The organism is Dendrosporobacter quercicolus (assembly GCF_900104455.1).
Lineage (GTDB): Bacteria > Bacillota > Negativicutes > DSM-1736 > Dendrosporobacteraceae > Dendrosporobacter > Dendrosporobacter quercicolus.
Map to the genome: position 1 here is coordinate 57,672 of NZ_FNHB01000007.1, position 164,619 is coordinate 222,290.

Here is a 164,619-nt window from a genome sequence, read left to right on the forward strand (position 1 = left end):
AGCTAATAGCTTATACTATTTTGCTTTGCCAAATTTATTATAACATAATTTTGCGAAAAGTTAAATTTATATTTTAAATAATGTAAATTACAAGCGAGACTAACCTATGGAATTTTTATCCCAAAGTAAATACTTTATTAATGTTTAATTTGACGGAACTCCATTTACTCCAATTTTTGTAAATACCTTGTAGAAAGCTTATGTAGTTTGAAAAAATCATAAAGATTGAGAGGGAATTAAATATGGACTTTTCAATTGGGATAGGTATTACGAATAAGTGCAATTATAATTGCAGTCATTGCTATTCTCGGGAGGATCAAACTTTTGAACTTAAATATGAAGATGTAGAAAAACTTTGCAAGAACTTAGATATTACTGCTATTAATTTTGGAACAGGAGAAAGTGGATTACATTCTGAGTTTGATAAAATTACAGATTATGTATATAAGAAAGGAATAAAAATGGCCCTAACAACTAATGGTTATACAGTCGCATTGTTAGATGATAAACAGCTTAAACGATTTAATGATATTGATTTCTCATTAGATTTTGCTCAAAAAGACAATCACGATCAGTTTCGAGGATTAGGTGCCGCTAACTTAGTTGAAACTGGGATTGAAAGGTGTAAGCGACTGGGGGTAGAAGCTTCCTTTGCTTGTGCAATGATGAAAGAAAATTACAATGTAATGGATAAAATGGCTGAAAAGGCTAGGGGTATAGGCGTAAATCTTAGAGTAAATGTATATAAACCAGTTCATACACTTAAACACTTATTGACCTATGATGAATTTTGGGAAGGGGTAAAACGATTATTTAGCAATTCTAAGATAGTTTCTTGTAGTGAGCCAATCGTCAATGCATTAATCAGAAATAAAACATTGGATGGCGGGTCAAGGTGTGGCAAGAAAAGCTTGCGAATTCGGCCAGATGGCGGTATTGTCCCTTGTGTGTATTGGAATAAAAGCATGTCTAGTATTGATGAGTTAGTAGCAAATAAGAAAAAGTTTTCATATGAAGCATTTCTTCAATATATTGAAGAAGTAACTGAAGAAACCAAAGCTGTACCTGAGGAGTGTGCCGACTGCGATGTATTAGATATATGTCAAGGTGGTTGCGCGGCTCGAAGGCTTTACAATGATATGAATAAACCTGATTTATATTGCTTTAGATTATATGGTAAGCAGCCTCCAAACATTGATTTTGAATGGGGAGAATCAAAAGATCTTGTACATTCAGATTATCTGTGCACTATAATCGTACAATAACATTAGAAAGTAAAGGAGGTGTAATGTATGCGTAAAATTGCAATTTATGGTAAAGGTGGTATTGGAAAATCCACTACATCAGCAAATGTTTGTGCAGCACTTGCTGATAATGATTATAAAGTTTTACAGATTGGATGTGACCCTAAGCATGATTCGACGAGAACAATTGTCGGTGATTTTATCCCAACTGTATTGGATATTTGGACCGATAGTGAAAGAGAGGGCTTTGATATTACACGTAGTATGGTTCTGTTTAATGGTTACAAAAACATATCAGCTATTGAAGCTGGCGGACCGGAGCCCGGTGTAGGCTGCGCGGGACGTGGCATTATTCGTACGATGGATATTCTTGAGAATCTAAATATATTTGAAGAAGAGTACGACTTTGTATTGTATGACGTACTTGGTGATGTTGTCTGCGGTGGTTTCGCTAAACCTATACAATCCGGTTATGCAACGGAAATATATATTGTAACTTCGGGGGAGTTTATGGCATTATATGCGGCCAATAATATTGCGATAGCAGTTGAAAAAGTTGGTAAAAGCCGTGGTGTAAAATTAGGGGGGATAATCTGTAATTCAAGAAATGTTGATCAGGAATTTGAGCTGGTTTCTGAGTTTGCATCCAGAATTAATTCACAGATGATCCACTTTGTGAAAAGAGATCAACTTATACAAAAGTGTGAACGATTGGCTAAGACTGTTGTAGAAAAAGAAGGCAATTCAGAGGCGGCAAACGGTTATCGAGTATTGGCTCAAAAGATTGTTGGCAATAATCATTTTGCGATTCCAGCTCCTCTGTTTTTTCAGGAATTAGTAGATTTGTGTGAAAAGTATACTACCTAGCAGTACTCTGGCAATATGGAGAAGAAAGTAAATTATAGAACATCAATAGCTTTGCTTAGATAACGAATTGGGAGAAAAGATTTTAAGCTTCAGCTCGCAACGGGTTACCCCGATCTAGTAAGCGCAAATTTATAGGAGAATGTGAAAATAAATCAGTGATAATAAGATAATTTACTGTGTATTTCTCCGGGAACTATTACCGCAATTGAGCTTTGCTACAGGCTATTTATATTAGGGAGGAATGTACGTATGACGAGAGATGTAAAATGTGGAGCAATATCTCAGTATTATGGGACTTTAAAAGAGTTTAATAACAAGGTAAACCCAAATGAATGTAAGAGAGATGCAAAAAAGAACAATAAACACAAGGCTGTTTGTGATCTTTCTAGCTGTCCTATTGATGGTGCATATTTAACTTTATCAAAAATAGGTTCTTTGGTAATCTTATTTCACAGCCCTCCAGGCTGCTGTATGAGCCTGTGGATATTGTGGGGCGGAGCTTATTCATTAAAATCTATTGCGGGTTCCTCCAAAACAGCTGATTGTATAACACTATGTACAAATATGGATGAGCATGACGTGATTTACGGAGGAACAAATAAATTACGTCGTGCAGTTAGGGATATTAAAGCTAGGTTTAATCCTGAACATGTAGCAATATTGTCAAGTTGCTGTCCTGGAATTATTGGCGATGATATAGGTGAGGTAGTACAAGAGGCTAGAGAGCAGTTGAATTTAAACGTAGGATGGTTAGATACCTCTGGGTTCAAATCCTGGTATTGGCCAATCGGATATGATTTAGCTCACGATTATATTATTGAACACATAATGGAACAACCAGATGAAATTGAAGAATATACAATAAATATCATCCCTTACGGGAATGCTGCCAGTGTGGATGAAAAAGAATGTGCAAGACTTTTAACAGAGCTTGGACTAAAAGTGCAATTACCAATGTCTGTACCCCATACTTCAATAGCTAATGTAAAACGTGCACCTTATGCTAAAGCGAATACGATGTTGTGCTTAACATACGGATGGAATTTTTGTAAGAAGATGAACGAAAAATTTGGCACTGAATATTCAGAAGAGTCGCATCCAATAAGTATATACTTTACAAAAAGGTGGTTGAAAAGCATAGGGGGAATTTTTAAAAAAGACAAAGAAGTTGAGGTGCTTATTGAGAAAGAATTAGATGAAATTAAAATTGAATTGGCTTTTTTAAAAGAAAAATTGAGAGATAAAACAATTGCAATTACAGCAGGGCACGACAAGGCGCCTTCTTTGCTTGCTATGGCACTAGAGTTGGGTCTTAGAGTTTGCTATATTGGACTAATAACATATGATGATTTGGTAAGAGAAAAGATAAGAGATGTAACAGAAATGTTTGATTATGATGTGGAATTGTATGTTTTTCCGCAAACATATGAAGAAATTCCGTTGGTAAAGAAACATGACCCGGATGTCTATATTGGCCCAGCTGGCTTAACTCCGAAAAATGCATTGATGCAGTTATCTGCAGTTAGCACCCACTTCAATGATTTTATCGGTCCTTATTTTGGATTTAAAGGGCTGATTAATTTTGGAAAAGAAATACTACGTGCTACTAGTGATCCAGTACCGCGTTATGCTCCATTGGATTTCCTTATAACTGGCCGAGAACGTGTTTGCGGCGAAGAATGGTTTAAGAACTATATGAAAAGAGAGGTTTAAATGAAATCATATGAAATAGTCTCGGAAAAGTATTATGCTATCGAACCTTCACATTCGTGTGGTCTATCTGGAGGATTTTTAGGTACTTTAGGTTTTAGCAACAGCTCACTATTAGTTCACGGTTCATCAGGCTGTGGCTTTGCCATGCGCTATGGATTGTCCCAACACTGGAAAAGTTTTATTCCCTGTCCAGTAACGAGCTTTCATGAACGGGATGTAATCTTTGGAGGCGTTAAGCTTCTTAAACAAGGGATTGAGAAAATTGAACGAGTCAATACATCGGACATTTTATTTATATTAACCACATGCTCTTCAGAAATTATTGGAGATGATTTAGAAGAAGTAGCGATTCAAGAATCGGAGGACAGAAACAAAAAAGTAATAGTTGTAGAGGTTGGTGGAGCATCCGGGAATACCTTTGATGGTTATAATGACTTTTTATATAAAGTTGTGAAAGATTTTAATGAAAGATTTTGGTATCCTGGAAAAAATGAATATAAGAAAAATGATAAAAAGCAAATTGACATACTGGGACTTATCCCCCTCTATGATATGTTTTTTCGAGGTGATATGAAAGAAATTAAACGAGTACTTCAGAGGTTTGATATTAATGTAAATAGTTTTTTTACTGGAGATTGCTCGGTTGATAAGGTACAACAAATGTTTCATAGTGACCTTATTATTTCAATGTCTAATTTGATTGGGAAAAAAACAATAAACAAACTTAAAAAAGTTACTCAAGCATTAACCCATCAGTTCAGTATTGCCCCAATAGGGTTTGACTACACTAAAGAATTTTTTCTAAAAATAGGCTCACTGTTGAATGTTGACCGAGAACTAATTAAATCAGTATTGGAAGAGGAAGAATTAAAAGCAAGAAAACAGATGTTACGAGGGTTTGACTTTTCGAAGGTAATGTTTACATCAGGAAGAGTTGCAATAATCGGCGAACCTTCCAGGACAATAGCACTTACAAATTTTTTGTTAAATGAGTTGGGTATGAAGTCGGTAATTATTGCTTTTACCTCAAAAGTTCAAGAGTATGAGCTTGAAATACTAGATCAAATTCTCAAAGTACGTGACAATAGAGCAACTGTCTTGATTAAAGAGGACAATTATTTGATACGCCAATTGTTGTCTGAAACAAAGCCTAATCTTGTTTTTGGGAGAAGTATTGATCGTTTGAAAGATTTGAAAAAAACAGCACACATCACGTGGCAGTTTCCGGCTACTAATCGATTGGTCATCTATGATAAACCTTACTTAGGATTCACTGGTACTGTGTCAATTGTAGATGACATTGTAAATGCATTTTCTAGCTTATGGTATTAAAATGGTGGCTTAAGTTTGTTATAACAAATTTAGGGAGTGAGCGTATGGTAAATGAAATTAAGTCTAGTAAATTAAGTAATCAATACTTTTGGAAAGAAAATTTTGAAACTTTTGAGAATGAGGAAGCACTTAAGTATCATTATGGTGTAACACAATATCCATTTAACTTTTCTTTATATGACAAACTCGTAGAAAAAATAATAGATCCAATTCTATCGGAAAAAAAACAATTGCAAATTCTTGATGCAGGAGGAGGAACTGGTAAATGGTCAGTCTATTTTGCTAAAAAGGGACATCAAGTTACTTTAATAGATGTAGCAGAACCTATGTTGAAAGTGGCACGAGAAGTTGTTGAAAAAGAGAAATTGCTAAACAAAATTGTTATAGAAAAGGGTGATATAGTCCATTTATCGTATAAAGATCAAAGTTACGAATTCGTTTTTAGTGATAGAAATCCTATCTCGCACTGTGGACAAAAAGAAAATTCTTATCAATCTATAAGAGAACTTTATCGAGTCTTACGGAAGGATGGTATTATTTTTGGATGTGTATTGAATAGAATGAGAAAAGTTGCACAATTAGCGATGGAGTTAGATTTGGATAGAGCGCTCCAACTTACAAAGGAGGGAGACTTGCAGCGCGGTCAAAATGATTTTTCCCATTACTATTTAGCGGATGAACTCAAAGCCATTTTGCTTGATACAGGTTTTACCGATATAAAAATTTATCCAACCACTGTATTTACTGAGTTTATTCCTAATGCATGGCTTCTAGATGAAATTCCATTGGAAAAGCTTCTTAAGCTTGAACTATTGGCTAGAGAACGGCCAGATTTAATCAGTTATGGAGTAAGGTTTCATTTTATAGCGCGGAAAGATTAAACTGCAAATTTTCTAAGCGAGGTTAATATGGCAACTACATTTGAAGATGCATTAGTGGTGGGTATCCTGGATGCTAATATTTCAATGGCAACCGGTTATCCTGGCTTTCCAATAACCTCAATATTTGAAAAGGTGATTGAAAGATCCTTTCAAGCTTCAACTAAGATTGTAGCAACTTGGTGTATAAATGAATCCGTAGCATTAGGAAATGCTATCGGTGCATGTTTATCTGGTGCACGAAGTGTTGTATTTGTAAAGAATCACGGACTAAATACTATGCAAGACATGCTTATCAATTTATCATATTTGGGTACGCGGGCCGGTATGTTGATTATCAGTGCAGATGACATCGGTGTGAAGGCTTCACATAATGAATCGGATAGTAGATTATATGGCCCGCTTAACATGATTCCCGTTATTGAACCAGCAACTGTAAAAGATGCTTACCAGTATGTTTCTTACGGCCTAGAAGTAAGTGAAGATTATAAAACACCTGTGATCTTACGTATTTGTGGCAGTCAATTACAGCAGATAGGAGAGCTTAATGTAAGATTACAAAAGTCATATACGCCAATGTATAACTTTAAACCAAAAGATGGAAAATGCTACTACATTGGGCCCGATTATTATCGTCAAATGAAATTTTCAATGATAGAAAGAATTGAGAAAATAAAATCATTAAAAAATAACAATTTTAATAATTTTATTTTAGGCAATTGTGATATTGGAATAATATGTAGCGGAAATTCTTATAACAAGGTACTAAAAGTATTTCCTAATGCCAAAATATTCAAATTGGGTTTAGTGTATCCAATTATCTTAGAGGATCTAGAACAATTTTTTTCTCATGTTAATGATTTAAAGAAAGTGTGGATTATTGAAGAAACGGAAAATTTAATTGAATACCAAATTACAGAGTTTTTGTATAAAAAGACTTTTAAAAATTCTAATTCTCATAGTTTAAAAGAGGTGATAGGAAAAGATTCATTGTCAAAAGTAGGTGAAATAAGTGAGAAAGAATTAATGAAAATAATTGGTAATATGAATGATGGTGAAAGCTCAGAGAGTACAATTGGACACGAAAACAAGCAGTTCGTCAAATTATGTCCCGCTTGTCCGGCTAGAGCAATTTTATTAAGTTTAAAACTGTTAAATATAACTGCTATCGGAGATGCTGGTTGTACAGCTTTAGGCACACTTAATCCCTTTAAATCAGTGCATTGCTGTGTCTGTATGGGAGCAAGTATTCCTATTGCAGCAGGAATTAATCGCATAACTGAAAACAAGGTAGTCGCATTAATTGGAGACAGTGCTTTTTTTCATAGTGGCATCTTAGGGCTGCTAAATGAAATAGGTCATTCGACTAACCTATTAACTATTATTTTTAACAATAAAAATGCAGGAATGACAGGCGGGCAAATTGTTAATATTGGGACTCAAGACTGTGTAAATTCCAGTGATAAAATTAAAACAATTCTTCAAGCTGCCGGAGTGCTGAAGGAAAATGTTAAAGTAATTAAGGAGAGTCTTAATTTAACAAAAATTAAAAGTCAAATTTCGAAAATGTATCAAGAAAACAAGGGGAGTAAAGTTTTAATTATTGAAGGTCAGTGTCGCTACAACATTCGTGATATCTCGGATATTGCTATAAAAGTCGGTAATGCAGTAAAAATGATTAAAGGAAGTATGTTGGACCCAGGATGCTTTGCTTATCAAAAGGTAGACATGAATACGCATAAATTATATACAAAGTATTGTGGAAACTGTCGAATATGCGAAATTTTAGTCAACAAATAAACGATCATGTTTTCGATTTGTGTCATTCATATTGTAAATATGGTTTGGTTAGCCGAAATCTTTGATTTCACACATGAGAGGAGGCATATCTGTATTTGCTATATTCCTATAGTAATAAACCATTTTACAACTTAAAGAGCGTCTTATTCAGGTAATGAAAAATATTTTTAACCAATTACAAAAAATATCAGGGGCGTTAATCATAGGGATTTTATTTAAATGCTGACACGGCAACGAAAAATGGATTTTCATGTAAAAAACAATAAGTTTTACAAAATCCAAAATCAATGGAGGGTAAATAATGAGTAATAATCCACAAATACCTAGCTACTGGTACAATTTGAAATTTGATCAGGGTATCAATTTGGATCCAGTAAAACCTCAATTTGATGATTCGTATATGCGTTCTCAAAGCTTACTACTTGAAAGTGACCAATCATATGTAAAGATTCCTGATCCAGTAATGAGATTATATGAGCAGTATCGAGCAACTCCACTAAAACGTGCGATATATTTTGAGAAAGCCATTAATGCTAAAAGCAAAATTTACTATAAGTTTGAAGGACAAAATGCATCTGGAAGCCATAAACTGAATGGTGCAATACCCCAAGCACATTATAGCAAAATTGACGGTTTTGAAGAAATATGTACAGCTACGGGCGCCGGACAATGGGGAACTGCCGTAGCATATGCAGCACAAAAGTTTGAGCTAGCATGTACTGTTTTTATGACAGGATCAACCTATGATAGAATGCCGCAGAGAATTGCTTTAATGGAAATGTTAGGGGCCAAAGTAATCAGGAGTCCAATAAAGGAACCCAGTAATGAATATACAAGGAATGATCCCGGGAGTATGGCCTTAGCAACGAGTGATGCAATCCAATATGCAATTAACAACAAACAAACTAGCAAAATATCTCATGTGTATGGGATGGTGATGCATCAAACCTTAATTGGTTTAGAAGCTATAAGACAGATGGAGGAAATTGGGGAGTTTCCGGACGTAGTTATTGGTTGTAAAGGTGGAGGTACAAATTTCGGGGGAATAACTCTTCCGTTTTTAAAATACAAAATGGAAGGTAAAAAAGATATAACATTTATCGCCGTTGAGCCTGTGGAAAACCCTACGCTTACAAAAGGGGAGTACATGTATGACTATGTCGATTTCAATAAATTAGCTCCGGAAACAAAGATGTACACATTAGGGCACTTCCATATACCAGATCCAATTTATGCAGGGGGATTAAGATATCATGGTTTTGATCCTTTGCTTAGTAAACTTTTTAATGTTGGGTTAATTACTGCTAAAGCTTATAATCAGCAAGAAGTTATTAGGGCTGGCAAGGAGTTTTATCAAAGCGAGGGAATACTTCCTGCTCCGGAATCGTCTTATGCTATTTGCGCCGCAATTGAAGAGGCATTGAAGAATACGGATGAGAATAAGACGATATTAATTTGTATAAGCGGCCATGGTCATTATGATATTCAAAGTTTTGCTGAAGGTTTAAAGGGATAAATTAAGTGTTTTTATGCCACTTTATGTTTTAGGAAATGGTGGTGGGCAAGCGATGCGGGGAAAAGAACAAGCTATATGGTGTTTCTTATATTCAATATTTTAAGCAAAGATTGGTGAGTGAAACCTGAACCAGAGTGTATATTAAGCAAAGAAAACAGAGCTTTTTATTTATTGGTAAATATCTATTCGAAATAAATTCGTAGCTCCGCGTCGGCAGGTCTATTTTACTGTAGGGTTTTTAATATATAGGATGAGGGAGGGTAATAAGAGTGCCGACTATTGGTGGTGATTTATACGCTATATTAGCCGCTTTTATATGGGGGCTTAATTATCCGCTTGTAAAACTAGTACTTTTATCTATTCGAGAAACTGATTTTTTGTTAATTAGATTTACTTCAACTGTTATTTTGCTTGTTATTTATTTGGTAATTGTTAAAGAAAACTTCAAAGTTGAGAAACAATACTATTTTCGCATATTGTTGTTAGGTACATTAGGAGTGGGCGTTTACAATATTGTTTGGACACACGGTATACACAATACTACTGCTGCCAATGCAGCCTTGCTAATTTCGACATCACCAATATTCACTGGAATTTATGCGGTCATTACCAGAGAAGAGAAAGTCAGCCTTAGCAGGTGGATAGGAACTTTACTCGCCTTTTTTGGTATATATTTAATAATAAAATGGACACCAGGAACTCAATTTAGCTTTAGTTCAAATTCCTTTATTGGAAATATTTTAATCCTATTAGGATCAATTTTATTTTCATTATATTCAATTGTCGCGAAGCCACTTCTGGTTTGTTATTCTCCTACAAAAGTAACAGCACTCGCGATGGTAAGCGGATTACCTATTTTGATTATATACAGTATTTTACAAGGTGAAATTTTAAGTTACTCGGTATTTGAAACTCGAATTTGGTTGGAAATGGCATATATTATTGTTTTTGGAACAATAATTGCTTTTGTGCTTTGGTATAAGGGTATAAAACAGACAAGTCCTGTTAAAACTGTTTTTTTTCACTACATAGTTCCCGTAATGAGTATGGTATTTGGTGCAATCATTCTTGGTGAAAAAGTGCTGGAGGGACAGATTATAGGTGCAGCATTTGTATTTTTGGGACTTCTGGCTGTAAAATGTGATTTTCAAAGGGTTACACGCTGGGTAATAACGCAGAAAAGTAGATTTTGATTTTAAAAAAAGAGGGTGTCTCATTTGTTTAATCATTCTTATTTGGAAGAAATTTTTATAAAATATGGGTTTGAAGGCTTCAAATGGATAAACCCAAAAGAAATAATAGTTGCTCAATGGGTTCGAATGAAGTGTATTTTCGGGTGTCCAACCAAAACTGCCTGTTGTCCTCCCAATACTCCTACAGTTGAAATATGTAAAAGCTTTTTGCAAGAATATGACATAGGAGTGATATTTCATATACCAAAAATCGTTACTCCTGAGTTTCGACATGAGTGGTCTAGAGAGGTGAATTTAAAACTTTTTGAGTTAGAGCGCGAGACATTTATTGCCGGATATGAGAAAGCTTTTGCGATTTTTATGGATTCATGTCATATCTGCGCCAATTGTCGTAAGGAAAGGTTTTCATGTGCCAATCCAAGTAAAGCCCGTCCCAGTCCTGAAGCTATGGCGATAGATGTTGTTAGAACTGCAAGGCAATACGGTTTTCCTATTGACGTTTTACCAGATTATTCTTCGGTAATGAATCGTTATGCATTCTTATTGTTAGAGTGATGAATATAGAAAAGCATATGATAGGATGTAGATGGTTGTGGATACTGAGATAAGAAAGATAGGGGAGCAAGAATTAAGTAATGTTGTAAATATCCTTCGGGTTTCATTTAATACAGTAGCTGCTGAATTTAATCTCACGAAGGAAAATGCAGCTACGAATGCTGCATTTATTGAGATTCATGACTTGCTGGAAATGAAAAAAAAAGATATTGATATGCTCGGGTTATACCTTTGTGAAACGCAAATTGGTTTTGTTGCAGTCGAAGAAACAAAACAAAAAACCTATTATATGGAAAAGCTTTCGATTTTACCTAAATATAGACACAAAGGTTATGGAAAAAAATTAATGGACTATGTTTTTAAATATGTAAAAAGAATGGGGGGAGAAAAAGTAAGTATTGGAATAATTAACCAAAATTATATTTTGAAAAATTGGTATTTGGAATATGGCTTTATTGAGAAGACCATTAAAAAATATCCACACCTCTGTTTTGAAGTATGTTTAATGGAAAAGAAAGTTTAGGCCAAGCAATTCTAAAATATTGAAACGTTAATAAAATAACATTATTTTAGGGTGAAGGGGATAGTTTAATTTGGAAAAGCATCGATATTTAATAGATATTAATCCTAATAAATTGCAAAAAGAATACCATGATGTGATCATTATAGGAAGTGGTATTGCTGGTATTTATGCTGCGATTAAGATTCCGAAGGAATATGATATCGTCATTCTTACTAAAAAGACTTTGGACGTAAGTAATTCTGCACTTGCCCAGGGCGGTATAGCTGTTTCTTTGAATAAAGACGACTCACCTAACTTTCATTTAAGAGATACTTTATATGCAGGAGCAGGACTTTGCAATGAACGAACTGTAAAGGTGCTCGTAAACGAAGCAAGTGAAAATATTACAAGTCTTTGTAAGTTGGGTGTGGAGTTTGATAGAAGCCAAAACGGTGGACTCTCACTGACACGTGAAGGCGCCCATAGTAAAAATAGGATTATTCATGCGGGCGATATTACCGGAAAAGTAGTTTGTGATAAATTGAACTCTATAGTTAAAACTTACCACAATATAAAAATAAAAGAAACAACTTTTGTTTTAGACATCTTAACTGAAAATAACATCTGTAAAGGTGTTATTGCCTATGATGAAAATAATTCAACTTTTAAGCTATACTTAGCAAATGTTGTAGTTTGTGCAACTGGCGGTTATGGTCAGTTGTATGCTGCTACAACTAATCCTGAAGTTTCAACTGGAGATGGTGTTTGTTTTGCGTACAGAGCTGGCGCGGAATTAATGAATTTAGAATTAGTTCAATTTCATCCTACAGCTTTCTATCATCCCGAGAACAAAAATTTTCTCATTTCAGAGGCTGTTCGGGGTGAGGGTGCGCTACTTAAAAATATTAAGGGAATAAGATTTATGCCAGAGTATCATGAATTTAATGAACTTGCTCCTAGGGACGTGGTTTCCAGAGCTATATTTGAAGAAATGCGAAAAACAGATGTTGAATATGTGTATTTGGATATAACCTTTAAAAGTAAAGAGTATCTTGAGAGGCGCTTTCCCAATATATATAAGACGTGCCTTGGCTATGGCGTAGATATGGCAAAAGACTACATACCAGTTGCGCCTGTCCAGCATTATTGCATGGGTGGAATAAAAACTGACGAATATGGTAGAACCAATATAACCGGTTTTTACTCCTGTGGTGAAGCTGCTTGCAACGGAATTCACGGGGCTAATAGACTAGCTAGTAATTCGCTTTTGGAAGGGTTGGTTTTTGGCAGTAGGATTGGAAAGGAAATTCCAAATATCTTAAATAATTCATTAAAGAAAAAGGACTTTACATTTCGCTATGAGACAAGCAGAGCGCCATTAAATATCGACAAACAAGCAATAAAGAAAGAAATACAAGAAATCATGACAAAAAACGCTGGTATTGTAAGGGATAGGGATGGACTTTTATTTGCAAAGAAAAAAGTAGATGTATACAGTAACCTGGTTGAGCAAATGACAAATCAGTGTATAGATGATTTTGAACTGCAAAATTACGTCCTATTATCTAAACTTGTTTTAGAGTCGGCTTTGGAGCGGGAAGAAAGCCGTGGTGCGCATTTTAGGTCCGATTTTCGTGAAACAGATGATAAAAAATGGCGTAAGAATATTATTAAGAAATGGGGTTAATACATGAAAACAATATATATTAATGGTAATTCTTTAACTATTGAAGAGTACCATTTAATAGTTAAAGAACAAGCTATTGTTGCATTAGACGAAGATGTTAAAAAAAGAGTTAAAAAAAGTGCAGACTATTTAGAAGACATTTTTAACAATAATAAAATTATGTATGGTATAACGACAGGAGTAGGAGCATTTAAAGATAAGATTATTTCGGGTAAAGCTAATCAGAAATTACAGGAAAACATAATTATGGCCCATCTTGTTGGTGTTGGTGAGCACTTTTCCAGACAAGTAGTTAGAGGGGCAATGCTCATTAAGGCAAATTCCGTAGCAAAAGGTTATCACGGAGTAAGAGTTTCAATATTAGAGACTTTGCTAGCCTTGCTAAATAATCAAGTTCATCCTGTCGTTCCTCAAAAAGGATCGGTTGGAGCAACCGGGGATTTAATCCCGGGTGCTTATATAATTGAGGTAATGATAGGCAGGGGAAAGGCGGAATACAAAGGTCAAATACTTGATGCCGCCCAAACCTTACAGGAAATAGGCATCAGTCCAGTTCAGCTAAATACTAGGGAAGGAAAAGCCCTAACTGTTGGAACTTCAGTTATGACAGCAGTAGCAGCACTTAATGTTTATGAAGCACATAAAATTTTGAAGGTTGCTGATATTGCCGCTGCCTTATCAACTGAGGGAATGAAGTGCATTACTGAAGCGTTGGATCCAAGAATCCAAGAAACTCGCCCCTTTCACGGCCAGATAAACACTGCGGAAAACTGCAAAAAGCTCTTAGTTGGCAGTGAACTTATTTGGTATACGAACAAGGATTTATTTGAAATACTTGAAAAGATTGCAAAAGAGATAAGTGTTCCTGAATTTGATACTGCTCTAAAAGGGCTGAAGTCACAGAAAAGCTATACTGAAATTTACAATTTTTTAATTATGGTTAATGAGGATTTGATTACTAATCAGCAAATAAAAGTTAGCTTTTCTAAGCTTAAAACTGTTGCAGGCAGCATACAAAATATATTTCAAGCAAGGTCTATTATTCAGGAAACAAAAGACATAACTGAAAAAATAGCAGATACTGCATTAATTGAATTAGGACAATGCCTTAAACAATATCTTGATCATATGATAGGATTTTGTGAACTTATCCAAAGATTACTAGATGTTAACGAGCTTAAAAAAGATCAGCTTGAGCAAAAGATCGGAAGAACCCGTATTGCAATTTTAATTAATTCATTGTTTCAGCTTCCCAAAGGGCCGGAAAGTTATACTATTAGATGTATTCCCCAAGTTAGCGGACCCGCAAAGGATGCCTGGAATTTCATAAAAGAATATGTTGAAATTGAAATGAACTGCGCTAATGATTTCACACAAGTGTTTCCCGAAGCGGATGTTTGTCTGACAGGAGGAAATTTCCATGGGCAAACAATCGCAATGGCTATGGATTTTTTAAAAATTGCTGTTGCTGCATTAGGTAGTATTTCGGAACGAAGAGTCTTTAAAATGCTTGATAGGAGGCTTAATGAAATACTTCCGGCGAATCTATTATCAAGAAAATCATCAGAATCTGGTTTGAATTTAGGGCTTACATATATTCAATTTACTGCTGCGGCGTTAGTCTCAGAAAATAAAATTTTATGCCATCCTGCTGCCGCTGATTCGATTCCAACTGCTTCAAATTCGGGTGACCACGTAAGCATGGGAACAATAGCAGCAAGAAAGGCACAGGAATTAATTGAAAATTTATGGTATATATTAGCTATAGAGTTTATCTGTGCTTGCCAGGGAATAGATCTTCGTTTTGAGGAATTTGATTGTAAATTGAAATTAGGAAATGGAACAGGCATTGCGTATACAGAATTTAGAAAGGGTATCAACAAATTAGAGGAAGATGGAATTGAAATTGGTCTGGAAATTGAGAAAGCAAAAAAAATGATAAGATCAGAGCAATTTATTCAAAGAATTGAAGATTCTGTTGGAGTTATAGCCATCTAATAGTTCTGGAATTTATAATAAGTAAAATTAACAATAATGTTTTAAAAATGATGAAATGAAAGTGAGAGAACAGCAATGCAATTGTCGGAAAAACGAAATGCCGTAAACTTCTTAGGCGCTTATATCCTCTCTGCTTTTGGTTATGAGTTTATCTTTTTTGTAATGACTATCTATGTTTATGAAGTAAGTCAAAGTGCCTTAAAGGTGGGGATTTTCGGCGCTCTGACTTACTTCCCCCGGCTTTTTGCAGCTTTTTATGGGGTTATTGTCGATCAACACAGTCGAAGTAAAGGATTTGCCGGGGTAGCTGTGATTATCGGCCTGTTTATGATTGGCATGTCTCTTATCTCAGATATTATTTTGATTTACTTCGTTTGGCTGCTCATTTCGATATTTCTGATTCTGATTGCCAATGTCAGAACCGCGCTTATGACTGAAATTATGACGAAAGATCAGTATTTGCAAGGCAATTCATTTGTCCTAATGTCACTCAATGCCGCTAAAGTGCTTGCTCCGGTATTGGCAGGAGCAGCTATGGTTACCATGGGGGGAAAGACGCTGTTTTATCTGACGGGTTTTATTTATTTCCTGGCGGCGTTATTTTGTAGTAACATCCGTACAGCTCATTCGGGCCCTGAAAAAACAGCGGGAAAGACAATGGCGGATATTAAAGAAAGCTTACATTATATGAAAGGAAATTTCGACCTCAAGTTTCTTACTGTTGTTGGGGTTTTATGGCGATTATTTGTTGGCCTGCAGGTTGCATTATATGTAGTTTATATTAAAGCTTATCTTGCCGGAACGGATGCCGATTATGGAATATTTATGACAGTCATTGGGGTTGGCAGTATTTTGGGCAGTATGATTGGCCCTTGGCTGGTCAAGCGGGCATCCTATTCTGCTGTTATTTTCTGGGGAATGCCCCTGCATTATGTGTCTTTTATCTTTCTAGGCTTACTGCATAATTTTTACACGGCCTTGTTTGTTGCTTTTTTGAGTTATACGGTTTTTTATGCGACCCTTGTAGGGCTTCACTCCTTAAGGGATAAGGCCACCCCGGTTGCTATGCGGGGCAGGGTTTACGGCTCCGTCACTGCCGTTCTGGCGCCTCCGGCTATTTTTTCTATGCTGGCCGGAGGTTATCTGGCGAATCTGTTTGGTGTGGAAAAAGTTTTTATTGGAGCAGGGATGTCAGCTTTAGTCAGTTTTTATCTTCTCTATCTGGTAAAGGGCCGTTTTGCTTCCGTCCCCAGTCATTTTACCGGCTGAAATTTCTTCTGCCGACGGAAGGGGGGCGGGCCTGTATCCCCTTTTCGTCCTTTGCGGTTAACGTTACCCTTAAACCCTACGACTCAGCGATTTTTTTGAAATTATTTCAAACGCCTCTTGACAACAATGAACTGACGGAATAAAATAATATCAAGTTGATAGTGTAAAAAGCTGTGAGCGGGACGAGTACATATGTATACTTTAGAACAGCGAGTCGGTGACCGGGCAACCGGAGGTGTGATGACCGGCCTGAAGCACATATTGAATGGACCTGTGAGCGCTCCCCGAAAATCATGGACGATGAGTAGGCTGAGCCGGTTGCCGCCGTTAGCGGGCTAGGGTATCGGAGCAATCCCGTACCTGAATAAAGGGAAAGCAGCGCTTTCTAAATTAGGGTGGTAACGCGAACCAATTCGCCCCTTGCGGGTGGAATGGTTTTTTGTTTTGTCCGTAAGCCTTTAGAACAGCTGTTTTCCAAATTAGGGTGGTACCACGAACCAATTCGTCCCTTAGACCGGCGAATTGGTTTTTTATATTTTCCGATGAAAAAGGTCATTACGGAACAGGAGGGCGGTTTCATGTTAAAGGAGTATCTTCATCAGGTTATCGGGGGGCGGGATCTTACCCGCCAGCAGGCCGGGGAGGCAATGAACAGGATGATGTCAGGCCAGGCCAGTGAGGTGCAAATTGGCTCGTTTCTTACCGCATTAAAGCTGAAGGGGGAAACCAGCAGCGAGATTGCCGGTTTTGCCGAGTCGATGCGGCGGCATGCCGAGCCTGTCAGCTGCCGGCAGGACGCATTGATTGATGTGGTTGGCACCGGCGGGGATTGCAAGGGCACCTTCAATGTGTCGACAACCGTGGCCTTTGTTCTGGCCGGAGCAGGCCTGGCGGTGGCGAAGCATGGCAACCGCAGTGTTTCCAGTTTGTGCGGCAGTGCCGATGTCTTGACCGCGCTGGGCATTGACGTTGAATTGCCGGCCAGCGCGGCGGCGGCCGCGATTGACGAATTGAAGGTGGGATTTTTGTTTGCGCCAACGTATCATAAAGCGATGAAATATGCGGCAAAACCCCGGAAGGAGCTTGGCTTCCGGACAGTATTTAATATTCTGGGGCCATTGGCCAATCCGGCCGGGGCAACCTGCCAGCTGATCGGGGTTTACGAGCAGGCATTGATTGATAAAGTGGCCGGTGCTTTAGTTGATTTAGGAGCGGCGCGGGCGATGGTGGTGCATAGCTTTGACGGTCTTGATGAGCTGTCGACGGCGGCTCCGAACTATGTCGCCGAAGTAAAGGACGGTGCCGTGCATTCTTATGTGCTTCATCCCGGGGATTACGGGTTTGCAGCTGTTCCGGCCGAGGCGTATACCGGCGGGACGGCGGCGGAAAATGCCCGGATTGTATTGGCGATATTACAGGGGGAATCCGGACCCAAACGGGATATTGTGTTAATGAACGCCGCCGCCGCTCTGTATATTGCCGGCAGCGCCGGTACGATCCGGGATGGCGTGGCGCTGGCCGCCGACAGTATTGACAGCGGCCGGGCGCTGGCTAAGTTAATGGCGCTGAAAGCCTTTGGCGGTCAGGCCGGGGAAGCGGCGTTATGATCATAAAGATTTGCGGTATTCGATCGCTGGCGGCTGCCAGGGCGGCGCAGCAGGCCGGCGCCGATATGCTGGGCTTTGTCTTTGCCGACAGCAGGCGTTATATTGACCCGGAGCAGGCGGCAGCAATCAGCAGGCAAGTTGCGGGCATTGCCAAGGTCGGCGTATTTGTTAATGCCAGCCTGGCGGAGGTTAAGCGCATTGCCGTCTTATGCGCCCTGGATTATGTGCAGCTTCACGGCGAGGAAACGCCGGAATACTGCAGCCGGCTGGAATTGCCGGTAATCAAGGCCTTCCGGTTCAACGCCGAATGCAGCGCCGGGCAGATCAATCAATATAAGGCTGCGTTTGCGCTGCTGGACAGCTATTGTCCGGGGCAAAGCGGCGGAACCGGGCTGGTGTTCGACTGGCGGCAGGCGCAGGCCGTCTGCAGGCAGATCAGAATGCCGGTACTGGCGGCAGGGGGACTGACCGCGGCGAATGCGGCTGAGGCCATCGCCCTTTTACAGCCGGCCGGCGTTGATGTATCGGGCGGGGTGGAAACCAACGGCGTAAAGGATATTGACAAGATTGATCAATTTATACAGGCTGTCAGGGCAGTCCGGAGGAGAAACTAAGATGCTAAACTCGATTGTAGCCAAAAAGCGCCTGGAAGTTGCCAGGGCCAAACAGCAAGTGCCTGTCTCGTCCTTAAGAAGCTCAGTCCAGCCGGGCAGTTTTGCCTTAAGCCGGGCGCTGAAAGCCAGGGAATGGGGCCTGATTGCCGAATGCAAGCTGGCTTCACCGGCCAAAGGGACGTTGTGTGACGGTTACTCGGCGCCGGAACTGGCAGAAATTTATACCAGCCATGGCGCAGCGGCTCTATCGGTGCATACGGACCCGCACTTTAAAGGGTTGCTAACCGACATTGCGGCAGTACGGCAAGTAACGGATCTGCCGATATTGCGGAAAGATTTTATCATTGATGAGTATCAAATCTATGAAGCCAGAGCCGCCGGGGCGGATGCCATTTTACTGATTGCCGCCATTTTGACGGATGACCGGCTGCTGCATTATTTATATCAAGCCTGGAGCCTTGGACTGGACTGCCTGGTCGAGGTGCACACCAGGGAGGAGCTGCAGCGGGTATTAAAAACACCGGCCGAACTGATCGGCATCAATAACCGCAATCTTAAAACGTTTACCACCGATATCTCCAATACGTTTGACCTGTTGCCTGATTGTCAGGGCGCCCGGATGGTCATCAGCGAAAGCGGCATTCAGTCGGCCGGAGACGCCAGACGGCTCAAAGCGTCCGGGGTCCGGGGGATTCTGGTGGGCGAAGGCCTGGTCAGGGCGCACGATATTGGCCGGAAAACCAGGGAATTAACTTTACATGAGGAATAGGGAGGATCAGAAAATGCCTGATATTCGCGGCCGTTTTGGCAAATTCGGCGGACAGTATGTACCTGAGACTGTCATGCCGGCCTTAATCGAACTGGAAAAGAGTTATCACAACCTGAAAAAGGACGCCGGGTTTCAGCGGGAGCTGAGCTTTTACCTGCGGGAATACGCCGGCCGGCCCACCAGATTATATCTGGCCGAGAAACTGACCGCCCACTACGGCAGGGCTAAAATTTATCTGAAGCGGGAAGACCTGCTGCATACCGGCGCTCATAAAATCAATAATGCCATCGGCCAGGCCTTGCTGGCCCGCCGGATGGGCAAACAGCGGCTGGTGGCCGAAACCGGCGCGGGACAGCATGGCGTGGCTTGCGCCACGGTGGCGGCCCTGTTCGGATTGGAGTGCAAGGTGTTTATGGGAGCTGAGGATATCGAACGGCAGGCGCTGAATGTTTTCCGCATGCGGCTTTTGGGTACGGAGGTTGTGCCGGTAACCAGCGGAACCGGTACGTTGAAGGATGCAACCAGCGAGGCCATTCGTTACTGGGTGACCAATGTGCAGGATACGCATTATATTATCGGGTCGGTGGTGGGACCTCATCCGTATCCGATGATTGTGCGGGACTTTCAGGCCATTATCGGCCAGGAAGTAAAGCTGCAGCTGCGTGAGCTGGATAATGCCGCCGTTAGTCATATTGTTGCCTGTGTGGGCGGCGGCAGCAATGCCATGGGGATTTTCTACCCTTTCCGGGATGACCGGGAAGTGGTCAAAATCGGGGTTGAGGCCGCAGGCAAAGGGGTGACGACCAATGAGCACGCCGCATCCCTGACCAGCGGCCGGCCGGGGGTACTGCATGGTGCGTTCAGTTATCTGCTGCAGGATGATGACGGTCAGGTCATACCCGCCTATTCTATTTCAGCCGGTCTGGATTATCCCGGCGTCGGCCCTGAACATTCTTATTTTAAAGACAGCGGCCGGGTTGTTTATACTTCGGTTACCGATAAGGCGGCCTTGCAGGCATTTCAGCGTTTAGCCCGCATTGAAGGGATTATTCCGGCGCTGGAAAGCTCTCACGCTTTGGCCTATCTGGAAGAATTAATGCCCCAAACCACTCCTGAGCAGGCGGTTGTCGTGTGCTTGTCCGGCCGTGGCGATAAAGATGTGCAGATGGCGGCACAAGTAATGGAGGGATTGACTTGTCACGTATAGCAGAAAGGCTGGCAGCCTTAAAGGCTGAGGGCCGCAAAGGTCTGATTGTCTACATTACGGCCGGAGCGCCTGATTTGACGGCAACTTTGCAGGCGGTTAAAGCGGCGGAAGAGGCCGGCGCCGATATGATCGAGCTGGGCATACCATTTTCCGACCCGATGGCGGATGGGCCGGTCATTCAAAAAGCAGCGATGCTGGCTCTGAAATCGGGAACCAGCACTGCCAAAGTAGTGGAGCTTGTCGGCCAAATCCGGCAGTTCTCCCGGATTCCGCTGGCCGCGATGACCTATATCAATAGTGTGCTTAATTTTGGCCAGGCGAAATTTGTTGACGCTTTTGGGCAGGCCGGCCTGGACGGCCTGATTGTTCCCGACCTGCCGTCCGAAGAAGCGGCCGAACTGGAGGGGATTTGCCGCCAGGCCGGTCTGGCGTTGATCCAGTTTGTGGCGCCTACCACCGATTCGCAGCGGATTGCCAGTATTTGCGACAAGGCCAGCGGTTTTATCTACTGCGTATCGACAACCGGCGTTACCGGGGTACGTCAGGTGGATTACAGCAGTATTGGCGCGGTGATGGATACTGTGCGCCGGCATACCGGCGTACCGCTGGCCATTGGCTTTGGCATTGGTACGCCGGCCGCCGCTAAAGCTGCCGCCGAATATGCTGATGCCGTTATTGTCGGCAGCGCAGTCATGCAGGCGCTGATGGATGAGGGAGCGGAGGCCGTGCGGACGCTGGTTCAGTCCATCCGGCAGGCTTTGGATGAAGGGGTGAGATAACGATGCAGGCCTTTCCCGGAAAAAGCGAGTTTTGTGAATATGCTAAGGTGCATAACCTTATTCCTGTCTATACAGAAGTGTCGACCGATATGGATACTCCGGTGTCGATTTACTATAAGCTGGTGGGCGACAGTCATGGCTATATTTTAGAAAGCGCCGATTCCAGCAGGCATTTTGGCCGCTACTCCTTTATCGGCACCGATCCGCTGGCCATTGCCACCGCTTATGCGGGCGGTATTGAAATCCAAAGCGGCGGCGCGGCCAAATTTATTGCCGGTAAGCCGGTTGAGGCATTCAAGCAATACCTTGGTTCATTTTCAGCGCCGGTGCTGGCTGATTTGCCTCAGCTGTCGGGCGGGGCGGTCGGCTATTTCGCTTACGAAGCGGTGGGGACCTGGGAGCGGGTCCGCGGCTTAAAGCTGCCCGCAACGGCGGTGCTGGCCGAATTTATGCTGTGCCGGGTTTTACTGATTATTGATCATCTTACCCATACCACTAAGCTGGCCTGCCTGGTTAAAATCACTGACCAAGACCGGGCGGCTGAGCTTTATCAGACGGCGCTTGATCAGCTGGCGCAGCTGCTTGAACGTCTCAAGCAGCCGGTTCAGCCGGAGCCTAACGTCCGGTTCGATGAGGCGGCCGTCGGCCGCGCCCCGAATGTCGGTCAGTTTGAGGACGGTTTTGTGGCCAAGGTCAGGAAAGCCAAGGAATACATCGCGGCCGGGGACATTTTCCAGGTTGTGCTGTCCCAGCAGTTTCGCCGCAGGCTGACTAAGCAGCCGTTTGCCCTGTACCGCCGGCTGCGCCAGATTAATCCTTCCCCTTATATGTTCTACATTAATTTCGGCCGGCGTAAGCTGGCCGGAGCCTCGCCGGAAATGCTGGTAAAGCTCAATCAGGATAAGGTGGTTACTTATCCTATTGCCGGTACGCGGCCCCGGGGGCGGAGCGCCGAGGAGGACCGGGCGCTGGCGGTGGATTTGCTGAATGATGAAAAAGAAAAAGCCGAGCATGCCATGCTGGTCGATCTGGGCCGGAATGACATTGGCCGTATCAGCCGGCCGGGGACCGTCGAAGTAAGCCGCTTAATGGAAATTGAAAAATTTTCGCATGTCATGCATATTGTATCAGAGGTTACGGGCTGCGTTGATCCTAAATATACTGCGCTGGATGCGCTGCAGGCCTGCTTTCCGGCCGGCACCTTAAGCGGTGCGCCCAAGGTGCGGGCAATGGAAATCATTGATGAGCTGGAAGAAGAACCGCGCGGCCCTTATGCCGGGGCGGTCGGCTATATTGATTTCTGCGGCAACATGGACACCTGCATTACCATCCGGACCATCTTTATTGACGGGGCGGAAGCAATTACGCAGACCGGAGCCGGTATTGTCGCTGATTCCGTGCCGGAAAAGGAATATCAGGAAGTGCTGCAGAAAGCCCAAGTGCTGTTTCAGGTGCTGGATGAGGAGGGTAATCATGATTCTGCTGATCGATAACTATGATTCTTTTACGTATAATGTCTATCAATTGGTTGCAAATCTTGGTTATCCGGTGGAGGTAATCCGCAATGACCAGATTACTTTAACCGAAATTGCCGGGAGAAATTATGCGGCGATCATTATTTCGCCCGGGCCCGGAACGCCGGATGACGCGGGAATAAGCCTTGCGGTGATCAAACAGTTTGGCGGCGTCATTCCCATTCTGGGTATTTGCCTGGGCCATCAGGCGATTGGCCAGGCGTTCGGCGGCACTGTGATCCGGGCGCCTGAACCTGTTCATGGGAAAGCGGATCTGGTGGAGCATCCGGGCACGGGCAGCTATGCCGGTCTGCCCAGCCCGCTGCCCGCCGGGCGGTATCATTCGCTGATTGTCGCTAAGACCGGTCTGCCGGATTGTCTGGAAATTACCGCCGCCACTGCGGACGGGTTAATCATGGGCCTGCGGCACCGGAAATATGCCATCGAAGGCTGGCAGTTTCATCCCGAATCCATTCTGACGCCTGCAGGCCGTAAGCTGATGGCCAATTTTTTGCAAAATGCCCTGTAAAACAACCGGAAATGACGGAACCGCGAAGTACGCAGGGGACACAAAGGAGAGCTGTTTGGCGCGATAATGATCGCGCTGTTTTTTTTGCTGGTTTGGTCTTCCGCTGACTTCTCGCGGTTAAAACTGCCCTTGCGGCGGAGATACTAGTACCGTGCGTCGCTTAAATTTTGAGAAATGTTAGGTGACCCACGGTACTGGTATCGGCTTGCTTTGGCCCCGGATAATTTATTAGGATTATTGGGCTGGATATGGTAAAATATACGGAGTTTGGTTCTCATTTTTTTGCTTAATTTGGAGGATATACATGTCAGACAACGAGTTGAATTCGGAAATTAACCGCCGCCGGACTTTTGCCATTATCTCTCATCCGGATGCCGGTAAAACTACATTAACGGAAAAACTGCTGCTGTATGGAGGCGCAATTCATTTAGCCGGCTCCGTTAAGTCCAGAAAGGCCCAGCGTCATGCGGTGTCGGACTGGATGGAAATTGAAAAGCAGCGGGGCATTTCGGTTACTTCCAGTGTCATGCAGTTTGATTATGACGGCTACCGTATCAATATTCTGGATACGCCGGGCCATCAGGATTTCAGTGAAGATACATACCGCACATTAATGGCAGTGGACAGCGCGGTCATGATTATTGATGTTGCCAAAGGGGTCGAAACCCAGACCCAAAAGCTGTTCAAGGTCTGTAAGCAGCGGGGTATCCCTATTTTTACGTTTGTCAATAAACTGGACCGTTTTGGCAAAAATCCGTTTGAACTGATGGAAGAACTGGAAAAGGTTCTGGAAATTCGGGCCTATCCGATGAACTGGCCGATTGGCGTTGACGGGGCTTATCAAGGCGTCTACAATCGTCAGCTGGCCCAGATCGAACTGTTTGACGGGGCGGGTTCGCAGGGACAAAAGGTACTGCCTTCGGTTGTCGGCAGTGTGGGTGACCCGGTGTTTTCCGAAATGCTGGGCAGCGGCGTTCACCAGGCGCTGTGCGATGACATTGAGCTTTTAGATATGGCCGGCGACAGCTTTGATCTGGAAAAAGTGCGCCAGGGCGAGCTGACGCCGATGTTTTTTGGCAGCGCTATGACCAATTTCGGTGTGCGGAATTTTCTGGAGCAATTTCTGCGCCTAGCGCCTGCGCCTGCGCCGCGCCTGTCTTCAGCCGGCCTGGTTCAGCCGGCGGACAGTAAGTTTTCCGCGTTTGTGTTTAAAATCCAGGCCAATATGAATCCGGCTCATCGCGACCGGCTGGCGTTTATCAGGATTTGTTCAGGTAAATTTACGCGCGGGATGGCAGTGCTGCATAATCAGTCAGGCAAGCTCTTAAAGCTGGCCCAGCCTCAGCAGTTTTTGGCGCAGGAGCGGACAATCATTGATGAAGCCTATCCCGGCGATATTGTCGGTTTGTTTGATCCGGGGGTTTTTGGCATTGGCGATACCCTGCACGAACAGGGGCAAGCCTTTACCTTTGCGGATTTTCCGGTATTTCCGCCGGAGAAATTCGCCAGGGTTCAGGCCAAGGATACCATGAAACGCAAACAATTTGTTAAGGGGATTACGCAGCTTACCCAGGAAGGGGCTGTCCAGCTTTTCCGGCAGGCTGACGCCGGAATGGAATCCTATATTGTCGGGACAGTGGGCAGCCTGCAGTTCGATGTGCTGGAATACCGGCTGAAAAATGAGTATGGCGTCGATATACTGATGAATCATCTGCCGTATGAGCTGGCCCGCTGGCTGGTTGGCGCAGAGGTTAAGCCCAAGTCGCTGCGCGGCGCCGACCGCGGCATGTTTGTTTATGATGTTAAGGAGCGGCCGGTATTATTGGTGTCTAACGAATGGGCTTTACGCTGGGTTGCCGATAATAATCCTGCGGTTGAGTTTTTTCCGACGCCGGCGGTTCGGGAATAATCCTTGCGGTTAATGAATAGGCAAAGTCAGAAAGCCCTTCCGTAACATCCGGAAGGGCAGTTTGGCGCAGCCGTCACCGCAAATATTGATTTTGAAAATCCAGTACCATGTCGTCCAGCTGGTTCGAAATCTGAGGGATGTCAAAGCCGACAAACAAAGGCGAGATGATAAACCGCGGCATGATCTTAACGGCAATGGAATGATCGATGCGATAGAAGAATAAATTATAACTGCCGCGGGTGCGATGAAAATTTTTCAGGATATATTTGATGACCAATTGAACATAATCAGCCAGTTGATCAATATGCCGGCCGGCATCCATGATTACGTTGAATTCGAAAAAGCCGATGCGCGGTTTGGTGGACAGGTTTAATTCAACGCCGTTGACGGAATCAATAACCAGGCCGGTAAATTGTTCGGGACAAACACTGTCGGTATAGTCAATGGTTTTCAAACCGATAATCTGCATATGCGGATGACGGATGGTTCCACCGGAAAAAGGACCGTGGTTTTTAAAAAAAATTACCGACTGATAATCCGGACAGCGTTCCATTTCCTGCCACCTGGCAATACCGAAGCGGAATAATTGATGTAAATGTTCCCGGGCGTATAAGGATAACTCGGAATGACATTCTTCTGTCTCAATCAGGACTGTCTGGTCGGTGCCCTCAAGCACCGGATATTTGTTTTTAACCAGCAGAATAGGACCGTCTTCGGCAATAATGCCCTGTAAATTGGCGCGGTCGCAAAAAGGACAGGTGGCCGTAGTGTTAATAATGCTTTCAGGCTTTTGTTTACCGATATTAAGGTTAAATTTAAGATGGTTGGTTGACAATGACGTTCACCCTCTTCTTAAGCGGCTGCCGCTTATGGTAAAATTATATTGGTAACGTTCATTTATTTCTAATTATAGTATAGCTGCTCCGAAAAATAAAACTCGCAAGTTTTCTGCAAGGCAGGTGGCAATTATTAGCGATCATACCCGGAAAAATATCACCGGTGATTCTTTTCTTAAAGGCACTTTTATTTTGGCATTGGCCGGTATTGTGGTAAAAGTGATTGGTTCTTTGAACTGGATTTTTGTTTCAAGAGTGCTGGGCGGCGAGGGGATCGGCCTGTATCAAATGGCTTTTCCCATCTACTTATTGGCCTTGAGTATTTCCTCCGCCGGAATACCGGTGGCTATTTCTATTATCACTGCAGAAAAGCTGGCTGTAAAGGATATTTTTGGTGCTAAGCGGGTTTTTCGTATTTCACTGACGCTGCTGGCAATTACCGGGCTGCTGTTCAGCCTGCTGACTTACTTTGGGGCCGGGCTGCTGGTCGAATATAAGTTTATTCGTGATCCCCGGGCTTACTATTCAGTGGCCGCTCTGGCCCCGGCTATCTTTTTTGTTACGATTTTATCCAGTTACCGCGGCTATTTGCAAGGCTGGCAGAGAATGACGCCAACTGCTGTCTCCCAAATCGCAGAACAAATTTTCCGGGTGGTTACGATGATTGTCTTCGCCACCCTGCTGATGCCCAAGGGTTTGGAATTTGCGGCGGGGGGAGCCAGTCTGGGCGCTTTTGCCGGTTCTGTCGCCGGTCTGGCGGTGCTTATTTATTATTACTGGCGGCTGGAGGCTGAAATTAAGCAGCAAACCGGCCCGCTGGCCTGCCCGGTAAGCGTGGAACCTGTCGGCGGCATTATGAAGCGGATTTTTAAGCTTGCCCTGCCGGTATCGGCCTCCAGCATAATGCTGCCGCTGGTGGCGAATTTGGATTTACTGATTGTACCGGCCAGACTGGAAGCAGCCGGCTATAGTGTGGAGCAGGCCACCGAATTATTCGGTTATTTGACCGGAATGGCTGTGCCGTTAATCAATCTGGCTACTATTTTGACTGCTTCGCTGGCCACCAGCCTGGTGCCGGCAATCGCCGAGGCCCAGGCGCGGGGCGACCGTCTGACTGTTTTTCAGCGGACAGCCGCGGCGATGCGCATCGCCAATTTGATTACCTTACCCGCGTTCATGCTCATCTTTCTCCTGGATGCGCCGATTTCACAAATGATTTATAATGCCCCCAATGCCGGTCCGGCTATTGGCGTAATGTCAACCGCCATTGTGCTGCTCGGCATTCACCAGGTGACCACCGGGGTTTTACAGGGGCTGGGGCATACCGCAATTCCGGTAATCAATATGGGGCTGGCCGCAGTGGTCAAGGTTTTATTAAACTGGACGCTGACCGCTATGCCGGAACTGGGCATTAAGGGGGCTGCCTGGGCCACTGTTGCTGATATCGGGGTTGCGGCGGTGATGAATATGTATTTTGTCAACAAGTTTGTCGGGTATCATTTTGTGTTAGCCGATATTACCAAGACGCTGGCTGCTACCTTGGTCATGGGGGCGGCGGTTTATGCCGCTTATGATGAAATGCTGCTGCTGCTGGGCAGCAATACGTTTGCCGCCCTGATTGCAATTGTGACGGGAATTGTTGTGTATGGCCTGGTGCTGCTGTTTACCGGCGGTGTTAATGAACGCGATATCAGCCGGATACCGGTGGCCGGGCCGGTATTGCTGAAAATACTGCATTCCGCCGGAAGGTTGAAATAACCGGAGGAAATTTGGCTGGGAGGGCTGGAAATGAAAAAGCTCATTTTGGTATACAATCCTGTTTCAGGCGATGCTTTTTTTAAATACCGGCTGGATGATATGATCGAAAAGTTTCTTCATCATCACTGTGTCATCATCCCTTTTCGGACCAGCAAGGATAATCTGGTCATGCTTGCCAGTCTGGTTGGCAGTATTGCCGCAGATGGCGTGGTAGTCGCCGGCGGCGATGGAACGGTGAGCCAGGTGATCAATATTTTGCTTCAGCAAAATATTGATCTGCCGGTGGGCATCATTCCCAGCGGCACCAGCAATGACTTTGCTTCCCACACCGGCTTAGGAGAGGACCTTGACCGCTATATCGCCGCCATTGCCCAAGGCGCTGTCATGCCGGTGGATGTCGGCAAGATTAATGGGCAGTACTTTTTGAATGTCGCCAGCGCCGGTCTGCTGACTTCGGTCGCCCATAGCGTTGATTCGGCGCTCAAGAATATCTTAGGCAAAATTGCCTATTATTTAAAAGGCCTTGGTGAATTACCGCATTTCCGCTCCCTGAAAATGACCATCCGGGCGGATGGCCGGGTAATTGAGGAGGAGCTTTTTCTGTTCTTGATTTTAAACAGCGGTACGGTTGGCAGCATCGCCAACTTAATACCGGCCCGGATTGATGACGGCAAATTGGACTTGCTCATTGTAAAACAATGTGGCATTCCCGAGCTGATGACGCTGCTCATCAGTTTGCTGACAAGCAAAAACCCTGCCCAGCACCGCAGTGTCATCTACCTGCAGGCCAGACATATCGCTATTGAGTGTTCTGAGACGGTGGAAAGTGATGTTGACGGCGAACTGGGCCCCAACCTGCCGTTGGAAATAACGGCGGTATCGGGCAGATTAAACATTTTTTGTGAACAAAAGCCTGCCGGCTAGCCGGCAGGCTCGTTTTTTATTGAGTGCAGAATACACACCAGGCATGGAAAACAGTGGCGGTCCGGATTCGATCACTGCCCCATGAGATAATGGATAAACTGCCGCGCAACCCGGCCGGAGCGGCCCGAATGGGCCAGCTCCCAGCGGAGGGCTTCCTGTTTCAGCTGTTCCGGCGATATGTCCAGCGCATTTTGGCGGGCCAGTTCCCCGACAATCCTCAGGTATTCCTCCTGACTGGGAGCCAGATAAGTAACGGTAATGCCGAACCGGTCGGATAACGAGATTTTTTCATGCACGCTGTCAAAACGATGTATTTCGTCGCTGTCGCCGCTGCGGTCGCTCCAGGTTTCCTTGATCAAATGACGGCGGTTGGAGGTGGCATAAATTAAGACGTTATCGGGTTTGGCCTCAACCCCGCCTTCAATGACCGATTTGAGAAATTTATATTCCACTTCGAATTCTTCAAAGGACAAATCATCCAGGAACAGAATGAAGCGCTTACCGGCCCGGTTGCGTAATATTTCCATTATTTTGGGCAGACAGCACATTTGCTGTTTGGTCATTTCGATCAGCCGCAGTCCCCGGGCGAAGTAGCTGTTGGCCAGGGCTTTTACGGATGAGGATTTACCTGTACCACGGGCGCCAATCAGCAGGACATTGTTGGCCGGTTTACCCTTGACAAACGCTTCGGTATTGGCCAACAGCGTTTCTTTCTGACGGTCATAGCCGATAATATCGGTAAGGGCAATGGCGTCAAAATGCTGGATTCCGGTCAGGCCGGCGTCGGTCCAGCGGAAGGCTTTGTAGCGGGCGATATCGCCATAGCCGTAAGCGGCGTAATAGTTGACCAAAACCAGGAGCGGATTTTCCGGCGGTGAATGATACTCCAGTGCGGCGTCAAGCTGCCGGTGCAATTCAGCCAGCCCGGGAACAGCGCTGTCGATAGCGGGGCTGTAATCTGTCAGCAAGCCGCCGGCGGCAAGGGCCGTCCAGTTGACGTTAAACAGATTTTTCAGAATGCTCATATCGTGAAGTACGGCCTTGCGCAGACCCGCGCCGATTTGACCGCCGGTTTTTTCCGCAATTACACTAAACACATTTTCATCCTGAGCAATGAGATAGGTCAGGTAACTTTTGAATAAATTACCGCGCAGGCCAAGCGTTTCCGCCTTAAGGATTAATTCAGCCGCGCAGGCGGAAAGCAGCGGCTTGTCGTTGGAGTCACTTAGCAGCCGGACAATCTTTTGCATAATGCCGTCTGTCAGGATATTCCGGTAAATGATGAGTTCGTTTACTTCTTCTTTAATCGGATGATGGTCAGCCATTTTTTCCTCCTGCCTGACAAGTTTTATCTATAGTATACAACTTTTCCCGTAGCCCCGCCAGGCATGAAAAAAGCAGGCGAATTTGAGATTCGCCTGCTTTTTGGGTCATTATAAACTTAACCGGGTTTTGATTCTATGCACTGCTTCTTCCGTGTTCTCGCGGTTGCCAAAAGCAGTTAACCGGAAGTAGCCTTCACCGGACGGTCCGAAGCCGGTACCGGGAGTTCCTACGATATGTACATCATTGAGCAATTTATCGAAGAAACTCCAGGAGCTCAGGCCCTTGGGCGTTTTGAGCCAGATATAAGGGGCATTTACGCCGCCGAAGGCTTCGATGCCGGCGCTGGCCAGGCCTTCGCGGATGATTTGGGCGTTGGCCATATAATAATCGACAATCGCCTTAATCTGCTGTTGCCCTGCCGGGGTGTAAACAGCGGCTGCGCCTTGTTGGACAATGTAAGGAGTACCGTTGAATTTGGTTGTATGGCGGCGGTTCCAAAGGGTATTTAACGGGAATTGCTCACCATTTGCTTTTTTGCCCAGAACTGTTTTAGGCACTATGGTAAATGCGCAGCGGGTACCGGTAAATCCGGCGTTTTTTGAAAATGACCGGAATTCGATGGCTACTTCTTTGGCGCCCTCGATTTCATAGATGCTGTGCGGGACGTCGTCTTCCCGGATATAGGCTTCATAAGCGGCGTCATACAGGATGACGGCACTGTTGTCCCTGGCATAGTCCACCCATTTTTTCAGTTCGGCTTTCGACAGGGTAGTGCCGGTGGGATTATTGGGCGAGCATAAGTAAATTAAGTCAACTTTATGGTCAGGCAAAGCCGGCGTAAACTTGTTTTCAGCATTGCAGGGCAGATAGGTGACGTTTTCAAACATGCCGTCTTTCAGCTCGCCTGTCCGTCCGGCCATGACATTGGTATCCAGATAGACCGGGTAAACCGGATCGGTGATGGCGACAATATTATTTATGCCAAAAATCTCCTGAATGTTGCCGACGTCGCTTTTGGAACCGTCACTGACAAAAATTTCATCGTTTTCCAGGGTAATGCCGCGGGCGGCGTAATCGTTTTCCAGAATTTTGCTGGTGAGAAATTCATAGCCCTGCTCCGGCCCGTAGCCATGGAACGTTGCGGCATCGGCCATTTCATCAACAGCGGTGTGCAGTGCGCTGATAATTGCCGGCGGCAGAGGCTTGGTGACATCGCCAATGCCTAATCGGATAACGCTGGCGGCGGGATGGTCCTGTTTAAATTTGGTTACTCTGCGGGCTATCTCGGCAAAAAGATAACTTCCTGGTAATTTTAAATAGTTTTCATTGATAATTGCCATCGTGTTGCTCCTTTCCAGTTTGAAACATTGGATAATATATTATACAATGTTTCGCCGGTTAGCGGTAGAGGTCAATCCATTTTTTGCTCATTCGCTCATAATATAAAACAGCCGCCAGAGCCGGCGGGCTGTTTGTTTGGCGGCGGCGCTGTTAGAAGTACTTGAAAATGGTTTGCTTGGCGCCGCAGATCGGACAGAGTTCAGGAACGTCGTGTGAGCCGGTATAGCCGCATACCGGACAGACATGAAGCTCGGCAATGCGGATATCCTGACTGTTCCGGGCCGAATTTTGGGCATTCTGAAATAATTCAACATGAATTTTTTCCGCTTCCAAAGCAAAATGAAAAGCCCGTTCGGCTCCTTTTTCCCGCTGGTAGCGGGCTGTTTCCAGGTAGACCGGATACATCTGCTCTACTTCGTGCAGTTCGCCGTCAATTGCGCCCTGCAGGTTATCGGCCGTTTTACCGACGCCGAAGACGGCTCCGGCCGGCACGGTAAAGTCGCCCTGCTGTTCGCCCAGCACCTTGAAGTGATTATCGGCATGGGCGTATTCAGCATAGGCGATGGCCTGAAACAGACGGCCGATATTGGGCAGGCCCTCCCTTTCGGCCAGTCCGCCCCAAATAAGATAACGCATATGAGCCATACTTTCGCCGCCGTAAGCTGAACGCAGAAAATCGGCAGTCATGGCATTGGATACTGACATTGATTAACCTCCTTGTTTTTCGCAATTTTCTTTCCTATTATTGCCTTATCCAGGTCTAAAGATACTTGCTGGCGCGGTGTTTTTTCCAGCACTTAATTTCGCTTTTTCCCTTTGCCTGTGGTGTCACTTGCCGGTTCAGCGCATATATATATTATAAAGCGAAAGGAGGGTGTGCGTATGGAAGAGGATCAACAACGCTCCTGGAAAACTAAATGTCTGCCGCCGCTTGGACCGCAAAAGGTGGTTATGCGTCAGGTGATTGGCGAGTGCACGAAACAAAAATCAATTGATGTACATATGTGCGTGCCGAGACGAAAACCCGGGATTGAACAAATCATTGACGTCTTTGTAAAAAAGGTGAGAATCAGTTCGGTGGAAATTATTACCGACCGGGTGATTGTCCGGGGCCACTTTGAAGTCAAGGCAATCTATGTTGCCTGTTTGCCAGCTCAGCCGGTACACGCCATTGAAATACGGCGGGTTCGTTTCTCGGTTGCCGTGCCCATTTACGGGGCGCGCCGCGGCATGGATGCCGAGGCCAACGTATTTGTAGAATATGTGGATTACGATTGCGTGGATAAGTGGCGTTTATACAAACATAAATACAATAAGCATGACGACTGCGATGACGACTGGGACGGTCACTGGAAACACAAGCATCACCATGACGACTGCGATGACGACTGGGACGGTCACTGGAAGCACAAGCATCACCATGACGACTGCGATGACGACTGGGATGGTCACTGGAAGCACAAGCATCACCACGACGATTGCGATGACGACTGGGATGGTCACTGGAAACACAAGCATCACCATGGCGGGCGGGAATTTGATGTATCGGTCATCCTGGGAATAACGGCAAAAGTAATGGCTGACCGTGAGGTAGTCCTGAATCATCAGTCTCCGATGCCTGGCCTGCCGGTAAAACCCAAGGGATAAATAAAAAGTCGTCAGTCTTGTTGCGGCGGGGCTGTCTGTTGGTGAAACAAAAAAATGCAAACAAAGCAAATCAGTAACCGGGAAAAATATTGACAAAATTTGCATAAGCAATAATAATAAGGACATGCAATAATGGGAATCAATGCCATTATTGCATGTCCATTTTATGTTAAGCCGCCTCCTGCTGTTGGCCAGAGCACAGTTCAGGCGGTTCATCAAGCAAGGAGCTGAAGCCATTGACCGGCAGCAAACAACGCATTTCCAGCCAATTTCTGCAAATCAGCCTGATTCTGCTCATTCTGCTGCACCTCAGCATAAGTTTAGCCGGGGCGGCGCCGGTTGTCGCCGAGCGGCAGGAGCAAAGCCAGCGGGCCCGTCAGGAAGCCCTGGAGAAAAAAGAACGTCAGGAACGCAGCGATGTCTTTCTCCAGCCCGGAAGCGCGGGCCAACCGGAATTTGAATTGCCTGAGGAAAGTCTGAGCTTTCCCATTCACACCATCGAACTGCAGGGCGAGCGGTTAGATCGCTTTGCGTGGCTGCAAGAGACCCTGGAAAAATATCAGCACCGCAATATTGGCCTGCAGGGTATCAACCTGATTGTCAAGCAGGCCGGCAATCTCTTAATTGACCGGGGCTATGTAACCACCCGTCTGCTCATCCCCGAGCAGGACCTCTCCAGCGGCGTCTTAAAACTCACCCTGATACCCGGCATCATTCATGATATCCGTTTTCAGGACCCGGATCAAAGCGGCAGCTGGAAGACAGCCTTTCCCGTCAGGCCAGGCGAAATTCTCAACCTGCGCGATCTGGAACAAGGCCTTGAGCAGCTCAAACGCGTACCTTCCCAGGACGCCGAACTGCAACTGGTACCGGCGGAACAGCCGGGGCAAAGTGATGTTGTGATTACCCTCAAACAAACCAAGCCCTGGAAAATTATTCTCTCGCTTGACGATTCAGGCAATAAAGCCACCGGGAGACTGCAGCTTTCCCAAACCGTTGTCTATGACAATCTGTTAAAGGCCAATGACCTGTTTCATTTCTCTTTTAACCAGGACGGGGAACAAAGCGGTTCCCGGTACGGCACAAAGGGCCACAGCGTCTACTATTCCCGGCCGGACGGAAATTTCACCTATACGATCAGTCAAAACAACTATGATTACCACCAGACCGTTCTGGCCGGGACGCAGCCCCTCAGCTACTCCGGGACCACCCGGGATACCAGATTTACCGTCGAAAAACTCATTCACCGCGATCAGTCCAGTAAAACCCATCTGGAATTCGGCCTGATCAAAAGGCGCAGCCGCAACTTCGTTGAAGATACCGAAATTACTGTGCAAAGAAAAAACACTACTGCTTTTACCGCGGCCCTAAACGAACGGCGGTATCTGGGCCAAACAACCGTTGATGCGCGGCTTGCCCATAAGCAGGGAATGCCCTGGCTTGGCGCGCAGGACGATCTTTCCGGCAGTGATCAGCCAACCACTCGCTATCATATCTGGACAATTGACCTCAATGTCGTCAAACCGGTAGTTTTTGCTAAAACAAAAGGCCAGTACCGATTTAGCTTTTCCGGCCAATACAGCAATCACCGCCTGTATGCCATTGACAGCTTCAGCATCGGCAACCGTTATACGGTGCGGGGCTTTGACGGGGAGCAAACCCTGTCCGCTGAAAGCGGCTGGTATGTGCAAAATGAACTGTTGCTGCCGTTAGGAGATACCAATGTCTACTACGGACTGGACTATGGGCAGGTCAGCGGTCCGGCAACCACCGGCTTGAGCAGTAAAGCCCTCGCGGGAGCCGTTGCCGGCATCCGGGGAGATATGGGCGGCGGCAGCCAGTATGACCTGTTTGTCGGCTGGTCGCTCAAAAAGCCGGCCGGCTTTGCCAGCGCCAACCCTGCTTATGGCTTCCAGTGGGTACACCAAATATAGAGCAGTCCGGTAAGCAGAAACCATCAACCAGGCGCTCAGCGTCCGGGAACTACCAGGCAGTCAGCAATGCTTCGAGGCATTGTTGACTGCCTGATTTTTTATTTAATTCAAGGCGGCGGCAGCCGGTAAGAGCAATAGGAACCCGAATTTGGGAAAAGAGCGGCCAAAATGAGGAAAGAGGCTTAAGAAAATGGGACGAACGTCCCGGTAAAAAGCCGCAGAAAACACGCTATAATAAAACCAGTCAGAACCTGTAAAACCAAGAACCTTTACCTGTAGGTTAATAACAATGCCCATTTTAAAATAAACAGCAAAAATACCACCAGCCGTAAGGAGGCCGCCAATGAACAGCCCAGCAACCAGCAAAAAAACCGCCCGATGGAAAAAAGCCGTCGCCTGGACCACCCTGGCCGTGTACCTGACCCAGCCGGTCCTGGCCGCCGCTCAGGTAAGCGCCGACGGCCAGGCGGCGCAGCAAAACCGTCCGGTTATCGAACAAAGCGCCAACGGCGTGCCGGTAGTCCAAATCGCGGCCCCCTCAGCGGCCGGGGTATCGCGCAACCAATACCTGGAATTTAACGTGGGCCCCCAGGGGCTCATTCTCAACAACGCCCGGGTTATCACCCGGACCGAGCTGGCCGGCTACATCACCGGCAACCCGCACTTAAGCGGCGAAGCCGCGCGGATCATCCTCAACGAAATCACCGGAGCGGGAATCAGCCGCTTGAATGGCTACACCGAAATCGCCGGACAGAAAGCCGACCTCATCATTGCCAACCCCAACGGCATTGCCGGGGCCGGCTTTGGCTTTATCAACGCCGGCCGGACCACCCTGACCACCGGCCGGCCCATCTTTGGCGGCAGCGGCAGCCTGGCCGGCTTCCGGGTGACGGGGGGCAATATTGCCCTGAGCGGAGCGGGACTGGACGGGCGGGGCGCCGACCGGGTCGACTTCATCAGCCGGGCGGTAGCCGTCAACGCCGGCCTGTGGGCCCAAGAACTCAACGTCGTTACCGGGACCAATCAGGTCGACTATGCCAGCTTAACCCCCCAGGCAATCGCCGGTGAAGACGGCCGTCCCACCGTGGCGCTGGACGTTAGCGCCTTAGGGGGCATGTATGCCGGCAAAATCAAACTCGTCGGCACCGAAAAAGGGGTGGGCGTCAACAGCCAGGGGACTCTGGCCGCCGCCAGCGGCAGCCTGAGCTTAACCCAGGCCGGTCAAATCCGGCTGGCCGGCACGGCCTCGGCCGCCCAAGACCTAACCATCACCACCGGTGAAGGCATGAGCAGCAGCGGGACGGTCTACGCCGGCGGGAGCGCGGCCTTGAGCGCCGGGGGACGCATCGAAAACAGCGGAACCATCGCCGCGGCCAAGGACAGCGGGCTGAGTGCGGCGGCCATCACCTCCACCGGGACGCTGGCGGCCGGCGTGGACAGCAGCGGTCAAGCGGCCGGCAGCGGCGACCTTAACCTAAGCGCCGCCGGGCAAATCAGCGCCACCGGCCGCAACCAGGCCGGCGGCAGCCTGCGCCTGAGCGGAACCAGCCTGGACCTGAGCGGGGCCGTCAGCTCGGCCGGGCAAAGCGCCGAGCTGACCGCCACCAGCGGGGCGATCAACACCAGCGGCGGACAGCTGGACAGTAAAGGCAAGCTCAGCCTGGTGGCAGCCGGCGACTTTAAAAATGTAAGCGGAAAAATCAGCAGCGGCGGTGAACTGCAGCTGACCGGCGGCAATATCGACAACAGCGGCGGGCAAATCGAGGCCGGGCAGGGCCTAAGCCTGACGGCCCAGTCCCTCGTCAATCAGAGCGGCCGGCTGGTCAGCCTGGACCACAGCGGCCTGAGCGCCGTTGTGGCGGGAGAAGTTAACAACAGCGCTGGCCTGCTGAGCGGCAACGGAACCGTGCAGCTGCAGGCCGGCCGGCTGGACAATGCCGGCGGTCAGCTGAGCGCCCAGACAGAACTGGCCGTGCACATTGCCGGGGCCCTCAATAACGACCAGGGCCAGCTGGCCGCGGGGCGCAATCTCAGTCTGACGGCCGGCCGCGTGGCCAACAACGCCGGGCAAATTGCCGCCGGGCGGGACCTGGACCTGTCGGCGGACAGCCTAACCAGCAGCGGCCGGCTGACCGCCGGCCGCGACCTGACGGCCGCAGTTGCCGAGTCTGTCGTCCATAGCGGCAATATCCAGGCGGGCGGCGACATCGACCTGCAAGTAGGCGGACAGCTCACCAGCCGCGGCGCAATTGCCGGCAGCGGCCATGTGACCCTGACGGCCAACCGTATTGACGCCAGCGGCAGCCTGGCCGCCGGGCTGGGCCTGGACGGCAGTCTGAACAACGAGGGCGATCTGACCATCCGCGCGGCGGAAGAACTCCAAGCCGGCGGCCAAATCCTAGCCGGGGGCGACCTGGACCTCAGCGGCGCCAGCATCGACCTCCGCGGCGCCGCTAGCCGGGCCGGGGCGGATCTCACCGTCCAGGCAACCCGGGGCGATATCAACCACAGCGCCGCCACCATGACCGCCGGCCGGAACCTGCGCCTGCAGGCGGCCGGCAGCCTGGTCAATGACCAGGGGCGCCTCAGCGCCGGCCGGTTGACCATTCAGGCGGCGGATATTGCCAACCGGAGCGGGCGGATCGAGCAAAGCGGCCGGGAAGCAGCCCTCATCAGCGCTGACGGTCAGCTCGATAACCGCGGCGGCCAAATCGCCGTCAATGCAGCTGAACTGACCATTGCGGCCAACGGCCTGGACAACCGCCAGGGCCAAATCAACCAGGCCGGCGACGGACGGCTGCATGTGCAGGCGGGCGAACAGCTCGACAACCGCGGCGGTCAGCTTGCCGCCAATGGTGCGCTGAGCGTAAATGCCGCAAGGCTGGACAACAGCCAGGGGAGCATGTTTGCCCAAACAGAACTCGACATCAGGGCCGGCAGCCTGCAAAACAGCCAGGGGCAGGTAGCCGGTGGGCGGAATGTGCAAATCCGGGCGGAAGAGATAAAAAATAAGGCCGGCCAGATAGAAGCGGCTCAAGGTCTAACCATTACCGCTGCATCACTGGCCAACGAACAGGGAAAGATCACCAGCCTGGCGGCCGGTGAGTTAACGGTGAACGTCAGCGGCGCCCTGACCAACGCCGCCGGCCTGATTGGCGGCAACGGCGCGGTCAGTCTGTCGGCGGAGCAGATCGATAACCGGGCCGGACAGGTGAGCGCCCAGACGGATTTAGCGGTAGCGAGCGGGCAGGGGCTGGATAATACGGACGGCGCCCTGGCGGCGGGCGGCAGTTTGACCGTTACGCAGGCCGGCGGCGTTTTAAAAAATACAGACGGCAGCCTGCAGGCCGGGGAAAATTTAACCGTTGCGGCCCGGGGCGCGGCGCTGGCCGGCGGCAGCATGCAGGCCGGTCAAACGGCGGACATTGTTGCGAAAAACCTGACGGTGGATGGGCTGCAGGCCGGCGCTGCTGCAACGGTCCAAACTGAACAGGACTTTGTCAATCGGGGCCAGGTGCAGGCCAATGGCGCGCTGACGGTTAAAGCCGGCGGTAAGGTAACCAATGCCGGGGCGATGAGCGGTCTGGATCGCGTAAGTCTGTCCGGTGCTGCCGTAGAAAATGCAGCCGAAGCTGCCATCAAAAGCGGCGGCAATTTAAACTTAAGCGGGACAAGCGTAGACAACCGGGGTACGGTCTATGCCCAGGCAGAAGTGAACGTTGCGGCCGGGGATAAGCTCACCAGCAGCGGAACGATCGCCGGCGGCGCTGATGCGCTGCTTACGGGCAGAAGCATCCAATCAACCGGGACGCTGGCTGCGGGCTTGAGCGCCGACGGAACTGTCGGCAGTACCGGCAATCTGACGGTTACGGCCACAGACCAAGTCACGGCGACCGGCGACAATCTGGCCGGCGCTACCCTGGCCATTCAGGGCGGCCGTGTTGACCTGCGCGGCGCGGACACGCAGGCCGGTCAGGCGGTCAAGATAGAGGCGACCGCCGGGGCTATCGTCGCCAGCGGGGCCAGGCTGACCAGTCCGGGGCAGGTCAGCCTGGCGGCCCAGGGCAGTCTGGTCCATGATCAGGCGGAGCTTCAGGCCGGCCGGCTAAACCTGGCGGCGGAAAATATCAGCAACCGGGGCGGTATTCTGGCCCAGTCCGGCCAGGAGGATTTACAGATCAGCACCGGCGTACTGGACAACACTGGCGGCCGGATTGCGGCCAACAGCGCCAATCTGACCATTGCGGCTGAGCGCATCGACAATAGCCGGGGGGAACTGCAGCATGCCGGCGGCGGCAAGCTGACGGTTGCGGCGGAAACTGAGCTGGACAATGTAGCCGGGCAAGTGGCCGGCAACGGCCAGGTGCAAGTCACTGCCGCGCACATCGACAACATCCAGGGAACCATCTTTGCCCAGCGGCAGCTGGCAATCCAGGCCCGGCAGCTGAGCAACCGCCAAGGGCAGCTGGTGGGCGAACAGGCGGTGGCAATTGCCGCAGCGGTGGACAATACCGAGGGCTTGATTGAAGCCGGAACCGGTCTGGGCATCAGCGGACAGACGCTGGTCAATGACGGGGGCAAGGTCACCAGTCTGGAAAATGGTCTGACGGTGGCTGTCGACAGTAACCTGGCGAATCGGTCGGGCCTGATTGGCGGCAACGGCGCGGTCAGCGTATCGGCAGGCAGTATTGATAACGCGGCCGGGCAGGTGAGCGCCCAGACGGATTTGGCAGTAAAAAGCGCGAAGGATATCGACAATAGGGACGGCGTGCTGGCGGCGGGGGGCAGTCTGACTGTCACGCAGGCCGGCGGCGTCTTGGCAAATACAGAGGGGGTCGTACAGGCCGGAAAAAGTCTCAGTATTATGGCCCAGGGCGCGGATATTGCCGGCGGCCGGCTGCTGGCCGGGCAAACGGCGGACATTAGCGCGAAGAATCTGACCATTGAGACGCTGCAGGCCGGCGCTGACGTCAAAGTCCAAACAGAAGAAGACTTTGTCAATGCCGGCCAGGTGCAGGCCAATGGCGAACTGAGCGTTGCGGCTGGCGGGAAACTGAGCAATGCCGGCCTGCTGAGCGGAGTGGAACAGGTTACCGTAACCGGCGCAGAAATAGCCAATGAAAATGGAGCGGCAATGAAAAGCGGCGGTCGTTTAGCCGTGAACGGGCAAGAAATAAGCAATCAGGGAACGATCTATGCCCAGACAGCGGTAACCGTTGCGGCCGGGGCTAAGCTCACCAGCAGAGGGACGGTCGCCGCCGGCGGCGATGTGGCGCTTACCGGCAACAGCATTGCCTCAGCCGGAACGCTGGCGGCCGGTTTACGCGCTGACGGAACCGTCGGCAGTTCAGGCGACCTGACGCTCACGGCTGTGGAGCAGGTCACGGCAACCGGCGACAATCTGGCCGGCGGAAATCTGGCCATCCAGGGCGGCCGTGTTGACCTAAGCGGGGCGGACACCCAGGCCGGTCAGGTGAAGATCACGGCGACTGGCGGGGATATCGTCACCAGCGGGGGCTTGCTGACGGCGCAAGGGCAGGCCAGTCTTACGGCAACAGGCAGTTTGATCAACGATGAGGCTGTCGTTAAAGGGGCTAAGTTGGCGATTGAGGCCAAAAATATCGGCAATCGGGCCGGAACGCTGGCCCAGTTCGGCCCGGCGGATTTAGCGATCAGCACCGGCGAACTGGACAATACCGGCGGCCAGATTGCCGCCAACAGTGACAATCTGACCATTGCGGCAGAGCAAATAGACAACAGCGAAGGCGTTATCCAGCATGCCGGCAGCGGCAAGCTGACGGTTCAGGTTAAGGCTGAATTGGACAACGCCGGCGGACAAGTGCTCAGCAACGGCGAGACCAAAGTAACCGCCGCTCAACTGGATAACACGCAAGGCGTTATTTTCGCCCAGCGGCAGCTGAATATTGAGGCCAAACAGCTAGACAACAACCAAGGGCAGCTTGTCGGCAAGCAGGCGGTTGAAATCAGCGCTGCGGTGGATAATACCGCGGGCTTAATCGAAGCCGGCGGCGGTCTTAGCGTGAGCGGGCAGATGCTGGTCAATGACGGCGGCCAGCTGACCAGTCTGGCGGCAGGCGGTCTGACGGTGGACGTCAGTGACCGGCTGTCGAATGTAGCAGGCTTGATTGGCGGCAACGGCGCGGTCAGCATCGCTGCCGGAAATATTGATAACAATGACGGGCAAGTGAGCGCCAAGACAGATTTGACGGTCGAGAGTGCGACTGATATCGACAATGTGGACGGCGTACTGGCGGCGGGCGGCAATGTAAGCGTTATGCAGACCAGCGGCGGTTTAGACAATACAGACGGAATTTTGCAGGCCGGGAACAATTTAAGCATTGCAGCCAAGGATACGGATATTGCCGGCGGCCGGCTGCTGGCCGGGAAGACGGCGGACATTGGCGCGAAAAACCTGACGGTTGAGGTGCTGCAGGCCGGCGCTGACGTCAAAGTCCAAACAGAGCAGGACTTTGACAATCACGGCCAGGTGCAGGCCAATGGTGAATTGAGTGTTGCCGCCGGCGGGAAACTGAGCAATGACGGCGCTATGATCGGCTTGGATAAGGTCCGTGTGAGCGCAAGTACGGTAGCCAATGAAACCGGAGCAGCGATGAAAAGCGGCGGCGCGCTGACAGTAACGGGGCAAGCGGTAGACAATCAAGGAACAATCTATGCTCAAGCGACAGTGACGGTTGCGGCTGAGGATGAATTAATAACCAGTGGAACCATCGCCTCAGGCGAGGATGCTCTGCTGAGCGGCAAAAGCATTGCCTCCACCGGAACGCTGGCCGCCGGTTTGAACAGTGACGGAACTGTCGGCAGTTCAGGCGATCTGACGGTTACGGCAACGGAAAAGGTTACCGCCCAAGGACAGAATCTGGCCGGCGGAAATCTTGCTATTCAGGGCAGCAGCGTTGATTTAAGCGGCGCGGCTACCCAGGCTGGTCAGGCGGTAAAGGTCGCGGCGACTGGTGGCGATATCGATCACCGCGGGGCCAGTTTGACCGCGAAAGGAAAGGCCAGCTTTGCGGCAACAGGCAGCCTGATCAACGATGAGGCTGCCGTTAAAGGGGCTAAGTTGGCGATTGAGGCCAAAAATATCGGCAATCGGGCCGGAACGCTGGCCCAGTTCGGCCAGGCGGATTTAGCGATCCGCACCGGTGCGCTGGATAATACCGGCGGGCAGATTGCGGCGAACAGTGACAATCTGACCATCGCGGCAGAGTGGATAGACAACAGTGAAGGCGTTATCCAGCATGCCGGCAGCGGCAAGCTGACCGTTCAGGCTGAGGCTGAATTGGACAACGCCGGCGGACAAGTGCTTAGCAACGGCGAGACCAAAGCAACCGCCGCTCAGCTGGACAATACGGAGGGCGTCATTTTTGCCCAACGGCAGCTGAATATTCAGGTCAATCAGCTAAACAACAACCAAGGACAGCTTGTCGGCAAACAGGCGGTTGCGATTGCCGCTGTGGTGGATAACACCGCGGGCTTGATCGAAGCCGGCGGCGGTCTTAGCGTTAGCGGGCAGACGCTGGTCAATGACGGCGGCAAGCTGGCCAGCCTGGCGGCAGACGGGTTGACGGTGGACGTCAGCGGCAAGCTGTCGAATACAGCGGGACTGATTGGCGGCAACGGTGCAGTGCGCGTGTCGGCCGGCAGTGTTGACAATACGGACGGGCAGGTGAGCGCCAAGACTGACCTAGCAGTTGAGAGTGCGAATGATATCGACAATATGGACGGCGTACTTATGGCGGGCGGGAATGTAAGCGTTACGCAGACCAGCGGCGTTTTAGATAATACAGACGGAATTTTGCAGGCCGGGAACAATCTTACCATTGCGGCAGGCGCTGCGGATATTGCCGGCGGCCGGCTGCTGGCCGGGAAGACGGCGGACATTGGCGCAAAAAACCTGACGGTTGAGATGCTGCAGGCCGGCGCTGACGTCAAAGTCCAAACAGAGCAGGACTTTGTCAATGCCGGGCAGGTGCAGGCCAATGGTGAATTGAGTGTTGCGGTCGGTGGCAAGGTAACAAATGCCGGCAGCATCGTGGGCCTGAAACAGGTCCGTGTGAGCGCAAGTACGGTAGTCAATGAAACCGGCGCAGCGATGAAAAGCGGCGGCGAGTTAACAGTAACGGGGCAAGCGGTAGACAACCAGGGAACCATCTATGCTCAAGAGACAGTAGCGGTTGCGGCTGAGGATGTATTGACAACCGGCGGGACCATTGCCTCCGGCGAGAATGTCGTGCTGAGCGGCAAAAGCATTGCCTCCAGCGGTACGCTGGCCGCCGGTTTGAATGCTGATGGAACTGTCGGCAGTTCGGGCGATCTAACGGTTAGTGCCGCGGGCCAGGTCATGGCGACCGGCGAGAATTTGGCCGGCGGTAATCTGGCCATCCAGGGGACAAGTGTTGACCTGAGCGGCGCGGCTACCCAGGCTGGTCAAGCAGTGAAGGTAGAAGCAACTGATGGCGATATTGATCACCGCGGGGCCAGTTTGACCGCAAAAAGGCAGGCCAGTCTTACGGCAACCGGCAGCCTGATCAACGATGAGGCTGTGGTTAAGGCCGCTGAATTGGCCCTTGAGTCCCAAGCAATCAGCAATCGCAGCGGCGTACTGGCCCAGTTCGGCCCGGCGGATTTAGCGATTACCACCGGCGAACTGGACAATACCGGCGGGCAGATTGCGGCGAACAGTGACAATCTGACCATTGTGGCAGAGCAAATAGACAACAGCGCCGGCGTTATTCAGCATGCCGGCAGCGGCAAGCTGACCGTTCAGGCTGAGGCTGACCTGAATAATGTTGAAGGCCAGATCATCAGCAACGGCGAGACCAAAGTAACCGCCGCTCAGCTGGACAACACGCAGGGCGTCATTTTCGCTCAGCGGCAGCTGGCTATCCAGGCCGGTCAGCTGACCAACAGGCAGGGACAGATTGTCGGCAAACAGGCCGTCGAGATTGCCTCTGCGGTGGATAACACCGCGGGCTTGATTGAGGCCGGCGGCGGGCTTAGCGTCAGCGGACAGACGCTGGTCAATGACGGCGGCAAGCTGACCAGTCTGGCGGCAGACGGTCTGACGGTGAATGTCAGCGGCCAGCTGTCGAATCGGTCGGGCCTGATTGGCGGCAACGGCGCGGTCAGCATCGCTGGCGGAAATATTGCTAACACGGACGGTCAGGTGAGCGCCAAGACGGATTTGACGGTCGAGAGCGCCACCGGTCTTGCGAATACGGACGGCGTGCTTGTAGCGGGCAATGACCTGACCGTTACGCAGGCGAGCGGCAGTTTGGCTAATGAAGACGGTATCCTGCAAGCGGACGGTAATCTCACCGTTGCGGCCAAGGGCGCAGATATCTCCGGCGGCCGTATGCTGGCAGGCAAAACGGCGGACATTGGCGCGAAGAACCTGGTGGTTGAGGTTTTGCAGGCGGGCGCTGACGCCAAAGCCCAAACAGAAGCAGACTTTGACAATCACGGCCAGGTGCAGGCCAATGGCGAACTGAATGTTGCAGCCGGGGGTCAGGTAAACAATGCCGGCAGTATGATTGGTTTGGCCAAGGTTACTGTAACCGGGGTAACTGTGACCAATGAGAACGGAGCGGCGATCAAAAGCGGCGGCGCGCTGGCAGTAAAAGGGCAAGGCATAACCAATCAGGGAGAACTCTATGCCCAAGAAACTGTAACCGTTGCGGCCGAAGGTGAGCTAAACAGCAGCGGGACCATCGCCGCTGGCGCTGATGCCGCCCTTAGCGGCAACCGCATTCACGCTGCCGGGATGCTGGTCGCAGGCTTGGCCGCGGACGGCTCGGTAAAGAGCAGCGGCGAGCTCACCGTGAAGGCAGTGGAAAATCTAACCGCCAGCGGTCAAAACCTGGCAGGGGGCAATCTGTTTCTCCAGGGATCAAGCGTTGACCTCACTGGTGCGGCGACCCAGGCCAATCAGTCCGCCAGAGTGGCGGCAACGGCCGGGGATGTTGTAACCAGCGGAGGTACGCTGACGGCTCAAGACAAGCTGACCCTTGCGGCAACTGGCAGCCTGATCAACGATGAGGCTGTCGTTAAAGCGGCCCAAATGGCCCTTGAGACTCAAGCAATCAGCAACCGCGGCGGCGTACTGGCCCAGTTCGGACAGGCGGATTTAGTGATCAGCACCGGCGAAATGGACAATACCGGCGGCCAGATTGCGGCGAACAGTGAGAATATGACCATTTTGGCAGAGAAAATAGACAACAGCGCCGGCGTTATACAGCATGCCGGCAGCGGCAAGCTAACCGTTCAGGCTGAGGCTGAGCTTACCAATGCCGGTGGACAAGTGATCGGCAACGGTGAAACAAAAGTAACCGCCGCTCAGCTGGACAATACGCAGGGCGTCATTTTCGCCCAGCGGCAGCTGAATATTCAGGCCAATCAGCTAAACAGCAACCAAGGGCAGCTTGTCGGCAAACAGGCTATTGAAATCAGCGCTGCAGTGGATAATACCGACGGCCTGATCGAAGCCGGCGGCGGTCTTCGTGTCAGCGGGCAGACGCTGGTCAATGACGGCGGCAAGCTGACCAGTCTGGCGGCAGACGGTCTGACGGTGGATGTCAGCGGCCAGCTGTCGAATGTATCGGGCCTGATTGGCGGCAATGGCGCGGTCAGCATCGCTGGCGGAAATATTGATAACACGGACGGTCAGGTGAGCGCCAAGACGGATTTGGCGGTAACAAGCGCCACCGGTCTGACGAATACGGACGGCGTGCTTGTGGCGGGCAATGACCTGACCGTTACGCAGGCGAGCGGCAGTTTGGCTAATGAAGACGGTATCCTGCAAGCGGGCGGTAATCTCACCGTTGCGGCCAAGGGCGCAGATATCTCCGGCGGCCGGATGCTGGCAGGCAAAACGGCGGACATTGGCGTGAAAAACCTAACGGTTGAGGTGCTGCAGGCGGGCGCTGACGTCAAAGTGAAAACTGAGCAGGCTTTTAGCAATACCGGCCAGGTGCAGGCCAATGGCGAACTAAGCGTTGCGGCTGGTGGCCAGGTAAGCAATACCGGCAGTATGATTGGTTTGACCAAAGCCAACATCAATGGAGCCAATGTAACCAATGCCGCGGGTGCGGCGATCAAAAGCGGCGGCGCGCTGGCAGTGAAAGGGCAGACGATAGACAACCAGGGGACGATCTATGCCCAGGGAGCAGTGACGGTTGCGGCTCAGAATCAACTGACAACCAGCGGCACGATCGCTGCCGGTGCAGATGCAGCGCTTAGCGGCAGAACCATTACCTCAACCGGAACGCTGGTCGCCGGCTTGAGCGCTGATGGAACCGTAGGCGGTTCAGGTAATCTGACGGTTACGGCCACAGAAAAGGTCATCGCCCAAGGGCAGAATCTGGCCGGCGGAGATATTGCGATCCAGGGGACAAGCGTTGCTTTAAGCGGTGCAGCCACCCAGGCCAATCAGGCGGTGAAGATTGCGGCAACTGGTGGAGATATTGATCACCGCGGGGCAAGCCTGACCGCGAAAGGGGAGGCCAAGCTCACGGCAACAGGCAGTTTGGTTAATGATGAGGCTGTCGTTAAAGCAGCGCAACTTGCCATTGATGCCCAAGCAATTAACAACCGCAGTGGCGTACTGGCGCAGTTCGGTCAGGCGGATGTAACGATCGCCACCGGAGCGCTGGATAATACCGGCGGTCAGATTGCCGCCAATAGCGGGAATATGACCATTGCGGCAGAGAGAATAGACAACAGCGCCGGCGTTATCCAGCACGCCGGTTCGGGCCGGTTGGACATTGCTGCGGCCGGGACGCTGGCCAACGGCGGCGGACAAGTGATCGGCAACGGCGAGACCAAAGTAACCGCCGCTCAGATGGACAACACGCAGGGCGTCATTTTCGCCCAGCGGCAATTGAATGTGCAGGCCAATCAGCTGACCAACAGGCAGGGGCAAATGGTCGGCAAACAGGCGGTTGCCATTGCCTCCGCAGTGGATAATACCGCGGGCTTGATTGAGGCTGGCGGCGGGCTTAGTGTCAGTGGACAGACGCTGGTCAATGACGGCGGCAAGCTGACTAGTCTGGCGGCAGACGGTCTGACGGTGGATGTCAGCGGGAAACTGTCGAATGTATCGGGCCTCATTGGCGGCAACGGCGCGGTCAGCATAACTGGCGGAAATATTGATAACGCTGACGCCCAGGTGAGCGCCAAGACGGATTTGGCGGTAAAAAGCGCCACCGGCCTGACGAATACGGACGGCGTGCTTGTGGCAGGTAAAAATCTGACGGTAACGCAGACCGGCGGCAGTATTAATAATCAGGCCGGCATTATGCAGGCCGGGAACAATCTCACCATTGCCGCCAGTGGGGCCGAGGTCTTAACCGGCAGCCTGGTTGCAGGCCAGGCGGCGGACATTAGCGCGAAGAACCTGACAGTTGGTGTGCTGCAGGCCGGCGCTGACGCCCAAATCAGTACCCAGCAGAATCTTGTCAATGCCGGCCAGGTGCAGGCCAACGGCAAACTTAATGTTGCAGCCGGCGGCCAGGTGACCAATGCCGGCGCTATGACCGGCCTGGAGCAGGTCAGTGTGAGCGGAAGCGCTGTAACCAATCAGAACGGTGCAGCAATCAAAAGCGGCGGTACGTTGGCAGTGAAAGGGCAGACGGTAGACAACCAGGGAACCATCTATGGTCAGGAAGCAGTGACCGTTACCGCTCAGGACCAATTGACGACAAACGGGACCATTGCCTCCGGCGCCGATGTCAAGCTCAGCGGCAAAACCGTTGCCGCCAGCGGAACGCTGGCCGCCGGCCTGACCAGCGGCGGAGCCGTGGGCGATAGCGGCAATCTGACCGTTATGGCCAGCCAGAAAGTGACGGCCGGCGGACAGAATCTGGCCGGTGGCAACCTGGCCTTCCAGGGAGCAACCGTCGACCTCAGCGGCGGCACGACCTATGCCGGCCACACGGCCAGCATTACGGCCACCGCCGGGGAGATTACCAATACCGGCGGTTCACTTTCCGCCCAGGACAGTCTAGCGATCAAAGCTAAGACCAAGTTCAGCAATGAGGCCGGCCAGGTAAGAGCCAATCAGCTCAATTTAACGGCCGATCAGATCACCAACCGCGGCGGACTTTTGGCTCAATACGGCCAGGGCGATTTGGCGATAACCACCAAAACTTTCGACAACAGCGGCGGCCAGCTGGCCGCCAACAGTCAAAATTTAATTATCAGAGCAGAAAAACTTAATAACAATTATGGAAAAATTCAGCAAGCCGGCAATGGTCAATTGGATATTGATGGAAATAATACTCTGATTAACGAAAACGGCCAGATTGCTAGTAACGGCAATATTACATTAAACGTTCCAACTGTCATTAATAGTGGCGGCGTTATAACATCTCTGGGAGACTTAACTATTACCGAAGTCCAGACCGTTAACAATAACAATGGTAAAATTACTGCAATGCGAGATGCATCTGTTGGATCAGAAAGAGCCTTTATAACTAATAGTAATCAAGGACAAATGATTGCTGGCAACAATTTTAATGTACAAGCTGATCAATTTAGAAACAGTGCGGGCACGTTGGAGGCAGGACAAGATGTTTATTTGGAAACTCTGGCATTGCAGGACGATGGAAAAATAAAAGCCGGGAGAGATTTGACACTTAATATAAAGGGAAATGTAGTTAATGTTTCAGAAGAGCCACAATATATTGCTAATCGAAATTTGTTTTTGATTGCCGATAAGTTTATTAATGCAGGAAATTTATATGCTATGGGGACCTTAGATATTAAGGCAAATGCCATTTATAATGAAAATGAAGCTAATTTGGGTGGAGGGGCGGTACTGCAACTTAATGCAAAAGAAGGTATTTCTAATTATGGAAACATGGAAGGAAATATTATACAAATTAGCGGAGAAACTGTGACAAATACAGGAACTATTCTTGGTGAAACACTAGAATTCAAATCAAACTATTTCAATAATAGCAGTCATACTGCAGTAGTTGCTGCTAGGGAGAATATGCAGATTTATGCTGAAAAGATACTTTCAAACACAGAAGAAGCGACTATCTATAGTATGGGGAATTTAGATTTAGAGACAGGATTACTACTTAATCAATCATCTAGTATTGAGGCTGGTCAAGATATTACGATTCAAGCTGATGAAGTAATTAACAAAATGGGAGACTATACTATAAGTCAGAAAACAGTATCGGAGACAAGATATGATCAAATAGGAGTCTATCTTATTCCTGGAACAGAAAACTGGTATGCAATTAAAGATAGATTAAGTAAGACTTCGGCTAAATATGTTTCAGGAGATTTCTGGAGTAGTAAAAAAGAACCAACGACAATATGGGAAATAGGTGAGAAAGTCTCCGAAATTACAGTGGTAAGTGATTCATCGAGTGGGAAGATTACTTCTGGTCGAAATCTATTTCTTCAAGCTGATACTGTAACTAATGATATGAGCCAAATTTTGGCGGCGGGTTCTCTCGAGATAGTAGCCAATACAATAAATAATTGGTCGCAGGGTAACGTTCGGGTTAAAACAAAAGAACTAGTATATACTCCGTCAGTTGTAAAAATTGATATTGAATATTATGGAGCTGAAGCAGCTCAACCGAGAGTTGTTGTAGAAGCGAAAGCTGGAGAGGAATATATTCCTGCTTATCTCATGAATGGTAAGACATATTTAAAAGCAATAAGGGAATGGGATCAATTCTATGTAGGTCAGAAATATGATGTAACCACTTATGAACAAATTTCGGGTACAGCTCAATCAATCATTGGTGGGGGCCAACATGTGAGTATTAAGGGGGCGGAACTCAGAAATCTTATTAGGATTCCCGGTAGTTCGTCGGAATTTCCAAAACAAATTGGCAGTACGACTGTCTTTGAGAGGGATTTTAGGAGTTATAGCCCTAAAATTGATACTGAGTTTGGAAAACTTATTGAACAACCGTCACTAAATAATAACGTGGAGGCAGTAGGGAAAGCCAATCGCGTAATACCGGTTGAAGAAAGTTTCGAAGAAAAAGTTAGAAGAGACGTCAACACCGGCATCAGCGAAGCTGCAGTGCAAGGTCCGGCGGTAGCTGCCATTAGCGGCGTTGGACAAACCAGTGGTGCGGTCGCAGTCGAAGCATCGGCAGGCAATACAGCAAGCACCGGCATTCATACCGGCATCAGCGAAGCTGCAGTGCAGGGTCCGGCGGTAGCTGTCATTAGCGGCGTTGGGCAAACCAGTGGTGCGGTCGCAGTCGAAGCTTCAGCAGGCAACACAGCAAGCACCGGCATTCATACCGGCATCAGCGAAGCTGCAGTGCAGGGTCCGGCGGTAGCTGTCATTAGCGGCGTTGGACAAACCAGTGGTGCGGTCGCAGTCGAAGCATCAGCAGGCAACACAGCAAGCACCGGCATTCATACCGGCATCAGCGAAGCTACAGTGCAGGGTCCGACCGCAGCAGCCATTACCGGCTCTGGGAAAACCAGCGGGGTAGCAATAGTTGAAACTACATCCGGCAGTCCAGCAAGCACCGGCATCAATACCACCGTCAGCCAAGCCGCAGTGCCAGGCCTAGCTGTGGGCGGCATCGCCAGCGCCGGCCAGGCAGCCAACGCCGCCGCCGTCGAAACCGGCAACAGCGGCGCGGCCAGCGCCACCCTTGACACCAGTGTAGCTGCAGCCAAACCGGCCGCTAACGCCTCCGGCGTTGCCGCCAGCGTCACTGCAACCGGCGTCAGCCAGGTAGCTCAGGCCGAAGCCAGCGGCCCAACGGGCTTAAGCGGCATCGATCCCGCTACCGTAGCCGCCCTGCTGCCGGCCGCCCAGACCGAAACCGTCCAAGCCCCGCAGAGCAATGGCGGCGGAACCATCACCCTGCCGCAAAACGGTCTGTACACCGTAAAACCCGACCCGACCGCCAGCTATCTGGTCGAAACCAACCCCAAATTCGCCAACTACAAAACCTTCATCTCCAGCGATTTTCTGCTGGACAAACTCAATTACGATCCAGCCGCAGTCATGAAGCGCCTGGGCGACGGCTTCTACGAACAAAAATTGGTGCGCGAGCAGATCACCGATCTGACCGGCCGGGTATATTTAAACGGCTATGACAGCGCCGAAGCCCAGTATCAGGCCCTGCTGCAAAACGCCTCTGCCGCCGCCGGTGCGTTAAACCTGACCGTCGGCCAAGCTCTGACCGCCGGGCAGCAGGCGGCCTTAACGCAGGACATCGTCTGGCTGGTGGAACAGGAAATTGACGGGCACAAGGTCCTCGTCCCGGTCGTTTACCTCTCCGCCTTGCGGGAAGGAGATCTAAAGCCCAGCGGCGCCATCATCAGTGCTGACAACGTCCAAATCAGTACCACCGGCGATGTCATCAGCAGCGGGACCATCCAGGCGCTGGAGAGCGTTAAAATCGGCGCAGCCAACGTTGCTAATATCGGCGGAACCATTGACGGCGGCCAGCTCACCCACCTCAGCGCCGGCCAGGACATCCTGAACTTAAGCGGCAGCATCAGCGGCGCCGACATCAGCCTCATTGCCGGCGGGGACATCACCAGCCAGACCTACAGCACCATCAATGAAAACGCTTACCGCTCCCAAACCATTTTCGGCAGCACCGCGGCCATTACCGCCGCTAACAGCCTGACCGCCATCGCCGGCCAGGATCTGAACCTGCTCGGCACAGACCTCAGCGCCGGAACCGATCTCAGCCTGAGCGCCCAAAACATTCATCTGGGCGTAGTGGCCGACACCAATAAAATTAAGCTGGGCCAAGCCACCGAAACAGTGACCAACTTAGGCACCACCATCACCGCGGGCGGCAATCTCAGCCTGCAGGCCACCCAGGACTTGAGCCTGGAGGCGGCAACCCTGAGTGCCGGCCAGGATTTCAATCTGCTGGCAGGCAATAACGTAACCGTTACCGCCGCCGCCGATACCTCCAGCTTAGCCTATAAAGCAGGGCTAGCAAGCAGTGAGAGCTTAACCAACCTCGGCACCACCATCACCGCCGGCGGCGGTCTCAACCTGCAGGCCGGTCAGGACTTAAGTATTCAGGCCGCTGAATTAACCGCCGGCAGTGATCTTACCCTGCTGGCCAGCAACAACCTCAGCCTCAGCGCAGTCGCTGACACCACAGCTTCCGACTACAACCTGAACGCCTACAACTTCAACAACCACAGCACCGTCAGCCATCAACTGACCAGCTTGGAGGCCGGCAATAACCTCACCCTGATTTCCGGGGCCGACCTGACTTTAACCGGCGTTCAGGCCGCAGCAAATACCATCACCGCCTTAAGCGGCGGCGACCTCACCCTCAGCAGCGTCACCGACAGCGGCTTCAGCGACGTCAAAACCGGCTCCAGCCGCAACTACCAACAAGCCATGACCTACGACGAAACCGTCATCGGCACCAACCTGGCGGCCGTGGGCGACCTGACCCTGACCGCAGCGAATGATCTCACCATCTCCGGCAGCTCCGTCATTAGCGAACAGGGCGGCATCCTCATCGACGCCGGCAACAACCTCAGCATCGAAGCCGTCACTGAACAGCACGAAGCGCTCAGTGAATCCAAGAAGACCAAATCCGGCTTCCTGTCCAAAAAGACGACCACCAAAAGTGACTATGCTCTGTTGAACCAGGTCGTCGGCAGCACCATCTCCGGTGAAAGCGTGGCCATCACCAGCGGCCACGACCTCACCGTCCAGGCCAGCAACATCGTAGCCGAGAACGACCTCAGCCTCACCGCCGGCCATGACCTCAGCCTCACCAGTCTGGCCGAAACCGGGGCCGAAGACCATTACCAAAAAACCAAGAAATCCGGCCTCTTCTCCGGCGGCGGCTTAGGCTTCACCCTTGGCAGCAAAAGCGAAAAACTCACCGTCCAAGAACAAACCCTGGCCCAAATCGGCAGTACAATCGGCTCCATCAGCGGCGACGTCAGCTTAACCGCCGGCAACCGGTTCAGCAGCGAGGGCGCTTTCCTCAGCGCCGGACTGGACCTGGATATTCTGGCCAAATCCGTTGCCATTGACAACACCCTTGACACCTATGACAGCACCAGCAAATATGAAGTCAAACAAAGCGGCCTGAGCGTCACCTTCGGCGGCGAGCTCATCACCAAAGGAATCGAAGCCGTCAGCAGCCTGGAACGGTCCACCCAGGTTGCCGACGACCGGCTGCAGGCCCTCTATGTTTACCAGGCCTATGACACCATCAAAGACATCGAAAGCATCAGCAAGCTCAACGGCATCGACGATTTAAAAGACATCAAGCAAAACATCTCCGTCAGCGTCAGCGTCGGCAGCAGCAAAAGCAGCAGCGAACAGACCGTGCATATCGAAACCGTCAATCCGTCCAATGTGAGAGCCGGCCAGAGCGTAACCATCACCGCCACGGCCGGCGACATCAGCCTGACCGGCACCCAAATAGAAGCCCGGGACATTGCCCTGCAGGCGTCCGGCGATATAAGTCTGGCAGCGGCGCAAAATCAGCAGCAAATGACCAGCGACAGCCACAGCTCCGCCTGGGGCGCGGGCCTGGAACTGGGCGCCGGCTTCTTCGCCAGCTACCAGCAGGGCAAGGGCAAAGAAAATAGCAGCGAAACCACCAACAGTTCCAGCAGTCTGACCGCTGAGAACACGGTAACCCTCATTTCCGGCCATGACACCAGCATCATTGGCTCGCAGGTAGCGGGCGACAAAATCGTTGCCCAAATCGGCGGCGACCTGAACATTGAAAGCCTGCAGGACATTGAAAGCTACAGAGCGAAGAACAGCAGCAGCGGGCTAAAAGTGGCAGTGGGCGATGGCGTAACCGGCGCCTTTAGCAAAGGGAAAATGAGTTCCGACTATCAGAGCGTGACCGAGCAGGCCGGGATTTACGCCGGCGCAGGCGGCTTTGACCTGGAAGTGGGGGGCAATACCGACCTGAAGGGTGCGGTCATTGCCAGTGAGGCGGATGCGGAGAAGAATAGACTGAGCACGGATACCTTGACTTACTCAGATATTGAGAATAAAGCCGAGTATGAAGCGAGTAGTGTGGGCGTAAATCTGGATACCACAAAAGGGGCAGAGCGCAATGTGCAAGGACTGACTCCTGCCATTGGCACAAAAGTATCAGGAGATGCGGACAGCACAACAAAATCAGCTATAGCCGAAGGTACAATTGAAGTACGAAGCGGCGATGCTGATTTAAGCAGCCTCAGTCGTGATACTGCCAATTCACTGAATGCATTAGGTAAGATTTTCGATAAAAAGACAGTAGAAGAACAGCAGGAATTAGCGCAGTTGTTTGGGGAGCTAGCATTTGAGCAAGTCCATAAAATCAGTAAGGATAATGGATGGGAAGAGGGAAGTCCTCAGAAGATAGCCTTACATGCTTTTGTCGGTGCAGTAATGGCGGATTTAGGAGGAGGAAGTGCCTTATCTGGAGCCGTTGGAGCAGGACTAAATGAAGCTGTACAAAAAGAATTAGCTGAAATGTTCAAAGACAATCCTGACATGCATCAATGGGCCAGTGCTGTTATTGGTTCTGCTGCTGCGATAGTAGCTGGTGGAGACGCACAAACAGGTGCTTCTACTGCTGCTAGTGGAACGAAGAATAATTTCCTCTCTGACTGGCAGAAAGAACAACGACAGAAAGCGATTGATGAAGAAGATTGGGAAAAGGTAGCCTATTGGGATGCTATCGATAAGGCGCAAGATCAAGCAATTACTTATTTGGGAGTATATCCAGGAATAAATTTAAATGATCCCGTGAATTCTGGTCTATTACAATCAGTATCTGAATTGGGGCAACAAATACAAGCAAGCCCTGATTTCCAGGGATCATTTCTATCGAACGCACCGACTGTCGATTCTTCAACTTTAATAGCAGCAGGAGCTGCCGCTATAGTTGTGGCTGGTGTTACATTATATTACTACAATGGCGGATGGGTGAAAGTTGCGGGGTCAGGTACTGTTGCGTCAGTGGGGAACGCTATTACATATGGGCCAATGAATAAAGGACCATTACCTGATGCTGTCGCTAATACCTTTAGAAGCGGAACGTATACTCAAATCGTAACCAAAAGTGAAGTTGTTCTCTACAGGGTGTATGGTGGAAAAGCTGGAGAACTAGGTCAATATTACACTAGAGTTAAACCATCTGGTCCAGTGCAATCTATAATTGATAGCGCTTTAAATCCAACTTGGGGTAACACGGCAACAAATGTAGTTAAAATAAAAATTCCACCAGGTACAACACTTTATGAAGGTTTTGCCGCACGACAAGGGGGATTAGTTGGTGGTGGCAATCAAGTTTGGATTGAAAGGGTGAATCCATCATGGATAATACCATAAGTTGTATTTGTGAATCATTGGAAGAAATTAATGAATTTCGTTCAATTTTGGAATTTGAAAGATTTTTGAGGTATATTTCAGACTTAATTAAGCAAGGAGATTTATTTGAAATACCTGTTGAAAAAAGTTATGCAGGCTTTCCGGAAAAATGGTACAAATGCTCTAATTGCGGAGAGATATGGAGATTGGTTTATCCAGATTTTCCTTTTAAGGGGCTTTGGATAAAAGTTGCAAATTAATTCATCTTTTACTTGAGAATCTTCAAATTAAGAGGCCAGTGGACGTAAAAAATCCGCTGACCTCTCTTTCTTCTTAGGTGTCGTCTGGTGAACAAACAATAACTGGATAATATTACCTATTGATAACCCTTAAAAATCAAATCTCGTTAATCAGAAGGACTTAGAATCATTACCGCCACAAAACGGACAACTACCTCCATAGCCATTGCCGGAACAGTTGCCACAATACACACTACCACAATTTTGGCATCTCATCAAAGCCCCCATACAAGGTGCATCAGCATGGCAATTAGGACATTTTCTTACGTTATCGTACATCAATAAAACCTCCTTAGTAATAATAATTTTAATATATCACCTGTCGGTGATGACGAAAACAGAGTTTTCGTCGCAGAGGTTTATTCATGTAAAATATCATAAAGCCAGTAAAATTAACGTTTCATTGAATCAGAGCAACTAAATAATAATCATTTATATATCAGTCTAGCATCAGGGTCACCACAGTTATTCCTGATGATTTTTAATTAACTGTTAAAATAGATACCATTAACAGGTGCCCCGGAATAAATCTGGTTCAATCAGTGATAGCTACTGACAAATCTCTGTCACAGGTCAAGGATAAAATATTTTTTAAAATGTACCGAAAATGATGTTACACTTTCCCAGTTTTGTAATATTTATATATTAAATATAAAAAAAGGAAAAACATATATTTTTAGATACACACCAGCCGCCAATATATAAAACTTTTTAACAATACCAACCGCATTTACATTATTAAAGCAATCCTACAAAACACAATATAACTCTAAAATAATAATTATTTACGCACTCCAATGTAACCAGAGCAATATTTCATAAAGTTAAGTTAATTTTATTATCAAGCGTCAACATAAGCCACTACAAAAAAAGTGCGCTTTTTATGTTACACATCCCAGATTTTGTAATATTTATATATTAAATATAAAAAAGGAAAAACAATTATTTATAGATACAGAAACAGCAAAAACATATAACTAAAAGAATATATGACAGTGCGAAGCAAAGCGGAGCACTACGCGACAGCGTAAAATAAGTCGAGTCACCACTCGGCTTTATTTTTTTACCCCACCACCCCAATATTTTGTTAATAAAATCCTCCTGTTTGAGTGTAATAATGATAATTTTTCACCTCACCCCAAAAATCATAAAAAATAACGCAAACGGAGGATGACACCATGAAATTTAAAACAAAACCCCTGACACCTGAACAACAAAAAGAACTTGACGACAACTGGGCATATATGTGTAGCCTCATCCTATCCAACATCTCCGGTAAAATCGTCACCCCGGAAGAATATGAACAGGAAAAACGCGAACGCCAAGAACGGGAAGAAGAGCATGAGCGCTGGCGGGAGCAATGGGATAATGTAAACAGTTGGCAACAATTAGACTTTGCGACCCTCAATACCTTACTCATCCAGTACAAACAAACCAATGACGAAACCTGTTTTAATCAGGCGTGGGATAGATACCTCAAAGACTTAACGCAGAGTTATCTCAATAAATATGTCATTCGCGGACTCACCGTTACCGCCAAAAAAATATTTTTAGTCGACCATCAATACTATCATTTACAAGACGTCCTTTATCCAGTACTTATGGAAGCCATCCACAAATGGACACCCAACGCGCAAGACAGAAATACATTAGACTTCGCGGCCTATTATAAACAGGCAGTACGCAATTTCACCGGCAATATCAATAACCGCTATAACCATAACATGTATCAAAATCTATCCATCAAGCAACTCGACTTCAATAATGAGGAGGAATTAACCATGTTACTACAGGCAGAACCAACCTTAAAAGAGCATTTTGAACATCGTACCAATTTAGATATCATCCTGATGGACAAGTACGTTGAAGCCTTTATCAAAACCAGACTCACCAAAGAACAAAGCATGTTATTAGGGTTACTCGTCACCGAACGACTCCCCATAACCGAAATCGCCAAATACATGAAAACCAGTCGCATGACGGTGTACCGTAAAATCGAAGAAATTAAAGCACTATGGTTAGAGTACGATACCGGAACCAACCAGGCAGCTAAATAATAACCATTTTACAGTTTTCATCAATTCCAGAAAAAAATCACCTTAACATCTGACGCCACAAAGGATGTCCCATAAATCACGGAACATTTTTTGTGGCACCTGCAAGTATCACACTTATCTTGTGTTACTTTGGGGAAAAGTTCACGAAGATAAACAGCAGTTACCTTCGTATAACATAACCGCCAAAACAGCTAGAATCCGTTTACGCTGAATGTATTACAATATATAATTATTATATAACATAATACAATAATCTGGAGATGGTAAACATGGAACTGGTGGAACCCATTAAGAGTAAAAAACAAATCACTGCCTTAAAAAACTATTTACGAGGCCAGAATATCAGAGATTATCTATTATTCGTCCTTGGTATCAACTCTGGCCTTAGAATATCCGACTTACTCAAATTAACGGTGGAAGATGTACAAAATCAAAACCGTATCAGCATCAGAGAACAAAAAACCGGCAAGATGAAAGACTTTCCCTTATCGGACACCTGCAAAAAGGCAATCAATGAATATTTAAAGATTACCCAATTAACTGCTGGTTATTTATTCACCAGCCGTAAAGGAAATCAACCCATCACCCGAGTACAGGCATATCGAATACTGAGTGAAGCAGCCAAAACAATCGGAATCACAGAACCCATCGGCACTCATACATTGAGAAAAACCTTTGGCTACCATGCCTATATCAACGGAACCGATGTAACCAGGATTCAAAAACTACTCAACCACTCGGCACCCAACGTGACCTTATCCTATATCGGCATCACCAAAGAAGAACTGGATAACGTATATATCAGTCTCAACCTCTAAGACGCGAGAAGAATTTATTCTACCGTGTCTATTTTTTATATACTGGCGATGCCATAACAACAAAACTGGCAAAATAGGTGTAACAGGTGTCAAAATTTCTTTTAAAATAGCTGTTTAACACTTCTTGATAGCATGAACCCATGTAATTAAAGGATGAATCCAATGTATTAATTTACATGAGAGCAATGACACGGGGGGTGTTCCCAATGGATAAAAAATTATTATTTAGCTTCGCAGACGCAATACATCGGAAAAAAATTATCCAATTAACCTATATAACCAAAGAGTTACAGCAACAGGAACGAAAATGTGCGCCACTGGATATGGCACCCAGTCGCAGAGCCAAGATACCGTTTTATAAATATCATGTCTGGGACTTCGACAGTCAACCCAAACCGCATATTGTCAGCCTGAACCCGGAACAAATCATTCAAATCGAACTATTGGACGAAGAATTTAAACCTGAGGATATTGTAACTTGGGATACAACCAAATCTCCTTGGTCAATCGTTAGAGACTGGGGGCGTCTGTCGTAAAATTTCATAAGATAGGTAATTTATATAAACCAGAATAAAAACGGTGTCAGAAGTGACCCTGAAATGACTAAAAGATAATCCTATAAACAACCGGGATTGTTTTGATGTCCGAAATCTTATCAGCCATTTATAATAAAACAAAATATGGAATTTGGTATGAGGAGTGGCGATGGATGAAGGACAAATACAAAAGCTATTATCAGGAAATTGGGGAAAGAATCATTTTTTATCGCACAAGAAGAGGCATGAGCCAGGAAGAACTGGCGCTACAAATCAACTGTAGCCCAGAATACCTCAACCAGATTGAGAACTACGATGTAAACAGTGACTTCTCCTGGTCAATCGACCTGTTATTTGCTATATCCGACGCTTTGAAAATCAACATACTGATATTCTTAGGCTGTTTTTGAACCATAACCTCTGTCAACACATTGACGCAGGTTATTTTTTATAAAACCGTTTACGTAAGACACACGACTGGATACGATAAAACTAAAGATTACATAAAATGGGAGCGGTGATTCATGGAAACCCCTCGTTGTAGTATTTGCAAGAAGTTCTATAAAACAGATGATGACAACGGTTCTGGATTATGTCTAACCTGTAGACCAGTAAACAGTCAGCCATTATTAAAACAAGAACTCATTCAACCGGGAAGATTTGGTATAACCAACGCCCAACTCATTCCCGCCATGAAACAGGCAATTTATAATAATTTACCGGAAGACCTCAGACAATTAAAATCGGCCTATTTCTACATTTTTGAACGGTCGATTAAATACCTTAAAAAAGACGAACGGAATTACATTCAGATGCATCTCAGTAAGTAAATAATAATCATTTAACGCCCCCAAAGAGTGTTTATTTCTTTCGATTACAATAAAATCAATGAATTAGTCGGAAGAACTAAGGACTTTTCGTCCTGAAAGTCGGTCACATAAAGACATAGATAGGCTGCCGCACCCTTGCGGGCCAGCAATGGCTGACGCTCCACTATGAAGGTTGCCGGTATGATTTATGATGATCAGGAAAAGGAGAGTGAGAATCATCCAACACCAGGCGTATTGTGGGATTGATACCCACAAGCATACGCATACCGCCAAAGTCGTCGACTGTTGGCTTAACCCCTTAGGAGAAATCACCTTTGAAAATCGACCGGGCAAGTTTGATTCATTCCTGAAAAAGATTAAAATTATAAGTGGTTCATTAATTCCTATTTTTGGCTTAGAAGACACCAAAGGCTATGGACGCAATTTAGCTGTTTATCTCACCGGACATAAATTTATTGTCAAACAGGTAAATCCAGCCTATACCAGTACCGCCAGACGCAGCGCACCCACAGTCTATAAAGATGACAGCTATGATGCCTTTTGTATTGCCAAAACCTTACGCGATATGAATAAACAACTGCCCGATGCCAACCAGGAAGATATATTTTGGACCGTCAGGCAATTAGTTAAACGCAGAGACACACTGGCTAACAGCGCCAAAATGCTGCAAAACCAATTGCATGTCCAATTGGTCAGCCATTATCCCAGCTACAAACAATTCTTCACCTTGTTAACCTGTACCACAGCACTTTACTTTTGGGAGAAGTATCCATCGCCAAAGCATTTAACAGGAATAGCACCAGAGCAATTAGGCAAAGAACTGCGTCAGATTGGCAGAAATGCCTGTTCAACCAGAAAAGCGCAACAAATCCTATCCCTTATTGAAGCCGATGGAGAGCAACAGAAGGCATATCAATCAGAACGGGATTTTGTTGTCCAAAGCATGGTGAAGGAAATCCGGTATAAATGTGAAGCCATCAAGGAAGTAGAGCAACAATTACAGCACATTTTGCCACACACGGGTTATCAGTTAGAAACTATGCCAGGCATTAATCTGATTACCGCCAGTCGCATCATATCTGAGATTGGCGATATTCACCGTTTTTCCAATGCCGATAAACTGGCCAGATTTGCCGGTATAGCACCTGTACACTTTTCCTCTGCTGGTAAAGGCAAAGAACAACGTAGTAAACAGGGTAATCGCGTATTAAACTCCACCTTATATTTTTTGGCGGTACAACTGTTATCCGTCAGAGGTGGAAAAGCAAGGAATCCCGCATTTCATGAATACTTCGAGCGTAAGGTCAAAGAAGGCAAGAAGAAGTCTCAGGCGATTATTTGTATTCAAAGACGATTGATTAACATCATTTATGGGATGATGAAGAACAAGACGGCGTACAAGCTTTGAAGGATTAATTTGGTAATTTGTTGAAATTTAATAATAGAAGTCACGCTATATTTCTGTTCTCTGACAAGTGAAAGACTTTTATTTTGCTATTTTTTCTATCTTATGAAAGGTGCGGTCATCGCCAGCGACGCGACTCCAGATAAAAACATACTCTCTACCGATTCTCTTACGTACTCGGATATTCAAAACCATGCAGAGTACAGCGCAAGCAGCGTTGGAGTAAACGTCAATACAAATCCTAGTGCAGAACGTAACGAGCAAGGAGTCACTCCTAATATTGGTGTAACAGCTAAAGGTGATGCAGACAGTACAACTAAATCAGCTATTTCACCCGGTATGATTGAAGTTCGTAGCGGAAACACTGATCTAAGTAAATTGAGTCGTGATACTGAAAATGCTGTTAACACCTTAGGAAAAATATTTGATAAGAAAACCGTTCAAGAACAGCAGGAATTGGCTCAAATATTTGGTGAAGAAGCATTTAAGTTAGTCCATAAGATCAGTAAGGAAAATGGATGGGAAGAAGGAAGTCCACAAAAAATTGCTCTTCATGCTTTTGTTGGCGCAGTGATGGCTGATTTAGGCGGTGGAAACGTTCTTTCAGGAGCAGTTGGAGCAGGAGTAAACGAAGCAATTCAAAAAGAATTGGCTGATAAATTCAAGGATGATCCTGATCTTCACCAATGGGCTAGTTTTATAATTGGATCTGCTGCAGCTAGTGTAATAGGTGGAGATGCTACTACTGGAGGTTCAACGGCAGTTAGTGGTACGAAGAATAATTTCCTTTCTGACTGGCAGAAGGAACAATTAGAGAAAGCAAAAGCTGATGGTAATGAAGAGGCTATAGCTTATTGGACTGCAGTAGATAAGGCTCAAGATCAAATTATTAGTACAATGAACATACCTCCAGGAACAGACTTAAATGATCAAGAGAACTATAATTTATTACAAAATATATCAATTTTAGCGCAAGAAGTATTAGAGAATCCTGACCTAGCTCCTGGTGACTATGATGGATTTAAGATTACTGACACTGGTGGTATTTTAGTATTAGCTGGAGCAGTTTGGGTAGCAATAAATGTTGATTTGAAGACATTGACGTTGGGAGCGCCTACTTTAGCTGCAAGAGCTGGCGATGTTACGCCAAATGGGTTAAGATTAACTCAGCACGCTGTAGAGAGAACAGAGTTAAGAGGGTTTACACTAGCACGCCTTGACAATGTTGTAAGTAACTATTCGCAAAAAGTATATCAACCCGGAGGATTAGAGGTCTATGCAAAAAAAATCGGTAATTTTTATGATGTTGTTATTGTGAATAGTGCAAAGGAAGTGGTTACTGTTGTTGGTGGAAACACTGGTTCCTTGCGAACATGGTCAGACGTTACAAGGATGTTAAACAATAATGGTGGATATAGTTCTTTACCGTGGTAAGAATAGGAGTGAGCTAATGCCTCAAATTAATGGTTTAGAAAATAATGTTTTGCTAGAAATTTGTCTCGTAAGAAATTCGCTATTAGATGTAGATAGTTCGCGTAGCGATTTTGAAAACTGGATTCCATTCACCTTTCTCTTAGAAGTCCCAAACGAAAAATATATTTACGATGAGGAGGCAAGAACTACCTTTACTTTGTTTGAGATTAAAAGACTCATTTCTGAAGTACAGAATATAATCCATCTCAAAAAGAATAACCAAGAGTTTGAGAAATTGGAGTTTTTTAATCTTGAAGCTAATTTTGGCATAATCATTTTTGATCCTTTCGAAGAAAATGAATTAGGTGTTGAGGTATGGATTAAAATGGGTTCATATTCAAAAGGACAGATAAGAGGTTTTGATAAAGGATATAGTTTTGGAGTATCGTTAATTTCTTTAGATAAATTTGCCAATGAATTAAATCAAGAACTTTTCGAATTAATGGCTTTTGAGTGAGTAAATAGATAACTTCTCAAAAAAGCACAAAGGTCAGTGGACGTAAAAATCCGCTGACCTCTCTTTTCATCTCAGGGGGTGTATCCCGGAAACTGTGTAACAGGGCAAAGTATTGTGTGGGAGCAAAGCCGGAAATCGACTTTGGCCTTAACCGCATCATAGCGGGAAAATGTGTGTCAAGGGGACGGGGTTATTGACACAAAAACAATTTACAGTAAGACTTATAATTTAATGCCGCGAAAGATAGTGAAAAAAGAGAAGTAGAATGTAAAGCGGAAAAACACTGTAAAAAAACAAATTCTGGCTAAAACCGTTACTATCGACAACACTCTCGGCACTAAGACAGCACTAGAAAATACGAAGTCAAACAAAGCGTCCTGAGCATTGTGTCAGGGGACGGGGTTATTGACACAAAACAATTTACAATAAGACTTACAATTTAATGCCGCGAAAGATAGTGAAAAAAGAGAAGTAGAATGTAAAAGCGGAAAAACACTGTAAAAAAACAAATTCTGGCTAAAACCGTTACCATCGACAACACTCTCGGCACTTATGACAGCACTAGAAAATACGAAGTCAAACAAAGCGTCCTGAGCATAACCTAGGAAGAGGCTTGTCAGTAAAGGGTTTAATGTGATAGTAGGTCACCGACGAGCGCTTGCAGGGTTTTTTATGCCAAGCCTATTTCGCTGGGTGAAAGACAAGAACAATTGTGAAAACGAACGTAAGAAAAAGAAGTAAATATATGTACTTCAGGCTATAAGACAGTAATACATATTTGTGACAACAACCCCGTCCCCTTGACACTCATGGAATAAGACGCTGGTCGTCATCGCCTGTCCACCATCCGGAACGCTGATCAGATTTTAGTCATCGACAACGGCAGGCTGGTGCAAAAAGGCGTCCATGACGAAGTTGATCGGGCAAGACGGGCTATATGCCAAGCTGTGGGCCAAACGCCTGGCCGCCGGCTCAATCGCCTACACCTCCGGATTCACCGGCGTCCCCGATTTTGCCATGAATTTTTTTCTGCTTTACCCCAGAGTGGACGTGTCGCTTTGCGTTTTTTTTAAAACGTTTTGCGACACGTCCTTTTTTCAGTTGACAGCGGGAATCCATCATGATATTATAAATGCAATTAATAATAATAACTGTAATTATGAATGAAATAATTTAAATTATTATTAAATGCAAAAATGATGAATATTGAAGGGAGAATGGCAATGGATTCCAAACAATTGCAACAAACGTTTTTAGCAGACAGGGCCAAAATACTTCTTCACCACCCTCAGGGTATGGGCAATTATTTCACTTTCAAAAGCGCAGTAGATATTCTAGGGCTTGACTGGGATGAACTTCTTCCCAACGGCGTATATAACATTACCGGTGAAGGTTATTATGACATGGGCTACATGGCTAACCTGATCGGGCCTCCTGAGTCGGCTGTTGCTGCAATGAAGGAGCATTCAAGCTGGGAAAAACTCCGGATATACCCGCCGGACCTAATAAACGAACTGAAAGTACTCGCGGCAAAGAAGAAATTTGGCCGAGAGCTTGGTGATAATTTTACAGTGATGGGTGTTGAAGGTGCGCAAGGCGGTATCGGCTATACATATGCGACTTTCCTGAATCCTGGTGATGAGGTCATTACAACAGATCCGGCCTACTTTCACTTCGTGCCAGGCGCAGAACTCAACGGCGCAATTGTGAAACCGATCAAGCTTGGCAAGCATAACGGATACAAGCTAAATCCCAAGGAAGTGGAAGCCGCCATTACGCCTAAGACCAAGATGATTGTTGTTTGCGATCCGATCAACCCGTTCGGTGTTGTTGCAACCAAGGAAGAACTGCTGGAAATTGCGGCAATTGCCCGTAAGAACAACATCATCATTTTCAATAATATTACCCATAACACTCATCAAACCGATGCTTCGGCGCAGCATTATCCGATGGCATCCCTGCATTCCCCGGAAACCCCGATGGATCACGTTATTTCCGTCAGCGGTGTATCGAAGGGGTATGGTATGCCGGCTATTCGCGTTGGTTTCATGGGCGGACATCCGGCATTGCTCCGCGGAGCATTCCTGCTCAAGATGGAGACAACAAAAATTCATATTAACTATCCTGGTCAGTATGCCTCCCTTGCAGCCATGCAAGACTATAATTATTTAAAGAAGAGCACGGAAATTCTCCGGCGCAATTACAAACATATCGAAGAAACGGTTGACATGACAGAGGGCGTTTCCATTCCGGTAAAACCACAGTATGGTTTTTGCATGATCATTGACATATCTGCTACAGGTGTGTCCGCGCAAGAAATTGCCACCGCCCTCTTAAAGTACAAAATCGGTGTAATTACCGGTGACGGTCTTGGCGATGTAGGCGATATTGAGTATATCCGTCTTAACTATTCACATCCTGATATCAAGTGCTTTGAATTGTTCCGTGAAGCACTTCCCAAAGCAATTGCTGATGCGAAAAAAGGAATTTACAAGCAGGATGTAATCAAATTTTTTGAAAAAATAGGCTCCGAGCGCGGCAAACGAATTATTGAGCGTATAAAAGAATAACTATTTTGGCAGAGCTGCCGCAAAAGTTTTGAAAAAACTTTTTGTGGCAGCTTTTTTTTTAGGTGGACGGGTATAATAGGCGGTAAAATTTTCGTTTATTATGATAATTAATATTATGAATATAATGGGGAATATAATGATAAATAAGTTTAAGAAAATGGTAGCCTTCGAGCCAACTAAACTTCCTCCGGAATGGGATCAACGGCTGGCCGGTTATGCGCGATCTGCTGATTTTTATCGGAGTATTCCCGAATGTAACAGTGAAATTATTCAGCGGATCGGCAACGCTGACTGTGTTATCCTCAGCTATACAAGCAGCATTGACCGGGAGGTGCTTAATGCCTGCCCCCGAATCCGGTACATTGGCATGTGCTGCAGTCTCTACGGCCCGGAAAGTGCCAATGTCGATATCCGCAGCGCAACCGATAAAGGGGTCGTTGTCACCGGCGTCCGGGATTATGGAGATGAAGGAGTTAAGGAATATGCAATCAGTGAATTGGTACGGCTGCTTCATGGGAACGGCGGCGTTATGTGGAAGGATGAGCCTGCGGAATTGACTGATCTTAATATCGGTATCGTGGGATTAGGCGCCGTTGGAAGTATCCTCGCACGTACCTTCCGGTTCTTTGGAGCAAATATCTACTACTTCAGCCGTACCCGAAAGCCAGAGTTTGAAGAGGCCAATGACTGCACCTACCTCCCCTTGGATGAACTGCTCGCCCAAAGCGAGATTCTGATTACCTGCCTCAATAAAAATGTAGTTTTGCTAGGGGCGCGGGAATTTGGCCTGTTTGGTTCTGGAAAAATCTTGATGAACACATCGATCAGCCCTTCCCATGAAATACCTGCCTTGCGGGATTGGCTGAAAACCTCCGGTAACTATGTCCTCAGCGATACCACAGCCGGTCTGGGTGAAGAAATCGCTCTTCTGCCCAACGCTTTTTGCACAAGCCGCTCCGCAGGTCTTACTTCGCTGGCAAAACAGCGATTGGCACAAAAGGTCATCGCAAATATCGAAGCTTTTCTATCTGTCTCAATTGAATAAACGGGTTTTTGGCGAAAAAACAAAAAGTCCAAGGCGTAAAGCCTTGAACTGTAAATGCTTTCGGGTTGATGAAGTCGATCAATTTAGCATCACAAAAAATAGCAAGTGAATTTCAAAAAAGAGGAGCTGCAAATATGGAAAACCAAACAGTCAGTATGAAAAAAGTACTCATAATTGCGGGGGCATTCTGCGCATTTTGGATTGGTTCCGGGTTTGCGACCGGGCAGGAGGTCTTACAATTTTTATCGACAAGCGGAGCGGCAAAGGGCATTACGGGAGCGGCCATTTATAGCCTTTTATTAGGATTCTTTGTTTATACTCTATATGGCCTCGGTCAGAAAATGCAATTCAGTAATCCTTACGATTTTTTTGAATATTATTGTGGCAAACATATAGGGCAGGCTTATACCTGGTTCAGTGTTGTATTGATGTATGGCATCTATGTCGTAATGCTTGCAGGCGCCGGTGCCATAATTCAACAGTATTATGGGATTTCCGTTAGCACAGGCACGTATTGTGTCGCTATACTCGCATTAGGGACAGCGTTGTTAGGGGTCGAAAAGCTTATCGATATCATTGGTGTTATTGGACCGGTTAAGATAGTATTTGTGCTGGCGATATGTATTGCCGCTTTAACAGTCCTTGTACAACAGCCGGATTTGCTGGCAGTGAATAGTGCGCTTATCCAAACAGCAGGCTTCCCAACCGCTTCTGACAACTGGCTTTGGTCGGCCATATTATGGGCGTTTTTAGGTCTTATGTTTGGCAGCACATTTTTTGTAATCAGCGGGTCAGCTTGCAAGAGTCCAAAGGAAGCACGGATTTCAGGTCTGCTTGGGGTTGGTGCAATTTTTGTTGCGGTTGTGTTGCTGATTATAGCTGAGATTGTTTATTTGGATGTTATTAAAGGCCAGCAAGTACCTACTTTGGCAATTGCTAAGCATGTTGCTCCCCTGTTAGCAATGGTTTTTGCTCCGGTCCTGATGGTGTGCATCTACTCTTCAGTGGCTTCCATTCTTTTAGTTGTTACCAGAAAATTTGCTGTAGATAAAACGAAAAAATTTAACTTGATTGCAGCAGCCCTGACTGTAGTTGGCATGTTCACCGGTACGCTTTTGCCCTTTGATCAATTGGTGAATATTCTATACCCGATCTCAGGCTATTCCGGAATTGCATTGGTAGCATTTATAATCTATAAAGAATTTATAAACAAGAATGCTTTCCCTTTTGAAAAACCCGGGAATGAGCAAAAAAAGTAAAAATTTAGGGCCTAATTCAGTTCTGAAAGGACTAATATGAAAACGGCAATACTCATCGATTTTGGCAGTACCTTTACAAAAGCCGTTGTTGCAGATATCAGAGCGGGGCAGGTTATTTATACGGCAAGAACCCCTTCCACTGTACATACCAATGCAAGGGAAGGTTTGGAAGTCTGCTATGATAAAATCCGGAAAGAGATTGGAGCCAATCAGTTCCTGCACGCAAAAAAGCTTGCGACAAGCAGCGCCGCAGGCGGGCTCAGAATGGTTGTAGTAGGTCTGACCGAAACTCTGAGTAATAGTGCCGGCAGAAACGCGGCTTTTGGTGCGGGGGCAAAGATTCTCAAATCTTATTCGGGAATTTTGACGGATTCTGATATTCATGAAATAGAAGCGATGAACGTGGAAATCATCTTATTCTGCGGCGGATATGAAGGCGGCAATATCGCAATAATCCGTCATAATGCGCACATGCTGAGTTGTATGAGCGCCAATACAAGTGTTCCGATTATCTATGCCGGGAACAGTAATTTCATACGTGAATTGAAAATATTGTTGTACCTGAAGCATAGAGAACTTTTTGTAGTGAGCAATATCATTCCAACTGTAGGTGTGTTGAATTCGCTGCCGACGGAGACTCTGATCAGAAATATTTTCCTTGAGAGAATCACCAATATGAAAGGACTTGGAGAGGTTAAGAAAGCGCTTGATGCTATCGTGATGCCTACTCCTGCGTCAGTGTTGCAAGCAGGCGAACTGTTATCTTTAGGCTGCGAAGAGGAAGACGGACTGGGACCGCTTATGATCGTGGACATCGGCGGCGCGACAACAGATATTCATTCCTACTGTATTTCAACTGCAGCAGATGGCGCGAAAATGATAGGGGCTGAGGAGCCTTATTTAAAACGAACGGTGGAAGGCGATCTCGGCCTGAGGGAATCCTGCGGCTTGACCATCGGTGAAGCGGGTGTAGCGAATGCTGCAGCAGATTTCAATATTACCGAAGAGGAAATTCAATGTTCTATTGACAGGAGATTAAAAAATATTGAGTTTTTGCCTAAGAATGACTCACCAGATTGTAAGGCCGAATTGTTATTTGATCAGCAAATCGCCCGATATGCGTGCCGGTTCGCGGTGCGGCGGCATGCGGGAAAAGTGGAAGATGTTCATTCTAAAATATGTTCGCAGATTCAGCGGGGCAAGAATTTAAGGCCTGTTAAAACGATCATCGGCACCGGCGGCCCGGTCATAAACAGCGGGAGTTCACGCGGGATATTGGAAGAGGCGCTTAAAACAAGTAAGGACGACAAATTGAAAATTTTATTACCGGAATCGGCGCGGCTGATGATTGATCAGGATTATGTATTTTATGCAGCTGGCATGCTGAAGAAAATCAATCCCCTGGCAGCAATTAGAATTATGAAGAACAGCTTAAGAGAAGTATAATGCCTGAGGGTGCACTGTAAGGAGGATACAGAATGGATATCAAGATGAATAAAAGGTTTGAGATTAAAAATCTGCCTGATATGAATACCATAAGGAACGAGGTAGAGAAACTTGTTGCTGATCTTGAAATCGGACAGACTTTATTTTTAAAGGAGCATGGTTGCCGAACCGAGGGTGAATACAAAAAGAAATGCATGCAAAGCGGTCATATTATGAAGCATTCTCATATTGGTTACAACACGTGGGATACCACAAAGGAATGCGCGGAGAAAGTGTACTCGGAGCTTCATAAGAGAGGCAGCTATATTGATCGATTTGGCTTTTGTCTGGATACACTCATGGGTCTTCCTGAGGATATGAGGGCCGGGCAGTTGATTGGAACCGGACTGATGATGAAAAATGCCGACGAATGGAAAGAAATCGGTCGCATTGTGCCGGTTCAGCCACATTGCGGCGACAATATGATCGGTACTTTAAATGGAGTGAAAAACACTCTCAGTGCATTGAGAGCCGGCGTGACGACAATTGGAAACGCATCTCATTATTATACTTACGAATGGCCGGGAGTTGACAAGGAAGAGCTTCGTACGATAGATACGATAAAAGCAATCGCAATCATGGGCAATTTTAAAGAATTTGGTGTCATTATCCATTCCAATTTGGACGATGGGTATGGCGGGCAGTTAAACGATTTGGCGAACCTGGTGGGATGGGCCAAAATTGAAAGATACTATTGTGAAGAGCTGTTAAACGGGGGACTTGGTCATTGTTATGGAAATCTTTTTAGTAACCCGATCAATAGAATTATTTTCAATATGGCCATCTGGGAAATGAATCCGAACCACATACCCGGCTCAATGGTATATGGGAATACAACGGAATTTGGTTATGACTTTGAAGTGAATGCCGGAGCTTTGGGAAATTACATCGTCGGCGATATTATCACCCAAAAAAATATCCCAACAGGACATGCCATTGTTCCTATTCCGGTAAGCGAGGCAGTCAGGATTCCTACAGCAGAAGAGATGGTGGCTGCACATCTCCATGTTGATAAGCTTATGGTCAAATCAGCGCCATGTTTTTCGGAATTTCTTAACTGGGATAAGATTATAGCGGAAAAGAATTTGTTGGTGGCCTGTGGGAACCTGTTCTTTGAAAGAGTCATGAATGGACTGGACGGACTGGGCATTGATCTGGAACATCCGGGGGAAATTATGGGCGCAATCAAGGCGATCGGACCGGTTCAGCTTGAAGAATATTTCGGCGTCGGAAAAGCGGACAAAGCGGCTTTGCGGGGCAGAATTCCTGTCAAATCAACGGATGCTTTCAAAGATTTGGCGACTAAGACAAACTCCATTAAGGTGCAGATCCGTGGCCTCAAGGATTCTTTAACCGGTACCAAGGTTATCGTTGGCACGACAGATGTACATGAATTTGCCAAGCAAATGGTTAAAGAAATCCTGCTGGAAGCAGGTGCCACGGTTTTTGACCTTGGCTCGACGGTTTCGACCGCGGAGGTATTGGATGCCATCATAGAGACAGAATGTAAAGTAGTTCTGATCAGCACATATAATGGAATCGCGTATAGCTACGGCAAAGAGCTGCTGGAAGGGATGCAGAAGCGTAACTTGAAAAATATCGGCGTAATTATGGGCGGACTTCTTAATGAAGACCTGGATGGCGACGAACTGGCTGAGGATGTTTCAGGCGAACTCAGAAGCCTGGGGATAAACGCTGATAACAGTGCGAAAGATATTGTGGAAGCAGTGAAGACATTTCTGAATTAGCGTTAAGAATTGTGTAATGCTTTAAAAAATACTCTCCGCTTTTTGCACATTGGTCGTGTAAAAGGCGGGGAGTATTTAAATGTTTTGGAATACGTTGAAGTGTGGCTAGCTCATATCATCGGCATAAATGCGCAGCATTCCGGTGCGGATGTTTTCTCTAAGTTCCTGCGAGTTGATCCCTAGGTGATCTTCCAGCAACTTGGTCGCCAGATCCGCGTCATGCTTTAAAATGGCTTGGGCAAGATTAAGATGGGCGCGTACCATTCCCTCGCGTACCGAATTCGCCTCCACATTTATTTTACGGACAAACCGGATTCTTTCGTAGATATTCTGTAAAAAAACGACTCGTTCGGAATTGCCGCTTAAAGTGACAATCCGCATATGGAATAGTTCATCAAGCCGAATTAATTCTTCTTGAGAAACGCTTGTATAAGTGTTCATAATTTTTTCCCAGTCAGACAAGAGGGAAGCGACGGCAGCATCGCTTCCCTCTTGACAAGCCTGCCGTACAGCCCCCAGTTCCAGATCAAACCGTACACTGTACAGTTCTCTCATTTCTGTTTCGCTAAATTTGCGGCAAAAAAAACCCTTGCCGGGGTCAAAATAAACAAAACGTCCCTCCGCTAAGCGGTTAAGTGCTTCCCGTACAGGCACCCGGCTGATTTTCAGAGTATTGGCGACATCAACTTCGTTGATCTGCTCTCCCGGACGTATGGCGAAATCAATGGACATATCCCTGATATGGTCGCAGGCACGCTTGACAGCCAATGTAGATGTTTCTTTTACCGCTTTATCAGTTTTTTTTTGCTTGCTCATAGATTACTCCTCATGATTGAATGCTAAATCCCCAATTAGATTCTATTTTCAATACTAACTTTGGATTATTATATTAATTATTAACGGCAATATTATATCAGGTATATTTTTACTGTGCAAGCCCAATGTGTTTAACTTGTGATAATGTCACTATGAACAAAAGAAAAAGAACCGGCAAGGCTGCACTCGGCAACCTTGCCGGTTATGGTAAGAAATGAAGAGATTTTCATCCGCTATTCGGCTATTCGCTAAAAAACTGGCGCCGTTGCATCCGGCGCCAGCCCAGTTTTATTTAATAAACTTAACCTGCTTGCAAATATCTTCCACAATCGCAACCTTTTTCTCATTAAAGATGGCTTTATTCTTTTCAAACAGGTTGTTGCCTTTGGTATCGATCGAAATAATCAGCGGACCAAAGTTCTTTACCCGTGAAACCCACAGCGATTCAGGCATGCCTAAATCCTGCCATTCGACCCGTTCGATTTCCTCTACTTCGGTTGCCGCCAATACGGCGCAGCCGCCGGGGAATACGGCATGGAGAGCCTTATCGTTTTTACAGCCTTCCACGGTTTCCGGCCCCATGCCGCCTTTGCCGATGATTAGCTTAACGCCGGTCTGCTTAATAAATTCCTTTTCGAACTTTTCCATGCGCATGCTGGTCGTAGGTCCGATCGAAACCATTTTCCATTTGCCGTTATCGTCCTTCGCGACAATCGGCCCGGCATGAAAAATGGCCAGTCCGTTCAGGTCAACCGGCAGCTCCCGGCCCAGCTCAATCAAGCGGCGGTGGGCAACATCGCGGCAGGTGATCAGGTAGCCGTCAAGATAAACAACGTCGCCAACGTTAATATTTTCAATATCTTCATTTTTAATTGGAGTTGTTAAAACCTTTTTCACAGTGATACCCCCTTGTGAGAGAGAATTTCATAGGACATGTCTTCATCAATCCGGATCGTGCCTCTTCGATGGGCCCAGCAGCCTGTGGATATGGCCACACTAATCGTAGACGGATGCCTGGCCGCAGATTCAATATGCACGCCTGTCACGGAGTTTTTACCTGACAAGCCTTGTGGGCCAAGACCTATATCATTTAGACCTTTTTCCAGCAGCAGCTCCATTTGCGCTCCTTGCGGATCATGATGGCGGGAGCCGATCGGGCGGAACAAGGCTTTTTTAGAAAGAATAGCAGCCACTTCGATTGAACCGGCGATGCCGATACCCACCAGAATGGGCGGGCAGGCATTTACGCCGTAAGAGGTCATTACATCAAAGACGTATTTGACAACCCCTTCGTAGCCCTCGCCCGGCATCAGTGTTTTGCCCTGACCGGGCAGGCTGCAGCCGCCGCCGGCCATATAAACTTCAATTTCAATCGATTTGGAATTGGGAACAATTTCCCAGTTGATAATCGGAACACGCTCACCGGTATTGGTACCGGTATTTTTTTCTTTAAAAATCTCGACTGCGTTATGGCGCAAAGGCGCAATTTTGGTGGCCTCCAGCACAGCAGTGCGCAAAATGCCCTGAACTTCGGACAGCAGCGGAAATTCGGCGCCGGCTTTGACAAAATACTGAATAACGCCGGTATCCTGACAACAGGGGCGATCTAATTGATCCGCTAAGGCCTGGTTTTCAAACATGGAATCATAGACTACCTTTGCCAGATAGGTGTCTTCCTGTTCTCTGAGTTCACGCAGCTTGGCCGTTACATCGTCCGGCAGCCGCTTGCCCATATAACCGGTAAATTTGGTCATCGTAGCTGTCATCGACTGAATCATTTGTTCCTTATTCATATCATAACCTCCTTATAATATATCCCGTCATGCAGTGCGTGACGAGGCTGACAGTAGGATTAAAACGGCATTGCGCCTGTAACCGAATGCATGAACAGATAGATCAGCAATACCGGCCAGGTCCAGGTAAAAAACAACTTCTGGTATTCAACAAAGTTCATGTTGGTGCGTTCGGTTAAAATATATAGCGCCGGAATGACCGGACTTGCCAGGCGGAAAGCCTGCCCGACCATTGATGCGACAGCGGTTTGCTCGTTTGTAATGCCAAACTGCGCCGCCACCGGGGCAATCACTGCCGCAATGCCGTAGTAAAAGGCATCCTGGGGCAGAAAACAGATGGCCGGCGCCGCAATGATCGCATAGATCGGGGCCATATGCACCCCTAATGATTCCGGGATGATACTGATGATACTATTGGCAATTGCGTTGGACATGCCGCTGTTGCCTAAAATACCGGTAAACGCTCCGGCCGCAAAGGTGGCCAAGGCCGGAATTAATACATCTGACGCACAATTCCTCAGCAATTCCATTTGCTCGTCAACGCCATAGTTGACAGCAAGGGCAAGCGCGGAGCCGACCATAAAGAGCATGCCGCCATGCGCCAGATCAGCAATCAGCATTCCTAACACGATGACTGTTAAAACTAAATTGAAGATAAAAAAACGGGGACGCTTGAAGTCGGGTTCAAATTCCTTTACCGCAGCTACCATTTCATTAATCTGCTCAGGGGTGATGTTTGCGGCCTGAGCCGGGTTATAATTCAGTCTGGCCCGTTCTTTTTTACCAATGAGATAAGCGGCAAAGATCGTATAGGCTTCAGCTACCAGCATTCCCGGCAGAATTTGTCTGAATAACTGAGCCATATCCACATTCAGGGCAATGGCGGAAGCGACTAAAGGGCCTCCCCAGGGCAACTGGTTGAAAATGCCGATTGGCATAGTTATCAGTATCGCGAGGTAAGATAACTTCATATTCATGCGCTTATATAGGGTTAAAAAGGCAGCCGTACAGACAATAATCGTAGTTGTGGTATCGCCGTCCAGCGTAACCATGCTGGCGACCATGACGGTGGCCATGGTAATTTTAAGCGGATCGCCCTTGGCCTTTTTGATGAAATAGATGCAAAGCGGGTCAAACAAACCGGCTTTTAACATAACGCCGAAATACAATACGGCAAACAGAATCAAGCTTGCTCCGGAGATAACGCCCATTTTTACCGCTTTGGTTGTCGGGTTTACACTGTAGAAAACCCCGTTTTTAATCCAGACAAAGAGTTCCAGCAGGTCTTTGTCCAGAATAATACAGGAAATAACCCCAAAAACGGCCGGTACTAGAATAAGAGCGGAAAATACTGTTAATTTCCTTTTGGTCAAAAGGACTAGGAAAGTGATAATCATTGCATAGGCTAAGATTGTTAACATCATAGGCCTCCCTGCTATTTCTAAATATTCAGTAATCAGATAGCAAATCATAGAATGGGCATTCGGCAGGAGTTTCTTAGTTTAGTTAGTTTTTCACCTCTTTCTTATGGTTAACCATCGGTCAACAGGGGTCTTTCATGCGCCGTTCGGTTTCTAACGGATGCTTGACCCTGTATGTCCTCACCTGCTATACTTCTGTTGACAGAGAGAGAACTAGTGTCAAGACACTAGAACCTTGTCAGTTCTAAAACGGTAGGATAATGGCGAGGCTATTTTTCGCGACACAAGGCGGAGGAAGAAAATAGACCGTCAGTATTCACTGGTTTAGGGCTGAAAAGGTACTCGCAGCCGGCAAGACTTGGAGAGCGCTGCCGGGTGGTTCATCTCTCTGTTATAGTGTACTGGTTAGTGTCCGTAAAGAAAAATATATATTCACAATGATATAATTAATTAAATCAATTCTGTCAATTAAGCTGGAGGTAACACGATGGATTTACGGCAACTGGAATATTTCCAAATGGTTGGCAAACTCCGCAGCATTACGAGAGCGGCCGAGCAGCTGCATGTTTCCCAGTCAACCGTCACTTTGGCTATCCAAAAATTGGAGGATAGTTTAGCGATACAGCTCTTTGACCGCAGCCAAAAACAGTTTTCCCTGACAACCGAGGGGCAGGTTTTCTTGCAGAGCGTAGCCGATATTCTCAATAGGCTGCAGGATGCAACTGCAGAAATTCAAAAATACCGCCAATTGCAAAAAGGAACAATCAAGGTTGGCGTGCCGCCAATGATCGGCTCCTTTCTCTTTCCCGAAATACTGGCGCAGTTCACCCTGCTGTATCCGCAATTACAGCTTTCGATTATCGAAGAAAGTTCTTTTGCGCTTCGCCAGTTACTGGAAAGAGGCGAACTTGATCTTGGTATTGTCAATCTTTATCAGCCGACCCTGTTGCTTGAGACAATACGAATAACCACAGAAGAAATTGTTGCCTGCCTGCCGCTGAAGCATCCTATGGCCAACCGTACCACCATCGATATGAAGGACTTGCAAAATGAACAATTTATTCTGTTCAAGGAAGGCGCATACAACCGCCACGTTATTCTGGAAGAATGTAAACGGCACGGATTTGCGCCGAATATATTGCTGTCTTCCGACCAGATCGAGACCATTAAGGGACTGGTGATAAAAGGCGTGGGCATATCCTTTCTCATCCGGGCGGTGACCCGGCAAAACAGCGATTTTGCAGCCATCCATCTCAGCAACCCCCTGCACCTGCAATTTGGCCTGGCCTGGAAAAAAGATAGGTACCTTTCCAAAGCAGCGCAGGCGTTTATTAAGTTTATCACGGAAATTATTTGTCCGCCCAATACCATCCGTTAACATAAAAAAACTCCGGACGAATGTTTGCATTCGCCCGGAGTTTTTATGATGTTTAGTACTTACTGCAGTTTCAAGATTGGCGCAGTACTATTATTACCTTGCAGAACCAATGGCGGCGCCCACTAAAAAAGCTGCAATTTCCCGCAAGGCTTGATTGTGTCGTTCTTTTTCGCGCTTCTGACGTTCCCGCCAGGCCTTTTCGCCTTCATTAGGCCGTCGTTGCATTTCTCTTTTGTGCCGCTCCTCTTCTTCGCGTTTCCGCCGGTCGTGCTCCCGCTGCCGGTCAGGGTCACGTCCATGAGCATCTAATTGGATGGTGCGGGTTGAAGCAGTATTCACCGGAGCCGCTGCTGCACCCGCAGGTGTAAACAGCCCGATTTGCATTAGGGCCAGCATTGCGTATATGATTATTCTTGGAGCTGTTTTTACCATAGAAGACACCTCTCTTTAACCTGAAAATAATGTTTGAGTTTAATTATAAAGCCGAAATATTGGAAATTTCTTTGAAAAGTGATCTGTCGCCGAAAGCCATATGGTTTTTTGGAAACTGCCTGTTTTTGTTGCAGGAAGGACAATTTTGACATTTTTCTGCATAAATTTACAAAAAATACTGGCGCTATAACAGGATTTTTACTGCAACTGCAAGAATTTAGTGCTTTATAATTCTTAAAATTACAGACAGCTAAAGCAATTCAATGCAAGGAGCAGGACGGATGAAAAAAAACTTATTAATGGTGGCGGTGTTGTTGCTGTGCAGCTTAATTTCAAGCATTGCGCTGGCCAATCCGGCGGAAAGCAACATTGTCATTATAACCAACGATGGTCAACAACCGTTGCACTTAGCGGAACAGGCCCTGGTGGATCAATACCGGGTGATGCTTCCTGTCGCAGTGATTAAAGAATATTTATATAATGCTGTTGAGTTGGATGCCGCGAACAACCGGGCTGTGGTTAATTTTGGCTTGCCGAAGTTTCGCCTGGAAACGGAAAAACTTGACGAGCTGATTTATTCCGGGGTTAAGTTGAACTTTCCGGTAAAAAAAATCGACGGAAAGCCGTACATTAATTTTTACGGTCTGGACAAATTGTTTGGCGTTACTGTGGATTATCAGGAGAGCAGCCGGACGGTGCGGATTAGGCCTGGACAGAATAGTTTTTTTGCGCCGCTAAAACTTAATAAGCCCCGCAGCAGGCAAGCTTTTACCGGTAAAATCAATTTGGTTTGGGATCACATTACCGGTGAACCGCGCGATTTGGCGCTGGCCGCCAAAGTGCCGGGACTGGATGTTTTATCGCCTACCTGGTTTGCTATTGTCAGTCCGGACGGCCTGGTCGCCAGTAAAGCGGATCTTAAGTATGTGCAGGATGCCCATGATAAAGGCTATCAGGTCTGGGCGTTGGTGAGCAACAGCTTTGACCGCGATTTGACAAGAGCGGTTTTACATAATGAATGGGCCAGACGCAATGTGATTAAACAGCTGCTCGTTTATTCGAGCCTGTATGGGCTTGATGGGATTAATATCGATTTTGAGAACATTTATGATGAAGACCGTGACAGGCTGACCGAGTTTGTGCGTGAATTAACAGCAGCGCTGAAAGAGCAGAATAGTATTGTTTCGATTGACATCACCGTTCCCTCGCCGGCTTCAAGCTGGTCGCAGTGCTATGACCGGGCGGCTTTGGGCCAAATTGTCGATTATGTCATGGTAATGACGTATGATGAACATTGGCGTACCAGTCCGGTGAGCGGCCCGGTGGCTTCACTGGGCTGGGTAGAGCAAGGGCTTGTGGCGACTTTGCGCAGCATTCCCAGCGAAAAGCTGCTGATGGGCGTGCCGTTTTATACCCGTGAATGGGAGGAAACCAGCGAAAACGGCAAAGTTACCGTCAAGCCGCGTACTTTGTCCATGACGCAGGCGCAGCAGATCGTACAGGCCAATGCGCTCGAGCCGGTATGGCTGGCGGATAAAGGCCAGTATTATACCGAATATACCAAGGAAGGCAAGACCTACCGGATCTGGCTGGAAGATGAGAAATCAATCGCGCTGAAAGCAAACCTCGCCGGCAAATATCAGCTGGCCGGGGCTGCGTCCTGGCGCAAGGGTTTTGAGCAGCCGGCAATATGGGACATTTTAAAGTCAGCCCTCAAACACCGGTAACATCAGACGTGACAGACTTTTCTGTGGGAAATAAGTTTAAGTTACCGCCGTTTTAGGCAACAATAAGAATATTGAACTGAGTTTAAGCTTATTTGAGCGTTTTTTGCCCCTAAAAGTATTTTTATGAAGAAATAACTGTTGTACATAAGCTTAGATTTGGATATAATTAAAATTATATAATTGCGCGGCGTGAGTTTATTTACTAAGAATGAGCGACAGGGAATTATATTTTAACAACAACTAGGAGGACTAAACAATTGACTAACAACAAAATATCGATTATACCGCTCGGCGGTTTGGGCGAGATCGGCAAGAACATGACGGTGGTGCGCTATGAGGATGACATCATTGTCATTGATTCAGGGCTGGCCTTCCCGGATGATGACATGCCGGGAATAGATCTGGTTATCCCCGATATGAGCTATCTGGTGGAAAACAGGGATCACGTCCGGGCCGTAGTGCTGACCCATGGGCATGAGGATCACATTGGATCACTGGCCTATTTATTGAAACAGCTTAATGTGCCGGTATATGGGACCAATCTGACCCTGGGTCTTGCTGAAGGCAAACTCAAGGAGCACAATGTGGCCAATTATCAGCTGATTCCGGTCCAGGCCGGCGACGCTGTTACCATTGGCGCGTTTCAGGTCGGCTTTATCCGGGTCAGCCATTCCATCCCCGATTCGGTTGGCTTATATTTTAAGACTCCTGTGGGGACGATTGTTCATACCGGTGATTTTAAAATTGACCAGACGCCGGTTGACGGCAAATTAATCGACATCCATAAATTTGCCGAACTCGGGGATCAGGGCGTACTGGTATTAATGTCAGACAGTACCAATGCCGAACGGCCTGGCTATACCATGTCGGAAAAGACGGTCGGTGAGACGCTGAAAGAGGAGTTTGCTCACGCCAAGGGCCGGATTATTCTGGCAACCTTTGCGTCCAATGTGCTGCGTTTGCATCAGGCGATTCAAACTGCCTGCCAGTTCAAACGTAAAGTGGCCGTCAATGGCCGCAGCATGAAAAATGTTGTGGAAATTTCGCAGCGGCTGGGTTATCTGACCGTTCCGGAAGGGGTGTTGATCGACATTGAAGAGATTGACCGTTATCCGGCCAATCAAATACTGATATTGACCACCGGCAGTCAGGGTGAGCCGTTGTCCGGCTTGTCCAGGATGGCTTCCAGCACCCACCGGCAGGTTTACATTGCCCCTGAGGATACGGTCATTGTATCGGCCACGCCCATTCCCGGCAACGAGAAGCTGGTAGGCCGGACGATCAACAGCCTGTTGAAGCTGGGCGCTTACGTGGTATATGAACGGACTTCCGGCGTTCATGTATCCGGTCACGCCAGCCAGGAAGAATTGAAATTAATGCTGAACCTTGTTCGGCCCAAATATTTTGTACCCGTTCACGGTGAATACCGGATGCTGGTTCAGCACAGCAAGCTGGCCCAGGATCTGGGCATCCCCAAGGAAAACATCTTTATCGGCAATATTGGCAATGTCTTTGAATTCTCTGAAGAAAAAGCGCTGATTGCCGGCAAGGTGACGTCCGGCAAGGTACTGGTTGACGGTCTGGGCGTCGGCGATGTCGGCAATATTGTATTGCGCGACCGGCGGCAGTTGTCCCAGGACGGGATTATCATTGTGGTGATGACACTGGACAAAGAACGCGGCTGTGTGTTGGCAGGTCCGGATATTGTATCGCGCGGTTTTGTGTATGTGCGGGATTCGGAACGCCTGATGGACGAGTTGAAAGACAAGGTTCAGCTGGTGATGGACCGCTATGAGCCGGGCAAGGTGATGGAATGGTCGGTGATTAAATCCGGCGTTCGCGATGCCCTGGGTAAATTCATTTATGAGAAGACCCGCCGCCGGCCAATGATCATTCCGATCATTATGGAAGTGTGATTTTTAAGTAAAAAAAGCAGGCAGTCAGCTTGGTTCCGAAAAAAACTAAGCTGACTGCTTTTTTTATTTGCAAATTCGACATATTATGTTTTTATCTGATAAAATTTTACTATGAACGGACAAGATATTCGGATTTAGTATCGCCATATACACCCCCAGCGCGCCATATGTCAGGCTTATGTAAAATTAGCCTGCGTTGGTATTTTTTTATGCCAACCGATCAGCGTGGGTCAAATAATTTACATAATAGAATTTCATAATAACTGCATACAAAATACATTGTCAGGTCAGGCGTCGTGGCTGATTGTCCGGCAATCTGGTTTTTATTTACCAAAAGAGGAGGAAATAGCATGTTGCAAGAGTTTGGAAGTGTTGGCTTATTGCTGGCTGTTGCCGTTGTGTTTCCCGTATTGGCGTTAGGGACGGCCTATGTGATCCGGCCCCGCAGGCCCAATCCGGAGAAGTGTCTGCCTTATGAGTGCGGCGTCGATCCGGTCGGGGAAACCTGGGTGCAGTTCAGGGCCAGTTATTTTATGTATGCACTGGTATTTGTCGCTTTTGATATTGAGACTGTATTTCTCTATCTGTGGGCCATTAAGTTTCAGCAGTTAGGGACCTTTGCTTTTATTGAAATGTTTATTTTTCTGAGTATTTTAGTGGTGGGGCTGGGCTATGCCTGGAAGAAAGGAGCCTTGGAATGGAAGTAACTACATTGCAGACACAGGCTGAACACGATAATGATTTGCTGCAAAAAAATATTATTTTAACCAGTTTTGATGCTGTCTTAAAATGGGCCAGAAGCAATTCTTTGTGGCCCCTATCCTCCGGGCTGGCTTGTTGTGCGATCGAAATGATGTCGGCCGCGGCCGCCCGCTTCGATTTGTCCCGGTTTGGCTATGAGGTTTTCCGCGCTTCGCCGCGGCAGGCCGATTTGCTGATTGTCGCCGGTACCCTTACCTGGGCGATGGCCGGTCCGCTGAAACGTTTGTACGAGCAGATGCCTGAGCCTAAGTATGTGATCGCGATGGGCAGCTGCGCCAATTCGGGCGGACCTTTTGCCGAATCTTATTCGGTTGTTCCCGGCGTTGATCATATCCTGCCGGTGGATGTATATATTCCGGGGTGTCCGCCGCGGCCGGAGGCGCTGATTCACGGAATGCTGGAGCTGAAACGCAAGATTAACCATCCTGAGGTTGCGAGGGAAAAATCATGAGTGATCAATTGCAAAGCAATCCGCTGCTGGAGCGGATTCAGGCGGCTTATTCCCAGGATGCGGAAATCATCGGTGAGCAGCAGCGGCCGGCTTTGCTGGTGGAACGACACCGCCTGCTGGATATGATGCAGCAGCTCAAAAACGACACCGCTTACCAGTTTAATATGCTGCGGAATTTGACCGCCGTGGACTATGGGGAATACCTGGAAATTATCTATCACTTATATTCCCTGCCGCTTCGCCACGCCGTTACGGTGAAAACCCGCTGCAATGCCGAAACTTCGCAAGTGCCTTCGGTGACGTCACTTTGGCCGTCAGCCAATTTTCAGGAACGGGAGATCTATGATTTACTGGGCGTAGCGTTTAGCGGACATCCGGATTTGCGTCGTATTCTGATGCCGGAAGAGTTCACCGGACATCCTTTGCGAAAGTCGTTTACTACCGGGGGGAAGAGGTAATCAATTCATGCTAAAGACAGAAACCTATACGTTGAATATGGGACCGCAGCATCCGAGTACCCATGGCGTGCTGCAGGTAGTGCTGGAACTGGATGGTGAGCGGGTAGTCCAGGCTACACCGCGGATGGGGTACTTGCACCGCGGCATTGAAAAGCTGGCGGAAAGCCGCACCTATGCGCAGTTTATTCCGTATACCGACCGTCTGGATTATGTTTCGGCGATGGGCAATAATTTAGGCTATTGTCAGACGGTGGAGAAATTGATGGGCATTGCCATACCGGAGCGGGCCGAATACCTGCGGATTATTATGACTGAACTGAACCGGATTGCCAGTCACCTGATCTTTATGGGCTCGCTGGCCATTGATCTGGGCGCTTCCACCGGGATGATGTTTGGTTTTCGTGACCGTGAGCGTATTCTTGATTTGTTTGATCTGGCCTGTGGCGCCAGGCAGACCTATACCTATATCCGTTTTGGCGGCGTTTCAGAAGATATACCGCCGGAGTTTATACCGGCGCTGCAGCGCTTTCTGGCTGATTTTCCCGCCATGCTGGCGGAAAACCATGGTTTGCTGACAGGCAATGAGATTCTGTATCACCGGTTGAAGGGCAATGCGGTGATCAGCGGCAGCCAGGCGCTGGAGCTTGGTCTGACCGGTCCTGCCCTGCGGGCTTCGGGCGTTGCTTATGATCTGCGGAAAGTAGAACCCTATGGCGTTTATGACCGGCTTGATTTCGAGATCCCGTTAGGCCAAACGGGCGATAGCTGGGACCGGTATCTTGTCCGGATGGAAGAGATGAAACAAAGCGCCCGGCTGATTGCCCAGGCGCTGGAGCAGCTGCCCGAAGGACCGGTCATGGCCAAGCTGCCCAAGGTATTGAAGCCGCCAGCTGGCGAGATCTATCACGCCGTTGAAAATCCGCGCGGCGAGCTGGGCTATTTTATTGTCAGTGACGGCTCAACTAAACCTTACCGTCTGCATGTGCGCCGTCCCTCGTTTATTAATCTGCAGGCGCTGAGCGAAACCTGTCAGGGCTTGCTGATTGCCGATGTGGTAGCCGTACTGGCCACACTGGATTCACTGATGGGGGAAGTGGATTGTTAACTTGAAAGAGGGGGAGTCGTAAAGTATGCAAGAGGTAACAGGGCTAGCGGCAATTGCCAGGATGCTAAGGGGCATCCTGGAAGGGGTTCTGCCCGGAACGCAGTGGGTGGATATTGCGATGAGCCTGATCAATATTGGGGCGATTTTTACGGTTATTTCCTTGTCGGCAGTGATATTGGTTTACGCCGAGCGCAAAATCAGCGCTTACATGCAGCTTCGTTCCGGTCCGAATCGCGTTGGACCGGGGGGAACGATGCAGACCATTGCCGATATGATTAAGCTAATGGCCAAGGAAGATATCAGGCCCAGCGGTTCCGATAAATGGATGTGGATTTTAGCGCCAATGCTGCTGTTTATTCCGTCAGCAGCCGTGTATGCGGTATTTCCTTTTGATCAGCAGGCGATTTTTGCTGATTTGAATATCGGTATTTTTTATTTTATTGCGGTGTCATCTCAGGCTGTTTTGCCTTTTTTAATGGCCGGCTGGGCTTCGAATAACAAGTACGCCCTGGTTGGCGGCATGAGAACAGTGGCGCAAATGCTTAGTTACGAGGTCCCGATGGTGCTGTCCATTTTAGGGATTGTGATGCTGGTGGGTTCGCTGAAGATGAGTGCTATCGTAGCGGCGCAGCAGCAGGTTTGGTTTATCGTTTTACAGCCGGTCGCTTTTGTGGTTTATGTGATCACGGCAACGGCGGAAATCAACCGGGCGCCGTTCGATTTGGTCGAAGGCGAATCAGAGCTGGTGGCCGGACCGTTTACCGAATACACCGGGATGCGCTGGGCGCTGTTCTTTTTGGCCGAGTATGCCAATCTGCTTGCCGCTTCAGCCATTGCCGCCACGCTGTTTCTGGGCGGCTGGAGCGGTCCCTGGCTGCCTGGCTGGGCCTGGTTCCTGCTTAAGGTTGGCGGAATGATTTTTTTATTTATGTGGTTTCGGTGGACCTTCCCGCGCCTGCGCATCGACCAGCTGATGGCTTTCGGGTGGAAGGTATTGCTGCCGCTGGCGTTGGTTAATGTCGTTATAACCGGGATCGGCATCTATGTTTATCAGTTTTTTATTTAGGAGGTGCAAGCTATGCTGGGTAAAGGACTGCTGAAGGGAATGCGCATTACCCTGAGGTCTTTTTTTTGCAAAAAGGTTACCTTACAGTATCCCGACGAAAAGCTAGCCATGCCGGCGCGCTTTCGGGGCGGCGAGCTGGAACTGGATCATCAGAAGTGTATTGCGTGCGGTTTGTGCGCCATGGCCTGTCCGAATCGCGTGATCAAGCTGACCACCGGCGCAAATGAACAGAAAAAGCGCTGCTTAACGTCTTATGTATATCAGTCGGGCTTATGTTTGTACTGCAATTATTGTATTGAAGCCTGTCCGACAAAGGCGATTTGCTGGGATAAAAATTATGAGAATGCGCGGTATTTCCGCAAGGAACTGGATGTTGACTGCCTGGCTCTTTCCCTGGAACGGACGGCAGCCGGCGCAGCGGAAGAAGCGGCGTTCACCGGTAAAACAGCAACTGCTGAGGTGGAAGGCGCGCCGGGCGGGAGGAGTGCCGAATGAATGAGTGGGCTTATAACATTGCCTTTTTTCTGTTCGCCGCAATTACCGTGGCAGCCGCTTTGGGCGTGGTGGTCAAAAAGAACCTGGTGCACAGCGCCTTGCTGATGGCTTTATGCTTTATTGGCCTGGGCGGCTTGTATGTACTTTTGCAGGCCGATTTTTTGGCGGCAGTCCAGATTTTAATCTATAACGGGGCGATTGCCATTGTTTTTGTGCTTGGAACGATGCTTACCCGGCGCAGCAGCCGGCATGGCACCAATGAAACGGATGAAAATAATCCGTCAGGCTGGATTGCCGCGTTAAGCGGCTTGTTTGTGGTGGTTACGGTTAGTGTAATTGCCAATACCCCCTGGCGTTATTCCGGCGCCGGGCCTGTGCAGGATACCCCGCCGGTGCTGGCGCAGCTGATCCTTACCGATTATATGGTTGTCATGGAAGCGGCGGCGGTACTGTTGCTGGCGGCGATGATTGGCGCGATTGTATTGGCTAAGGGAGTGAATGAAGAATGATTGGACTGGCTCACTTTTTGACGGTGGCGGCGGTAGTGTTCGCCATTGGCTTGTACGGCGTATTGACCAAGCGGACAATTGTGGGGATTTTGATGGGCATTGAGCTGATGCTGAATGCGGTTAATCTTAACCTGGTGGCCTTTTCGCGCTTTATTACCCCGGAGGCTTTAACGGGACAGGTCTTCGCCATCTTTACCATTACGGTGGCGGCGGCGGAGGTTGCGGTGGGACTGGCAATGTTTTTTCGCGTATATCGTGATCGCAACACAGTGCATGCGGCTAGACTCAATGAGATGCGCTGGTAGTATGAAGAAAGTAGGTGAAGCGGCTTGTTTAGCCAATATGCGTTGTATCATGCCTGGCTGATTCCACTGCTGCCGGTAGTGGCCTTTATCCTGATCGGATTTTTTCTGCGCCGTGTTCCCGGCCTGGCGGCGGCGGCGGCTCTTGCTATGAGCCTCTGTAGTTTTATTCTGGCGCTGGGAGCGGCCTATGGCGTAATCAATCAAAACATTAGTGTTGAGCATCCCCTGATTCAGAAAGTGCCGTGGCTGGTTCTGCCGGGCCTGTCAATTGACATGGGGGTCTATCTTGATCCGCTGTCGGCGTTGATGCTGGTAGTCGTCACGCTTGTCGCTCTGCTGGTACAAATTTATTCTTGGGGCTACATGAAGGGGGACGAAGGGTTTGGCCGGTTTTTTGCGTATTTGTCGCTGTTTGCGGCCGCAATGCTGGGACTGGTCCTTTCGGTTAATTTTGTGCAGCTGTTTGTCTTTTGGGAACTGGTCGGGTTATGCTCCTATTTACTGATCGGCTATTATTTCCATAAAATTTCCGCCCGGGAAGCGGCGAAGAAAGCATTCATGACTACACGTATCGCGGATTTTGGCTTGCTGGTTGGCATTGTGCTGATACAAATACTTTTTGGCACGCTGGATTTTCAGCACTTGGCTTCGCTCGTGCCAGGTTATGTTATGCAACACGGCGCCGGTATGCTCACGATCGTAGCCTTGCTGCTGTTTCTTGGGCCTATCGGCAAATCCGGCCAGTTTCCGCTGCATGTGTGGCTGCCTGATGCGATGGAGGGACCGACGCCGGTGTCGGCGCTGATCCACGCCGCCACCATGGTGGTGGCCGGCGTGTATTTGGTGGCAAGAGCATTTTTCCTGTTCAGTGTTTTGCCCAATGCGCTGGAAGCGGTTGCCTGGATTGGCGCGTTTACCGCTTGCTTCGCGGCCAGTATCGCGTTTACCCAGCGTGATATGAAACGGATTCTGGCTTATTCGACCATTAGCCAGCTGGGGTTTATGATGCTGGCGCTTGGCGTGGGCAGTGTTACGGCCGCCATGTTTCATCTGATGACCCATGCCTTTTTTAAGGCTTTGTTGTTTTTAGCGGCTGGTGCGGTTTTGCATGGCCTGCCTGATAAGAATGATATTTTCGCCATGGGAGGATTGCGCCGCAAAATGCCGGTGACGTTTGCCGCCATGACTGTCGGCGTGCTGGCGATTTCAGGGATTCCTCCCTTTGCCGGCTTCTTTTCCAAAGATGAAATTTTACTGGCGGTGTTTCAGGCCAGTATGCCGCTCTATGTCATTGCTGTGATCACTTCCTGCATGACGGCATTTTATATGGCGCGGCTGTTGTTTGTGGTTTTCTGTGGACCGGAAAAACCGGACAATCATCCGCACGAGGCGCCGCTGACGATGCGGCTGCCGCTGGCCGTGCTTGGTATTCTGGCTGTCGTTGGCGGTTATCTGCCCTATGCCGGCCATTTTGGCGACTGGGTGCGGTTTGGTCCGGCCGAACATGCAGGGCTGGACTGGAACATTGCCGGTACCTCGGCAATGCTGTCGGGAGCGGCTATCGGCCTGGCCTGGTTGATCTATGGCCGCGGAACAATTTCGCCTGCAGCGCTGTCACGGCGTTTTAACGGTTTATACGCGCTGAGTTTTCGTAAATATTACCTGGATGAATTGTATTTATGGCTGAATCATACCTTTGTCGACGGTATTGCCAAGGTTTTGGACTGGCTGGAGCTCAATGTGATTGAAGGACTGCTGAAAGGGGCAGCCGGGTTGGTTTGCCAACTGGGCAACGGGTTGCGCCAGGGGCAAAGCGGCAATCTGCAGCGGTATGGATTGGTCATGTTCGGGGCGGTATTGCTCGTTATGGCCTGGCTGCTGCTTGATCCGTTATTTAAGGGCTTCTTGTCCGGGGGAGGTTACTAGGATGGCTGGTTTTCCGCTGTTAACAGCGATTTTACTGACGCCTGTCTTTGGGATGCTGGTGCTGGCTTGCCTGCCGCGCACGGCGGATAAAGCGGTGAAACTGACGGCAGCCGTTACCATGGCGGTCGTTCTTGGTCTGACACTTTATGCTTACCGGGCTTATGATCTTGTCTTGGGCGGCATGCAATTTACGGAGGATATTCCCTGGATTAAGGAACTGGGCGTAAGCTATGCTTTAGGCGTGGACGGCATTTCCCTGCCGCTGCTCCTGCTGACGGCGCTGGTTGGGTTTTCGGCCGTCTTTGTCTCCTGGAATATCAACCGGCGGCCGAAAGAATTTTTTATTCAACTGCTGCTGCTGGCGCTTGGCGCAATTGGAACCTTCGTCAGCCGGGATTTGTTTATCTTTTTGCTGTTTTACGAGCTGGGGATTGTGCCGAGCTATCTTATGGTGCTGGTCTGGGGTTCCGACAAGCGTGTGTCCAGGGAATACGCCGGAATGAAGCTGACTATTTATTTGCTGCTGGGTTCGGCTTTTATGCTGGCCGGTGTAATCGCCTTATATCTTAACGCTTATCCCGCAGGATTGCGGACGTTCAGCATCGAGGCGCTGACCCAGGCCCATGTGGCGGGCAGCCTGTCGGAGCCGGTGCAGGCAGTGGCTTTTTTCCTGTTATTGCTGGGGTTTGGCTCTACCTTATCCATGTGGCCGTTTTACAGCTGGGCTCCTGATGGCTATGCCGCAGCGCCAACAGGGGTATCGATGCTGCACGCCGGAGTGTTAAAGAAGGTTGGCGCTTATGGTTTAATCCGGTTTGGGCTGCTGGTTTTGCCGGCCGGGGTAAAATTCTGGGCGCCGCTGATCGCGCTGCTGGCTGTAGCCAATATTTTATATGCGGCGTTTGTAGCCTTGGCGCAAAAAGATTTGAAATATATGGTCGCCTATTCGTCAATATCCCACATCGGCTATATTTTGATTGGCTTTGCGGCTTTAAATGTCATCAGCATTGATGGCGCGATTGCCAATATGTTTGCCCATGGGGTGATGAGCGCGTTGTTTTTTGCGCTGGCTGGCCTGGTTTACGATAAAACCAACACCCGGCATATTCCCGATCTGGGCGGACTTGCGCATCAAATGCCGCGGGTGGCCGCCGGATTTATGCTGGCCGGTATGAGTTCACTGGGACTGCCGGGGCTGATTGGCTTCATCCCTGAGTTCACGATCTTTGTGGGCGCTTTCAGTGTATACCCGGTGTATACGTTAATGGCGATTGCCGGGATTGTTTTCACTGCCCTGTATATCTTGCGGGTGTTGGCCAATGTCCTGTTCGGGCCGCGCCGGGGGCAGTTCGATGGATGCCGTGACGCTTCCGGCGTAGAGCTGGTGCCGTTGGTTGTGCTGGGGGCGGTCTTGGTGTCGTTCGGCGTTTTTCCCCAACTGCTCATGGGTATGGTGAACAGCGGCGTGGAGCCGGCCATGGCGCTGCTTGATCATTTGCGGGCGGCGCCGGCCTTGCTGGGAGGTGTTTTCTAATGAATATTTCACTGCTCAATAGTGAAATCGCCGTCGTCGTACTGGCGTTGCTGTTGATTATTTTTGATTTGCTGCTGCCGCGGCAGGAAACACGCCGCAGTTTGGGCTATGTGGCAGCTTCCGGTCTGTTGGGAATTTTAGTTTTTACGTTTACTCAATATGGAACCTCGGCTACCGTTTATCTCGATTTTTTTGTGCTTGATCCGCTGGCTTTGTTTGCCAAGCAGTTATTCCTGACAGCGACTTTATTAACCATCTTATTTTCCTTTGACTATGTGGAAAATCTAACGCAAAATACCGGCGAGTTTTATGCGCTGCTGCTGTTTGCCATGCTGGGGATGATGCTGATGGCTTCCGCCAATGATCTATTGACCATGTTTATTGGGCTGGAGCTGATGGCTGTCGTTTTTTATGCGTTGGTCGGCTTTGACCTGGAGAGTAAACGGTCAAGTGAAGCGGGAATAAAATATTTGATTCTGGGTTCGGCGTCGAGTGCCGTTTTATTGTATGGAATAAGCTGGATTTACGGTTTTACCGGCAGTCTGGTATTCAGCCGGATTGCCGCTCAGCTTGCGGTCAGCCCTGCTGTATTGCTGGGGCTGGGGCTGATGATCGCCGGGTTTTGTTTTAAATTATCGATTGTTCCCTTCCATATGTGGGCGCCGGATGTTTATCAAGGCGCACCCGCGCCGGTTACCGCCCTGCTGGCGATGGGCTCTAAAGCCGCCGCTTTTGCCGTATTATTGCGGGTCTTCTTAGTGGCCTTTGCCGGTTTAACCTTTTACTGGGCTCCGGTCATCAGCGTTTTGGCCGCTCTTAGCATGGTTGCCGGCATTGTGGTTGCCATCTGGCAGACGGACATTAAGCGGATGCTGGCCTATTCCTCGATTGCCCAGGCCGGCTATATCTTATCAGGCCTGCTGGCGGCCAATTCGGCCGGGGTCAAGGGGATGCTGTTTTACCTTGTCCTGTATATGTTTGCCACCGCCGGAGCTTTTGCCGTAGCGGTCGCAGTCAATCGCCACAGCGGCTCCGGCGATATTCAGGCGTTTTCCGGATTGTCGCAGCAATCTCCCCTGCTGGCGCTGGTGATGACCGTTTCCCTGTTATCAATGGCCGGCATTCCGCCTCTGGCCGGCTTTGCGGGTAAAATGTATCTCTTTATGGCCATTGCCGAGCAAGGTTATCTGTGGCTGGTCATTTTAGGGTTTGTTATGTCGATGATTTCCGTTTATTATTACATTCTTGTGGTCAAAGCAATGTACAGTCATGAACCAGAGGATGAGCGGGAGTTTATGGTCAGCAGCCCGCTGCGTCTGGTTGCCGTGGTCAGCCTGCTGGCCAGCTTATTTGTCGGCATCTATCCCGAGCCTTTGGCCGAGCTGGCGAATGCCGCCGCCTTGGCGCTATGGTAAAATCGCCCGCAATCGTTGATTGAATTGCCTTAATGGTGAAAGAAGAGAGGGCTGCCCTGAAAATCGGGGCAGCCTTTTTTTGCGCCTTTGCGCCAGTCGGCCCAATCCATTACTGCGGTGCTGCTGGCCAAAGCAGGAAGGGGTGAAAAGTTGCCGGAAAATATATTGACAATTACAAACAATCAAAATATAATCATATTCAATAGGAAATGATCATATTTAATCATAAAATGGCTTTATATGATCATGATAATCGGTAAAATGAGGATGGATAAGCATGTTATACGAGGAAGAACGTAAACTAAAAATTGTTAAATATCTGAGCAAATATTCCCGGGCTTCCGTTCAGGAGTTAAGCAAGCTGTTTCAAGTGTCGGAATCTACCGTGCGCCGGGATTTGCAGGAGCTGGAAAGCGCCAGATTGCTGAAAAGAACGCACGGCGGTGCTGTTTGCCGGGAAAATTACAATTTTGAACCGGCTTTTGTCGATAAAGCGGATCAATTCAGAAAGGAAAAGGAAAGTATTGCGAAAAAGGCGGCCGAACTGATTCAGGATGGCGACACACTGGTGATTGACTCAGGAACGACCACGTTATATCTGGCCAGGGAGTTAAAGCAGTTTTCCGGTTTAAAGGTGGTTACGAATTCTATTATTCTGGCCCAGGAATTACAAAATGACGAAGCGGCCGAGGTGATTGTCATAGGCGGCGTATTGCGGCAGAACACCCGGTCGCTGGTTGGGCCGATTGCTGAGCAAACCCTTGGCCTGCTGCGAGTGGATAAAGCATTTATCGGCACCAATGGAATGGATTTGGCCAGTGGTCTGACAACACCTAATCTTAGCGAGGCAGCAGTAAAAAGAAAAATGATTGCGATTGCCGCCCAGGTTATTGTTCTGGCTGATTCCACTAAAATTGGCCGGCAGGCTTTTGCCGGGTTTGCCGATTTAGCGCAGGTCGATACCTGTATTATTGATGATAAAGCGCCACCGGATTTTATTGCCGGTATGCGGGAGCTGGGAACTTTGGTTCATGTAGTAAGCCCATAAGGAGGATGGTTATGAAGCCATATGTCGTTACGGTTACGCTGAATCCGGCGATCGATAAAACGATAGCAGTTGAAAGCCTGACCGTTGGGGGAGTAAACCGCGTAAAAAGTATCCGCCTGGATTCCGGCGGGAAGGGAATCAATGTCGCCAAAGTTCTGCAGCAATTTGCCGTTGAGGTTACAGCGACCGGATTCATAGGCGGGGCGCAGGGGCAGCTTTTGCGTCAGTACCTGGCTGCTGAGCAAATTGGCGTTGATTTTTTGGAAATACCGGGTGAAACCAGAACAAATCTTAAAATTGTTGATGATAGCACCAGCGTTACGACTGAAGTCAATGAGGCCGGTTTTACAGTGGCGGAGTCCGAGCTTGAACGGTTAAAAGAAAAGCTGGCCGGTTTGCTGGAGGGGGTTTCATTTCTGGTATTAAGCGGCAGCCTGCCGCCCTGCGCCAGTCACAGCATTTACCGGGAATTGATCGAAATGGCCCGCAGTAAAGGCGTGAAAGCCATTCTCGACGCTGATGGTGAAGCTTTGCAGGAGGGGGTTAAGGCTGCGCCGTTTGCCATTAAGCCCAATATTCACGAACTGGAAAAACTGCTTGGCCGGCCGCTGTCCGATACTGCTGCTATTTTGCAGGCAGCCAGCTCAATTCTGGCAAAAGGCGTAAGCTTGATGATTGTTTCAATGGGCGCTAAAGGGGCTGTCATTGTTGATCAAACGCAGGCTTTTTGGGCCAAAACGGGCACTATCCTGCCGGGAAGCACGGTTGGCGCCGGCGATTCGATGGTGGCGGCGCTGGTGTATGCCTGGAGGCAGCGGTTTTCAATGGCGCAAATCGCGCAGTGGGTAACTGCTGCGGGGACGGTTACCGCGTCCAAGGCCGGAACGCAGGTTTGTTCACTGGCCGAAGTAAAAGCCTTCATGGATCAGGTTCGTATTGAACCGCTTCACAGGCTGCCATAGTCGGTTTGGTTATGCTCTTAGGGGCGCTGATCCAAGCAAGCGAATGATTTTGGGCGGGGAGAGTGATTGCCATTGAGTATTACGGGGTGAAATGTTTTGTAAAGGATGTTAACGGTGCTTAACATTAACAGGGAGAGGGTGAATTTAAATGAAAAGGATTTTAGCCGTCACAGCATGCCCTACCGGTATTGCCCATACCTATATGGCTGCGGAAGCTTTGCAACAAGCGGCGGCGGAAAAACAAATTGCGTTTAAAGTAGAAACCCGCGGCGCAATCGGCCTGGAGAACGAATTAACTGCCGGTGAAATTGCTGAGGCCCATGCCATTATTATTGCCGCCGATACCGACGTGGCTGAGCAGCGATTCGACGGAAAACCGGTGGTGAAAGTTGGCGCAGCCGAGGCAATCAAAAATCCCGAGGTCCTGCTTGCGCGGGCGCTGGCAATGACGCCGGCCGCGCCGGCTGCACCAGCCGCCGTACCCCGGCCGGCCGGCCGGGAGAAAAAGACGGGTCCGTATCAGCACCTGATGACCGGGGTTTCGTATATGCTGCCGCTGGTTGTTGCCGGCGGGCTGCTGATTGCCCTGTCGTTTGTGTTCGGGATTGAGGCGTTTAAGGAACAGGGAACAATGGCGGCGGCTTTGATGGACATTGGCGGCGGGGCGGCATTTGCCCTGATGGTGCCGGTCCTGGCGGGCTTTATTTCTTTTTCAATAGCGGAAAAACCGGGCCTGGCGCCGGGCCTTATCGGCGGAATGCTGGCGGCTAATCTTGGGGCGGGCTTTATCGGCGGGATTTTCGCCGGATTTTTGGCCGGTTATGTCGTACGCTGGATGAAAAAGGTCATTAAGCTTCCCAAGCATCTGGCCGGTCTGACTTCAATTTTAATTATTCCGCTGTTTGCCAGCGCCTTTGTCGGCGTGGCGATGATTTATGTTATTGGCGGACCGGTCAGCGCCCTGATGAAAGGGCTTAGCGGCTGGCTGACTTCGCTCGGCACCGGCAATGCCCTGCTGCTGGGCTTTCTCCTGGGGGCCATGATGGCCTTTGATATGGGCGGCCCGGTCAATAAAGCGGCCTATACTTTTGGCGTGGGACTGCTGGGCAGCAATATATATGGACCAATGGCAGCCGTAATGGCGGGTGGAATGACGCCTGTTCTGGGCTTATGGCTGGCAACCGTTTTGCGGCCCAAGCAGTTTACGGCGGAGGAACTGGAAGCCGGCAAGGCCGCAGGCGTACTGGGACTGTCCTTTATCACCGAGGGCGCTATTCCTTTTGCCGCAGCCGATCCTTTCCGGATCATCCCGGCGCTGGTCATTGGCTCGGGTATAGCCGGGGCTTTATCCATGGCGTTTGAGGTTAGTCTGCGTACCCCGCACGGCGGCTTGTTTGTGTTGTTAATTCCCAACGCGGTCAGCCAATGGCCGATGTACCTGCTGGCCATCATCGCCGGTACGGCAGTCACTGCTGTTCTGGTCAGCCTGCTCAAACGGAAAAAAGCCGTTGCCTGAAATTGCGCATGATACGGGCAGCGGGGAAATTTAGTTGATAAGGAGTTTACTATGGATATTTCTGACATCATTCATCCTCGCACTTCATTTTTCGGTTTGGCTGTACCCGACCGTGAAGCTTGTTTGCAGACTTTAACTGACAGCATGGAAGAAGCGGGTTTTGTTGGCAATAAAACCGCCTATTTAGCGGCGGTCAATGCCCGCGAGGAAAAAGGCTCAACCGGTATTGGCTTTGGGGTGGCCATTCCTCATGGCAAATCAAGTGCCGTATCTACCGCCGGGCTGGCTTTTGCCCGTCTGGCCGCGCCGATTGAATGGAATTCGCTGGATGGCCAGCCGGTACAGGCGGTATTTCTCATTGGCGTTCCGGAGAAGGATACCGGCCATGCGCACATGAAAATACTGATTGCTTTGTCCAGAAAGCTGATCCACAAGGAATTTCGGGATGAACTGCTGGCAGTCAACTCATTTACCGGGCTGCAGCAGCTGTTACAAACGCTTTAGGAGGTAAAATTATGATCGTAGAAGGAATTTTGCAGAATTCGAGCGGTTTTCATATCAGGCCGGCCCAGTTATTTGTGGAAAAAGCCAACCAATTCAAAGCAAGTGTTACGGTCAGGGCCGGAACAGGCGCGGCGGCCGACGGCAAAAGTATTTTGGGTTTAATGACCCTGGGGCTGGAGTTTGGCGCCAGAGTGGTGATTGAAACAAGCGGTGAGGATGAGACGGCGGCGGCGCAGTCCTTGCTCGCTTTGATGAACAGTAAATTTGGTGAAGAATGATGGCAGGCGGGAAAAACTCACCGGAAATCCGCTTGTCCGGCATTGGCGTTTCAGAAGGCATCCGGATTGGCAAAGCATTGCTGTATGGCCGTCAGGCAGCGCTGCCGCTTAACGATATTGCGGCAAGCGAGGTTGAGCAAGAGGTTGCTAAACTGACGGCAGCCAGGGAGCGTTGTCTGCAGGAGGTTTCGCAGCTGTATCAGCAGGCCCGGCAGTTGGTTGGCGATCAACAGGCCGGTGTCATTCAGGCGCAGGAGAGTTTCTTAAATGATCCTGGCTTTTGTCCCGCAATGGAGAAGCTGATCAGAACCAAATTATTCTCGGCTGCCAAAGCCGCCGACCAGGTAATCAATGGTACGGCGGCAATTTTTGAAAATATGCCCAATGAATACATGCGGGAACGGGCAGCCGATATTAAAGATATCGGCTGCAGGCTGCTGGCTGTCCTGGCGGGGGGAAAAGCCACCTGTCTTAGTGAACTGCGCGAGAAAGTGATTTTGATTGCCGCGGATTTGGCGCCAAGCGATACGCTTCAGCTGAATAAGCAGTATATTCAGGCTTTTGTTACGCAGAAAGGCGGCAAGACCTCACATACTGCGATTTTTTCCAAAACGATAGGCATTCCCGCCGTCATTGGCGTTGGTGATGCTATTGCCGCAATTGCGGACGGCGATACCGTCATTGTAGACGGTACTGCCGGACTTTGCATTGTTCAGCCTTCACCAGACACATTACGCAGTTATCAGGCCGCAATAAGCCGGGAAAATGAGGGAAACAGCGTATTACAGAACTTTGCCGGACAGCCGGCGGTTACTGTGGATGGATATCGGGTGGAGATCGGAGCGAATATCGGCACCAAAGCCGACGCGCAATACGCGCTGGAACAAGGTGCTGAGGGCGTTGGCCTGCTGCGGACGGAACTGATTTACATGGCCGCGGACCGTTGGCCTGATGAGGAGGAACAATTGGCAATTTACCGGGATATCATCCAGGCAATGGACAATAAACCGGTCATTATCAGAACGCTGGATATTGGCGGGGACAAAGCGCTGCCTTATCTGCAGATACCGCCCGAAGCCAATCCCTTTCTCGGTTACCGGGCCATCCGGCTGTGTCTTGACCGGCAAGCGCTGTTTGGCGTCCAGCTGCGGGCGATATTACGGGCCAGCGCTTTTGGCGCGGTGCAAATCATGTTTCCGATGATTTCCTGTCTGGATGAATGGCGTCAGGCCAGAAGCTTGGTGGAAGAAATGAAAGACCAGCTCAGGGCGGAAGGGCAGAGTTTTGCTGAAGACATCCAGGTTGGGATGATGATAGAGGTTCCTTCGGCGGCCATATTGGCCAGGCAATTTGCGCAAGAGGTTGATTTCTTTAGTATTGGTACGAATGATCTTGTGCAATATACACTGGCGGTTGACAGAATGAATGAGAAGGTCGATTATTTGTATGATCATTTCCATCCGGCGATTCTTGCGCTGATTGGGCAAGTGGTGCAGGCGGCCCATGCTGAAGGAAAATCTGTGGGCATGTGCGGCGGGATGGCGGGCGATCCTCAAGCGGCGCCGCTGCTGTTGGCGTTAGGCCTGGATGAGCTAAGCATGTCGGCCACGGCGATCCGGAAAGTAAAATTCGCCATTTCCCGGCTGGAATTAGAAAGCTGCAGGAATTTGCTGGCTGATGTACTGCAGCTGAGTACCGCCGGGGAAATCAGGATGAAAGTGGAGCAGTATCTGACCCGGAAGGACATACGGTAGAAAAATCAGTGGGCGAATATCTTCGCTCACTGATTTTTTATACGATCAGCAAGTCCCGGCCATTGCATAAGCGGATTAAGCGGCTTGCTCTTACGTCCATCAATCAGTCTTATAACGGAGCTTCCAAGCTATTTCAAATAGTTGACTGTTATCATAATACAGGATTGATAATCAATCCTAATGAGAGATAGCGCAATATTATGAAGGCTAAAAAGGAGGACTTGAGCTTGCATTTAACATTAAGCGGTCTGAAAAGAGGCAGCGCCGGTATTTGCCTATTCAGCCTGCTGTCCTGGGGAAATATGGTTGGCGCTGCTCCGGTTACCCTGGAACAGGCAGTACATATAGCTTTGGAAAATCATCTGGACATTAAGATAGCGGCCAATGAAGAACAACAGGCCGAGTATGCGCTGCAAAGCGCCAAAGGCAGCCAGGGAATTACGCTTGATGCCGCCAATACTTTTTATCTTAAAAAAGTCAGTCATTCCGCAACTGCGTCCGGCAGTGATATTGTTCTATCACTGCCGTTATACAGCGGCGGGAAGAATGAGGGGACGGTTAAAAATGCCGAAACAGCGGTCGATATTGCGATATTAAATACCAAACAGACTGAGCAAACGGTTAAATTGCAAACCATTTCCGCTTATTTGACTGTGATTGAAGCTCATCAGACGCAGGCTGTAGCCCAGGAGACAGTAGATAATTACCAGTTGCATTTGAAAAACGTCAAGGAGCAGTATAGCGCCGGCAATATTGCAAAATCGGATGTATTACGTTCCGAGGTTGAACTGGCGGATGCCGGACAGACTTTGCTAAAAGCTACGAATGCATCAGAAGTGGCAGTGAATAATTTGCGCAACCTGTTGCGCTGGAAAAGCGCCGAACCACTGGAACTGATTGAAGAATTCCAGTGTGTGCCGGTGGCGTATGGGATGGCGGAATGTGTAGCTTTGGCCAAAGCTCATCGTCCGGATTTGGCCCAATACCGTCTGGCCGTTAAGTCAGCCGAACAAAGTGCGGCGATTGCCGGCGCAGATCAAAAACCAGTTGTTTCGCTGGTGGCCGCAACTGGCTGGGACAGCAGTATTTTACCGGAGGGGGGCGACCTGGATACCTATATTGGCGTAACAACTTCCTGGAATTTGTTTGACAGCGGGATCACCAGGTCGAATGTTAAAAAAGCCCGGCTTGCCGTTGTCAATGCCCGGCTGGAGCTGGAATCGCAGGAAGATACGGTTGAACTTGCGGTTAAAGAATACTATTTAGGCCTGAAAGAGGCCGAAAAGCGGCGGGAAACAACTCAGGCCGCCATCCATAAGGCCCAGGAAGATTATTTTATCGCCGCGGCCCAATACCGGGTGGGCGAAGGGATTATTCTCGATGTCATTGATGCGCAGCTGGCTTTAACGACGGCCCAAAATAATGATATTGAAGCGCAGTATGATTATGCAATTTACCGGGCCAAGCTGGAAAATGCGATGGGAATGAATTAGGAGGTTGTGCGATGGGTATAGCAAGGAAGCAGCTGAAATGTGCTTTGGGACTGGCGGTTCTATTGGCGGCAGCCGCTGGCTGCTGGTATTACTATGTCGGCATAACGGCGCAATCGCCAGTCAGTGGGGAGATTGTAACGGCAGTCAGGGGCAAAATCATATCCTATGTAGCGGCTACCGGAACAGTCAAGCCGGTGAATGCTGTTGATATTTCATCAAAGGTTACGGCACTGATTAAGGAAATGAACGTGCAGGAAAACGATGTGGTAAAAGCCGGCCAGGTTTTGGCCGTCTTAGAGGATAAAACACTTGAGACGACACTGGAAAAAGCGCAGTATGAAGTGCATCATACGAGTGCTAAATATAAACGCCTGCAATACCTGCACTCCATTGGCGCCAAATCGGATGCTGACCTGGAAGACGCTCTGCTGGCGTATCAGACAGCGATGGCGAGCTATGAGGCGGCCAAGTCGGACTTAAATGAGACGGTATTGGTTTCGCCAATGGACGGGGTGGTCCTTGGTGAACCCGTATCGGTAGGGACGCTGGTGACAGCAGGCGTTAACGATCCTACCGTTGTCATGATGATTGGCGATATTTCCGGTAAAATAGTTAAAGTTAAAGTAGACGAAACGGATATTGGAAAAATTGCCGCCGGACAGCAGGCTGTATTCACGGTCGATGCTTATCAGAATCATCCTTTTACCGGCCGGGTGCTTAAAATTGGCCAGATTTCCACTACTACCACCAGCACTTCCTCCACAACGACTTCAAGCTCGTCGTCTTCGTCCTCCACTTCTTCCAGCAGCAGTGTTGTCTATTATTATGTAACTTTAGCGGTAGATGATCCGGAAAACCTTCTCAAGGCGGAAATGACGGCCAGAGTGAAAATAAAAATCAGCGAAAAGGATGATGCATTGTTAATTCCCCTGGCTGCTCTAAAAACGAGCACCAGCGGTCAGTATGTAACGGTCTTGCGTAACAATGGCCTGAGTGACAACCTTCCGGTGACAATTGGTCTGACCAGCAGTGATAAAGTAGAAGTCACCGGAGGCTTGCAGGAGGGGGACAAGCTGGTTATCTCTTATACCAAAACCAAGAGTCAAAATTCTTCGAGTCAAAAAAATAACGGTCCGCCACCGCCAATCTAGTACCTTGTCAGCGTGTCGTCACTACTGGAGTTGAATCCGTCAAGGTACTAATACTGCAGTTCCAGGGCCGAAAAAAGGGGGAAGGTTAATGGGAATTGTCTTAAATGAAGTCAAAAAGCACTATCAAATGGGCGGCGAAATGGTGGCGGCGCTGGACGGCATTTCCCTGGAAATCAAAAAGGGCGAATTTGTCGCCATCATGGGACCGTCCGGTTCAGGTAAATCAACAATGATGAATATTTTGGGCTGCCTGGACCGGCCAAGCAGCGGCTCCTATTTGCTTGACGGCCGGGAAGTCGCCACTTTAAATGATGACCAATTGGCAAAAACCCGCAATCAGCGGATTGGGTTTGTTTTTCAAAATTTCAACTTACTATCCAGGGTATCCGCCTGGGACAATGTGGCGCTGCCGCTGGTGTATGCCAAAGTAGACGGGAGAGAACGCCTGGACCGGGCTGCTGCCATGCTGGATTCGGTGGGGTTAAATTCGCGGAAAAATCACCTGCCCAATGAATTGTCAGGTGGTCAGCGCCAGCGGGTGGCAATTGCCAGAGCGTTGATTAACGATCCGAGTATCATCATGGCTGATGAGCCGACCGGAAATCTGGACAGCCGTTCGAGCATTGAAATTATGAAGCTATTTTCCACTTTATATCAACAGGGCCGGACGGTCATTCTGGTCACCCATGAGCCGGATATTGCCGCCTATGCCAGGCGGGCAATAACTGTGCGGGACGGGCTGATCATCAGCGATAAGGTAAAGGAGCTGGATGATGTTTAAAGAAAGCCTTGCCATTGCTTTGCGCGCTTTACTGACCAATAAAATGCGGTCTGTGCTAACTATGCTGGGGATGATGATTGGTGTGGGCGCTGTTATTGCCATGGTATCCATCGGCATGGGCGTTCGGGAAAAGGTGCAGAATTCCATCGCCAGTCTGGGCAGCAATATGTTGATTGTTGCTCCAGGCGCTGCGTCTGCGCAAGGAGTCCGCTCAGCCTCCGGCAGCAGCATTACGCTATTGCCGGAGGATGCCGAATATATCAAAGAAACAGTAGCAGGCATTGACTATGTAGTACCGGCAGTGAGCAAGCAATATCAGCTGATTGCCGGCAACCAAAACTGGACAACGACCGTTCAGGGCATTACTCCTGAATATATGGCGATTAGAAGTTTGACGGTGGGCAGCGGCAGTTTTGTGTCGGCGCAGGATTTAACTTCCCGGAACAGGGTAGCCGTTCTGGGGGCCACCGTTGCGGAAAGCTTATTTGGCGAACTGAATCCCACCGGTCAAAATGTGCGCATTCATAATACGCCGTATCAGGTCATTGGCGTTCTCGACAGCAAAGGTCAGTCGTCGATGGGGCAGGATCAGGATGATATTGTGATGATACCGTTAACCACAGCCCAGGAACGGCTGATCGGCATTACTTATCTCCACTCTATCAGTATTCAGGTATCCAGAATGGAGAATATGGATCAGGTACAGGAGCAGGTGACTTCTTTGCTGCGCCAGCGCCATAAGATTTTCGGCGGGAAAGAAGATGATTTTACTGTGCGCAATCTCACCAGCATTATGGCAATGGCAGCGGAAACGACAGGAACGATTACCATGCTGCTGGGCAGTATTGCCGCCATATCCCTGCTGGTGGGCGGCATTGGTATTATGAATATTATGATGGTTTCAGTTACCGAACGGACCCGTGAAATTGGCATACGGAAAGCGCTTGGGGCGACGTATCGCGATATTATGCTGCAATTCCTCATTGAATCTATCGTCATTGGCGTGCTCGGCGGCCTGGGCGGTATTGTTCTGGGCATTGCAGCAGCCTATGCCATTGCCATTTTTGGCGGCTTGAATACCGTCATTTCGGCGCTGTCCATTGTGGTTTCCTTTGGATTTTCTATCGCGGTAGGGTTGTTCTTCGGTATTTATCCGGCCCGGAAGGCGGCTTTGCTTAACCCGATTGACGCTTTGCGGTTTGAGTAAAACGGATATCGCCGGCTGGCGGAAAAAGTCAGCTGACAGTTATGGCCGACAGCAAAGTGAATTAGTTTATATTAAAGCCTGTTATAACATCATTGCCTCGCAATGACATAAAAATTTCAGCCGTTCAATTTTGAAATTAGCCTTAACCAGCACCTCCGGCCAAATTCTGATCATTTGAATCATTTGCTTTCTTTTTTCCTCAGTTAAAGCCTCCCAGGCTACCAGGGCCGGATCGGTTTTTTGCTGCCGGTCTTTGTGCGGCCCATAGCGCCAGCCGGCGGCTTTTTGCTGCTTGCACCAGAGTTTGTGCTCAACAGGCGCCAGCATAGCCAATTCTTTATCGGTAAATTCAATGGCTTCGGGCGTTTCCTTTACCGATACAACATCGTAGTTTATTTTTAACAGGACATTGGGAATCCGTTTGGCCTGGTTGCGAAAAGCATTTTTGATATCCTCGTCGAGCTCGGCCCAGGGCCTGCGAAGCCAGGCGTCGATTTCCGGCTGATCTTTGGTGAGGCTGAGCAGCTTTTCGTGCAGCGCCAGGGAAATGCCGTCGATTTTCTCGCTGAAGAAGGCGTCGTGCATCAAATGGCGCAGGAACTGCTCTTCGTCCACATGCATTTTCAACTGTTCTTTGGAAGGCAAATAGGATTGTTCCCACTTCTTGGCATGATTGAGCATACTCATTTCCAGGATAGCCTCCATTGAGCGGGACTCGTGCTTATAGCGGGGGATTTTTAGCAGCGCCCGCAAGATCCCATTGTCAATCTGGGCCTCATCATTGTCATTAATGAGCTGCGGAACTTTTGTTTCCAGCAGCGAGCGCAGCAGCATTGCCCGGCGGATAATAAACAATTGATCCTGCTGCTGATCGGTTTGATTGGGGCCGAGAATGTTGACATAGCCGCGCAGCCGGCTTAAAAAGTCCGGCCCTTTTGCTCCTTTAAATTCCTGCAGAAAGTATTTTTGCTCCTGTTCATCACTGATATCGCCGCCGCAGAATTCTTCGAAGGTGCTGCTGGTGCCGCCGGCAAAGACAAAAATGGCCTTACCGATGGGATGCAGCGAATCCCTTTCCCGAAACACCCCATCCTGCATCGGGGCCAGAAAATACTTTAACCAGCCCAGTTTTCCCTCAAAAGCCGAATCAAATTCGTCAAAAAATACCAGCGGGATTTTTCCTTCCAGGGAAATGTCCCGGACTTTATGAAAGGCGTTAATGAGCTCCAGCGGACTGCGCAGCTGCGATAAATTGAAATTCAGTTTTCTGATCAGGGCCGGCGCAATGCTGGCGGCTATTTCGGTTACGCCGAACGATTTGCCCGAACCGGGTGTGCCGAATACCGCGATGCACAGTGGCCGGACAGTATTGACGGCGGCAATGTACTCGCTCATTAGGTTGTTGATGCTGCGGTAACTTTCAATTTCTGTCCGGTCTACGGTCTGCAGTTTGCCAAACTGGGCGATGGGAATGAATTTCAGCGCCTGCTTGACGCCGTTCTTGACGATGCTGTAGGCGATTTCAGCCAGATTGGCTGAGCTTTTATCTTTTAATATATACCAGCAGGACTGGCAATCGGCATTGGCGGAGATTCTAATAATCACATCCTGGACATCTTCTTTGGAAACAAAGTCCTTTTCCCATTCACTGAAAATCGCCGGACTGGGAAATCTGTCCGCCTGTACCGGATTGCCAAATCCGGTAAGGAAAAATTTTTGCGCGGCAACGATACCTGTACGAATACCGTCGCCAATGGAAAACGGAAGTTCTTCCCGGTGGGCGTAGCCGCTGGCAATGCTGCGGGCAAGCCCGGCAACAAAGCAGGAAGTAAGTCCCGACATTCGGCCCTGGCTGTCTTTAACCGAACCGCCTTCAAAGGCATAGGGCAGAAAATACAGATAGGATTCCTTGCTGCCTTCATTGCGGTAATAGATAGCGCCTTCAAGACCGAATGGTATAATGAGGTGGCGGCAGTTGGCCAAAAAGGCCAGACTGGGGCTGTTGTTAATTTGCCAGACAAAATCCTGCGCGGTTTTTTCCCAGGAAAGGCTTTTGCTGATGTTTACGCCTTTTGCGCGTAAATCGTCGGCGTTAATAATCACAATGGTATTATTCATGTGATGTTTGGCGAGATTTTGCCACAAAGCATTGGTATCAATCGGATTATTCATTTTATACAGGACAATAGGCGTTTTGCCCGGGGTGGTCAAGGCCAGAGGCCAATAATTCCGATTGGAATTGAAGCCGTTATTTTCATCATCAATAATGACCATATCGGCATCGGCGTTATCATTTTCCACCGGCAGCAGCTTAGGCTGGCCGGTGGCCGGACCGGTAAAGCCCAAAAAGCGGCTGACCCGGTATTTTTTATTGCCTTTTGGCTTATCGGCCGTTTCAGGGAAAAGGCCTAACTCGGCGGTAGAACTAAGAAACTCGGTAAGCGAAACGTCCGGCATATCCGTTATTTGCGGCGCAAGGATGGCCGCTCTGGTGGATAATGCCACCAGTTTGGTCAAAAGCAAGGCTTCTCCCGGCAATAACGCGCTATGGATGTTTTCATGGGTCTGCCAGTTAAGCCCTTTGGCATTTTGCGGGTCTGTTATCCAAAGCAGCCGGTTAATGCAGATGTCGCCGGTTACTACAATGGTTAAATTCTCAGGCATCTATTTCACTCCTTTTGGCGTTGTTTGCTGATAAAGCCATACGATCGGTACCTTGTCAGCCTTACAACCGGCAGAATAATGGCGAGGCTATAAACAGACCGTCAGTTTTCACTGGATTAGGGCTGACAAGGTACTAGTACCTCATCTGCATTAAAAGCTCTGCTACTTTAGCAGTCTTTTTCCGTCCTGCTTCGTTGGCGTCGCCTTACAGATTCCCGATCTGCGCAGCTCCTTCGCCTCGCAGGCCGAAAAAATCCTCGCTAAATTATCTATCGTTTTAATGTAGACAAGGTACTAGTTCTAGGCAAGTGCGGAGGTCTCCTGTCGGATAGCGCAGCTTTCGTTATTCTTTCATTAAGCTTTTGGCTGGTGACGGTTGATATCTATTAAACCAATTGATAATTGTTATCGTGAAATGCCAACTGACGGCTGGCCAGTGATTAACAATAACCGGCGCGCAAAAAAATCTGATTGCATAAGATAAGGGCTTGACACGGCTTTATCTGAGGCTTACAATATAGCATATATACAAACCGATCATTGAACTGCGCTGCGGAAAATATTTGCTGAAAGAAGCAGCTTTTGATTATTTAAATGATAATGATAATCGTTTAAACCTGAAGCTCGGTTAGCGCAGTTAAAATCCGGACATGAATACAAGCCGACTGTTTAGAGAGCCTGGAGCTCCGTATTGCTTGATTAGCATACGGGGTTTTTTTGCGTTAAAGCAGGCTGGCTCCTAACGGCCGGGGCGGCTTGCGCCGGAGAACGCCAGTCCGAAGAAAGAGGTGAATGTATGCCAATTACCATTGGCAGGCTAAGTCTGTGGATCATTGCTGGATTGCTAACAATCATTCTGCTGATGCAGGATAAAATGCCGGTAACGGCGCTGGAAAAGACGGCAGTAATGATTGCCACCGATAATGCCGGGCGAAAAGTAGAAATTCCCAGGCAGCCCCAAAGGGTCATTGTCCTGAATGCCTCAAATCTTGATTTGTATTATGCAGCTGGAGGAGAGGTTGTTGGCAAACCTACCACAAAAGCGCTGCGACCGGAGGTCAGCCAGGCGGTTGCAGCAATTCCCGCTGTCGGAACTACCGCCAATCCCAGTATTGAACAACTGATCGCGCTGGAGCCTGATTTAATTCTTGGGGTTAATGCCCCGCCGCATCATGCGTTGATTCCCGTCCTGGAGAAAGCCGGCATTCCTATCTTATTGCAAACCCTGGAAAATTATCAACAAATTTTAGACACACTGGCCTTGTACGGTTTGCTGACCGGCAAGCAATCATTGGCCCAGGCGGAAATTGACCGGATAGAAGCTCAGTATCAAGCGGTCAGGGCCAGGGTCAGCGGGAAAGAAGCGCCCCGGGTCCTGGTGGTCTGGGGCTCAACCGAGAGTTTTAACATGGCTACGGCAAACAGCTTTGCCGGTGATTTGGTCAAACGCCTGGGTGGCGTTAATGTCGCGGATGAGCAAATTACGGCAAGCCAATTGCGTTATGTTCCTCTCAGTATGGAGTTTGTCGCCAGGGCCAACCCGGATGTCATTTTATTGATTACGCATAGCACGGATGAAAAAGTCGTGGGGAAACTACGTTCCGACTTGATTAAGCATCCGGCCTGGCAAGGCGTTAAGGCCGTGCAAAACAACCGGGTGGAACAACTGCCATATGCGCTGTTTGCGATTAATCCGGGCACGCAGGTGGGGGAGGCTTTGGTTATTTTGGAGAAACTGCTATACCCGGATGACGGCGACTGACACGCTTTACAGAACAGTGGCTAAGGCTGGATATGAAGAAAAAAGGGAGGGAAGGTTTTGACAGGAAACCGGTTAAATGCAATGCTGGCCGGAATGAGTTCCGCGGAGTATCAATTGCTGGTAGGGACGCAAGAGGGCGACCCCTTATGCCGGGCCTTTACCGAAAAAAGAGGGATGCATGGCGGGTTTACAGGCAGTGAAATAAAGCCGGCGCAATGGCAGGCTGCCTGGAACGGGCTGATGGCAGAGGAGGCGCAGCCTGGCAAGAGGGTGGCTTATATTCATATTCCCTTTTGCCGGCGTCGCTGCCTTTACTGCGGATTTTTCCAAAATTATTCGGACGCGGAACTTGAAAGGGCGTATATTGAATGCCTGGTGCGTGAGCTGCAAATGGCCGCTGATACCAGGTATTTATCGGGTGCAAAACTGAATGCCGTTTTTATCGGCGGCGGGACGCCCAGCAGTCTTTCCTCGCTCAATGCGGCAAAGCTGCTCAAGGCCCTTCGCGCTTATTTACCCCTGACCAATGATTATGAATTAACGCTGGAGGCAAGAATAAACGATCTTATTCCGGAGAAGATGGAAATATGGCTGGCGCATGGCGTTAATCGCGTCTCTATTGGGGTACAGTCGTTTAATACCAGGGTCCGGCGGGCCGTGGGGCGGATCGATGCCACAGAGGCCATTCTGAATAAGCTGCAGCTCTTATCGGCGTATGGTCAGGCGGCGGTAATTGTAGATCTGATGTACGGCCTACCCTATCAGACAATGGCTGTTTGGCTGAAGGATTTGCAGTTTTTGACCAGGGCGGCAATTGACGGCTGGGATTTATATCAGTTGAATGTTTATGAGACCAGCGCGCTCAAAGCAGCCATTGCGGCAGGGCGGCTTCCCGCTGCGGCGACAGTTGCCGGACAGGCCGAAATGTTTGCCGCCGCTGAAGCTATTCTGGCGGATCATTGTTTCCCGCGGATTAGTGTGTGTCACTGGTCCAAAAGCAACCGGGAACGCAATATGTACAATACACTGACAAAAAGCTCGCTGGCAGTACTGCCGTTTGGCGCCGGCGGCGGCGGCCGGATCGGCGGCGTCAGCCTGTCGCTGGAGCGGAAGGTAGAGCGTTACATGAACATGATCAGGCAGGGCGACAAGCCTATTGCCGCTATGCGGCAACCGCACAGCGGCTACAGCCTGCAAAAAGCAGTGATGGGACAAATCAAGCAAGGCTATATTGATCTGGGGTCGCTTGCCGGTTGCCATGGCAGCGGCATTTGGGAGCTTGAACCTTTACTGAAGATATGGGAACGGCGGGGACTATTGCAAACCGGGGCGCGAGTCGCAAAGCTGACAGTGGCCGGGCAATTCTGGTATATGAATATTGCCCGGTCAATATTGGAATGCCTGAACGCTCTTGATATACATAAATCTGCAACAAAAGTTGAATAAGGGGGATGTTTCAATGAATCAGCAGGTGACTGCAAAAAAACGGCTGGCGTTGCTGGGCGTTTGCCTTTTGACGTCGGTTCATATGCCAGTGAACGCTGAGGAGGCGGTGCAAACAAAGGAAATTACAATCACCGCAACGCGTACTGAGCAGGAGATTAAAGAAATTCCGTCAACAGTGGAAATTATCAGCCAGGAAGAGATTGCCGCCCAAGGCGCGGCTACTTTGCGCCAGGCTTTGGAAATGGCGACCAATCTTTCTTTTGGCGTGGACGGAATGAAAGGTTCGAAGGTGTCTATCCGCGGCCTTGATTCTCAACATGTTCTGTTGTTAATCGACGGCCGCCGAATCAGCGGCGAACTTTCCCTGGCCCGGACCAACTCTTTTGAAATTGACCGGATCGGCATGGAAAATGTAGAGCGTATTGAAATTCTCCGCGGCGCCAGCAGCGCTTTGTATGGTTCAGATGCGATGGGCGGCGTGATCAATATTATTACGAAGAAGCCGGTGAAACAAAGCGTTAGTCTGGAAATTGAGGAACGCCGGTCCGACTCATTTTCCAGCGGCCGCAATTGGCTGATGCGTTATGATGCAGGAAAAACCGGACGGTTTTCCTGGTCGCTCAGCGCTGGTGAACGGCAGGAAGATCCCTTCACCAATCAAGAGGGCGATACCAATAATTATTATGGAACCCGCAAGCCTTTTCAGTTTCAGGGGATATGGGATACCGGCAACCAGGGGCAGCTGACCTTCGGTGTGGACTACCTGGACGAAGAAAATCAAAGGTTAAGCGGCACAACCCGCTATGTGAACAACAACCAAAGAACCGATTACAATCTTGGTTATACCGGTAAATCGGACACTGCCGACTATCAGTTCAGAGTATACCAGTCTACCTATGAGAAGGATTACGAAAGCCGCAAAAAGACCGACGGCGCTTTAAGCAGCTTTGATGTGATAAAACGTCAAACCAGAACGTTTGAAGGGAATTCCAGCAAAGCCTGGCGGAACAATCATCTTTTCACCTATGGGGGCGAGTACCGGGAGGAAACGGTCAAGGGAACGCGCATTGACTCTAATCAAGGCAATTATACGTTGTATCGTGAAGGAAAAACAGCCAATGGGTCAGAAGCCGGCATCGATTATTACGCCGCCTATGTTCAGGATGAGTGGGTAGTGAATGACCGCCTGCTGCTTATCTCGGCGCTGCGGTTTGATGACAGTGACAAATTTGAAAGTGCGGTCAGTCCTAAAATCGGCATGACCTATAAGGTCCGGCCTAACAGCCGGTTGAAATTCAATGTCGGCCTGGGCTTTAAAACACCGACAACCACGGAATTATATCATGATTTCGCGATGGGCAAATCCACTTATTTTACCGGCAATCCTAATTTGGCTCCGGAAAAGTCCCAAAGCTACGAAATAGGCTGGGAAGGCGAGCAAGGAAGTATCTTCGGCAAGGTAACGTACTTTTGCAATGAAATTAAGGATTTAATTGAAAGCTACGACACCGGTGAAACCCTGCCCGGCGGTACGGTTAAAATAAAATCCTACGATAATATTGGCAAAGCGCAACTTCAGGGACTGGAAGCGGAGGTTGGGCAGGCAATCACCGACAAGCTGGCGGCAAAACTAAGTTATACGTATCTTGATGCTCAAAATAAGGTAACCAACACCCGGCTGTATAACCGCGCCCGCCATCAAATCGGCGCCAGCCTGATTTATTCCGACAAGGAGCTGGGGCTGCGCGGCAGCCTGTGGGGGACTTGGTATGGCGATTACCGTGAAGAAGACAAAAAAGAAAATTCTTATGGCATATGGAACGCTTTGATAAGTAAAGAACTGAACAAGACTACTACGGTTTATGTGGGGGTAGATAACATCTTCAATTATCAGGATTACGACAATTGGATCAATGGTACGCTATACCGCAGCGGCGTTAAAGTGAAGTTCTAGTATACTGTATACTTTCGAAAATATACTACCATTGTAGTTTACAAAGTGATATAGTACCAATATGAAAAAAATGAATTTGATTAAAAGCAATAAAATTGAACACCGGACGATGTCTGATCTGGTAGTTGAAAAGCTGAGGGAAGCAATCTTAAATGGTGAACTGGCGGGCGGACAGCAATTAAAGCAAGAGGCATTGGCCGGCTGGTTACAGGTAAGCCTGAGCCCGGTTCGTGAAGCCCTAAAAAACCTGGAAGCCGAGGGCCTGGTCAAGTTTTCTCCCAATCGCGGTGTGGCAGTGACTGCTTTATCGGCGGCCGAAGCCCGGGAAATTTTTGAGATCAGGCTGTTTTTGGAAAGCGGGGCGCTGGAATTATCCATTCCTTATCTGCAGTCTGCCGACCTGACCAAAGCAGGCCAAATTCTGCAGCAGGCGGACTGTGCGCCGGCCAGCAGCGACTGCGGCGGCTTGAACTGGCAGTTTCATCAGGTTTTGTACCAGGGGGCCGACAGACCGCGGTTATTAAGCATGATTCAAATACTGCACAATAATGTGGAACGCTATATGCGGTTATACCTGGCAACCATGAATTTTCATGAGCAGTCTCAACAGGAGCACCGGGAGTTATTGGCTGCCTGCGCCGGGAAAGATATCCTACAGGCTCAAACTGTTTTGCGCCGGCATATGCTGGCAGCCAGCGGCAGCTTGTGTGAATATCTTCATCATGGCCAGGGATAAGCCCGGCTTTTACTGAAAGAGAGGGATAATTGTGCGTGTAATGATCATTGGACTGCTGGCGGCATTATTTTTTGCGTCCACCTTTGTTCTTAACCGGGCGATGGATTTGGCGGGGGGCAGCTGGGTTTGGAGTGCAGCTCTGCGTTATTTTTTTACCTTGCCTTTTTTGCTGGCCATTGTGGCCTTTCGCCGGAATTTACGGCCACTGCTGGAAGAACTGACAGCACAGCCGGCGGCCTGGATTATCTGGAGTACGGTAGGCTTCGGCTTGTTTTACGCGCCGCTATGCTTTGCCGCCGCTTACGGACCTGCCTGGATGGCCGCGGGAACCTGGCAGATAACCATTGTCGCCGGCTCTTTGCTGGTGCCGCTGTTTTATCACCAGGCTGAACCAGGCGCCGGCGGTAAGCCCGGCAGGCAAAAGATTCCGGCCAGGGAGCTGCTTATTTCGGCCTTTATCCTGCTGGGGGTGGTATTCATTCAAACCCGGGATACTGCCGGCCTGGAGCCGGCCGCAATGCTGGCCGGAGTCTTACCGGTGGTGATTGCCGCTTTTGCCTATCCCCTGGGCAATCGCAAAATGATGGTGGTGTGCGCCGGCCGCCTGGATGTCTTTCAGCGAGTGCTTGGCATGACAATTGCCAGCCTGCCTTTCTGGCTGGTCTTGTCTTTATACGGGGCTGCTACAGCCGGGCCGCCCGCTCCGGACCAACTGGCCCAGACGCTGCTGGTCGCCGTATTGTCGGGGATCATTGCGACGGTGTTGTTCTTTTATGCAACCGATAAGGCGCAGGGGGATCCCCGCAAGCTGGCTATTATTGAAGCTACCCAGGCCGGGGAAGTGGTATTTACGGTGATCGGGGAGGTACTGTTTTTGGCGGGAGCAGTGCCGTCAGGCTGGCCGCTCGCTGGAATTGTCATTATTGTAACAGGCATGATCCTGCACAGTTTAAATTTAAAACCAGCCGAAAAAACGGCGGCCTATCCCGAGAATTCAGGCAGTTATCAAGGTTAGTACCGACCAGGTGCCAGCGGGGGTAAGCGCAAAAACGATTGACACTGAGATACGCGGTATCCGGCGTCAGTCGTTTTTTACTTCCATTAGGCTGTATTGCTGTTTTAGGCTTTGAGGAAAAAATTTCATAAAATGGTAAATATTTTAGCTGTTTTCAAAAGTTATTCTAAAATTTGCAGTTCATAATACAAATCATGCGTTAACAATTTAAATCATATAAGGGATGGTGTGTAGTATGAATAAAAATAAAAAGTTACTGGTTGCGCTTAGTGTTGCTACGATGCTTGCTACGAACGGACTGGTCATGGCAGCTACTCCCGCCGGGCAGCAGGATGTCCGCAGCGGGCAGGCGGCGCATGAATTCGCCGATAAAAGCGGGCATGAGAAAAAAGGCGGAATGCGGGTTGTTCATGGCGATGATGCGGCGTTGCTGGATCTTCTGAAAATAGACGCCGATACGTTTAAGGAGAAAATCGACTCCGGCCAAACCTTGCTGGATATTGCGAATGAGCAGGGGGTGCCTGAGCAAACGCTGCGTGACTTCGTGGCTGAGCATATGACACAGCGGCTTGATGAGGGCGTTGCCAATGGCCGTATCTCAGCTGAAAAGGCGCAGCAAATCAAGGACAATATGGATCAGCATGTGTCTGATATAATTAATGGCAAAGGCCCGATGCAAGGCCATAAAGGCCACGGCCCTGGCTTTGCCGCTAATGAAAAATTGCTGGAATTGTTGAAAATCGATGCTGAAACACTGAACAGCGAGTTGCAGGCTGGCAAGACACTGGCGGCAATTGCCAAAGAACAGGGTGTATCGGAAAAGAAACTGAAATCTGTTATGGCTGCTGAAATGACAGCCCGGATTGATGAAGGCGTCAAAGCAGGGCGAATTGACAGTGATCAGGCCAAAACCATGAAAAAGGATCTGGACAAACGGGTAACCGATATGATCAACGGCAAAGCGCCAATGCATAGAAGCCACGGCCCGAAGCAGGGGGCGTTAGCCAACAATCAGGAATTGCTGGCCTTACTGAAAACGGATGCCCAAACGCTGCAAAGCGAATTAAAGGACAAGACTTTGGCTGAGTTTGCCAAAGAGCAGGGAGTAAGCGAGCAGGAACTGAAGGCTTTGCTGGTCAGTCAAATGACCAGCCGGATTGACGGGGCTGAACAAGCCGGCCGCTTGACGGCTGATAAGGCTCAGCAAGCGAAAGAAAACCTGGACGAACGGGTAGACGATATGATCAACGGCAAAGCGCCAATGCATAGAGGCCACGGCCCGAAGCAGGGGGCGTTAGCCAACAATCAGGAATTGCTGGCCTTGCTGAAAACGGATGCCCAAACGCTGCAAAGCGAATTAAGGGGCGGCAAGACTCTGGCTGAGTTTGCCAAAGAGCAGGGAGTAAGCGAGCAGGAACTGAAAGCTTTGCTGGTCAGTCAAATGGCCAGCCGGATTGACGAGGCTGAACAAGCCGGCCGCTTGACGGCCGATCAAGCCCAGCAAGCGCAAGCAGGCCTGGACGAGCGGGTAAACGATATGATCAACGGCAAAGCGCCGATGCACCGAGGACACGGACCGAACCTGTTTAACAATCAGGAATTGCTGGCCTTACTGAAAACGGATGCTCAAACGCTGCAAAGCGAATTAAAGGGCGGCAAGACTCTGGCTGAGTTTGCCGAAGAACAGGGAGTAAGCGAGCAGGAACTGAAAGCTTTGCTGGTCAGCCAAATGACCAGCCGGATTGATGAGGCTGAAGAAAATGGCCGTTTGACGGCCGATAAGGCTCAGCAAGCGAAAGAAAACCTGGACGAACGGGTAGACGATATGATCAACGGCAAACCCGGCCAACCTCAGCCGAGAGAAAAAGTTGATTTTTAATAAGATGGAATGAAAAAAGGTACCGGCAGTCTGCCGGTACCTTTTTGTCAGCGTAAATCCCCGTACTGTTTGTATCATTTGTAATTTGCTGGTATTATTAGGATATAATAACCATAATGAATTTGAAAATTGCGGTGAATGGAGGAGATGCCTATGCAAAGCGGTTTAACGCTGGAGATTGACTTAGACAAAATCAGGGCTAATTCCGCCCGGGTTGCGACAAAATGCCGGGCGAAAGGTATAGCGGTGATTGGGGTCACCAAAGGGTTTAGCGCTATGTATCAAATTGTGCGCGCAATGGTGGCCGGCGGTATTGACGGTCTGGCCGACGCCAGAATGGAAAATATTGTCCAACTGCGGAAAAGGGATTTTAAGAACCCGATTACGTTATTAAGGATTCCCCGTCTCAGCGATATCGCCTATGTGGTCAAATATGCCGATACCAGCATCAACTCCGAAGTGACTGTCATTAAAGCCCTGGCTGAAGCAGCAAGCAAAATGGGCAAGGTTCATCAAATTGTGTTAATGGTTGATTTGGGCGATTTACGGGAAGGGGTTATGCAGGAAAATGTGCTGAGTACGGTAAGACAGATCAGCCGTTTTTCCGGAGTATCTTTGGTGGGGCTGGGAACCAATATGGGCTGTTTTGGCGGTGTACTGCCAAGTATTGATAATTTAGGGCTTCTGGTCCAATTAGGGCAGGCTGTGGAACGGCAGTCAGGCCAGCCTCTGGCCATACTTTCCGGCGGCGGGACGTCCAGTCTGCTGCTGGTGGAAAACAATACGATGCCTGCAGGCATCAATCAATTGCGGGTGGGCGAAGGAATTCTCCTGGGTACAGACACAACCCACAACAGGGTCATTCCCTGGCTGTACCAGGATGCTTTCCTGCTCAGGGCCGAGGTTATTGAGGTTAAAGATAAACCGTCGGTACCCGTAGGCGAGATCGGTCAGGATGCTTTTGGCAATATTCCGGAATTTGAAGATACCGGAATAAGAAAAAGGGCTATTTTGGCGCTAGGCAGGCAGGATGTATATATTGAAGGGATTTTTCCGCTGGATAAAACGCTGAATATCATGGGAGCCAGCAGCGATCACACCATTGTTGATATTACCGATTCATCCCGGAGCATCAAAGTGGGCGACCAGATTGCCTTTGGTTTAAGTTATTCCGGTTTACTGTCGGCCAGTGATTCGCGCTACATAAAAAAAGTATTTACCGGGAGGGACAGTAATGAAAATTGAGTTGCTGAGGCAAGCCGATTTAGAACTGGTGCAGCGATTGGTGCAGCTGGACAAGGCGGCGTTTGGCCAGGGGGGAATGAATGAATGGCAGCTGGTTCCGCTCATCCGGCACGGGCGGGTGTTTACAGCCCTCCGGCAGGGAGAAATTGCCGGGTGCGTACAATATATGCTGGATTGGGATAATCCCCGCAGCGCCTACATGGTAGGCGTAGCCATGGATGAAAAGGTTCGCGGCCGGGGACTGGGCACGGAGTTTATTAAACAAACGCTGCAAATCCTGGCTGATGAGGGCCTGGCGGCGGTTGAACTGACGGTAAGCCTGGAGAATACAGCCGCAATCCGGGTGTATGAAACCAAACTGGGCTTTGCCCGCACCACAATCAGAAGAGATGAATATGGGGCCGGTGAGCACCGGGTGGTCATGACGGTGTCCTTAGAGAATTTCGCCGGCAGAAAGGAGTAACAGCTAGCGCGTCAAAGCGGTTACGGCGATGCGTCAACAGGCGGTCAGGCCGCCGTCGACCGGCAAAGCGACACCGGTGATGAGCGAAGCCTGATCGGAGGCCAGGAAGCAAATTGCCGCCGCTACCTCAGCGGCCCGGCCAATCCGGCCAATTGGGTAGATCCCGGCCATCTCCCACAGCTGCTTAACCGGATCGGCGGCTGCGGCCAATTGTGTTTTTAACATGGGTGTGTCAATGTCTCCGGGACAAACGCAATTTACCCGGATCTGATGGGGCGCCAGCTCCAGCGCTAAAGCTTTACTGAAAGTGGTTACCGCTCCCTTGGCGGCGCAATAGGCAGTACATAATAAATTACCGTTAATACCGGCATCGGACGATACATTGACAATCGCTCCATTACCGGTTTTCTTTAATTCGGGAATGGCATATTTGGCAATAAAATAAGTTCCTTTGAGGTTAACATCAATGACCAATTGATATTCTTCCTCGGTAACCTCGTCGATCGGTTTTTCAAGATAAATGCCGGCCGAATTGATCACAATATCTATTTTGCCCAAATAACCTGCCGCTCCCTTAACGATGCTCTGGCATTCGCTGACCTGGGCGACATTTCCCTGAATGAATTTTACCGATCCTGCCCAATCAGCCAGTTCGGCCAGGGCCGTTTGTCCTTTAGCCCGGCTGCTGCCGGCAATAGCGACTTTTGCGCCGCCGGCCAGCAGGGTTTTAGCGGTAGCCAGCCCGATGCCGGATGTACCGCCGGTGATTAATACCGCTTTATTGCTGAAATCGTAAATCATGTACACCTTCTTCCAGATTGCTGTTATTGTGCTGCTTAGCACCCCGCAGATACTTGGAGTCCTGTGAACCGCTGAACAACAGCCGTTTTCATAATACCGGGCAATTAACCGCGGCGATTGCCGGGAGGAGGGCCGGGAAGGCCGTGTCCGCCGTTTGCCCTGGTGAAATTAATTCTCAATTGTAAGGCATTTCTTGTAATTGCCTGAATGAGCAATGAAAAATGAGAATAAACTAGTGGTAGCCTTAGGTAAACCAGTTGCTTAAGGCTGTTTTCTATTATAAAATAAAAACGAAGGCAAAGCAAAAGTGCTTAATTCAGAGGCAGTATTACTTCTCCGCCCCGCAGGGCAAAAAAATCCTCGCATTCTAATCTCAAAATTTAAGCGACGCCCGGTACCGGGAATTCTATCGCGGTCAGAATGCCGGCCGGGCAGCAGGCGTAACTGGCAGAGATACTGGAAAAAAGGAGGGACCTTGATGGCGAAATCTGTAAGTGTTTCCGGCGGCATGCTGGAAGAAATAGTAAATGCAGTAACTCATGGCATAGGGGCTTGCCTGGCGTTGTTCGGGCTGGGAGTTCTTACAGTAGCCGCTTATGTTTATGGCGGGGCCTGGCATATTGTCAGCTTTGTCATCTATGGCGTTTCTTTGGTGCTGCTGTATTTGGCTTCTACCCTGTACCACAGTTTTACGAATTTAAAAGTCAAGTATGTGTTTAAGATTATTGATCATGCGGCGATTTATCTCTTAATTGCCGGTACGTATACGCCTTTTACACTGGTTCCTTTGCATGGCGTTATTGGCTGGACAATATTTAGCGTCATTTGGGCCTTGGCCTTGCTGGGGATTGTCTTAAAGATTTTCTTTGTCAAACGGTTTAAGGTGTTGTCTACCTTATGTTATATTGTGATGGGGTGGGCGGCGGTGGTTATGATTAAACCGCTGCTGGCGACCCTGGCTGTTGAAGGCTTATACTGGCTGATTGGCGGAGGCGTTTTATATACGGTGGGGGCCTTGTTTTACCTGGCTCGCCGCCTGCCGTTTAATCATGCGATATGGCATTTGTTTGTCATGGCCGGCAGCGCCGCCCACTTTTTCGTTGTTTTCAGGTATATTCTGCCGATTGCGGTTCTTGACTGACCCGGCCTGGCGGCCATACTTACTGGGGATTTCGCGAAACACCGTAAACCTATTTCTGGGTTTACGGTGTTTTTTGCTGCCATCTTAGAAATAATAACACAGCGGACCTGTTCAGCTCCTTTACGGTCAGTCAAAAATTTTTTTGGCTCCGGTATGAGCGGTGGTTTTCGAATGGGGCTGGAGCGCCAGATACTTGATGATCAATAGTGTTTGGACGATTTTTTGCGAAACCGTTATTGCGCAATTTAATCAGACAGTTGACAGGTTGAAAAAGTATGCATATATTGACAGCTAACAACTTATATAATAATATGAGGTTGTATGTAACTGGCTAACAAAGGAGGCAATTTATGGCTGTTATAACGATCAAACATTTATACAAAATTTTCGGACCACAGCCCCAAACCGTTTGGCCGTTCATTGAGCAAGGCCTTTCCAAGGCCGAGATTCATGCTAAGACAGGGCATACAGTGGGAATCAACAATGTAAGCCTTGAAGTAACCCAGGGGGAAATTTTTGTGGTGATGGGACTGTCGGGCAGTGGAAAATCAACGCTTATTCGTTGCTTGAACCGCCTGATTGAGCCGTCGTCCGGTGAAATTTTAATTGAAGGTGAAAATATTCTAACCGCCGACAATGAAAAGTTGTTGGAAATCCGGCGCAAGAAAATTGCGATGGTTTTCCAAAAATTTGCATTGTTTCCCCATCGCAATATCTGCGCCAATGTGGAGTATGGCCTGGAAGTTCAGGGAGTCCCTGCCGCCGAGCGGCGCGAAAAAGCGCACCAGGCAATTGAACTGGTCGGATTAAAAGGTTATGAAGAGTCCATGCCTGATGAACTGAGCGGCGGTATGCAGCAGCGGGTCGGTCTGGCCCGGGCGTTGGCGACCGATCCGGATATATTACTCATGGATGAGGCTTTCAGTGCACTTGACCCGCTGATCAGGAAGGAAATGCAGAATGAATTGCTTGAGCTGCAGGCCAAAATGCACAAAACCATTGTGTTTATTACCCATGATCTGGATGAAGCGCTGAAAATAGGCGACCGGGTGGCAATGATGCGGGACGGGCAGGTAATTCAGGTCGGCACCTCGGAAGATATACTAACTCAGCCGGCGGATGATTATGTGCGTGATTTTGTCCAGGATGTTGACCGGGCCAAAGTACTTACCGCCGCTTCGATTATGAAAAAGCCGGAACCGCTGGTGTTGCCCAAAGACGGGCCGCGGGTGGCGGTGCGCCGGATGAAGGAAGAAAATATTTCCAGTATTTACGCCGTTGACGCCAACCGCCGTTTCCTGGGAATGATCAGGATTGAGGCTGCTATGGAACTGGTGCGCAGCGGCAAGCATGACCTCAGCGAAATTATCATTGATGATGTTCCTTTGGCTTTACCTGAGACGCCCATTCTTGATTTGCTTCCGGTGGCATTCAATGCCAGATCCCCCATTGTCGTCCTGAATAATGATCAAGTGATGATTGGCATTATTGGCCGGGCTTCGGTGATTTCCAGCATTGTCGGGGAGGGAGCATAAAATGATTAATTTACCGATTGGGACAGTCTTTGAAGCGTTTATTAACTGGCTGCGGCTGAATTTTGACGGACTTTTTACTGTGGTCAGGACCGGGCTGCTGAGCTTTATCACCGGATTTGAGGATGTTTTGCTGTTCTTTCCGGCTATTGTTGTTATCGCTCTGTTCGTACTTCTGGCCTGGCGGGTTGCGGGACGAGGGGTAACGGTCTTTACACTGGTCGGCCTAACCCTGATTTACAGCATGGACCTCTGGACGCAAACGATGCAAACGCTGGCTCTGGTGCTGACCTCGGCGTTGATCGCATTGGTGATCGGCATTCCTGTGGGCATTTGGACATCCCGCAGCGATAAAGCCGACCGGATTGTCCGTCCTATCCTGGACTTTATGCAGACGATGCCGGCGTTTGTTTATCTTATTCCGGCAATTCTGTTTTTCAAGCTGGGCAAAGTTCCGGGGGCGGTTTCAACCGTTATTTTCGCCATGCCGCCCGCTGTCCGCCTGACCAGCCTGGGCATCCGGCAAGTGCCGGCCGATGTGGTGGAAGCCGCCAAATCATTTGGCTCAACGCCAGGACAATTATTATTTAAGGTTCAGCTGCCGATTGCGATACCTACGATTTTAGCCGGTGTGAACCAGACGATTATGCTGTCGCTTTCGATGGTGGTAATTTCCGCGATGATTGGGGCCGGGGGCCTGGGTGAAGAAGTGCTAAAAGGGATCACCCAACTGAAGATCGGCCGCGGTTTTGAAAGCGGCGTGGCCGTCGTCGTGCTGGCTATGATTCTGGATCGTATATCGCAGAGCTTTGCCAATAATAAACGCAAGAAAACTTAAATTTGAGGAGGAATTTTATGCGAACTACATGGAAAAAAACTTTGATCTTCACGCTGATTGCCGTAATGGCAATTACTTTGGGACTGGCCGGCTGCGGCGGCCAGCCGGAAAGCGGACAAAACGGGAAAAAAACGGTGCGGCTTGGTTATGTCAATTGGGCTGAAGGGGTTGCCATGACCTATTTGGCCAAAGTTGTTTTAGAAGAAAAAATGGGCTACCAGGTTGAGGTAACCATGGCTGATGTTGCGCCAGTATTTTCATCTGTCGCCAATGGCGACTATGATGCTTTTCTGGATACCTGGCTGCCGGTGACGCATGAAACCTATATGAAGGAATATGGCGACAGGCTGGTAGATCTGGGCACAAGCTTTGTGGGAGGACGGATTGGCCTGGTTGTTCCGGAATATGTTACCATCAACAGTATTGAGGAATTAAATTCGGTGAAAGACAAAATGGACGGCAGGATTGTCGGCGTTGATTCAGGAGCCGGTATGATGAAGGCGACCGATCAGGTGATCAAAGATTATCAGCTTGATTATCAGCTGATGAGTAGCAGCGGCCCGGCAATGACTGCGGCGCTAAAGGATGCGATTGAAAAACAGGAATGGATTGTGGTAACCGGCTGGAAACCTCATTGGAAGTTTGCCACCTGGAAACTGAAATTTCTTGAAGAACCCAAAGGAATCTATGGTGGGGTGGAAAGCATTCATATTGTAGGCCGCAAGGATATTGAGCAGGATTTACCGGAAGTGGCTCAGTTTTTTAAAAACTTTAAACTGAATGATGAACAGCTGGGAAGCCTGATGGGCTTAATTGCTGAGAGTGATGATCCGCTAAAAAGCTCCCGGGAATGGGTGCAAAAGAACGAACAGGTGGTAACTGGCTGGCTGCCGCAAAAGTAGCCGTTGTAAAGGGTTAGCCCCCGCTTTCATGCCGCAAGGCATGGGCGGGGGCTTTACATATTTTGCTTGTTTTACGGTAAATCTATGTTCGGGCGGTAATTTTGCAAAAAAAGGGATAATTTTTTCCAATTTAGCAGGAATAATTGAATCAAAAGCGAATACAGTAGTAAAATAACTGCTTAATGATTTTGGTAGTAGTAAAAAAACTAAACAAGAGGTGCAAGGTTTATGGCAAAAAAATTGAAAGCTTTACTCATTGGCGATGCGATGATTGTTGGCAGCGAATTTCAGCTTGCCGCCCAAAAATATCTTAGCGGCTTTACCTCGGAGGTAAAGGTGAGCGACTGGGAACCGGACTGGCAAAAGCTCCAGGCCAGACGGCTGGAGGTCGAAAAGAAAGGCCCTGAGATTGAAGAAGTGGATGCGCTCATCAAAGCCGAAGGAAAAGACGCCGAACTACTGGCCGGGTTATTTCTGCCTATTTCTTCAAAAGTATTTGACGCCATGCCGAATTTGAAAATTGCCGGTGTATCACGGGCTGGTTTGGAGAATGTGAACGTTAAGGAAGCCACGAAACGCGGTATTCTGGTGTTCAATATTGAAGGCCGCAATGCTGAAGCCGTATCAGATTTTGCCGTTGGCCTGATGTTATCGGAATGCCGAAATATTGCCAGAGCCCATTTTGCGATCAAAAACGGGCAGTGGCGCAAGGCGTTTTCCAATTCCAGCTGGGTACCCGAATTAAAGGGCAAGAATGTCGGCATCGTCGGCTTTGGCTATATCGGGCGGCTGGTTGCGCAAAAACTATCCGGGTTCGGCGTCAATATTCTGGTATACGATCCTTTTGTCAAGCCTGAAGACGTTAGCGCCGCCGGCGCCACTCTGGTAGAAAAAGACAAGCTGTTTAGCGACAGTGATTTTATCAGCCTGCATGCCCGTATGAGCGAAAGCACGAAAAATATGGTAGGGGCCAAAGAACTGGGATTGATGAAATCAACGGCTTATTTAATCAATACCGGCCGGGCCGGTTTGGTGGATGAGCAAGCCCTGCTTAGTGTTCTGCGGGAGAAAAAAATTGCCGGCGCCGGGCTTGATGTATTTTTAGATGAACCCTTAAAACCCGATAGTGAGTTTTTAACGCTGGATAATGTAACGTTGTCCACCCACATTGCCGGCACAACGAAAGAAGCGCTGACCCGCTCGCCGGAAATTTTGCTGGAGGATATCAGCAAGCTCCTGCAGGGGCAGAAACCGCGTTTTGTCATCAATAAAGAGGTGCTTGAGCAGCCTGCATTTAAAGAATGGCTGGCAGGTGTTCAGCAATGATGGTCAATTTAGCCCAATTGCTGCCTGATGCCCGGAGAAAAAGATACGCGATTGGTTCTTTCAATGTCTACAACTATGAAACGATTCGCGGCGTTATTGAAGCAAATAATGAACTGGGCTATCCGGCAATTGTAGCCTTTGGTGAAAATTATCTCACCAATATGACCGTTGATGAGGTTTTTGCGCTGGTTGACGCTATGTCCAAAAGGGTAAAAATCCCCCTGGCGCTCCATTTGGATCATTGCAAGTCCTTTGACCATATCGTCCAGGCCATAAAAGCCGGCTTTACTTCGGTAATGTATGATGGCTCCAGCCTGCCTTTTGAAGAGAATATCAAACAGACTGCCCAGATCGCAGCCATTGCTCATGCCGCTAATGTCAGTGTGGAAGCCGAACTCGGCGCTTTAGCCGGCGGGGAGTTTTCCAATGAAGAGTCTGGTGAGGAAATTTACACCAATCCGGAGCAGGCCGCCAGGTTTGTCGCTGAAACAAAGGTTGATGCGCTGGCTGTTTCGATCGGTACCGTACATGGCATGTATAAAGGCACGCCCAAGGTAGACGTGGAAATTCTCAAGAAAATTGCTGCTCAGGTGGACTTGCCGCTCGTTTTGCATGGCGGCTCAGGAACGCCGGAGGAAATTGTGAAGAGATGCATCAGAAATGGCATTGCCAAAATTAACGTCAATACTGAGATTTCTTTGTATACGATAGAAAAAGTGAAGGAACTGCTTCAGTCAGGAAAAGCTTATCATTTATCACAGCTGGCGTGTAAAGAAGTTGACTATGTCAAGGAAGTTGTTAAAAAGTATTCAACAATGTTTCGGGCGATTTAGCCGAAGCGATCATTTCAAACCCCTTAAGGGGTTTGAAATGGGTTGATTTTTTGCAATAATGCTAAAATTGCGAATGAGAAACGGAGGCGGAAAAATGGAACATATTTTGGTGCTTGATGTTGGTACCTCCAGTTTAAAAGCCATGCTTTACGACATTACCGGCAAGCTGTTAAACCGGGCATCACATGAATATCACTCGGATTTTTTCAGCAATAACCATGTTGAGCAAAATCCGCTGACCTGGCAGGATTCTTTAATTATTACGTTGAAGAAGTCAAGTAATTTTATCCGGGACAATAACCTTTCTATTGATGCAATTGTTGTAACTTCCCAGCGCGCTTCGGTTATTCCGGTCGATCATGCAGGGGAGACGCTTCATCCCGCCATCATGTGGCAGGACCGGCGGAGTATGGCGCAATGCGATCAATTGCTGGGCGAGCTAGGCCTTGAAGAAATTTACCGGCGTACCGGTCTAAGGGCCAACCCTTATTTTTCCGTGCCGAAGATGATGTGGCTCAAGGATGAGCGGCCGGAAATATACAAGAAGGCGGAAAAACTGATCGGCGTGCAGGATTATGTTGTAAAGCTGTTGACCGGTGTATATGTTACCGACTGGACGCAGGCTTGCCGGACTTTGCTAATGAATATTAACACTTTTCAATGGGATGAAGATATGGTAAGGATCAGTGGAATTCCATTGAGTAAATTGCCTGAGTTATGCCCGCCGGGAGCGCAGGCCGGCTTGCTGGAAAGCGGTATTGCCGGATTGACGGGTTTAAAGACCGGGATCCCGGTGATTATCGGCGGCGGGGATCAGCAATGCGCTGCGCTGGCGCTCAATATTCTGCGTCCCGGATATGCCGAGGCCAATACCGGAACAGGCTCTTTTGTCATTGCCTACTCCGAAGCGCCGCAATTCGACGCCCAAAGCCGTACCCTGTGCAGTGCAGCAGCTATTCCGGGCAAGTGGATTGTAGAAGCCGGCATATTCAATACCGGGTCAATCCATCGCTGGTTTAGGGAACAGTTTTATCCTGAAGGCGAAAAGTCTTATGAAATCATCAATAAAGAAGCCGCTGAGTCCCCGGTTGGAGCTAACGGCGTCATGATGTTGTCCCATTTTGAAGGCAGCGCCGCTCCTTACTGGAATCCACTGGCGAAGGGCATGTTCCTTAATTTATCCCTGGGAACGCAGCGCCGCGACTTTACCAGGGCAATTTTAGAAGGAATTTCATTGGAGATTGCGCATAACCTTTCGCTCATTGAAAACCTGGTGCCGGAAATGTCCACCGTTAGTGTCGCGGGCGGTCTGGTGGCCTTTGATCTCTTTAATCAGATTCAGGCGGATTGTTTTAATAAACGGGTTATCCGCTATGATAACAGCGAAGCCTCTTCCCTGGGCGCGCTAATGAGCGCGGCAGTCTCCCTGGGCATCTATCAGGATCATGCCGCTGCCTTCCAGGCCATTTGTCCAAACCAGCCCATTGTATTCCAGCCTGATCCGGTCAATGTCGATAAATACCGCATTCTCTTCAAGCGCAAAGACGAGCTGTATCAATCTCTTCACCGGTGCGGTATTTATGAATTGTTTAGCAATCCACTATAGGTTCATATAAATGTGATAAACAAAACTAAAGGGGGAGAGAAAGAATGAGTACAACTGCAGCACTCATGTTAGTGCTACTGGCCTCAATCGGCTTGATCGTGTTCCTGATTATGAAAGTACGTCTGCACACCTTCGTAACCTTAATTGTGGCCTGCATGTTCGTCGGTTTTGCGACCGGCATGCCGCTGGCGAAGATTGGCGCCTCTATTGAGGCCGGGATGGGAGGTACTTTGGGCTTTTTAGCCACAATCCTGGGTCTTGGCACAATTTTGGGCAAAATGCTGGAAGTCTCGCATGGCGCACAGCGTCTGGCCCGCACGATGATTGAAGCTTTAGGCAAGCAAAGAGCCGGCTGGGCAATGATGATTGTCGGCTTTGTGGCCGGTATTCCGGTTTTTTTCCAAGTTGGGTTTGTGCTGTTAATTCCTCTGGTATTCAGCGTTGCCAAGGAAACCGGGCTGTCGATGGTGAGCATTGGTATTCCGACGGCGATTTCGCTGATTACGGTACATTGTATTTTACCGCCCCATCCGGCGGCAATGGCAATTGCCGGATCATTAAAGGCCGACATCGGGCGGGTTATTCTCTATGGCATCATTGTGGGATTGCCGTCGGCAATTATTGCCGGTCCGCTATGGGCCAATCTGATTGGCGATAAATTCAAGTTTACGCTGCCGGAGAGTCTGCAAAAGACGGAAATGGTATCAGAAAAAGATATGCCTTCCTTTGGCGTCACACTGTTTACCATTATGCTCCCGCTGCTGATTATGGTTTCCAAAACAATTATCGAATTAAATTTCCCCAAAGATGCTTCATTTATGCCTATTGTAAATTTTATCGGTAATCCGATTACCGCATTACTTATTTCAACTTTTGTCGCTTATTACACGTTAGGGCTGGCCCGCGGCTTTGATATGAAACAGCTGTTGGCCTTTACCGACCAATGCTTTGGACCTGTAGCCGGCATCCTGCTGGTTATCGGCGGCGGCGGGGCTTTTAACAAAGTTCTGATTGACAGCGGACTGGGCACCGAACTGGCTAAGGTCTTGACCGGCTTATCCATGAATCCTCTGCTCCTGGCGTGGGTAGTCGCCGTTGTTATGCGGTTTTCAGTGGGATCGGCTACAGTCGCCATGATGACGGCGGTTGGCATTGTTATGCCGGTACTGTCGGCGTATCCCGGCCTTGACCCGGCGTTGGTGGCGGTGGCCGTCGGAGCCGGCGCTATCAGCTTTTCTCATGTCAATGATTCGGGTTTCTGGATTGTCAAAGAATTTTTTGGCTTGTCGGTAACCGATACCTTAAAGTCCTATACAACCGCAACCTGCATCGCAGCCGTAGTTGCAATTATTATTACCATGATATTGGCTCAAATTGTCTAAATAGTTTCAGGTATCATAAAAAGAGCGGCCAGTCCGCTCTTTTTGTGCAACCGGCAGGTAGTTGATTTTGGGATTCCAAACTTAAGGAGAGCGGATATGAGTATTCAACAGGAAATACTGTTAACCGTTATGGGCATTATCCTCACGGTCAATTTGATTGCCGTCGCAGGCATGGCGATTTGTGTTTCACCGGATTTTTGGCAGTCTTTTCTTCAGTATGGACTAGGGTTGTTGGTCGTGCTGCAATTATTGAGCGGAGTGGTTGTGTGGCTGTGGTTAAAAAAGCTGTTCACGCCTTTGCAATTGATCCGGCAAGGTGTTGACAGCCTGGGAACGGGCAATTTGACTTCACCGATCGACTATCCGGGCAGGAATGCTTTTGGCCAAATGATCGGCGGATTTAATGAAACCATTGCCAAGCTCAAAGGTATGGTGGGAACGGTGCGGGGGGAGACGGAAAAACTTTCAGGCTCCAGTGTGGAATTGGCGGCTGTGGCCAATGAGGCCAAACGGGCCGTTGAGGCAATTGCCCAGAGTGCGACGGAAATAGCCGGAAATTCGCAGGAAATCGAACATATGGCGCAGCAGGCGGCGCAAGGCACCGACCGGGTTGCAGATCTATCGCAAAAAACTTCCGACAGGCTGAAAATCCTGGCCGGTAACGCCGAAGCCATTGGCGTAGCGGCCGATAGCGGCAAAACGGCGATTCAGGAGGTTACCGCGGCAATTAGCAAGATTGCCGTACAGGCGGAAAATAATACCGCCAAGGTGGTAAGCGTGGGGGCAAAATCCAATCAGATCAGAGAAATCGCCGATATGATCCAGACAATTACCAAACAAACTGATTTATTGGCGCTCAATGCGGCGATTGAGGCGGCAAGAGCAGGCGAACATGGCCGGGGATTCGCCGTTGTCGCCGAGGAAGTGCGGAAGCTGGCCGAACAGTCGCAGGGGGCAGCCGGGCAAATCAATACAATTATTGACCAAATGCTCACCGATATGAATGAGGTAATTACTGTTTTTAAAACAACATCAGGTGAAATTAATGCCGAGGTCGGCAAAATGGGGCAGGCCAATGACAACTTTAGTGAGATCACCCGTTGTATTGCGCCGGTGCGGAGCGAAATCAGGGATGTCGTGCAAATGGCTGACGAGCAGGCCGGGTTTGCCGGAACCTTAAAGCAGGCGGTAGACCAGGTGGTCCGCGTATCACAGGAGGCGTCGGCATCTACCGAAACGACGGCCGCCGGCACCCAGCAGGTAAGCGCTTCCATCGATGAGATTGCCAATAACGCCCGTTCTTTATCGCGGCTTGCGGGTGAGCTGGAACAGGCGGTAATGGGCTTTAAATTATCAGACAGACAGCTGATCCGCGTGGCTTTCAGTTTGTCTGATTCTTCGACCTCCTATCTTGGTATGCAGCATTTTGCTAAATTGCTTAATGAAAAAGCCCCCGGACGGTATGAAGTTAAGATCTACCATAGCGCCCAGTTGGGTGAAGATCCCGAAATGCTGGAAAAACTCCAGCAGGGTCAGCTGGAAATGACCTTTATGTCATCAACTCCGGTTGCCGCAATTGCCCAGGAATTTATGCTGTTTGATTTTCCATTTTTGTTCAAAGATGAGCAAACCGTTGACAGAATACTGCAGGGACGGTTTGGGGCCAAAATACTGCAAGCTCTTAATAGCTACGGTTTTCACGGCCTGGCGCTGGCCGAAAATGGGTTTCGTGATTTAACCAATTCCAGACGGGAGGTATGCCGGCTGGAAGACTTTAAAGGCCTGAAAATCAGGACAATGGTCAATCCCGTCCATTTGGACACTTTTCGCTGCTTAGGGGCTGAAGCTGTCCCTATTCCGTTTGGTCAGCTGTATTCAGCGTTAAGTCAGGGTACGGTTGACGGGCAGGAAAACCCACTGTCCACCATTTCCAGCAGCAATTTCTATGAAGTGCAGAAATACCTGACATTGAGTCATCATGTGTATACGCCGTTTGTCATGCTGTATTCCGGCAAGCTGTGGGATGAACTTCCGGCTGCCGATCAGGCGGTAATTGAAGCCGCCGCAAGGCAAAGCGCTCTCTATACTACTGAGATCAACCGCAAAATGACCGGCGGAATTATTCCTGAATTAGAGCGGAACGGCATGAAAATTGCGCGGATTTCCGATGATGAACTGGCTCGTATTCAACAGGCGGTAACGCCTGTTTATGAAAAATACAAAGGCCAGGTTCAGGATTTACTGGAGGAGCTGCGCCGCGAAATAAAACAGTAGCAGCCGGGGGATTTTGCGCAATTGAGCAAATGCAGGAATGGAAACCGTGCAGTGTTGTCATAACGGTTAGATTAACGCGGGGCGCTTGGCGGTGTGCATACCGGCCATAAGACGCCTGACGGCGGCGCAGTTTGCCAAACCCCGTCCGGTCAGGCGTGCTGCTGTACCGGAACTTGACAGACAAGCCGCCTCTTCTTATAATTCAATTGAACTTCAATTCATTTTTTTAACGGAGGCTGCTATGTCGAATCTATTTTCGCAGATACGAACGCGCTATCATGTGTTGTCGCCGGCGCAAAAACACATTGCGGATTTTGTGCTGAATAACTCGGAACAGGTGATGTTATTTTCCCTGGGAGATCTAGCCGAGAAATGCAGTACCAGTGAAACCACAATTCTGCGTTTTTTACGTAAACTTGGGTTTGATTCCTATCAGGTGTTCCGGGTTAAAATTGCCCAGGATTTATCCAACAATACTACGCAGGCTATTTATGAAGAAATCCAGAACGGCGATACCGCGGAACAAATCCGTCAAAAAGTTATCATGTCGACGGTAGCTTCTATTCAGGACCTGAATAATCTGATTGATCCCGAATTGCTGGTTAAGGTAGCGGACCTTATTACCAAAGCCCAGCGGATTTTATTTTGCGGCGCCGGCGCTTCCGGCGCGGTTGCTATTGATGCATTTCATAAATTTTTGCGGCTGGGTTTTGATGTGTCCTACCATAATGACGCTCATTTTATGAGCATCGCCTGCGCCAGCGCCGATGAAAAGGCCTTGGTAGTGGTCATCAGCCATTCCGGCGAAAGCCGGGATATTCTGGATGCCGCCAGTCTGGCCAAGGGAAACGGCGCGCCGGTCGTGGCTTTAACCAGCTATGGTCATTCTTCCGTGGTCAAATTCGCCGATTTTGTACTGTTAAGTTCGTCAAATGAAACCAAATACCGCTCGGATGCGATGGTTTCCCGGATACTGCAGCTGGTGATTGTGGATATGCTGTATGTGAACGTGGTATTGAAGCTTGGCAATAAGGGCATTGATCGTGTGAATAAATCCCGGTTGGCGGTTGCCAAGAAGAAGGTCTAAAAAATTGTCCGGGGAAAAGGGTGTCGCAAAACGTTTTTCAAAAAAAAACGTAATGCGGCGCTCTTTTTTTGACAAAAACAGGGGGGACAGATCCCTCGTTGCAAAAGCAACAAGGGATCTGTCCCCTGTTTGAATACGGTTTTCCAGCTACGGACGAGTTAGCGTTTTTGGATTGCTTGCAAGCGTTCCGCTGTGACAGCCCTTTTTTATCGCGACGGTGTCCTATGCCGGTATTCCTGCAACAGCCCGGAGCGCCAGAGGGAAACAGCCAATGGCATAATGTTTACCATAAAATAATTATAGACAGACTGGCATAAATTTGTTAAAGTGTAATAACAAACACATATGTTTTTATGGAAGGGATATATAGAACATTTGTGTTTGTTATTTGCCTAATAATTATGGATTCATTACACAAAGGAGGGGCAGCATATGACTGATTTTGATTTTGGCAGTATGATTAAGAAAGACCGTAGCGAAAGGAAGCATCAGCAGTTTAGCGGAACTTTACTTGACTATTTAGCTATTGTCAAGGAAAACCCCAGTGTAGCTATGCTGGCTCACCGGCGAATGTACGAGTTACTTAGCGATCCTGGTGTGCAGATCTTAAAAACCGAAGAAAATGCCCGGTTGAAGCGGATTCATGGCAGTGGGATTTTGAAAAAATACAATTTCTTTACGAATGATTTTTATGGTATTGACAAAAGCATCATGCAATTGATGCGCTATTTTCATTCAGCGGCAATGAAAGGTGAAGAGGCGCGGCAGGTGCTGTATCTGGTCGGCCCGGTCGGCGCCGGTAAGTCTTCACTAATGGAAGCGTTGAAAAGGGCGCTGGAAATGAGTGCGCCAATCTATGCGTTAAAGGACTGCCCGATGAGGGAGGAACCGCTGCATCTCATTCCCAAGCATTTGCGGCCCGAATTTGAGCAGGTGCTGGGTGTAAAAATTGAGGGTGATCTTTGTCCGGTTTGCCGTCATCGCCTGAAGAATGACTATCAGGGCGAGTATGAAAAATTTCCGGTGACTATGAGCGAGTTTTCCATCAGGTCGCGCAAGGGCGTTGGCGTTGTGCCGCCGGTTGACCCCAATAACCAGGATACCTCGGTACTGTCCGGTTCGGTTGATATTTCCAAAATGGATATGTATGCCGAGGATGATCCCCGGGTGATGTCGCTAAACGGCGCTTTTAATGTCGGTAATCGCGGAATTGTCGAGTTCATTGAGGTTTTTAAAAACGATGTTGAATATTTGCATACCATGATAACAGCAACCCAGGAGAAATCCATCCCCTCGCCCGGCAAAGGCTCGATGATTTACTTTGACGGCATTATCCTGGCCCACTCCAATGAGTCGGAATGGAACCGGTTTAAGTCCGATCACACCAATGAAGCAATTCTGGACAGAATTGTTAAGGTCGAAGTTCCTTATTGCCTGGAGCTCGACGAGGAAGTAAAAATCTACAAAAAGATTCTTAACAACAGTTCTTTTCAGGCTCATATTGCTCCTCATACCCTTGAACTGGCCTCCATGTTTGCCATTTTGTCCAGGCTGAGTCCATCCAATAAAGTGGATGCGCTGACGAAACTGAAAATTTACAATGGCGAAGAAATTGTGGAGAAAGGGTCAACAAAGAAAATTGATATCAGCGAATTGCGGGATGAAGCGAACCGGGAAGGCATGAGCGGCATATCGACCCGCTTTATCATGAAAGCCCTGGGCTCTACGCTGGCTGAGGCGGAAAGCGACTGCATCAATCCCATTGCCCTTCTGGATACGCTGATTAAAGCGGTCAAGGATATGGCTGTGGCCGATGATGACCGGAAACGGTATTTGGGCTTTTTACAGGATGTGTTGAAGAAAGAATACAATAAGATTCTGGAAAAAGAAGTGACCAAGGCTTTTATTCACGGTTATCAGGAGCAGGCGGAAAGCTTATTCAATAATTATCTCGATCATGCCGAAGCCTTTGTTAATTCAACCAAGCTTAAAGACGGCAACACGGGGGAAGAGCTTGAACCTGACAGTAAGTTCCTGCAGTCCATTGAGGAGCAAATCGGCATTACCGGTACGGCTACGCTAGGATTCCGTCAGGATGTTACCGCCTATATGTTTTCGCTGCTGCGCAACGGGGCAAAAATCGATTATCGCAGTTATGAGCCGCTGAAAGAAGCCATAGAGAAAAAATTAACCGTTTCAGTCAAAGAGCTGTCACGGGTGGTGACAAAATCCAGGGTGCGGGATGACGAGCAGGACAGCAAATATAATGCGATGGTGGAAGAAATGAAGCGTAATGGTTACTGCGGCCACTGCTGCAATGTAATATTAAAATATGCCGCTAATAACCTATGGAAGGACTAGTACCGCGCCAATCCTGAAACTGCAAGTGAATGGCGAGACGGCATTGAAGTATCCGCCGGGCTGAAGAAAGGAGGAAGATGCGCATGGCTTTGTTTAAAGAAGGCAGCCTAACTCCATCTGACCGCTCCCAGTGGGACCGGAAGCGGCATCGTCAGCTGGTAGAGCAGGCCATCAAGAAAAATATGGGCGGCATCATTGCTGAAGAGAGCATTATCGGTCAGGACGGCAATAAAAAGTTTAAAATCCCGGTCAAGGGGATCAAAGAATATCAGTTTATTTACGGCGCAAACAATCAGGGCGCAGGTGCGGGAGACGGTACCCAGGAGCGCGGCCAGGTCATTGGCAAGAGGGGCGGACAACCGCAGGCAGGCAATGGCGACCAGGCCGGCAGCCAGCCGGGCGAGGATATCTTCGAGACGGAAATCACGCTGGATGAGCTGGTGCAGTATCTCTTTGAGGATTTGCAGCTGCCGGATATGGAGCGCAAGAAGTTCGCCGTTATTGAAGCAGAGCGAAAATGTAAATTGTCCGGGTATCAGAAAAAAGGCATTCCGCCGCGGCTGGCCAAAAAACGAACGGTTACCGAAAAAATCAAGCGGCTTAAGTCGGCGCTGCGGACCGAGGAGGAAGAGCGCGAGCCAATGGGGCGGCAGGGCTTTATTGAAGATGATTTGCGCTATCGCCGGGTCAAGGAAGAGCTTCGCCGAAACTCTAACGCCGTCGTCATCTGCATTATGGATACGTCCGGATCAATGGATCAGACCCGTAAATATTTAGCCCGCAGTTTTTACTTCCTGTTATATCAGTTTGTCCGTTACAGGCATGAGCAGGTAGAAGTTGTGTTTGTGGCTCATAGTACCGAGGCCCAGGAAGTAACCGAGGACGAATTTTTTCACAAGGGTGAATCCGGGGGAACCTTTATCAGCAGCGGCTATGCCAAAGCGCTGGAAATTATTGAGCAGCGCTACAATCCAGCAGTCTGGAATATTTATGCCTTTCATTGCTCGGATGGCGACAACTGGGACGATGACAACAGCAAAGCAGTCACTCTGGCGAATGAGTTATGCGCGGTCTGCAATTTATTCGGCTATGGCGAGGTAGCCGTAAATTCCTATTATGGCAGCATTCGGGAGCAGTTTAAGGCAGGCGTGAAACACGACAATTTTGTCATTGCGGCGATCAACGCTAAAGAGGACATCTGGCCGGCGTTTAAAAAAATCATCGAGAAGGAAGGGGCCGGAGGTGAAGCGCATGACGGCTGAATACAGCATCAATGATTTAACCTATTGGAACAACCGGATTGAAGAAGCGGTCAAAGCCATTGGCCTGGATTGCTATGAACAGCATTTTGAAATTTGCAGTTGCGAAGATATGCTGTGCTATGAGGCCTATGTCGGCATGCCGGCGCACTATCCCCACTGGAGTTACGGCAAAGCCTATGAGCGGCAGAAAACGTATTATCAGTACAATTTAACCGGCCTGCCATATGAGATGGTCATTAATTCCGATCCCTGCCTCGCCTATTTGATGCGGGACAATACGTTACTGCTGCAAATTCTGACCATGGCTCATGTCTATGGACATAATGATTTTTTCAAAAACAACCGCTTGTTTAAACGGGATACCAGGGCCGAACTGACGCTGGAAATGTTTAAAGCCCATGCCGACAGGGTCAGAAGTTATATTCAGGATCCCGGCATTGGCCCGGATAAGGTAGAGCGGATATTGGACGCCGCTCACGCCCTGCGGTTTCAGGTACCGCGCAACGGACCAGGCAGAGCTGTCAGCCGGCCGGTCTTAAATGAGGAAACCCCTGAAGCGGCAGCCGGCCGGCTGCAGGACGATTTGCTGGGGTTTCTGGCCGAACGGGGCGCGCTGGTGGAGTGGGAGCGGGATTTAGTTCATATTGTCCGGGATGAATCGGTTTATTTTATGCCGCAAATAGAGACTAAAATCATGAATGAAGGCTGGGCCAGCTACTGGCATTATCAAATATTGCAGCAGCTTGAGCTGCCGCAAAAACTGCACCTGGAATTTCTGCAGCGGCATAATCTGGTCGTTCGCCCGCATCAGGGGCAGATCAATCCTTATTTTGTCGGTTTCAAGCTGTTTGAATATCTAAACCGGCAGTATGGCGCGTCGCAGCTGATGACAATCCGGGCTGATGAACGGGATCAGTCTTTTTTGAGGCGGTACCTTACCAGGGAACTTTGCGAGGATTTGTCGCTGTTTACGCATGATGTGCAGGGAGAGGATATTGTTGTAACTGAAGTTTCGGATGACGAAGGCTGGAAAAAAATTCGGGATGTGCTGGCCCAATCAGTCGGGACAGGCAATATCCCGGTGATTAAGCCGCAAAGTGTTGAGCAGGGCAAATTAATGATCGGGCATTCTTTTGACGGACGGGAGCTTGAACTGAACTACGCCCGGGAAACGTTAAACTATGTGGCTGCTTTGTGGGGCGGAACTGTCGAATTGAATACGGTAATCAACGGTCAAACGGTTGTGCTGTCAGCAACCAAAAACTGAATACGGACCAGGCCGTATTACTACAGAGCAAAACGGTCAGCGACCCTCTTGGGTATGCTGACCGTTTTAGTTTCGTAGTGAATTGTCCCATATGGGCCGGAAATGTCGCTTGGCGGGGCCTGGCCGGATATTGCGGCGTTTATGAATGGATTGGCGATTGAGATTTTGGCGTTGTGCTTAGGTCGGGAGGAACTGTCCGCGCTAAATGGATCCAACGGCGGATGGAATCAATCAGAACAATGATGACCAGCACAAACATGATGCCGCTTACTCCGGCTAAGAGATAATTTTTTTGCGGCAGATAGACATTGAAAATATTCATGTAATCGGCGGTAAAGGTAACAGTTGCCAGAAAAGCCATGGGCAGGATGGTGACCCAGGCATACCGCCCTCTGCCCATGCGGAACAGCATGGTAGTGCCAATGGCCAAAGTCAAAGTGCCCAGCAATTGGTTTGAAACGCCAAATAACGGCCAAATGGTGGAGATATTGCCCTGCAGCACAAGATAACCCCAGGCAAAGCAAATCAGGGCGCTGGTAAAGGCAATGCCCGGCCACCAGTGGGGATCTTTGAGCGGTTGGTAAATTACGCCGCCCATTTCCTGCAGCAGATAACGGCCAACCCGTGTACCGGCGTCAATCAGCGTTAAAATAAACAAGGCTTCAAACATAATACAGAAATGATACCAGAAAGACATCAGCGCTTCCATTCCCGGTATTTTTGAAAAAATGTGCGCCATGCCGACCGCCAGAGAGACGGCGCCGCCGGGACGTCCGGCGATATCTTCGCCAACCATTTGGGCCAGATGCGGCAGTTCGTTAACAACCAAGCCCAATTTGGCGAAAGCCGCCGGCGTGGAGTTAATGGCGAAATAATCGGCAGGATGTAAGCTGGTGGCGGCAATCAAGGCCATCAGGGCAACAAAGCTTTCTACCAGCATAGCCCCGTAGCCGATCGGCAGAATTTCTTTTTCGTTGGTGATCATTTTAGGGGTTGTGCCGGTGCTGATTAGCGAGTGAAAGCCCGATAAAGCGCCGCAGGCAATGGTGATAAATACAAACGGCCAGACGGGGCCGCCGATCACCGGCCCGCCGCCATGAATAAACTGGCTGAATGCCGGCATTTGAATTTCCGGCCTGACCAAAATGATGCCAATCGTTAAAGCTGCAATTGTTCCGATTTTCATATAGGTACTGAGATAATCCCGGGGAGCCAGCAGCAGCCATACCGGCAGGGCAGCGGCGAAGAAGCCGTAAAAAGCCAGCATAATCGATAATTGCTTTACATTAAAAGTAAAGTAGGGAGCCAGCGGCGAGTGCTGTATCCATGGACCGGCGAAAACCGCAGCCAGCACCAGCAATACTCCAATGACGGAAGCTTCCTGAATCTTGCCGGGCCGCAGCCAGCGCAGGTAAATTCCGATAAAAATGGCAATGGGGATGGTGGCTGCAACGGTAAAGGTGCCCCACGGGCTGTTGTATAGAGCGTTGGCTACCACTACCGCCATACCGGCGAGGGTAATGACAAGCAGGAATAAGACCGCGATTGAAGTGCAAAAACCCGATACGGTACTTACTTCTTTTTTGGCGATTTGCGCCACCGATAATCCTTCGTGACGAACCGAGGCAAACAGGATAACCATGTCGTGGACAGCGCCTGCAAACACTGCGCCGATTAATAGCCATAGAGTACCCGGCAGGTAACCGAACTGAGCGGCGATGACCGGTCCTACCAGCGGCCCTGCGCCGGCAATGGCAGCAAAATGATGACCGAAGGTGACCCATTTGTTGGTGGGAACGTAATCCCGTCCGTCGTCCAGGCGGACGGCCGGAGGGACCCTGTTTTCATCCAGCGTGAGCACTTTGGCCGCAATGAACGAGCCGTAAATGCGGTAGGCCAGCGTTAACCAAAGCGCGGCGATAATGACAAGATAAATGCCATTCATCCAAAAAACCTCCTTTTTGGTTTAGAGTGATTTCCGAATATAAACATATCGCAATTGCCGCGGCGGGAAAAGGGAAAGGCGGTCAATGGAACAAATTCGGGGATAACCGGAAAGAAAAGCGAGCCGAGTGGAAACCGCGGGAATGGCGGAAAGGGGGGATTCAGCAGGCGGCACGGCTAGTATCTTATCAGGTACCAGTATAATTTTTGCCGCCCATGACCGTTTGGGGGCAGGGGGACTGCAAAGCAATGTCGAATAATATTTAAGTAATAATGGATACTATCCATGGCAGTATATCAATGGCGACACACAACTAACAGAGCGGAGGATTGGATATGTGGCAAAAACCATTTACAGTTTTATTTGGCGGTCAGGCGGGGTATGGCATAATGAGCGCCGGCGCAATGATTGCCAAGGCGGCGGGGCGCAATGGCCTGTGGGCTTTTGTCGTTAATGAATACCCGTCATTAATTAAGGGCGGTCTGAACACCTGTAGCGTTACCCTGGATTCCCAGCCGTTGCAGGCTTATGAAGAACGCCTGGATTTTTTATGCGTTTTATCGCAGCAGGCGCTGGATCAAAACTATGCCAAATTAGATCGCGAGGCTGCCATTTTATATGACAGTGACGCCGTTAAGCCGGATACAGCAAAAATTCCGGCCGGGGTCAGCTTATATCCGGTCAAGCTGATCGGTTCACTTACCGGCGAAACTGCCAAGGTTATGGCAAACAGCGCAATGGTAGGGGCCTTTTGCGCCCTGGCCGGATTTCCAGTGGACCTGATTGCCGACTTAATGAAGTCAGGCTTTATCAAGGCTAAGGTTTTGCAGCCGAATCTGGATCTGCTCCGGCAGAGTTATGAACAGACCCGCAGTCAGTATAGTGAACATAAGGCCTTTCCCCTATTGTTCAAACCGAATGAACAGAAAAAGATGCTGCTCAATGGCAATGATGCCATTGCCATGGGCGCCATCAAGGCCGGCGTTAAATTCGCCGCTGGTTATCCCATGACGCCAGGTTCCAGTGTGTTAACTTATTTAGCCGACCATGCGGCTCAATATGGGTTGATCTTTAAACAAGCCGAAGACGAAATTGCGGCAATCAACATGTTGATTGGGGCCGGATTTGCCGGGGTGCGGGCAATCGGTTCGACCAGCGGCGGCGGTTTTGCGCTCATGACCGAAGCTCTTGGGTTTGCCGCGCAGGGCGAAGTACCGCTTGTTATGGTAAATGCGCAGCGGGGCGGACCCAGCACCGGTCTGCCAACCCGGACCGCGCAGGCCGATCTCAATTTTGTCGTTCACGCCTCCCAGGGCGAATTTCCCCGTATTGTCGTTGCGCCTGGCGATGTTGAGGAATGTTTTGTCGAGACTTACCGGCTGTTTAATCTGGTTGAGAAATATCAGGTGCCGGGGATTATCCTGACCGACAAATATTTGGCCGATTCCAGCATTACTCATCCTTATTTCGAGGAGCAGGGACTGAGCATTGAGCGGGGAAAATTAGTTGATGAAGCCTGGCTCCAGGAAAACCAGCCTTATTTGCGTTATCGCATCACAGACGACGGCGTTTCGCCCCGGGCCATTCCCGGTCAAAAGGGCGGACGGCATATCGTAACCAGCTATACTCACGGTGAAGATGGCTTTTATAGTTCAGGCAATCAGGAATATGCCGAAGAGGAACCTCAGATTACAGCGGCCGGGCTTGATAAATTATTCAATAAAGTACCGGCCATTCTCAACGATATTCCGGGCGTTAAGCTGCATGGCCCGCAGGAAGCCGATCTTACCATCATTGCCTGGGGGTCAAGCAAGGGCGCCATTTTAGAAGCTTTGGCAGCGGTTAAGCAGGAAGGCTATCGCGTCAATTTCCTGCAGGTATTGTATCCCTGTCCCTTTCCGGCTGACGCAGTACAGGAGATTTTGGCGAAAAGCAAAAAGACCCTGTTGATTGAGGGCAATAAAACAGCGCAGTTGGGCGGAATGATCCGGGCCTATACCGGTTTTGCAAGTGATAAAATTTATTTAAAATATGATTCGCGCCCGTTTGTTCCTTCTTTAATCATTGACAAAATAAAGGAGGTTCTGGATTGATGAAAGAGCTGAATACACCGTATGTACCGACCTGGTGCCTGGGCTGCGGAGACTATGGAATTTTACATGCCTGGAAAAAGGCTGTTGCCATGCTTGAACTGGACCCGGAGCAAATTGCCTTAGTCAGCGGGATTGGCTGTTCCAGCAAGATTGCCCAATATGTCAATACTTACCGGATCGAAACCTTGCACGGACGGACTTTACCTGTCGCCACCGGCGTCAAGTTAGCCAATCACCGGCTTACTGTCATTGCCGAAGGCGGCGACGGCGACGGAACCGGGCTGGGAATGGGACATTTTGTTCATACCGCCAGGCGGAATCTTGACATTACCTATTTCATCCACAATAATCAAATTTATGGACTTACCAAGGGGCAAACCTCTCCGACCAGTGATTTGGGGTCAGTTACAAAGTTTACGCCTTTGCCCAAAGGCAATGTTGAGCAGCCGATCAATATCGTTCAAACTGCCTTACAGGTGGGCGCAACTTTTGTGGCCCGCTCAACTGCCGCAGATCCAAACCTGGCGGCAGTCATGGCCAAGGCAATTACCCATAAAGGCTTTGCTGTTGTGGATATTCTGCAGCCTTGCGTATCATTTAACCATGTGAATACTTATCAATGGTATAAGGAGCGGATTTATCGCGTTGATCAATTGCCTGACTATGATCCGGCCGATTATGGCCAAGCGTCCGCTATTGCCGGGCAATGGGGCGATAAAATTCCGGTCGGGGTAATTTACCGGAGCGAGCGGATGATCTTCGAGGAGTCCCTGCCCCAGCTGGCTGCTGAGCCTTTGGCCGGGCAGTCTGTCGAAAATGTTTCAGTGACTTCGCTGATGGATGCTCTGGCCTAGCCTGGAGCGTCTGTGGAGTGTAAAAATTACGGCAATCGCTTGTCAGACCGGCAGTAAACCGGGAAAGCGGCGAGAGCAGCAAAAAAGCTGCCCTGATTTTTCAGGGCAGCTTTTTGAGCTGAAATATAACAATTGATAGTTAAAAAGTAACCGTTTCACCTGTAAAGGCGCATGTCAGTATTTTTTCCAGCGCCGCAGCGTCAGCCGGGCGGGGATTGGAGCCGGTGCAAGGATCAACAGCGGCGTTTTTGGCAATTGTTTTGAGATTGCTGTCAAAAATGTCTGCTGCAACTCCTGCGCTCTCAAGGGTTAAGGGGATGTCCAGCTGCTTGTTTAAATCCTGGATAAACTGGACTAAGCTTGCCGTCTGTTCTTCCGGAGAGGAGCCAGGCAGTTGCAGCTCCCTGGCAATTTTGGCATATTCCTGCAGTGATACAGCCTTGTTGTACTCAATTACATAAGGCAGAAGAAGGGCGTTGGCGCAGCCATGCGGTATGTGGAATAAAGCGCCGATTTTATGAGCCAGGCTGTGGGTGATGCCTAACAGGGCATTGGTAAAAGCCATACCGGCCAGACACTGGGCAATATGCATTTGTTCACGGGCGGAAGAATCGCCGTGAAAGGATTTTAGCAGGTGATCTTTGACCATGAGAATTGCCTGCAGGGCCAATGGATCGGAAAAGGGCGAACGGGCTGTGGCCACGTAGGCTTCCAGGGCATGGGTCAGTGCATCCATGCCGGTATGGGCGACCAGTTTGGGCGGCATCGTTTCAGCAAGATCAGGATCCACAATGGCAATATCGGGAGTTAAATTGTAATCGGCTAACGGATATTTGATTTTCGTACTGTAGTCGGTGATAACCGAAAAGGCCGTTACTTCCGTTGCAGTACCGCTGGTAGAAGGTATGGCGGCAAAACGTGCTTTGGTGCGCAGTGCGGGGACGGTAAAAGGATCTTTGATATCATTGAAGCTTTTGTCCGGGTGTTCATAAAATATCCACATTGCTTTGGCAGCGTCAATTGGCGAGCCGCCGCCAACGGCAATAATCCAGTCAGGCTGGAAATCCCGCATGGTCTGCGCCCCTTTGAACACGGTTTCCACCGAAGGGTCGGGTTCCACTCCTTCGATTAGAGTCACTTCAAAATTGACTTTCTTCAAGGCGGCGACAACTTTATCTAAAATACCAAATTTTTGCATGGAAGAGCCGCCGGTCACGACAACGGCTTTTTTTCCGGTCAGGCCTGACAATACTTCACACATGCAGCCCCTGCCAAAATATATATCTCTGGGAATGGTAAATCTGTTCATGGAATTTCCTCCCTAAAGTTATTATTAACAAATTATGTATATGTTTGATTTTACAATGTTGCAGCAAGGATGTCAATTTTTTGAATTACAGCCCTTAAATGTAGGATTTTAAAAGATATTTCGACAGATGGCAAGGGCGCGATAGCGTTAAAATTCTATGGGATTGTAAAATTTTAGCAGGAATTGTTGAGCAGTATGACGAAATACCCATTACTTACCTGTACAGGTAAGTAATGGGTATTTCGTCATACTGCTGGAGCGTTTGCTGATGATAGCAAAATTTACATAACAAATTATCGGATTTTGCCTGGTAAAATTTAAAAGAAAGACAGTGTTGGAATGAAAAAGTTTACTCTAACCACTAGATTAAACATTAAGGTGATTTGCATTATATCGGTGTTTATGATAACGATTACCGTCTATAACCAATGGATGGTGTTTCAGGAAAAAGAAGGCGAATATGCGGCTCAGCTTGAGGCGATTACTGATTACATTATAAAAAAGATTCCGGCAAGTACCTTTGCTGATATTGCGGAAAGGAAAGCTGAATCCCAGGAGACGATTGAGGAGCAGGCAGTACTGATTAATAGTGAAATACAGCCCTTTTTTGAGAATATCCTGCTGACCTCCCGGCTGGTTAAATATGGTTTTTACTCCAAAGAGCAGCAAAGAATCATGGCGATTGGCCCTGAGCTTGATCAATCTTTATTGATAAACGTTGAACGCAGCGCATTATCGACCAATATTTATGATACGGAAGAGGCTCACTGGGGAAGAAAATCACAGTCTATCGTGTGGTATGGCACGGATGTTCTTTATCATGTCAGGCCGGTTATAAATGACGGGCAGGTCATTGGCCATGTATTTGCCTGTCTGAATCTGGACAGAGCCCTATTGGAAATATGGGCTAGCGTAATAAAAACACTGACGACAGGTTTCCTGGCATTGCTGATTGTCATTATGCTGTTCCAGGAGGTGTTCATTCAGTTTAAAAAAGAGCTGGAATTGTTTGCCGAATCTATTGTGGCGGGGCGCAGCAAGCTGTTTGAAAGTAAAATCCCTGAGTTGACGCCAATATTGCACTATATCAGCGAACAGACGGAAAGTATTGCCCGGCTGGACCGGCTGAATATCGTGGGTGAAATGGCGGCAAGCATCGGGCATGAAGTGAGAAATCCGATGACCACAGTCCGGGGTTTTTTGCAATTTCTCGGCAACAAGCCTAGCTATCGTGATTCCAAGGAACACTTTAACCTGATGATTAGTGAAATGGATCGCGCCAATAAAATTATTACCGAGTTTCTGGCTTTGGCGAAAAATAAGGCAATGGACTTTAAAAGCCGTGATTTGAATGAGGTAATTACCAATATAACGCCGCTTCTGGAATCTGACGCTGTTCGCAGCAATTGCCAGCTGAAACTCGATTTGCAGGCCGTAACTCCGGTTCGGATTGATGACAGCAGCATGCGGCAGCTGATCTTAAATTTGGTGCGTAACGCCATTGAAGCTATGAAGCCGGGAGGAACGGTAAAAATCAGCACGGTTCAGCGCAATGAGAAAGTAGAATTGTCTATACAGGATCAAGGAGGAGGAATACAGCCTGAGATCATTCACAAATTAGGGACGCCCTTTATTACAACTAAGGAAAACGGCATTGGCATCGGCTTGGCGGTTTGCTACCGGATAGTACAGCGGCATGAAGGTGAGATCAAAGTGAAAAGTGCGGTTGGTCAGGGTACCACCTTTACCATTACGCTTAACGCCGCTGGCGATGCAACAAGGCCGACAGGTGAGGTGAAAACAGAATGATTGAAAAAATATTGGCCGGTTTTTTTGTTGCAGTTAGTATTATCTATTTATTTTTTGCCAATGAGTATTCTTTTGGAACAGTTGATGCGCCGAAGGCCGGCTTTTTACCCAATTTGGCAGGCGGCGCCGCCGTCATTTTGGCGTTTATCGTGCTGATCCGGCAGTGCCGGAGCAAGACAAGGGAAGTGCTCGAACAGGTAAACTGGCGCAAGCTGGCGATGGTGGTTACAGGGCTGGTTTTTTATATTGTTTTATTTCAGGTCGCCGGCTACATCGCAGCTACATTCATTGTCGTATTTTATTTATTCAAAGTCACCGATACGGTAGGCTGGGTGTTTACCGGTTTGCTGTCCGTGACTGTTACCGCAAGCTTTTACACGGTGTTTGTAAAAGTATTGGGAATTTTACTACCGTAGGCTGGAGGGAATATTATTGGAAGTTTTGCAGTCATTGGCACACGGGTTTTCTGTAAGCATTGCACCGGCAAATTTGCTGGCGTGTACGATTGGCGTCATCATCGGAACGCTGGTTGGAGTACTGCCGGGGCTGGGGCCGGTGGGGACAATTGCCTTATTGCTGCCACTGAGTTTTAGTCTGGACCCTACAGCCTCACTGATTATGTTTGCCGGTATCTACTATGGAGCGATGTTCGGCGGTTCAACAACATCAATCCTGCTTAACGTACCCGGCGAAGCGGCGTCGCTGATTACCTGTATGGATGGCCATGCGATGGCCAGAAAGGGGCGGGGGGGAGCTGCCTTGGCGATTGCCGCCATTGGTTCTTTTATTGCCGGCACAATGGGGCTGATCGGCCTGACTTTTTTTGCCCCGCTGCTGGCTAACGCAGCCTTGGTATTCGGACCGCCGGAATACTTTGCCATTGCCGCACTGGGTCTGATTATTCTTACCCGCCTTACCGGCGCCTCAATGCTCAAATCGGTGCTAATGGCGATTATCGGCATTAGCCTGGGGACAATTGGCCTGGATAGTTTAACCGGAATCACCCGTTTTACCTTTTCTATTGATGCCATGCAGCGCGGGATGGAGTTTTCCATTGTGGCTATGGGTCTGTTCGGTGTTGGTGAACTGCTGGAAACCATTATGGCGGCCGGCAACAAATATCAGCTGCAGCACGTGCGTTTCCGCGAGCTGTATCCGAGCCGCGAGGAAATCCGGCGGTCGGTAGCGCCAATCTTCCGGGGCGGCGTTATTGGGTTCCTGGCAGGGCTGCTGCCAGGCCCGGCGGGTATTATATCGACATTTACGTCCTATGCCGTGGAAAAAAAACGCAGTAAAAATCCGGCAGAGTTTGGCACAGGCGCTGTTGAAGGTGTAGCCGGACCGGAATCGGCCAATAATGCCGCCGCCTCCGGAACGATGGTCCCGCTGTTGTCATTGGGCTTGCCGTTTTCGGCTGTTTCGGCAATCTTACTCAGCGGCTTTATGATTCACGGAATCATTCCCGGGCCTACCTTGATGGAGCAGCACTCCGATCTGTTTTGGGGATTGATCGCCAGTATGTATATTGGCAATGTATTACTGCTGATTATTAACTTACCGTTGGTGGGCATTTTTGCCTCTTTACTCAAGACGCCGGTAAATATTCTAATGCCGATTGTGCTGATGATTACGATGACCGGCGCTTATTCGATCAACAACAGTGTTTTCGATTTATGCCTGTTGCTGGGGTTTGGCGTTTTAGGCTTTTTTATGAAACGGGCAGGTTATGAACCGGCGCCGCTCGTGATTGGCCTGGTTTTGGGTCCGGCCCTGGAAACCGGACTGGTTCAAAGCCTGATCATTGGCAATGGTGATGTTTCAACAATCATTATGCGGCCGATTGCCGGCACTATTTTGGCGATCGCCTTGCTGATTGTTATTCATAACATTGTCAGCTGGGCCGGCGGCATAAAGAGGTTACGCCAAAAAAGCGGCTAAGGCGGCAGCGCAAAGAAGAAAACCGATATACACTTAATGAAAGTTAAGGAGCGCAAAAAACTGAATGATGGTCAATTCTTAACCGGCGGGAATCCCCGCCGGTTTTTGTTGTATTTTTGACTTATAACGATCTTTTGATTTCATAATTTAACTAATTAGAGGTAAGGCTGGGGGTGTTGACGAAGTATTCAATGAATTATTTGTCGAAGCGATAGTAGGCGAAATTTATGCTTAGCGGGGGAGGAAAATGAAAAAAACAATGCTGTTAGTCATTACTGCTTTGCTGGTGCTTTTTGCAGGCTGCAGTAATGATAAGAATCCGGACAGTCACTCCAGCGCGGGAGAACCGCAGCTTAGGATTGGTCTAATGCCGGACGTTGATTCTATTCCGTTTATTATTGCCCGGGAAAAGGGGTATTTTAAAGAAGAAGGCTTATCAGTGACGCTGGAGCAGTTTAAAAGCGCCATGGAACGGGACAGCGCTTTGCAAAGCGGCAAATTGGACGGGGTTATTTCGGATATGCTGGCCCAGGCCTTTGCGAAAGCCGGCGGTTTTGACACGGTAATTACTTCACTGACAACAGGGAGTTATAAACTGGTTGTGAATAAAAATGAACCGGCGCAAGCGGTTCAGGACCTGAAGAACAAAACGGTGGCGATTTCCCAAAATACAATTATTGACTATGTAACAGATAAAATTGTAAGTGACGGGGGTTTGGCGGCAGCCGATATTCATAAGCTTGTTATCCCGCAAATTCCAGCCCGCCTTGAGATGCTGAAAAACGGCAAAGTAGCTGCGGCCACCCTGCCGGAGCCGATGGCGACAATTGCCGTTAAACACGGGGCCAAGGTCGTGCAAAGCTCCGAGCAGCTAGCGTTGAATCCCGGCGTGTTAATATTCACCACCCAGTCGGTGAATGAAAAAGAGGCGGAAATCAGGGCCATGTACCGGGCTTATCGTAAAGCGATTGACTATCTGGCAACAGAACCGGTGGAAAACTATATTGATCTATTGATTGCGCAGGGCGGTTTCCCTGATGATGTTAAAGGTGCGCTGGTTCTGCCGGAGTATAAACAACCGGCCGCACCGCAGCACAAGGACATTGATGATGTCATCGCCTGGCTACAGGCCAGAGACCTTATACCGGCAAAGTATCAATACGATGACCTGGTTGATTCCCGTTTTGTAAGGTGAACTGACATGATCAGGATTAAACATCTGAATCTTTCCTACTCCGCCGGAGGCCGTTGTTATGATGTGCTTAAAGATATTAATCTGGAGATTGCCGCAGGCGAAACCTGCGCTATTATTGGCCCGTCCGGCTGCGGTAAATCAACGCTGCTGAAAATCCTGGCCGGAATCATTACCGAGATTGACGGTATTGTTGAAATTGCGGGGCAGCAGGTCAGGCCAAAGCAACAAAAAATTGGCTTTATCCCCCAGAACTATGGCTTGCTGGCCTGGAAAAATGTCTATGATAATATTCTTCTGGGGGCAAAAATCAAAGGGATGAACCTTGACGGCCAGGAGGACGGTCTGGCTTCAATGATGCAGCTGCTGGGACTCAAGGGATTGGAATACCGCTATCCCGGAGAATTAAGCGGCGGCCAGCAGCAGCGGGTTGCCCTGGCCAGAGCCTTTTTGCTGAACCCTGACCTGTTGTTGATGGATGAGCCATTTTCGGCGTTGGATGCTCTGACCAGGGAAGACATTCAGCAGGTATTTTTAAATGTATGGCGCGGCCATTCCACCGCGACCGTTCTGGTCACTCATCATATGGAGGAAGCCGTTTATTTAGGACGGAAAATTGTCATTATGTCGGCAGGGCCGGGGACAATCAGCAATATTGTTGAAAACCCGCTGTTTGGTGTGGCGGATATCCGGAGCAAGCCGGAGTTTTTTCAATTATGTATTGAACTACGGAAGATGGTAAAAAAGGATTGGGCAAAGTGAAGAAAATAGGAACAGGCGTTTGGTATATTTACGGCACCGTTATTTTTGTCGCCGCCTGGCAGTTATGCGCCGCGGCGATTGACTTGCCTGTTATTCCTTACCCCGCCGCGGTATGGAACAACCTAATCAGTATTTTCATGACCAAAATTGCTATTCATAGTTTTTACAGCTTGTGGCGAATTCTGGCCGGGGTTGTTTTGGCAGTTATTCTTGGCATTCCTTTGGGTTTATGCATGGGCTATTTTCCGAATTGGGACCGCTATTTGTCGCCAATTGTTTATTTGACTTACCCTATTCCCAAGATCGCTCTTTTACCTGTATTCATGCTGCTGTTTGGCCTGGGAGAAGCGGCAAAGGTGCTGATGCTTTTCCTGATTATTGTTTTCCAGGTGATCATTGCTGTGCGGGACGGTGTAAAAAGTATTCCCAGAGAAACCTACTATCCGCTCTATTCCCTGGGCGCCGGTTTTATGGATGTTTTTCTGAATGTGCTTATTCCCGCTTCAATGCCGAAATTTTTGACAGCACTGCGGGTTGCAATGGCAACGGCAATATCAGTCTTGTTTTTTACGGAGACGTTTGGTACAAATTACGGTATGGGCTATTTTATCATGGATGCATGGATGCGCGTAAATTACCTGGAAATGTATTCGGGCATTGCTGTTTTAAGCAATATTGGGCTGATTTTATTTGGCTGTATTGATTATGTGGAAAGAAAAATGTGCAGTTGGCAATACAAATGAAAAATTAAGCTGTATAATAGATTATCAGGTTTCTTGCTGCAAACTTGATGAATACCAATATAAAGAGACTTGGGTAAGCTGATGGTAACCAAGCTGCCTAAGTCTCTTTATGATTCGGATTTATCTAAAACAAAGGGGATTTTAAACATGAAGGTAAGCTGCCAGCAACCCCAGGCAGGACAACTGGTATCGCGGTCAGTTATTGTTATGCTGACTGCCGTGATTATTCTGTGGGGTATTAATGTCATTATGATTAAGTATCTTGTCAATTATTTTCCGCCGCTGGCGTTGGCGGGAATCAGGATCAGCATAGCCGCCGCTTTTCTTATGCCGGTAAGCTTGTGGCGTTACGGGCCGGCCATTCCGCCGCTAAGCTCGTGGCTGCCGATTTGCGGTGTCGCTTTATCGTCAATTTTTTTACACCAAATAGCATTATCCTGGGGATTAACCGCGACCAGCGCTACTCATTCCGTACTGATTTTAGCGCTTAATCCGCTGCTGACCACGCTGCTGGCCAGCCTGTTGGTAAGCGAGCCTTTAAGCTGGAACAAAATCAGCGGGGTTTTAACCGGTTTAAGCGGGATTTTGCTGATTGTATTCCATCGGGCTGATGCCGATACTTCCAGCTTGCTGGGGGATGGCGTGGTTTTTCTGGCAACGGTCACGTACGTTCTGGGCTCATTGTGTGTCAAGAAAGGCACTCAATCGCTGCCGCCGCTGATGATCACCGCCTATAGCCATGTATTGGCGGCTGCGGGTTTAATGGTCAGCGGCGCCTTCCTGAATGCCGAGTGGATGTACGCCGGTGCTTTGAACCTGCCGCCGCTGGCGTGCCTGTTTTTTTCGGCCATGATTTGCACCGGGCTGGCAACCATCTGGTGGAATACCGCCATCCATCATGTCGGCGCGTCTACCACGGCTTTGTTTATTAACGGGCAGCCGGTGATTGGCGTGTTCGGGTCGGCCTTGTTTCTGGGCGAGCAGTTGGCGTGGCAGCATTTTGCCGCTTTACTGCTGGTTATCCTGGGCGTAAGTCTGGGGACCGGAATTGTCGCCAGATTTATCAGGCCTTCGGTTTATAAGAGGGCTGCCAGGAGCTGATCGGCACTTGGTCAAGGACGTAAGTCAGCAGGAAAGCGCCCACGCAGGCCAGCCATTCCAGATAAATCACATGGGGGAAAACGCGGACTGCCGGGACGGTTTGCCAGAGAATGAGCACAGCCAAACCAGTCAAAATGGTATAAAAGGCCGAATTTTTCCGGCATAATTGCGGGGCGAACAGGGTAAATAAAACGATCGCGCTGAAAGCGGCGGTAAGACTAAGACCAATCATTAAGGTATTAATAATACCGCTGATGGTCATGGCGAAAACCAGGGTTAATAGTCCCAGCACGAGTACCGACCCTTTGGTTACGGCCAGAAACTGCTTTTCGCTTACTGCCGGGTTAATAAACTTTTTATAAATATCCTGAGAAAATAAGGTGGCTGAGCTGAGCAATAAGCTGCAGGCGGTTGATACGTCAGCCGCCCATAGCGCAGCCAGCGTGATGCCGGCCAATACCGGATTGAGCGACATGATGGTCATTGGCAGGGCCAGCGCCGGACTGGCGTCGGGAAACATCGTTTTGGCGATAACACCCAGCATGGCGCTGACAAAGCCGATCGGCAGCATCATTAAACCGCCGATGATAAAACCCCGGCGAGCAGTTTGGACGTCTTTGGCGCCAAGTGAAATTTGAATAATGCTTTGCAAGGATAAATTAACCGTAACCAGCACAATAATCCAGCTCAAAATGCCCCACAGGCCAACGCCGTCGAACAGGTCAAAATACGGTACATTGGCGGGAAGCTGGACTTTTATATTTTCTATGCCGCCGCCCCGGGTTATACAGAAAACTACGGCCAGGATAATTCCGATATATTTCAAACTGACATTTAGAACATTGCATAAGCTGGCTGACCACATACCGCCGATCGCGGTAATGCCGATAAATACCGCTGCGCTTGTCAGTATGCCGGAGGTGAAGGTGAAAACCTCCGGAACAAGAGCGTGCAGTATACTGCCGCCGGCAATGTACTGCAAGGACATAACGACCAATTGAATGACAATCTGGCAGGCTACGCCGGCAATCATGCCTTTCTTATCATAGTAACGGCCCAGCAGTTCAGGAATGGTGGTGATATTCAATTCCCGGTATTTTTTGGCGACAAGCATTCCCATGACAATGGCGCCGATGCCCCAGGCGGTAGTATACCAGCCCGCCGACAGGCCAACTTTATAGGCCTGCTCAGCCACGCCGATGGTTGATGCCCCGCCAACAGCCAGGCCGACAATGGATACCGTAATTAAGGGAGTGGTTAACCGGCGGCCGGCCAGGACATAGTTGGTTGAACTGCCGGCCGCCCGTTTTTTTGCATAATAGCTGATAATAAATAATAAGGCAATGTAAATTGAGACAATGATCAATGGGATATTCATATTAAACCTCCTGGATAATAGTGGATTTTGACATTTTCTTTACAGGCTTTGGCAAGAAAAAACGTCCCTCTTAACATAAGAGGGACGATCGTTACCGTGGTACCACCCAAATCAATCTTAACAGAAAATAAAAAAGCGATACCGCATGAGGGGCGAATGCCGCGGTACCACCCTGTATTTAATCCTAAGATCACTTTTGACTCTGTAACGTAGAAATACGGCTAGACCTACTATCATCAATTTCAGCCTGCAGCTCGGGAAGGAACTTCACTAAATATTTTCAGCCGGTTCACACCAACCACCAGCTCTCTGAATGAAAATGAAACAGCTACTTTTTTCCGTCATCGCCAATAGAGTATTTACTTGTTAAAGTGATTATAGCCATTTGAGCAGTAGTTGTCAATAGGGGGTTCGCCGTCTGAGAAAAAGTTCCTTAGACGCTTGCAGGGATTTAGGGGATATCTGCCTAAATAGCAAATTTACAAGAAGTATATTCCATAGTTTACAGATTTTTCACCTATTTTACTACTGAAAGGATTGCTGCTGCTTTGAGGAACAATCTCATCATCTTTGTACTCTCCTGCTTGTTGCTGGTTATCAACGGACCCCGCGCGGCGGCGGAGCCGGCGGTCTGGCGGGTGGAGAAAATCGGAACCTTCACGGCTGCACCCGCCGACTGGCAACCGGCCAACATCCTGGAGGCACTGACTACACTGCTGGGCAGAGACGATGCCGCGATCGATCCATTGGGGCATTTTCCCCCGTTTCAGCCAATACCGTTGGCTGGTTCGTTGGCAGTTTTGCCCAAAAACGAGAATATCCAATTTTACCAGGTCACCATGCACGACGGCAAGGCCTACCGCACCGCCTTACTCAGTTTTTACCGCAGCAAGACCCCCATCCCTGACGCCGATCAGCAACAATTTTTTGCAGAAAGCCTGTCCCGGAAGGACCGTAAAAATTTAGAAAAAAAAACCAATTGGTTTCGCCGGGAGTTACAGAAGGAATTTGCAGCGCAATTTGAGCTTACCGGCATTGGCCTTTCCTTTCTTGAACTGTCGCCGCTTGAATTTCTGCGCGTTAACAACAAACAAGCCTACAGCATGAGCGCCAGATTGGTCGTTTCGCTGCACGGACTCAACCTGCCGCAGTATGTCAGGGGTTACGCCTTTGATGCCAATGGCCGGTTAGCCGTCGCTTTCCTGGCAACGTCAGACAGCGAACGGCGTTATTGGGACCCTCTGGTAAAAACAATGATCGAATCATTTGCGCCGCCGGCCTACGAGTGGCTTGGATACTAGCTGAGTCTCAGGCTTAGCCTTTCCCGCTGTTATGGGTGTCTGCCAAGCAAGCGGCCGGCCGCGCTTAACCTAGGCCGGGCTGCGGGTAGGCTTGGCCTCAGCTGCCCAGCCATTCCAGAAATGCCTTTTGAACCGACTTTAGATGACTGCGGCTGACCGGAATGACTTTGCCATTGACTGCAACGGCATGACTTTTATTCAGTTCACGGATATTTCTAATGTTCAGGGCAAAACTCTGGTGGCAGCGTATGAACATGTTTCGGGGAAATTGCTCCGACAGCTCGGTCAGCTTGCCGGTATAATAGATGGTTTTGTCAAGAAGATAAACGGCTACTTTCCTGTTGACTGTTTCCAGAGCTGTAATCTCGTCCAGGGAAACCTTCAGCAATTCACCGTGCGATTCAATGACCGCAAAATTTTTTTAAAGCGGTTGTGGTAATCGGCGGCAATCAGCTTTTCCAAGATCATGGGCTCAACCGGTTTAAGCAGATAATGCATATAGGCCTCTAAAGACGGTATATCCCCCAGCAGCACAGGGCTTGTCCGGCCTGAATAGGTGAAACTACTTCCATGCTCAGTACTTTCCCGGCGTAGTTTTCCGGCAGGGGTACGAAAAACAGCGCCATGCCGGGATTCTTTGCCGGATCGTGGCTGCCGCTTGCAAAAAATTCCCTGTCGTCTAACAGCAGACGGACGGTCTGATGATTGGCTTTTATGAGCAAAGCGGCATTCGGCAGCTCAATATCAAGACGTTTGCGTAGTGTCAGTGTTTCATCCGCAGGAATATTAACGGCGTACTTCAGGCTGCTTAACAGTCTGGCTTTGTCGCCGGGCCGGACCTGGTATTGCCAGTTGTCGGAGATATCGACGCGTTTTGCGCCATATACGGATGGTTATAAGCCCGAAAATAAACCAGCAGAAAGATAAAAATGAGGCATACGCCGGTCAGCATGACGACAATGGAATACCTTGATTTGAACTGGATGGCAGGCAGGAACTTTTTCAGACGTTTCACCAAGCTTTCATTGCTTTTTTGCTTTGATTGTACCATAATTGCCGGAGCGCACCGGTATTGAAAATAACCTCGCAAAAAAGTTTCTAACAGCGAGCCAGCTTGGCGCTCTACGGCAAGACTGCGGGGCAGAATTTCCATATTTCTGTTTAAAGCTATACAGCGTTTTTTTACCGCTTTGCTGTACAGCAACCGGCAATCCTTTGGACGTTCGGCAGACAGGTCGCGCTTAAGGATTGTCTTTTTCAGCCGAATGTGATATATTAAATTTTATTAAAATAAGGCAATGGCGCCCTTAAAGCTACGAAGTAGTTTTGGGGCCTTTCTATTTTTTGCCGGTTAGAAAAGCATAGATCGCCGGCATAAGTGGACCAGCGAATTGTCGCTTGTACCCGACCCAAGCCGGGTGTCTAATTTTTAGGGAGGGGCGGCTATGGTTGAACAAAGAACCACGCTTCGTCAGTTATGTTTGCAATATACCAATTTGGCTGTCGATGATATCAGCGAACTGGAGGAAATGGCCGCTAAGCTGCAGTTTATTGCCGAATTAACCGGAACCGATATTTTTATTGATGCATTGAGCAAAAATGGCGTGGATGCAATTGTGCTGGCCTGGGCTTACGCCAAGGGCAACCGTTCACTGTACCGCAGCAGTGTTGTTGGTGAAATGGCTTATGCAGCCAGTGAACCGGCAGTCTACCAGACGTTTTCCACAGGAAAGATCGCCAGGAATATTCGCGGCGTAAGCCAGGAGGGCGTCCCGATTGCGCAAACGGTAACGCCGCTGTTCAACACCGCCGGGGACATGATTGGCGTACTCATTATGGAAAAGGATATTTCCGCTGAAGTTTACCAGGAAGAACAGGTGGAGTTTTTAAGCCGTACGGCAGAGCATTTGAGCCGGTCGCTGATGGCGCTCACCATGACTGGCTGGGGGTGGGAAGAGTGGCTGGGCAATGGCATTTTTGTGCTGAATCATAAAGGCGAAATAACTTATGCCAATAAACATGCCGCCCGCCTATCCGGCCAACTTGGCGGAGAAGAAGTTCTGGGGAAATCGTTTATTGCCGCTTTGCCGTTTACCTCGCTGCACGACTTGGCGGAAGGACTGAAAAATCCGATTAATTTCGAATTTGACGATGCCTGTTATGTGGTTCAGGCCCATCCCCTGATCGCGGGGGGAGAACTCAGCGGCTGCGTTGTTTCATTGCAGGATGTAACCGAATTGCGCCAAAAAGAGCGTCAGCTGGATATGCAAAGTGCTATTATTCAGGAAATCAATCATCGTGTTAAGAATACACTGCAAAATGTTGTTTCCTTATTGCGGCTCCAAATGAACCGTTCTAAGCTGGAACCGGTTCAGCAGGAGTTTACGGCCTGCATTAACCGGATTTTATCTATTGCCAGGGTTCATGAGGTTTTTGCCTATCAACCCTGGGATTGCATTGATTTACAGGAACTGGCCGAATATGTTTTAGCCAAGGTTGTTGAGAGTCAGCGGTTGCCTGCTCAAACGGTCAACACGCAGGTTTTGGGGCAGCATATTATTATTTCCGCCGCTCAGGCGGTACCGGTCGGCCTGGTATTAAACGAGCTGGTTACCAATGCCTTAAAGCATGGAATAAAGCTTGCCGCTTATGGTGAGATTAACGTTATTATTGAGCAACAGCAGCAAGAGGTCCGCCTGACAGTGTCAAACGACGGCTGCAAGCCTCAGCAATCTCCTGAACTGATAAAAAATAATAAACTTGGCCTGTATATTGTTCGTTTGTTAATTTGTGAACAGCTGGGCGGAGTATTTGACTTGCGTCGTGAAAATGGCGCGACCATTGCCCAGGTTTCTTTTCCGTTGAGCAGCAAGGAGGAGGAAGTATGAAACCGTTATCTATTCTGCTGGTTGAAGATGAAGTGTTAATCCGGGTAGATATTAAAGAAATGCTGGAGCGGGCCGGACATGTTGTGGCCGCTGAATGCGGCGATGGCTTAAAGGCGGTGGAGCTGGCCAGGCAGGTTGCTCCGGAACTGGTTCTCATGGATATTATGATACCTGGGTTGGATGGTCTGGAAGTGGCTAAAGTGATGCATCAAAGCAATATCCCGGTTGTCATCCTGACGGCCTATGGGCAGCCTAATTTTATTAAGCGAGCCGAAAACGTCCATGTTTATGGTTATGTGATAAAACCCTTATCCGAACAAAATTTGCTGGCCACAGTCCATATTGCGTATAGCCGCTGGCAGGAATTTTGCCGGGTAAATAATGAGTTGCGGGAAATAAAAGAGAAACTGGCCGGGCTGCAGACGATTGCCCGGGCCAGAGCGATCATTCAGGACCAGCTGGGTATTTCCGCTCAGGACGCACACAAAAGGCTGCTCAGGGAAGCCATGCGCCAGCGGGTGACCGTTACGGCGTTTGCCGCAGAAATCATAACAAATAAAAAAAATTAATTGACTTTGCAGGAGATTTTCTTCTCATAACGAATAATGCTAAAATATAAACATTCAGCCTGTATTGGCGACTGTTGACACAAAGGAATACCAGGGCAATAAAGCCTGATAAAGAGATCAAGTGTTTGATGTCTTTATTAGGCTTTTTTATTTTTATTGCTCACAGGAAGGAGGCGTTCTTTGACGTGAAGCGTCAGCCTTACCACTGCAGGTAGAGCGGCGGGGAATTTTCCCGGCCGGCAGCCACAGGGGCAGGGTGATGCCGTACCGGGTTGGCTTAAGTTAATGATATATACGGGCAGCGTTGCTCATGATTACAGAAACAATACTGTAGTTATGAGCTTTTTTATTTGCTGTGCACAGTGATGAGGGGGAAGATATGATGAAAAATGATTTAGTTGTGAAAAATAGCAGTGAAAAAACGGCGGCAGCGCCGGGCGCCAATTTATCGCGGGTGCTAAAACCGGTGCATTTGTGGGCGCTGGCGGTTGGATTAGTTATATCCGGCAATTATTTTGGCTGGAGTTATGGTTTTGGCGCAGGCGGGGTGATCGGACTGGCGCTGGCATTGGTTCCGGTAACCGTTTTTTACGTAACCTTCATTTTGTCTTATTCCGAGCTGGCGACAGCCATTCCGCATGCCGGCGGGCCGTCAGCTTATGCCCGGCGGGGACTGGGCAAGTTTTGGGGGTACATCAGCGGCATCAGTTGCTTGATTGAATTTATCTTTGCGCCTCCGGCGATTGCTTTGGCAGTCGGTGGTTATATTCATCATATTTTTCCCGGGATCCCGGTAATGTCGGCAACGGTGCTGGCGTTTATCTTATTTATTTTTATTAATTTCTGGGGAATGAAAGTGTCCGCAACGTTTGAGCTCATTGTAACAATTGTCGCTTTAGCAGGTCTGGTTATCTACTGGTGCCTGGCGTTGCCGCATTTTGAACTGGCCAGGGTAATGAGCGAGCCTCTCCTGCCCAACGGGTTTAGCGGCGTAATGGCGGCAGTCCCTTTTGCCATTTGGTTTTACCTGGCAATTGAGGGGGGCGCAATGGCGGCTGAGGAAATGGTGAATCCGCAAAAAGATATTTCCATCGGATTTTTAAGCGGTATGGGAACCTTAATGATTATGGCATTTCTGACTTTGTTTCTTACGGCTGGAATTGCTGATGTTAAGCTGATTGAAACAGTTGACTTTCCTTTGCCAATGGCGCTTAGCGGGATTTACGGGGAAGGGTCGTTCTGGGTTCTGTTGATTAACTTTATTGGCTTGTTTGGTTTGGTTGCATCTTTGCATGGCATTATTGTAGGGTATTCACGGCAAACTTATGCGATGGCGCGGAGCGGTTATCTGCCTAAATTCATGGCTTATATTCATCCCAAGCACCGCACGCCGGTCTGGGGACTGATCATTCCCGGTATTATCGGCCTTGGCGCTGCACTGACCGGCCTGACTGATGTGGTGATTACGATCTCGGTATTTGGTTCGGTCATTATGTATCTGATCAGTCTGATCAGTTTATTTGCACTGAGAATCAAAGAACCTGGACTGAAGCGTCCGTTTAAAGTAGCTTATCCGGTTATACCGGTGATCAGTTTGAGTATGGCTGTGTTTTGTCTGGGCAGCTTATTTTATACTTCCAGTGATGCGCTGTTCTCTGTTTTGGTAGTGTATGCCGTAGCTGTTATTTACTATTTTATCTGGGGCAACAAAAATATTCGTCCGTTTGAGGAGGAGTTTGGCGTATTAAAAGAACTTGACGAATAGGGTTTAAAGATGGGCAATAGGCGTCTTGTTCAGAGGAGTTGAACGGTTTCAAGGTGATAAGTGAATTTTTAAGTGTGGGCATTGATATTGGCACAACAACTACACAGGTCATTTTCAGCCAAATTGCAGTGCAAAACAAGACTTCATCCCTGGCAATTCCAGAGGTTGAAATTGCGAAAACAACAGTGATTTATAAAAGCAAGATTTACTTTACCCCTTTGGTTTCCCGGGAGATCATTGACCTGGACAGCCTAAAAGTTTTAGTGAACAGGGAATATGGGTTAGCCGGTATTCAAAAAGGGGATATTGCCACAGGCGCGATTATGATTACCGGTGAAACAGCGCGCAAGGACAATGCCCGGGAGGTTTTACGGGTATTGTCCGGTTTTGCCGGAGATTTTGTCGTAGCTACCGCAGGTCCTGATTTGGAAGGAATTCTGGCCGGCTTTGGCGCCGGGGCAGCTGAGCAGTCGCAGAATACCACTGCCAGTGTGCTTAATTTTGACATTGGCGGCGGAACGGCCAATGCTGCAATATTTTCTGATGGCGAGGCAGTGGACTGTTTTGCCCTGAATATTGGCGGCAGATTAATTCAGCTTGATTCCAATGGCCGGATTACGTATATTTCTGAAAAGATCAAGCCGGTGGCCCAATGTTTGAAACTGGATTTGAAAATTGGCGTCAGACCGGAATTTAAGGCATTAAAGTCTCTAACCGATTTTTTGGCTGAGGGAATTGCGGCTATTTGTGAAAATAAGCCGCTTCATGAGAAAATTGCCGGTTTGTTTATTAATCATGGCGCGAAAGGCCTGACTGCGGCCTACCGGATGTTTTCCGGCGGTGTGGCGGAGTTTATTTATCGTGAAGCAGATATTTCGACTTTAGCGAAAGTGGGCCAATTTGGCGATATCGGTCCGCTGCTTGGTCAGTCGATTCGTCATGCGTTTGTCCAATATGGCAACCGGTTATTGACGCCAAGAGAGAAAATCAGGGCAACCGTAGTTGGTGCAGGCAGCCACTCCATAAGAATAAGCGGCAGTACGATCGTCATTGATGAAGCTATTTTACCGCTGCAGAACATTCCGGTTATTCGCATCTGCGAGGCTGATTATTCGTACGACAGCCTATGCCGGGAAATCAGATCAAAACACAAACTGTATCAGGCGGTCAATGCTGCGATTGCCTTCAAAGGACCTGTTTGTCCTGCTTACACCCAAATAAAGGCGCTGGCAACAGCGATTGTAGCGGCTAATGCGCATAGCAGCGAACCAATTATTGTGATCGTTGAACATGATTTCGCCAAAGCGCTGGGGCAGACAATAAAGATTATGGTAAAAGAATCCAAAAAAGTTATTTGTTTAGACAAGATAAAAGTTGATTGCGGTGATTACATTGATATTGGCCGGCCGGTAGCCAATGTTGTGCCGGTGGTTGTCAAAACACTGGTATTTAAAAGTTAACTGGATTGGTATGTTTAACGACTCAGGGGGAACAGGTGAAAAGAGAATGAAGTTAAAAACAAAGCTTTTTGGCAGTGTATATCAGTTTAAAGATGTAAAAGAGGTTTTAGCCAAAGCCAATGAAGAAAAGTCAGGCGATAGCTTAGCCGGTATCGGAGCCGCAACCACAGCGGAAAGAGTGGCTGCAAAAGTGGTGCTGTCTGAAATGACTTTGGCGGATTTGAGAAATAACCCGGTCATTCCTTATGAGACTGATGAGGTAACCCGGGTTATTCAGGATGCGGTGACAGCCGATGCTTATCAAACATTACAGTCAATGACTGTCGGGGAGTTCAGAGAATTTATTTTAAAGTCCGACGGTTTATCCCTGGCAGCCGTCCGGGATGGGTTAACAGCTGAAATGATTGCCGGCGTGACCAAGCTGATGAGTAATCTGGATCTGGTCTATGCGGCGAAAAAATTAGGCGTCACTGCAACCTGCAATACGACCATCGGGGAAGCCGGAACATTGTCGTCCAGATTGCAGCCAAACCATCCGACAGATGATTTGCGCGGCGTTATGGCCTCGGTGATGGAGGGAATCAGTTATGGGGCAGGCGATGCCGTAATTGGCCTGAACCCGGCAATCGATAGTATTGATGGGATTTCCGCGCTGCTAACACAATTTAAGACATTTACAAACAAATGGAAAATCCCTACGCAAAATTGTGTTTTGGCGCATGTTACCACCCAAATGAAAGCCTTGCAACAAGGGGCTCCTATGGATTTGATGTTTCAAAGCCTGGCCGGATCGCAAAAATCAAATGAAGCCTTTGGTATAGATGTTAACTTGCTGGATGATGCCTATCAGCTTATGCAGGCGCATAAGAGTTCAACAGGGCCCAACTTTATGTATTTTGAAACAGGGCAGGGATCGGAATTGTCATCAGGAGGGCACAATGGCGCTGATCAGGTTACGCTGGAAGCGCGTTGTTACGGTTTGGCGAAAAGGTACCGGCCGTTTTTGGTCAATACAGTTGTCGGTTTTATCGGACCGGAATATTTGTATGACGGACGCCAGATGATCAGAGCCGGACTGGAAGACCATTTTATGGGGAAATTAACCGGTTTGCCGATGGGCGTGGATGTCTGCTACACCAATCACATGAAAGCTGACCAGAATGATTTGGAAAATCTGGCGATGATTCTGGCGATGGGAGATTGCACCTATTTTATGGGGATTCCCTGCGGCGATGATATTATGCTCATGTATCAAACAACAAGTTTTCATGATATGGCTGCTCTGCGGGAGCTTACCGGCAAAAGGCCGATCAAGGAATTCGCCGAGCGGATGGAGGACCTCGGAATTATGCTGGCCGGGCGCTTGACCGAGCGGGCCGGAGATCTGTCAATATTCACAGTTTAGGAGGTAGGAATGGCATGGGAGAATACTTTATCCCTGATATAGCAGGGATTGATTATACCAGCCGGATCGCCGTCGGTCAGGCCCGGGATCCGGAAAGCTGCATCCGGCTGAGGAAATCGACAAATGCCCGTATCTGCGTGGGCCGGGCCGGAGACCGTCTAAGAACCGAAACACTGCTCCGGTTCCGGGCCGATCATGCAGTGGCTATGGATGCCGTCTGGTCTGATGTTGATGAGACGCTCATTGAAAAGCTGGGCTTTTATCAGGTGCAAACGCTGGTTGAAGATAAAGAACAGTACATTACCCGCCCCGATCTGGGCCGTATATTCTCTGCTGATACGATTCGCGCAATCAAACAACGTTGTATTGACCGTCCGGTGGTGCAGATCCTGGTGGCGGATGGTTTAAGTTCTCCGGCAATCAATGCCAATCTGGCTGATATTTATCCGATCATTGTTGATGGCGTAACCGCCGGCGGATACAAGCTGGGGACGCCGGTTTTCATCAAATACGGCCGGGTGGCTACGATGGATCAAATCAGTGACGCGCTCAAGGCCAAAGTAACAGTATTGCTGGTTGGCGAGAGGCCGGGACTGGCGACAGGCGAAAGTATGAGCTGTTATATGGCTTATGAGTCGAGTCCGCTAAAACCGGAGTCCCAGCGCAATGTGATTTCCAATATCCACCGCAAGGGCATTCCTCCGGTAGAAGCGGGGGCGCAAATTGTCCAGTTAATTGAGATTCTGCTTCAGGCAAAAAACAGCGGCGTTACCTTAAAGCTGTAGCTGGCGGGTTTGCTCTTGATTTTAAAATAAAAGTGGTATAAACAGCATTTATTTGCTGTTTATACCACTTTATTGTATGGTTCGGACTAAATTGTTTTCGCTGCGCAATGGCCTGGGCGAAAGGAGGCCGCTCGGGTGTCTGCCGTTTACAGGCTTAGCGGTTTTCGAACGACATCAATGATGCTGCCGTCACGATATTCAATGACAGCGACAATGTCTTCCGGCTTATCGCTGTATTGAATTTCCCTGGGTTTACCAACAAGCTCATAGGCGGCTTGCTGCAGCTCCTGAATGGTCATCAGCGGTAATTTGCTGTCTTTCAGCTTTTCGATAAGATCGGTCCGCTTGGGATTGATTGCTATGCCCCGTTCGGTGACGATAGCGTCAATGCTGTCGCCAGGCGTTATCACGGTCTGAACGCGGTCGCGAATCATCGGCAGACGGCCTCTGACGGCCGGCAATACGATGATGCTCAGCTTGGCTCCGGCGGCGGTATCGCTGTGCCCGCCCGATGCGCCCATCAGAATTCCATTGGAATCGGTCATGCAGTTTACATTAAAATCAAGGTCAACCTCTGTTGCGCTTAGAATAACGATATCAAGATCATTGACAATGGGTCCCGGATTCCAGGGATTGGCGTAATGCGAAGCTGATATTTCAATATGCTGGGGCAATTCATAGAGTGATTTAGCTGCAGCAGTATCAAAGGTTTGGATGTCATACAGGGCTTTGAACAAACCGTCGGCCAGCATTTGCGTAAAGATTCCCGTAGCTCCGCCAATGCCAAAGCTGCCTTTAATGTTCTTTTTGTCCATTTTCTCCCTGAGAAATTTTGCAGCGGTGAGAGATGCGCCGCCGCCGCCCAGCTGGCAGGAAAAACCTTCTTGCAAGTAACCGGTTTCATCCATAATTTCAACTGCATATTCGGCTAAACACAGGGTCAGGGGATTGTTGCTGATTCTGATGGCTCCTGTGGCAATGCCTGCGGGATTGCCTATTTGATCAACAACAACGATGTAATCAACATCGGTTTGCGGAATGCTGTAGGGATAAACATGGTCAATAAGATTATCGGTAATTAAGACTACTTTTTCGGCGTACTTGCAATCCGTCATGGCATACCCCATTGCGCCGAAAGCGGACGGACCCTGCATGCCGGTAGCATTGCCGAAGCGGTCGCAAGCTGGTGCTCCCATAAAAGCCACATCGATTTTAAGTTCCCCCGCTTCAACCGCACGGGCGCGCCCGCCATGCGAGCGGATAATGATCGGCTTTTTCAGTTTGCCGGGGTTTTTGGTCAGGTACTTGCCCAGTGCATCCCTGAGTCCGCTGGTTTCCAGGGCGGTAACTGTGCCGTCTTCAATATAATCAATCAGAAATTCATGACAGGGATTTAACGAACTTGTCGCTATGGTGATATCTTTAATCCCTTTGGCGGCAATCGCCTCCATTACCATCTTTATAATATAGTCGCCGTTTCTTAAATGATGATGGAAAGAAATCGTCATGCCGTCCGTTACATTGGCTTTCTCGATCGCTTCGCTCAGCGACGAAAGGATTTTATTGTCTCCCGGCCGGCCCTGGCGAACTGTTTTTCCGTATAGGCTACCCGCCGGCAGGGGGGCGAACTCACCTTCATAGAGTCTGAGATTTTTCAGTCCGGGGATGTTGTCCGGTATTTCCCGTCCGATACTGTTTTTCATATGATTAAATCTCCTTTTGTCGTTGTGATTACCGGATCAGTTTCTACAGAGCTGTCCGGTTTTTGCCGGTGAGGCAAAGCGGCTGGTTCTGGAAAGACATTGGCCTGCGGCCTACTGGAACTGCTGCATATCAATTCCGGCGGCCTTGGCTTGTGCGACTACCCGCTCAGCCCGTACAACAATCGGGCCGTCAATCATTTTTCCGTCTACGCTGATGACGCCTTTGTTATTTTTCAAGGCATCCTCAAATGATTTTAACACCTTGACGGCGTGTTTGATTTGTTTTTCCGTCGGCGTGTAAATTTCATTTACTATTTTGATTTGCTTGGGATGGACCACGGATTTTCCGTCAAAGCCCATGTCGTGTATAAAGTTTACCTCAGCCCTAAAGCCTTCAATATCCTCTACGTCGGAGAATACGGTATCAAAGCACTGAATTTCCGCATTGCGGGCGGCCATCAGGATTTCCGCACGGGCATGGTAAAGCTCAACGCCTGTTTTTGTTCTTTGTGTTTTAATATTGGCAATAAAATCTTCGGCGCCCAGCGCAACGGCAATAAAGCGGGGCTGCTTGCATATTTCCCTGACATTATATAAGCCCTTGATGCTTTCGATTGCGCCGATAATATTGATGGTTCCTTCCGCCCAGCCGAAACGCTGTTCCACTTTTTCGATTTCAGCGGCAACCAGTTGTACTTCCTCGACGGATTCAACTTTCGGCAACCGGATCAAATCCGGCTTTGCCGGCAATATGCAAGCCAGGTCATCCATGCCAAAAGGAGTTTGGGTAGGATGATTGATTCTGACAACAGTTTCACTTTTGAATTTCATTGCCTTCAGGGCATGGCTGATTAACAGCCGTGCGGTATCTTTTTCGGTTACGGCAATTGCGTCTTCAACGTCAAACATGATGCTGTCCGCACCGTAAATATCGGCATTGTTGATCATTTTAGGACTGTTGGCCGGTACGAACATCATTGTGCGCCGAAGTTTTGTTGTTGGATCACTCATCTTTCATTCCCCTTTCCAAAGCGGCTAACAGGCGGGCCTGTATGGTATAGTCCCAGGCGCCCTTGTCTTTTATCTCTACGATAATATCGTCAAAGCCGGCAGTTTTTACGGTTTCAGCAACTAAGTCCCGGATATGGTCACCAAACTGTAATAATACAGGCGAGGTGATGCTAATTTGAATTCCGGCGCCTTGATTTGCCGGAACAGCGCGCACCAGCAAATCATTTTTCTCTTCGAAGCCGGCGGTCGCCGCATGACGAAGTCTTTTTGTTTCGCTCATTTTCTTCTCCTCCTAAAAAATAATCATACATCATAGATCTATTTGATGATGAAATAGAGCCATCCTGCTAAGCATGACTTTATTATACAAAGTCATGGCAAGTCTAAAAAATAGAAAATTACGATAACAGTTAATAGAAAATTCTTATTTTACACAAACTTACAAATGTTAGTATAATTTGTCTTGGATAAAACAAGTTAGCAGGTCCCGGCAATGAAGTAACGTAGAAATATCAGGTGATTTTAAGAAGGAGGAAATATTTCATGGAAGTTTTGTCAATTCTTGCGTTTGCTATGATCTTGACTTTTATGGGCTTGATTATGGCGAAGAAAATGCAGCCGGTAACGGCTTTGATTCTGGTGCCCTTGGTTTTTGCCATCATTGCCACCTATATTTTTGGGTACGGCGATCCCTGGAAAATCAGCAAGTGGATGATCGACGGCGTGAAACAGATATCGCCGACATTTACCATGCTGCTGTTTGCAATTATGTATTTTGGAATAATGATTGATGTAGGCCTGTTTGATCCGTTGGTGGTTAGAATTCTGAAAATTGTAAAAGGTGATCCGGTTAAAATTCTTGTTGCCACAGTTTGTACAACTGCCGTTGTCGCTTTGGACGGCGACGGCTCAACAACGTTTATGATTATCGTTACCGCATTCCTGCCGCTTTATCTAAAGCTGGGCATGAGTCCTGTGGTGCTGGCCCTTTTTACCTTAATGACCAATAATGTTCTGAATATTATTCCCTGGGGAGGCCCGACTGCCCGGGTTATGGCCGCCTTGCAGCTGGATGCAAGCGATGTGTTCAATCCGCTTGTTCCCGGAATGATCGCCTCATTTATTTTCCTGGTTATTCTGGCTTACTTTGTCGGTGTCAAGGAGAGAAAACGCCTTGGCATTATGGAAATGGATGAAGCGCATTTAAAAGAAGTTGAGGCAAAAATTACGGGAGAGAAGAAGGAGTTAAAAAGACCGCAGCTTTTCTGGGTTAATTTGGTTGTGACACTTTGCCTGCTTGCTGCGTTGCTTTCTGATAAATTCCCGCTTGGCATTATTTTTGCGGTTGGCACGAGTATCGCTCTGACCATTAACTTCAGAGATGTCAAGGAGCAGGGAAGGCGTCTGGCTGCCCATGCGTCCGAAGCACTTAATGTTGTTATGGTAATTATCGGTGCAGGCTGCTTTATGGGGATTCTTGCCGGTTCAAAAATGGACGCGGCGCTTACCCAAACCCTTGTCGAGATGATTCCGGAATCACTGGGGCCTCACATGGCTTTAATTACGGCCATCATCAGTGCGCCCGGCACGTTCTTCCTTTCCAATGACGCTTTCTATTATGGCATTGTACCTATTCTCGCCAAAACAGCCGCCGTATATGGCATTACTCCGGCGGAAATCGCCCGCGCATCGCTAATGGGCCAGCCCATTCATTTTCTGTCTCCATTAGTTGGCGCTTTGTGGCTCCTGCTCGGTATCACCAATGTGTCACTGGCCGATATACAAAAGTATGGTTTGCCTGTTGCTCTTGGCATGATGCTTATTTACATTGTCGTTGGCGGTATTTTTGGCGCTATACCGCTCTAACTGTGCGTCTGCCGGCCTGACTGCTCCGCCTGTCCGGAAGAAATTCAATTGGCTAACTTGTAATATGTTAAGATCTATTGTAAAATATTAAGATGTAAATTATTCAATTTAATCTGACATGATTGGAGGTATTGGTATGGCGTTTTTCGATTTCTTGTTTGGCAAGCCTAAGCCTGATAAAACGAAGAAAGAGACGATTGCCGCTGCAGCGACAGTCAGTTCCGGCAGCGTAAATATTGAAGCCCCTGGGATCAGTCCGGAGGTGGTTGCCGTCATTGCGGCAAGTATTTATGCCATGATGGGCACTGAGCAGGTTTTGGCGGTCAGGATTAACCGCTCAGGCAACCAATGGGCCGCGACCGGGCGGCAAAGGCTTATGGACAGCCGTCAGGTTATATAATAGCCATACAGCTTTTACAAAGGCGTAAAGGAAGAATGCTTTTTACGTCACCGGCAATCAGTCAGTATTAAACAAATCGGCGGCGGAACAGCGTACGTTCGTGTTCCGCCGCTGAATGCGTTTCCCCCGGAAATGCCGCCAATAGGTTTGTCAGTTGGCAGTTTAAAATGCAGAATTAAATCCAGATCAGGAGGCAGAAGAAAAAATGGAAGCAATGATTCATCAGTATCCGTGGCTAGACGAACTTTTAATGGGGTTTCTCGGACTTTCCTGGAAACATGTCGTAATGTGGGCGATTGGGGCTGTCCTCATCTATCTTGCCGTAAAGCATGATTATGAGCCGGCGCTGTTATTGCCGATCGGGTTTGGCTCAATTCTGGCCAATATCCCCCATTCTTCCGCAGTATCAAATATACCGGGCGAGCAGGGCTTCCTGGTTGTACTGTATAATGCCGGTATTGCCAATGAACTTTTCCCGGTACTTATATTTATCGCGATCGGGGCGATGTGCGACTTTACGCCGCTGATCCGCCGCCCTTCGGTCATGCTGTTTGCGGCGGCGGCGCAATTCGGCATCTTTGCGACCGCCATCGGGGCGACGCTGGTGGGCTTTTCCTTTGAGCATGCGGCGTCCATCGGGATTATTGGTGCGGCGGACGGCCCGACAACCATTTATGTCGCCAGCCGTTTCGCCAAAGACCTGTTAGGCCCGCTGTCGGTGGCGGCGTATTCGTATATGTCGCTGGTGCCGGTCATCCAGCCGCCGGTCATCAGGGCGCTGACGACCGA

124 protein-coding genes and 2 other annotated features are annotated in these 164,619 nt (G+C 48.6%); of the genes, 105 read left to right on the forward strand and 19 right to left on the reverse strand.

All coding sequences use genetic code 11. The features are described from left to right. The first annotated feature begins 242 nt into the window (after window positions 1-242). From BLR06_RS13410 to BLR06_RS13510, 21 genes are all read left to right on the forward strand, one after another. The gene (locus tag BLR06_RS13410; protein ID WP_092074061.1) at window positions 243-1,265 is read left to right on the forward strand and encodes a radical SAM/SPASM domain-containing protein; all 1,023 of its coding nucleotides are present in this window, start codon (window positions 243-245) and stop codon (window positions 1,263-1,265) included. Between the two features lie 27 nt (window positions 1,266-1,292). Next, window positions 1,293-2,111, forward strand: coding sequence for a nucleotide-binding protein (locus tag BLR06_RS13415; RefSeq protein WP_092074063.1), 819 nt, complete (start codon window positions 1,293-1,295; stop codon window positions 2,109-2,111). Between the two features lie 249 nt (window positions 2,112-2,360). Continuing rightward, window positions 2,361-3,824 carry a nitrogenase component 1 gene (locus BLR06_RS13420; protein ID WP_092074065.1) on the forward strand — a complete coding sequence of 488 codons (1,464 nt, stop codon included), beginning with the start codon at window positions 2,361-2,363 and terminating at the stop codon, window positions 3,822-3,824. After that, window positions 3,825-5,156, forward strand: a complete 1,332-nt coding sequence (locus tag BLR06_RS13425) for a nitrogenase component 1 (RefSeq protein ID WP_092074067.1) — start codon at window positions 3,825-3,827, stop codon at window positions 5,154-5,156. It begins immediately after the preceding gene. A gap of 44 nt (window positions 5,157-5,200) precedes the next feature. Beyond that, on the forward strand, window positions 5,201-6,037 hold the full coding sequence (locus tag BLR06_RS13430; RefSeq protein WP_173812709.1) for a class I SAM-dependent methyltransferase: 837 nt from the start codon (window positions 5,201-5,203) through the stop codon (window positions 6,035-6,037). Window positions 6,038-6,064: 27 nt separating this feature from the next. After that, entirely contained in the window at window positions 6,065-7,834 is a 1,770-nt protein-coding gene (locus BLR06_RS13435) for a thiamine pyrophosphate-dependent enzyme (RefSeq protein WP_092074071.1), read from the forward strand. Between the two features lie 301 nt (window positions 7,835-8,135). Further along, the gene (locus BLR06_RS13440; protein WP_092074073.1) at window positions 8,136-9,350 is read left to right on the forward strand and encodes a TrpB-like pyridoxal phosphate-dependent enzyme; all 1,215 of its coding nucleotides are present in this window, start codon (window positions 8,136-8,138) and stop codon (window positions 9,348-9,350) included. 269 nt (window positions 9,351-9,619) lie between these two features. Beyond that, window positions 9,620-10,543, forward strand: a complete 924-nt coding sequence (locus BLR06_RS13445) for a DMT family transporter (RefSeq protein ID WP_092074075.1) — start codon at window positions 9,620-9,622, stop codon at window positions 10,541-10,543. Between the two features lie 24 nt (window positions 10,544-10,567). Further along, window positions 10,568-11,098, forward strand: coding sequence for a DUF2284 domain-containing protein (locus tag BLR06_RS13450; protein WP_092074077.1), 531 nt, complete (start codon window positions 10,568-10,570; stop codon window positions 11,096-11,098). Window positions 11,099-11,135: 37 nt separating this feature from the next. Further along, window positions 11,136-11,621: a GNAT family N-acetyltransferase gene (locus tag BLR06_RS13455; protein WP_217636906.1), complete on the forward strand. Its 486-nt coding sequence runs from the start codon at window positions 11,136-11,138 to the stop codon at window positions 11,619-11,621. 70 nt (window positions 11,622-11,691) lie between these two features. Next, window positions 11,692-13,287, forward strand: coding sequence for an L-aspartate oxidase (gene nadB / locus BLR06_RS13460; RefSeq protein ID WP_092074081.1), 1,596 nt, complete (start codon window positions 11,692-11,694; stop codon window positions 13,285-13,287). Window positions 13,288-13,290: 3 nt separating this feature from the next. Continuing rightward, on the forward strand, window positions 13,291-15,285 hold the full coding sequence (locus tag BLR06_RS13465) for an HAL/PAL/TAL family ammonia-lyase (RefSeq protein WP_092074083.1): 1,995 nt from the start codon (window positions 13,291-13,293) through the stop codon (window positions 15,283-15,285). Window positions 15,286-15,360: 75 nt separating this feature from the next. Beyond that, window positions 15,361-16,554 carry an MFS transporter gene (locus BLR06_RS13470; protein ID WP_092074085.1) on the forward strand — a complete coding sequence of 398 codons (1,194 nt, stop codon included), beginning with the start codon at window positions 15,361-15,363 and terminating at the stop codon, window positions 16,552-16,554. A 164-nt stretch (window positions 16,555-16,718) separates the two neighbouring features. Then, window positions 16,719-16,978, forward strand: a binding site (T-box leader). A gap of 154 nt (window positions 16,979-17,132) precedes the next feature. Further along, window positions 17,133-18,161 carry an anthranilate phosphoribosyltransferase gene (trpD, locus tag BLR06_RS13475; protein ID WP_092074219.1) on the forward strand — a complete coding sequence of 343 codons (1,029 nt, stop codon included), beginning with the start codon at window positions 17,133-17,135 and terminating at the stop codon, window positions 18,159-18,161. Beyond that, window positions 18,158-18,775: a phosphoribosylanthranilate isomerase gene (locus BLR06_RS13480; protein WP_092074087.1), complete on the forward strand. Its 618-nt coding sequence runs from the start codon at window positions 18,158-18,160 to the stop codon at window positions 18,773-18,775. Before trpD ends, BLR06_RS13480 begins: the two co-directional genes overlap by 4 nt. Window position 18,776: 1 nt before the next feature. Next, window positions 18,777-19,544, forward strand: a complete 768-nt coding sequence (gene trpC, locus BLR06_RS13485) for an indole-3-glycerol phosphate synthase TrpC (protein ID WP_092074089.1) — start codon at window positions 18,777-18,779, stop codon at window positions 19,542-19,544. Window positions 19,545-19,557: 13 nt separating this feature from the next. Continuing rightward, on the forward strand, window positions 19,558-20,751 hold the full coding sequence (gene trpB / locus BLR06_RS13490) for a tryptophan synthase subunit beta (RefSeq protein ID WP_092074091.1): 1,194 nt from the start codon (window positions 19,558-19,560) through the stop codon (window positions 20,749-20,751). After that, window positions 20,739-21,530, forward strand: a complete 792-nt coding sequence (trpA, locus tag BLR06_RS13495; protein WP_092074093.1) for a tryptophan synthase subunit alpha — start codon at window positions 20,739-20,741, stop codon at window positions 21,528-21,530. Before trpB ends, trpA begins: the two co-directional genes overlap by 13 nt. A 2-nt stretch (window positions 21,531-21,532) precedes the next feature. Then, window positions 21,533-23,023: an anthranilate synthase component I family protein gene (locus BLR06_RS13500; RefSeq protein WP_092074095.1), complete on the forward strand. Its 1,491-nt coding sequence runs from the start codon at window positions 21,533-21,535 to the stop codon at window positions 23,021-23,023. Further along, entirely contained in the window at window positions 23,004-23,573 is a 570-nt protein-coding gene (locus BLR06_RS13505) for an anthranilate synthase component II (RefSeq protein ID WP_092074097.1), read from the forward strand. Before BLR06_RS13500 ends, BLR06_RS13505 begins: the two co-directional genes overlap by 20 nt. A 304-nt stretch (window positions 23,574-23,877) precedes the next feature. Further along, complete coding sequence (locus BLR06_RS13510; RefSeq protein ID WP_092074099.1) at window positions 23,878-25,482, forward strand: peptide chain release factor 3; 1,605 nt, start codon at window positions 23,878-23,880, stop codon at window positions 25,480-25,482. 73 nt (window positions 25,483-25,555) lie between these two features. Here the strand turns inward: BLR06_RS13510 and BLR06_RS13515 are convergent, their stop codons facing one another. Further along, window positions 25,556-26,317, reverse strand: coding sequence for a DUF4931 domain-containing protein (locus tag BLR06_RS13515; protein ID WP_092074101.1), 762 nt, complete (start codon window positions 26,315-26,317; stop codon window positions 25,556-25,558). Between the two features lie 133 nt (window positions 26,318-26,450). Between BLR06_RS13515 and BLR06_RS13520 the strand changes: the two genes are divergently transcribed. Next, window positions 26,451-28,076, forward strand: a complete 1,626-nt coding sequence (locus BLR06_RS13520; protein ID WP_422699857.1) for a putative polysaccharide biosynthesis protein — start codon at window positions 26,451-26,453, stop codon at window positions 28,074-28,076. A 30-nt stretch (window positions 28,077-28,106) separates the two neighbouring features. Continuing rightward, window positions 28,107-29,000, forward strand: coding sequence for a YegS/Rv2252/BmrU family lipid kinase (locus tag BLR06_RS13525; protein WP_092074103.1), 894 nt, complete (start codon window positions 28,107-28,109; stop codon window positions 28,998-29,000). A 71-nt stretch (window positions 29,001-29,071) separates the two neighbouring features. Here the strand turns inward: BLR06_RS13525 and BLR06_RS13530 are convergent, their stop codons facing one another. The 3 genes from BLR06_RS13530 to BLR06_RS13540 all read right to left on the reverse strand — a co-directional run bounded on the left by BLR06_RS13530 (window position 29,072) and on the right by BLR06_RS13540 (window position 32,372). Beyond that, complete coding sequence (locus BLR06_RS13530) at window positions 29,072-30,325, reverse strand: ATP-binding protein (protein WP_092074106.1); 1,254 nt, start codon at window positions 30,323-30,325, stop codon at window positions 29,072-29,074. A 108-nt stretch (window positions 30,326-30,433) separates the two neighbouring features. Then, complete coding sequence (locus BLR06_RS13535; RefSeq protein ID WP_092074108.1) at window positions 30,434-31,666, reverse strand: LL-diaminopimelate aminotransferase; 1,233 nt, start codon at window positions 31,664-31,666, stop codon at window positions 30,434-30,436. A gap of 151 nt (window positions 31,667-31,817) precedes the next feature. Then, complete coding sequence (locus tag BLR06_RS13540; protein WP_092074110.1) at window positions 31,818-32,372, reverse strand: rubrerythrin family protein; 555 nt, start codon at window positions 32,370-32,372, stop codon at window positions 31,818-31,820. A 177-nt stretch (window positions 32,373-32,549) separates the two neighbouring features. Between BLR06_RS13540 and BLR06_RS13545 the strand changes: the two genes are divergently transcribed. The 18 genes from BLR06_RS13545 (at window position 32,550) to BLR06_RS13630 (ending at window position 71,574) form a co-directional block, all read left to right on the forward strand. Beyond that, window positions 32,550-33,314: a DUF3794 domain-containing protein gene (locus tag BLR06_RS13545; protein WP_092074112.1), complete on the forward strand. Its 765-nt coding sequence runs from the start codon at window positions 32,550-32,552 to the stop codon at window positions 33,312-33,314. 236 nt (window positions 33,315-33,550) lie between these two features. Continuing rightward, window positions 33,551-35,248 (forward strand): ShlB/FhaC/HecB family hemolysin secretion/activation protein, encoded by a 1,698-nt coding sequence (locus BLR06_RS13550; RefSeq protein ID WP_245698153.1) that lies wholly within the window; start codon window positions 33,551-33,553, stop codon window positions 35,246-35,248. 343 nt (window positions 35,249-35,591) lie between these two features. Then, window positions 35,592-55,613, forward strand: a complete 20,022-nt coding sequence (locus BLR06_RS13555) for a two-partner secretion domain-containing protein (RefSeq protein ID WP_092074114.1) — start codon at window positions 35,592-35,594, stop codon at window positions 55,611-55,613. After that, complete coding sequence (locus tag BLR06_RS13560) at window positions 55,598-55,852, forward strand: hypothetical protein (RefSeq protein ID WP_092074116.1); 255 nt, start codon at window positions 55,598-55,600, stop codon at window positions 55,850-55,852. Before BLR06_RS13555 ends, BLR06_RS13560 begins: the two co-directional genes overlap by 16 nt. Window positions 55,853-57,069: 1,217 nt before the next feature. Next, window positions 57,070-57,948 carry a helix-turn-helix domain-containing protein gene (locus BLR06_RS13565; RefSeq protein ID WP_092074118.1) on the forward strand — a complete coding sequence of 293 codons (879 nt, stop codon included), beginning with the start codon at window positions 57,070-57,072 and terminating at the stop codon, window positions 57,946-57,948. 269 nt (window positions 57,949-58,217) lie between these two features. After that, window positions 58,218-58,766 (forward strand): site-specific integrase, encoded by a 549-nt coding sequence (locus BLR06_RS13570; protein WP_245698154.1) that lies wholly within the window; start codon window positions 58,218-58,220, stop codon window positions 58,764-58,766. Between the two features lie 206 nt (window positions 58,767-58,972). Then, window positions 58,973-59,302, forward strand: a complete 330-nt coding sequence (locus BLR06_RS13575; RefSeq protein ID WP_092074122.1) for a hypothetical protein — start codon at window positions 58,973-58,975, stop codon at window positions 59,300-59,302. A gap of 173 nt (window positions 59,303-59,475) precedes the next feature. Next, window positions 59,476-59,712, forward strand: coding sequence for a helix-turn-helix domain-containing protein (locus BLR06_RS13580; protein WP_173812707.1), 237 nt, complete (start codon window positions 59,476-59,478; stop codon window positions 59,710-59,712). Between the two features lie 114 nt (window positions 59,713-59,826). After that, window positions 59,827-60,132 (forward strand): hypothetical protein, encoded by a 306-nt coding sequence (locus BLR06_RS13585; RefSeq protein ID WP_092074126.1) that lies wholly within the window; start codon window positions 59,827-59,829, stop codon window positions 60,130-60,132. Between the two features lie 187 nt (window positions 60,133-60,319). Continuing rightward, the gene (locus BLR06_RS13590) at window positions 60,320-61,540 is read left to right on the forward strand and encodes an IS110 family RNA-guided transposase (RefSeq protein WP_092074128.1); all 1,221 of its coding nucleotides are present in this window, start codon (window positions 60,320-60,322) and stop codon (window positions 61,538-61,540) included. Between the two features lie 102 nt (window positions 61,541-61,642). After that, entirely contained in the window at window positions 61,643-62,971 is a 1,329-nt protein-coding gene (locus BLR06_RS13595; protein ID WP_092074130.1) for a DUF637 domain-containing protein, read from the forward strand. Further along, window positions 62,943-63,467 carry a WapI family immunity protein gene (locus tag BLR06_RS13600; RefSeq protein WP_139164496.1) on the forward strand — a complete coding sequence of 175 codons (525 nt, stop codon included), beginning with the start codon at window positions 62,943-62,945 and terminating at the stop codon, window positions 63,465-63,467. Before BLR06_RS13595 ends, BLR06_RS13600 begins: the two co-directional genes overlap by 29 nt. Before the next feature lie 906 nt (window positions 63,468-64,373). Continuing rightward, complete coding sequence (locus BLR06_RS19265; protein ID WP_139164497.1) at window positions 64,374-64,634, forward strand: hypothetical protein; 261 nt, start codon at window positions 64,374-64,376, stop codon at window positions 64,632-64,634. A gap of 56 nt (window positions 64,635-64,690) precedes the next feature. Further along, on the forward strand, window positions 64,691-66,037 hold the full coding sequence (locus BLR06_RS13610) for a pyridoxal phosphate-dependent aminotransferase (RefSeq protein ID WP_173812705.1): 1,347 nt from the start codon (window positions 64,691-64,693) through the stop codon (window positions 66,035-66,037). A gap of 136 nt (window positions 66,038-66,173) precedes the next feature. Further along, on the forward strand, window positions 66,174-67,082 hold the full coding sequence (locus tag BLR06_RS13615; RefSeq protein ID WP_217636907.1) for an NAD(P)-dependent oxidoreductase: 909 nt from the start codon (window positions 66,174-66,176) through the stop codon (window positions 67,080-67,082). 134 nt (window positions 67,083-67,216) lie between these two features. Next, on the forward strand, window positions 67,217-68,341 hold the full coding sequence (locus BLR06_RS13620) for a YkvI family membrane protein (protein WP_092074137.1): 1,125 nt from the start codon (window positions 67,217-67,219) through the stop codon (window positions 68,339-68,341). A gap of 36 nt (window positions 68,342-68,377) precedes the next feature. Beyond that, window positions 68,378-69,787, forward strand: coding sequence for a glutamate mutase L (locus BLR06_RS13625; protein WP_092074138.1), 1,410 nt, complete (start codon window positions 68,378-68,380; stop codon window positions 69,785-69,787). Between the two features lie 32 nt (window positions 69,788-69,819). After that, window positions 69,820-71,574 (forward strand): cobalamin-dependent protein, encoded by a 1,755-nt coding sequence (locus BLR06_RS13630; RefSeq protein WP_092074139.1) that lies wholly within the window; start codon window positions 69,820-69,822, stop codon window positions 71,572-71,574. A gap of 105 nt (window positions 71,575-71,679) precedes the next feature. On the opposite strand, the gene BLR06_RS13635 is transcribed toward BLR06_RS13630, so the two are convergent. The 4 genes from BLR06_RS13635 to BLR06_RS13650 form a co-directional block, all read right to left on the reverse strand. Then, window positions 71,680-72,390 carry a GntR family transcriptional regulator gene (locus BLR06_RS13635; protein ID WP_092074140.1) on the reverse strand — a complete coding sequence of 237 codons (711 nt, stop codon included), beginning with the start codon at window positions 72,388-72,390 and terminating at the stop codon, window positions 71,680-71,682. Window positions 72,391-72,678: 288 nt separating this feature from the next. Next, window positions 72,679-73,287 carry a L(+)-tartrate dehydratase subunit beta gene (ttdB, locus tag BLR06_RS13640; protein ID WP_092074141.1) on the reverse strand — a complete coding sequence of 203 codons (609 nt, stop codon included), beginning with the start codon at window positions 73,285-73,287 and terminating at the stop codon, window positions 72,679-72,681. Next, window positions 73,284-74,183 carry a L(+)-tartrate dehydratase subunit alpha gene (gene ttdA / locus BLR06_RS13645; protein WP_092074142.1) on the reverse strand — a complete coding sequence of 300 codons (900 nt, stop codon included), beginning with the start codon at window positions 74,181-74,183 and terminating at the stop codon, window positions 73,284-73,286. Before ttdA ends, ttdB begins: the two co-directional genes overlap by 4 nt. 59 nt (window positions 74,184-74,242) lie before the next feature. Continuing rightward, the gene (locus BLR06_RS13650; RefSeq protein WP_217636908.1) at window positions 74,243-75,607 is read right to left on the reverse strand and encodes a citrate:proton symporter; all 1,365 of its coding nucleotides are present in this window, start codon (window positions 75,605-75,607) and stop codon (window positions 74,243-74,245) included. A 484-nt stretch (window positions 75,608-76,091) separates the two neighbouring features. Between BLR06_RS13650 and BLR06_RS13655 the strand changes: the two genes are divergently transcribed. Next, window positions 76,092-76,982, forward strand: coding sequence for a LysR family transcriptional regulator (locus BLR06_RS13655; protein ID WP_092074144.1), 891 nt, complete (start codon window positions 76,092-76,094; stop codon window positions 76,980-76,982). 93 nt (window positions 76,983-77,075) lie between these two features. Here BLR06_RS13655 and BLR06_RS13660 read toward each other — a convergent pair whose 3' ends face one another. Further along, the gene (locus BLR06_RS13660; RefSeq protein ID WP_092074145.1) at window positions 77,076-77,414 is read right to left on the reverse strand and encodes a hypothetical protein; all 339 of its coding nucleotides are present in this window, start codon (window positions 77,412-77,414) and stop codon (window positions 77,076-77,078) included. Window positions 77,415-77,695: 281 nt separating this feature from the next. On the opposite strand from BLR06_RS13660, the gene BLR06_RS13665 reads away from it, so the two are divergent. The 23 genes from BLR06_RS13665 (at window position 77,696) to BLR06_RS13775 (ending at window position 101,777) form a co-directional block, all read left to right on the forward strand. Further along, window positions 77,696-79,141: a glycosyl hydrolase family 18 protein gene (locus BLR06_RS13665; RefSeq protein ID WP_173812703.1), complete on the forward strand. Its 1,446-nt coding sequence runs from the start codon at window positions 77,696-77,698 to the stop codon at window positions 79,139-79,141. A 257-nt stretch (window positions 79,142-79,398) separates the two neighbouring features. Next, complete coding sequence (locus BLR06_RS13670) at window positions 79,399-81,057, forward strand: ribonuclease J (protein ID WP_092074147.1); 1,659 nt, start codon at window positions 79,399-79,401, stop codon at window positions 81,055-81,057. Window positions 81,058-81,407: 350 nt separating this feature from the next. Next, a complete protein-coding gene (locus tag BLR06_RS13675) occupies window positions 81,408-81,764 on the forward strand; it encodes an NADH-quinone oxidoreductase subunit A (protein WP_092074148.1) in 357 nt (118 codons plus the stop codon). Next, the gene (locus BLR06_RS13680; RefSeq protein WP_092074149.1) at window positions 81,755-82,270 is read left to right on the forward strand and encodes an NADH-quinone oxidoreductase subunit B; all 516 of its coding nucleotides are present in this window, start codon (window positions 81,755-81,757) and stop codon (window positions 82,268-82,270) included. Before BLR06_RS13675 ends, BLR06_RS13680 begins: the two co-directional genes overlap by 10 nt. Next, entirely contained in the window at window positions 82,267-82,728 is a 462-nt protein-coding gene (locus tag BLR06_RS13685) for an NADH-quinone oxidoreductase subunit C (protein WP_092074150.1), read from the forward strand. The genes BLR06_RS13680 and BLR06_RS13685 overlap by 4 nt, the downstream gene beginning before the upstream one ends. Window positions 82,729-82,735: 7 nt before the next feature. Then, window positions 82,736-83,833, forward strand: a complete 1,098-nt coding sequence (locus BLR06_RS13690) for an NADH-quinone oxidoreductase subunit D (protein WP_092074151.1) — start codon at window positions 82,736-82,738, stop codon at window positions 83,831-83,833. A gap of 25 nt (window positions 83,834-83,858) precedes the next feature. After that, window positions 83,859-84,899 (forward strand): NADH-quinone oxidoreductase subunit NuoH, encoded by a 1,041-nt coding sequence (gene nuoH, locus BLR06_RS13695; RefSeq protein ID WP_092074152.1) that lies wholly within the window; start codon window positions 83,859-83,861, stop codon window positions 84,897-84,899. Between the two features lie 12 nt (window positions 84,900-84,911). Then, window positions 84,912-85,394, forward strand: a complete 483-nt coding sequence (locus tag BLR06_RS13700) for a NuoI/complex I 23 kDa subunit family protein (RefSeq protein ID WP_092074153.1) — start codon at window positions 84,912-84,914, stop codon at window positions 85,392-85,394. After that, window positions 85,391-85,903 (forward strand): NADH-quinone oxidoreductase subunit J family protein, encoded by a 513-nt coding sequence (locus BLR06_RS13705; RefSeq protein ID WP_092074154.1) that lies wholly within the window; start codon window positions 85,391-85,393, stop codon window positions 85,901-85,903. Before BLR06_RS13700 ends, BLR06_RS13705 begins: the two co-directional genes overlap by 4 nt. Continuing rightward, window positions 85,900-86,208: an NADH-quinone oxidoreductase subunit NuoK gene (gene nuoK / locus BLR06_RS13710; RefSeq protein ID WP_092074155.1), complete on the forward strand. Its 309-nt coding sequence runs from the start codon at window positions 85,900-85,902 to the stop codon at window positions 86,206-86,208. The genes BLR06_RS13705 and nuoK overlap by 4 nt, the downstream gene beginning before the upstream one ends. Before the next feature lie 24 nt (window positions 86,209-86,232). Continuing rightward, entirely contained in the window at window positions 86,233-88,134 is a 1,902-nt protein-coding gene (gene nuoL, locus BLR06_RS13715; protein WP_092074156.1) for an NADH-quinone oxidoreductase subunit L, read from the forward strand. Window position 88,135: 1 nt separating this feature from the next. After that, complete coding sequence (locus BLR06_RS13720; RefSeq protein WP_092074157.1) at window positions 88,136-89,668, forward strand: complex I subunit 4 family protein; 1,533 nt, start codon at window positions 88,136-88,138, stop codon at window positions 89,666-89,668. Next, entirely contained in the window at window positions 89,668-91,083 is a 1,416-nt protein-coding gene (locus BLR06_RS13725; protein ID WP_092074158.1) for an NADH-quinone oxidoreductase subunit N, read from the forward strand. Before BLR06_RS13720 ends, BLR06_RS13725 begins: the two co-directional genes overlap by 1 nt. Before the next feature lie 277 nt (window positions 91,084-91,360). Further along, on the forward strand, window positions 91,361-92,131 hold the full coding sequence (locus BLR06_RS13730; protein WP_092074159.1) for a DeoR/GlpR family DNA-binding transcription regulator: 771 nt from the start codon (window positions 91,361-91,363) through the stop codon (window positions 92,129-92,131). Window positions 92,132-92,142: 11 nt separating this feature from the next. Beyond that, window positions 92,143-93,093, forward strand: a complete 951-nt coding sequence (gene pfkB / locus BLR06_RS13735) for a 1-phosphofructokinase (protein ID WP_092074160.1) — start codon at window positions 92,143-92,145, stop codon at window positions 93,091-93,093. A 148-nt stretch (window positions 93,094-93,241) separates the two neighbouring features. Continuing rightward, window positions 93,242-94,609 (forward strand): PTS fructose transporter subunit IIC, encoded by a 1,368-nt coding sequence (locus tag BLR06_RS13740; protein WP_092074161.1) that lies wholly within the window; start codon window positions 93,242-93,244, stop codon window positions 94,607-94,609. A gap of 51 nt (window positions 94,610-94,660) precedes the next feature. Further along, complete coding sequence (locus tag BLR06_RS13745; protein WP_092074162.1) at window positions 94,661-95,113, forward strand: PTS sugar transporter subunit IIA; 453 nt, start codon at window positions 94,661-94,663, stop codon at window positions 95,111-95,113. 11 nt (window positions 95,114-95,124) lie between these two features. Continuing rightward, entirely contained in the window at window positions 95,125-95,391 is a 267-nt protein-coding gene (locus BLR06_RS13750) for an HPr family phosphocarrier protein (RefSeq protein ID WP_092074163.1), read from the forward strand. Beyond that, complete coding sequence (ptsP, locus tag BLR06_RS13755; RefSeq protein ID WP_217636909.1) at window positions 95,388-97,145, forward strand: phosphoenolpyruvate--protein phosphotransferase; 1,758 nt, start codon at window positions 95,388-95,390, stop codon at window positions 97,143-97,145. The genes BLR06_RS13750 and ptsP overlap by 4 nt, the downstream gene beginning before the upstream one ends. Window positions 97,146-97,372: 227 nt before the next feature. Beyond that, window positions 97,373-98,638, forward strand: coding sequence for a TolC family protein (locus BLR06_RS13760; protein WP_173812700.1), 1,266 nt, complete (start codon window positions 97,373-97,375; stop codon window positions 98,636-98,638). Between the two features lie 11 nt (window positions 98,639-98,649). Then, entirely contained in the window at window positions 98,650-99,789 is a 1,140-nt protein-coding gene (locus BLR06_RS13765; protein ID WP_218039502.1) for an efflux RND transporter periplasmic adaptor subunit, read from the forward strand. 88 nt (window positions 99,790-99,877) lie between these two features. Next, on the forward strand, window positions 99,878-100,570 hold the full coding sequence (locus BLR06_RS13770; RefSeq protein WP_092074166.1) for an ABC transporter ATP-binding protein: 693 nt from the start codon (window positions 99,878-99,880) through the stop codon (window positions 100,568-100,570). Next, a complete protein-coding gene (locus tag BLR06_RS13775; RefSeq protein WP_217636910.1) occupies window positions 100,563-101,777 on the forward strand; it encodes an ABC transporter permease in 1,215 nt (404 codons plus the stop codon). The genes BLR06_RS13770 and BLR06_RS13775 overlap by 8 nt, the downstream gene beginning before the upstream one ends. An 81-nt stretch (window positions 101,778-101,858) precedes the next feature. On the opposite strand, the gene BLR06_RS13780 is transcribed toward BLR06_RS13775, so the two are convergent. After that, window positions 101,859-104,441: a RyR domain-containing protein gene (locus BLR06_RS13780; protein WP_092074168.1), complete on the reverse strand. Its 2,583-nt coding sequence runs from the start codon at window positions 104,439-104,441 to the stop codon at window positions 101,859-101,861. 796 nt (window positions 104,442-105,237) lie between these two features. On the opposite strand from BLR06_RS13780, the gene BLR06_RS13785 reads away from it, so the two are divergent. The 8 genes from BLR06_RS13785 to BLR06_RS13820 all read left to right on the forward strand — a co-directional run bounded on the left by BLR06_RS13785 (window position 105,238) and on the right by BLR06_RS13820 (window position 114,941). Next, a complete protein-coding gene (locus BLR06_RS13785) occupies window positions 105,238-106,203 on the forward strand; it encodes an ABC transporter substrate-binding protein (RefSeq protein WP_245698155.1) in 966 nt (321 codons plus the stop codon). A 57-nt stretch (window positions 106,204-106,260) separates the two neighbouring features. After that, complete coding sequence (hutW, locus tag BLR06_RS13790) at window positions 106,261-107,649, forward strand: heme anaerobic degradation radical SAM methyltransferase ChuW/HutW (protein ID WP_092074169.1); 1,389 nt, start codon at window positions 106,261-106,263, stop codon at window positions 107,647-107,649. Window positions 107,650-107,662: 13 nt separating this feature from the next. Then, window positions 107,663-109,603: a TonB-dependent receptor plug domain-containing protein gene (locus tag BLR06_RS13795; protein ID WP_092074170.1), complete on the forward strand. Its 1,941-nt coding sequence runs from the start codon at window positions 107,663-107,665 to the stop codon at window positions 109,601-109,603. 61 nt (window positions 109,604-109,664) lie between these two features. Continuing rightward, window positions 109,665-110,339: a GntR family transcriptional regulator gene (locus BLR06_RS13800; RefSeq protein WP_245698156.1), complete on the forward strand. Its 675-nt coding sequence runs from the start codon at window positions 109,665-109,667 to the stop codon at window positions 110,337-110,339. 40 nt (window positions 110,340-110,379) lie between these two features. After that, the gene (locus BLR06_RS13805; RefSeq protein ID WP_245698158.1) at window positions 110,380-111,354 is read left to right on the forward strand and encodes a DMT family transporter; all 975 of its coding nucleotides are present in this window, start codon (window positions 110,380-110,382) and stop codon (window positions 111,352-111,354) included. 235 nt (window positions 111,355-111,589) lie between these two features. Next, complete coding sequence (locus BLR06_RS13810; protein ID WP_092074172.1) at window positions 111,590-113,233, forward strand: hypothetical protein; 1,644 nt, start codon at window positions 111,590-111,592, stop codon at window positions 113,231-113,233. A 153-nt stretch (window positions 113,234-113,386) separates the two neighbouring features. Then, the gene (locus BLR06_RS13815) at window positions 113,387-114,478 is read left to right on the forward strand and encodes an alanine racemase (RefSeq protein WP_092074173.1); all 1,092 of its coding nucleotides are present in this window, start codon (window positions 113,387-113,389) and stop codon (window positions 114,476-114,478) included. Next, the gene (locus BLR06_RS13820) at window positions 114,468-114,941 is read left to right on the forward strand and encodes a GNAT family N-acetyltransferase (protein ID WP_092074174.1); all 474 of its coding nucleotides are present in this window, start codon (window positions 114,468-114,470) and stop codon (window positions 114,939-114,941) included. Before BLR06_RS13815 ends, BLR06_RS13820 begins: the two co-directional genes overlap by 11 nt. 33 nt (window positions 114,942-114,974) lie before the next feature. Here BLR06_RS13820 and BLR06_RS13825 read toward each other — a convergent pair whose 3' ends face one another. After that, window positions 114,975-115,742 carry an SDR family NAD(P)-dependent oxidoreductase gene (locus BLR06_RS13825; protein ID WP_092074175.1) on the reverse strand — a complete coding sequence of 256 codons (768 nt, stop codon included), beginning with the start codon at window positions 115,740-115,742 and terminating at the stop codon, window positions 114,975-114,977. Window positions 115,743-116,253: 511 nt separating this feature from the next. Between BLR06_RS13825 and trhA the strand changes: the two genes are divergently transcribed. The 13 genes from trhA (at window position 116,254) to BLR06_RS13890 (ending at window position 133,553) form a co-directional block, all read left to right on the forward strand. Then, a complete protein-coding gene (gene trhA / locus BLR06_RS13830) occupies window positions 116,254-116,883 on the forward strand; it encodes a PAQR family membrane homeostasis protein TrhA (RefSeq protein WP_092074226.1) in 630 nt (209 codons plus the stop codon). A 350-nt stretch (window positions 116,884-117,233) separates the two neighbouring features. Continuing rightward, window positions 117,234-118,418, forward strand: coding sequence for a quaternary amine ABC transporter ATP-binding protein (locus BLR06_RS13835; RefSeq protein ID WP_092074176.1), 1,185 nt, complete (start codon window positions 117,234-117,236; stop codon window positions 118,416-118,418). Between the two features lies 1 nt (window position 118,419). Then, the gene (locus BLR06_RS13840) at window positions 118,420-119,253 is read left to right on the forward strand and encodes an ABC transporter permease (protein ID WP_092074177.1); all 834 of its coding nucleotides are present in this window, start codon (window positions 118,420-118,422) and stop codon (window positions 119,251-119,253) included. A 17-nt stretch (window positions 119,254-119,270) separates the two neighbouring features. After that, window positions 119,271-120,155, forward strand: a complete 885-nt coding sequence (locus BLR06_RS13845) for a glycine betaine ABC transporter substrate-binding protein (protein ID WP_092074178.1) — start codon at window positions 119,271-119,273, stop codon at window positions 120,153-120,155. A gap of 228 nt (window positions 120,156-120,383) precedes the next feature. Next, window positions 120,384-121,481 (forward strand): 2-hydroxyacid dehydrogenase, encoded by a 1,098-nt coding sequence (locus BLR06_RS13850; protein WP_092074179.1) that lies wholly within the window; start codon window positions 120,384-120,386, stop codon window positions 121,479-121,481. Then, window positions 121,478-122,314, forward strand: a complete 837-nt coding sequence (locus tag BLR06_RS13855) for a class II fructose-bisphosphate aldolase (RefSeq protein WP_092074180.1) — start codon at window positions 121,478-121,480, stop codon at window positions 122,312-122,314. Before BLR06_RS13850 ends, BLR06_RS13855 begins: the two co-directional genes overlap by 4 nt. 94 nt (window positions 122,315-122,408) lie before the next feature. Continuing rightward, window positions 122,409-123,920 (forward strand): FGGY-family carbohydrate kinase, encoded by a 1,512-nt coding sequence (locus BLR06_RS13860; protein ID WP_092074181.1) that lies wholly within the window; start codon window positions 122,409-122,411, stop codon window positions 123,918-123,920. A gap of 44 nt (window positions 123,921-123,964) precedes the next feature. Next, entirely contained in the window at window positions 123,965-125,302 is a 1,338-nt protein-coding gene (locus BLR06_RS13865) for a GntT/GntP/DsdX family permease (RefSeq protein WP_092074182.1), read from the forward strand. Window positions 125,303-125,398: 96 nt separating this feature from the next. Further along, window positions 125,399-127,576: a DctP family TRAP transporter solute-binding subunit gene (locus BLR06_RS13870; protein ID WP_092074183.1), complete on the forward strand. Its 2,178-nt coding sequence runs from the start codon at window positions 125,399-125,401 to the stop codon at window positions 127,574-127,576. 241 nt (window positions 127,577-127,817) lie between these two features. Beyond that, window positions 127,818-128,663 (forward strand): MurR/RpiR family transcriptional regulator, encoded by an 846-nt coding sequence (locus tag BLR06_RS13875; protein WP_092074227.1) that lies wholly within the window; start codon window positions 127,818-127,820, stop codon window positions 128,661-128,663. A gap of 432 nt (window positions 128,664-129,095) precedes the next feature. Continuing rightward, on the forward strand, window positions 129,096-131,024 hold the full coding sequence (locus BLR06_RS13880; protein ID WP_092074184.1) for a PrkA family serine protein kinase: 1,929 nt from the start codon (window positions 129,096-129,098) through the stop codon (window positions 131,022-131,024). An 83-nt stretch (window positions 131,025-131,107) separates the two neighbouring features. Beyond that, window positions 131,108-132,286: a sporulation protein YhbH gene (yhbH, locus tag BLR06_RS13885; protein WP_092074185.1), complete on the forward strand. Its 1,179-nt coding sequence runs from the start codon at window positions 131,108-131,110 to the stop codon at window positions 132,284-132,286. Then, window positions 132,276-133,553: a SpoVR family protein gene (locus tag BLR06_RS13890; protein WP_092074186.1), complete on the forward strand. Its 1,278-nt coding sequence runs from the start codon at window positions 132,276-132,278 to the stop codon at window positions 133,551-133,553. The genes yhbH and BLR06_RS13890 overlap by 11 nt, the downstream gene beginning before the upstream one ends. Window positions 133,554-133,692: 139 nt before the next feature. Here BLR06_RS13890 and BLR06_RS13895 read toward each other — a convergent pair whose 3' ends face one another. After that, window positions 133,693-135,498 carry a carbon starvation CstA family protein gene (locus BLR06_RS13895; protein ID WP_092074187.1) on the reverse strand — a complete coding sequence of 602 codons (1,806 nt, stop codon included), beginning with the start codon at window positions 135,496-135,498 and terminating at the stop codon, window positions 133,693-133,695. 335 nt (window positions 135,499-135,833) lie between these two features. On the opposite strand from BLR06_RS13895, the gene BLR06_RS13900 reads away from it, so the two are divergent. Beyond that, a complete protein-coding gene (locus tag BLR06_RS13900) occupies window positions 135,834-137,591 on the forward strand; it encodes a 2-oxoacid:acceptor oxidoreductase subunit alpha (RefSeq protein ID WP_092074188.1) in 1,758 nt (585 codons plus the stop codon). Continuing rightward, entirely contained in the window at window positions 137,591-138,445 is an 855-nt protein-coding gene (locus BLR06_RS13905) for a 2-oxoacid:ferredoxin oxidoreductase subunit beta (RefSeq protein ID WP_092074189.1), read from the forward strand. The genes BLR06_RS13900 and BLR06_RS13905 overlap by 1 nt, the downstream gene beginning before the upstream one ends. A gap of 139 nt (window positions 138,446-138,584) precedes the next feature. On the opposite strand, the gene BLR06_RS13910 is transcribed toward BLR06_RS13905, so the two are convergent. Further along, a complete protein-coding gene (locus BLR06_RS13910; protein ID WP_092074190.1) occupies window positions 138,585-139,754 on the reverse strand; it encodes an iron-containing alcohol dehydrogenase in 1,170 nt (389 codons plus the stop codon). Between the two features lie 339 nt (window positions 139,755-140,093). Here BLR06_RS13910 and BLR06_RS13915 point away from each other — a divergent pair, with 339 nt between their 5' ends. From BLR06_RS13915 to BLR06_RS13945, 7 genes are all read left to right on the forward strand, one after another. Beyond that, the gene (locus tag BLR06_RS13915) at window positions 140,094-141,563 is read left to right on the forward strand and encodes an ATP-binding protein (RefSeq protein WP_092074191.1); all 1,470 of its coding nucleotides are present in this window, start codon (window positions 140,094-140,096) and stop codon (window positions 141,561-141,563) included. Then, window positions 141,560-141,979: a tripartite tricarboxylate transporter TctB family protein gene (locus BLR06_RS13920; protein ID WP_092074192.1), complete on the forward strand. Its 420-nt coding sequence runs from the start codon at window positions 141,560-141,562 to the stop codon at window positions 141,977-141,979. Before BLR06_RS13915 ends, BLR06_RS13920 begins: the two co-directional genes overlap by 4 nt. A 16-nt stretch (window positions 141,980-141,995) precedes the next feature. Next, complete coding sequence (locus BLR06_RS13925) at window positions 141,996-143,501, forward strand: tripartite tricarboxylate transporter permease (RefSeq protein WP_092074193.1); 1,506 nt, start codon at window positions 141,996-141,998, stop codon at window positions 143,499-143,501. 247 nt (window positions 143,502-143,748) lie between these two features. Next, on the forward strand, window positions 143,749-144,696 hold the full coding sequence (locus tag BLR06_RS13930; RefSeq protein WP_092074194.1) for an ABC transporter substrate-binding protein: 948 nt from the start codon (window positions 143,749-143,751) through the stop codon (window positions 144,694-144,696). A 6-nt stretch (window positions 144,697-144,702) separates the two neighbouring features. Further along, window positions 144,703-145,455, forward strand: a complete 753-nt coding sequence (locus BLR06_RS13935) for an ABC transporter ATP-binding protein (RefSeq protein ID WP_092074195.1) — start codon at window positions 144,703-144,705, stop codon at window positions 145,453-145,455. Continuing rightward, on the forward strand, window positions 145,452-146,198 hold the full coding sequence (locus BLR06_RS13940; RefSeq protein WP_092074196.1) for an ABC transporter permease: 747 nt from the start codon (window positions 145,452-145,454) through the stop codon (window positions 146,196-146,198). The genes BLR06_RS13935 and BLR06_RS13940 overlap by 4 nt, the downstream gene beginning before the upstream one ends. Before the next feature lie 147 nt (window positions 146,199-146,345). Continuing rightward, a complete protein-coding gene (locus BLR06_RS13945; protein ID WP_092074197.1) occupies window positions 146,346-147,299 on the forward strand; it encodes a DMT family transporter in 954 nt (317 codons plus the stop codon). On the opposite strand, the gene BLR06_RS13950 is transcribed toward BLR06_RS13945, so the two are convergent. Further along, entirely contained in the window at window positions 147,262-148,677 is a 1,416-nt protein-coding gene (locus tag BLR06_RS13950; protein WP_092074198.1) for a sodium:solute symporter family protein, read from the reverse strand. The two genes, BLR06_RS13945 and BLR06_RS13950, sit on opposite strands and share 38 nt — an antisense overlap. 145 nt (window positions 148,678-148,822) lie before the next feature. After that, window positions 148,823-149,031, reverse strand: a binding site (T-box leader). 194 nt (window positions 149,032-149,225) lie between these two features. On the opposite strand from BLR06_RS13950, the gene BLR06_RS13955 reads away from it, so the two are divergent. Further along, complete coding sequence (locus tag BLR06_RS13955; protein WP_092074199.1) at window positions 149,226-149,978, forward strand: hypothetical protein; 753 nt, start codon at window positions 149,226-149,228, stop codon at window positions 149,976-149,978. 97 nt (window positions 149,979-150,075) lie between these two features. Here BLR06_RS13955 and BLR06_RS13960 read toward each other — a convergent pair whose 3' ends face one another. Together BLR06_RS13960 and BLR06_RS13965 are read right to left on the reverse strand one after the other, a co-directional pair. Beyond that, complete coding sequence (locus BLR06_RS13960; protein WP_173812698.1) at window positions 150,076-150,366, reverse strand: LytR/AlgR family response regulator transcription factor; 291 nt, start codon at window positions 150,364-150,366, stop codon at window positions 150,076-150,078. 118 nt (window positions 150,367-150,484) lie between these two features. Beyond that, window positions 150,485-150,700, reverse strand: a complete 216-nt coding sequence (locus BLR06_RS13965) for a hypothetical protein (RefSeq protein WP_092074201.1) — start codon at window positions 150,698-150,700, stop codon at window positions 150,485-150,487. Between the two features lie 723 nt (window positions 150,701-151,423). Here BLR06_RS13965 and BLR06_RS13975 point away from each other — a divergent pair. From BLR06_RS13975 to eutC, 6 genes are all read left to right on the forward strand, one after another. After that, window positions 151,424-152,866, forward strand: coding sequence for a sensor histidine kinase (locus tag BLR06_RS13975; RefSeq protein WP_092074203.1), 1,443 nt, complete (start codon window positions 151,424-151,426; stop codon window positions 152,864-152,866). Next, window positions 152,863-153,435: an ANTAR domain-containing response regulator gene (locus tag BLR06_RS13980; protein WP_092074204.1), complete on the forward strand. Its 573-nt coding sequence runs from the start codon at window positions 152,863-152,865 to the stop codon at window positions 153,433-153,435. Before BLR06_RS13975 ends, BLR06_RS13980 begins: the two co-directional genes overlap by 4 nt. Window positions 153,436-153,814: 379 nt before the next feature. Beyond that, on the forward strand, window positions 153,815-155,200 hold the full coding sequence (eat, locus tag BLR06_RS13985; RefSeq protein ID WP_092074205.1) for an ethanolamine permease: 1,386 nt from the start codon (window positions 153,815-153,817) through the stop codon (window positions 155,198-155,200). 53 nt (window positions 155,201-155,253) lie between these two features. Continuing rightward, entirely contained in the window at window positions 155,254-156,660 is a 1,407-nt protein-coding gene (locus BLR06_RS13990) for an ethanolamine ammonia-lyase reactivating factor EutA (RefSeq protein ID WP_092074206.1), read from the forward strand. Window positions 156,661-156,706: 46 nt separating this feature from the next. After that, window positions 156,707-158,065, forward strand: a complete 1,359-nt coding sequence (locus BLR06_RS13995) for an ethanolamine ammonia-lyase subunit EutB (protein WP_092074207.1) — start codon at window positions 156,707-156,709, stop codon at window positions 158,063-158,065. A gap of 14 nt (window positions 158,066-158,079) precedes the next feature. Continuing rightward, window positions 158,080-158,850, forward strand: coding sequence for an ethanolamine ammonia-lyase subunit EutC (gene eutC, locus BLR06_RS14000; RefSeq protein WP_092074208.1), 771 nt, complete (start codon window positions 158,080-158,082; stop codon window positions 158,848-158,850). A 146-nt stretch (window positions 158,851-158,996) separates the two neighbouring features. On the opposite strand, the gene citF is transcribed toward eutC, so the two are convergent. From citF to citD, 3 genes are all read right to left on the reverse strand, one after another. Beyond that, window positions 158,997-160,553, reverse strand: a complete 1,557-nt coding sequence (gene citF, locus BLR06_RS14005; protein ID WP_092074209.1) for a citrate lyase subunit alpha — start codon at window positions 160,551-160,553, stop codon at window positions 158,997-158,999. Window positions 160,554-160,664: 111 nt separating this feature from the next. Beyond that, a complete protein-coding gene (locus tag BLR06_RS14010; RefSeq protein WP_092074210.1) occupies window positions 160,665-161,564 on the reverse strand; it encodes an aldolase/citrate lyase family protein in 900 nt (299 codons plus the stop codon). Next, on the reverse strand, window positions 161,557-161,844 hold the full coding sequence (gene citD, locus BLR06_RS14015) for a citrate lyase acyl carrier protein (RefSeq protein ID WP_092074211.1): 288 nt from the start codon (window positions 161,842-161,844) through the stop codon (window positions 161,557-161,559). The genes BLR06_RS14010 and citD overlap by 8 nt, the downstream gene beginning before the upstream one ends. 263 nt (window positions 161,845-162,107) lie before the next feature. On the opposite strand from citD, the gene BLR06_RS14020 reads away from it, so the two are divergent. The 3 genes from BLR06_RS14020 to BLR06_RS14030 all read left to right on the forward strand — a co-directional run. Further along, the gene (locus tag BLR06_RS14020; protein WP_092074212.1) at window positions 162,108-163,430 is read left to right on the forward strand and encodes a CitMHS family transporter; all 1,323 of its coding nucleotides are present in this window, start codon (window positions 162,108-162,110) and stop codon (window positions 163,428-163,430) included. Window positions 163,431-163,566: 136 nt separating this feature from the next. Then, a complete protein-coding gene (locus BLR06_RS14025) occupies window positions 163,567-163,830 on the forward strand; it encodes an OadG family protein (protein ID WP_092074213.1) in 264 nt (87 codons plus the stop codon). A 205-nt stretch (window positions 163,831-164,035) separates the two neighbouring features. Then, on the forward strand, window positions 164,036-164,619 hold a 584-nt coding region (locus tag BLR06_RS14030; protein WP_139164498.1), incomplete at its 3' end, for a sodium ion-translocating decarboxylase subunit beta.

Coding starts and splice junctions, on each gene's coding strand:
- BLR06_RS13410 (WP_092074061.1), top strand. CDS start 243: ATGGACTTTTCAATTGGGATAGGTATTACGAATAAGTGCAATTATAAT.
- BLR06_RS13415 (WP_092074063.1), top strand. CDS start 1,293: ATGCGTAAAATTGCAATTTATGGTAAAGGTGGTATTGGAAAATCCACT.
- BLR06_RS13420 (WP_092074065.1), top strand. CDS start 2,361: ATGACGAGAGATGTAAAATGTGGAGCAATATCTCAGTATTATGGGACT.
- BLR06_RS13425 (WP_092074067.1), top strand. CDS start 3,825: ATGAAATCATATGAAATAGTCTCGGAAAAGTATTATGCTATCGAACCT.
- BLR06_RS13430 (WP_173812709.1), top strand. CDS start 5,201: ATGGTAAATGAAATTAAGTCTAGTAAATTAAGTAATCAATACTTTTGG.
- BLR06_RS13435 (WP_092074071.1), top strand. CDS start 6,065: ATGGCAACTACATTTGAAGATGCATTAGTGGTGGGTATCCTGGATGCT.
- BLR06_RS13440 (WP_092074073.1), top strand. CDS start 8,136: ATGAGTAATAATCCACAAATACCTAGCTACTGGTACAATTTGAAATTT.
- BLR06_RS13465 (WP_092074083.1), top strand. CDS start 13,291: ATGAAAACAATATATATTAATGGTAATTCTTTAACTATTGAAGAGTAC.
- BLR06_RS13470 (WP_092074085.1), top strand. CDS start 15,361: ATGCAATTGTCGGAAAAACGAAATGCCGTAAACTTCTTAGGCGCTTAT.
- trpD (WP_092074219.1), top strand. CDS start 17,133: ATGTTAAAGGAGTATCTTCATCAGGTTATCGGGGGGCGGGATCTTACC.
- BLR06_RS13480 (WP_092074087.1), top strand. CDS start 18,158: ATGATCATAAAGATTTGCGGTATTCGATCGCTGGCGGCTGCCAGGGCG.
- trpC (WP_092074089.1), top strand. CDS start 18,777: ATGCTAAACTCGATTGTAGCCAAAAAGCGCCTGGAAGTTGCCAGGGCC.
- trpB (WP_092074091.1), top strand. CDS start 19,558: ATGCCTGATATTCGCGGCCGTTTTGGCAAATTCGGCGGACAGTATGTA.
- BLR06_RS13500 (WP_092074095.1), top strand. CDS start 21,533: ATGCAGGCCTTTCCCGGAAAAAGCGAGTTTTGTGAATATGCTAAGGTG.
- BLR06_RS13505 (WP_092074097.1), top strand. CDS start 23,004: ATGATTCTGCTGATCGATAACTATGATTCTTTTACGTATAATGTCTAT.
- BLR06_RS13510 (WP_092074099.1), top strand. CDS start 23,878: ATGTCAGACAACGAGTTGAATTCGGAAATTAACCGCCGCCGGACTTTT.
- BLR06_RS13525 (WP_092074103.1), top strand. CDS start 28,107: ATGAAAAAGCTCATTTTGGTATACAATCCTGTTTCAGGCGATGCTTTT.
- BLR06_RS13530 (WP_092074106.1), bottom strand. CDS start 30,325: ATGGCTGACCATCATCCGATTAAAGAAGAAGTAAACGAACTCATCATT.
- BLR06_RS13535 (WP_092074108.1), bottom strand. CDS start 31,666: ATGGCAATTATCAATGAAAACTATTTAAAATTACCAGGAAGTTATCTT.
- BLR06_RS13540 (WP_092074110.1), bottom strand. CDS start 32,372: ATGTCAGTATCCAATGCCATGACTGCCGATTTTCTGCGTTCAGCTTAC.
- BLR06_RS13545 (WP_092074112.1), top strand. CDS start 32,550: ATGGAAGAGGATCAACAACGCTCCTGGAAAACTAAATGTCTGCCGCCG.
- BLR06_RS13555 (WP_092074114.1), top strand. CDS start 35,592: ATGAACAGCCCAGCAACCAGCAAAAAAACCGCCCGATGGAAAAAAGCC.
- BLR06_RS13560 (WP_092074116.1), top strand. CDS start 55,598: ATGGATAATACCATAAGTTGTATTTGTGAATCATTGGAAGAAATTAAT.
- BLR06_RS13565 (WP_092074118.1), top strand. CDS start 57,070: ATGAAATTTAAAACAAAACCCCTGACACCTGAACAACAAAAAGAACTT.
- BLR06_RS13570 (WP_245698154.1), top strand. CDS start 58,218: ATGGAACTGGTGGAACCCATTAAGAGTAAAAAACAAATCACTGCCTTA.
- BLR06_RS13575 (WP_092074122.1), top strand. CDS start 58,973: ATGGATAAAAAATTATTATTTAGCTTCGCAGACGCAATACATCGGAAA.
- BLR06_RS13580 (WP_173812707.1), top strand. CDS start 59,476: ATGAAGGACAAATACAAAAGCTATTATCAGGAAATTGGGGAAAGAATC.
- BLR06_RS13585 (WP_092074126.1), top strand. CDS start 59,827: ATGGAAACCCCTCGTTGTAGTATTTGCAAGAAGTTCTATAAAACAGAT.
- BLR06_RS13590 (WP_092074128.1), top strand. CDS start 60,320: ATGATGATCAGGAAAAGGAGAGTGAGAATCATCCAACACCAGGCGTAT.
- BLR06_RS13595 (WP_092074130.1), top strand. CDS start 61,643: ATGAAAGGTGCGGTCATCGCCAGCGACGCGACTCCAGATAAAAACATA.
- BLR06_RS13600 (WP_139164496.1), top strand. CDS start 62,943: ATGGTGGATATAGTTCTTTACCGTGGTAAGAATAGGAGTGAGCTAATG.
- BLR06_RS19265 (WP_139164497.1), top strand. CDS start 64,374: ATGACGAAGTTGATCGGGCAAGACGGGCTATATGCCAAGCTGTGGGCC.
- BLR06_RS13610 (WP_173812705.1), top strand. CDS start 64,691: ATGGATTCCAAACAATTGCAACAAACGTTTTTAGCAGACAGGGCCAAA.
- BLR06_RS13615 (WP_217636907.1), top strand. CDS start 66,174: ATGATAAATAAGTTTAAGAAAATGGTAGCCTTCGAGCCAACTAAACTT.
- BLR06_RS13620 (WP_092074137.1), top strand. CDS start 67,217: ATGGAAAACCAAACAGTCAGTATGAAAAAAGTACTCATAATTGCGGGG.
- BLR06_RS13625 (WP_092074138.1), top strand. CDS start 68,378: ATGAAAACGGCAATACTCATCGATTTTGGCAGTACCTTTACAAAAGCC.
- BLR06_RS13630 (WP_092074139.1), top strand. CDS start 69,820: ATGGATATCAAGATGAATAAAAGGTTTGAGATTAAAAATCTGCCTGAT.
- BLR06_RS13635 (WP_092074140.1), bottom strand. CDS start 72,390: ATGAGCAAGCAAAAAAAAACTGATAAAGCGGTAAAAGAAACATCTACA.
- ttdA (WP_092074142.1), bottom strand. CDS start 74,183: ATGAATAAGGAACAAATGATTCAGTCGATGACAGCTACGATGACCAAA.
- BLR06_RS13650 (WP_217636908.1), bottom strand. CDS start 75,607: ATGATGTTAACAATCTTAGCCTATGCAATGATTATCACTTTCCTAGTC.
- BLR06_RS13655 (WP_092074144.1), top strand. CDS start 76,092: ATGGATTTACGGCAACTGGAATATTTCCAAATGGTTGGCAAACTCCGC.
- BLR06_RS13660 (WP_092074145.1), bottom strand. CDS start 77,414: ATGGTAAAAACAGCTCCAAGAATAATCATATACGCAATGCTGGCCCTA.
- BLR06_RS13665 (WP_173812703.1), top strand. CDS start 77,696: ATGAAAAAAAACTTATTAATGGTGGCGGTGTTGTTGCTGTGCAGCTTA.
- BLR06_RS13675 (WP_092074148.1), top strand. CDS start 81,408: ATGTTGCAAGAGTTTGGAAGTGTTGGCTTATTGCTGGCTGTTGCCGTT.
- BLR06_RS13680 (WP_092074149.1), top strand. CDS start 81,755: ATGGAAGTAACTACATTGCAGACACAGGCTGAACACGATAATGATTTG.
- BLR06_RS13685 (WP_092074150.1), top strand. CDS start 82,267: ATGAGTGATCAATTGCAAAGCAATCCGCTGCTGGAGCGGATTCAGGCG.
- BLR06_RS13690 (WP_092074151.1), top strand. CDS start 82,736: ATGCTAAAGACAGAAACCTATACGTTGAATATGGGACCGCAGCATCCG.
- nuoH (WP_092074152.1), top strand. CDS start 83,859: ATGCAAGAGGTAACAGGGCTAGCGGCAATTGCCAGGATGCTAAGGGGC.
- BLR06_RS13700 (WP_092074153.1), top strand. CDS start 84,912: ATGCTGGGTAAAGGACTGCTGAAGGGAATGCGCATTACCCTGAGGTCT.
- BLR06_RS13705 (WP_092074154.1), top strand. CDS start 85,391: ATGAATGAGTGGGCTTATAACATTGCCTTTTTTCTGTTCGCCGCAATT.
- nuoK (WP_092074155.1), top strand. CDS start 85,900: ATGATTGGACTGGCTCACTTTTTGACGGTGGCGGCGGTAGTGTTCGCC.
- BLR06_RS13720 (WP_092074157.1), top strand. CDS start 88,136: ATGGCTGGTTTTCCGCTGTTAACAGCGATTTTACTGACGCCTGTCTTT.
- BLR06_RS13725 (WP_092074158.1), top strand. CDS start 89,668: ATGAATATTTCACTGCTCAATAGTGAAATCGCCGTCGTCGTACTGGCG.
- BLR06_RS13730 (WP_092074159.1), top strand. CDS start 91,361: ATGTTATACGAGGAAGAACGTAAACTAAAAATTGTTAAATATCTGAGC.
- pfkB (WP_092074160.1), top strand. CDS start 92,143: ATGAAGCCATATGTCGTTACGGTTACGCTGAATCCGGCGATCGATAAA.
- BLR06_RS13740 (WP_092074161.1), top strand. CDS start 93,242: ATGAAAAGGATTTTAGCCGTCACAGCATGCCCTACCGGTATTGCCCAT.
- BLR06_RS13745 (WP_092074162.1), top strand. CDS start 94,661: ATGGATATTTCTGACATCATTCATCCTCGCACTTCATTTTTCGGTTTG.
- BLR06_RS13750 (WP_092074163.1), top strand. CDS start 95,125: ATGATCGTAGAAGGAATTTTGCAGAATTCGAGCGGTTTTCATATCAGG.
- ptsP (WP_217636909.1), top strand. CDS start 95,388: ATGATGGCAGGCGGGAAAAACTCACCGGAAATCCGCTTGTCCGGCATT.
- BLR06_RS13765 (WP_218039502.1), top strand. CDS start 98,650: ATGGGTATAGCAAGGAAGCAGCTGAAATGTGCTTTGGGACTGGCGGTT.
- BLR06_RS13770 (WP_092074166.1), top strand. CDS start 99,878: ATGGGAATTGTCTTAAATGAAGTCAAAAAGCACTATCAAATGGGCGGC.
- BLR06_RS13775 (WP_217636910.1), top strand. CDS start 100,563: ATGTTTAAAGAAAGCCTTGCCATTGCTTTGCGCGCTTTACTGACCAAT.
- BLR06_RS13780 (WP_092074168.1), bottom strand. CDS start 104,441: ATGCCTGAGAATTTAACCATTGTAGTAACCGGCGACATCTGCATTAAC.
- BLR06_RS13785 (WP_245698155.1), top strand. CDS start 105,238: ATGCCAATTACCATTGGCAGGCTAAGTCTGTGGATCATTGCTGGATTG.
- BLR06_RS13795 (WP_092074170.1), top strand. CDS start 107,663: ATGAATCAGCAGGTGACTGCAAAAAAACGGCTGGCGTTGCTGGGCGTT.
- BLR06_RS13800 (WP_245698156.1), top strand. CDS start 109,665: ATGAAAAAAATGAATTTGATTAAAAGCAATAAAATTGAACACCGGACG.
- BLR06_RS13805 (WP_245698158.1), top strand. CDS start 110,380: ATGATCATTGGACTGCTGGCGGCATTATTTTTTGCGTCCACCTTTGTT.
- BLR06_RS13810 (WP_092074172.1), top strand. CDS start 111,590: ATGAATAAAAATAAAAAGTTACTGGTTGCGCTTAGTGTTGCTACGATG.
- BLR06_RS13815 (WP_092074173.1), top strand. CDS start 113,387: ATGCAAAGCGGTTTAACGCTGGAGATTGACTTAGACAAAATCAGGGCT.
- BLR06_RS13820 (WP_092074174.1), top strand. CDS start 114,468: ATGAAAATTGAGTTGCTGAGGCAAGCCGATTTAGAACTGGTGCAGCGA.
- BLR06_RS13825 (WP_092074175.1), bottom strand. CDS start 115,742: ATGATTTACGATTTCAGCAATAAAGCGGTATTAATCACCGGCGGTACA.
- BLR06_RS13835 (WP_092074176.1), top strand. CDS start 117,234: ATGGCTGTTATAACGATCAAACATTTATACAAAATTTTCGGACCACAG.
- BLR06_RS13840 (WP_092074177.1), top strand. CDS start 118,420: ATGATTAATTTACCGATTGGGACAGTCTTTGAAGCGTTTATTAACTGG.
- BLR06_RS13845 (WP_092074178.1), top strand. CDS start 119,271: ATGCGAACTACATGGAAAAAAACTTTGATCTTCACGCTGATTGCCGTA.
- BLR06_RS13850 (WP_092074179.1), top strand. CDS start 120,384: ATGGCAAAAAAATTGAAAGCTTTACTCATTGGCGATGCGATGATTGTT.
- BLR06_RS13855 (WP_092074180.1), top strand. CDS start 121,478: ATGATGGTCAATTTAGCCCAATTGCTGCCTGATGCCCGGAGAAAAAGA.
- BLR06_RS13860 (WP_092074181.1), top strand. CDS start 122,409: ATGGAACATATTTTGGTGCTTGATGTTGGTACCTCCAGTTTAAAAGCC.
- BLR06_RS13865 (WP_092074182.1), top strand. CDS start 123,965: ATGAGTACAACTGCAGCACTCATGTTAGTGCTACTGGCCTCAATCGGC.
- BLR06_RS13870 (WP_092074183.1), top strand. CDS start 125,399: ATGAGTATTCAACAGGAAATACTGTTAACCGTTATGGGCATTATCCTC.
- BLR06_RS13875 (WP_092074227.1), top strand. CDS start 127,818: ATGTCGAATCTATTTTCGCAGATACGAACGCGCTATCATGTGTTGTCG.
- BLR06_RS13880 (WP_092074184.1), top strand. CDS start 129,096: ATGACTGATTTTGATTTTGGCAGTATGATTAAGAAAGACCGTAGCGAA.
- yhbH (WP_092074185.1), top strand. CDS start 131,108: ATGGCTTTGTTTAAAGAAGGCAGCCTAACTCCATCTGACCGCTCCCAG.
- BLR06_RS13890 (WP_092074186.1), top strand. CDS start 132,276: ATGACGGCTGAATACAGCATCAATGATTTAACCTATTGGAACAACCGG.
- BLR06_RS13895 (WP_092074187.1), bottom strand. CDS start 135,498: ATGAATGGCATTTATCTTGTCATTATCGCCGCGCTTTGGTTAACGCTG.
- BLR06_RS13900 (WP_092074188.1), top strand. CDS start 135,834: ATGTGGCAAAAACCATTTACAGTTTTATTTGGCGGTCAGGCGGGGTAT.
- BLR06_RS13905 (WP_092074189.1), top strand. CDS start 137,591: ATGAAAGAGCTGAATACACCGTATGTACCGACCTGGTGCCTGGGCTGC.
- BLR06_RS13910 (WP_092074190.1), bottom strand. CDS start 139,754: ATGAACAGATTTACCATTCCCAGAGATATATATTTTGGCAGGGGCTGC.
- BLR06_RS13915 (WP_092074191.1), top strand. CDS start 140,094: ATGAAAAAGTTTACTCTAACCACTAGATTAAACATTAAGGTGATTTGC.
- BLR06_RS13920 (WP_092074192.1), top strand. CDS start 141,560: ATGATTGAAAAAATATTGGCCGGTTTTTTTGTTGCAGTTAGTATTATC.
- BLR06_RS13930 (WP_092074194.1), top strand. CDS start 143,749: ATGAAAAAAACAATGCTGTTAGTCATTACTGCTTTGCTGGTGCTTTTT.
- BLR06_RS13935 (WP_092074195.1), top strand. CDS start 144,703: ATGATCAGGATTAAACATCTGAATCTTTCCTACTCCGCCGGAGGCCGT.
- BLR06_RS13945 (WP_092074197.1), top strand. CDS start 146,346: ATGAAGGTAAGCTGCCAGCAACCCCAGGCAGGACAACTGGTATCGCGG.
- BLR06_RS13950 (WP_092074198.1), bottom strand. CDS start 148,677: ATGAATATCCCATTGATCATTGTCTCAATTTACATTGCCTTATTATTT.
- BLR06_RS13975 (WP_092074203.1), top strand. CDS start 151,424: ATGGTTGAACAAAGAACCACGCTTCGTCAGTTATGTTTGCAATATACC.
- BLR06_RS13980 (WP_092074204.1), top strand. CDS start 152,863: ATGAAACCGTTATCTATTCTGCTGGTTGAAGATGAAGTGTTAATCCGG.
- eat (WP_092074205.1), top strand. CDS start 153,815: ATGATGAAAAATGATTTAGTTGTGAAAAATAGCAGTGAAAAAACGGCG.
- BLR06_RS13995 (WP_092074207.1), top strand. CDS start 156,707: ATGAAGTTAAAAACAAAGCTTTTTGGCAGTGTATATCAGTTTAAAGAT.
- eutC (WP_092074208.1), top strand. CDS start 158,080: ATGGGAGAATACTTTATCCCTGATATAGCAGGGATTGATTATACCAGC.
- citF (WP_092074209.1), bottom strand. CDS start 160,553: ATGAAAAACAGTATCGGACGGGAAATACCGGACAACATCCCCGGACTG.
- BLR06_RS14010 (WP_092074210.1), bottom strand. CDS start 161,564: ATGAGTGATCCAACAACAAAACTTCGGCGCACAATGATGTTCGTACCG.
- citD (WP_092074211.1), bottom strand. CDS start 161,844: ATGAGCGAAACAAAAAGACTTCGTCATGCGGCGACCGCCGGCTTCGAA.
- BLR06_RS14020 (WP_092074212.1), top strand. CDS start 162,108: ATGGAAGTTTTGTCAATTCTTGCGTTTGCTATGATCTTGACTTTTATG.
- BLR06_RS14025 (WP_092074213.1), top strand. CDS start 163,567: ATGGCGTTTTTCGATTTCTTGTTTGGCAAGCCTAAGCCTGATAAAACG.